This is a genomic window from Levilactobacillus andaensis (assembly GCF_016861695.1).
In the GTDB taxonomy this organism is placed as follows: Bacteria; Bacillota; Bacilli; order Lactobacillales; family Lactobacillaceae; genus Levilactobacillus; species Levilactobacillus andaensis.
The window spans coordinates 173014-343311 of the sequence record NZ_BOLP01000003.1; the positions used below are offsets into that span (position 1 = coordinate 173014).

At 50.1% G+C, this 170298-nt stretch carries 158 protein-coding genes, 1 CRISPR repeat array and 1 riboswitch (1 of these 160 only partly in view); of the genes, 63 read left to right on the forward strand and 95 right to left on the reverse strand.

The genetic code is table 11. From position 1 onward, the window contains the following. From JUF10_RS01580 to JUF10_RS01600, 6 genes are all read right to left on the reverse strand, one after another. Positions 1–1028 carry the beginning of a glycoside hydrolase family 65 protein gene (locus JUF10_RS01580; RefSeq protein ID WP_203640495.1) on the reverse strand. 1189 nt of this gene lie to the left of the window's left edge, so 1028 of the gene's 2217 nt are visible here — the first part of the coding sequence; it begins with the start codon at positions 1026–1028; the stop codon falls past the left edge of the window. A 755-nt stretch (positions 1029–1783) separates the two neighbouring features. Next, positions 1784–2836: an alpha/beta hydrolase fold domain-containing protein gene (locus JUF10_RS01585; protein WP_203640496.1), complete on the reverse strand. Its 1053-nt coding sequence runs from the start codon at positions 2834–2836 to the stop codon at positions 1784–1786. A gap of 21 nt (positions 2837–2857) precedes the next feature. Continuing rightward, positions 2858–3715, reverse strand: coding sequence for an alpha/beta hydrolase (locus tag JUF10_RS01590; protein ID WP_203640497.1), 858 nt, complete (start codon positions 3713–3715; stop codon positions 2858–2860). After that, complete coding sequence (locus JUF10_RS01595; RefSeq protein WP_203640498.1) at positions 3702–5138, reverse strand: MFS transporter; 1437 nt, start codon at positions 5136–5138, stop codon at positions 3702–3704. The genes JUF10_RS01590 and JUF10_RS01595 overlap by 14 nt, the downstream gene beginning before the upstream one ends. 963 nt (positions 5139–6101) lie before the next feature. Next, on the reverse strand, positions 6102–6227 hold the full coding sequence (locus tag JUF10_RS14170; protein WP_268911957.1) for a hypothetical protein: 126 nt from the start codon (positions 6225–6227) through the stop codon (positions 6102–6104). Between the two features lie 4 nt (positions 6228–6231). Then, positions 6232–6780: a PadR family transcriptional regulator gene (locus tag JUF10_RS01600; RefSeq protein WP_203640651.1), complete on the reverse strand. Its 549-nt coding sequence runs from the start codon at positions 6778–6780 to the stop codon at positions 6232–6234. 181 nt (positions 6781–6961) lie between these two features. Here JUF10_RS01600 and JUF10_RS01605 point away from each other — a divergent pair, with 181 nt between their 5' ends. Further along, on the forward strand, positions 6962–7498 hold the full coding sequence (locus JUF10_RS01605; RefSeq protein WP_048733202.1) for a phenolic acid decarboxylase: 537 nt from the start codon (positions 6962–6964) through the stop codon (positions 7496–7498). 502 nt (positions 7499–8000) lie between these two features. On the opposite strand, the gene JUF10_RS01610 is transcribed toward JUF10_RS01605, so the two are convergent. Further along, the gene (locus tag JUF10_RS01610; RefSeq protein WP_203640499.1) at positions 8001–8606 is read right to left on the reverse strand and encodes a Fic/DOC family protein; all 606 of its coding nucleotides are present in this window, start codon (positions 8604–8606) and stop codon (positions 8001–8003) included. Beyond that, positions 8603–9052 carry a helix-turn-helix domain-containing protein gene (locus tag JUF10_RS01615; RefSeq protein ID WP_203640500.1) on the reverse strand — a complete coding sequence of 150 codons (450 nt, stop codon included), beginning with the start codon at positions 9050–9052 and terminating at the stop codon, positions 8603–8605. Before JUF10_RS01615 ends, JUF10_RS01610 begins: the two co-directional genes overlap by 4 nt. A gap of 111 nt (positions 9053–9163) precedes the next feature. Here JUF10_RS01615 and JUF10_RS01620 point away from each other — a divergent pair, with 111 nt between their 5' ends. Then, entirely contained in the window at positions 9164–9619 is a 456-nt protein-coding gene (locus JUF10_RS01620; RefSeq protein ID WP_203640501.1) for an NUDIX hydrolase, read from the forward strand. Positions 9620–9778: 159 nt separating this feature from the next. Here the strand turns inward: JUF10_RS01620 and JUF10_RS01625 are convergent, their stop codons facing one another. From JUF10_RS01625 to JUF10_RS01640, 4 genes are all read right to left on the reverse strand, one after another. Beyond that, positions 9779–11113, reverse strand: coding sequence for a dihydrolipoyl dehydrogenase family protein (locus JUF10_RS01625; protein ID WP_203640502.1), 1335 nt, complete (start codon positions 11111–11113; stop codon positions 9779–9781). Positions 11114–11125: 12 nt separating this feature from the next. Beyond that, complete coding sequence (locus JUF10_RS01630) at positions 11126–12340, reverse strand: cupin domain-containing protein (protein ID WP_203640503.1); 1215 nt, start codon at positions 12338–12340, stop codon at positions 11126–11128. Between the two features lie 270 nt (positions 12341–12610). Next, positions 12611–14407 carry a translation elongation factor 4 gene (lepA, locus tag JUF10_RS01635; protein WP_203640504.1) on the reverse strand — a complete coding sequence of 599 codons (1797 nt, stop codon included), beginning with the start codon at positions 14405–14407 and terminating at the stop codon, positions 12611–12613. A 368-nt stretch (positions 14408–14775) separates the two neighbouring features. Further along, positions 14776–15423: a TetR/AcrR family transcriptional regulator gene (locus JUF10_RS01640; protein ID WP_203640505.1), complete on the reverse strand. Its 648-nt coding sequence runs from the start codon at positions 15421–15423 to the stop codon at positions 14776–14778. Between the two features lie 206 nt (positions 15424–15629). Between JUF10_RS01640 and JUF10_RS01645 the strand changes: the two genes are divergently transcribed. Both JUF10_RS01645 and JUF10_RS01650 read left to right on the forward strand, forming a co-directional pair. After that, the gene (locus JUF10_RS01645) at positions 15630–16154 is read left to right on the forward strand and encodes a GNAT family N-acetyltransferase (RefSeq protein ID WP_203640506.1); all 525 of its coding nucleotides are present in this window, start codon (positions 15630–15632) and stop codon (positions 16152–16154) included. A 247-nt stretch (positions 16155–16401) separates the two neighbouring features. After that, the gene (locus JUF10_RS01650) at positions 16402–17058 is read left to right on the forward strand and encodes an EAL domain-containing protein (RefSeq protein WP_203640507.1); all 657 of its coding nucleotides are present in this window, start codon (positions 16402–16404) and stop codon (positions 17056–17058) included. Positions 17059–17280: 222 nt separating this feature from the next. Next, positions 17281–19956: direct repeats of the CRISPR family, unit length 36 nt; unit sequence GCTCTTGACCTTATTGATTTGCTACTAATCTAAAGC. 35 nt (positions 19957–19991) lie between these two features. Here the strand turns inward: JUF10_RS01650 and csn2 are convergent. The 4 genes from csn2 to cas9 form a co-directional block, all read right to left on the reverse strand. After that, the gene (gene csn2, locus JUF10_RS01655; RefSeq protein ID WP_203640508.1) at positions 19992–20657 is read right to left on the reverse strand and encodes a type II-A CRISPR-associated protein Csn2; all 666 of its coding nucleotides are present in this window, start codon (positions 20655–20657) and stop codon (positions 19992–19994) included. Further along, positions 20654–20959, reverse strand: a complete 306-nt coding sequence (cas2, locus tag JUF10_RS01660; protein ID WP_203640509.1) for a CRISPR-associated endonuclease Cas2 — start codon at positions 20957–20959, stop codon at positions 20654–20656. The genes csn2 and cas2 overlap by 4 nt, the downstream gene beginning before the upstream one ends. Beyond that, entirely contained in the window at positions 20937–21842 is a 906-nt protein-coding gene (gene cas1 / locus JUF10_RS01665; protein ID WP_203640510.1) for a type II CRISPR-associated endonuclease Cas1, read from the reverse strand. The genes cas2 and cas1 overlap by 23 nt, the downstream gene beginning before the upstream one ends. Before the next feature lie 213 nt (positions 21843–22055). After that, entirely contained in the window at positions 22056–26150 is a 4095-nt protein-coding gene (gene cas9, locus JUF10_RS01670) for a type II CRISPR RNA-guided endonuclease Cas9 (RefSeq protein ID WP_203640511.1), read from the reverse strand. Between the two features lie 629 nt (positions 26151–26779). Here cas9 and JUF10_RS01675 point away from each other — a divergent pair. Continuing rightward, a complete protein-coding gene (locus JUF10_RS01675) occupies positions 26780–28423 on the forward strand; it encodes a peptide ABC transporter substrate-binding protein (protein ID WP_203640512.1) in 1644 nt (547 codons plus the stop codon). Between the two features lie 424 nt (positions 28424–28847). Here the strand turns inward: JUF10_RS01675 and JUF10_RS01680 are convergent, their stop codons facing one another. Further along, positions 28848–29837: a LacI family DNA-binding transcriptional regulator gene (locus JUF10_RS01680; RefSeq protein ID WP_203640513.1), complete on the reverse strand. Its 990-nt coding sequence runs from the start codon at positions 29835–29837 to the stop codon at positions 28848–28850. A gap of 229 nt (positions 29838–30066) precedes the next feature. Between JUF10_RS01680 and JUF10_RS01685 the strand changes: the two genes are divergently transcribed. Next, positions 30067–31740, forward strand: coding sequence for a glycoside hydrolase family 13 protein (locus JUF10_RS01685; RefSeq protein ID WP_203640514.1), 1674 nt, complete (start codon positions 30067–30069; stop codon positions 31738–31740). A gap of 732 nt (positions 31741–32472) precedes the next feature. Here JUF10_RS01685 and JUF10_RS01690 read toward each other — a convergent pair. The 3 genes from JUF10_RS01690 to JUF10_RS01700 form a co-directional block, all read right to left on the reverse strand. Continuing rightward, entirely contained in the window at positions 32473–33018 is a 546-nt protein-coding gene (locus tag JUF10_RS01690; protein WP_203640515.1) for a phosphoribosyltransferase family protein, read from the reverse strand. Positions 33019–33021: 3 nt separating this feature from the next. Further along, positions 33022–34098: an NCS2 family permease gene (locus JUF10_RS01695; protein ID WP_203640516.1), complete on the reverse strand. Its 1077-nt coding sequence runs from the start codon at positions 34096–34098 to the stop codon at positions 33022–33024. Positions 34099–34329: 231 nt separating this feature from the next. Further along, positions 34330–34998, reverse strand: a complete 669-nt coding sequence (locus JUF10_RS01700) for a hypothetical protein (RefSeq protein WP_203640517.1) — start codon at positions 34996–34998, stop codon at positions 34330–34332. 169 nt (positions 34999–35167) lie between these two features. Between JUF10_RS01700 and JUF10_RS01705 the strand changes: the two genes are divergently transcribed. Then, entirely contained in the window at positions 35168–35593 is a 426-nt protein-coding gene (locus JUF10_RS01705; RefSeq protein ID WP_203640518.1) for a MerR family transcriptional regulator, read from the forward strand. 524 nt (positions 35594–36117) lie between these two features. Continuing rightward, entirely contained in the window at positions 36118–37392 is a 1275-nt protein-coding gene (locus tag JUF10_RS01710; protein WP_203640519.1) for an MFS transporter, read from the forward strand. A gap of 332 nt (positions 37393–37724) precedes the next feature. On the opposite strand, the gene JUF10_RS01715 is transcribed toward JUF10_RS01710, so the two are convergent. The 3 genes from JUF10_RS01715 to JUF10_RS01725 all read right to left on the reverse strand — a co-directional run bounded on the left by JUF10_RS01715 (position 37725) and on the right by JUF10_RS01725 (position 39672). After that, positions 37725–38912 carry an NADH-dependent flavin oxidoreductase gene (locus JUF10_RS01715; protein WP_203640520.1) on the reverse strand — a complete coding sequence of 396 codons (1188 nt, stop codon included), beginning with the start codon at positions 38910–38912 and terminating at the stop codon, positions 37725–37727. After that, the gene (locus JUF10_RS01720; protein ID WP_203640521.1) at positions 38902–39207 is read right to left on the reverse strand and encodes a hypothetical protein; all 306 of its coding nucleotides are present in this window, start codon (positions 39205–39207) and stop codon (positions 38902–38904) included. The genes JUF10_RS01715 and JUF10_RS01720 overlap by 11 nt, the downstream gene beginning before the upstream one ends. Before the next feature lie 90 nt (positions 39208–39297). Continuing rightward, positions 39298–39672 carry a winged helix-turn-helix transcriptional regulator gene (locus tag JUF10_RS01725; RefSeq protein WP_203640522.1) on the reverse strand — a complete coding sequence of 125 codons (375 nt, stop codon included), beginning with the start codon at positions 39670–39672 and terminating at the stop codon, positions 39298–39300. A gap of 178 nt (positions 39673–39850) precedes the next feature. On the opposite strand from JUF10_RS01725, the gene JUF10_RS01730 reads away from it, so the two are divergent. After that, positions 39851–40939, forward strand: coding sequence for a S66 family peptidase (locus JUF10_RS01730; protein WP_203640523.1), 1089 nt, complete (start codon positions 39851–39853; stop codon positions 40937–40939). Beyond that, a complete protein-coding gene (locus tag JUF10_RS01735; protein WP_203640524.1) occupies positions 40936–41388 on the forward strand; it encodes an HIT family protein in 453 nt (150 codons plus the stop codon). Before JUF10_RS01730 ends, JUF10_RS01735 begins: the two co-directional genes overlap by 4 nt. 87 nt (positions 41389–41475) lie before the next feature. Here the strand turns inward: JUF10_RS01735 and JUF10_RS01740 are convergent, their stop codons facing one another. Continuing rightward, positions 41476–42462: a cation diffusion facilitator family transporter gene (locus JUF10_RS01740; protein WP_203640525.1), complete on the reverse strand. Its 987-nt coding sequence runs from the start codon at positions 42460–42462 to the stop codon at positions 41476–41478. A 338-nt stretch (positions 42463–42800) separates the two neighbouring features. Between JUF10_RS01740 and JUF10_RS01745 the strand changes: the two genes are divergently transcribed. Beyond that, positions 42801–43973, forward strand: a complete 1173-nt coding sequence (locus JUF10_RS01745; protein WP_048733242.1) for an iron-containing alcohol dehydrogenase — start codon at positions 42801–42803, stop codon at positions 43971–43973. A gap of 801 nt (positions 43974–44774) precedes the next feature. Beyond that, a complete protein-coding gene (locus JUF10_RS01750; protein WP_203640526.1) occupies positions 44775–45428 on the forward strand; it encodes an HAD family hydrolase in 654 nt (217 codons plus the stop codon). A gap of 73 nt (positions 45429–45501) precedes the next feature. Here the strand turns inward: JUF10_RS01750 and JUF10_RS01755 are convergent, their stop codons facing one another. The 4 genes from JUF10_RS01755 to JUF10_RS01770 all read right to left on the reverse strand — a co-directional run bounded on the left by JUF10_RS01755 (position 45502) and on the right by JUF10_RS01770 (position 48447). Beyond that, the gene (locus JUF10_RS01755; protein ID WP_203640527.1) at positions 45502–45879 is read right to left on the reverse strand and encodes a MerR family transcriptional regulator; all 378 of its coding nucleotides are present in this window, start codon (positions 45877–45879) and stop codon (positions 45502–45504) included. Between the two features lie 12 nt (positions 45880–45891). Next, entirely contained in the window at positions 45892–46635 is a 744-nt protein-coding gene (locus JUF10_RS01760) for an SDR family oxidoreductase (protein ID WP_203640528.1), read from the reverse strand. A gap of 126 nt (positions 46636–46761) precedes the next feature. Continuing rightward, the gene (locus JUF10_RS01765; RefSeq protein WP_203640529.1) at positions 46762–47391 is read right to left on the reverse strand and encodes a GyrI-like domain-containing protein; all 630 of its coding nucleotides are present in this window, start codon (positions 47389–47391) and stop codon (positions 46762–46764) included. A 585-nt stretch (positions 47392–47976) separates the two neighbouring features. Next, the gene (locus tag JUF10_RS01770) at positions 47977–48447 is read right to left on the reverse strand and encodes a GyrI-like domain-containing protein (RefSeq protein ID WP_203640530.1); all 471 of its coding nucleotides are present in this window, start codon (positions 48445–48447) and stop codon (positions 47977–47979) included. Between the two features lie 84 nt (positions 48448–48531). On the opposite strand from JUF10_RS01770, the gene JUF10_RS01775 reads away from it, so the two are divergent. Beyond that, positions 48532–49491: a helix-turn-helix transcriptional regulator gene (locus JUF10_RS01775; protein WP_203640531.1), complete on the forward strand. Its 960-nt coding sequence runs from the start codon at positions 48532–48534 to the stop codon at positions 49489–49491. A gap of 134 nt (positions 49492–49625) precedes the next feature. Continuing rightward, positions 49626–50426: a hypothetical protein gene (locus JUF10_RS01780; protein WP_203640532.1), complete on the forward strand. Its 801-nt coding sequence runs from the start codon at positions 49626–49628 to the stop codon at positions 50424–50426. A gap of 260 nt (positions 50427–50686) precedes the next feature. Here JUF10_RS01780 and JUF10_RS01785 read toward each other — a convergent pair whose 3' ends face one another. From JUF10_RS01785 to JUF10_RS01820, 8 genes are all read right to left on the reverse strand, one after another. Continuing rightward, positions 50687–51460, reverse strand: a complete 774-nt coding sequence (locus JUF10_RS01785; RefSeq protein WP_203640533.1) for an SDR family NAD(P)-dependent oxidoreductase — start codon at positions 51458–51460, stop codon at positions 50687–50689. Between the two features lie 79 nt (positions 51461–51539). Further along, positions 51540–51722 (reverse strand): DUF6440 family protein, encoded by a 183-nt coding sequence (locus JUF10_RS01790; protein ID WP_203640534.1) that lies wholly within the window; start codon positions 51720–51722, stop codon positions 51540–51542. Positions 51723–51832: 110 nt separating this feature from the next. Beyond that, positions 51833–53194 (reverse strand): sugar porter family MFS transporter, encoded by a 1362-nt coding sequence (locus JUF10_RS01795; protein WP_203640535.1) that lies wholly within the window; start codon positions 53192–53194, stop codon positions 51833–51835. Positions 53195–53565: 371 nt separating this feature from the next. Next, positions 53566–54111, reverse strand: a complete 546-nt coding sequence (locus JUF10_RS01800; RefSeq protein ID WP_203640536.1) for a zinc metalloprotease — start codon at positions 54109–54111, stop codon at positions 53566–53568. Between the two features lie 613 nt (positions 54112–54724). Continuing rightward, the gene (locus JUF10_RS01805) at positions 54725–55396 is read right to left on the reverse strand and encodes an ABC transporter ATP-binding protein (RefSeq protein ID WP_203640537.1); all 672 of its coding nucleotides are present in this window, start codon (positions 55394–55396) and stop codon (positions 54725–54727) included. A 3-nt stretch (positions 55397–55399) separates the two neighbouring features. Beyond that, positions 55400–56458, reverse strand: coding sequence for an ABC transporter permease (locus JUF10_RS01810; RefSeq protein ID WP_203640538.1), 1059 nt, complete (start codon positions 56456–56458; stop codon positions 55400–55402). Then, positions 56458–56973, reverse strand: a complete 516-nt coding sequence (locus JUF10_RS01815; RefSeq protein ID WP_203640539.1) for a TetR/AcrR family transcriptional regulator — start codon at positions 56971–56973, stop codon at positions 56458–56460. The genes JUF10_RS01810 and JUF10_RS01815 overlap by 1 nt, the downstream gene beginning before the upstream one ends. A 591-nt stretch (positions 56974–57564) precedes the next feature. Further along, entirely contained in the window at positions 57565–58749 is a 1185-nt protein-coding gene (locus JUF10_RS01820; protein WP_236008127.1) for an MFS transporter, read from the reverse strand. Positions 58750–59280: 531 nt separating this feature from the next. Here JUF10_RS01820 and JUF10_RS01825 point away from each other — a divergent pair. From JUF10_RS01825 to JUF10_RS01835, 3 genes are read left to right on the forward strand one after another with little or no spacing between them, the layout of a single operon-like run. Beyond that, positions 59281–59739, forward strand: coding sequence for a NanQ anomerase/TabA/YiaL family protein (locus tag JUF10_RS01825; protein WP_236008128.1), 459 nt, complete (start codon positions 59281–59283; stop codon positions 59737–59739). Between the two features lie 13 nt (positions 59740–59752). Continuing rightward, positions 59753–61003 (forward strand): MFS transporter, encoded by a 1251-nt coding sequence (locus JUF10_RS01830; protein WP_203640541.1) that lies wholly within the window; start codon positions 59753–59755, stop codon positions 61001–61003. A gap of 20 nt (positions 61004–61023) precedes the next feature. Further along, positions 61024–61491, forward strand: coding sequence for a NanQ anomerase/TabA/YiaL family protein (locus JUF10_RS01835; protein WP_203640542.1), 468 nt, complete (start codon positions 61024–61026; stop codon positions 61489–61491). Between the two features lie 1079 nt (positions 61492–62570). Here the strand turns inward: JUF10_RS01835 and JUF10_RS01840 are convergent. The 5 genes from JUF10_RS01840 to JUF10_RS01860 form a co-directional block, all read right to left on the reverse strand. Further along, complete coding sequence (locus tag JUF10_RS01840) at positions 62571–63302, reverse strand: L-ribulose-5-phosphate 4-epimerase (RefSeq protein ID WP_048733275.1); 732 nt, start codon at positions 63300–63302, stop codon at positions 62571–62573. A gap of 107 nt (positions 63303–63409) precedes the next feature. Further along, entirely contained in the window at positions 63410–64288 is an 879-nt protein-coding gene (locus JUF10_RS01845; RefSeq protein ID WP_203640543.1) for an L-ribulose-5-phosphate 3-epimerase, read from the reverse strand. Beyond that, on the reverse strand, positions 64285–65817 hold the full coding sequence (locus JUF10_RS01850) for an FGGY-family carbohydrate kinase (RefSeq protein ID WP_203640544.1): 1533 nt from the start codon (positions 65815–65817) through the stop codon (positions 64285–64287). The genes JUF10_RS01845 and JUF10_RS01850 overlap by 4 nt, the downstream gene beginning before the upstream one ends. 19 nt (positions 65818–65836) lie before the next feature. Further along, positions 65837–66838 (reverse strand): hypothetical protein, encoded by a 1002-nt coding sequence (locus JUF10_RS01855; protein WP_203640545.1) that lies wholly within the window; start codon positions 66836–66838, stop codon positions 65837–65839. Between the two features lie 734 nt (positions 66839–67572). Further along, positions 67573–68529 (reverse strand): NAD(P)-dependent oxidoreductase, encoded by a 957-nt coding sequence (locus tag JUF10_RS01860; RefSeq protein WP_203640546.1) that lies wholly within the window; start codon positions 68527–68529, stop codon positions 67573–67575. Between the two features lie 627 nt (positions 68530–69156). Between JUF10_RS01860 and JUF10_RS01865 the strand changes: the two genes are divergently transcribed. Further along, positions 69157–70167, forward strand: coding sequence for a LacI family DNA-binding transcriptional regulator (locus tag JUF10_RS01865; protein ID WP_203640547.1), 1011 nt, complete (start codon positions 69157–69159; stop codon positions 70165–70167). A gap of 290 nt (positions 70168–70457) precedes the next feature. Here the strand turns inward: JUF10_RS01865 and thiW are convergent, their stop codons facing one another. Then, positions 70458–70967 (reverse strand): energy coupling factor transporter S component ThiW, encoded by a 510-nt coding sequence (gene thiW, locus JUF10_RS01870; RefSeq protein WP_203640548.1) that lies wholly within the window; start codon positions 70965–70967, stop codon positions 70458–70460. A gap of 66 nt (positions 70968–71033) precedes the next feature. Next, positions 71034–71130, reverse strand: a riboswitch (TPP riboswitch). 408 nt (positions 71131–71538) lie between these two features. Between thiW and JUF10_RS01875 the strand changes: the two genes are divergently transcribed. Then, the gene (locus JUF10_RS01875) at positions 71539–72084 is read left to right on the forward strand and encodes a DUF1097 domain-containing protein (RefSeq protein WP_203640549.1); all 546 of its coding nucleotides are present in this window, start codon (positions 71539–71541) and stop codon (positions 72082–72084) included. A gap of 82 nt (positions 72085–72166) precedes the next feature. Here the strand turns inward: JUF10_RS01875 and JUF10_RS01880 are convergent, their stop codons facing one another. Further along, the gene (locus tag JUF10_RS01880) at positions 72167–73087 is read right to left on the reverse strand and encodes a restriction endonuclease (protein ID WP_203640550.1); all 921 of its coding nucleotides are present in this window, start codon (positions 73085–73087) and stop codon (positions 72167–72169) included. A gap of 552 nt (positions 73088–73639) precedes the next feature. Here JUF10_RS01880 and JUF10_RS01885 point away from each other — a divergent pair. Continuing rightward, on the forward strand, positions 73640–74029 hold the full coding sequence (locus tag JUF10_RS01885; protein ID WP_203640551.1) for a Panacea domain-containing protein: 390 nt from the start codon (positions 73640–73642) through the stop codon (positions 74027–74029). Positions 74030–74098: 69 nt separating this feature from the next. Here JUF10_RS01885 and JUF10_RS01890 read toward each other — a convergent pair whose 3' ends face one another. Then, positions 74099–74797, reverse strand: a complete 699-nt coding sequence (locus JUF10_RS01890; protein ID WP_203640552.1) for an AAA family ATPase — start codon at positions 74795–74797, stop codon at positions 74099–74101. Between the two features lie 11 nt (positions 74798–74808). Beyond that, positions 74809–75546 (reverse strand): hypothetical protein, encoded by a 738-nt coding sequence (locus tag JUF10_RS01895; protein WP_203640553.1) that lies wholly within the window; start codon positions 75544–75546, stop codon positions 74809–74811. 146 nt (positions 75547–75692) lie between these two features. Here JUF10_RS01895 and JUF10_RS01900 point away from each other — a divergent pair, with 146 nt between their 5' ends. From JUF10_RS01900 to JUF10_RS01925, 6 genes are all read left to right on the forward strand, one after another. Next, on the forward strand, positions 75693–76358 hold the full coding sequence (locus tag JUF10_RS01900; protein WP_203640554.1) for a Fic family protein: 666 nt from the start codon (positions 75693–75695) through the stop codon (positions 76356–76358). Positions 76359–76566: 208 nt separating this feature from the next. After that, positions 76567–77733 carry a DUF2207 family protein gene (locus JUF10_RS01905; protein ID WP_203640555.1) on the forward strand — a complete coding sequence of 389 codons (1167 nt, stop codon included), beginning with the start codon at positions 76567–76569 and terminating at the stop codon, positions 77731–77733. Positions 77734–77872: 139 nt separating this feature from the next. Beyond that, positions 77873–78061 (forward strand): helix-turn-helix transcriptional regulator, encoded by a 189-nt coding sequence (locus JUF10_RS01910; RefSeq protein ID WP_203640556.1) that lies wholly within the window; start codon positions 77873–77875, stop codon positions 78059–78061. 4 nt (positions 78062–78065) lie between these two features. Further along, complete coding sequence (locus tag JUF10_RS01915; protein WP_203640557.1) at positions 78066–78596, forward strand: DUF3278 domain-containing protein; 531 nt, start codon at positions 78066–78068, stop codon at positions 78594–78596. An 89-nt stretch (positions 78597–78685) separates the two neighbouring features. Next, positions 78686–79216 (forward strand): DUF3278 domain-containing protein, encoded by a 531-nt coding sequence (locus tag JUF10_RS01920; RefSeq protein ID WP_203640558.1) that lies wholly within the window; start codon positions 78686–78688, stop codon positions 79214–79216. Positions 79217–79398: 182 nt separating this feature from the next. Then, positions 79399–79926: a DUF3278 domain-containing protein gene (locus tag JUF10_RS01925; RefSeq protein ID WP_203640559.1), complete on the forward strand. Its 528-nt coding sequence runs from the start codon at positions 79399–79401 to the stop codon at positions 79924–79926. Between the two features lie 150 nt (positions 79927–80076). Here JUF10_RS01925 and JUF10_RS01930 read toward each other — a convergent pair whose 3' ends face one another. Beyond that, a complete protein-coding gene (locus JUF10_RS01930) occupies positions 80077–80949 on the reverse strand; it encodes a helix-turn-helix domain-containing protein (protein WP_203640560.1) in 873 nt (290 codons plus the stop codon). 368 nt (positions 80950–81317) lie between these two features. On the opposite strand from JUF10_RS01930, the gene JUF10_RS01935 reads away from it, so the two are divergent. From JUF10_RS01935 to JUF10_RS01945, 3 genes are all read left to right on the forward strand, one after another. Beyond that, the gene (locus JUF10_RS01935; RefSeq protein ID WP_203640561.1) at positions 81318–82937 is read left to right on the forward strand and encodes an ATP-binding cassette domain-containing protein; all 1620 of its coding nucleotides are present in this window, start codon (positions 81318–81320) and stop codon (positions 82935–82937) included. A gap of 90 nt (positions 82938–83027) precedes the next feature. Beyond that, positions 83028–83255, forward strand: coding sequence for a type II toxin-antitoxin system PemI/MazE family antitoxin (gene mazE / locus JUF10_RS01940; protein WP_203640562.1), 228 nt, complete (start codon positions 83028–83030; stop codon positions 83253–83255). Continuing rightward, positions 83236–83601, forward strand: a complete 366-nt coding sequence (locus JUF10_RS01945) for a type II toxin-antitoxin system PemK/MazF family toxin (protein ID WP_236008136.1) — start codon at positions 83236–83238, stop codon at positions 83599–83601. Before mazE ends, JUF10_RS01945 begins: the two co-directional genes overlap by 20 nt. Before the next feature lie 51 nt (positions 83602–83652). Here JUF10_RS01945 and JUF10_RS01950 read toward each other — a convergent pair whose 3' ends face one another. The 3 genes from JUF10_RS01950 to JUF10_RS01960 all read right to left on the reverse strand — a co-directional run bounded on the left by JUF10_RS01950 (position 83653) and on the right by JUF10_RS01960 (position 86413). Next, a complete protein-coding gene (locus tag JUF10_RS01950) occupies positions 83653–83874 on the reverse strand; it encodes a hypothetical protein (protein ID WP_203640564.1) in 222 nt (73 codons plus the stop codon). A gap of 83 nt (positions 83875–83957) precedes the next feature. Next, a complete protein-coding gene (locus tag JUF10_RS01955) occupies positions 83958–85187 on the reverse strand; it encodes an MFS transporter (protein ID WP_203640565.1) in 1230 nt (409 codons plus the stop codon). Positions 85188–85249: 62 nt separating this feature from the next. Then, positions 85250–86413, reverse strand: a complete 1164-nt coding sequence (locus tag JUF10_RS01960) for an MFS transporter (RefSeq protein ID WP_203640566.1) — start codon at positions 86411–86413, stop codon at positions 85250–85252. Positions 86414–86808: 395 nt separating this feature from the next. Here JUF10_RS01960 and JUF10_RS01965 point away from each other — a divergent pair, with 395 nt between their 5' ends. After that, on the forward strand, positions 86809–87285 hold the full coding sequence (locus JUF10_RS01965; protein ID WP_203640567.1) for a hypothetical protein: 477 nt from the start codon (positions 86809–86811) through the stop codon (positions 87283–87285). A gap of 120 nt (positions 87286–87405) precedes the next feature. Here the strand turns inward: JUF10_RS01965 and sufB are convergent, their stop codons facing one another. From sufB to sufC, 5 genes are read right to left on the reverse strand one after another with little or no spacing between them, the layout of a single operon-like run. Continuing rightward, positions 87406–88812, reverse strand: a complete 1407-nt coding sequence (sufB, locus tag JUF10_RS01970) for a Fe-S cluster assembly protein SufB (RefSeq protein ID WP_203640568.1) — start codon at positions 88810–88812, stop codon at positions 87406–87408. Beyond that, on the reverse strand, positions 88812–89279 hold the full coding sequence (gene sufU, locus JUF10_RS01975) for a Fe-S cluster assembly sulfur transfer protein SufU (protein WP_203640569.1): 468 nt from the start codon (positions 89277–89279) through the stop codon (positions 88812–88814). The genes sufB and sufU overlap by 1 nt, the downstream gene beginning before the upstream one ends. Then, positions 89257–90504 carry an aminotransferase class V-fold PLP-dependent enzyme gene (locus JUF10_RS01980; RefSeq protein WP_203640570.1) on the reverse strand — a complete coding sequence of 416 codons (1248 nt, stop codon included), beginning with the start codon at positions 90502–90504 and terminating at the stop codon, positions 89257–89259. The genes sufU and JUF10_RS01980 overlap by 23 nt, the downstream gene beginning before the upstream one ends. Beyond that, positions 90485–91789 carry a Fe-S cluster assembly protein SufD gene (gene sufD / locus JUF10_RS01985; RefSeq protein ID WP_203640571.1) on the reverse strand — a complete coding sequence of 435 codons (1305 nt, stop codon included), beginning with the start codon at positions 91787–91789 and terminating at the stop codon, positions 90485–90487. Before sufD ends, JUF10_RS01980 begins: the two co-directional genes overlap by 20 nt. Positions 91790–91803: 14 nt before the next feature. After that, complete coding sequence (sufC, locus tag JUF10_RS01990; RefSeq protein ID WP_203640572.1) at positions 91804–92598, reverse strand: Fe-S cluster assembly ATPase SufC; 795 nt, start codon at positions 92596–92598, stop codon at positions 91804–91806. A gap of 990 nt (positions 92599–93588) precedes the next feature. On the opposite strand from sufC, the gene JUF10_RS01995 reads away from it, so the two are divergent. Beyond that, the gene (locus tag JUF10_RS01995) at positions 93589–94767 is read left to right on the forward strand and encodes a GGDEF domain-containing protein (RefSeq protein WP_203640573.1); all 1179 of its coding nucleotides are present in this window, start codon (positions 93589–93591) and stop codon (positions 94765–94767) included. A gap of 75 nt (positions 94768–94842) precedes the next feature. Here JUF10_RS01995 and JUF10_RS02000 read toward each other — a convergent pair whose 3' ends face one another. Beyond that, entirely contained in the window at positions 94843–95424 is a 582-nt protein-coding gene (locus JUF10_RS02000) for a VIT1/CCC1 transporter family protein (RefSeq protein WP_203640574.1), read from the reverse strand. Positions 95425–95843: 419 nt separating this feature from the next. Here JUF10_RS02000 and JUF10_RS02005 point away from each other — a divergent pair, with 419 nt between their 5' ends. Beyond that, entirely contained in the window at positions 95844–96347 is a 504-nt protein-coding gene (locus tag JUF10_RS02005) for a DUF2798 domain-containing protein (protein ID WP_203640575.1), read from the forward strand. A gap of 188 nt (positions 96348–96535) precedes the next feature. After that, positions 96536–96796: a type II toxin-antitoxin system RelB/DinJ family antitoxin gene (locus JUF10_RS02010; RefSeq protein WP_203640576.1), complete on the forward strand. Its 261-nt coding sequence runs from the start codon at positions 96536–96538 to the stop codon at positions 96794–96796. A gap of 62 nt (positions 96797–96858) precedes the next feature. On the opposite strand, the gene JUF10_RS02015 is transcribed toward JUF10_RS02010, so the two are convergent. Further along, complete coding sequence (locus JUF10_RS02015; protein WP_203640577.1) at positions 96859–97869, reverse strand: CAP domain-containing protein; 1011 nt, start codon at positions 97867–97869, stop codon at positions 96859–96861. 480 nt (positions 97870–98349) lie between these two features. On the opposite strand from JUF10_RS02015, the gene JUF10_RS02020 reads away from it, so the two are divergent. Beyond that, entirely contained in the window at positions 98350–98541 is a 192-nt protein-coding gene (locus JUF10_RS02020; RefSeq protein WP_203640578.1) for a hypothetical protein, read from the forward strand. A 643-nt stretch (positions 98542–99184) separates the two neighbouring features. Further along, positions 99185–99805, forward strand: a complete 621-nt coding sequence (locus JUF10_RS02025) for a helix-turn-helix domain-containing protein (RefSeq protein WP_203640579.1) — start codon at positions 99185–99187, stop codon at positions 99803–99805. A gap of 38 nt (positions 99806–99843) precedes the next feature. Here the strand turns inward: JUF10_RS02025 and JUF10_RS02030 are convergent, their stop codons facing one another. The 5 genes from JUF10_RS02030 to JUF10_RS02050 form a co-directional block, all read right to left on the reverse strand. Continuing rightward, a complete protein-coding gene (locus JUF10_RS02030; RefSeq protein WP_203640580.1) occupies positions 99844–99987 on the reverse strand; it encodes a ComC/BlpC family leader-containing pheromone/bacteriocin in 144 nt (47 codons plus the stop codon). A 572-nt stretch (positions 99988–100559) separates the two neighbouring features. Further along, positions 100560–101120, reverse strand: a complete 561-nt coding sequence (locus tag JUF10_RS02035; protein WP_203640581.1) for a nucleotidyltransferase family protein — start codon at positions 101118–101120, stop codon at positions 100560–100562. A 79-nt stretch (positions 101121–101199) separates the two neighbouring features. After that, on the reverse strand, positions 101200–103365 hold the full coding sequence (locus JUF10_RS02040; protein WP_203640582.1) for a YeeR family protein: 2166 nt from the start codon (positions 103363–103365) through the stop codon (positions 101200–101202). A gap of 192 nt (positions 103366–103557) precedes the next feature. Then, positions 103558–103818: a Mor transcription activator family protein gene (locus JUF10_RS02045; RefSeq protein ID WP_048733426.1), complete on the reverse strand. Its 261-nt coding sequence runs from the start codon at positions 103816–103818 to the stop codon at positions 103558–103560. 111 nt (positions 103819–103929) lie between these two features. Continuing rightward, positions 103930–104187, reverse strand: a complete 258-nt coding sequence (locus JUF10_RS02050) for a Mor transcription activator family protein (RefSeq protein WP_203640583.1) — start codon at positions 104185–104187, stop codon at positions 103930–103932. Between the two features lie 88 nt (positions 104188–104275). Here JUF10_RS02050 and JUF10_RS02055 point away from each other — a divergent pair, with 88 nt between their 5' ends. The 5 genes from JUF10_RS02055 (at position 104276) to JUF10_RS02075 (ending at position 110069) form a co-directional block, all read left to right on the forward strand. Continuing rightward, positions 104276–105220 (forward strand): helix-turn-helix transcriptional regulator, encoded by a 945-nt coding sequence (locus JUF10_RS02055; protein WP_203640584.1) that lies wholly within the window; start codon positions 104276–104278, stop codon positions 105218–105220. A gap of 238 nt (positions 105221–105458) precedes the next feature. Then, entirely contained in the window at positions 105459–106163 is a 705-nt protein-coding gene (locus tag JUF10_RS02060) for an N-acetylmuramoyl-L-alanine amidase (RefSeq protein WP_203640585.1), read from the forward strand. A 150-nt stretch (positions 106164–106313) separates the two neighbouring features. Further along, the gene (locus tag JUF10_RS02065; protein WP_203640586.1) at positions 106314–106637 is read left to right on the forward strand and encodes a DMT family transporter; all 324 of its coding nucleotides are present in this window, start codon (positions 106314–106316) and stop codon (positions 106635–106637) included. A gap of 585 nt (positions 106638–107222) precedes the next feature. Next, positions 107223–108698, forward strand: coding sequence for an aldehyde dehydrogenase (gene aldA, locus JUF10_RS02070; protein ID WP_203640587.1), 1476 nt, complete (start codon positions 107223–107225; stop codon positions 108696–108698). A gap of 246 nt (positions 108699–108944) precedes the next feature. Then, positions 108945–110069 (forward strand): NAD(P)-dependent alcohol dehydrogenase, encoded by a 1125-nt coding sequence (locus JUF10_RS02075; RefSeq protein WP_048733438.1) that lies wholly within the window; start codon positions 108945–108947, stop codon positions 110067–110069. Between the two features lie 286 nt (positions 110070–110355). Here the strand turns inward: JUF10_RS02075 and JUF10_RS02080 are convergent, their stop codons facing one another. Beyond that, entirely contained in the window at positions 110356–110847 is a 492-nt protein-coding gene (locus tag JUF10_RS02080; protein WP_236008137.1) for an AAA family ATPase, read from the reverse strand. A 147-nt stretch (positions 110848–110994) separates the two neighbouring features. Here JUF10_RS02080 and JUF10_RS02085 point away from each other — a divergent pair, with 147 nt between their 5' ends. The 3 genes from JUF10_RS02085 (at position 110995) to JUF10_RS02095 (ending at position 114517) form a co-directional block, all read left to right on the forward strand. Continuing rightward, positions 110995–111366 carry an MmcQ/YjbR family DNA-binding protein gene (locus JUF10_RS02085; RefSeq protein ID WP_203640589.1) on the forward strand — a complete coding sequence of 124 codons (372 nt, stop codon included), beginning with the start codon at positions 110995–110997 and terminating at the stop codon, positions 111364–111366. Between the two features lie 826 nt (positions 111367–112192). After that, positions 112193–113833: a peptide ABC transporter substrate-binding protein gene (locus JUF10_RS02090; RefSeq protein ID WP_203640590.1), complete on the forward strand. Its 1641-nt coding sequence runs from the start codon at positions 112193–112195 to the stop codon at positions 113831–113833. Between the two features lie 162 nt (positions 113834–113995). After that, positions 113996–114517: a GtrA family protein gene (locus JUF10_RS02095; protein ID WP_203640591.1), complete on the forward strand. Its 522-nt coding sequence runs from the start codon at positions 113996–113998 to the stop codon at positions 114515–114517. Between the two features lie 219 nt (positions 114518–114736). Here the strand turns inward: JUF10_RS02095 and JUF10_RS02100 are convergent, their stop codons facing one another. After that, the gene (locus JUF10_RS02100; RefSeq protein ID WP_203640592.1) at positions 114737–114889 is read right to left on the reverse strand and encodes a hypothetical protein; all 153 of its coding nucleotides are present in this window, start codon (positions 114887–114889) and stop codon (positions 114737–114739) included. Positions 114890–115077: 188 nt separating this feature from the next. Between JUF10_RS02100 and JUF10_RS02105 the strand changes: the two genes are divergently transcribed. Next, positions 115078–115653 (forward strand): cadmium resistance transporter, encoded by a 576-nt coding sequence (locus JUF10_RS02105; RefSeq protein ID WP_203640593.1) that lies wholly within the window; start codon positions 115078–115080, stop codon positions 115651–115653. 39 nt (positions 115654–115692) lie between these two features. Then, the gene (locus JUF10_RS02110) at positions 115693–116022 is read left to right on the forward strand and encodes a hypothetical protein (protein ID WP_203640594.1); all 330 of its coding nucleotides are present in this window, start codon (positions 115693–115695) and stop codon (positions 116020–116022) included. Positions 116023–116211: 189 nt separating this feature from the next. On the opposite strand, the gene JUF10_RS02115 is transcribed toward JUF10_RS02110, so the two are convergent. Continuing rightward, entirely contained in the window at positions 116212–116808 is a 597-nt protein-coding gene (locus JUF10_RS02115) for a sugar O-acetyltransferase (RefSeq protein ID WP_203640595.1), read from the reverse strand. Between the two features lie 241 nt (positions 116809–117049). On the opposite strand from JUF10_RS02115, the gene JUF10_RS02120 reads away from it, so the two are divergent. The 3 genes from JUF10_RS02120 (at position 117050) to JUF10_RS02130 (ending at position 118264) form a co-directional block, all read left to right on the forward strand. After that, a complete protein-coding gene (locus JUF10_RS02120; RefSeq protein ID WP_203640596.1) occupies positions 117050–117307 on the forward strand; it encodes a hypothetical protein in 258 nt (85 codons plus the stop codon). 335 nt (positions 117308–117642) lie between these two features. Then, positions 117643–118002 carry a type II toxin-antitoxin system RelE/ParE family toxin gene (locus tag JUF10_RS02125; protein ID WP_203640597.1) on the forward strand — a complete coding sequence of 120 codons (360 nt, stop codon included), beginning with the start codon at positions 117643–117645 and terminating at the stop codon, positions 118000–118002. Continuing rightward, positions 117989–118264: a helix-turn-helix domain-containing protein gene (locus tag JUF10_RS02130; RefSeq protein ID WP_203640598.1), complete on the forward strand. Its 276-nt coding sequence runs from the start codon at positions 117989–117991 to the stop codon at positions 118262–118264. The genes JUF10_RS02125 and JUF10_RS02130 overlap by 14 nt, the downstream gene beginning before the upstream one ends. Positions 118265–118470: 206 nt before the next feature. Here JUF10_RS02130 and JUF10_RS02135 read toward each other — a convergent pair whose 3' ends face one another. Further along, positions 118471–119088: a LysE/ArgO family amino acid transporter gene (locus JUF10_RS02135; protein WP_048733460.1), complete on the reverse strand. Its 618-nt coding sequence runs from the start codon at positions 119086–119088 to the stop codon at positions 118471–118473. A gap of 385 nt (positions 119089–119473) precedes the next feature. Here JUF10_RS02135 and abc-f point away from each other — a divergent pair, with 385 nt between their 5' ends. Beyond that, positions 119474–120964: a ribosomal protection-like ABC-F family protein gene (abc-f, locus tag JUF10_RS02140; RefSeq protein WP_203640599.1), complete on the forward strand. Its 1491-nt coding sequence runs from the start codon at positions 119474–119476 to the stop codon at positions 120962–120964. Between the two features lie 275 nt (positions 120965–121239). Here abc-f and JUF10_RS02145 read toward each other — a convergent pair whose 3' ends face one another. Further along, entirely contained in the window at positions 121240–122124 is an 885-nt protein-coding gene (locus tag JUF10_RS02145; RefSeq protein WP_203640600.1) for a LysR family transcriptional regulator, read from the reverse strand. Positions 122125–122259: 135 nt separating this feature from the next. Between JUF10_RS02145 and JUF10_RS02150 the strand changes: the two genes are divergently transcribed. Together JUF10_RS02150 and JUF10_RS02155 are read left to right on the forward strand one after the other, a co-directional pair. After that, positions 122260–123915: a malolactic enzyme gene (locus JUF10_RS02150; protein WP_203640601.1), complete on the forward strand. Its 1656-nt coding sequence runs from the start codon at positions 122260–122262 to the stop codon at positions 123913–123915. Positions 123916–124014: 99 nt separating this feature from the next. After that, complete coding sequence (locus JUF10_RS02155; protein ID WP_203640602.1) at positions 124015–124266, forward strand: AbrB/MazE/SpoVT family DNA-binding domain-containing protein; 252 nt, start codon at positions 124015–124017, stop codon at positions 124264–124266. Positions 124267–124351: 85 nt separating this feature from the next. On the opposite strand, the gene JUF10_RS02160 is transcribed toward JUF10_RS02155, so the two are convergent. Continuing rightward, on the reverse strand, positions 124352–124966 hold the full coding sequence (locus tag JUF10_RS02160; RefSeq protein WP_236008129.1) for a Crp/Fnr family transcriptional regulator: 615 nt from the start codon (positions 124964–124966) through the stop codon (positions 124352–124354). Between the two features lie 53 nt (positions 124967–125019). On the opposite strand from JUF10_RS02160, the gene JUF10_RS02165 reads away from it, so the two are divergent. Continuing rightward, complete coding sequence (locus JUF10_RS02165; protein WP_203640603.1) at positions 125020–125610, forward strand: NAD(P)H-dependent oxidoreductase; 591 nt, start codon at positions 125020–125022, stop codon at positions 125608–125610. A gap of 298 nt (positions 125611–125908) precedes the next feature. Then, positions 125909–127717, forward strand: coding sequence for a UvrD-helicase domain-containing protein (locus JUF10_RS02170; RefSeq protein WP_203640604.1), 1809 nt, complete (start codon positions 125909–125911; stop codon positions 127715–127717). Between the two features lie 72 nt (positions 127718–127789). On the opposite strand, the gene JUF10_RS02175 is transcribed toward JUF10_RS02170, so the two are convergent. The 10 genes from JUF10_RS02175 to arfA form a co-directional block, all read right to left on the reverse strand. Beyond that, the gene (locus JUF10_RS02175) at positions 127790–128833 is read right to left on the reverse strand and encodes a zinc-dependent alcohol dehydrogenase family protein (protein ID WP_203640605.1); all 1044 of its coding nucleotides are present in this window, start codon (positions 128831–128833) and stop codon (positions 127790–127792) included. A 67-nt stretch (positions 128834–128900) separates the two neighbouring features. Further along, positions 128901–129377: a flavodoxin family protein gene (locus JUF10_RS02180; RefSeq protein ID WP_203640606.1), complete on the reverse strand. Its 477-nt coding sequence runs from the start codon at positions 129375–129377 to the stop codon at positions 128901–128903. Positions 129378–129802: 425 nt separating this feature from the next. Beyond that, positions 129803–130240, reverse strand: a complete 438-nt coding sequence (locus tag JUF10_RS02185) for a MerR family transcriptional regulator (RefSeq protein WP_203640607.1) — start codon at positions 130238–130240, stop codon at positions 129803–129805. 20 nt (positions 130241–130260) lie between these two features. Continuing rightward, positions 130261–130914, reverse strand: a complete 654-nt coding sequence (locus JUF10_RS02190; RefSeq protein WP_203640608.1) for an NAD(P)H-binding protein — start codon at positions 130912–130914, stop codon at positions 130261–130263. A gap of 236 nt (positions 130915–131150) precedes the next feature. Next, on the reverse strand, positions 131151–131795 hold the full coding sequence (locus tag JUF10_RS02195; protein WP_203640609.1) for a TetR/AcrR family transcriptional regulator: 645 nt from the start codon (positions 131793–131795) through the stop codon (positions 131151–131153). Positions 131796–132436: 641 nt separating this feature from the next. Continuing rightward, a complete protein-coding gene (locus JUF10_RS02200; RefSeq protein WP_203640610.1) occupies positions 132437–132745 on the reverse strand; it encodes a type II toxin-antitoxin system RelB/DinJ family antitoxin in 309 nt (102 codons plus the stop codon). Between the two features lie 110 nt (positions 132746–132855). Then, on the reverse strand, positions 132856–133818 hold the full coding sequence (locus tag JUF10_RS02205; RefSeq protein ID WP_203640611.1) for a beta-galactosidase small subunit: 963 nt from the start codon (positions 133816–133818) through the stop codon (positions 132856–132858). Beyond that, entirely contained in the window at positions 133802–135688 is a 1887-nt protein-coding gene (locus tag JUF10_RS02210) for a glycoside hydrolase family 2 TIM barrel-domain containing protein (RefSeq protein ID WP_203640612.1), read from the reverse strand. The genes JUF10_RS02205 and JUF10_RS02210 overlap by 17 nt, the downstream gene beginning before the upstream one ends. 509 nt (positions 135689–136197) lie before the next feature. Then, positions 136198–137640 carry a glycoside-pentoside-hexuronide (GPH):cation symporter gene (locus tag JUF10_RS02215; RefSeq protein WP_236008130.1) on the reverse strand — a complete coding sequence of 481 codons (1443 nt, stop codon included), beginning with the start codon at positions 137638–137640 and terminating at the stop codon, positions 136198–136200. Between the two features lie 49 nt (positions 137641–137689). Beyond that, entirely contained in the window at positions 137690–139156 is a 1467-nt protein-coding gene (gene arfA, locus JUF10_RS02220; protein WP_203640613.1) for an arabinosylfuranosidase ArfA, read from the reverse strand. A gap of 208 nt (positions 139157–139364) precedes the next feature. Here arfA and JUF10_RS02225 point away from each other — a divergent pair, with 208 nt between their 5' ends. Both JUF10_RS02225 and JUF10_RS02230 read left to right on the forward strand, forming a co-directional pair. After that, on the forward strand, positions 139365–140267 hold the full coding sequence (locus JUF10_RS02225) for an ArsR/SmtB family transcription factor (protein ID WP_203640614.1): 903 nt from the start codon (positions 139365–139367) through the stop codon (positions 140265–140267). 339 nt (positions 140268–140606) lie between these two features. Next, a complete protein-coding gene (locus JUF10_RS02230) occupies positions 140607–141506 on the forward strand; it encodes a hypothetical protein (RefSeq protein WP_236008131.1) in 900 nt (299 codons plus the stop codon). A gap of 413 nt (positions 141507–141919) precedes the next feature. Here the strand turns inward: JUF10_RS02230 and JUF10_RS02235 are convergent, their stop codons facing one another. The 4 genes from JUF10_RS02235 to JUF10_RS02250 form a co-directional block, all read right to left on the reverse strand. Next, positions 141920–142729, reverse strand: a complete 810-nt coding sequence (locus JUF10_RS02235) for a DUF2399 domain-containing protein (RefSeq protein ID WP_203640616.1) — start codon at positions 142727–142729, stop codon at positions 141920–141922. Continuing rightward, entirely contained in the window at positions 142710–145844 is a 3135-nt protein-coding gene (locus JUF10_RS14050) for an SbcC/MukB-like Walker B domain-containing protein (RefSeq protein ID WP_236008132.1), read from the reverse strand. The genes JUF10_RS02235 and JUF10_RS14050 overlap by 20 nt, the downstream gene beginning before the upstream one ends. Beyond that, positions 145845–146852, reverse strand: a complete 1008-nt coding sequence (locus JUF10_RS02245; RefSeq protein WP_203640617.1) for a hypothetical protein — start codon at positions 146850–146852, stop codon at positions 145845–145847. 193 nt (positions 146853–147045) lie between these two features. Then, positions 147046–148554 (reverse strand): hypothetical protein, encoded by a 1509-nt coding sequence (locus JUF10_RS02250; protein ID WP_203640655.1) that lies wholly within the window; start codon positions 148552–148554, stop codon positions 147046–147048. 196 nt (positions 148555–148750) lie between these two features. Between JUF10_RS02250 and JUF10_RS14175 the strand changes: the two genes are divergently transcribed. Further along, positions 148751–148882 carry a hypothetical protein gene (locus tag JUF10_RS14175; RefSeq protein WP_268911958.1) on the forward strand — a complete coding sequence of 44 codons (132 nt, stop codon included), beginning with the start codon at positions 148751–148753 and terminating at the stop codon, positions 148880–148882. A gap of 195 nt (positions 148883–149077) precedes the next feature. Here the strand turns inward: JUF10_RS14175 and JUF10_RS02255 are convergent, their stop codons facing one another. The 5 genes from JUF10_RS02255 to JUF10_RS02275 all read right to left on the reverse strand — a co-directional run bounded on the left by JUF10_RS02255 (position 149078) and on the right by JUF10_RS02275 (position 152795). After that, on the reverse strand, positions 149078–149968 hold the full coding sequence (locus JUF10_RS02255) for an EamA family transporter (RefSeq protein WP_203640618.1): 891 nt from the start codon (positions 149966–149968) through the stop codon (positions 149078–149080). A 160-nt stretch (positions 149969–150128) separates the two neighbouring features. Further along, positions 150129–150383 carry a CsbD family protein gene (locus JUF10_RS02260; RefSeq protein WP_203640619.1) on the reverse strand — a complete coding sequence of 85 codons (255 nt, stop codon included), beginning with the start codon at positions 150381–150383 and terminating at the stop codon, positions 150129–150131. A gap of 88 nt (positions 150384–150471) precedes the next feature. Continuing rightward, positions 150472–151053, reverse strand: coding sequence for a hypothetical protein (locus JUF10_RS02265; RefSeq protein ID WP_203640620.1), 582 nt, complete (start codon positions 151051–151053; stop codon positions 150472–150474). Positions 151054–151224: 171 nt separating this feature from the next. Beyond that, positions 151225–151725 carry a plasmid pRiA4b ORF-3 family protein gene (locus JUF10_RS02270; RefSeq protein WP_203640621.1) on the reverse strand — a complete coding sequence of 167 codons (501 nt, stop codon included), beginning with the start codon at positions 151723–151725 and terminating at the stop codon, positions 151225–151227. Between the two features lie 92 nt (positions 151726–151817). Next, positions 151818–152795 carry an SGNH/GDSL hydrolase family protein gene (locus tag JUF10_RS02275; RefSeq protein ID WP_203640622.1) on the reverse strand — a complete coding sequence of 326 codons (978 nt, stop codon included), beginning with the start codon at positions 152793–152795 and terminating at the stop codon, positions 151818–151820. A gap of 290 nt (positions 152796–153085) precedes the next feature. Here JUF10_RS02275 and JUF10_RS02280 point away from each other — a divergent pair, with 290 nt between their 5' ends. Beyond that, a complete protein-coding gene (locus tag JUF10_RS02280) occupies positions 153086–153562 on the forward strand; it encodes a GNAT family N-acetyltransferase (RefSeq protein ID WP_203640623.1) in 477 nt (158 codons plus the stop codon). A gap of 48 nt (positions 153563–153610) precedes the next feature. Further along, on the forward strand, positions 153611–154357 hold the full coding sequence (gene yaaA / locus JUF10_RS02285) for a peroxide stress protein YaaA (protein WP_203640624.1): 747 nt from the start codon (positions 153611–153613) through the stop codon (positions 154355–154357). A gap of 30 nt (positions 154358–154387) precedes the next feature. Here yaaA and JUF10_RS02290 read toward each other — a convergent pair whose 3' ends face one another. Beyond that, on the reverse strand, positions 154388–154963 hold the full coding sequence (locus JUF10_RS02290; RefSeq protein ID WP_203640625.1) for a TetR/AcrR family transcriptional regulator: 576 nt from the start codon (positions 154961–154963) through the stop codon (positions 154388–154390). Between the two features lie 159 nt (positions 154964–155122). On the opposite strand from JUF10_RS02290, the gene JUF10_RS02295 reads away from it, so the two are divergent. Then, a complete protein-coding gene (locus tag JUF10_RS02295; RefSeq protein WP_203640626.1) occupies positions 155123–157888 on the forward strand; it encodes a YhgE/Pip domain-containing protein in 2766 nt (921 codons plus the stop codon). Between the two features lie 71 nt (positions 157889–157959). On the opposite strand, the gene JUF10_RS02300 is transcribed toward JUF10_RS02295, so the two are convergent. Beyond that, on the reverse strand, positions 157960–158373 hold the full coding sequence (locus JUF10_RS02300; protein ID WP_203640627.1) for an OsmC family protein: 414 nt from the start codon (positions 158371–158373) through the stop codon (positions 157960–157962). 14 nt (positions 158374–158387) lie between these two features. Further along, entirely contained in the window at positions 158388–158825 is a 438-nt protein-coding gene (locus JUF10_RS02305; protein WP_203640628.1) for an OsmC family protein, read from the reverse strand. 146 nt (positions 158826–158971) lie between these two features. Between JUF10_RS02305 and JUF10_RS02310 the strand changes: the two genes are divergently transcribed. Then, positions 158972–159412 carry a MarR family winged helix-turn-helix transcriptional regulator gene (locus JUF10_RS02310; protein ID WP_203640629.1) on the forward strand — a complete coding sequence of 147 codons (441 nt, stop codon included), beginning with the start codon at positions 158972–158974 and terminating at the stop codon, positions 159410–159412. 287 nt (positions 159413–159699) lie between these two features. Further along, positions 159700–160230, forward strand: a complete 531-nt coding sequence (locus JUF10_RS02315; protein WP_203640630.1) for a hypothetical protein — start codon at positions 159700–159702, stop codon at positions 160228–160230. A 77-nt stretch (positions 160231–160307) separates the two neighbouring features. Here JUF10_RS02315 and pepI read toward each other — a convergent pair whose 3' ends face one another. Further along, positions 160308–161192: a proline iminopeptidase gene (pepI, locus tag JUF10_RS02320; RefSeq protein WP_203640631.1), complete on the reverse strand. Its 885-nt coding sequence runs from the start codon at positions 161190–161192 to the stop codon at positions 160308–160310. A gap of 160 nt (positions 161193–161352) precedes the next feature. On the opposite strand from pepI, the gene JUF10_RS02325 reads away from it, so the two are divergent. Together JUF10_RS02325 and JUF10_RS02330 are read left to right on the forward strand one after the other, a co-directional pair. Continuing rightward, positions 161353–162360 (forward strand): C40 family peptidase, encoded by a 1008-nt coding sequence (locus JUF10_RS02325; RefSeq protein ID WP_203640632.1) that lies wholly within the window; start codon positions 161353–161355, stop codon positions 162358–162360. A 432-nt stretch (positions 162361–162792) separates the two neighbouring features. Beyond that, positions 162793–163266: a flavodoxin gene (locus tag JUF10_RS02330; RefSeq protein ID WP_203640633.1), complete on the forward strand. Its 474-nt coding sequence runs from the start codon at positions 162793–162795 to the stop codon at positions 163264–163266. 101 nt (positions 163267–163367) lie between these two features. Here the strand turns inward: JUF10_RS02330 and JUF10_RS02335 are convergent, their stop codons facing one another. The 5 genes from JUF10_RS02335 to JUF10_RS02355 all read right to left on the reverse strand — a co-directional run bounded on the left by JUF10_RS02335 (position 163368) and on the right by JUF10_RS02355 (position 170163). Then, entirely contained in the window at positions 163368–165353 is a 1986-nt protein-coding gene (locus JUF10_RS02335) for an elongation factor G (protein WP_203640634.1), read from the reverse strand. A gap of 39 nt (positions 165354–165392) precedes the next feature. Further along, positions 165393–166001, reverse strand: coding sequence for a hypothetical protein (locus tag JUF10_RS02340; RefSeq protein ID WP_203640635.1), 609 nt, complete (start codon positions 165999–166001; stop codon positions 165393–165395). A 196-nt stretch (positions 166002–166197) separates the two neighbouring features. Next, on the reverse strand, positions 166198–168069 hold the full coding sequence (locus JUF10_RS02345) for a hypothetical protein (RefSeq protein WP_203640636.1): 1872 nt from the start codon (positions 168067–168069) through the stop codon (positions 166198–166200). Between the two features lie 414 nt (positions 168070–168483). Continuing rightward, positions 168484–169341 carry an AAA family ATPase gene (locus JUF10_RS02350; RefSeq protein ID WP_203640637.1) on the reverse strand — a complete coding sequence of 286 codons (858 nt, stop codon included), beginning with the start codon at positions 169339–169341 and terminating at the stop codon, positions 168484–168486. Between the two features lie 129 nt (positions 169342–169470). Continuing rightward, positions 169471–170163 carry an EAL domain-containing protein gene (locus tag JUF10_RS02355; RefSeq protein WP_203640638.1) on the reverse strand — a complete coding sequence of 231 codons (693 nt, stop codon included), beginning with the start codon at positions 170161–170163 and terminating at the stop codon, positions 169471–169473. Positions 170164–170298 lie beyond the last annotated feature (135 nt).

Genomic DNA, 170298 nt, shown 5'->3' on the forward strand with positions numbered 1-170298 from the left:
TAGGTGAAGTACGGCAACATATACATCTCGGTGTCCCAGAAGTAGTGGCCTTCGTAGCCAGACCCACTCAGCCCCTTGGCCGCAATGTTGGTCCGCCCATCGCGTCCAGCCGCCTGATTCAGCTGGAAAATGTTGTAGTGAATGGCCAAATTAAGCTCGTCGTTGCCGCCGACCGTGACCTCACTGCGGTGCCAAACGCCTTGCCAGAAGTCGCGACTGTCGGCAATTAACGCGGACAGTGAGCTGATCATAAATTGAGCAGCCGGGTCGATGGTATTCTGTTCGCCGACCTCGCCCACGTAGGCTTCATACTCCAGTGTATGGGCTTGGCGGTCACCCAAGTCGAGCGGTTGCTGCAACAATTTGGCGTTCGGCGTCAGCATCCCCAAAAATGCCGTCACCGCTTGCTTCGTGGTCCGCGTCTTCACGTGATACCGCTGGAGCCGCTGGTTGATGAATTCCGTTTCGCAGATCGGCAAGCCCGCCATCCGGGTCTTTCGTGGGTCGGCCGACGGAATGGCTTCGGCCTCGGCCGGCACGGCGATGGCCTTGCTGACGAGCAGCCCGCCCGCGTAGTTGCCGGCAACGAAACTGTAGCTGACACCCCAGAAGTTGACCTGATTTTGACCGATCACGGACTTCACCGCCATCTGGATGGTCTCGCCCTGTTGGGTCTTTAATTCATACTCCTCGTCCAAAGTCCCGGTGGTCAGGTCGAGGTCCACCGCCGTCCGGGTGCTCTCGCTGAAGCGGTGGCCGGTGTTGGTCGCCACGTTCAAATGCCGCAGGTCGGGCAGATTTAAGATTGTCTGGTGTTTCTGCGCGTACCCCACGCCACCTTCCCCATACGTAATGGGGGCGGTTTCATAAAAGCCGTTGATCAGCGTGCCCGTAATCGGGTTGCCGCTAATGGGGTCGTTGGCCCGCACGCCGAAGTGGCCGTTTGCCAGCGAGAAGACCGTCTCTAAATACTCCGGTTGTTGGTCGGAGACGTCCCGCAAAGTTAAATGATAATCTCGTAAAATCAATATAATCTCCCCCATCTTCCATTAAAATCCGCGTGAGCCCTGGCCGGTAAGACCGACCGTCAGTCCACAGTTTTTTCGACTCACAACTTTTTTAGTCCATAAGCTACAAATATAGTTAACTGCCAACTGATTTTGCGCTAACAGTGGCCCCAGTCTAAGGGACTCTGCACGAAATACCTACTGACTTCACCGTTCGGCCATGTTTGCGCGTACTAACTAAACAAACTGGTAATATCTACCGGCCATTCCACTAAATACGATTAATTTCTTCATCGACGTTACGTGTTTCTTGTATTGACAGGTCGGCCGGTAATGAGTTTATGAATTACAACCATGTTGTCCAAAACCCACCATGTCAGCCGAGAGGTCGCCAGATATGGGCTCAGGCGCGTCGTTCTACTTGGTCGGTGTTTTTTGCCGACCTAGTAGAAAACCAATCTTGAAGACTCGTGTTCTTCGAGGCTTCAAGTTGTGTTCGCACCGTTCCAGCCCATATCTGGCGGCCGGTAAGGCGAAAGCACCGCCATGTCGTCAGCCATGTTGCCACCCACCGCCATCAATCATAATCCCATTCAAGGGTTAAGGGACGCACCTAATCCACCAAAATTACCGGGAAGCCATCCCAATTAAGCATAGCAACTCGCGCTGGACGGGCACCTCACTTAATTTTCCAAATGGCTCCCCGGTAACTCGAACGTTGACCCTGATATCTCTTCTATTCTGCAAGCTACCTGCCAGCACTTAAATTCGGTCAATTACAGTAGCCGAGCCGCCGTTGCCAGTGCGTCTTCGACCGCCGGGACATTCCCGGTGAAATTCAGGAAGGCATGACTGATGCCGCCGTAGCAGAAGTAGTTGGCATCGTCGTTGACCCGACCGACCTGTTTGATGAAGGCCTCATCCTGCAGCCGGAACGGATCGTACTCACCGACCAGCAACGTGGTATTTCTGAAGCACTTCGGGTTGGCTAATAACGGCGACAGGAGTGGCGCCGTCAAATCAACCGGTTGATCCGCCACGTAGTAACCACTCATGATGGTATCGAGCTGTTCAAACAGCTGGTAACTCCGGTGCAACGCGTCTCGCTGTTCCGGCACGATTTCAATGCTGGCATCATCCCACAGCGGCCCATTTAAATCGGACCCCTGAATCAACGTTGGATAGAACAGCAGGTGACTGTCGATCGCGCAAATACCCATGGACCGGCAAAGTTGACTCACGGCTAAGGCGATGGAACCTCCGGCCGAGTCACCGCCAACTGAGATGTGACGGTAGTCCTTGACCATCGCGGCCACGACAGCTAACCCGTCGAGAATCCCCGCTGGATAGGGTTGTTCCGGGGCCAACGCGTAGTCCACATTATAGACCACGCAGTTTGCTTGTTCGGCCACGAACTTCAAGGCCAGCAAAACATCTTCTGGCGTGCCGCCGTAGTAAGCGCCGCCGTGGAAATAGATCAGTGCCTTGTCCGCGGTCAAATGGTCCATCCGGGCAATGCGGATGACCCGGACCCGCCGATTCATCGACACGATCTGTTGCATTTCAATCTTCATTTCAACGTGCGTTAAGTCCTTTTGCCCGGACGTTTCGGTCCCCTGCCGCAGGCTAAAGAGGTCAGTTGGTAATTGTGGATTTTCTTCGATCTCCGCAACCGTTTCCCAAACGAGTGGTTCGAACGTGTGCGCCGGGTCGCGGTCCTTGATCCAGCTGGTCACGCCATCCTCAACGCTGGTCACGCGCAAGCTCTGTAATCGTCTGAGCTCGTCTTCATACCCCAATGATTGTTTCGTTGTCGTGTCATTCAACATCTCGATTACCCCTCTCAAGTTTTATTGCTGGCGCCAAAAATGATCCAAGTGCCATTGCTCGTCCAACCACCGTAACTGCTGGTCGAACCATTCCGCGACGTCCGGTCGAATGAATTGCTCCCCAAAAGCCGGATCAGTCACGTCATATTTAGTTGGAAAGGCGGTCACGGCACGAGCTAAACTCAGTCCGTGACGGCCATGTGGATAAATCAATTTCGTAACGGGCACGTTAGCCGCTGACAATGCGGCCGCATACCGTTCGGTGTTGACCACCGGGACCAGCTCATCGTCGGCCGTTGCCCACACAAAGGTCGGTGGATTCTGCGGCGTGACCAATAAGTCGGCTTCGTGATCGGCCCACCCCGCCGTAATCGCCGCCAAGGCAGCGCGGTCGGCTGGCCATCCCAGGCGCAACCCAATCACCGGGTAGGCCAGGGTCAGTGCCGCCACTTTTAACCGTTTCGCGGGCAGTTGCAGGGTCGCCGCCAGTTGTGGCCACAAATCCGCGTACAATGCGGCTAAATGACCCCCAGCGGAGAAACCTACCAGTAAAATGTGGTCGGCTGCGATCCCGTAGAACGCCGCGCGCCGGTGAAAATCAGCGACCACGTGGCCCAACTGATACAACGCCGTCGGCAACACCGGTGGCTGATCCCGCAACCGGTAGGCCACAACGGCCACGGCAAATCCCTGCGCCAAGTACTGCATCGCCACGATTTCATTTTCCCGGTCAGAACGGAATTCATAACCGCCGCCCGGCAAGATAATCACCAATGGTCGCCGCATCGACGTGTGAAAATCAGCGATGGCGGCCGGCTGGTAGAACGTGACGGGCACGGGATCGGCCGGCGTCCCCAACGTTAAGTTAAGCGTCCTCATGCTTCAAATGCTCGTTTTCGTCATGATGTTCCTCAGCCACGATACCTTCTTTGGCATCCTGTAAGGCCTTCGCCGAAGCCAATTCGTCTTCGTCCAACTTGTACATCTGGAGAATCACAACGACCACGATGGCCAGAATAATTGGTAACCAAACGAAGTTAGAACTAATGGCACCCAGGGCCTTTGCCGACTGAACTTTAGCAGACGCTTCGAAACCACCGAAGGTCAAGATCCAGCCAGACAGCGCGCCCCCGACACCCATACCAAGCTTGGCACCAACCATTGGGACGGAAGACAAGAAGCCGGGTTCGTCAATGTGGAGTTCGGAGCGGGCGTATTCAATCGTGTCGGCGATCATAACGAAGGCGATTGAGAAGGCTGCCCCCATGGCGATCAACGCGATAACGTTACCCGCAAACAGCAGTGGTACGGAACTCATCCGCATCCCCAGTGGCATCAGAACTTCCCCAATGGCAAACAGCACCATGGCTAAGGCCAGCACGTTCTTGTGTTTCATGAACTTACTCAGGAACGGCACGGAGACGTTCCCTAAGACGGCCACGATGACCAATCCGTTAAAGGCCCCAACTAATCCTGGACGACGGTAAACGTAGGTCAGGTAGTAGACCGCGGTCCCCATCCGCATTACCCAGAAGGTCTGTAACAGGATGAAACTGATACTCAAGAGCACCCAAGGCTTGTTTCTAAAGGCACCCTTTAAGGATTCCTTCACGGACAAATGTTCCTTGATCTCTGACTTCTGCTCACCGTCATCTGTGGTTTCTGTCTCAGCCGCCGATTTTTCACGCAAGTTCAGGAAGGCCCCGATAAATAGCACGATAATCAGAATCCCAATGATGACACCCCAGATTGCCCAACCTTGACGGGCGTTGCCGTTCCCTAATTTGGCAACCATCGGTAAGGAGATCCACCCAATTACGGCGGTCCCAATGTTGGTCATGACCATCCGGGCACTGGCTAAGTTCGTCCGTTCGTCGGGATCACTGGTCAGACTTGGCAGAATGGCCGTGATTGGCGTGTTCGCCCCGGAATAAACCAGGCTAAACAGGGTGTAGATTACGGATACCCAAGCCATCTGAATGCCCTTGTTCCCGCCAAATGTCGGGTTGAAGAACAGTAACATGGTCAGAATCCCTAAAGGAATCCCAAACCACAAGAAGTACGGTCGTGATTTCCCATACTTGGAGTGGGTGTGGTCGATCAAGTAGCCATAGAATAAGGCATCAAACGCATCGATAAACCGAACGACTAAGAATAATGTCCCAACGAAGGCTGGCGACAGCCCTAAAACCGTCGAGTAGTAGAACAACAGGTATAACCCAACAATTTGCCAGATTAAGTTTCCGGCCATATCAGTGGACCCGTAGAACATCCGCTGTTTCCATAATTTCCAGTTACCCATGGTAAAAACCTCCCCCAAAATTTTGAATAACTCGTTCTGTAACCGCTTACATGTATAGCATACCGGACCGACAGCCTTCGGATAATCCCCCTTCTTTACCAGCAGCTTACCTTTTCTAACATCTTTCCCATCTAGCGTGATTCGTTACCAAAAATTGACAAACTAACCTGCGCTATCGACCTTATCATACCCGATAACTTTGGGGATAACTGATTTTGACCCTTAATTTGTAACTCGAACTAACTCATTGGAATCTAAATCTAACGAAGGGGTGGTTCTAACTTAGTCGCACTGCGGCGGTCAGGGATTCCGCCTGCTGTGGGGACGCTTCAGACTGGAAGAGCACCAGTCTTCTCGCTCGCTTTTAAGCCGCGGAAATCACACGTCTTAAAAGTCGCCCATTTTGGTAGCTAGCCACCGGCCAGCTACCAAGATTACCACGGCTGGCTACATCCTTGGCCGCCTCCGGCTCACATTATTCTTTGCCATAAAAAATGTTAAGAACCGATCCCCATTACACCCAATTATTTTTTCAGACAGTTTAACAGTTAACTTACCAAAATGATGTGTCCCGCCATGAAACAATCTATATTGTTATCTCCCAGAAACCATTTTTCGTTGATCATAACGCATCAAAAAAGTGTGAACTGCAATCCGTTCACACTTTTGAAGTCTAACTCAATGGCTCAAACTAAAATCTGGAAGACAAATTATCCACGTCAACCCAGAGTCAGCAAACACACTACTCTTTACAGGCCAACCTGATAACAACTTTGGTGCCAAAAATCCACTGTGTAAGCCGAAAGGCCGCCAGATATGGGCTCAGGCGCGTCGTTCTGCTTAGTTGACGGTGGGTTCCCGTCGGCTTAGCAGAAGACCAACCTTGTAGACTCGCGGTTTTCGAGGCTTCAAGTTGTGTCCGCACCGTTCCAGCCCATATCTGGCGGCCGGTAAGGCGAAGGCCTAATTCACCTGATGGCGTTTGTGCCGCCAAACCAGGGTACCCACAACACCGGCCACTAACAACGCAATGGCTAACGGATGCGGTTCTACGGTGACTTCAACGTGTGGCGTTTCGATTAACTTCATAATCTCACGAGTCCTTTCGGGGTGTCAGATACCGTTCCAGCCACTGGACGTAGTGCTGCTCGCGTTCGATGGCATGGTCCAAGATCAAGTAGTGCCCGTACGCCTGGTCGATGGCCGCTTGGTCGGCAAAGACTGTTTCTCGGCGATGCAGGAGGTGCTGAAGCTGCCGTTGATGCAACAAGATCTGTTCTTGCAGCATCGGCTGTAAGCGTGGGTCATCGGCCGTCTTGATGAAGTACAATTTCAAAATGAATTCATCCTTCAACGCTGTTAGTTCCGGTGACGGCTCGCCAATCCAGGTGACTAACTTTTCGTGCCCGGCCGGGGTCAACTGGTACTGCTTCTTGGCGAGCTTTTCGCCGGTCATGGTCACCTCATGGGTGATGTCGCCGGTCTCCTCCAAGCGTTTTAGCAACGGGTAGATCTGACTATGTTGCGCCTGCCAGAACTCCCCGATTTCGTTGTCAAACGCCTTGGTGAGGTCGTAACCGGTCTGTGGCCGCTGATCCAACAAGCCTAAAATAATGTACTGTAGTCGATTTCGCTGACCGATGGTGACCGCCTCCTTTTCAGATACTGTTGTCTTCATTGAACCAGTTCCCACCAAAAACATCAAGAAAATTCTTGACAGTCAGTTGGTGAGCGGCTAAACTAATCAAGTAAATTAAAACATGTAATTAATTACATGTTTTAACCGGCAGAATAGATCAATTTAATTTAAAGGAGATTTTCATATGACTAAAGAATTCAAGACCCTCGACGACTTTTTGGGCACTCATTTTATCTACACCTACGACAACGGCTGGGAATACGAATGGTACGCGAAGAACGACCACACCGTTGATTACCGAATTCATGGCGGCATGGTCGCTGGTCGTTGGGTAACCGACCAACCTGCCAACATCGTTATGCTGGTCCCTGGTATCTACAAGGTCGCTTGGACCGAACCAACTGGGACCGACGTGGCGCTGGACTTTGTGCCCAACGAAGGCAAGTTAAACGGCACAATTTTCTTCCCGAAGTGGGTCCAAGACCATCCCGAAATCACGGTCACTTACCAAAACGAACACATCGACGTGATGGAAGCCGCTCGGGAAAAGTACGACACTTATCCTAAGCTGGTCGTGCCAGAATTCGCCAAGATCACTTACATGGGCGACGCCGGCCAAGACAACGAAGATGTTATTAGTGAGGCACCTTACGCTAGCCTGCCAGACGACATCCGTGCCGGCAAGTACTTCGACGCTAACTACAAGCGGATCAACAAGTAGGAGCGACTGCAAGACTGACTAAAATGGTCGCACTACGGCTGCCAGGGATTCCGCCTGCTGTGGGGACGCTTCAGACTGGAAATTCACCAGTCTTCTCGCTCGCTTTGAGGCCACGAAGGACACGTGTCTCCAAAGTCGCCCATATTGATAGCTAGCCAGCGGCCAGCTATCAATATTCCCACGGCTGGCTGCATCCCTGGCCTCCTCCGGCTTCGATTGGGCTTTGCCACAATAATGTTGAGTCCTAAAAGCATTTGAATTTTACAACTAACAATCCAGTTAACTTATAGATAACAGTTAAGAAAATAGCTTCAACCAAAATAGGTCTGGGACAAAAGTCCCAGACCTATTTTGCGCTCCGAACGTATATTGCAGAAACGTGCGACAAAAGGCAGTCAACTCCGCTTAACCCCGATAGACAAACAATCCAAAACCGGGATTATTCGTCTATCGACGTTAATGCTCATTGACTAACCGCCTTCTGGCCCACTCTATATTTTTTTTACTCTTGCCAGTCCGTCAAAATCTGTCGGAACACGTCCGCCATCAATTTCGGCTCGTCTTTGATGCTGGCCGTCATGTATGCGTCCTGAAGCTCCTGTGTAAAGGTCAGTGCCAGTCCTTTTTGCCACGCCAAGACTTCGGTGAACGCCCGCAGTGACCGGCCGTTACCCTCGCGAAAGGGGTGAAACATATTCATTTCGGTCACCAGATTGCCCAACGCCTCCACCACAACATCACGGTCGGCAGGCAATTGCGCAAAATCGGTCAATTGCCGTTGAATATCCCACTCCGCGTTACCGAACAGCATGACCGGATGGAAATGCGTCACCACGCCATTCGCCGTCTTGTTGAAATCCACTTCGCGGTATTCACCCGCCCAATCATAGATTTCGCCGAGGAGAAACTTGTTGATGCGTTTCAGCTCGGTAACGTCCCTGCCGGTGAGTTGGTAGCCATCAGGTAGCAGAAAGTCATTTTGTTCAAGGAACTTCAAGCGCTGCGTGGAAAATTCATACTCGACATCGTGCAATTTTTCTTCGTCAGTAATGTCCAATTTATTCTTTAAAACGCCGTTTGGCTGCAGGTAATCCGCCCATTGCTTCACTCGCTACGTACCGAATTTCGTGCGTTGACCCGGTCCAAAATTTCCTTAGCTGTCATTGGCCGTTCCAAATCATCGGCGTCCCGTGCCATCTGAATATCATCCAGCGTTGGCTCAAACCCCTCGTACATGTTGCTGACCACCGCGTTCATCGTTGCCCGGTATTCCTTTTCATTGCGGAACTGGACGCCCATAATCGTCAGTGCTTGATCGTCATGTTCAAGATACATAATGCCCTCATCCTCTTTCATTAAAGTTAACTCCGTAAAAACAGCGTCATTTTTTGCCAAAAGTTGAATTAATTTGACGGCGGTCCCACTTGGCTCGTAATCGCCCTGTTCCCAGTGCTGGACCGTCCGGACTGACGCGTTCAAAAGCTGCGCCAACTCGCTTTGACTCACCCCATAGTGCCGGCGAATATATTTCATCGTGGTTGCTGTATCAGCCATCTTCATCACCTCATTTGCCAGTATACCCTTCAAGGGTAGTTTTCCCTAACAAACGGCTCGGATTAAACGTGTATACTAGGGGTAAATCGTCAGAAAGTAGGTTATTGACACATGGCAAATTACATTAAAGAAGTGCGTGCGCTGGTCGGTCACAAACCAATGATTCTCAATGCTTCGGCCGGCGTCATCGCCAACGACCAACACGAGGTCCTGCTCAATCTGCGGACCGACACGCACAACTGGAGTCTCCCTGGCGGCTACCTGGAATACGGTGAAACGTTCGCCACCGCCATGGTCCGTGAGTACAAGGAAGACGCCGGCCTCGACGTCACCTTGGTCAAATCGCTAGGTATCTTTGACCAGGGATTTACGGAATACCCCAACGGCGACGTCACCCAGGTCATTTCTCAACTGTACCTGGTAAAACCAGTCGGCGGCCACACGCTGGAACAAGCGACGGATGAAACGTTGGATTTGAAATACTGGTCACTCGACGACCTGCCACCCCTGTTGAATCAACAGACGACGGACATGTTGGCCGCTGTGAAGACTTACTTCGATCGGTAAGCATAGTGGCATAGTGTTCCCTTCGCCTTACCGGCCGCCAGATATGGGCTGGAGCAGACAATTCATCTTTTATCCTTTACACCCCAACTTAAAAGGACGGACCCTGCAGAAAAATCGCGGCGCACGTCCTTTTTTAGCTTTCAGTTCAATCTTGAATTCTTAGTCCGTCCAAATGCCATATAAATCAGCCGCCATTGACGGGTAGGCAAAGAACGTATCATGCAACTGTTCGGGGGTAATATGCTGCTGAATCAGGAGCGCCAGATAGTTGATCAGCACATCTGCTTGATAACCAATCGCTTCGGCGCCAACGACTTGGCCACTCTGACGGTTAACCACCATCACCAATTTAGCCCGATCGTCATAGTGCCGCTGGTACGTCAACCATTGGCTCAGGTTAACTGACCGCAATGCATAATGGTTGGAGTCTTGACGCGCAGCCGCCACACCAGTCCCCACCTGCGCCAACCGTGGAATACTAAAGACCGCACTGGCCTGCAACGGATACTTGATTGGAAATTCAGTCGTCGCCGCTAAGAGGTCGCCCACATACTTTCCCTGAAACACCGCGTAATTCGCGAGATTCGGGGTCGCCGTCACCGCGCAATCGCCCACCGCAAAAATATGGGGATTGCTCGTCTGGAGGTACTCGTCAACTTGAATGCCATGGGCGGTCACCGCAACCTGTGCTGCTTTCAAATTCAAATCTTCCACGTTCGCCAGCCGACCCAACGCCGAGTAGATCGCGTTCGTCGACCATTGGCGGCCACCCTTAGTCGTCACCTGCAAGTCGCCCGGTTGACCCGTCACTTGCGTCAATTCATCGTCAAAGATCACCTGCACGCCCTGCTTCGCTAGGCTAGCAATTAAGGCCGCCACCAACTCCGCATCAAAACCGCGTAAAGCAACGCGATTGTGCTGGATCAAGGTGACCGCCGCCCCGGCTTCACTGGCGATTCCAGCAATGGCAAAGGCAATCACGCCGGCTCCTAAAATCGTCAGCCGTTTCGGCAAGGCGTGGCTTCTAAAGAAACTCCCCGAATGGTCGATCAGTTGGCTTCCGGGAAGCGCAAGCTCGCGGGGGCGGGCACCCGTGGCAATCACAAAATTCTCAGCCGTCAACGTTTCACCGTTCACCCGAATCTGTCGCGAATTTAAGAACTCGGCGTGGCCTTCGATTGGCGTGATGCCGTTCGCTTGAAACCGTTGCTTAAAACGTTCCTGCGTCTGACTGACCACTGCATCGCGATGGGCCGTAAGCCGCGACCAATTTACCGGTGGCACGTTTACCGGCCCGTTCTGTTCGCAGTAAGCGTGATGGGCTTCGACACCACCCAGTAGTACTTTCTTCGGCGTACTGCCGCGCGTCACGGTCGTTCCGCCCCAGTCACGCTGTTCGATGACGGCAACGGACTGGCCGTGGGCAGCGGCCCGCATGGCAGCGCCGGCACCGCCAACGCCACCACCGATCACAATCGTCTTAAATGTCCGCATCATTTTTCACTTCTATTCGCCAAAAACATCGTTGGCACTACTGGATTTCGGGGCCGGCTTTTCCTGGTGTGTCACCGGCCGGGTAGAATCCTGGTACCAAACCACCGCGGCTTCATCGGTTGGGAAGCCATCCACCGTTGAGACCGGTAAGTTCAGATGATCCGCTACCATCTGTGACGGCGACGTTGCCAGCCATTTGTTCAAGGAAACGTCCGAATAGACAGGGTTCTTAAAGAGTTCGATGAAAATCAGCGGTTCGTCGCCAATGTTTTGAATGTAGTGGCCGGCTTCTTTAGGAATCACACCGACATCCCCGGCATTGAAGTTAAACGTCCGGGCTAATGTATTGGAGTTGAACACGCCGACCTTGGCTTGCCCTTGAATGTAGTAATCCCATTCTTCGGACTTCGGGTGCCAGTGCATTTCCCGCATCCCGCCAGGCTGAACTTCGACGATGGCCGCCGAAATCGTCTTTGCGGCTGGGAACACAGCTTGGTCGATGATCCACACCTTGCCGGCCTCAAATTGCTTGGGTTGTACATTTTTCATGTGCAGGGTGAGTGGCGTCTGCATTGGTGTTCCCGGCTTTTTCACCGTGTCGATGGGCCCAGGAACGTTGCCATTAAAGATGTATTTTTCATGACTTGGGAGCGGCGCTAAGGTCTCCTCATCCACCTTGAAATTAGCGGCGATGATATCCTTAGGCGTGTGTGCTAGCCAGTCGGTCAGTAAAAAGGTATTGTTCTCAGAAAAATCGGGTTCACTGAAAACCAGCAAAAATTCGCAGCCTTGGTCGAGCGCTTGGATGGAGTGCGGAATCCCTGCCTCAAAATCCCAAAGGTCGCCAGCTTCAATGTCGTCAATAAAGCTCTCGCCCTTTTCGTTCAAGGCCGTGACCCGCGCATTCCCGCGGAGCATCATGGCCCATTCGGCTTCCTTGTGCCAGTGCATTTCCCGGTAAGCACCGGGTTTCAAGCACATATCGACCCCGGCCAGGTCGTGCGAGGCGGGCAACTCTCTGTTGGTGATTTCACGCGTCCAGCCGCCGGATTCTAAGCGCATGTGAACATCGGAAAAACTAAACCGTAAGTTAGCAACCGTTCCGTGGTCCGTCATTGGGGGCACTAACAGGTCAGGGTTCTGACCGTCACGTTGGTAATTACGTGGTCCTTGATCGATCCAACCTGTGTGGTCTGCTTGGCGAATTGGTTCCTTCTTCTCAGTCATCCGAAAATCCCCTTTTCTATTTGATGGCTTCATTTTAAATCATTTGTTGGCGTTAATCAATTATATGGATAACATTATATATTACAATTTATATGAGCTGGATTTAATTCGTTGATGAGTCGCCAAAGTCAGATTGGGAGTAACCCCTCATTTGAAAATATGTGGGGTAATCTTTTCGCTAGTAACAAGTCAAAAAAGCGTCTACCCAAGACTGGATAGACGCTCGTCAATTAATTTTCAAATAAGACTTCATATCTAATCGGCTAGTCGCTACTTCTCCAAATCCAGCACCGCGTTAAATACTTCCTGCGGCAACTCAATATCACTATGAGCCGCCTGCCGCTTGTTAACGCTCTGCCGCCGTAAGAGGGCTTGCTTCTTTGAGGTGCTCTTCTTTTCCCCGCTAGCGGCTGCGTTCTTCCGTAATGGCGGCACGTCCACGCGGGCCAAGGCCTTACCTTCGACCACGGATTGGACCGGCATCGGGTAGAGTTTTCTGGGGATCACGAATTTTAATTTGTGGACCAACTCCTGGGCCACCTTGGGTGCGTCCTCACGATGAACGACGAAGGACAGCGCGTCGACCTTGGCGTAGTTGACGTGGACCTCAATTTTGACCACGTCGGCAATGTCGTAGCCACTCAGCTCGGTCGTCAGCGTCGCGTAGCCGTGAGAAACGGACTTGAGCGCGTTGAAGAAGTCGTAGGCGATTTCGGCAAATGGCAACTGGTAGACCAAGACGACCAGGTCGCCCTGGTTGTGCATGTCCTGGAGCTCCCCTTTGTGCTGGGTCGCCAACTTCATCACGTCACTCAGGCTTTCGCTGGTCGTGGTAATGGTCGCTGCGGCCAGCGGTTCCTCGACGAAATCGATCTTGGCATAGTCGGGAAAGGCAATCGGGTTGTTCACGACGACCGGCTCGTCTTCATTTTTCAAATGCACGCGGTAGGTCACGTTGGGCGCCGTCGTCAGCACGTCCAACCCGTATTCGTCGTGTAGCCGTTCGCGGATGATCTGCAGGTGGAAAATGCCCAAGAACCCACAGCGGAAGCCAGCACCCAGGGCATCAGAGCTCTCGGCGTGATAGTGAAATGAGGTGTCGTTGAGCGCCAATTTTTCCACGGCCAGCTGGAGGTCATGGTAGTGGTCCCCCTGCGGATAGAAGCCGGCAAAGACCATCGACTGGGATGGTTGGTACCCGGGTAAGGCGGTTGCTGTAGGCGTTACGGCGCTGGTCAGTGTATCCCCGACCCGCAGCGCCTGTGGGTCCTTCAGCCCGGTCACCACGTAGCCAACGTCGCCGGCGCTAAGCTGTTTGGTGGCCACGCGTTGCGGCGCGAAGATTCCAATTTCGTTGGCAGCCACAGCCTGGTCGTTGGCCATCAAGGTCAATTTGTCAGCAGTCGTCAACTTGCCGTCAACCACCCGAACGTAGGCGATGATGCCCTTGAACGCGTCGTATTGGGAGTCGAACACAAGGGCCTTGAGTGGTTGGGTCATGTCGCCAACTGGTGCTGGGATCCGCGTGTGAATGGCCTCCAGCACGTCATGAACGTTGAGGCCGGTCTTGGCAGAAATCTTGAGGATCTCGGTGGTCGCAAATTCGGGAGCCAACGCGCGGATCTGTTCGACGGTACGGTCGACATCGGCCGCGGCAGCATCGATCTTGTTGATGACGGGGATCACGACCAGGTGGTTGTCCTGAGCCAGCCGCAAGTTGGCCACCGTTTGGGCCTGAACGCCTTGCGTGGCATCAACCAACAACAGGGCGCCGTCACTAGCCGCGAGACTCTTGGAGACCTCATAGGTGAAGTCGACGTGCCCGGGGGTGTCGATGAAGTTATAGGTGTATTCCTGCCCGTCATCGGCGTGATAGTAGTTGCGGACGGTCCGTGATTTGACGGTGACGCCATGGGCCTGTTCGACCTGCAAGTCGTCGAGCAGTTGAGCCTTGCTGTCGCGGTCGTTGACGGTCTGAGTCTGCTCCATGATACGGTCGGCCAGCGTGGATTTCCCGTGGTCGATATGGGCGATGATGGCAAAATTACGCGTGTTTTTCTGAGTCATTGATTTCCTCCTGAAAGCTGTGAGATGGATTACCTACTTCGGCCCAATGTTAATACGAACCGATATTGCTAAATTAGTGTCAATTGACCGCACTCCGGCTTTGGTTGTGTTCTGCAACATCAACCATTAAAAGCCGTGTGCCGTCTAAATCTTCGGGCCCACTGATAACGACGGCTTCCTAGTTGCTAAAAGACTACTGTGTAAGCCGAGAGGTCGCCAGATATGGACTCAGGCGCATCGTTCTGCTTAGCTGGCGGTGATTTCCCAGCAGCTTAGCAGAAGACCAAGCTTGAAGACTCGCGATTTTCGAGGCTTCAAGTTGTGTCTGCACCGTTCCAGCCCATATCTGGCGGCCGGTAAGGCGAAGGTCATCTCAATATGCCGTCGAGGTAGTAGCCAAACGTCTGGCAGACCTCGGCAGTTAAGTCGATTTGAAACGCGGGAAAGTCCACGTTGAGGGTCGTGTGATTAAATTGGTCAAGGCCGGTGAGGTTCATCAGACCGCTGATAATGGCGCTTTGGATAACGAAGAGGTGGCTGGCTTGGGCCGCGCTCAATGTCGTCGGCACCTGGGTAGCAACCACTCGGCCGAGGGCGAGATTGGCGGCGTACAAGTTGCGCCGACCCTGTTCGGTTTGCGCGCGGTCGGCGTGGGATTCTAATACAGGGCCACGCAAGGCGTTAAGCCGGACTAAGGTCGCATGGTCGCTGATTAACGTGCGGGTTTGGTCCACCAGCCGTGTTTTCAATTGCGCTGCATTTGCCACCGGTTTCGCCGTCCATTCAGCGGCCAACGTCGTGAAATAATCGCGATAACCAGTTAAGAGGAGCGTCATGAAAATACTTTCTTTACTCTGATAATAGTTGAACAGCGTCCCCTTAGCCACACCGGCCTGTTGGGCAATCATGGCCATGGAAATGTCGCTAAAGGCGTGTTGCGAAAACAATTGCCAAGCGGCGGCCGCGATTTGCTGAGCCTTGGCGTTCTTTTCAGCGGATGTTTGGACGTTAGCCATGGGGTCACCTCCATTTTCAAAATTGACTAGCGGTCATTTTTAAATACGAATTAGTTTACCGCCCGGCGAATTTTCTGTCAATGGCCCCTGGTCAAAGTGGTATTCTAGAAAGTGACATCACGTTGTGGACTGGCTGCGAGTGTCTCGCTAATACTGCTTACTTTGTTCAATCAGGCAGGCCACGACTACTATTTGGGAGGAAAATTATGAGTTTAATTTATATCAGACAGGCAACTCGCGCCGACTTACCGGCCATCATGCCCATTATTGCGAATGCCAAGGCCCTGTTGAAGGCCGATGGCAGTCCCCAGTGGCAAGACGGCTACCCGGACGAAGCTGGCATTACCCAAGATATTGACGCCCTGCAGAGCTGGCTGTTGATTGTCGATGGTCACGTGGCGGGCACGGCGGCACAGGTGGTCGCGGATGACCCGAACTACCATGAAATTACTGGCGACGGTTGGGCCAACACGACGGACCCCTACGCGACGATCCATCGAATTGCGTTGAGCGCGGATTACGCCGGCCAACACCTCAGTCACTACTTCTTCTCCAACCTGATCAGCGCCGCCTACCGCGATGGCGTCCGGAACTTCCGGATCGATACCCACGCCATGAACAAGCGGATGCAGGCCATTGCGACCAGCATGGGCTACCAATTCCGCGGTATCGTTCACGTCGCCGAACCGGGCGATAACGCGCGCCGAGCTTACGAACTACATTTAGATTAATAGCTGTAAAAAATGGTAAGGTCCCCCTTCTAGCGACCTTACCATTTTGCTTTCATTTTTCGAAAAAAGTCCGGAACGGGGCGAACTTGTTTTCACTAATCAGGTGAATGGGTAACAATTCCCGAACATTGAGGGGCAAAAACACCGTATTGCCAGATAATTATGGTTGTAAATGAATTTGACATTGATGTATAATAATCACTAATGTTGGCAAGGTAGCTAACACGGGAAGGGGATTTTATTCTAAATGTATCGTTTCTTTGTTCAGCCGCAGATCAACGCGGTAACTCAAAAATTGGCTGGCTATGAATTACTTTTACGTTCGTATTGCCATGACTACTGGGTGACTCCGACCGACTTTACGGCGGTACCAATGGACCAACAGGTATCGTTGTCCTACCAAGAGATTACGAATATCTTGAAGGATCATCAGAATAATCCCGAAATTTCCTTTAACCTCAACCGAGAACAATTCACGAACCGGACGACCATTGGCCATCTGATTCATTTGAAAAAATCCATCAAAAATCTAAAGCTGATCGTCGAATTGACCGAAGCCCCGACACTAGAGGAACTACACCGCTACGTGGCGCTGTACAAGGCGTTCGACATCAAACTGAGTTTGGACGACGTTGGCACCGACAACGCTTGGAGTCCAGCGATTCAAGATGTCCTGCCCTTCATGGACAACATTAAGTTCGCCATGCAAAATTTCCGCCTGCAACACCGGCAAGCCGATCTGATTGGTAGCCTCAATAGCTGGCGAAAAATTGCGGACATGTATCAACTCGGCTTCACCATTGAAGGAATCGAAGATCAAGACGATGTGAAGCTCGCCCAGCAATACAATGCACAAACAACGCAAGGGTATTATTACAGCAAGCCTGTTCCTTATTGTGGCTAGGTTTGTGGCGATGTTAAAAGAAGACGATTTATTCCTAATGTTTTTGATTTAGGAATAATCGTCTTCTTTTTTTGATTATTAATATTTGGGAAAGATATGCTTACTGACAAGTTAAGAATCTATATCGAGACAGTGGAACGCTACTTGGTAACTTGACCCTATTCCCTATTGGTTCACTTCTAAATCTAAAGCTGGCACCCGCGAATCATAAAGGTGCACTCTGCTCTCGACCTTATTGATTTGCTACTAATCTAAAGCTTACTATGCAGTCGTCGGACGCCCCTATCCGCTCTTGACCTTATTGATTTGCTACTAATCTAAAGCATTTTTTAATGCGACGTTCCAGTTCGTCGGGCTCTTGACCTTATTGATTTGCTACTAATCTAAAGCCGTCGCCCTTAGCTTTACGTTCCAACGTTTGCTCTTGACCTTATTGATTTGCTACTAATCTAAAGCGGGTCTTGGGACCGGCAAAAACGATGTCGCGCTCTTGACCTTATTGATTTGCTACTAATCTAAAGCTGAGAAAGTAAGACGGCGCGGTCTCGGTGAGCTCTTGACCTTATTGATTTGCTACTAATCTAAAGCCAAAGCGTGCGGGGATGTGATAAATGCCGAGCTCTTGACCTTATTGATTTGCTACTAATCTAAAGCAGCCGTTACCGTAGCCGATTGACCAACCATGCTCTTGACCTTATTGATTTGCTACTAATCTAAAGCCGGCGTTTGGACACCAGGAACACTATAGTAGCTCTTGACCTTATTGATTTGCTACTAATCTAAAGCAAGGGGGATGCCTTATGGCACAACGATATGGCTCTTGACCTTATTGATTTGCTACTAATCTAAAGCGCTTAAAGATGTTCCCACCAGCCGGCGTCGGCTCTTGACCTTATTGATTTGCTACTAATCTAAAGCAAAATTGTTGGTAAGTCAGCCGGGAAGCGAGCTCTTGACCTTATTGATTTGCTACTAATCTAAAGCGTTTGACAAGGGATAATAGCTTATCCGAAAGCTCTTGACCTTATTGATTTGCTACTAATCTAAAGCTCGGGGATGGCGTGCCATCCATTGTGAAGGGCTCTTGACCTTATTGATTTGCTACTAATCTAAAGCTTTCGTTGCGAGCGAACCCGCCGCTAGTGCGCTCTTGACCTTATTGATTTGCTACTAATCTAAAGCAATAGGTTCATGCGCGCGGCACGTAGTTTTGCTCTTGACCTTATTGATTTGCTACTAATCTAAAGCTTAGAATCTATCACAACTTTCTAATTGCTAGCTCTTGACCTTATTGATTTGCTACTAATCTAAAGCACCAGGAATTGCAATTTTGAATTCGCTGTTGCTCTTGACCTTATTGATTTGCTACTAATCTAAAGCTGCCATCCCCGTAACCGGTAGACCATCCATGCTCTTGACCTTATTGATTTGCTACTAATCTAAAGCGTACGATAACCAGGGTAAAGCCGTGAGTTAGCTCTTGACCTTATTGATTTGCTACTAATCTAAAGCGTACTGGTCCACGTTATCCACCGTGACCATGCTCTTGACCTTATTGATTTGCTACTAATCTAAAGCGTTCTACGTCAGGAGCCTTTTCTACATCGGGCTCTTGACCTTATTGATTTGCTACTAATCTAAAGCGGTGCTTGAGCTTCCAATCGTTGGCGTAGCGCTCTTGACCTTATTGATTTGCTACTAATCTAAAGCTGAACGACTTGCCAATAATCGTAAGTGTCAGCTCTTGACCTTATTGATTTGCTACTAATCTAAAGCAAAAACAACGACAATCGAAATGTTACTGACGCTCTTGACCTTATTGATTTGCTACTAATCTAAAGCAAACAGCCAGTTTGATGGCATCATCGGCGGGCTCTTGACCTTATTGATTTGCTACTAATCTAAAGCAATCGGAATGGCTGCCCATCTAGAAAGAAAGCTCTTGACCTTATTGATTTGCTACTAATCTAAAGCCACCCTGTTACAGTCGATGACGCCTTTAGCGCTCTTGACCTTATTGATTTGCTACTAATCTAAAGCCCGAAACTAAGGCTAAACAGCTTTCCGCCGGCTCTTGACCTTATTGATTTGCTACTAATCTAAAGCGGATGTCATCGTCGATGTGCACTAGCTTGTGCTCTTGACCTTATTGATTTGCTACTAATCTAAAGCAAACACCACAACCAGAATTGCCAGGGCATCGCTCTTGACCTTATTGATTTGCTACTAATCTAAAGCAAACAAACGATTCGCTTCAATCAAGGCGGCGCTCTTGACCTTATTGATTTGCTACTAATCTAAAGCGTGCCAAGGGTGCCCCCAGAGACCCAATGCGCTCTTGACCTTATTGATTTGCTACTAATCTAAAGCACCAGGTTGTGCCCCCCGCCTTGGTCTTCGGCTCTTGACCTTATTGATTTGCTACTAATCTAAAGCGGGTAAAACCAAGGGTGTTCTGCGACGCATGCTCTTGACCTTATTGATTTGCTACTAATCTAAAGCGGCTATGCTCATAGGGTCTTAGTTCGACAAGCTCTTGACCTTATTGATTTGCTACTAATCTAAAGCATAGTAACTGTCACAAGCCTGTGACATGAAGCTCTTGACCTTATTGATTTGCTACTAATCTAAAGCACAAGTCTCTCACTGTCTGCACGTCATAGCGCTCTTGACCTTATTGATTTGCTACTAATCTAAAGCTAACACCTTGTTGTAGTTACCTTTTTCAATGCTCTTGACCTTATTGATTTGCTACTAATCTAAAGCCTTTAGTCATACCAGTAAAAGGATTCGTCCGCTCTTGACCTTATTGATTTGCTACTAATCTAAAGCCAAACCGGTAGTTACGTCAACAAGGACGGGGCTCTTGACCTTATTGATTTGCTACTAATCTAAAGCCGATGTTTTCACACTAATATCTCATAACGATTTTTCTACCACAGAACAAAATCGCTATCGATGAAGCGATAGTCACATCCTTTGAAATATGACGTTCGCTTAGTAGGTGAAAATTCGATTAGAAGAAGTGGTAAATCAACATTCGCCATAAATCTCACCAACAGTTGGAGTTGGTCGCTACTGAGATAATGGCTAACATTGGTCAATGCAATTAATTTATGATCATTTAACTCTAGGAGAACTTTGACTAGTGTCTCAATTATAGCATAAGAATCGTCATTCAAATCCGCTGTTAATTGGATATTGCTAAATTTAACTAGTTTAGCCAATTCCGGTATCTCTGGTAGCTCCAATGGAACATCCATCAAATAACTGTCGGTCAGCAGTTGTGATAATAATTCCCTTAAATCATCTGCCATTTGAACGACCTGTTCATCTGCCAACAATGCTATTAGCCTCGCTTGTAGCTTTCTTTGGAAAAGTGCATTCAAATCCAGCGTTAGCATAGGGTCACCATACCATTTTGCTCCCTTGCTAAGCTCTACTGCTTCAAAGTTATCATCACTCAAATAAATCGTATCTGCTCGGTCCTGTAATCCTAAAGTTAAATCACGATAAACGCGCTGCGCCGCCGTATCAATGACCGTTACTCGACTATTAGTAACAGAAAACGGCGGAAAACTATAATACGTTAGGTTCATATCATGATTGTCCTCTCTGCAGAGTTCAGGATATCCTTATTCGGTTCACCAGAGATAAAGTGCATGGCCTGATATTGCTTTTCAGTCAACATAACCGATTGAACTAACCCCTTCTTAGGTGTAATTGCGGCAATTCTCTGCTCAATTGCACGAGCATTCTGTGAACTCGGACAAACCCGAACATACACTGAGAACTGCATCATGAAAAATCCCTCTTGAATCAGCGACTTCCGAAATCGACGATAGTTTCGTCGATCCGTGCTACTTAGCATTGGTAAATCAAACATAATCATCAGTCTCATCACCCGATACCTCATTTGGAAATTCTACCTCTATTCTCACTTGATCTGTCTCACAATTCAGATAGTGCAAGCATTCCGCAACGTATCTGTCCATGGCATTTCTGACAATCTCTTGTTTACCATTGAAAACAACCTTCATATCCAGTAATCGTGCTAGCGCCAACTTTATATCTGGCGTTAGGTCTAGTAATTTGTGGCGTGCGACCCACTGATCAATGACCGGTCGAAAGGGTTCCATTAAGTCTGAACCTAAATTAAAGGCATTCCCTGCATTATCATGATGAATCCCGAAACAAGTCATATAGCCTCGACTCACAACTGACCGATCAACCAACGATAATAGTAACGAATAGCCATAATTAAGCGCCGCATTCTCCGGAACCAAATCTGAACGAGAAAAGTCATCCCCAAATAATAACGGAAAGTATTGTCGGGCAACCACTGCTTCTCGATTCGAGTCATCATTCAATTCCAACTTATCCAGCTCTGCTTTCAGACTGCTAGTTTCAGCCCCTATTAGCTGAGCGACTGCAATTTGATTGGCCAACTTACTGGCAACTACCCGTGTCCACAAATTAGCTTTGCGACCTAAATCCCAGTTAACCTGTGACGTCACTAATGCCGCTGTCCGTGACTTCGGGTAACACCCGGTCGTTTCACAGATTGGTTGACCATCTCTTCCTGTGAATAGAATTTTAGCGTGAACTTCCGCTAATGCTGCCACAGCAGCTGTGGTCACCACCGCTTGAAGTGTTTGAATTAGCAGCACGTCCACATCTTTTATTGGGACGTGTAACCGGTCAGAATCCGTCTGAATCACCAAGTTTCCCGCCGTTAGAGATACCTTGGCGTGTTGGCTGATCATGATTGTTCGCCACCCCATTAGTTTCCCCCTTGCGTTGTCTGTTTTAATATGTTATTCTACTGAAGTCGAGTTGCTACACTTGACCTTATTGATTTGCTACTAAACGTTAAAGTCAAACAAGATGCGTAAAATCATCAAGTTTTACATTTTGAGCCCGTTATCGAGCCAATACATATTCTTTACCTGAGACACCTTTCTGAATCCGTCAGTGAGGTGTCTTTTTTGACTCCTTTATTTAATATCAGCTATTTTAATCTTGCTCCTATATAATCCAGTTGGTGATTCATGAATCAACTCAGCTTCTCTTGTTAAGCTTATTCCAGATTTAACTTGTAGTTTGCCAAAATCAGTATCTATTCCTAATCCTTTTAAACTCTTTGTAGTTCCATTCGCATGTAATCCAATCAACACGCGAGATATTATCGTTCTCTTTCCAATTTGACTTGTATTGCCTTTGTCATCTAAAACATCATCTATTGGGAACTTCTTAAAACTTTCCCGACTGACAACCAACTTTTCCCTAAACTTATTCCAATTATACAATGGAAAATATTTAACAACTTGATCACATATATCGTCAAATACAGCTAGTAATTCTTCGTCAGTCACATCGTAACTATTAATCTTTCTCTGTGTCTCAAGTGGTATAGCTAATTGCTGGAAATTCCTATAATAAGCATTTGTTTTTAAACCAAACTCGTGTACTTGACCAAACACTTCATCCCTAATTCTTTGATACAAATAAACATGTGATACCACTACATCGAAATTCTTTAAATTACTAGTACTAGAGAAATACTTCTTTAACATCACCCTCTCATCTTTATTTTCTTCCCCGTTAATGCTTCGAATCTGACTTGCTAGACTAACTGGCACTCCCATAACTTTCAAAGTATCCTTTCTGGGGGTATGAATACGTACAATAGCTAAGTACGCAACGCTCTGTCCAGAATATCCACCATAAATATTAGTTGGCCGGTTCTTCTTAATCGCAATTAACTTGTTATGTTTCTTACCTTTCTTTTGATTTACACTAGCCTTATAAATTGTCTGATCAAATAATGCACCATGATTCTCAACAACCTCTTGCGTCACCAACAAGTGCTTCCAACTCAGAATTTTCAGGAAGTATTTCACCTCATTATCTCGATTCCACAAGACTTCTCCAGTCTCCTGATCATAAATGACACGGTTCTCTGAATCAGGATTATCTTTTCTCTTATCACCAATTAAATCATGAATAAAATTAAATCGTCGCAGATCAATCTTCGAAATCTGAAACTGACCATAAACGAAGAACCGTTCCAGATTAGGATAGCGTTTCAGTAAATACGTTCCAATCCGGGCAGCTAAGAAAGCATCAAACGCATGATGGTAGTCATTCAAGTCACGTAATTTCGGTAAATTAAGTTCCTCTCGCAATTGATGAGAAAGTCCGGCCTTGACCGAAACCAGCTTTGTTTGTTCCGAATCGTATTGACTATTTAAAATATCCGTCACTAGCTTAATGACCTGCCGTGTTTCAACTAACTGCCGGTTAATAAAACCCGTCGCATACTTACTGATTTCGCTCGGCCGCATGAGCAGATGTTTTAACTTACGGTCACTGATCAATCCCGCTGCATGCCAGATTTCCCAACGTCCGCGCATTCTTTCACCATACTTTTCAGAAGCAAAAACGTCACCTTTATTTCGGTTGATTCTCTGATGAACTAATACTCGGTTATCCAGCGAATCATCCTTGACTAGCGATTGTGGCAAAATATGATCAATATCGTAACCAGACAAATCGTCAATATTTAATTTCTCTCCAGTATACATATCAAGTCCGTTCTGAAGAAAATACAACATGTATCGGTCCGTCATTCGCTTTTTAGACGTAATTTGCGTTTTCAATTCACTATTAACAGTCGCGCTGACAATTTCTTTAGCACGATCCGCAAAAAGATCTTCGAGTTGGCGTTGCCGTTGTCGTGTCCGCCGTGGATTCTGTTCAGCTCCACGCGCAGCTTCCAAATAGATCCAGCTGGGGGCGACACCATGATTAGCAGTTTGAATGTCCTTAACTACGGCCAACACTTGGCGAATCGCCTTTTTGTTCTGAGGAGAAGTGTATAACTCATTGATGGTGTTGAAAACATCTTGTTTGGCCATCCCCGTAGCATTGATTTTTTCAATCTGCGCAGAAATATCTGGCTGATTAACAATTTGCATAAAGTTGTTCTGTGTCTCCCAGAGTTGGTTCATAATCGACTTTCCCTGTTCATCTCTAATTCCAGTCAGTAGTCGTCTTGATAGGCGCCCCCAACCACGATACCGCTTTTCAATCAACTTATCGCGTTGCTTATCAGTCAGCCAATCAATTACGTTCAGCTTTTCACGAAATATTTTTTTGTCCTCGAAAACGGTTGACCAATTAATAATCTTTTCAATATCTGCTTGCCGGTTTTCCTGGTCAATTGCCTCAGGGAAAATTTTTTTCAGATAGCGATAGGTCGTCAAACCACTATTAAATTTCTTTGGATCAGCTAAACCTGATATTACCGGCAATTCGGCTACGTCGCCATATGCACGCAGTTGCTCTTGAAGTAACTTACGACTAACCGAATTATGTGTCTTAAAGAGTTCTTCAAAGAGCCGCTGCTTCTGACTTGGACTTAATCGGCGGTCGTCAACTCTGATGTTATTCAGCTCATTCAGCACCATAAATTTCTGATAGATTAAACTTTCCAAGGGCAAGACATCTTCACCAATCAGATAAGTGTCCGTTGTCTTCATTCGTTGAATGAAAACATTTGCCGATTCAATCCGATCTACCTTATCTTCAAAGTTCCAAGGGGTAATTTCACTAGAATCGTCAGGTGTCTTACGTATCATCCACGCAAATTGCCCTGTCGCTGTTTGTGCTTGTTTTTCCGACGTAATCATTGGCCCGACATAATAGGGAACTCTGAAATAAACCAGCTCATCAAGCTTATAGGGGTGATCTTTACGATGAGATTCTACGGGATTCTCTGTTCCTAGGAAAGGATAGTACTGCTTTTGATTATTAATAATTAAATCCAATTCCTGTTGATGAATCTGATAAGGAATAACACCATTATCTTTAGTCCGTTGTTTAGGCATAAAGTGTTCCAACGCAATTTCACGACTGATCTTCCCAGCTAACTCACTGTGGTCATCCTTCAGCACCTTGTTAAATTCCTTGTAAAAATCGTCAGCAATTTCTGCCTTTCCATTTTCGCCACCATCGATGTAATGATCATACGCCAAGTAAATTGCCTGACGCTTTTCACTGTTAGACTGTTGCTTCGCGTATTCTTTTAACCACCGCAAATGCTCAGCATGCCTGTCATAGCTTTCAACCATCCCTTGAGAGAAATGTTGTCCACTAGGTATGATCTCTATGAGTTGAATGGCTGCTTGAAAATCAACTAATTTTTCGAGTAGCTCATGATCCCTTACATCCAATTCATCCTCAATATTTAGTAGATTATCTTCAACGTCTGCTAGACTAAATGTCCACATCTTCTGATCAGCCTTAGCAATATCCTTTCCCATCAACACATACAGCTTCGTTTTTAAGCCCAAAATGGCTTTTGCCAATTCTGTATACACCGACTTATACGCTTTTGAGCTGGTCGGCAAAGCTACCAGCTGCTTGACCATTTCCCTCTGCCGATCTGGTCGACTACGAGAAGTATCCAAAATTAACTGGCTAATCCCATCCAAATTCTCCGTTGGCAATATCGACTCCTCTTCACCAAAAATCAATTGCCAAAGCTCATTGAGTTCGCCGAACCGTTCCCTAAAGTCTAGCTTGCCCGGCTTAAACGTGCTAGGTGCCCCACGACGTAAGAAATTCCCCCGGTACTTAACGATATGGTGAATCGCTAAATAAATCTCCCGAATATCAAATTTCCTATGTTCCGTCATCAAAGCCCAACGCAAATGATAAATCGTGGGATAAGTTGTATAAAATTCCTTATCCTCTAAATTATCAAATAACCGATACGGTGTTTGAAAACGTACATCCTTCGCAGAAAGATTCGATTCCTTCTGGCGCGTAAAGAAATTTGGATCAATTGATGAAATCGGTTCATCAAAAATCTCCCGCAACAATCTTAAACGCCACCGGCGACGACTGAGCCGACGACGAGTCGTTCGAAATCCGCGCCGTTCTTCTGCCGTCTGACCTTCTTCAAATAGCCGTGTTCCCAGTCCTGTTTGCCCCTTAACTCGGATAATATGACCATTCTCATCAACTACACTCCACCCTATGGAGCTCGTTCCAATATCTAAACCAATTCCATACTTCTTCCCCATGACGATAACGTCCCCACTTTCTTCCGTCAGCCTCTACTTTTGATTTTAATTTCTGACGGATAATCTCATTCTATGCCGTTTTAGAAGACAAGTCTACGATTTTGCATATAGTTAATTATTTATAATCAGAATAAAAAGTTTTATAGCGCATTACCCGCATAAATATTCACATCATGTATGGCATTCCCATGATAAAAATATTAATATTCCCCGCATTTCCCATCCCGTTCTTTCTATAGACTATCCAAAATCGCCGTCACCCCGCCCCTGAATAACTTCAAATCTTTCTGTTGACAAACTCCAGTCCGCCGATTAGTATTAGAGCCATATTAGAAATACACGAACGCAATACCAGGAAGAGTAGCGGTTCCCGCTAAGTTCAGAGACCACCGGTAGCTGAAAAGGTGGCTTACAACGGAACCGCGAAGATGAGCCTGGTTGCTAGCAATCAGTGGAAGCTGCTTGCCCGACTTGAAGCCCGTTACCGCTTCCGACTTTTGGCAACAGAAGTTACGGAGATGGTGGATGTGAGTCCCCCATAAATCAAGGTGGCACCGCGAGCGAAATCGTCCTTATGTTTAAGCATAAGGGCGATATTTTTTTACATATTTTTCGAGGAGATGTTTGGAATGAAACGTAAGGGAACTCTATTCACGATTGCAGCATTAAGTTTGTTAACTCTAGCCGGCTGTGGCAACGCGGCTAGCACCGGCAACGCCAGCGGTAAGTACGCCGCCAGTCAAGTCTTGAATTGGACCGAGTCGTCCGAATTGGCCTCTTCCGATCTCGCACAGGCCACCGACACGCTCAGTTTCACCGTTTTACAGAACACGCAGGAAGGCCTCTACCGCCTCAACAGCAAGGGCACGCCAGCCAATGCCTTAGCCACCAGCACCAAGGTTACCAACGGCGGCAAGACGTACACCTTCAACCTTCGCAAGGGTGTCAAATGGTCCAACGGCGACACCGTTCAAGCCAAAGACTTCGTTTACTCCTGGCAACGGACCGTCGCGCCCAAGACCGCTTCGCAAGACGCCTTCTACCTCTTCCAGGTGAAGAACGCCGAAGCCGTCAACAAGGGCAAGCAGCCGCTGAGCGCACTGGGCATCAAAGCCACTGGCAAATACAAGCTGACCGTTCAACTCACCAAGCCCGTTTCCTACTTCAAGAAGCTACTGGCTTGGCCTCTCTTCTACCCGCTGAACCAAAAGGCCGTCGACAAATATGGCAAGAAGTATGGGACCAGCTCCGACACGACCGTCTACAACGGGCCCTTCCGTTTGACCAAGTGGAACGGGACTGGCAAGTCTTGGACCTTAGCGAAGAACCCCACCTACTGGGATAAGCAGGCCGTTCATTTGACCAAGATCAACGAGGTCGTCACCGAAAGTACCACGACCAGCTACAACCTCTTCAACGCCAAGAAGACCGACGAAACCCTACTGAGTGGGCAACAGATCAAGAACAACAAGAACAGCAAGGACTTCGTTAAACGCCTGCCTACTGGTTCCGAACGACTTGACCTGAACCAAAACAAGGTCAAAGCCTTCAAGAACACTGACGTACGCAAAGCCTTCTCACTGGCCATCGACCGTAGCCAATTGGTCAACGACGTGCTGCAGGACGGTTCCGTGGCCTCCAAAGGGTTCGTTCCATCCGGCATGGGCAACAACCCCAAGACTGGCGAAGCCTTCAACCAAGAAGCCTACGTCAAGAGTGCCTCCAGTTATGATTTGAAACAAGCCAAGACCTTGCTGGCAAAGGGTCTGAAGCAGACCGGCGACAAGAAGCTCAACGTCACCCTCTCCGTTTCCGACACCGACACCAACAAGCAAACCGCTGAATTTCTCCAGAGTTCACTGGAAAAGCTACCAAACGTCAAGGTCAGCATCAAGACGGTTCCTTACGTTCAACTGATCACGCAACAAAACAATGGGAACTACGAACTCACTTTGAGTGGCTGGCAATCCGTCTTCGCCGACCCCATCAACTTTCTGGACGTCTTCGAAGCCAACTCCAGCTACAACACGACTGGCTGGAAGAGCACCGAATTCGACAAATTGCTCGATGAAGCCGAAAACCAAGATGGTAACAAGCCAACCGAACGTTGGGCCAAGTTGGTCAAGGCTGAAAAGGTCTTGATGAACGACCAAGGCACGATTCCACTGTATCAATCCGCCAAATCACAGCTGTTACGCAACACGGTCAAGAACATCAACTACAACCCAGCCGGTGTCCCTTATGACTTCAAGACGACTTACATCGCTAAGTAAGCGCCTTTGAGTGGGTCTTTCGGCCATGTAAAATCAGCAAAAACTCACCGACCCAACGATTTCTACAGCGTGGTGATTGTCGATCCCCCCGTTGACAACTGCCACCCGTTATAAATAAACTTATATACAATAGAAGAAACAGGCCTCAACCGGCGTTTGAAGTGCGCTCCGGTTGGGGCCTGCTTTTTGTGGTTTTTACATCTAAATCAGGAATCAAAAATCGACTCATCGGTTTGCATGAACTCCGCAGTTATTAGCTGCACATCATCTTTTGGATAGTCTTGCCGGCTTACAGCGTGGGACGACCTCGAAGACACGTGATTTCTGTGGCTTTGAGACGAGACGGAAGCCCGTACTTTGGCTGGAGTCGTTCCCCATAGCAGGCGGAATCCCTGGCAGCCGTAGTGCGAATCATTCGGGTCACTCACAACACCCGCACCGTTTGCCGGTCGACTACCTGAATCGGCGTCACCTGTTGTAGCTGCTTTCCCGGCGCCAGTAGTTGCCGCACGCCAGCCGCCCCCATATCGTAGAAGTTCTGTGACACGCTGGTCAGCTGCGGTTGGACCAGCTCGCACATCTCCGTACCGTCAATACTGACGATGGAAAGGTCGGTGGGAACCGCTAAGCCGAGGTCCCGGGCTTGATTCAACACCCCAATTGCCGCCATGTCACTGCCAGCGACCACGCCCGTTAGTCCAGACGCGACACCATATGCAGTCATCGCCTCGCGCCCAGCCACATAGCTGTAAACACCCGGTTGGACCCAGTCCGCTTGTGGCGTTACGCCGGCATCTCGCAGTGCGCTCTCATAGCCGGCCAAACGGAAGCGACCCGTGTGCGAATCGCTATCGACCGCCGCCAGACCAATTTTTCGGTGGCCCGCTTTTAACAGCGTCTGCGTTGCTTGATAACCGACCTGCCAGTCATCCGACGCGATCGATGGCAAGTCGCCGTCGTCAAAGGCAATCGACAGGAAGCAATATGGCGTCTGGGCGCCCTGCAACAGCTGCAAGTTTTCCGATGTCAGATTTAGCGACAACAGTAAAATGCCCATGACCGGCCGTTCAATCACCGTCAATAGGGCCTTGCGCTGCGCTTCGGGGTCCGTGATTCCCGCGTAAACAATGATCACGTTTAGCCCGTGGGCCGCCGCGGTGTCCTGAATCCCCGTGATGATTTGGCTGGAAAAGTTGGTCTTGACCGAGTTGACTACCACGGCGATCACGTTGCTGTGCTGCGTCACCAGTTCGGCCGCCGCCGTATTTTTCCGGTAGCCTAATTTTAACGCGGCTGCCTGCACCTTTTCCGCCGTTGCCGGGCCATAAAAGGCCGTCTTGTTGGCCAATACCCGTGACACGGTCGCCGGTGATACGCCAGCCAATCGCGCAATATCCTTAATCGTCGCCGCCATCTGGCCGCCTCCTCTGCTTGTAACCCGTTATTCTGTTTTCAATTTTACCCGTTTCTGGTAGCAAATAAAAGTGAATTCCTTAAATTTAAGCAAACGTTTGTTTAATTGGTTTTAAAGCATTGTCAGCGCTTACTAAAAATGCTAGAATGATTTTTGTAAGCGGTTGCGCAAACAACTTTAAGCAACCCATTCAGCGATGATTCAGTAGATAATTTTAGGAGGGTTTCACATGGAAAAAAAGTGGTGGCAAAATGCCGTCGTCTATCAGGTTTATCCCCGGAGTTTTCAAGACAGTGATGGTGACGGGGTCGGTGACTTGGCCGGGCTGACCGAGCGCCTGCCGTACATTAAGAAGCTAGGGGCCGATGTCATCTGGCTCAACCCAATCTACAAGTCACCCGACTTCGACAACGGTTACGACATCAGCGATTACCGCAGCGTGCAACCCGTCTATGGTGACATGGACCAATTTGAAACGATGCTGGCCACCGCACATAAATTAGGCCTGAAACTGCTGATGGACTTGGTCGTCAACCACACCTCCGACCAGCACGAATGGTTCCAAAAGAGCCGTCAATCCAAGGATAATCCGTATTCCGACTACTACATCTGGCGCGACCCCGTTGATGGTCACGAACCCAACAACTGGGGGTCCTATTTCAACGGCTCAACCTGGACCTTTGAGCCAAAACGGAATCAATACTACCTGCACCTGTTCGCCCCTAGTCAACCCGACCTGAACTGGGAAAACCCGAAGGTCCACGATGAAGTCTGGGACCTCATGCGTTTCTGGCTCGACAAGGGCGTTGATGGTTTCCGGATGGACGTCATCAGCCTCATTTCCAAGCCAGCCGGTCTCCCCGATGCGCCTAAAGCACCGGGTGCCGTCTATGGTGACGTCGAAGCCGTGGTCGCTAACGGGCCTAAGCTGAACGATTACCTGCACGAAATGCACGACAAGGTGCTGTCCCACTACGACGTGATGACCGTCGGCGAAATGCCGGGCGCCACTGCCGAAGGGGCCATTACCTACACCGGTCTGGACTCACACGAACTGAACATGATCTTCCAGTCCGCCCACGTTGGCTTGTCCGCCAACCCCGACAAGCGTTTGGGCAAGTGGAACGATGCTCCCGTTAAATTAACAGAATTAAAGAAGGCCTTGTCCGACTGGCAATACGCCCTCGATGGCAAGGGCTGGAACAGTCTCTTCTGGGACAACCACGACCAGCCCCGTGCCGTTTCGCGCTTCGGTAATGACAGCGAGCAGTACCGGGACGTTTCAGCTAAAATGTTAGCGACGACGCTGCACATGCTCCAAGGAACGCCGTACGTCTACGAAGGCGAAGAACTCGGCATGACCAACGTTCACTACACCAGCCTCGACCAGTATGAGGACCTGGAAAGTCTGAACGCCTACGACGAAAACGTCACGAAGGAAAAGATCGTCGACAAGCCAACCATGCTGAAATACCTCAGCCACATTTCCCGGGACAACGCCCGGACACCAATGCACTGGAACGATTCCAAGAACGCTGGCTTCACCACGGGCACGCCATGGTTTGCGTTGAACCCGAACTATACGACGATCAACGCCAAGGAAGAAGTCGACCGCGACGATTCCGTCTTCAACTACTACCGGCAGTTGATTGCGCTGCGCCACAGCCACGACCTCATCGTCCTCGGGGATTACGAAGAACTCGACCCCGATGACGACCAAGTCTTCGCCTACCATCGCCACTACAACGGCCAGACCTTACTGGTCATCAACAACTTCACCGACCAAACGGTGACCCGCGACTACGACCAGGGTAACGCCAGCGAAAAGCTGATCGGCAACTACGCCGACGACCAAGGCACCACGTTCCGCCCTTACGAATCCAAGGTCTACTTGTTTAAGTAAATGGTTGAGGTAGCTGGTCGCACTGCGGCTGCCAGGTAGCGTTTCCCTTCGCCTTACCGGCCGGCAGATATGGGCTGGAACGGTGCGGACACAACTTGAAGCCTCGAAAATGCCGAGTCTTCAAGCTTGGTCTTCTGCTAAGCCAGCGGGAAGTTCACCCACTGACTAAGCAGAACGACGCGCCTGAGCCCATATCTGCCGACCTCTCGGCTTACACGGCAACCCTACGGCAGCATGAGACTGCACCTACAGAATTGTCACGTTGACCAGCGTGACGTCCAGCTAATTTTAGGACGTCACGTTTGGACAGATTTGGCCTAAGCCGGAGGAGGACAGGGATGTAGCCAGCCGTGAGAATGGTGTTAACTGGCGGTTCATCAGCCAGTTTACAGCATGGGCGACTTTGAAGACACACGGTCTTAGTGTGGCTTCAAATCGAGCGAGAAGACTGGTGCCTTTCCAGTCTGAAGCGTCCCCACAGCAGGCGGAATCCCTGGCAGCCGGAGTGCGACCAGCTCATACAACTTAAGTTAATCAAAAAATCACCTGCATCGTCACGACTGAGAGCGTGAGTTGCAGGTGATTTTTGTGTGGCGACGAGCGCTTTCAAATGGGTGATGTATAGTCAGACCATTTCAACGTGACGCGCGCCGCCTCACTAGGTGTAGTGTACCTTTTAGCTGGACGGTTCGCCCATAAGTTTGCTGAAAATGTTAGGTGACTGACCAACCGCTATAGGGGAAACAGTGGCAGTTCTGCCAAATAGTCGATGTCGGTCCGCTTGTCCGCGTCGCCTTCTGCTAAGATGGCCAGGCGACTGACCACCGTAGCGCCCGCGCGACTGACTAATTCTTCGGCCGCACTTAACGACCCACCGCTACTGATCACATCGTCGACGATGACGACGCGTTTGGCAACCAGCTTGTCCGCATCCGCACCATCCAGTGCCAGGATCTGAGGCGCACTGGTCGTAATGGCCTTGACCGGCACCGTCAACGGCGCGCGCATGTAGTCCTTGACGCTCTTGCGCAAGACGACGTACTCCTGATGACCGGTCAGTCGGCTCAGCTCCTGCGCCAACGGAATCCCCTTACTTTCCAACGTGACAAAGTAATCGAACTCGGCCGGTACCTTTTTCGCTAATTCTTCGGCCGCGTAATCGGTCAACTCGGCATCCCCCAACAACACGAATGACGCAATCGCCATGGTGTCGCTGATTGGCATCACCGGCAACCGCCGTGTGAGTGGTCCGACCTGTAATTGGTACGTCTTGATCATGGTTTAAACCCCCAGTCCCAAAAGTGGCAGTACAAATTTTAATACGGCACCGGTCATCAACCCGGCGAACGGATCGGCCACCGCCGTCACCACTAGTGTGATTGCGGCCACGGTCGCCCCGGAGCCTTGCATGGCCGTTGCGGCGTTCTCTGGAAAAATCACGGCCGTTCCCAGGATAAACAGGAACCCAGCAATCGACGCGCTCGGAACGTATTTACCCAGCTTCGGTAACCAGCCAATTGCTAAGATGGCGGCCATGATCAGCATCATCATGATGCCGGCCACGACGGGTTCGGGCGCACTGGCCGTTGCGGAAATAATCGCCTCCACCGGCGCCCCACCTAACAGACTCGTGCCCATATCGGCAATGGATTGCGTAATGGTCAGCAGGTTTAAGTTGACCGGGTTAGGCTTGATGCCCGTCATTTGCCCGGTGATCAACCCATAGGAAATGTTAGCCCCAATGTTCAAGCAGGCCAGACTCAACGCGCCCCGCACGACCCGCACGCTCAACATCGGTTTGGTAAAGACGAACCGTCGCGCCGTCACGTGTTCCGGCAGTTCTGCGCGGTAATGTTCGATGAAGACGGCCGCCAAGCTGGACCCGACCACGGAGACCACGATGGTCCACACCAGGTCTTTGGTGATCAAATAGGTTGCGGCGGCGAGGGCCACCGACATCCAGCCGGTCAGCCGTTCCTGCTTGGCCATTCCCACCGCAATTTTGGCCAGCATAATGCCGACCCCGGCCATCATTCCGGCCATAATGTTGTTCCCCAGAATGTCGACGATCTTAGTCAGCGTCCCGGTGACCCCAATCAGCAACATGATGACGGAGCCGCCCAGAATAATCGAGGTCCGTTCCCGCAAGTTACGGCCGAGATTTCCCGTCAGCGCCAGTGATTCCGCCTGAAATGAGAGCGGTGCGACCGCGCCAAAGACCCCGTTGACCGCTGAAGCAAAAATGAACGAAAACATCGTTGGAAAAATAGCAAACCCTAGTGCCATCGCCATGATCCCTTGTGGAATCCCGTTTAAGACGACCCCAATGGCGGCTAGCAAGTCGGCCAACCAATGCATAGTAAGTTCCTCCCTGTATCGTAGTTAGATGCTTAACTTTACTGTCGGTTCTATAATTGATAATTCGTATTTCTATTCCATCATACGAGAATATCGTCTTTAAGTCCATCTATTTTTAGCTTTTAACGAACATTTCATATTAATTTCTTTATTAAATTCGGTTATTATTTAACCAAACAAAAAGTGTGCCCGCGACTTACCCGAGCACACAACCATTCATTATTAAAGTGATTAGCGGAGGAGATGGTTCTCCAACGCGGCGACCCGCACCAACGACCACGCCGCCGGGAGCTGCACCGCCATTAAGTCGCCACATGTCAGCGCGTACACGTCCTGCGCCAATCGACCGGCGTGGGGACTGCAATGGTCCGGCGTGTAGGTATCCCAGGCGGTGTGCTGGTCCAACAGGTGTGTGAACAAGCGGTGTAACAACTCTTGGCCGGCCGGCAAAAAGAGCTGGTGCTCCGTCATCTGAGCTTGCAGCAACCAACACTGCGCCTGACCCGCCACGCCCTGCACCTTATCGGCCGTCACCGGCACGCCTTTGAGCCGCAACACGGCCAACGCCACCAGATTGGCAGCCGTGGTAACGACGTTGATATGGCTGGCCTGCGCGAGGTCGATCGCCAAATACCAGTCGGCCAACAACTCCTGTGAGGCTTGGGGAATCAGCGTCGCCACTTGGTCGAACAGCCGACCGTACACTGAGTTTTCCAGCTGTGGCATCAAGTCCTCCAGCGTCCGTTGTGGCACTATTTTCATCAAGTCATTTTCCTCATCTAAAAGTAAGAGGTCCACTCCCCCGGCGGCCAACGCGTGAACACTGGCGCGCGGGTCGGTCGACCACGGCAGGAGCGGGACAAAATCCGCCCCAGCTGACTGCACGTTGAACTGTTTCACGTTGACTCACCCCCTCAAGTATATTGAGTGTACCCCCTTCGCCCTACTTGAAGGCAACCCATTTGCTTCATTTTGAGTGAAAATTCTTGCGTCGACCGCGAGAATCACGTATCATTAATCCATTACATTAGAGTTAGTCGAACACTAACCCCTTGAGGAGGAAACTTAGATGTCCTATACCATTCACGAAGTTGCTCAGAAAATGGGCATTTCTACCTATACCATTCGTTACTACCACGACCACGGCATGCTGCCATTCGTGAAACGCGACGAAAACAACAACCGTATTTTTGACGACAACGACCTCGAGTGGCTGAACATCATCGTGTGCCTACGGGCGACCGGGATGCCCGTTGAACGCATCCACCACTACCTCGACCTGGTTCAGGAGGGCGAATGCACCGTGCCCGAACGCTATGAAATGATGAAGACGCAGCAGGAACGAACGCTGAGTGAAATCACGGCGCTGAACAAGCACTTGTCGACCATCAACTTTAAGGTCGAACACTACGCGGATATTATTGAAAATAACAAACCGGACATCTTCGTCCCATCCAACCTCCGCGACAACCCCACCACCGACCAAACGGCTTAACAGCTTGATTTCGCCTAGACAACCGCCTACGGACGCCAGACGCCGCACTGTGGGGACCGCCTGAAGCCAAAGTGCGGTCTTCAGGCTCGCCTTGGAACCTCACCCAACCCGTGAGTCTCCAAGGACGTCCCGTCATGTAAGCCGGGAAAACCGCCCGACAAACATGACCGTCACTGTGCTCTGTCTGGCCTCCTCCGGCTCTAGGTTTCATCAATCAGTATGACTAGTCGTTATTGTCATTTCATATAATCAATTTAATAACCTGACACAACGGTCGTGCGCGCCTTGCTCGACCGTTTTTTGTCGTCTTCTGAGTCTATATTCCAGTAACAACCAGCCTGTCTTGTATCCGTTTCCATCCCCGTCACTAAGCCCCTTAAATTCACAAGCACTTTTTCTTGTCCCCCCTTTACTAATATGCTAATATTAACAGCCTGTGAAGTATTTATACCTGCTGGCTAGTCGCTATCGACCGACTGTCAGCTATCGTTGACTTAACGCACTTTACAAAGGGGGGCTGACCCTTGGAAACTTCACTTTTGCCGCACTGGCGGCGTAATATTTATCTCTTTTTGACCAGTCAATTTTTGTCTGGGATTACCAGTATGGTCGTGCAGTACGCAATTATCTGGTATTTGACCAAGCAGACCGGTTCGGCGACCGTACTGAGTCTGGCAACGTTGCTGGGCATGTTGCCGATGGTGCTGTTGAGTCCGTTCGTGGGACCCTTCGTCGACCGCTGGAACAAGAAGGGCCTGCTGATTGTACCCGACGTGATTGCGGCCATCTTTGCCATTATTCTATCCATCGTGGGTACGCTGCAGACGACCTTCCCGCTCTGGCTGATCTTCATTTCACTCCTCGTGCGGTCCATCGCGCAGACCTTCCAGATGCCGACGATTCAGTCGATTCTGCCGACCATGGTGCCGGCCGACCAATTGACGCAGATCAACGGTCAGCTGGGCATGGTCCAGTCCGCCAACATGATCATTTCACCGGCGCTGGGGGCGTTTCTCTTCGCCATCGTGCCGATGAACTACCTGATTCTAGTCGACGTGCTGGGTGCCATCATTGGGATTAGCCTGCTGACGTTCGTGATGATTCCGGAACATCCGGTGATCGATGAGAAGGTCCACGTGCTAGCCGATGCCAAATTTGGATTGGATAAGCTCCGCAACACGCGGGGGCTCTGGGCCATCACCATGATTGGCGCGGCCTTCACGCTGATGTTCATGCCCGCCGCCAGCCTCTACCCCCTGATGACCATGGGCTACTTCCACGGCACCGTGGGGCAAGCCGGCCTGATCGAGGTCATCTACTCCGTCGGCATGCTCGGCGGTGGCGCCATTATCGGCCTCTTTGGAAAATGGCGGGACCGGATGAAACCCATCTTCTGGGCGACACTGGCCATGGGTGTAACCTTTGGTGGCAGTGGCTTTCTGCCGGGAAATCAGACCGGCTTCATCTGGTTCGTCGTCCTCAACGTGCTGGCCGGTGCCGTGACGCCGTTCTACAGCACCCTCTTGATGGCGATGATCCAGCAGAGTTTTCCACCCGACCAGTTGGGCCGCGTCTTGGGCGTGCTGAACTCACTGACCAGCGTGGCGGGTCCGGTCGGCCTGATCTTCGCCGGCCCCCTCGCAGATGCCATTGGTGTGGAAAAACTGTTCATTATTGGCGGCGTTGGCTCGCTCCTCTGTGGCCTCGCGATGTGGCTGATGCCTAGCGCCCGTGAGTACGACCAGCAGTTGCAAGCCCGGTTAGCCGATGACCCTCTGACGCCAGAAATTGAAGACTAACGCATTAAAGGTTGGGACTGGCTCCCGACCTTTTTTTGACAAAATGACCTCACTATCATGAAACCGGCCAACATCCCCTGACGATTACCAGTGGAAGTGGGCAGGTTCAGGTGACACAATAGCCATAATTTCAGCCTACACAAAAAAATTGCTAGTACCGCCGACACTCGGCCAGTACTAGCAATTTTTTGATAAGTGTCTGCAATGAACCGACACCCACTTATCAATGTTGAGAATGACCCGAACCTCACTCAAATATCCGGTGGCCTTCGCTAATTGAAAGTCAATGCTCAATCGTAGCAGGTGGACTCCCTAACAGCCGCAGTGCCGAACTACATCTTCTTCTCAAAACCTTCCATCGGTGCAGCTTCATTCTGATAATCCACGGCCGTGTTCGGGTCCGTCGTGAAGTGCATGACGGAGTAGAACGCGCCCTTCAAATAGTCCTGCATGGCACGCGGAATCTTCAGTTCGTCCATCTCGGATGGGGAAAGTTGGTAGCGAATGCTGGTCTCATCCCCGTCGACGACCTTTTCGACCCACTGTGGTTCGCGAATCATTTCACGGCCCATGGCAACCAGGTCGGCGCCCAAACCTAAGACGTCTTCGGCATCGGCTGGCTTCTCAACGGAGCCCACGCCGATCAGTGGCTTGCGGCCGGCCAATTGCTTGACCAATTTAGTCAAGATCGGTTCGTGGTCGGTCTTATCGTTCAAGGACGTCCGGTGCGCGGATCCCATCGACGTGTGCACGTAATCCACATCGGAGTCGGCCAGCATGTCGACGAAGGCCAACGTGTCGGCCAACCGAATCCCTGGCGTCTCGATCTCTTCTGGGGAAACGCGGTAGCCCAACAAGAATGGCCGGTCCGCATTGGCGACGATTGCCTGGTGAACGCTAGCAATGACGGCCTTGGCAAAACCCATCCGTGCGTCACGGTCGCCGCCCCATTTGTCGGTCCGTTGGTTCGAGTTCGGGGAAAAGAACTGTTGCAGCAGATACGTGTTGGCCCCGTGGAGTTCGACCCCATCGAAACCAGCGGCGATGGCCCGGCGTGTAGCATCACCAAACGCCACGATGATCTCATCGATCTCGTCTGCCGTCAATGCGCGTGGTTCCTGCGAGTCGGCTGGGAAAGCAGCCTTAACGGCACTAGCGCTAACGGGTTGCTGACCGCGGAGAATGCTGTCGTTGGACTTCCGACCGGCGTGGAAAATTTGAAGCACGGCCTTGGTTCCATTTTGCTTCATAGAGTTCGCCAGCTTGGCCAATCCGGGAATATCGCCATCATCGGCGATGGACAATTCGCCTTCAAACCCCTTGCCGCTGGCGATAACGTTAGCAACTTCGCCAATGATCATGCCCACGCCACCGGCACGGGCGCCGTAAAAGTCGATTTCATCGTTGGTCACGCGACCGTTGTAGAAGCTCGACATGGTAGTCGTTGGTGACATCACCATCCGGTTCTTCAGGGTCACGCCGTTATCAAATTTAAAGGAATTCAGGAATTTATAGGTCATTTTGAGTCTCACCTTTCTTTTGGGTACAGGTTTGGATTGCCGCTAGCACGGGTTGGAGCGTCTCGCCTAGGGGGGAGAGCTGCCAGACACCATGTTTCACGTGAAACATAATCAGCCGGTGGTGCCATAACCGCCACAAGCCGTCGCAGCAGCGGCAACGTTGGTGCCAGGACAAGTCGCGCCACAAACTAGCGCCGGTCCGCGGTCCATTCGCCAGTAAGAGTAAGAGTTGCCATTGCACCGGATGCGTCACCAGTGCCTGCGTCGTGGTTAAGCCACGGATTGTGGATATCATGCGCCACCTCCTTAACGAGACCTAGCATAACTGCTCCCGAACGTAAAAAAAAGAAGGCACTTGAAAGTGCCCCCACTGGTTTATAATTTTCTAATTCGTCGTTAAAATATTGCTAAAGCCACCATGATCGTTGGCAATCTCCATATCGGGAACCTGACTGGCCCGTTGCTCGCCCCAGACCGACATCTGAACGAGAATCTGGCCCAAGGAACGGCCCAGGTCAGTCAAATCGTAAGTCACTTTAAAGGGGGCCCGTTCACCGCTGATGTGCCGGTTGATAATCCCGTCACTTTCCAGCTCACGCAATTGTTGCGTCAGAACCTTTTGCGAAATCGCCGGTAGCTCTCTGCGAAGGTCACACGTTCGTTGCGGCCGATTGCCTAAATGGCAGAGCAATTGGGGTTTCCATTTGCCCCCGATGACGCCTAATGTTGCCTCGACCCCGTTGTTGTAAGACTGTTTCACGTGATGACCTCCTCAGCTTTTTTTCCATTGTAACGCGTTAGGTTCCTTTTGGGTAGTAGGTACTTTTTGGTAACCATTGATTTTTCTCACTTAAACTAGCCGAAATGACCCGCAACGAATTGAATCTCCCCAATATAAGTGTAGAATTAAAACAATTTATCTACCGGGAGGGATTTTTATGGCAAAACCAAATCAATTACATACCGGCGATCACGTCGCCCTCGTGAGCCTGTCTAGTGGGGTCATGGGCGAGGATTTCGCCGCCCACGAGTACCATCGGGGACAGCAACGGCTTCGCGAATTGGGCCTGATCCCGGTCGCCATGCCTAACGCCTTAAAGGGCATCGCCTACCTCGATGCTCATCCCGAAGCGCGTGCGGCCGACCTCAAGACCGCCTTTACCGACTCCAACATCGCTGGGATTTTCTGTGCCATCGGCGGCATTGACACCTATCGCCTGGCCCCCTACCTCTTTGACGACCCCGAATTTGTGGCCGCCGTCACAGCCCATCCCAAGCTATTTACTGGCTTTTCCGACACGACTGTCGACCACCTGATGCTGTACCGGTTGGGCCTCACCACCTACTACGGTCCCAACGTTATCAACGACTTGGCCGAGCTGGACACGGACCTCCTCCCCTATACCAAACGCACGCTGACCCACTACCTGGAAAACACCGCCACCACACCGATCACCAGCAGTCCCGTCTGGTACGAGGAACGCGAGGACTTCTCGCAGGCTGCCCTCGACACGCCCCGAATCAGCCATCCCGAGACGCGGGGTTATCAGGTTTTACGCGGCCACGGCGTCGTTACCGGTCGGCTGCTCGGTGGTTGCATTGACAGCCTGAACAGCCTGCTGACCGACACGCGCTATTCCGACGAACCCGTTATCGCGCGGAAATACGGCCTCATCCCCAGTCCCGAAGAATGGCGCGGCAAGATTCTCTTCCTGGAAACCAGTGAGGAGAAACCGACGCCGGCCGCCTACCACACCATGCTCCAAAATCTCAAGCATGCCGGCATTCTCGGCAACGTCAAGGCCATCATCACGGGCAAACCGCAAAATGAGGTCTACTATGACGACTACTGCCGCACTCTGCTGGACGTGACCCAGGACCTCAACGTGCCCCTCATGACCAATTTTAACTTCGGCCACGCCTATCCGCGGACCGCACTGCCTTATGGGTTGAGCGCGAAACTCAACTTCGACGCCAAAACATTGACCGTCACGGAACCGTTCTTTGCCGGGGAGGTGACGCGATGAGCTCTTGGCGAGATGACCGCATCCAAGCGGCGATTGACGGCTCGAATCCCATGGTCATGGCAACACTACCCGGTGGCTTTGCCGTTTACGGCGACACCCAGTTTCTCCCAGGCTACTCGATCCTGCTGCCCAAACGAAACGTCGCCGCACTCAACGACCTCACGCTAACTGAGAGCGCCGCCTTCCTTCAAAGCATGCGCGTGCTAGGCGATGCCGTTCTGCAGGCGACCGGCTGCGAACGCGTTAACTATGACATTCTCGGCAACACCGACAACTTTCTCCACGCCCACGTCTTCCCCCGCTATGCAACTGAGCCCACAGAACGGCGCGTTAAACCGGTCTGGCTGTATTCGCCGGACCACTGGTTCGACGACCGCTATGGCTATGATGCCCAACGAGATGGGGCGTTGCGCGAGCAAATCACAGAATTATTAATTAATAATCAATAAATAGTAATTATTAATAATAAAAAGGTCTGAGGGCAACCTCAGGCCTTTTTTGTGGCTCCAAACTTATATTAACGAAACATGCACCAATTAGGTAGCTGACTCCGCAGGTACCGCCATGACGTCCGTATCAACGATCCCGAAGCGGCGGCGCATAACGGCCTCAATCTCTTCGCCCAGTCGGTAGCTGTCCTGCACCTCCATGTGCGGGTCAACCGCAATCACTACGTCCAGCGTGACTACATTGCCGTTGTAATGGGCCTTGAGCTCTAAAACCTGGTCGACCGCCGTAAACTCCGCGATGGCCTTGCCAAATTCCTGCTCGACTTGCGGGTCGAAATAATCGGCCAAGTTCAGGCTGCTCTCCCGGAAGATGCGAATGCCGGATGTCAGAATAAAGAGTCCCACCAGCATACTGGCCACGCCATCCAACCAGGTCACGCGAAACGCCAATGCCCCACCGATGGCGACCATGGTGCCTAGACTGGTCACGGCGTCGCTTAGACTATCGCGGGCCGCAGCGGTCAACGCCGCATTTTGCAACTGCCGACCGGCTCGTCGGTTCAGCCACCACACGCCTAGCATAATCACTGTGGCGACGGCCGCCCCCACTAACGTAATCGGCCGGGGCACCTCTTGATCGGCCGGATTCATCAGGCTCTTGATGCCGCTATACATGACGCTGGCCGCAATCGCAATCATGACGATCCCCGTAATCATGGTGAAGACCGTCTCATAATGAAAACGTGTCAACTGAAGGCGTTGCCCACTCGCCGTCGAATCTTCCGGCAACGGTTGCCCCATCAGGTCATCGTCATGAATGTCTCTGGCGATGTGAATGCCAATCAGGAGGAGCACCGACGAAATGATCCCCGAGAGATTATTGAGGGCGTCGGCCCGTAACGTCTGTGAACGCCCCACAATGGCTAAGTAAAATTCAATCACGGAAATCGCGAGGTAAGCCCCCACATTTAGGTAGAGAAACCGTTGGGCCCCCTTTAATTTCGCCAATTCCCGTTGCTGCGTTGCTTGCCATTCTGCCTGTTCTGCTTGCCGATGTGCCCTTAAATCCTTCATGCACAGTCCCCCTGCGTTTATAGTATTTATTAAGTAATCCCCTAACACCATTATACCCACTCTCGGTTAAGATGCTCGCTAACTTTCTCACTAACTCAACGGTTGTGGGAAAGAATTTGTGCCAACTTTCATTAATAGTTTTTACCTTTTGAAAGCGACTCATAAATTTTCTTTCAGCGGTAAAAAAGCCGTCAAATCGGCGCTGCCTCCTAGTTTTCTCACCCAACTAACAAACAATTAATCGAAACCGGTTGCAAACTGTAAATCTTTCGGTTATAATTGCTTTGTGAAATTGATACCAATGATTTTCAAAACTTCCGAAAGAAGGCATTTGTATAATGGCTGAACGTAGTTATGACTTTCTGATGCCCAGTGTCAACTTTTTTGGCCCTGGCGTAATTAACAAGATTGGTGAACGTGCAAAGATGTTAGGGATGAAGAAGCCCGTCATCGTTACCGATAAGTTCCTTGAAGGAATGAAAGACGGTGCCGTTGAACAAACTTTGAAATCCTTAGACGCCGCTGGTGTAGATTACGTTATTTACAATAACGTTGAACCTAACCCTAAGATTCGGAATATTAAAGAAGTTAAGAAACTTTATGAAGAATCCGGTGCGGACTCCATTATCACTGTTGGTGGGGGCTCTGCTCATGATACTGGTAAAGGTGCCGGCATTATCTTGACGAACGGTGATGACATCACCAAATTAGCCGGGATTGAAACGCTCGACAAGGCTTTGCCACCACTGATTGCCGTTAACACGACTGCCGGGACGGGTTCAGAATTGACTCGTCACGCCGTTATCACGAACGAAGAAACCCACTTGAAGTTCGTTGTTGTTTCATGGCGGAACATTCCGTTGGTTTCATTCAACGACCCTACTTTGATGTTGGACGTTCCTAAGGGCTTAACTGCCGCTACTGGGATGGACGCCTTCGTTCAATCCATCGAACCATACGTTTCCGTTGACCACAACCCGATCACCGACTCACAATGTATCGAAGCTATCAAGTTGATTGAAACTTCCTTACGTGAAGCCGTTGCTAACGGTCACAACCTGGAAGCCCGGACCAAGATGGTTGAAGCTGAAATGTTAGCCGGGATGGCCTTCAACAACGCCAACTTAGGTTACGTTCACGCCATGGCTCACCAATTGGGTGGTCAATACGACGCGCCACATGGTGTTTGCTGTGCTTTACTCTTGCCATACGTCGAAGAATACAACATCATCGCTTGCCCAGAACGCTTTGCTGAATTAGCAAAGATCATGGGTGAAAACACCGATGGTTTGTCCACTCGTGACGCTGCTGAATTGTCCATCAAGGCCATGAAGCAGATGTCCGAAGACGTTGGTATTCCTAAGTCAATCAAGGAAATCGGCGCTAAGCCAGAAGACTTTGAATTGATGGCTGAAAATGCTTTGAAGGATGGGAACGCCTTCTCTAACCCTCGTAAGGGGACTAAAGAAGATATCGTTAAGATCTTCCAAGCAGCCTACGACGCAAAGTAGAGTGCGTAGTGAGGCGCTAAGACTTCGAGCATTAGTTTAGTTAAGGAGCGACTCGGTGTAACCGAGTTGGTGCTTAACTGGACTAAGCGGAAAAGTCTGCCTCACGGAGCACGTTTCAGCAACAGTAATTCTAGTGCGCTCCCCCCTCAACAGCGCATTTACCACCAACATGACTGAACTCATGCGAAACTCTTGATGGTCATCCGGTTACCCCCTCTTGGCCGTCAGCTAAATTAAACCTATGAACACGGGTGATCGCAGTTGCTTGCACAGCTACCCGGTCGACCGTGTTTAAACAGAAAGGACCATCTCTACATTAGTCGTAGGGGTGGCCCTTTCATTACATATTGGCGTTAGTTATATTGATTTGAGATGGCCGCGCTCCGGCTGCCAGGGATTCCGCCTGCTGTGGGGACGCTTCCACCCCTTAGGCCCGGGGTTCCAGCTCGACTTTAAGCCACGAAAACCACGTGTCTCAAAGGTCGTCCCATGCTGTAAGCAGCCTAAGAAACGCCAGCTAACACCATCGACACAGCTGGCTACATCCCTGTCCTCCTCCGGCTCAAATTGATTTCTACCATTAATTAGGGTTGAACCAAGGGCCACCCGTCTATAGCTTTCACATATTCTTTTACAATTACTGACTACTTAAGCTAAGTCACGGTCAATCTGCGGTGCTTTTCTCTAGGCTCACCATTGAATGTTCCTCCAGCGCTAGCAGCAGACACACTTAGCTTAAACATAAACGTCTCAATCTCCATCACATCATATATTTTCCATCTCGCGAAAGGAGTTCATTTCATGCCAAAATACCTAACCTTTGATTGCTACGGCACCCTGCTACAGGAGGACGGAACCTACGATACGATTGCCCAATTGGCCCGGAAGATTGGGGTCGACCCCCAGTTGGCACGTGACCGATTTATGGCTTATCAATCCGACCGGAACAACATGCATCCCTACGTTGACTACGATTTATTGACCCGCAATAATCTGATTCACCTTGACTACCAGTTTGGTCTTAAGCATCAGTTCGAACGCTACTTTGTGGAGGTCCTGACCGCTCACCGGAACTTGAAGCCGTTCCCCGAAGTCATCCGCACGCTGCAGGCCCTTCAGCAACGCGATTACCATTTGATCATGATGTCCAACTCGGCTTGGGACATCATCCCCGCCAATGCCGCGGCCTTACAGGTTCCCTTTGACATCTGGACCGCCGAGGACGTTCACGCCTACAAGCCCGACCTGGCCTTCTTCAAGACGGTGGCCGACCACTACGGCTTCACGGCCGATAACCATTGGCACATCGCCGCGGGCTACGCCAGTGATATCGTGCCCGCCGACCAGCTTGGGTGGAAATCCATCTGGATCAACCGGGACAATATGGCCCCGACCACACCGGCCGTGCCGACCTATGCCGCGGCGACGTTGGATCAGGTTCTGCAGTGGCTCTAAGTTTCTAAATAAGGTATAGAACTCCTACTATCCGAGTTCTATACCTTACTTTTTTTACATTGAAATTTACAGACTAACGCGATAATTTTCCATGATAGCCTTCAACTCGCTTCTCATAGTTATCGACCTTGTCAGCAATCAGGTCATACGTATGTTGAATCTCATGAAGTCGCTGGGCAATCGTCCCTAACTGCTCGCGCAACAGGTCTTTACGCGCCTGAAGTGTCACGTCTCCTTGCTTGAATAACGTAATATATTCAATCAAATATTCAATACTAACTCCAGCCTCACGCATACATTTGGCAAATACGATCCAATCGAGGTCCTCGTCATCATAGTCGCGATAACCCGCGTCATCACGGCTTACTGGTGGGATAGCCCCCTCCCGTTCCCAATAACGTAACGTGTCGGCTGGAATATCAAATTTAGTAGAAACTTCTTTAATTTTCATAATAGAGTCAGTTTACCACGGTTGGTCGGTCGGCCCTACCGTAAACTCACTCACGTTAGTATCATCTGGCTGATCAATGGCAAATGCAATCACATTTGCGACACGTTCGGGACTAATCTGATAGTCATCGTAAAGCGCCTGTGCACTCTTAAGTGTTGTCTGATCAGTCGTTGTCGACAATAGTTCCGTCCTAATCGCCGCCGGATAAATAGTTGCCGTCCGAATATGACTTTTTTCTTGGGCTGATTCCATCCGTAAGACCTCCATCAAGTCCCGGACCGCCCACTTGGTCGCGCCATAGACCGCACCACCGGGATAAGCCTTCAGCCCCGCCACCGAAGAAGTTGTGATGACATGACCAGACTTTTGTGCTTTAAAGGTTGGCAAAACAGCCGCGATACCATTGAGAACCCCCTTGATATTAACGTCAATCATGCTATTCCATTCCTTAGTCTTTAGCTCAGAGAGAGGTGAATTGGGCATTAAACCAGCGTTTAGAAAAATCACGTCGAGGCCACCAAAGGTCTGCTTAGCAAATTGAACGATCTGCCGATTCGCTTCAGCATCGGTCACATCGATCGTCTGGTAAGCGGCAATTCCGCCAGCCACTTCGATTTCTTTTGCCAGCTGTTGGAGCTTATCTTCACACCGGGCACCCAATACCACCTTGGCTCCCTTACTTGCTAATAACTTGGCCGTTGCAGCACCAATACCAGAGGAGGCACCCGTAATCAATACAACTTTGTCTTTAATCATCGTTAAAAACTTCCTTCCAAAATTGAATAGCTACAGCATAAACCTTGGAGTCGACTCCAAGGCAAGCAGAAAATTTGAGGACGTCAAAAAAGTTCTGGACACCACTGTCTAGAACTTTTTGTTTTCCTATTCAATTGGTGCGACCCGATACCGCAGCACCGTCTTCGCCTTCTCGGGCGCGGTCCGCCGCGTGTCGGTCAAGTAAATCTCACGGTGCCAGTAGTCACCCATGGTCGGGATCACCTTGAGCTTTTTCTCCTCTAAGACGGTCTGGAGCTGGGCAAACGTGGTCGGTTCCTCATCAAATGGACCGTGGTGAATGGTCTGTAGGACCTGGCCCTCGGCATAGGTCTCCCATTTCAAATCGCCGAAATACGGATTGGTTTTCTTGCCCATAACCCGTTCCACGGCGGCCTGAAAGTCCTGTTCCGTCAACCGGTCCGGCTGACGCAGCATGATCTTATACTGTAACGCGGCCTTATTCAGCGATGAACCCCGCGAGCCATCGCTGGTCGTCCACACGCCTTCCAGCGGATAGACCGTGTACTCATAAGGATCGCCTAGTTCGCCGCGTTTCAACGCCATTCGCAGGTCGTAGGCCACCGGGTAGAGCGCGCCAATGTGGTCCGCAAAGTCCGGCTGATTGGGGTCACCCGCCCCAGTGACCGTGATGAAGTTCAACGCTGGTAAGGTCAGTAATGTCGGTTGTTTTGGCAGGTACCAGTCCTTTTCCGCCTTGCGCCATTCATGTTTCATGGAATCCCTCCTTGGATGCTTTAAGCCTAGTTTACCAAAAAATCACGACTGGTTTTCAGGTTTAGTCTACCAAATTATGCGACGCGGGCAACCTAGTGCTTCTTTCGCCTTACCGGCCGCCAGATATGGGCTGGAACGGTGCGGACACAACTTGAAGCCTCGAAAATCACGAGTCTACGAGGTTGGTCTTCTGCTAAGCTGGCGAAGGTTCACCGCCAACTAAGCAGAACGACGCGCCTGAGCCCATATCTGGCGACCTCTCGGCTTACACAACAGCCCGCTGGCGACTTAGGAAGGTAAGCGAAAAGGTCGTCACTAGCTAGACAGTAAAGTTTGGTATTCACCAATCATTTAGCAACTACTGTGGTAAACCACAATCAGAGCCGGAGGAGGACAGGGATGTAGCCGGCCGTGAAGGTGGTGTTAGCTGATGACTTGTCAGCTTACAGTACGGGCGACTTTGGAGACACGGGGCTTCGGGGCTTCGAGGCTTCAAATCGAGTCGGAAGCCCGTCCCCCAGGCTGGAGCGTCCCCACAGCAGGCGGAATCCCTGGCAGCCGCAGTGCGGTCAGCCCACACCATTTTTACTTTTCAACTAAAGGCACTAGCATCTCACCGTGCACGCCGTTTTCGTCCTTGCCCGTCATGTAGGACGTGTTGGGGCCGCCAACGTAAGCGTAGTCGGTCAGTTGCGGCAGGATTTCACCGAACGCGGGTCCTTCGAGGGCGTTGTACAGGCCCATCTGGTCGGCCGCTTCGCCAGTGATGACCAGGTACTTGCCGGCTGGAAATTCAATCAGCCGTTGGTCAGCGGTCGCCGTCACATCGTCGCCGACTTGACGACCCGCGTAGTAGTGGAATTCACCGTTGATGGCTTCGTTGACGGCGAAGGGATAGTCGTTGATTCCGGTCAACTGGTCTAGTGCGTGGTCAGCGTTAATTTTCTGCCAAAAAGCCGTCTTCTGTTGTCCCATGGAAGGGAAGTCCCCCGTGAGCACCGTGCCCAAGCCCAATACCGTAAATGCTGGTTTCGTTTCAATCGTGTAATTTGCCATGTTGTTGTGGCCTCCTTAAGATGATAGACTCAGTATACGAACAAATAGTTTCAAAAACTGACACTTTTTGGAGGGGAATTTAAAATGACGAAAACGGCTCGGATCAATACGATGATGCGCTACATCAATAATCGCCAATATTTTACTATTCGTGAATTAATGACCCAGTTTCAGGTCTCCCGGAGTACGGTGATTCGTGATCTCAATAACATTCAGGAGCTAGGCATGCCCCTGACCGCCAGTGTGGGGCGCGACGGTGGCTACGCGGTGCTTCAAAACCAACTACTGCCGGCAGTGCAGTTCAACAGTGAAGAACTGAAGGCCCTGTTCGTGAGCTTTCTGGCGACCCTCAACACCCAACTGCCCTACCTCCAGAACCGCAATACGCTCACAGAAAAACTGGTGGCAATTGCCTCACAGACGCAGCAGGACGACCTGTTAACGCTGCAAGAACTGCTGGTATTTAGCCACACCAATCCCGCCAACACGCGACTGACCGAGCTGACCGACTTTGCGCCGCCGATGCTCAAGACGCTACTGAATACCTGTCTGACCAGTCGTCAACTCCACCTGACACTCGCCACCGGCACCCGGACGGTCTGGGTTCGCCATATTTTTAACCGCCAGGACAACTGGTACATTGACGCTTGGGACCTCAGCAACCAACAATTTTGCGAAATTAAAGTCGCCGCTATTCAGCAACTGGCGCCGGTCGACCGTGAGCAGACGCTGGACCCGGCGACAATTAACGCCGCCATCAAAGCCGCTCACCCGGCGACAAACGTCTGCGTCCAATTGCAGGCCGCGGCCATTCAACAGTTCCGGCAACATCCCCATCCGACTACGCCCCTCCAGTTTCTGGACCCCTTCCAGCAGACGGCCAAACTCGAATGCTACCTCGACGTTCACCAACCGCAACAGCTCACCGATTTCAGTCACTGGCTGCTTTACTTAGGCAGCGACGCCCGGCTGACGGTGGCACCGACTGAACTGACGGCCGCGGTCCGGCAAGAGGCGTTGAAGATCGTTGGCCAGTTGCCGTGATGTTTCATGTGAAACAACATGGCTTGGACAATATGACTATTTCTCTATAGTATCCACTTAGCAAGTCTGCTACACTCAATTCAAACACCACATTTGACTAATCAAGTGTCGGTCGTTTGAGGAGGAGTTCTCTATTGAAGAAACCAGCAGTTATCACCACCATTTTCAGTCTGTGCTTGGTCGTCAGCTTCCTAATCGCTGTCGGCTTACCCATCACGGCGCAGGCCGACACTTGGAAAACGATTCAGTGGGTCACGCTCACTGAGGACGTGACGGTCAAGAAAGTCAATAACCGCACCGGCCACGTTGTCAGTCAATCCACCGCAAAATCCGGAAAATATTACCTGTTGCGGCGTGAAAAAGGCCCCGACGTTTGGGTCCTACATTCGGGGAAGTACACGACCAACGCCACGTATACCTACACCGTCAAACGCAGTAAAAACGTCTTTCACTGGTACGCGCATGGCAAGCATTCCACGAAGCCCGCTAATTTCAAATTTGCCAAATTCAGTAAATTCTCGACGACGACCTATCGTCCAGGCTATGCGGATGTCTACATGGACGACTCACAAAAATTTTACAGTGGTCAGCCCCACACCAAGGCCGTCTTCAAAGTGACCAACAACTTGCAGCCCATGCTGGTCAAGCAGAGCACCCTATCCAGCAAGACGCTAGATGTTTTGTTTAAGGGGAAAAGTGCTCAGGTCACGCCCAAAGATAGTGATGCGCTGACCGTTAAGCCTTACAATTCAGAAAAGCTCGACCACGAGACCATTATTTCTCAGGCCTCCCCATCCTCGGGCAAGGCCGTCTTACCGAAGAACTTCAACATGAAAAATATCACGTGGTGGGAACAAGTCGGTTGGAAAGACGATGACGATACCAGCCTCGCCTACCGCTTAGTTCACGGCGGCTGGGTCTCCATCGGTTACTAAAAATTAAGCTAAATAAAACGACTAACCTTGAGACTTGAGATTAGTCGTTTTTTATTTAGCTAGCGGTTGAGGAGCTTTCACCTTACAGTCTGACTGATAACACCTTTTACGGTCATCCTTCCAGTCACCGGAGAGCTCCCATGTAAGCCGAGAGACCGTCAGATATAGGCTCAGGTGCGTCCGAACCGTTCCAGCCTATATCTGGCGGCCGGTAAGGCGATGCCTCATCTAGGTTGCCTAGTTTCTACACTAGCCCAGCGTTACCGCAACAAGTACCCGCCATCGACCGGCAACATGACCCCGGTCACATAGTCCGAGGCACTGCTGGCTAAGAACACCATCGGTCCCATCAGGTCGGTCGGCACGCCCCACTCGCCGTTGGGAATGTGACCCGCAATTTCTGGGCCGCGGACTGCGTCTTCCTGCAATGGTTTGGTCATGTCGGTGCTGATGTAGCCCGGCGCCAAGCCGTTGACCTGCACGTGATATGGAGCCAACGCGTCGGCATAGGACTTGGTCAGGCCGACCACGCCATGCTTGCTGGCGGCGTACGGAAAGATCCGTTTGCCAGCCCGGTACGACTGCATCGAGCCAATGTTGATGATCTTCCCGTGCTGTTGGTCGGCCATGACCTTGGCCGCCGCGTGGGAGAGGTAGTAGGTCGCGTTCAAATTGGTGTCGATCACCTTGCGCCAGTCCTCGTCCTTGAAGTCCAACACATCGTTACGAATCTGAATACCGGCGTTGTTGACTAGAATATCTAGCTGGCCGAATTCCTTTAGTGTTGCGGCGACCACCTTGTCAGCGGCCCCCGGCACGGTAATGTCTTGCTGCAAGAAACTGATGCGTTGGCCGTAACTCTCGACGATTTGCCGAATGTCATCCCAACCACGCTGGGAATGGCTCACGACCATAATGTCCGCGCCGTACTCAGCTAGCGCAATCGAATAGTACTTCCCCAAGCCATGGGCACCACCCGTAATCAGGGCCACTTGACCAGTTAATGAAAAACTCTGACGATCAAATTTTGTCATCCTTTTATCTCCTTCTAACGATGCGTGCACAGTTCTCACCAGCACGCGTATGTACATCCTTCTCAGCTACAGCTTCCCGCTAGTAGCCTTCCTTTAACAGCGGCTTGCCATCCTTATCGACCAGCACCGTCATCCCCGACCCTAACGTGGCATACATCCCCAATAGATATTGGACGCCGGTCTCCTTGTCGGTAATGATCTGGACCTGTGTGGCCCCCTTTGTTTTTGGCGTTTCGACTTCAAAGCGTGGTTCTTCCTTCATGCGACTTCCTCCTCTTTTTTTCTGCGAACTTTAAACGTTAGTTATAGGCACAGTGTACCACGCGGGGTAACAAAAAAGCTCAGGTCACTGCCCGAGCTTCATTCTAAACGTTATTTAGCTTGGTGCCGCAATTCCATTTCGATCTCTTCCAGTGACTTGCCCCGCGTTTCGGGAACCAAGTAGTGGACGAAGAACATCGACAGCACGGCGAAGACCGCGAACACGGCAAACGGACCGCCGACGTTGTTGTGGAAGTAAGACAGCATGACCAGGAAGAATTGAGAAACTAAGAAGTTCCCGATCCAGTTCGCGGCGGACCCAATTGACGACCCAATCCCGCGAACACTCAATGGGAAGATTTCCCCAATGGTGACCCAGGCAATTGGCCCCCAGGAAATGGCGAACCCGAAGATGTAAACGGCAATTAAAATCATGGTTGGAATGGCCGCCGCGTGAATGTTGACGGTAAAGTTCAAGATTGCCAAGATACCCAGTGACACGGCCATGACGATCGACCCGAACATCAGGAAGGTCTTCCGGTTGAATTTGTCCATGATAAACGTGGCCAGAACAGTCACGACGAAGTTCACGATCCCAATCCCAACCGAGATCCAGATGGCACTGCCTTCAGCGAAACCGAACCCCTTAATGAAGACTTGAGGCAGAAAGTAAATGACGGAGTTGATCCCGACCAATTGCTGGAGCAGCATGATCCCCACGGCCACAATGACGGCTGGACGGGCAATCGTAAACAGTTCCTTGACGCCACCCTTAGGCTGGTGCGCCACCATTTCGATGTCGGCCAATTCCTTGTTGGGGTCATCGTTCGTATTTTTACGTAACATTTTCAAAACGCTCAAGGCTTCTTCGGTGTGACCCTTTTCAGCCAAGAAACGAGGTGATTCGGGCAACATTAGGCCCCCAATCAGCAACAGGGCGGCTGGAATCAACGCGGACCCCAGCATCCACCGCCAGTCGCGAACGCCCAGCAGGTTGTGGTTCAGGAAGCCCAGGTTAGACACGTACGCCAGCAAAATACCCAGCGTGATCATGAGTTGGAAGAGCGTTCCAAGTGACCCCCGCCGTTCTGCGGGTGCCAATTCGGCCAAGTACGCCGGTGTCAACGCGGAAGCGGACCCGACGGCGAAGCCCAAGATGATCCGGGCGATGACCATGGACCAGAATCCCACGGCAACCATGGAGAGCGATGACCCCAAGAGGAATAGGATCGCCGCTAAAATTAACAGTCGCTTACGACCGAAACGATCAGCCAACGGCCCCACGCCAAGCGCCCCGACCGAAGACCCAATCAACACGGAAGACGTGATGAACCCAGTCTGAGCAATGTTCAAATTGAAGTTATTTTCAATCAGTGGTGAGGCCCCAGAAATAATACCAGTATCAAATCCAAATAGGAGGCCTCCTAACGCACCAAATGTGAAAATAAAAAACGTACTTAAATGTCGATTCATGACTAATGTCCTCACCTTTCATAAATAATCAGCAGCTATAAGATAACACTTGTAGCGACTTATGTAAACGATTACTATGGCTATTTAAAAGGATTTACCTTTAGTTAACCACCAGAACCAAGTTGAAATCAGTCTATACCAATTTGATGTAAAGAATACGTAAAACGGGAACAGTCATGGCGGCAAAAAGTGAGTCTGCTAGACCAATTGTGTGTGGTATTACACATGCTGTTGCTAGAAATAAAGTTAAAAAAATTCCGTTAACCGGTCATTACGACTAGTTAACGGAAGGATTGTTACTACTGAATTAGGTAGCTTAGTGTTCCTGGTGACCTCCGAATGCTACTTAGCAAAAAGGGATTAGTTAATGTTTACTTGATACCTTTGTAAGCTGCCTTTAAATTTGCCTTATCTTGAGCTGATGGCTTAGAAGCATAGCTCGATAAGGCACTCGTTTCATCATCATTTGTTTTTAGTCCAATGACAATCCCAACACCACACAAAGCTTCCTGCTTCACTTCTTGCTCCGTTTCATTTAATTCAGCTAAGGCTTGCCGATTCAAAGCAATTTTCGAATAAAAAATGCCACGAGAACCTTGGGGGCCATCTAAGTAATAACTATAAGTTACTCCACCTTTAATAGTCTTTTTAGTCGTTAAACGAATGTCAGCTTTTGACGCCTTTTTAATAGCACGAAGCTTGACAACATGTAAACTGTTCCATGAATCGATAGCCCCCTTCCAAATGTTTTTCCAATGCTTCGAAGTTGAGTCAATATGATAAGTAATTTTTCGAGATGAAAAGCTTCCATAATATGGCTTATTAGAAGCATTTGCAGTAACATTACCAGCGCCAAGTAAGCTTACTCCAATTCCCATTAACGCTACGAACTTCAATAATCCTTTAATTTTTAACATAATGTAAATCCCCTTCTGACTAGTTTTTACCGTTATATTTGGAATTATACACGGTCGGGGCGACACAATATGTCATTTGGCTGCTTGATGGAAAAAATAAACAAAAAAATGTCTGGCACGAAATCTAGAATGAAGTAATAGGTGTCGTTCATCTTCTGTTCGTAGTAATCAACACGGTAATCACACATGCTTACGTCGAAAAAAGTTAAAAAAATTCCGTTAACCAGTCATTTGGACTAGTTAACGGAAGGATTGTTGCTACTTAGATTAAGTTGAATTGGTCACACAGTATAAATGAAGCCTTCGCTTAGCAGTAGTGGATAAACAGCTTAAATGATTATGGACATATGCCAACGCTCTGTGCGTGACGGTCCTAAAACCTACAACCCAACCTGACAAACAATATCACAGCCGCTTCAGGACCACCATGTAAGCCGAGAGGCCGGCAGATATGGGCTCAGGCGCGTCGTTCTGCTTGGTCGGCGTTTCGTGCCGGCTTAGCAGAAAACCAATCTTGAAGACTCGGCACTTTCGAGGCTTCAAGTTGCGTTCGCACCGTTCCAGCCCATATCTGCCGGCCGGTAAGGCGGCTCAACCACCATGTCGCCAGTCCCTAAGCCACCGTCATTTTGCCATCCATGATCATGTAGGTCTTGTCGGCGAACTCCTGGAGCCGCAAGTCATGCGTCACCACCACGATGGCCTTGTTGTGCTGCTTGGCCAAGTCGTGCAGCAACTGCCCCACCACCTTGACCCGGTCGCTATCGAGCGCCGCGGTCGGCTCGTCGGCTAAAATGATATCCGGATTCTGGTACAGCGCCCGCGCAATGGCGACCCGCTGCGTTTGCCCGCCGGAAAGTTCGGCTGGAAATTGATTGACCAGTTGGCCGATACCCAATTGGTCTAACAGGTCGGTTAGTTCCGCCGCATCCAAGTTGCCCTGCGGTTTGACCCGGTCGACCAGCTTGAACTGGTCCTTCACGGTGAGGTACGGCACCAGGTTGTAGGCCTGTAAAATGAACCCAATCTGGTTGAGCCGTAACGCGTCGCGCGCCTTACCGGACAAGTCCTGCAAGGTTTGATCTTCCACGATGACCGAACCGGACGTGGGCGTCTGAATCCCCCCGGCAATCGTCAGGAAGGTGCTCTTCCCCGAGCCGGATGGTCCCAGGACCAGACTGACTTCGCCGGCATTGGCCTCGAAGCTGATATCGTGAAGCACGGTCACCTCGTTGGTCGCGTGGCCGAATTTCTTATTGACGTTGGTTAATGCTAATGCTGGCATCGCTTATCCTCCAATCACGCTGACGGGGTCAACGTTTAAAATGATCTTGACGGGAATCAGGGCCCCAATCACGCCGGTCAACAGGATGCCGGCCGTGACGCCTCCCAATAATGGTAGGTTAAAGCTCATCGGCACGCCCGCGGGCAGGGCCAGTACGGTCGCCAGCGTCAGTGCGGCGCCAATCACCAGGCCACCCACGACCAGTAGAAGCGCCTGACTGATGGTCGTCGTGACCAAGACTTTAGCGGGAATCCCCTGCGCCCGTAGAACCGCGTAGTTCGGCAACTTTTGCATGGTTAAAATGTACAGGAAGACGGCAATGACGACCATCGCGATGATCATCAGAAAGGCGATCATGAAGGTAAACGTCGTGTTCTGTGCGGAGTAGCCGGGGAGCTTGTTGATAAATTGACTCATACTCAACGTGCCCAGTCCGTGGTTTGCCGAAAAATTGGCGTCGTTGGACACGATCCCGTTAGCCTTGTAATCGCTCGTCACGTGACTCAGCGTCCGCCAAGTCCCCAGTGACCCGTAAACGACCGGGGCGACACTCATCTTGGCATTGTGGGTAAAGCCGACGATGGTGTATTTGGCGCTGGTCGAGTTCAGCGTGACCTTGTCGCCCAGTGCGTAGCCGTTGTCCTTAAAGCTATCGTCGACCATGATCTGGTTGGCTTTGAGCGGCTTGTGCCCACTCGTCACCTTGACCGTTTTATAGATAAATTGATCACGCGAGATCCCCAAGAATTGTGCGGATAGTTTCGCTTGCCCTTTGGCCTTAGCAACGACTCCGGCTTGCCCCAAGTAAGCTTCGTGGCTGGTCATGTTGACCTTTTTCGCCGTTGTGCTGGTAATTAACGATTGTGACAGACTGTCGTTGGCGTCCTTATCGAGAGCAACTCGGCTGGCATCCCACGAGGAGATAGCCTGCGTGTTCTGCTGGGCGAGGCCGTAAGCCAGTCCGCTCAAGACGAACACGAGGTATGTGACTAAGACGATCATGCCGATGATCAGCCCGTACCGGAGCTTTTCGTGGCGAATTTCCTTTAAAGCTAAAAACATTAACGTTCCTCCTCTAACAGCGATAGGACTTGCTGGAAACGGGCCAGCGCTGCGTCTCTGTCGGCTGGTTGCAGCATGATTTCTTTAATCGTGGCGTGACTCAACGTCATTGCGGCCCAATCCGCGGCGGGCAACGTCACCGGTACCGGCCGTTCGGGCAGTAGGCTCTCGTTTTCACTGTAGTGCCGGCGAATCAACTGGTCGTACTGACTATTGGTGAAGTGATCGACGAATTGTTCGACCGCCTCGTAGTAGGGTTGCGGTTGGAACTTGCCACTAGGAGTCACGTCAAAGTCGCGGTGAATCTCCTGCATGGCCGTGTGGTACAGATATTGATAGGCATCGGTCAGGTCATCGAAATATTTATAAAAGGCCCCCCGCGCGATGTCAGCGGTCGTCACGATGCGGGCCACCTGCGCATCGGCCAACCCGTGTTCGGAAAATTCAGTCAATAATGCAGCGGTCACCCGTGCTTGTTTTTCAGTAGTTAAATGGTCAAAAGTGGTTGAAGGCATAAGCTGGCTCCTTTCGGTAAAGGCAAATTAAAGATCATATTTTCTCTCAAAGTGACATGGTGTCACTTATGTACAAAAAGCAGTTTACCATGTAGGTGACACCGTGTCAACTTGAAATGAAAATAAAATCGACAACAAGGTTGGAATTTCCCCATTGCCGATCAATTATTAGTTTGTTTAAGCTTTGCCAGGTATACTGACGAAATATTATCTATTGTAGTAGCTGCTTCAGCGTGACCAAAATCAGGCGCCAGACCTTATCGTGAATTCTAATCGCCACCAGTAAAAGGACCGATTGCAACCATTCACCGCTACCTGATTGATTGACGCCACTAACTGAGCATCCCCCGCAAAACTTTCAGCAGTTGTCGTGACAGAACACAACCTGAGCCGGAGGAAGCCAGGGATGTAGCCGGCCGTGAAAATGGTGTTAGCTGGCTTTTTTCAGCCGGCTTACAGCACGGGCGACTTTGAAGACGCGCGATTTTCGCGGCTTCAAAGCGAGCGAGAAGACTGGTGCTTTTCCAGTCTGAAGCGTCCCCACAGCAGGCGGAATCCCTGGCAGCCGCAGTGCGACCATCTTTAGCTAAGCTAGTCTGTACTGAGATGTTCCGGTTCGCCAATCAGCAGGTGCCCAGCAATCGCGATGACCAGGAAGACCACCGCCACGCCGCAGACACCTGTCCACCCGGCGTGACTCCACGACCAGGTTGCGGACAACGTGCCGATCGCCCCGCCCAGGAAATAGCTAAACATGAACACGGAGTTATTTCGACTACTCTCGCGCCGGTTCAGCGACTGGACGATGGCCTGATTGGAGACCTGACTGAACTGCGTCCCCAAATCCAGCAGGACGATGCCGACGATCAAGCCGAGCAACCAATGCCCAATCAGCCAAAAGATCACGAATGCGACCCCGGAGAACACCATGCCCAGTCCGACCGTCAGTCGTGGCGAGCGTTGATCGACCATATTTCCAATCATGGGTGCTGCCAAGACACCGGCGATGCCGAGCAGGCCGAGGAGCCCCGCAACGTTACTGCCCAAGTGGTATTGCGCCGCCAGGTAGAACGCCAGCGTGGACCAGAGGACGTTGGACATGCCGAACAGACAGAAGCCATTGATGGCCGAACCCCGCAGCTCGCGTTGGGTCATGAACAATTTCGGCAACATCCCAATCACCTTTAAATAGTTCAAGTCCTGATGACCGCGCGCGTCGTGGGGCAAGCGGAAATGAACGATGGCCAGAAAGACCAGGTCGATGGCCGCCGCAATCAGGTAGATGTCCTGCCACGGCATGACGCTTCCCAGCAACCCACTGAACGACCGCGACAGCAAGATCCCGGTCAGCAGGCCACTGAGCACGATGCCCAGCACCTTCCCCCGCTGGAGGCTGGGTGCCAGGTAACCAGCATACGGGATGATGATCTGCGGCGCGACCGACGTGATGCCGACCAGCGTCGTGGCGACCGCGAAGACGCCGGCATTGGGCGACCAGAACGCGAGTAGCATGGAAAGAATCGACAGGACCATCATGAACTGAATTAAATGATAGCGATCAAAAATATCCCCCAGCGGCACGATCAGGAGCAGGCCGAACGCGTATCCCAACTGCGTTAGCATGGCGAGCATCCCGACGACGGCCTTAGATAGGCTGAAGTCGGCTGCAATTAGGTTCTCGATGGGTTGAATAAAGTTTAAATTGGCAACGATGACCCCGGTCACCACGGCCATTAATAAAATGGTACGACGCGATAGTGCTGCTTGTGTCTTCACTGAAAAAACCTCCTCAAAATAGTGTAGCCTTTTTCGCCAGGATTGAAAACCAGCACCAAAATGATAGCGGTTACGCTCTAAACTGAGCTTAAAGCGGATTCATAGCTTTCCGTCACGCCAATGGCCACTAAGCGCATCAGTCCGATTCCGAGCTGGACACCCCACAACTTTCGGGTCAGTTGGTTAAAATAGGTTAACCGCCTAACCAACCCGTAAATCAACGATAATTGGACTTGTGAATTCCAAAAATATTAATTTATTTGATGCACGAGATAAATTTTAGAATGTAGACTTGTCGCCCATTCCGGTCGATTTTACCGTTATTTTAACGTCCACGAGTTTGTGAAATTCCGACAAAAGGGTTGCAAAAGAATTTGGAATCGTTTACAATTACCCTTGTAAAGTTGGTTAAGCGATTAACACGTTTTATCAAAGTCACCTTAGCCATTCATAAAAGCTTCCACAACAGCAATCATAGAACTGCTTTTTATTTTCAAATTTTGTTAATCGCTTAACTACAGTTGAAAAGGAGTGAACGCATTGCTATTCGTAAATTTAGATTCATTTGATGCTCAGGACTACGAACGCGTTCAAGAGGCCGTTTCCTTCCTCAAGAACACTGATTTAACGGCAACTCCCCTGGGTCGCAGCCATCAAGATGGCGACAGATTCTACGTCCAAACATTGGAATACGAGACCGAGCCCATTGAGGATTTCGAATTTGAAATTCACAACAAGCGTCTGGACCTACACTACATCGTGGAAGGCGAGGAACGGATCGACGTTGCTCCCGACACGAATTACGTCGGCATTAGCGATTACAACGATGAGCGCGATATCCAATACGTCCAACGGCCAACGGCTTTCAATCAAATCCTCCTGCATAAGGGCGACTTCGTTTTGATTGGCATGCACGAACCCCACCGGACCAACGGCCTCATCGACCAACCAACACATGTTAGAAAAATCGTTTTGAAATTAGGCAGATAAGGAGCTTCTCATCATGGACACTACTGCGACACATGGAAAATGGACCGGTCGCCAGATCATGGTCCTCGCCGGTATTTGGCTGGCGTTCTTAATTAGTTTTATCACTCGGCTGTCATGGGCAACCATCATGCCATCAGCTATCGATTCCCTGCATTTCACCGTGCAACAAGGGAATTCATACTTAACCGCATTCTACATTGGGTACGCCATCACGGTGCTACCTGGTGGGATGCTCGCCGATAAATTCGGTTACAAGAAGTTATTGCTCTCCGCCGTTGCCGGTAACTTGATTGTCATGGTTGCCATGGTCTTCATGCACGGTTACTGGGATGGGTTAGCGCTCCGGTTCGTCTTGGGGCTGGTCAGTGGTCCTGACTTATCCGCTTGTTTAGGGATTATCACCGAATGGTTCGATGGTAAGAAGCGCGCTACTGCTACTGGGATCTTCAACACTTGTACCTCATTTGGGTTGACTGTGATCAACCTGTACGCCCCAACTGTGATGGTTCGTTACGGCTGGCGTGCTGCCTTAGGGGTTACGGCCTTCTTCCCACTAGCTGCTTTGATCTTCTCCTACTTCGCTTTGAAGGGTAATCCGCCATTCCCACAACAATTTGGGATCAAGGAAGCCGATGGCGAAGTTAAGAAAGAATCTTCAATGTCTCGTTTACGTCAAGCCATCAACAACCGTTCCGTTTGGATGTTAGCCATCACTGGTTTGTTCGCTACGGGTGCTAAATGGGGGGTTACCAACTGGGCTAACCTCTTCATCGTTAAGAGTTTGCATTTCAACATTGTGACTGCCGGAACTGCGATGTCGATCTTCGGGATCACATCAGTTATCTCCATGGTCGTCGCTGGTTGGATCTCCGACCATTCTAAATTGTCTCGTCACATCTGGGCCGCTATCTTCATGGCCATCTTCACGCCAACCATCATTGGTTTCGCGTTGACACCACATGGTAGCTTAGGTCTGTTGTACTTCTGGACCGGTGCCATGGGGGTTGGGGCCTTCATGTTCAGTACCATTACCAACAACTTGTCCGTTGAAGTCGCACCAGCCGACCAACGGGGGACCGTTTCTGGGTTCATCAACGTCTTTAACCAAGTTGGCTCGTTCTTGGCCCCCGTCCTACTGGGCCAGTTGTTAGCTTCAACCGGTAGTTACGTCACATCATACTTAACTATCTCTGTCTTCCCGATTATCGCTGTGGTCGCCTTACTCTTTGTACGTGAGTCCGACGCAGATAAAAATACTAACTAAATTTAAAGGAGAAATCACTCATGGAATTTGGACTAAGCAAGAGTCACCAACGCAACGAAAAGGTTGAAAAACGCATTCAGACTGCTTTGGACTGGTTAGACGCCCGTTCAACTGAAGAATTATTAGCAGAACCAATTGGCCCTAAGGTTATCGCTGACGGCGTTGAACTTCGTTTCCAAGAATACGACACTCGCGATTACGCTGAAATGACCTACGAAACCCACCGTGACCACATCGACATTCACTACATGATCACCGGTGCTGAATGGGTTCGTTGGGCCGACGAAGGCACTGCCGACGCCGTTAGTCCTTACGACCCAGAGGAAGAAATCCAACGCTTTGGTCACCCTGCTTTCCACAGCAAGGCACTCCTGACCGCCCGGCACTACGCTATCTTCGACCCATCCGACTTACATGCCGCTCATGGGATGGTTGATGGTAAGGTTGGTCACAACCACAAGCTCTGCGTTAAGATCGCTATCAACTAGGTTTTACTAGTGCTCCCCCCTTGCATCGAGCACACCATTTAAAAAGCACCTGACAATGACTTCTGGTCGTTGTTAGGTGCTTTTTTGTTGCGTTCAGGCGTTTGGTGCGTTCAGTTCTAAAGAACAGTTTGTGCGCAAATTGTCCGCCTGCGGCTGCCAGGGATTCCGCCTGCTGTGGGGACGCTCCGGACTGGGAGGCGGTCCTCCGACTCGCTTTGAAGCCCCGCTAAAAGCGCGGGTCTCCAAAGTCGCCCATGGGGTAAGCCGGGAAACGCCCCCGGCTAACGCCATTTGCACGGCCGGCTACATCCCTGGCCTCCTTCGGCTTTTGATGGTGGGGTTACCATGACAGACGTTGAGCCCGTTAAAACCTAGAACCGTTGTATTCGTTGTGTTTTTCAACTGGGCTTGCTGGCAGTCATCGTCCATCTTAGTCTGCTTCCATGCGTCTATTCCTAGATGACCAATAATTCTGTCCTGAAGGCAGCACCTAGCTATCCTATAATGGCTACTCACGGCGCTCAGTCATGGCATGAGTAAAGTATCGGGCTAGGCATACCACCTGTGCTCACGCATAATCTACGCACTTCTCGGGCCTGCCAGTCAGACTAAGTTCATGCAAGGCTTTCTTAACGCCCCATTCAATCTAGCCAACGGTCATCATCTGCCAACCATTCCAAATTATGCTGGCTAAAGTAACAGCGTCCCAGTGCTGTCATATCTCAACTATGGCACCGACTACATCTTTGTCACACCCCTAATCCAAAAGCTTCAGCTAGTGTTATTCCTAAACCTGTATTACGGCAAAAACTCAATCTGAGCCGGAGGCGGCCAGGGATGTAGCCAGCTGTGTCGATGGTGTTAGCTGATGTTTCTCAATCAGCTTACAGCATGGGACGACCTTTGAGACACGTGGTCTTCGTGGCTTAAAGTCGAGCTGGAGCCACGGGCCTAAGGGGCGGAAGCGACCCCATAGCAGGCGGAATCCCTGGCAGCCGCAGTGTGACCAACTTCTTATACAAGATAGAAAAAGGACCAACCCATCGCTAGGTTGATCCCTCAGAAAATCATTTTAAAGCTTACTCGCGAGCCGCGTGGTCCTTAGACTTGGCATTGTTTTGGCCGTAGTAGGCGTTGGCGCCGTGCTTGCGGAGGTAGTGCTTGTCCAGCAAGTATTGGGGCAATTCGCGGTTGGCCCGCGTCAATTGTGCCGTGTGGTAGTCTTCTTCGGCGACCACTTCGAGCACCTTGGCGTTGTAAACGGCCTTGTCAGGAGTTGGGCCCCAAGCAAAAGGACCGTGTTGGCTAACCAAGGCAGCGGGAACGGCTTCGTAGTCGATACCGCGTTCGTTGAACGTCTTGACGATCGTCTTCCCCGTGTTGCCTTCGTAATCTTCTTCGATTTCCTCTTTGGTCAAAGCATCTGCGGCAGGCACATCCCCATAGAAAGTGTCGGCGTGCGTGGTGTTCATGGCTGGAATGTCCATTTTAGCAGCGGCAAAGGAAACGGCCCAAGGTGAGTGGGTGTGCACGATTCCGCCGATGTTTGGGAAGTGGTTGTACAGGTACGTGTGGGTTGGCGTGTCACTTGAAGGGTTCATGTTCCCTTCGACGACCTTGCCGTCCTTCACGTTCACAACGACCATGTCTTCTGGCTTCAAGTCGTTGTAGTCGACACCAGAAGGCTTGATGACGTACAGACCCTTTTCACGGTCGATACCGGAGACATTCCCCCAAGTAAATGAGACCAGACCTAGTTGTGGTAAACGCATGTTAGCGTCGTAGACTTCTTGTTTGAGTTTTTCAAGCATAGTTTGTTCGCTCCTTATTTTTAAGTGATATTTTGGTGTATGCGGCAATTTTCAGCCATGTGTACCGGTTAACGTAGACACACTGACCCCATTATTTTTCTGCGAAACTAGTCGGCGATAGCTTCTTGTTCAATACCAACTTTGGCAAAGAGGTCGTCGAAGAACTGCTTAGCCTTCTTGATCTCACCAACGGGATCGGCCGTTGTGCCCGTCCACATTTCAACGGTGTAGCTCCCGGAGTAGTCAAGCCGCGCTAACATCCGCAGGCAGCCCTCGAAGTCCACACAGCCTTCGCCGAATGGGACTTCCTTGAACTGGCCCTTGAACGTTGGCGTAACGGCTAACGTGTCCTTCAGATGGACGGCCGCAACGTCTTCTAAGTTGTTCTCCAGGTCTTCGGCAACGTTGTTTTCTGGCCAAGCGCTGATGTTCCCCAGGTCAGGGTAACCCTGTAAGAAGGGACTCTTGATCATGGTCTTGTAATGGGCGATTTTGGTCAGAGAGTTGATGAATGGGTCGTCCATCGTTTCAATGGATAGCGTAACCAGCTTCTTAGCGGCCATTTCGACACACTTGCGCAGGTTTTCCACGAAGTATTCGCGGCTTTCGACCGTCTTCTTTTCGTAGTAAACGTCATAACCGGCCAACTGGATATTCTTGATGCCCAGGTCAACGGCGAGGTCGATGGCCTTTTGCATGACTTCCAGTGACTTGGCGCGGATAGCGGGGTCAGCGGAGCCTAATGGGTAGCGGCGATGGCCGGACAACATCAACGTATTGATGCGGCTATTCGTTTCCCACATGGCGTTTCTGAAGTCGGCGCGTTGGTCACGCGTCCAGTCCAGCCGGGCTAACCGTTCGTCACTTTCATCGATAGAGAATTCCAAAAAGTTAAAGCCTAATTCATGAACTAGGTTAAACTTTTCTTTCCAAGTTAAATCTTGGGGTAATGCTTTTTCGTAAATGCCTAATGCGTTAACTGTCACTGTTCTGCTCCTTCTTGAAATGCCTTGAGACTGCTCCAACTACCGTCCAACGCCGTCAATAATGAGACGTAAGCGGCATACTTCTGATCGTAAATTTTCACTTGGTCAGCGCGCGGTTCGTAACGAGCCTTGACGCGCGACATCTTCGCCGCGGCTTCTTCCAAGGTCGCATACTGACCACTGCCGACAGCCGAGGTGATGGCGCCACCCAGTCCACCGAGTTCGTTGGATTCGACCAACTCGATTGGCAGGTTCAGGATATCCGCAAACATTTGGACCCAGCTGGGGGAGTTCGTGCCCCCACCGGACATCCGGACGACCTGTGGCTGGTGACCCAGCACCTTCAGCAGGGACTGCACGTGGTAGCGGTGGGCAAAGGCAATGCCCTCGTAGACCGCACGCACCATTTCGGATTTCGTGGTGTTACTGCGCAGACCGATAAAGGACCCGGTCGCTTCGGGGTCGGTGTTGCTTCCATATAAGAATGGGAAATAGATCAGCTTGGCAAAGGTAGCGTCCGTGTTCTGGAGGAACACTTCGAGGTCGTCATAAATTGACTTGCCTTGTGCCTTGGCGTCGCGGGTCTCGGCGGTCATTAACATCTTGATAATGATGGCCAGGTTCCCGGCGGAAGTCGGACTCGAGGCTTCGATCAGCTTCTTGCCGGTCGGGAAGATCGAGTTCATCAAGCCGCTGTCTTCTGGCGCCATGGTATCGTTCGGGAAGATGTTCATGTTCCAGGTCCCGGCAATCAGACTGAATTTATCGTTGTCCAAGACGCCGGTCGCGATGGCACAGGCATCGATGTCGAACATGCCGCCAAATACGGGCGTGCCGGCCTTGATACCCGTCATCTTTTCAGCTGCCGGTGAGACGACTCCACACTGATCCGTGGCGTGGACCAATTTTGGCATCTTATCGAACATCTCCGGAATACCGAAGAAGTCGAAGAGTCGTTGGTCGTAAGTTTCAGTATCTAAATTGACAAAGTTATTGCCGGACGCGTCGCCAATTTCTTGGTAAACGTCGCCCGTGATCAGAAAACGAATGAAGTCCTTGTTGGACAACACGGCGCCAATCTCAGCGTAGTTTTCTGGTTCGTGATCCTTGAGCCACCGTAAAATAACCGGGGCTTGGCTAGGCATCACGTGTTGGTGGCTGATGGCAAAAATATCGCTAACGCTACTTTCAAAGGTCGTTGCGAGTTTCTCGGCACGGCTGTCGGCCGATAAGATGCCATCCATGAAGATCTGCTGGTCGTGGTCGAGGACATAGAGTCCCTTCCCATGGCCGACCGTCGAAATTCCGCTAATTTGGTCACCCGTTAAATGGGCCTTGGCCAGCGCATCGTGCGCCGCCGCTCCCAGAGCCTGCCACAGCTCGCCGAGGTTCGTTTCGTGGAATCCCGTCTTGCGTTCGCGGTTCTTCGTGGGAAAAGCGGAGACCGCTAATTGGGCCCCCTGGTCGTTAAAGATGGCCACTTTGGTGTTGGTGCCACCGTTATCGATCGTTAAAAAGTAGCTTGCCATGTTCAGCCACACTCCTTATTTATAGGTTAATTGCGTACACTGCGACCTGGTTGGCTTCACGGTTGGCAGACAGCAGGTAGGTTTGACCGTTCTTATTGTAGACCGTGACGTTGCTTGGCCCCATCTTTTCGTCGATCAATTGGGCGTCTAATTTGTCGCTCGTGATCAATTCAAGGTTTTGTTTGCCAGCACGCCAGCCGAAGATGAAGTAATCGCGGTCGCCCAACTTACCACCCCAGATAGCGTGGCCAAATGGCGTGTCCGCTTCACTGCGGGAAATCGTGTTGAAGTTGTGGTCGGAAACGCGAAGATAAGGGCCGTGGAAGCCTTCGATGGTCAGGTATTCTTCTTCGCCATCCTGATTGATGTCGGCACTGAAGATGTCGGACGTTTCAACGTCGGATAATTGCGTTAACTGCCAGTCGGTGTCAGCGGTTGGTGGCACGAGCTTGAAGATACCTTGGACACCGGTGATCAAGGAGTAGCCGTCCATGCGCTTGTAGCCGTGGTTCTTGGTCAAACGGAAATCGAGGGCGTGCAGGTCATCGACCGTTTCGGTAGCGTCGTTGTATTCGCCGACCCAAACTTTACCGGGATCAGTCCAGTCGTCCGTGTCCTTCTTGGAGTTGGCGATGGAGCAGCCCACGTACCAGTAGCCGGAACCGTCGTACTTAGGGAGGATGTCAAACCGGTGAACGTAAGGGAAATCGCCCACGATGGTTTGGTCCCAGTCGGTCCCGTTAAAGGTTTCCTTAACGATCCGGCAAGCGGCAGAGTTGAAGCCAGGGTAGAACCGTTGAGTGGCTAAGAAGTTCAACGTCCCAGGGATTTGGACCATGGTCATGGTTCCCCCAACGTCAGGCCAAACGGTCGTCCGGGCAAAGTCGTTGTTCAAATCGTACGCGTAGCAAGGCTTCTTCTCTTCGGAAGCCACAACGATATAGTCTTTATCGTCGTGTTGTAGCCGCATGATTGCGTAACAGTGATCTAAGTCATCTTTAAAAATCTTATCGAATTTCACAGTTGTTCCTCCATTTGTGTTTTTTCTTGTAGTTAACCGGTTAACAATAGTCGAGTATTATCTTACGGTTTCTAATTTTAAATGTCAATTGTGGGTGGCGCGCGTTAAGCGTTAGCTGGTCGCACTCCGGCTGCCAGGGATTCCGCCTGCTGTGGGGTCGCTTCCAACCCTCAGACCCGGGTTTCCAGCTCGACTTTAAGCCGCGAAGAACCCGCGTCTAAAAGCTCGTCCCATGCTGTAAGCTGATTGAGAAACATCAGCTAACACCATCGACACAGCTGGCTACATCCCTGGCCTCCTACGGCTTAGGTAGTGCGTTGCCACAATGGACGTTGACTGCCTGGCCAACTGAATTTAGCGGAAAGCCAACAACATCGCCGGTGATCATTTTCTACCATAGACTCGTTGTAGCCCGGGGAGTTGAACCCCGTTGGGAAGTGAAGCACAGCAGCCCTTTTCATTTCCAACGCCACCTCAGTCGAAGGCGGTCAGGGACGTAACCCCGTGCCGGTGTTCTTAGGTCGGCCGTACTTGCCGGCCTTAGAACACGGGCCGAGCTTTGAGACTTGACCTTTGAGGCTCAAAGTCGCCCTGAAGACTCATGTTCTTCGAGGCTTCAGGTCTGCTCCACCGAGTGGAGTCCCTGACCGCCGAAGACGAAAACCGAGAGGCAAGGTTAGAAATGACAAAAGGGATTGGCGAAGCTTAGCTCCCCCAATCCCTTTACACGAAGACTAAGCGTTTACGTGGTTAAGTGCTTTACCGTCGTTGATGAATGAAATTAAGTTCTTGGAAGCTTCTTGCGCGATAGCAATCCGTGCTTCTAAAGTCCCAGTCCCAGCATGTGGGGACATGATGACGTTGTCTAAGGCCCGTAAGTCGGCGGAAACGTTTGGTTCGTTTTCGAAGACGTCTAAGCCGGCACCGGCAATTTCGCCGTTCTTCAAAGCGTCAACCAGGTCAGCTTCCTTAACCAAGACACCACGAGCGGCGTTGATCAAGTAAGCGGTGTTCTTCATCTTGCCGAAGACATCGGCGTTGAAAATACCAACCGTAGATGGTAAGGCTGGGGCGTGTAACGTGATCACATCGGCCGTCTTAACTAACGTGTCGAAATCAACGTATTTAACATCCAGCTTCTTTTCCAAGTCGCTGTCGAGTTGACGAACGTCATTGTAGATAACCTTCATGCCCAAGGCTTGGCAGAAACGACCAACTTCGGAACCGATACGACCCATGCCGTAGATCCCAAGGGTCTTGCCTTGAAGGCTCATGCCCATGTACTTCTTTTCGGAAACGTCCATCCAGTTGCCTTCACGAACAACCTTGTCGTAGAAGAACAAACGACGAACCGTTGCCAAGAGTAAAGCAAAGGTCATTTCAGCGGTTGGAACCCGGACGCCCATTGGGCAGTTAGAAACGACGATGCCCTTTTCCTTAGCGTAGGCGATGTCAACGTGGTCAAACCCAACACCGTTAGTCGTGATGATCTTCAGGTTCTTACCGGCATCAATCAATTCGCGGTCGGCCTTCGTTCCCATTAACAGCAAGCCATCAAAGTCGGCTAAGTTGTTTAAGATCCATTCGCGGGTTTCCTTTTCGGGGTCGTAAGTGACGTCAAAGGCTGCACGTAAATCAGTCAAACCTTCTTCAGGGATGATTCCGGTAACTAGAACTTTTGCTTTACTCATGGTGTATTCTCCTTAGAAATATTTTTTAATTGAACTGCCTAACCATAATTTAAATTGCACGCTAGTAATACGGTTAACAAAAATCGTTGTTGTCGGCCATCTTCTTTTTAAAGGAAGAACGATTGCCGCTAAGCCAGTAGCTTTAACGTCACTAGAAGCAAGCGGTTTCAACCTTTTGTAAAAAAATATGGCTACCGTGATGAATTAGTGGTAATCTTAAACGTGGTTAAGCGCTTAACTACCTTACAAATGAATTCTATAGCTATCTCGCAAGTTTGTCAATCACTTCTCGCGAATGAATGTGAATCTTTTACCATTTCACAACATGACTGACGCCGAAAATGGTTACCAACCCCGTCGCAATAAGAAAGCGGTTCATCCGTACATAACTAAATTTCACAATTTCTCTTTAATGACGGCCATTGCGGTAGTATTTAAAGTTAACCTAGTGGTAGAATTAGTTAACAACATAACCTACAAAAAAATAGTATAAAAATTGCATGCTGACAACGGTTTCAAACCGCCAAGCATGCTAAAATGATGATATGTTAATCAACAGACGATAATTTCAATCGTGGGTGCTCCGTCCCCGCGATCAAGACTAACGGAACTCAGTGGAGGCTCATTTTGGAAAAATTTACCATTAAAGACATTGCGAAGCTTGGAGAGGTCTCCACAGCTACCGTTTCGAACTTTCTAAACGGAAACTACGCGAAAATGTCCGTCGCAACCCGCGACAAACTGGCCGGCATCATTAATAAAACGGATTACCACCCCAGTACCACAGCGCGGAACCTCGCGAAAAACGAAAACAAAACGATTGGCATCTCGGTCGCCGACATCACCAACCCGTTCACCTCACCGGTTATTTCCGGTCTGTCCGAACGCTGCGAAAAGTACGGCTATAAGATGGTCTTTACCAACTCGAATAACGACGAGCGCCGGGAGGTTGAAAATATCAATCGCCTACGCGAAGAGGAAGTTGCCGGTTTGATCATTGACCCGGTCAACCCCGACAGTAGCATTTACAACCAGTTGTCCAACACCTACACGGTCATCGTCGACCGGCAAGCGCGGCGCAACATGGTCGATACCATCGTGACCGACAACATGAATTCCGTCGACACCATGGTCAAGAAGATGGTCGCCAAGGGTTACGACGACCTCTACTTCGTGAGCTGGCCGCTCGATGGCGTGAGCACCCGGCTGAATCGCTATGCCGGCTTCAAGCTCGCCACGAACTATTTGAACGATGACCACCTGATCACGGTGCCCTACAACACATCGCTCAACAAGAGTAGCGACTTCGACCAAACGCTGGAAAACATCCTAGCAAATAAGGGCGACAAGAAAATTGGCTTCTTCACCATGAACTCCCGGACGTTGCTCCAACTGTTGAAGTCGGCTCAACGGCTCAATTATAACTACGCCGAGGACTTTGGCGTGGCGACCTACGAAGAGTTCGAGTGGATGCAGCTGATGAATCCCGGTATCAGTTGTGTGCGGCAAGATTCCTTTGCCATCGGCTGTGCCGCCATGGATCTCCTGAAGGAAAAGTTGGAGACCAAGTACGACAACGAACCCGAACCCCAGGTCAAGTTGATTCCGACCGACCTGATTGTGCGGGACAGTTTCTAAGTTGAATTCGATTTAGGTGCCGCAGGATTTCTGCTGGCACCTTTTTTGTCTTGTCTTAAACCCAATGTAGTTGAGGACTTCCGCACTACGGCTGCCAGGGATTCCGCCACGACAACTGATTAGACTAAGAACGGCATATTGCAACAAGTTTTGAAAGTCTATCATAGCCTTCAACTACTATCAAATAGCGTAGTCCGATTGTACAATCAGCCAGCATTTACAGTCCATAACACGTCAAAAAAGCAGCGGACCCGCCATTCCGGCTAGTCCGCTGCTTAGGATTTAAGTTGTTATTTTCCCTGTAATTTATCTAACTGTGGCGCAACCAACCGCGACCACACGCTCTTGAGTATCGCATAACCGATGATGACGCCGACCAAAGCACTCATGAAGAAACTTGGTAGGAATAGCCAGACTGCGCCGGTCGTACCTATTAGCCAAGCGGCCACTGGGTAGGCCACGAAGGCACCGATGATTCCTGAACCGATCAATTCACCGCAGACGGCGGCCAATAATTTTCCGGTCAATCTGAATAACCAACCACTCAGAAACGCACCGATCATGCTACCAGGAAAGGCCAAGACCGTCCCGGTTCCCATGATATTACGAATCAATGAGGTCAGAAAGGCTTGGGCCAACGCCCACCACGGCCCCACTAAGGCCCCTGAGATCAGATTGATCATGTGTTGGACGGGCGCCACCTTGGCCACCCCGATGTTAAATGAAAACAAACTCCCCCCAATAACCGCCAACGCGACCAACATGGCCGTCAACGTCATCGGATAAATCTTCTTAGACATAACTTTCGCTCCCCGCTTCAATTTCCAAAAAAGACGTCCCTACGCAGAGCAGAGACGTCGCCAATTTCAGCGGAACGGCCACTTCCCTACGCGAGTACTAACTCACAGGTTCCAAGGGATTGGACGCATCCATCTCAGCCATAGGGCACCCCTAGTGTCTTTCTTAGTTATCGCTCACTATACCGGGTTAACGTGGGGAAATCAACACATTACGATCTGTACTAATGCATGGTCAAAACGATTAGCTCGCCGGGTATCGTAACGCTGTTTAGTCGTTGTGTAGAACCGATTACCCAGTGAAATGAAAATGCTATTATTCCTTGTGGATATCCTGTATAGTATAGCTAAATTGGTGATTCTCTACCGCAAGTGAGAGCTTGCGGAGCTGCTTGTCAGCTCCTTTTTTTCTGCCCTAAGATCCGATAATCAAAGAACAAATACGCCACATTTGGCCTATATTTCAAATTTTGTTACAACGTTTTACCTAAAGCCCTTGCGCGGTTTACCGAAATCATTTAAACTATGGAATACGATAGTTATGTAAACGCTTAAATAATAAAGGGGCCGTATCATGAAAATTAGTAAAAAAGTCTGGTTCGATGCAATTGGGGTGGGGCTGTTCACCCTAGTCTACAGTTTGATTATGAGTGGCTTCTCCCTCTGGATGGGGTCCGCAGCCTTCGTGGCCGTCTCCTACTTCTTCGGCGCCGGCTTCCCCAAGGATAAACTCTGGAATATTCTGGTCAGCTTCGCCCTCGGTATCGTCTGGGGACTGATTGCCTTTCGCCTGCTACAGATTCCCGCTTTCAGCGGACTCTGGGCCAGCTCGATTATGTTTGGCTTGCTGACCTTCGTCGTCCTCTTCCTTCAAGGAACGATTATGAAATTCACCATCGTTCCGGCCTGGCTGATTGCCTGGGGAACGACCATGCTGATCATCACCAACATTTCCATTCACAGCTGGTCACTCTTCGTTTTCCAGCTCTACGCATCAATGCTACTCGGAATATTCGTGATTGGTTACGCGTCGGACCTGTTCAATCAGGTCATGTTCCATTTCTTCCCGGAAAAGAAGCCGGCAGAGAAAGTCGATGCTGAGCCTGTTAAGAATGAATAAATATTCATACTAAATGAATGCAAATTAAAAAGGGAATGGACCGTCGCCACATATCGTGGTGTTACGACTCATTCCCTTTTTGCTAGTCTTCTTCGTAGTAGTAATCATCCAACCGGTACGTTTGTACGGGCTCAATATGTAACTGATACTGCTGAACCAAATCCGTGATGCGCCGACCATCGATTAACGTCACCGACCGATTGCCTTTAACGGCCTTTTGCTTGGCTTTGGGCGTGAAATGAGTAGTCGTGATAAAGATGCCATACTCGGCACTAAAGCCATCCATGGCGCCCTTGAACTTATCAATCTCCGGTTCAGGCACCGCGCCATCTGTATATCGTTTAGCCTGAATCGCAACGCGTGAGGTTCTGAAATCATCCGACTCAAAGTAGCCAAAGCCGTCGATGCCATGGTCACCGGACATCACTTTTCCCATCTTAGAATCAATTCTGACCCCCATCTTAGAAATCAGTAACCGGGCAAAGCTTTCAAATTTCTTCGGGGAAAACTGTTTTAGCTGGGTCAACAACAGCGTCCGCCATTCATCCTCGCTATCATCGTCATCAACGATTCCACTTTCTACCGTCTCTACTGGCTGCTTAGATGCTGTTTTTACCTGTTCCGTCGCCGTTTGTTTGGCCTTATTCACCTTGGAGTGGTCATGCCAGTACTGATCAATAATAATCTGTTCTGCTTCATTCGGTACATGCGCATAATCTGCGGTCCGTCCTTTTTCAGTCAGAACAATATCCGCCCCGCGTTTCGGCTGTTCTATGTATCCCAGCACGGTCAACTCACGAATACCGAAGTTGAAATCAAAATTGAATGGCACATATTCATTCCCCGATCGCGATGTCACCGGATTATACACGTCTTCGTAACTAATCCCACTGGTTCCGTCTTCAGCAATAATCGACTTGATCTTGTCCCGTGACGCAATTCCACCAACACTACTTAACGCATCAAGAATCGCCACGTGAACCTGTTGTCTCTGATAGCTCATTTTTTCATCCCCACTCCAGATAGTTGACCGCCTTTAGTATATCATTTCAGCCAAAAATAATGCCAAAGTTAACCCCCTATTTCAGTGAAATCGGTCATCTAAAATAACGTATATCCTGTTTACTTGGTCGTTCACTTTAGGGGCAAAACGATTTATCTTGGGGGCTATGACCTGCCGTGTTATGCTGAGCTAACAGAACTGAATTTCTTTCTTAAGATGGAAGGGGGATTGCCATGTACACACACCTAATCCTACTAGCGAAATTCGATAACGTAGCCATCGCCTATCACTTTGCGAGTCAAGATAACACTGCAGTTATCCATCAACAGACCGCTATCCAGGCCCAATCGCCCCACCCAGCCACTTACAGTCCGCATATTCTCAAGACTAGTGACCCGAGCTTCGAATCTGTCGCCAAAATGGACCCTTATTTTGCCAACGTAACAGTGTATTCTGATTGGCAGAAATTTCTTCCCACATTAAACAAACTATTGTCGCTGAAGGCCGTCGATGTGGCTGCCTTTCTTCTGAATCACGCCAATCTGACCGCCTTTGGCCTCCAAAAAAACGCTCTACTACATTTACGCCGATTATTTGGTCACCCATCAGGCTCCCCTCTTTGAAGCTAACTTTGTTGCCTTCGATAAAGGTCCCGTTGAGCGAGCCGTCTATCATCTTCAAAAATACCATCATAACCGGCTACAACAAAACAGCAATTTAGAACTAAAACTCATGACCGGCACGTTGCCTAGCGATACAAAAGAGTTACTGCTAGCTGGTATTGAAAAATACGCATCTCGTTTTGACACTGCTTGGGAGGACGAGCAAAATCCAACCCATCGTGATCAAACGCCATGGACACTTGCTCGCCAGCGTGGCGGTCAAAACGAACCTATTCGCAATCAAGATATCTTACAACATCATCAAATTGAACTGATTTAACCACAAAAAGCTCAGCAAGCATTGATCAACCACGCATCAATGCCTACTGAGCTTTTCTTTACCCACAACTCAACTCACGAATTGATCCTGCTTCAGCGCATCAATAAATGTCTGCACGGGGTCATCCTCCGCGTAGCGCTGCATCAAATTCTCATAGTTGCCTTGGAAAATGCACTTCTTATTCGCAATAAAAATCACGTGGCAAGGCATATTTTTCAGCTCAAATAAATTGTGACTCGTGAAGATGACCTGACTGCAGGTCGCCAGGTCGCTCAACAGGTTCAGAATTTTCCGTGCGCTGACGGGGTCCAAGCCGCTCGTGGGTTCATCAAACAAATACAACGACCGTTTCAGGGTACACATGGCATAAATAATCAGTAGCCGCCGTTCACCGCCGGACATGTCGCGAAATTTCTCAGCTAACAGGTTCACCACATTTTCCTGGTAAATCGTCGTCAAAAAATCATCCGTCCGTTGGGCACCGGGATTCAGGTCGCGAAAAATGTCTAGCACATTTTGGCCCGTTGCCGTCATCAACATGGGGACCCCTTGCATTTGGTAGATGATTTCAGAACTAGCTAGCAACGGACTGACCGTACCACTCTGCGGTTTGACCAGCCCCGCTAACATGTCAAAAATTGTAGATTTGCCGACGCCATTTTTACCAATGATACAGTTCAATCTGCCGTCGACCGTGGTGAAATTAAGGTCGTTATAAATCGCCTTTTTCGATGCATAGGTGAAGCTCAAATGTTCCACTTTGATCATTTTTCCGCCCCCTAAACGCGTTGACTTTTAGAAATAATCGGCAGGTGAGTCATACACAGATAGCCAATCGCACAATCCATCAGACCGACACCCAGAACCCATCCCCAACCGGCTACCGATTGCGTTAACATGCTGTTGATCAGGTCGCTGGTCAGAATGGTTGGGTTAAACATCGTCAGCACCCGCAGTGGCAAAAACGTCGTGGTGTAGCTGTACGTCAGGACCGCAAGTAGGAGCACGCCCCCGGAAAGTGCCGTCATCGAAGGCGGCTTGATTGGCAACAAGACCAGTAGGCTCAGGATGCCGCAGGTTGGAAAATAGATGACGGTGATAATCAGGAGCACCTGCAACAACAGCATCGGTGACAGGTTATGAAAGGCAATCATCGCCAGTAACGTGAAGCCCAGACACTCGATCAGCGAGATAAAGTAGTACAGAATTTCCGGAGCTAGTAACAGGTAGCTGCGCCGCTCAACGATAAAGTAATACATTTTCAAGAAGCCGTCTTCCCGCCGACCGTAGACCATCAAGACGACATTGTTTAACGTATTAGACATCACCACGTACGACAAATATGGCGTTAACAGGATAATCAGCTTCTCGGCATCATAGGTCTGCTGGGCCATGACATTTTTCCAGTTAGACATCGCAAAGAAAAGTAGCGGAAAAATCACGGCGTAAACGAACGCCAGCCGATTATCCAGTAACATTTCCAGGTCAAATTTCATTAAAGCTCGAATTTTCTTCATATTCCCCACTCCTCACTGTCCTTGTGCCGTATACTAGCACTCTCAGGTATCATCACGTGGCAAACACTCCTGACCCCCCAGTTTTTTCGCTGACCTTTTTTATGGCCCGCCATCATTAGTACCCTACAGAAAGAATGTGCAACTAATTGTCTTTTCCAGATAAGTTTCAACTGACCACTATCACCGAACAAAACTTAATCCAGCAAAATTTAGCCCAGTTGATTTATACAACCGGTAAATTCGAAAACCTGTCGACCTCGCTAACGGATACGATCTGTATTCTAAATAATGAGCCAGCGCCTGCCGCTACGCCCAGAGATATCGCCACCATTATCAGTTTGAACCACGCCTTTCAGTCCATCCTAGCTCAAAAATTGCCACTAATTTACCCAGATATTTTCGTTCTCAACCAGGACATTAATAATAGCCGCCCCAGCTCTGGCCAGCTTCGGACCAACGATGTCACGGTCGCCTTAACCAATGACGTCTGGCTACCCCCGCTCCCTGACCCCCAACGCACGCCACGGGAACTCACCAACATCCTGACTGGCTCCACAACCACGACCGAAAAAGCACTCAACTTGAATCTCTACCTCTCGCGTTGGCAACTCTTTATGGACGGCAACAAGCGGACCGCCATCGTCGCGGCCAACGCTCTCATGATTCAGGCTGGTGCCGGCCTTCTAGCCATCCCCGAAAACAAGATGCACTGGTATCGCTCGCAGCTGCAAAAATACTATCGTTCCGGTCGCGATGCCAGTTTGAAACAGTGGCTCTACGACAATTGTGTATTTGGCATTGCCGAAAATTGATTGCCCCAACTATCAAAAGCGCGTCCCCACCTCATCAATGGGAACACGCTTTTCGTTTATCCGCTTACTTCATTTCCCAGCAATTGCTGTTACTTAAGAAAACAAACCCCACCGCCCCAAGTAACTTTTGATCAGCTAACCTACATCCAGTCCTAAAATGGTAGCAAATATGACGACTATCAGGTTATCAAGAAGCGAGGCAATACGGATGAGAACTAGAAAAAATTGGTGGCTATTCATTGGTGGCCTGGCCATTCTTGGCTTGGGCCTATTCCTCAATCCCCCAGTTGCGCATGCTGTCAGTACCCAGCTACCGACCCCCGTTGTCACCACAATTGCGACTCCCCATTGGTCACATCATACTCGCGAATTTATCGGCTATTGGGGGCTAGTGGCCCTGATTGCCGCCAGCTCTCTCACTGCCGGCTGGTGGCTTAGTCGCCAACCGACCAAGCGGCCTTCCCCACAGGCTCCGCTCGCACATACCTTCGATATTCCTCCCGTCTCACCAGCCCTAGCCCAAGTTCTCGTTGACCGGCATTGGCCAGATCCTGACGCCCTGACCGGTGACATCATCGCCGCCGTCACTCGCCAAGATCTCACCATGACTTTGGAGCAAGAAACGATTCGTTTTACTAAAACTAGTCCGGTTGCCAACCACTTTCTCCAGCAATGCTTCGACCACTTAGGCAGCAGTAATAGTTTCACCTTGGCCGAGCTCGTGACGTTTGCGACGACCGATAAACAAGGCCTTGTGAGTCACTGGTTCCGTGACTGGCAACTGCAAGTCAATGCGGCCGCCAGCCACTACCAAGACCCCCATAACACCGCATATCAGCAACATCTATGGACGTTTACCCTTGGCCTGACCGGTTTAATTCTTGGCTGGCTCAGCTTCTCCTGGGCTATCAGCTTCCCGCTACTCATCAAGACTGCTGTGGCAAGCGGCGTGCTCCTCCTGCTCATCTGGGGTTACCTGCTCACGCACCATCGCATGGATCTCAACACGGCAGCGGGCCAGCAAATCGTGACCACCGCCCGTGCTTGCCAACAATTATTCAAGGCTAGCGGTCACCTCACCGCCACCCAGCTTGGTGACCTACCTTTGTGGGACCCCTTACTCCCGTATGCCGTGGCGTTTGGCCAATTGAAACCTGTGACAAAACAACTAACCGACATCTTCGGTCCAGACCAGGTTCGCACGGCTTTAGCCACAACCTTCGCCCTCTACTATTCGGTCGATTCAGACCAGCCGCTGGCAGCCACCCTTGATGAGCAACTGACCCATGCCATCAACCAGTCCACCAGCGTTCACTTGGCCTGGAAATCGAACGGTCACATCTTCAGCACCGGCCCGGACAGCGAAAAATTCTAATCTAACCGCGTTCTGTAGCCAGCTAGCACAGAGCGCGGCTTTTAATTTGCCAAAAGTCATATATAGTTGACATTTCGTCAGCCCGCTCCTATACTAAAAATGTCATATATATCTAACATTTCAAAGGGAGGTGACCTGCGTGAACCGCGTCAAAGACTTTCGGAAAGCTGCCGGCTTGACCCAGTATCAGCTTGCCAAACAAGTGGCCGTTGCCCGCCAGACCATCAACTTGGTCGAGAACGACAAATATAATCCGTCGCTCGATCTATGCTTACGGTTAGCCAAGGCCCTCCACACGGACCTGAATCATCTATTCTGGGAGGATTAAGTATATGAAAAACGGGGAAAATTTACGTGATCGCATTGTAAAACACTTTTTCAATATTTCCGGGGACTTCGACGAATATAAGCGCCAAGAAGTCAACCGCATCGGGACTAATGCACTGATGATGTGTATCCCCGCTCTACTGTTGCCACCGGTCGTTGCTGCCTTTTGGGCAAAAAACTCACCGGATAATGCACTTCTAGGTATTATTTTATTCAATGCCATTTTCTTCGGAGTGGTCATCTGTCCCTACCTCATGGTGGCTAGCCGGCGCGCGCACCTCACCGACAAGGAAGTTGATATCAGCGATATGCCGGCTGCGCGACGGCACGTTTTGAAATCCGCAGTAGGCCAAGGTCTCTACTTTGCCGTTTGCATGTACCTTATCACTGTGACCCTAAATTGCGTTTTTGATGGCAGCGACGTTTTTCGTCAACTAACCTCACTAAGCAATATTAAAACGGCGATTGGCAATGGCATCATTTTCGGGATTATCATGGGCATCACGTACTCGGTACGACTCAAGAAACAACGCTAGCTTGGGGGAAAACTAGCGGCTAATAGTTAAAATTTGCTGGTCGGCAGCTAGTTCAGTGTTGCTCATCTATTCTGGGAGGAGTACGAATTATGAAAAATAAAGAAACTTTACGCGACCAATTTGTGAAACACTTTTTCAATATTTCCGGGGACTTCGACGAATATAAGCGCCAAGAAACCAATCGCATCGGGACTAATGTGATGATGCTGTGTTTACCGGCAATTCTAATTCCATCGATCATCGCTGGCTTGTGGGCGACCAAATCGCCGGAGGACGCCCTGCTAGGCTTAATTTTCTTCAATGTCATCTTTGTCGGCGTCATCATCTGTCCTTACCTTATGACGGCCAGCCGGCGCGCGCACCTCACCGACAATGAAGTCGATGTCCGCGACTTGCCGGCCGCACGGAGAACCGTTTTGAAACGTGCGCTGGGGAGTGGCCTATACGGGTTCGTCTTCTTCTACCTGATGCAAGCCATTCTCAATTCTATCTTCGACCATGCCAGTTTTGTTGGCGAACTGACCTCATGGCATAACATCAGGACCGCACTACTGCTAGGGATTTTCATTGGTGTTATGATGGGCATTACCTATTGGGTACGGCTTAAAAAGCAACGTTAGATTTAAAAAAACTACAAATGCTCGCAACTAGTAGAGAATGAATTCCGATGTGTAAACAGAGTACGAAGCCATATCGAATACATTAATTATTAATCGTGGTGATTGTCCGTAAATGGGGAGATCTATGGTCAATCAAAGCTTCCACGTAGTCTTATCATTTATTCTGAGAGGGGTAAATTACTATGAAAAACGGGGAGAGTTTACGTGATCGTCTTGTAAAACGCTTTTTCAACATCTCAGGGGATTTCGATGAATATAAACGGCAAGAAACCAACCGCATCGGCACTAATGTGATGATGCTGTGTCTACCAGCACTTTTATTACCACCTATACTTGCTTCTTTCTGGGCAACCACGTCACCAGAAGACGCCCTCTTAGGTATCGTCTTATTCAATTTCATTTTTGCCGGTACCGTTATTCTTCCCTATCTCACCATAGCTAGACGACGTGCGCATCTCACCGACAATGAGATTGATGCCAACGACATATCAGCCGCACGGCGACACGTTCTAAAATCTGCTCTGGGCCAAGGCCTTTTCATGACGGCATGGATGTATTTTCTGGGGATTTTAGTCAACTGTAGCAATGGTTCTAGTTTTACAAGACAACTAATTTCACTAAGTAACATAAAAATTGCAGTTCTAACGGGAGTACTTGTCGGTATTACAATGGGTATTACTTACTGGGTACGGCTTAAAAAGCAACGCTAGATTTAAGAAAGGCAATACTGAGGAAGGAAACACAAACTGCAATGCTTAAAAGGACCATCGAAACAGGGGCAAATTTCCTGCTTTGATGGTCCTTTAACATTCATTTTTTACTTTCAATCTAATTCACATCTATTCAGCTCGACGTGCCGCTCACTTCTCATACCGGCTCCGCAGCGCGCCCACCTTGACCTCGACTACTTCGTTATGGTTGATGCGTGCGAAGGCCAAGGCCTCGTTCATCAGGCACTGGATGGTGTCGTCATCTTGGTGCTGCTTGATGGCATTTTCGGCCGCCAAAAACTTCAGCCGCGGCAAGTAGTAGGTCACGTGCTTGTCCGAACACAGAAGGACGCCGGCGTCGATCAGGTCGTTACTGGTGACAAAATCGCTGGCGTGGGCGTAGAATTCCGCCGTGTAAAAGATCAGCGTGAGCAGGCGCAGGTAATCATTACCAGCTTCTTCATGGGCAGCGGCCAGCGCGCGTTGCACGTACCCCGTCGTCTTGGTGAAGTAAAACTTGGCCTTCTCCGGTTGCTCGTGCCGCTCGTACAACACGCCAGAACCCACATAGGCGAGCTGCGTAAAAATGGTCTCGTGCTTCTCATCGAATCCATTTAAAATGCGAGCAAAGTCGAAAAGAACATCGTCGGGTTCCTTGTTGATCAGAGCATTCAGCATCCCCCGCAGATAGTAGAACTGCATCTTCAAAGGAATCGCGTCAATCTTGGCCTCGTCGATGTCGTTAAGAGACTGGAGGACGGTCCGGTAGTCCTCCATCATCAACTGGTCTTCCACCTTATCCAATTGCGCCCGCATCTTCGTGACCGAGGTCGCCTGCACTTCATTGAGGTCATCGACCGTCAATCCGAGTCGCGCACAGAGCTGTTCTAAAATAGCCAGTGAGGGGACGCGCCCCTGCCGCTCAAATTTACTCAGCGTGGCCTGCGTACAGATGCCGGCCGATAATTTCACTTGTGACAGCCGCAACGCCTTGCGCTGGGCCACGAATTTTTTGATGTCCATGCTGCTCCATCCTATTCTGCGGTCGTGATTACCCAAACAGCCTGTGCAGACCGACTCATTTTAATAGTGTTTAGAATGCCTCTCATGACGCCATTTCTCGGTACCATTCTCTTCCTTTAGTATATCACTGCACTTAGTCTAACAATAGTTTACTTGTAGCCACAGCTTAGCCTATAATTAAATTTAAATTGCAATTCTAATCATTTTATTATATTATGGCGATAATTCTAGAAGGAAGTGATGCCCATGACTCACCTACTCCGGACTCACCGGCCATTGCCGGCAGCCCACCGCTTTCTTTGATTCCACTATGGGGCAAGATATTGTGCAACGTAACTAAGTTTTTTCTCTCAAAGGAGAGCTATCTGATGTGGAATCTCGTGATACGGCCCCAGAAGCGGCTATTTAATATCTTCTTGATCATTACTTTTCTCCATGCGCTCATTACTATTTCATACGCCAAGGTCATCGAATTTTTGACCCAGGTGATCACCGGTAAAGTTCAGATTGCATTCGGCTATCTCGTCGTTTTTTGTCTGGCCTTTGCCAGCCTCACCGCGCTCATCAACGTCATCGGCGGTTACTTTAAGGGCCGCGTCATCAATGGCGCCATGCAACATTTACGCCAACAAGTCTTCGGTCATTTTCTAACAGCCACTGACTTAAAGGATGAGACCGTTGGTGCCAAAGTCTCCTACCTGACTGCCAAGGCCGATGTCATTGAACAAACCTATATCGGCAGTTTCGTGATGGGAATGTCTCTGTGCTGTCAGCTTCTGCTCGCACTGGGCTTCGCGTTCGCCATCAATGTCCCCTTAACAGTGATGGTTCTGGTACTCGAAGTTCCAGCGGTCTTGTTACCCTTTCTATCCCAAAATCGTTTAAAGCGGGCTAAAACGCCGGTCTTACGGCAACTAGAATCCTACACCGCTGCTGTCACCAACTGGCTATCTGGTTTAACGGTCATTAGGAATTTTGGTCGGGAGCACCTTTTTCAACAGCGGCATACTGTCCAAACGACAGCGCTAAATGCGGCTCAAAATCAGGACGTCTTGATTCGTAAGATTATCAGCGGTTGGTCGCAATTTTTTAGTGATCTCGTCTACTTGGGAACTTGGTTGATTGGTGGGCTCTTCGTCCTACGCTACGGGCTTTCCTTCGCGGCATTTATTGGGTTCACCCAACTTTCGAGCGCCATCTCGTTTCCTTTAGAAATGGCCAGCGACGTGTTTACCGACTACTTTGGCGGCCGACGGGCTTATCTGGAATTTGTCCCCTTGCTATCGGCAAAGACAACGTTTAATCCTCGTTACCCCGTCCTGCTCACCACAACCATTAACTTCATTACCTACGACCACGCGACTATCGCGGACCGGCAACAACCACTACTAAAAAACGTGACGCTTAGCATTGATCGGCGGGAGAAAATCATCGTGATCGGTGAAAGCGGCGCAGGTAAGTCGACCCTGATTAACACGCTGTTTGGTGAGCACCAACTAACGGCCGGAACCATTACCGTTAATGGACAGCCACTTTCGACGCTGACTACGGGTGACGTACCCAGTCTCATTGGCTTTCAGGAACAGTCGACCTTCATTTTTGACGGCACTATCGCGGATAACCTCACGCTATTTAAAACGGGATACACAACTCAACAGCTGATAGCCGCTCTGAAAATGGCTGGCCTGACTGCGACCCCCGCGTTTCTAAAGACTAGCGTATCTACCACTGGCAGTCGACTTTCCGGCGGTGAACGCCAACGGATTGGCCTCGCCCGAAATCTATTGGCTGCGAAACCATTCATGATTTTCGATGAACTCTCTAGCGGTCTGGATAAGGCTACCGCTAGTGCATTGGAACAGAAACTCTTTAGCCTGGATGTCGGTTTCATTTACATTACACATAACTACGATGCTGACTTGCTACGTCAAGCGGACCGCGTGTTGTACGTGAAGAACCAGCATGTCATTCCTTATGTGATCTCGTAAATCGCCAAATAGAATTTCACAGGCAGAATGCTTGCTCTTATTTGACTAATGTATATACTGATATATACATAGTAAAGAGAGGTGATTCTGATGGCAGTTAAAGCCCGAAAAGTTGGTAATTCTACAGTTCTGACCGTTCCTGCTGAGATTAAAGTGGCAGATGAATACGATGTTTATCAGGGCCGCGATGGTCAAATTGTTTATACACCCAAAGAAAAGAATCCATTTCTCGACCCAGAGTTCATTGCGACTCATGACCTGACACAAAAAGAAGCGTTTGGAGGACATTTAGTTGGCAATGAAATCCCTCAAGACTAACCGATATATCCCCGAATCGCAGGATATTGTTTGGCTAGACTTTGATCCTGCACTCGGCTTTGAAATTAATAAACGCCGCCCCGCCTTGGTCTTAAGCCACAGTGGGTACAGTGAATTAACCAATCTTGTCGTTGTTTCTCCAATCACCCACGCAGCCAATAATCGTTTACAACGTGCCGGCTTCATGATTCCAATTCCACCTGACTTACCTGAAATCGATGGGTTCATTAATCCTCTGCAATTTCAGACTCTTGATTTTAATAAAAGACACGTTAAATACATTGCAACCCTCGACAGCGATACTTTTCTTCAGGTTCGTAAGCAAGTGTTATTCGTCTTAAACTAAAAAGATTCCCCTGATATGCCACTTTCTACCAAGCATACCGGGGGAATCTTTTTACTCTGTCTTGTTCTGCCGACGCCAATAACACACCGCCTTCGTCAGAACAAACAGCACTTCGTAAATCGCCAGAAAGGCAATCAAATCCAGCCAAAATTCACCGAATAGCGCTACTCTCCTTGCCAGCCATCTACTTAACACGGTACTGACTAACAACAAAGAAAAGTACGCCCAAAAACTGGTGATTTTAATCTGCCAGATTTCCCCTAAAAGTTTCACGTGGAACACTCCTCGTTGCTCCCTCTTCTCAAAGAAACTACCAGTTTAATTTTAACATACTCACTGAGCGAAGAGTGGTCCTCTCATGTCTCATGTGAATCGAACCGCTTCAGTTCCCGCAGAAATCGCGGACGGAATACCGGAATTGTCGCCAACACCATCACGCCACCCAAACCAATGATTAATATCGGTAGCGATGCCAAATGAGTTAACGGCACACTTGCCACGGCCGCGATTGGATTTGCGATTGAGAAGAGCGTCAGGACGGCCCCAATGATCAGACCAATCTTATCTTTATCCGCTGACAATTGGACGATGGAGAAGTAGATCACGGCTGAAATGCTGTTGAAGAACCCATAGCCCAACCAGGCCACGCCGACCAGTACCACATTTTCTATTGTCGGATTGGTGCGACCACTAACCCCTAATAGAATCATCATGACTGCCTGACCCACTAACAAAACTGGATACCATTTCGCAGACGACCCGGCCCGATGAACCTTAGAAAACAGTGTCGCCCCGGCAATCCCACCCACGGTCAGCGTGATATCGATCAGATTATACACGAACGGATACCGACCAAAAATATCGACACTAAACTTCGGCATCAGCAGCCAAATCGACCAATAGCCAAAGTTCGTGAGCAGGGCCACCGGAATCATGTAGCTAATCATGGGATTGCGAACGACCAAATGGAGTCCTTGGGCAAAGTCCTGCAGCGTTTCACGAATGGCTAGCCGCTCTCGCTTCACCGGTGCCGGGTCATTTGCAATGCGACTGAGGGCCGTCACAGAGAGAACTAGCGCCAAGAATGCCACGCCCAATGCCAGCGCTGGTGTCTTCATGTACACCAGCAGAACGGCCAACGCAGATGAGGCAATCGAGGAAATTTGGCTCGCCGTCGCAACCCATGAGTTCGCGGTAAATAATGTCGAATCATCCGCAACTAGGGTTGGCGCAACCGACTCCGTGAGCGGTCCATAGACCACGCCCAACAACGCATCCACCATGACAATTCCAAATAAAACGGCTGTTCCTTGGTGCCAGACTAAAATGATCAGGGCACCACACCCCATCATCACCAGTCGAATCGTCGCAATCACCCGTAGCAAGCGAATCTTACTGTGCCGATCGACCACGTAGCCCCCGACAAAGGCGAATAACAACATCACCATCGAAAAAGTTCCCAGTATGGAAATAACAGTTTGACTCCGCGTTTGCTGGTACAGGTGCCAGTAGGTGTAGGTCATAAGCGCGCTGACCGTTAGTGTGCCGAGAAAATCGCTGACAATGACTCGTTTGATTTTATCCATGTGTTGGCGTGCCTCTTTTCAGTCTTCGATATCCGTTGGTGGCTAGTCTGTCGCAGGTTGTTTTACTCCGCCGTTGCTTCCGCAAAATCCACGCGTACAATCAGCAGCGTTGCCAGCAACGTAATCGCCGCGCCGACGATGTAGACCACCGCGATACTAACGATGCCCGACAACAGGCCACCCAACATCATCCCCAGTGGCAAAGACACATTTGACCCTGCCAGCATGGCGCCGTTCACTCTGCCCAGCACGTGGCCCGGCGTGCGCGTCTGAATCAGCGTAAAGACCGATACGTTCAGGAAGCCACCAGCCATGCCAATCACTGCCATCATCACCAACGTCACCATCAGGTTTTGGAATAGCGCCATCAGCAGAACCGCCGTCGCCATCGTTGTCAGTGAGAACAACAACTTACGTTTCAGCGACCATTTCACCAAATTGACCAACACATTTCCTAAGATAATTCCCACCATCAGCGTGACCTGCGAAACGCTGTACATAAAGGAACTCGCGTGCAGCGTTCCCTTGACCCACGCCACGTCCAATCCCATAATGGGACCCAACGTTAAATTGACAATCATCGCAAGCAAAATAATACTCCGTAGCACCTGATGATGCGCAACGTAGACGATGCCGTCGTACCAATTGCCGAGAGTCGTCTCGTCATTTTCCACCACAATCTGTTCATGCAACACGTGATTGACGATTGTTAGGCAGACCAGTGAGACCAGGAAAGTGGCGCCATTGATCAGAGCAAACGACGTAATCGGCAATAGTGTCACTAAGATTCCGCCCAGTAACATCCCGATGATCTGTGTCACCATTTGGAGCCCCTGGTTCAACCCGTTGGCCTGGCTCAAATGGTCCTCGTCAATAATCTGTGGAATCAAGGCATCTTCGGCCGGGTCGAAAAAGGTCCCCAGAATCTTAGACAGAAAGGAAATCCCGACGATGGTAAAGACCGTGACGTCATTTCCAAAGTAGATGGCCGCCGCGATAAACATCAGTACGGCCTGCGCGACGTCTACAATCTGCATGATTCGTGTCTTCAGGTACTTATCTGCTAAGAATCCCGTAACCAAGTTCAGTAAGACTAACACATTAAATAGTCCCGACACCAACCCAATCACGACCGAATTACTCGTCACCTTGTACAAATAAATCATGATGGCGATATCAAAAAAATTATTCCCTAAGCGCGAGGTCGCCTCGCCTGCTAATAACACGTAAAAGATTCTTGGAATTTTGATCAGCTCCCCAGTGTCGATGACTACCGTTCATTCATCCTAGAAATAGCTAAATGGCTACTGGTAATAATTCTGATTATAGGTAATGGCTAGGAAAAACTGTCATATTCGACTCAGCTTTGACCTCTTTTCCTAGTTTACAAACAAACGACCAGGCTGAGTTCACAAAAATTACAGGCCTGAAGCCCGCTAAAAGCTGTTTCCGGTATGCTAAAATTAAGCATACGTGTCGAAATTATAAATCCTATTTGCAATATCGATGACCTGCAATTTAGCGTAAAGACAACAAACATGCGTGTCTTATTTATAGAGTTAAGGGTCATCATATCAACAAGAAATCATCTAAAAATAGCAGTCTGACAGGAGAATGACGAATGCAACTGACCACGATAAAGAGGCTCACCCTAAGCGCCCTCTTTCTGAATTTATTATCCATTCTGGTCCTACGCCAGTGGAAAATCGGCGCGTTTCACTTAACCCAAGCGGCCGCCATCTGCGCGGGGCTATGTATCGTTTGGTGCGTGATATCGCTCGGGATGGTCATGTTTCGCGATTGGAAAGCCCCCCGCGAAAGCAACGACAACGTTGACATCGACAGCGATGCGAGCTTTTCCTATAAAAATTTGTCAGAGTGGGAGAAATACGGCATCGCCATTATTTTTCTCGTGGATCTCTTTTTGAACAATGCCCTATGGTTTGACCTCTTTATCATCCTTTTCCTCTTTTGCTGGATGATCACCTTTCGGATTGGCCATCAACACGTGGCCGGCAAGAGTGGCTATAAAGTCGTCGGCACCATGCTGTGGACAATCCTAGTCGCCCTTTGGCTGGTCTTTGCCACCAATATTTAAATCAAAGCGTCCCCCCTGGCAGCCGTAGTGCGACCAGTCAACGCTAACTTAAAAAGCACCGCCAACGGCCAAGAACGACTCGTTCTCAACCGCTGACGGTGCTATTATTTTACGTTTAAACTACCCGATTGACCCCTCCATTTCAAAGCTGATCAGTCGGTTCAACTCGACCGCATATTCCATCGGCAGTTGCTTGGTGAAGGGTTCCACGAAGCCCATGATGATCATTTCGGTGGCCTTTTCTTCGGAGATACCACGGCTCATCAGGTAATAGAGCTGTTCTTCGGAAATCTTCGAGACCCGTGCTTCGTGTTCCATGGAGACGTTGGAATTAGAAATTTCGTTATACGGAATCGTGTCGGACGAGGACTGGTCATCCATGATGATCGTGTCACATTCCACGTGGGCCTTGGACCCATCGGAGTGGCGGCCAAAACGCACGGTCCCGCGGTAGTCGGTCGCACCACCGGTCTTGGCGATGGACTTGGACACGATGGAACTCGAGGTGTTCTTGGCGTTGTGGATCATCCGCGCCCCGGAATCCTGGTGAATCCCGTTGCTGGCCACGGCAATCGATAGCATGGTCCCGCGGGCACCCTCGCCGTTCAAGTAAACGCTGGGGTATTTCATGGTGACTTTAGACCCCAGGTTACCGTCGACCCATTCCATCGTGGCGTTCTCTTCGGCTGCGGCCCGCTTCGTTTCCAGGCTGTAGACGTTGTTCGACCAGTTCTGAATGGTGGTGTAGCGGCAATAAGCGTCCTTGGCGACGTTGACCTCGACCACGGCGGCGTGCAGACTGTCCGACGAATAGTTCGGCGCGGTACAGCCCTCGACGTAATCGACCCGTGCGCCCTCGTCGACGATGATCAGCGTCCGTTCAAATTGACCGGAGTTTTCGGCGTTCAGCCGGAAGTAAGATTGAATTGGCGTCTTGGTTTGGACACCCTTCGGCACGTAGATAAAGGACCCACCGGACCAAACGGCCGCGTTCAACGCCGCGAACTTGTTGTCGGTCGGCTTGACCAATTTGCCAAACCACTTCTTGAAGAGTTCGGGGTATTCGCGCAACGCCGTGTCGGTATCGGTGAAGATGATGCCGAGCTTAGCGAAGTCATCGCGCATGTTGTGGTAGACGACTTCGGATTCGTACTGTGCGGAGGATCCCGCTAAGTATTTCCGTTCGGCCTCGGGCACGCCTAAGCGGTCGAAGGTCTTCTTCAAATCATCGGGAACATCTTGCCAGTCACGGTACTTCTTGTCGGTCATCTTCTGATAGTACAACATGTCTCTCAGGTCTAAGTCGGACAGATCCGGCCCAAAGTCTGGCATCGGCATGCGCTTGTAAGCGGCGTAGGATTTCAGCCGGTAGTCCAACATCCACTGCGGTTCGTTCTTGGCCGCCGAGATCTCGCGCACCGTTTCTTCCGTTAAGCCCCGCCCAGTCGAGTAGGCCGGTTTGATATCATCGTGAAAGCCGAATTCATAGTCGCGGTCATTGGCGACCACATCAGGTACTTCTGCCATTATGACTCCTCCTCGCTAGTGTCGTCAGTTTCCTCGAGTAAGGCCCGCTGCAAGGCCCACCAGGAAAGGGTGGCACACTTGATGCGCGCTGGAAACTGCATGATATTTGATAAAATGGCCGCGTCCTGCAGCTCGTCTAAGTCGGCTTGCGGGTGTTCCTTGCCGATTGCCATATCGGAGAAGGTCTTCGCCATCTTCAAGGCTTCTTCCTTGGACTTGCCCATGACGGCGTCGGTCATCATGCTGGCGGACGACTGACTAATGGTGCAGCCATCGCCGGTAAAGCCGATGTCGGCGATCTTGTCGTCCGGCGTTAGTTTGATTTCAAGGTTGATCACGTCACCACAGGTCGGATTCTTCAGCGTAATCGTGTTGGTGCTCTCCGCCAGGTCGTGCTTGTGGTGCGGATGATCTGCGTGATCCAAAATAACTTCGCGGTACAGACTATTCAGCTTTGACAGTCCCATGATTAAAGAACTCCTTTGTTTCCTGCAGTGCCGTCAACAATTTGTCAGCATCTGCTTGTGTATTGTAAAGGTACAGACTGGCCCGCGCCGTGGCAACGAGGCCTAAGTAATCCATCAACGGTTGCGCGCAGTGGTGGCCCGCCCGCACGGCAACACCCTCCATGTCCAGCGCCGTGGCGACGTCGTGGGGGTGCAGGTTGTCGAGGTTAAAGGCGATGACGCCGGTGTGCTTGGCCGGATCTTGTGGCCCGTAGACCGTGACGCCCGGCATGGCTTCCATTTTCGGTAAAAGGTAGTCGACCAGTTGTTGCTCGTGCGCTTGGACCCGGTCCATGCCGATGTTGGTCAGGTAGTCGACCGCGGCGCCTAAGCCAATGGCCCCGGCGATATTTTGCGTGCCGGCTTCAAACTTCCAAGGCAGGTCGGCCCAGGTACTATTGTCGCGATGAACGAAACCGATCATTTCGCCACCATACTGGTAAGGTGGCATGGCCTGCAACAGGTCTTCCTTGCCGTATAGCACGCCGATTCCCGTGGGCCCCATCATCTTGTGGCCGGAGAAGGCGTAGAAATCGACGTCCAAATCGGTCACGTCGACCGGCATGTGCGGCACGGATTGCGCGCCGTCGCCAACGAAGATGGCACCGTGGTCGTGAGCCAATTTCGCCAGTTGCTTGACCGGCGTCACGGTCCCCATCACGTTGCTGGCATGCGCGACCGCGACGATCTTGGTCTTGTCGGTGATTTTCGCTGCGGCATCGGCCATGTCGAGTTCGCCGTCAGCGGTCAGTTCGATGTATTTCAGCGTGGCGTGCTTCTTGATGGCCAACTGTTGCCAAGAAATCAGGTTGCTGTGGTGTTCCATGATGGAGATGACGATCTCATCGCCGGCCGTCACGTTGGCCTCGCCATAGGTGCTGGCGACCAGGTTCAACCCGTCCGTGGCGCCCTTGGTGAAGATGATCTCGGTCGGCTTCTCGGCGTGGATAAAATGTTGGACCTTATGCCGCGCGTCCTCGTAGGCCGCCGTGGCCCGTTCGGCTAGCGTGTGGACCCCGCGGTGAACGTTGGCGTTGTCGTGCTGGTAAAAATGAGTCAGCGCGTCGACAACTTGATTAGGTTTCTGTGCCGTGGCGGCGTTGTCCAAATAGACCAGCCGCTCGTCGTTAACTTCTTGATTTAAAATGGGAAAATCGGTCAGTGACTCACTCAACTTCTGCGCCATTTTCAAGCTTCCTTTCGATCGTATCCGTCAGATTCTGCCGCACGTCCTTGGCCGGAATGGCCTGTATCACGGCGCTCAGGAAGCCCCGAATGACTAAGCGCTTGGCTTGCGGTTCGGTGATTCCGCGGCTCATCAGGTAGTACATCTGCTTGGCATCGACCTGGCCCACACTCGCGGCGTGGCCAGCCAACACATCATTTTCATCGATTAAGAGAATCGGGTTCGCGTCCCCGTGAGCCTTGCTGGACATCATCAACACGCGGTTTTCCTGTTCGGCGTTGGCGCCGGCAGCCCCGTGGATGATGTGGCCGATCCCGTTAAAGATCAGCGTGGACTTTTCCATGATGACCCCACGTTGGAGAATGTTCCCGGTCGATTTCTTCCCGCGGTTGGTGACACGGGTGTTGACGCCGACACGTTGCCGGCCCCCAGTCAGAGTGATGACCTTGGCGTCGGACTTAGAATTTTCGCCGATCAGTTCGGAGTCGAAATCGCCGAACGTGTCGCCGTCATTCATCAGGCCAATCGCCCAATCAACGGTCGCGTCCCGGCTGATATTGGCCCGCCGGTTGAGGTAGGTCGTGGTGTTGGCCCCCAACTCGTCAAAGGAGGAGAAATGGACTTCACTGTTGGCCTGCGCGCGGACTTCGACCACGCAGCTAGCTAAGTTGGCGTGGTCGCCCTGCGTCGTCAAATGTTGTGTGACGGCAAAGTGGCTGTCCGTTCCGGCAATCACTAGCACGTGAGAAACCAGTGGGCGGTCGTCCTGCGTGCTGTCCTGTACCAGGTGAATCTCGATGGGTGCGTCAATAACGACGCCCTGCGGCACGTAGAGGAAGACCCCAGCGTTGAGAAAGGCCGTGTGAAAACTGGTCAGCCGGTCTTCATTAGACTTAATAATATCAGTCATAAAGGCGGGTTGCGTGAGTTCTGGGTGCTCGCGGAAGGCCGTGAAAATGTCGGTCAAAATGACGCCTTGATCTGCGAGGTCGGCGGGTAAGTTGACCGCCACCGTGGTCTGGCCGACCTGCACGATTTGAACGTGGTCGGCGGCGACCGGAACGTCAGCGGCAAGGTCGGTCGCGGAGGGGCTAAAGGCCAATGGTTCGGCCGGCGTTAAGGGCCAGCGGTGAATGTCGAAGCGGTTGACCTCGGGCAAGGCGGCGTCAGCCAGGTCATCGATGGCGGCTAGGCGCCGGTCAACGACCCATTTGGGCTCGCCGTGGTCGTTCGCAGCGGCCGCGAGTTCTGGTTTAAGTGCGGTGTAATCGTGAACTGCTTCCATGTGTTCGACCTCCCTTAGTTTTCGTCGACTAAATCAACGTCCAGCCCTAAGTCGTCACGCAGGCCGGCGTAACCCTCTTTTTCCAGCGTCTTGGCGAGGTCGGCCCCACCGGTCTTGACGATGCGGCCGCCCATCATGACGTGGACCACGTCGGGAACGATGTAGTTCAGCAGGCGTTGGTAGTGGGTGATGATGAGTGACCCGAAGTTATCGCCACGCATGGAGTTGACCCCTTTGGAAACGACTTTCAAGGCATCGATGTCGAGACCGGAGTCGATTTCGTCGAGCAGAGCAAACGTCGGCTTGATCATCAATAATTGAAGAATTTCGTTGCGCTTCTTTTCCCCGCCGGAGAAGCCTTCGTTCAGGTAACGTTCCGTCATGGATTCGCTCATGTCGAGGAGCGCCAGGTTCTTGTCGAGTTCCTTTAGGAAGGCCATGACGGAGATCTGGTCGTCATCGGCACGGCGGGCATTCATAGCGGCTCGCAGAAATTCGGCATTGGTGACGCCTTGAATCTCGGCCGGGTATTGCATGCCGAGGAAGAGGCCTTTGCGGGCGCGTTCGTCGACGGGCATCTTGAGAATACTTTCGCCGTTGAGCAGGATATCCCCCTGCGTCACGTGGTAGTTGGGCTGGCCCATGATGGTCTGCGACAATGTGGACTTCCCGGTCCCATTAGGCCCCATGATGGCGTGGATCTCGCCGGTCTTCATAGTCAGGTTGACCCCTTTGAGGATTTCCTGCGTCTTGTTCTGCTCGTCGTCCTTAACCTCAACGTGTAAGTCTTTCACTTCAAGTGTTGCCATCGAAATCATCCTCCAAAAATTGAGTTATGTAAGTTCAGTGTTGATGTTAGTGTTCGCCTGCGGCTGTCAGGTGCCATGCTGTGGGGACCAGTTTCAGCCTGAGAAGCGGTCTTCACCCTCGTCTTGAAGCCGCGAAAGTTCACGAGTCTTCAAGGCGTCCCGTGCTGTAAGCCGACTAAGAAACGTCGACTAACACCACTGACACAGCATTCTACCTGACCTCCTCCGGCTTCGGGTTGTTTTGGATAACGCATAGTTTATATTGGTCCCTCATATTACGGGGAATATTCCAAATATATGTAGCGCTTACGCCTTTGCTATAACGGGATTCCCTTTAGTTTCCATTATACCCGTCATTATTCGTTTATAATTTCATTATAAGCACTGAATATTCCAATTTAAATTAGGCAAATCCCCCATATCTTCCCCGTCAACTATGTTTATCGGAAATAATTGATGATTGAGTACCCCTTCTCGGCTTACGTTAGTGTTCTAGGACCGTAAAATTTACTAAACACTAAACCAAACGTACCAACTTCAACGCTAGTTATGTAAGAGAACAGTTGTAGCCGAAGGAGGCCAGGGATGTAGCCAACCGTGACGACGATGTTAGTCGGGGGCTTTCCGGCTTACATCGTGGGCGAATTTGAAGACACGTGCTCTTCGTGGCTTCAAATCGAGCGAGAAGACTGGTGTTCTTCCAGTCTGAAGCGTCCCCACAGCAGGCGGAATCCCTGGCAGCCGCAGTGCGTCCAGTTTACACTAGCATCGGTTAACTCGTCGCCGGCAACTAGCACATCTCTTCCAGTTGCTTAGGTGGTCGAACTAGGCCCTGCATACCAAGCCGGATTACCGTTTCGTTTGTGCCTAAATTCACCCAATTTAGATGAAATGGGGGGAAAACGCACCGATTATTTGTTAATCAGCGAAACCGTCACCCCCATTTAATGGTATGCTTAGAAATGTAATTTACGATAAGTAGGTGAGTCAATGTACTTATTTGAAAACTTCTTTAATGATATCTTCAATATAAAATCTGTAATTATGGCCCTGATCACGGTCGGGCTGATTGCCATCATGATGATCATGACCTATCTGGTGGCGCAACGAACGGCGCGGTTGTCCCATATACGAACGTTTATCCTAGAACTGATTGAAGCTCTGGTCGTCGCTGGCGGGGTCCTCTTGTTGCGACAAACTTTCTTAGTTTTAAATGGTGGTAGCGTGATGAGCTGGGGCTATGCGATTGCGCAGCTCATGATTCTACTGTATAGCATGTACGCGATGCAAACGCTGGCGGTAACCTTGGTCAACTTAGCAATGCCACTAGTCTTCTACGGCCAGGCGGTGCGGTTAGGTGCTAGCACCCAGTATTGGTGGGTGTTCATGCTGACGATGGCCGTCTTGTTCGGGGTCATTGCCTATATCAGCCAGCACCAAGCCCTGGTCTTGAAATCCGAATGGCGTTTCTTACTGCTACAATTCTTGTATGGTGGTTCGTGGTGCCTCATCATCTGGTCGACGAAACCTTATCATCTGTTCTATGCCGTCAATGTCCTGGTCGTCTTCATCGCTTACATGTGGATCATTCGGTTCTTCGTGACCCGCGTCAACCACGTTATCAGCCACTTTGCGAGCTTGGATCAGGCGGCAAATTACGATGAGCTGACCGGCGTTCGTAACCGAGCTAACTTTGATACGACAACGGTCGGGGTATTCGGCGTTTACCGTCAGCACCCGACGATGCCGATTACCATGGCGATGTTTGATATCGACCATTTCAAACACTTCAATGACGACTATGGCCACTTGGCGGGCGATGCGGTGTTGAAACACGTGGCCCAACTCTTCAACCAGGAACTGACGAAGCAGACCAGCCACGGCGAGTTGTTCCGTTACGGCGGCGAGGAATTTGTGATTATCTTCGAAAACATTCCCCCGCTGGACGCTCAAAATGAGGTCACGGCGATTCGCGATACCCTGCAAAAGAGTCCCATCACCATCAACGGCGACAAGCTGACGGTCACCGTTTCCATTGGTATCTCGGCGTTACAACCAGCTGATACCGACTTCGACAGTTGGTTCAAGCGCGTCGACCACTACCTGTATTTATCCAAGGAAGCTGGTCGTGACCGCATTACCGTTGAGGGTCAGACGCAGAAATTGTAATTCAGAAATGACAAAACGTTCAAAGTGGCTCAATGTCCGCTTTGAACGTTTTTTATCGCCATTAAATTGATGGCTCTACCCAATCATCATGTGAAGCAATGCGCCAATCCCGTACGTGATAAAGATAGTAAGGATCCCGATAACCACGTTACGGATGATGGTCCGTTTGGTCGAATTAGTCGTCTCGTAGGTGCTGATGATGGCGTTCAGGCTCAGCGCGATCACCATGGCAATGGCCGTGTTGATAAAGCGCCAGCTCGGGGCGGACAACATGATGGCCAGTAAAGGAATCAGGGAGCCAATGATAAAGGCTGTGAAGGACATGGCCGCCGCATGAAAGGGCACCAACAGATCTTTCTGCGACAAATCAACGTCGACCTGTGGGTTCTCATGAGCCATCGTGTACTCTTGAACGTCGTGTTGGGCACTAACGGAAATCCATTCGCCACCAGCCATGGAGCAGGCACCAGCCAACATGCCAGAGATGCCGCTGACCAGTAAGGTCGTGCTACTGAGATTGGCCCCGGTCGCTCCCAGAACGATGCCGGAAACGGAAATAATGCCATCGTTGGCGCCGAGAATGCCTGCCCGTAAGACGTTTAGTTTATCCCAAAAATAAATGCTCTTTGTTTTAGATGATGCTATCGGTGTATTCACAAAGATTCCTCCTCGAGGAAAATATGTATTCGCTTTCACTTGAATCACCTGTATTATAGGCTGGTTTTATATACATTAGCAATATTATTTGTGAATATTAGCGCAAAATAGGAATATTTGGGCAGGCGACCAGGGAATATCGCTGCTGGTTGGTCATCGGCACGAACTGGTATGGCTTTGTAGCGAAAATTTCGTTTTTTCCCTACGTGTGCCCAAAGGCGGCCGGTTCCGCTTAAGCCTGATCGCCAAATCATCCAGGACCAGGATTATCCGGCTTTCAACCTTAATGCTCACCAGCTAAACGCCTTTGGGCACACTCTTTGAAGATAAAAACGGTTACTTTCAAAATAATTCTTACGCCATGAAAAAATATATGGTACGCTAGCATCTCGTGGGAAATTCAAACGAGGAGCAACACAATGCCTAAAAATTTTAAAGAAGAACTACTTTTCACTGCCGTTATGGCGGGCCTGATGGTCCTGGTCATGGCTGGCTACAATATCGCCCTAGCTGATGGGTTCAGTCACCACTTCATTCGCGAAGTCCTGACGGGATACCCACTGGCCTTGCTGGTCGCCGCAATCTGCGACTTGGGGATCATTGGTCCCGGCGTCAAATACATCTTTTTCCACTTCATTATCAACGATTACATGAAAAAGAAGCAGATCCGCATTGCCCTGACCATCTCAGTGATGATGGTTGCCGGCATGGTCACCCTGATGTCCCTATTCGGTATGGTGGTCACGCAAAACTTCGGCGACAACGCCCTGCTGACTTATTTACACACTTGGATTTTTAACCTCTTCATGGCCCTGCCGCTGCAATTATTGATTGTCGGCCCCGTCGCTAGAAAGATTCTAGGAATGGTCCAAAAACACAACGCTCCGGCCGAAAATGCCGAAGCCGAAACAATCGAAGATTAATCAACTAAACGTCGCCGCTACCAACAAGTAGTGGGGACGTTTTTCTTTTTTCGCTGGTCCCACGCCAACGCAAAGACGGCCACTCCCTTTTTTGATGGGGTGTGGCCGTTTTTTTGAGTCGTCTTCAACTGTGAGAATACGGTCACCTGTTACAATGAAGACCGGCACAAAAGAAAGCGAGGGACTACATGTCAAAATCAAAAACTGTCTCCGTTTCTATTCGCATTTCACCAAGAATCAAATCGCTGGCTTCGCAAAAATTAGCACAATCTGGTCTGACGATGTCCGAATTTTTACGTGTTTGTTTAATCAACGTTGCTGACTACGACCTAGCAGATTTCCTGTCCTCACCTGAGGCTCTTCAGGCTAAAGAAGAGGTAATGAATGGTCATGTAACGGCCTTCAAGTCACTTGATGATCTCTGGGCAGATATTAACGATGAGAAATAACTCAAAACGACAAGCCACCCCACAAATTCCGTGAGATGACTTGTCGTCTATTAACCATCTAGCTACTTACTCAACTTAAACAATTTCGTCTGATAATTAACATCCGCATGATTACCTAACCCGCTAATTTTAACCGTATAAGCGTGGTTGGCTTTCACCTTGCTCAGCGTCGGCTGGTAAGAAATACTGGTCTTGAACCAACCATAGCCGGTCGCACTGTTGTAGTTGGTCACGTGGGTCACCTTAACCTTCTTATGCGTCGTATTATCAGTGACTTTGACGACTGGCTTGCTGGCCTTTTCACCCGTACCAATGCTGTACGAAAGCGACCAAACGCTGCCTTTAACGGCATTGATTGGGAAAACACCAGCCTTAGGATAAGCAACTTCTTTGGCTAACCCATCTTTAGGATCAAAGGCCCGGCATTTAGCGCCGCCCTCAAATACCTTGAGATCATTGTAGATGCCAGCTTGCCCGACACCAATTTCAATCGTGTTGCCCAGCAACCATTCGCGGTGACCGGGAACGTAGTCGGACTGTCCTGAATCTACCAGATAATTCAAAACGTTGTCATAGGGCTTAACCACGCCCTCACCAATATTGCTATAACCCGTGGCATCGACGCCTCGATTCCAAGCCGTCTTTGAAACGTATCCGGGCCGCTTGATGCCCGTCAATTCATGTGCCAATCCTTCATCCGCAGCCGCCAGCGTGGCAGCACCATACTGCGCATCTTCATTCCACTGGGGATTGGCTTCGATTGTATTCAGGCCATACATTTGCCGGTAAAAGTTAACAGATTTGACCGTAGCGTTGATGTACTTTTGGCTCAGCTTGCCCGGTTTAAATGACTTCTTCAATGATGGCTTTTGCACGTACATCCCCTTGGTGCTGTTAGAGATGCCTTTCAGCTGTTGCCGATAACCTTTGATGGTTGCCCGTTCCTGGGCGGTAAAAGCCTTCTTTTCGGTCGGTTCCTTAGCCTTGGTTTTCGCCGCAGCTGGTTGAACACTTAATGCGCCACCAAACGTGACGGCTAAGAGGCCAAGAATAAGGGTGGTTGTTTTTTTCATGAGTTGACTCCCTTTCTGTATGTATAACCTTAATCATACACGAGCAGCATGACACAATATGTCATTGAGCGACTTGTTCGTAAAATTTTTCAAAAAAATCCGCAATTTGCGTTTTTCTTTTTCCCGCCTAATACGTTTACTAATTCTGTATCAGTTAAAGTTGAAAATTCACTCATAATGATATCTCCTTTGGCAAACCTATATGTGACAGCAGCTGTTAGTTAATTAACTACAGCCACACAATATCACCTTTATTCACAAAGTCAATAGCTTTTATAATCGCTAATTTTATTTGATGTGTAGCTTTTTGCGAATGTCTTATAGTAGATAAACGATAAAAAAATCACAAATTATTTTTTGGGCGATTTATTTAGTAGCATTAAAAGAATACTAGTAGTACTATAACCGTGAACAAAATAATTTTTAATTTTTTAATATCAGTAATCGCGCAGATATTATAATTCTAGGAGGAAAATTATTATGGATGAAGGATCGGTTCCAAGAATAGTTGTTCTAGGCTTTTTAATTAGCATGGCAGTTTTTGCCGTGTTTGACTCACCGATGTTTAGTATCAATCAACTGTTTGGTGTAATTGGTGCTGTACTGCTCACAGGAGTGCTTATTTACAACCTAAAGATTGCAAGAAATTCTTCAAAGTCAGACAAGCTATAAGTCATTTATGTATGATTTAAATCCTATGAAGCCTAGTTACTTTAGGATTGAGATCATCGTCGGTGTATTCTCGTTAAATGTACGAGAATACGCTTTTTTAACGGCTATGAGCAGATCATTTCAAGCGAGCGTCATTCAAAAAAAATTTTAAAACGTAGGATTGTAGGGTAAACTAAAACTAAAAACAGAAACGGAGGTGAATAATTTCATTAAAAACTTTTTTAAAATTATTGTTGACATTTATTTTTCTTAACGTAATACTTAACGTGTAAATTTCGTTTATTGAATCAATATGCGCAAGGCGGGGAACTTTTTGGAAAAAGTCGTCAGGGAGCCTTGTTGTACTAGCAGTTGCTATTGTAATTACGTTACCAAGAATACTTCGACTACCTTTGTTCAGTGTTCAACAATGCATCGGTCTTCTAGGAATAGTAACGTTAGGTATTGTGTTCTTATTCGATTTGGGCCAGAGTTTAAGATCCAGAAAAGACAATAAGTAATTGGTTCTCGTTTGGAATATAACGTACAGCTGGCTAGTGTATTTCCGAAAAATATGGAAGTATATTAGCCAGTTTTAAGTACCCATTTAAAATAAATGAAAACTAATGAACACTTTTAATATTGACAAAAGGAGATGATCACAATGAATCTGCCCGAGAGGCTTAAGCGCTGTCGTGCCAATGCCAATCTAACGCAATTACAAGTATCTGAAAAGCTTCACGTTTCACGCAAAACCATATCAGGATGGGAAAATGGACATAGCTACCCTGATACTACTAGCCTTGTCAAAATCAGTGACATTTATAATGTTTCAGTAGATGATTTACTACGTGACGAGCGTTTACTAGAACATTATGCAGATCAGGAACAGGCCCAAACGACTAATCATAAGGTTATGAAAGGTAGTTATTATTTAAGCATAGTTCTATGGCTACTCGGCTACATAGAACTTTTCCAGCCTGCAGGAATTCATTCACTTTTGATTCCTTTTGCGTTGATAACTAACGCTATTGTCTATTTAACACATTTCACCGACTGGAGGCGCTTTCGAAATACTAAGTACACAGTGAGGGCCATTATTAGCTTTTTCCTAATTCTTTTAGCTCACGTCATGATTAATATCACAGATTCTAATTTTTTAAAATATATGAACCAATCTGAGCTGCATTTTGTAGTCGGATTTATTATGGGGCGGATACTACTCACACTTATAATTTCATTTAATTTTGAAATTATACTGTTCTTCCATCCAATTAAAAAATAATCCTAAAATAATAAGCAGTGCAGTAAATGCGCTGCTTATTATTTTAGGCCATGAAACACGCCCCACAAAAAATTTGATTTTTTATTTTTGTTGGATTTCGTAATTTTTCCACCATAAATCTTAACTAAGTCAGTTTGGGATATTTCCTGAAACTGACTCTTTTTATTCTCTTTTGTTTTCATAGTATTTCCCTCCTTCTGCATATACTTATACAACATATTGTCTAGATATTAAAGCTTCCTTTTGAAGACCTCCTGATATCGCTGATCTACCAGCCTTTTGAAGCATAATTTCCAGAAACATTATTTACTTAAGAATGAACGACAAGATGATATTAATCTGTTTTGAGAGATAATTACTTCGAGTATTTTGATTTTCTCAAGCTATTAAAAGATTATAGCGATTCATTTCATGACTAACCTAACATATGTCTCTACTAGAAGTGGAATACAAGCTGTAGATAGGATATACCTTTATAAATTATGGGGACATATTCTTGGTCTTCAATTTGTAGACCCTAGACTTCTCTATTTAGAGTAAAGAAGGTAACCTATTTATGGAAGAAACACGATTACTTTTTCTCGGCGAATTTTTCTACGCACTTTTTTATTTCCGAGTTTCATCGCACAAATTTTTTCCGCAAATTTTTTCAAAAAAACCCGCAAATTATTGGCCATTGTGTTCGCCAATAACTTGCGGATTCTTAAATTACACGTTAATTCGTTGCCTGATAGCCGCCATCAAACCAAACTGACTACACCTCAGCTACCTGAAGTTGCGGCCACTTTTTCTGCCACTGCTTAGTCGCCATTCGTTGCCGGTAGATGGCGCGATGCCGCTCATCTTGCTGGTAAAACGGAATCGGCCGACAGCGGAAATTGACCAGATCATCCACCCCATGCGGCGCAATTAATTTCAGCGCATCCCCATCCAGATAGGCCCCTACGCAGGTTGGGACTTCGACAAAGTGACCAATGGCATCGGCCACCGAGGTAAATTCCGGCGTATCAGGAAAATTATAGTGAGCCATGTAGACTTCATTTTTGACCTGCCACTGATATTCCGGTGCGAGTTGCGTCAACTGGGCGTAGATTTTAAGGTCGTCGCTGGCGGGACGGTCAGGGTCAAAGAAAACAACGTCGATATCACTGCCCAACGAAACCGGTTGCCCACTCAGAACTTGCCAAACAGTATTGCGAATACTCCCGGCAGCCAACGCACCCTGCTTGAGGTGACAATCGCGAATCAGGGTGAGAATGCGCATGAGTTCTGGGGTGTTGCGGATGATGGATAGGACTTGGGACTCTGGTGTCATTGGGAAGGACCTCCTGAATTACGATCTATTTATCTTATTGTAGGCCAAGGAACTGACAAAGAGAAACCCATCTATTACATTAGGCCATTGCAAACTCATTTTGCGCAGTTTCATAAGCTTCAATGACTTCCTCATCAGATATTTTTTTGCGCTCTGACATTACATCTGATACGGCACCACCGACTAACACTGTCCGCGCATATCCACGTCTGTCATCGGCAGCAAACATATCTTTCAGCCATGAACTGAATTTTTTATTCTGGAATGTCTTACCCAAAACCTCTTGATACTCTTCATCTGAAAGACCCGATGCCATCACGATATCCAAGAACTCCTCCTTGAATACCTGGTACATCTCTTTAGCATCGTCTTCAATGAATTCATCCATAATCTTCTTAGTAAAGTAACCTGTAATTGCTGCTCCAATCCCGCCAACAACCAAGCCGGCTGGTCCTAACGCCACACTAACTGCGATAGAAACACCACCAATAACCGAATCCTTAGTTAGCTGTGCTGTTGAAATACGACCCCTTAAGGCATTTACAATTGATGGGCCAAAAGTAATAGCAAATACTGCCACGTTACCTGCATACCTACCAATATCTTCGGCAGATTCCTTCATCCCAATACTTTTTCCAATCTTTGAAACAGCCAGCTTCTTCACCATATTTGATTTAGACATTTGGCTAGCGAATAATATAATTCCGCTGCTGACCATGCCAGAGCTAAACGCTGATTTACCAGCCATTTTGGCGGCTTCTTTTCGATCAACACCCCGCCATATAGCCATAGAATATGTCATAAGAAAGGTAAATCCGGCAGCTGGGAGTGACTGTTCTACCGCATTAAGCGTATCGACTTTAAGTGATTCAATCGTTCCTGCCTTAGCAACATTAGCATAGTACTCACCGTTAAATTTTCCTTTTTTAACCATGCTACTTGCTTGATTAGGATCCGTAACACCCTCCACGTTGCCTTTCTTAATTTGCTCTTTCATGTACTGAACCGATTTATTATATTGATCCTTTGGAACTTCCGTAGGCATGCTACCATACTGATATTTACCATCTGTGAAAGATAGCTTAATACTATCCGCTGTATTTCTACCAATATACTGTCCCTTATTATCCAGCTGAATAGATGTCTTCACCTGAACCTTCTTGCCAAAGCTCAACCGGTCTGCACCATGCTTGGCATTATCCTGACCGACCAATCCACTGTTAGTTAAATAACCGCCGTCCATAACTGAGTTTGCGTATTCGGCCGCCACCCCATGCCCTTGACGCCCATTTACCATTTGATTTGTCTGAATGTTATGCAGGTTATGGGCTGATACATTTCCTGCTTGTGCACCCAATCCCGTACGCAGTGCACTTGCATCGCCATCTACGTCTAGTTTTTTACCGGTCTCTTCGCTGTATTCATCAAATAACTTTTCTCTTTGCTCACTTGGCTCTTCCGTTTGGTGCCCAACCTCTTCAAACTTTACCAAATCATTTTTAAATTCATCCTCAGCTTGGCTATCAATCTTCCCGGTATACAAATCACGGGTGAATCCCGAGTCGATTAAGTTCTGAACATCACTTACCAAGGCCTCGGCATTTAATAAATTATAGCCACCTAATGAAATTTCAATCTGCTTACTCTGCGAACGGACTGTCACCTTATTATTTTCTTCATCGAATGATATAAACCACAATCCTGAGAACAAAATTTCAGTGCTCTTGACATTAGACTTTTGATCTTTAGAGTTCTTATCTTCAACGCTTTGAGTAGCCATCCCAATCCCACGGTTTGTAATAACTAAGCCGTACTCGCGTAGTTCAGAATCAATCTCGCTTCTAACTGGATAATAACCATACACCGTATCACCGTCAGAAAATAGATGTTTAAAAGACGAGGCAAAAAATTCAGCACGTCCCAGGGGAACCTCATCACCAGAAAACGGCATTGTTTTTCCCATATCATCCATGCACTGACTAATCTGCATGTAGTCATAATTACTTTCTACATCTTGATTGACCCACTTATTGAATTGCTGTTCTCTCTTCTTTTCCTGGTTGCTATCGCTATTTTGATATAGCCAGATTCCCACCATGGCAGCAACAACTAACATGATGATTGGGTGAGCACCAAACATTTGAAGCAAAATGATGATTAATGGGATACCCACAATCCATTCCCAATATTTTTTCCCAATCGTAACCGCAATCCCAATTACGGCAATTATTATAATAAATTCCACAACCAGCACTTCCTTACCAGATTTGAATTTCTATTAAAACAGCAAAACTATCCTCGCTAAATAGTTTTGCTGTTTTAATGTTAAATGGGTATATTCACTTTATAATTATATCCCTACAGCAGCAATGTTGTCACCGCTTTCATAGGCGAAATATATTCTAATAGCACCGACTATCTCTATTCCTTAAAGACTCTACTTTTCCTTCCGCCCCTCCTGAATCATCTGCCGCACCCAACGCTGAGAATAATCATACTTGCGCGTGAGCTCGGCGATATTGTGGCCGTCGTACTCAGTCAGGATCTGCTTAGCCACCTTATCGCGGTTATAGAGGCGCATGGGAAACGAGACCTGCTGCCCGCGGTAAACCTGATATAATTTTTCCGTTAATTCCTCACCTAATAAATCGTATAGTTGTGCGTATGAATCTTGTAATAAATCGACCCGCATTGTCATGTGCATTTCCTCCTTGATTAGTTCGTGCTTTCTACCCTCCATAGATTAGCAAACGTCACCGGCCGACTAAAATGGCTTTGGCCGGGGACGTGACCGGCAGTCTGCAGCGCATTACGCCGATGGTTTTGCTAGAATCCTGCGAATCGTGCGGCTCGAGTAATTGTGCCGGCGGGCCAACGCCACCACGCTCGCCCCCTGCTCGTACTCCTGACAAATGAGGGCTGCTTCCCGTTGCTGGTCCAACAACCGCCGTGGAAAGCTGATCTGCGCGCCCCCGTAATAGGCACACAATTTCCGCGTGGCGCCCGGGCCAATCAACCGCGCCAGCTCCTGATACAACGCCTGCCAATTCTGAATGTCATCCATCATGAATCCCTCCCATTGCGAACTGATTGACCACAGTTTACAATGACAGATAGACAGCATACGTCCACCTACTAAAAAGGAGTCCTCCCCCATGAATGCCGCTTATCGCCAACTAACTATTTTTCAACTGCTCATCAGCCAGCACATCGTCAACAAGGCCGCCCTCGCCGACCAATTTCAGGTCAGCTTGCGCGTGATCCAGCGTGACCTCAGCCAAATTCGCCAGTTCATTGCCGAACAAAATTTATTTTATAAATTGGTCTACCGCCGTCAATTTGACGGCTACCAGCTCATCACCACGCAGGCCAGCGTGTCCAAACAAGCCGTGCTAGTGCTCATCAAGATTGCGCTGGCCAGCCGGTCCTTGACCACAGCCGAAATGACCCAGACCATCGACGGCTTGCTCCAGCTGCTGCCGCTCGCCGACCAACAGGAAATTCGCCCCATCATTAAAAACGAACGTTTCTACTATCAGCCGGTCCACCACGGACAAGACCTGCTCACCAACATCTGGGAGCTCAGCCAATTTATCACGCAACAACAGGCCGTGACCATCACGTATCAAAAACAGCACCGAGAAATTGTGACGCGGACGATTTTGCCGGAAGCCATCATCTTTTCCGAATATTACTTTTACGTAATCGCCTACAACGCCAAGTACGACAACAATCTCTTCTACCGCGTCGACCGGATTCGCCACCTGCAAACGACCAGTCAGGCCATCACCCGGACCCGGGCTCAACGCGTGGAAGATGGCGAGCTGCGGCGACTTTTGCACTACATGCAACCGGGCAAAAAAATAACCCTACAGTTTAAATTCTGGGGGATCGTCGAAGCCGCCCTCGACCGCTTTCCCACGGCCACCGTCATCAAGGAATACCCCGCCGAAAAGGCCGTGTTGATTGAGGCCACCGCCTTTGCCTGGGGTGCCAAGATGTGGCTGCTGAGTCAGGGCGCCAACGTCCAGGTCGTGGCGCCCCAATCATTCGTCGCCGATTTTCAAGCGGAGCTCAAGCGGATGGCGGACCGCTATTAACCATCACCCAAGCACCGGAAGCTGGTCATTGTTTCACTGACTACTTCCGGTGTTTTTATATCGTCATTCGCGGCAACTCGCCATTTCCCTTCGATTACCGTTCACATTTCTTAGTGCATTTTTCACTGCATTCTTCCATATTTCACTACCCGTTTTCCCGTTTTAAGCGTATGATTAAGGAAGTCAATTAAGGTAGTTTGAAACTATCAACACGATGACTAAGGAGTGCATTTTACATATGAAGAAATGGAAATTCGGCCTCGTTGCCGGGCTAATGCTGCTGTTGCCACTGGCTTTGAGTACCACGACGGTCGCTAAGGCGGAGACGACGGCCACCACAGAATCGACCACTAAGCCGGCCAAGAAGACCACCACCAAGCCTAAGGTCAAGGCGAAGGCCAAGAAACACTACCTGATCGTAATGGGTCATGGTGCCGGCGACCCCGGCGCTCGCGGGAACGGGACGACGGAAGCCACCTTCCTGCGCAAGAACATGTTGCCCCAACTGCGGAAATACGCGAAGGAAGTCCAGAACAGCACCATCACGTTCTACAACCCTAAGCAAAACCTGGTCAGCGACACCCTGTTTCATCACAAGGGCTCGTACAAGCTCAACAAGAAGACTACGGTTATCATGTTCCACTTGGATGCTCCGGCCGGCCACGGTGGTCACGTCATTATCCACAAGAAACACCCAACGGCCCGCGACAAGCGGCTCGCCAAGGTCATCAAGAAGTACGTTGGCCTGAACCGCGCCTACAACGGCTTTAGCTACCGGACCAACTTGCGAAACTGCAATGTCTTGCGGAAACGCGGTATCGACTACAGTTTGGTCGAATCCGGCTTCATCACCAACAAGACCGATGTTCACCACCTCAAGAAGAACATGGCAAAGATTGCCAAGGCGGATATCGAAGCCATTACCAACGAAAAAATTAAGTAACCACCACGAAAAACCGGTCCATTCGGGGCCGGTTTTTTCTGTCAATTTACCAAGAAAACTAATGTCGCTCATTCATATTGCGCTACCACTTGGTCACTGCTACACTGGGGGTTAAGCGCGTTTCACATGGAACATTAGGGGGCGGCAGAAATGCCATACATCTACTTGGGCATCGCCATTATTGGGGAATTAATTGGCACCAATTTGCTTAAGGTCGCGGCCGGCTTCACGCGGTTGTGGCCGTCACTGGGCGCGTTAATCGCGTACGGCCTGTGTTTCTACTTTTTATCAGTCGCTATGAAAAATATCGACCTGAACGTGGCCTATGCCATCTGGGCGGGCATCGGTATCGTCATTACCACCGCCATCTCCATCACCCTCTGGCACGAACCCATCAACCTCGCCAGCGTCTTCGGTATCGCCTTAGTCGTAGTTGGCGTGGTCGTTCTGAATCTGTATGGACCCGGTCATTAAATAAACACAACCCTGCTCGTCACTAATTTACCTTGGTGGCGAGCTTTTTTGCTAGCTAGCTCAGCAACCCGCAGCAATCGAAAATACGTGATTTTCACCAATTACAATCATACAAGGGCCTCATTAGTTTAGTTATTAATAACAGCGGCCATTTACTAATAAACGGCAAATAACTGATTTTACTTCACAATATTCCTGACTGGCCGGCAATAGAACCACTGTTTTCTAAAATGCCAGCCATTATTAAAAGTTCGATAGGTTACTAAAAAATCCCCTAAAATTTTCTGCCGATTAGAGGCAGTAAGGCTAGCGGGGTCGTTTATACTGTTTTACTTGTGAATAATTTTGCATTTCATCACAAAAAGGACTAGAACGAAAGGTGAGAAGTCGGACAAGAGCGTGTTACGTGAATGCTATTGATTGCTCAGGATTTAACATAATGTTGTTTTTTAGACATTGATTCCCTGCAAACGTGGGTTGCGCACGTCAGGATAATCAGTGTTGTAGCTGTTTTCATTTGTCGCCTAATTCGTTTTATAGCTACCCTCCCAAGAAGAGCAGCTGGGAAAGGAAGTATTTTACATCATGGCACAAAGTTCTGTTGCATTAAAACACTATCAAATGTACATCAACGGTGAATTTAGAGATTCTTCTTCAGGCAATCTGATCACTGTTATCAACCCGGCTACCGGTGAACCAATTTCTACGGTCCCAAGTGCGACGGTCGATGAAGCTCGCGAAGCTATCGATGCTGCTTACGAAGCACAGAAGTCATGGAAGTTGGTTCCCGCCGCAACTCGAGGCCAATACTTACACGATGTGGCTACCGAGATCCGTAAAGATTCCGACCACTTGATTGCAATGCTTCAAGAAGAACAAGGCAAAATCAAGTCCTTAGCAACCACCGAAATTTTATTCTCAGCCGACTACTTCGACTATATGGCTAGCGCTTCTCGGACCTATGAAGGAGAAATTCTTCAATCCGACAACGCTAACGAAAGCATCATGATCGACAAACAACCAATCGGTGTTGCCGCTGGGATTTTACCTTGGAACTTCCCATTCTTCCTGATTGCCCGGAAGATGGGTCCAGCTTTGGTTACTGGGAACACGATCGTTATGAAACCAAGTACCGACACGCCTAACTTAGGCCTGGAATTTGCCAAGATCGTTGAAAAGGTTGGGATTCCTAAGGGTGTTGTCAACATCATTACCGGTCCTGGTGCCGTCATTGGTGACGAACTTTCCAAGAACAAGAAGATCGGCATTATCAGTTTGACCGGTTCCGTTAACTCCGGGAAGCGGGTCATGGCTGCGGCTGCGACTCACATGGCCAAGGTTTCTTTGGAACTTGGTGGGAAAGCCCCTGCTATCGTCTGCAAGGATGCTGACATTGACTTGGCCGTTCAATCCATCATCGACTCTCGTGTCGACAACAACGGTCAACTTTGCAACAACTGTGAACGGGTCTACGTTCAAGAAGACGTTGCGGATGAATTCACGAAGAAATTGGCAACCAAGATGGGCGAAGTTACCGTCGGCGACCCAATGGCTAATGAAGACATCGGCATGGGTCCACTGATCAACCAAGCTGCTTTGGACAAGGTATCTGGCATGGTCGACCGCGCTGTTAAGGCTGGTGGCAAGCTGGAAACCGGTGGCCACGTGGTTAAGATTGCTAAGGGCTTCTACTTCGAACCAACCGTTATTTCTAACGTCAAACAAGACTCCGAAATCGTTCAAGACGAAATCTTTGGCCCAGTACTTCCAGTATTGACCTTCAAGACTTTGGACGACGCCATCAACATGGCTAACGACAGCGACTTCGGGTTGACTTCATCAATCTTCACCGAAAACATCGACAACGCAATGCGTGCTTCTCGTGAATTGGAAGATGGTGAAACTTACATCAACCGGTTCAACTTTGAAGCTATGAATGGGTCTCACTCCGGCTGGAAGGAATCCGGTATCGGTGGTGATGATGGTAAGCACGGGATTGAAGAATTCTTGAACACCCATGTTGTCTACCTGCAAGGCCATCCTGAAAAGGCTAATGGCTAACCATAGATTTGAAAGAAGATAATTCCGTCGCGAATTATCTTTTTTCAGCGAAATTCCCCTATGAATGTGAATTGAAAACGAGATCCCCGTCATTTTGGCGAGATTGGCTAACTGCTGGCAAACCCCGTCATATTGAGGATATCCCCCCGGATAGTGTGAAAATGCCGTTGTGGAAGCGCTTGCATTTTTAGCTATCTGTGTGATAATTAACAAGTGTAAACAATAAATAAAAACGAGGTGCCAATTATGAAGATTCAAGCTGCAGTTGTTGATAAGCAAAATGCTGATTTTGAAATTCGTGATGACGTTGAACTGGCTGACATGGGTCCGGACGACATTCAAGTCCACATGGTTGCTAGTGGGATCTGCCACTCTGACGAAGCTCTGCGTACTGGGGTTGCGGTCATCGACTATCCTATCGTTTTAGGCCACGAAGGTTCCGGGATCGTTGAAAAAGTTGGGCCAGAAGTTACCCAATTTAAGCCCGGCGACCACGTTGTTCTCAGTTTCTACGGCTGTGGGAACTGCAAGAGCTGTTTGAAGGGGATTCCTACCCAATGTGAAAACTACGCTGCCAACAACCTGTCTGGTGTTCGTCCAGACGGTACGGCGCACTTCACTGAAAATGGTCACAACGTTGCCGACATGTTCGACCAAAGTTCCTTCACGACAACCACGGTCGTTCGTGAACGGAACGCCGTTAAGGTCGACAAGGACCTTGACTTACGGAAACTCGGACCTCTGGGCTGTGGCTACGTCACTGGTTCTGGGACTGTCCTGAATACCTTGAAGCCAAAGCCTGGTGACACGATTGCTGTCTTTGGTACTGGTGCCGTTGGTTTAGCTGCTATGATGGCTGGCCGTATCTCAGGTTGCACCAAGGTTATCGCCATTGACATCGTTGACTCTCGTTTGGACTTAGCTAAGGAACTCGGTGCTACCGACGTCATCAACAGTAAGAAGGTTGACGACGTGGTTAAAGCCGTTCAAGACTTGACCGGTGGCTACGGTGTTAACTACGCGGTTGACACGACCGGTGTTGCCAGCGTTATCTCCAACTCCATTCAAGCCTTAGCACAAGGTGGGACTTCAGCTGCCATCGCCGTTACGAACCATCATATCGACCTCGACACCTGGAACGACCTCTGTGTCAACGACAAGAGTGTCATCGGCGTTAACATGGGTGACTCCATTCCTCAAGTTGACATCCCTCGTTTAATCGAATTCTACAAGATGGGCCAATTCGACTTCGACAAGACTGAAAAGTTCTACAAGTTCAGTCAAATCAATGAAGCCAATGCCGACTCCGTTTCCGGGAAGACCATCAAGCCAGTTCTGGTCATTGATGACAGCTACGTTCCTGGCAAATAAAACAACTAACATGATTCTTTAACATTCTTGACCGGTGAGCCCTGTTTGGGGCTTGCCGGTTTTTGTTATGTAATTGGATAGATTTAATTTCCCGCACTCCGGCTATCAGGGCATCCGCCTGCTGTGGAGACGGTTCGGACTGAGAAACGGTCCTCCCGCTCGGCTGGCTGCATCTCTGACCTCCTCCGGCTTCGATTGTGTTTCTCCCATGATATTGGCGACTACCCAAACAAATACAACTTGCGGTGGATTTGTCAGCACTCGTTTATAGTTCTTTCAATGAGGACTAGTCCTCATTCACCAATCTCGTCAATAGTTCAACTTGATCTGTCACTTGTTCTTGCTCACCAAAAAGGACTGCTTCATTCCCCAAAACATCGTGGCCCAGCCACCATTGCTGTAATTGTTCATCGGTGAATGGCAATTGCTTCTGTTGATTACGGGCTACCGTTGTCGCAAATGAAACATCAAAGTACGCCGAAATTAGTCGTTGTCCCCACTGTCCTTGCAGTCGGCGGAGCCAATCACCGTAGACACTGCATTTCAAAATACCTTCCAGTACAATCGTCGAAAATCCCTGTTGTACGCCCCACGTAATCAGGTCGGCCATGACTTTGATTGACGCGTTGTTCTTATGATCCGGTGCATGACAGATTTGACGCCGGACGACATCCTGATTTATCAAAAGGCAATCTGGTGCTAATTTCTGCCGCAATCGTTGGGCCGTCGTGGTTTTGCCACACCCCGAATTTCCCCGCAACACAATTAATTTTGTCATCGTCTTCACTTGCCTTTCACCCAGTATGCCCGAAGTCCACGCCAATTGCTAGCACAACCAGTTCACCGGATTATCGGTGTTGGCCCACATTGAAACACCGCCATATCTATCGTAAACTAAAGTTATACCTAAAGGAGGTCGTTCTCCATGGTCACCCGACAAACAATTTTTGATTATATCGAAGACAATTACGGCGTTAAACCCGAATATACCTTCAAGAGTTACCCCAAATACGCAGTCCTCAAGAACTTGCAGGGCAAGTGGTTCGGACTGGTCATGAACGTTTCGCGTGAAAAACTCGGACTGGCCGGCACGGACGAGGTCGATATACTCGACGTTAAAATCGACCCCGAGCTTGGCAGTATTTTACGTGAGCAACCTGCCTATCTCGCGGGATACCACATGAACAAGGACCACTGGCTGACAATTCTGCTCGACCAGGTCGATGATAAAGCCGCTTTGCAATTATTAGATGGTAGTTACCAATTAGTTACTAAAAGCAGTAGTCGGCTAAACTAATTATTAATAACTAATTTCAGGTTTATGTTATTGCGCATTGCTACGTAGCTTATCCTGATGACAACGCTACGTGGAAATTACTTAGTGGCTCAGTACTTCATCGCCCTCTTTAGCTATAAAGAAGACAACGCCCGTGAAAGTTGGTGTCACCTGACCGTCTTCAATACATTTCAAAAAAACACAATCCGAGCCGGAGGCCGCCAGGGATGCAGCCAGCCGTGGTAATCTAGGTAGCTGGCCGTTGGCTAGCTACCTAGATGGGCGACTGCTTCGTGGCTTCAAAGCGAGTGAGAGGACCGCTTCTCAGTCCGAAGCGTCCCCACAGCAGGCGGAATCCCTGGCAGCCGCAGTGCGGCAGTCCCCCGCTCCCCCACCATCATATTTTTTTCAATCCCCGGGTTGACACCAACTTTTTTCCGGGTTACACTAGCCTCAATTCAAGAATCGTCCGAAACAAACCATTGAGGTGGAGATCAAGACCATCGTGCACGCCAAGAGAGCCGTCGTTGCTGAGAGTACGGCCGAACGCAGATGATTAAATGGACCACCGAGGGCTTCCCCGAACCTTTAGCAGTACGGGAAGACGTGCGACATACGTCAGTTGTCAGGGAAATGATAGTTTCCTGTGGAGAAGGGATGTGGGCTCTATTTGAGTACCCGTCCAATTAAGGTGGCACCGCGGTTAAAACCGTCCTTAACGCATTGGCTGTTGAGGACGGTTTTTTGTATCCAATTTTAACCGAGGGGGATTTACTGATGATCAAACGATGGCAAAACTCAATGTTATTTCTAACCAATCAAACTAAAATTTCTGGAGGAATACATCATGAGTTTAAGAGAACACAAGAAAGCACTCTTCATCAGTGCCGGCATCATTCTAATCGGCGGTATCTTTGCGATCAACGCCCAATCCAAGTCGACTAAAAAGACAGCCACCCAGGACCTGAGCCTGTATGAAGCATCTAATATTTCCAGCCTAGACGTGGCCAAGATCACCGACGGCGTTTCCAGCAACGCTCTGAGTCAAGTCGGCGAAGGCCTCTACCGCCTAAACGCCGACAGTCAGGCCGAAAACGCCTTGGCCACCAAGACGACCATTAGCGACAACGGCCACCTCTACACCATCAATCTCAAGCACGATGCCAAATGGAGCAATGGTGACACCGTGACCGCCCAGGACTTCATTTACTCCTGGGGGCGGACGCTGAACCCGCAATCCAAGTCGGAGTTCACCTACCAATTTGCAAACATCAAGAATGCCAGTGCCATTGCTGCCGGGAAAAAGGCGCCATCCACGCTGGGCGTCAAGGCCGTTGGCAAATACCAATTGAAGATCACGCTGAGCCAACCCGCTTCCTACTTCAAGCAGATGCTGGCCAGCACTACCTACTATCCACTAAACAAAAGCGCTGTGACTAAGTACGGGAAGAAATACGGCACGTCTTCTGCCACCACCGTTTACAACGGGCCGTTCGTCATGAAGAACTGGAACGGGATCAGTGATAGCTGGAAGTTGGAGAAAAACCCAACCTACGTGGACAAGCAGTCCGTCAAGCTTTCCAGCATCAAGTATCAGGTCATCAAGTCGCCAACCACGTCTTACAACCTCTACCAGTCCAAGAAGCTCGATGCCATCACGCTAAACGGCGAACAAACGACGCAAAACAAGAACAATCCCGACTTGAAGTCCCTCTCTTCCGGTCGCATCGGCTTCATTCAATACAACGAAAAGAATGCCGTGGCCGCCAACCAGAACTTACGGCTTGCCATCTCACTGGCCATCAACCGGCAGCAATTAGCGGACAAGGTCCTGAAGAACGGCTCAACGCCAGCCCAAACATTTGCCATCAACAATATGTTGAAAAATCCTAAGACCGGCGCCGACTTCACCAAGGATGCGCACGTGACCGGCACCGCCGATTACCAACCCGCCCAAGCCAAGACCTTGTACCAAAAGACGTTGAAACAACTTCACCAGGATAAATTAACCGTTACCCTGACCTGTGCCAACGATGACACCAGCCAGCAGCTCGCCGAATATATCCAGGGCGCACTGAGCAACAAACTCGGGCTGACCGTGAAAGTTCGCGCCTTACCTTTCCCATCAATGCTGAGCAACGTGTCGCAAGGCAACTTCCAGCTTAACCTGACCAGCTGGAGCATGGACTACGCCGACCCCATTCAATCGCTACAGATTCTGGAATCGACCAACAACTCCAACATGGGCCACTATGATAGTAAGATTTACGATCGTGCTTTGACGGCTGCTGAAGGTAAAAACGCCCTCAACAAGACGGCCCGTTACCAAGACTTACTGACCGCCGCCAAGACTGCGGCCAAGGACCAAGCCGTCACCCCACTCTACCAAGGCCGGACCAGTACGCTGGTCAACCCCAAGGTCAAAGGGGTCGTTTATAACAAATTCAATGGGAGCGCCGATTACCGGTTAGCTCACGTTGCCAATTAGTAAGTGAAATTTGGAAGGGCGGAGCATTGCAGTGACGAGCAAAAACGGTATAATTGAGTCAGCACATTAATTATACGTTTTCATAACTCAGGTGAGCCGTGGTCGTTTTCAGTGGCGGTTGCACCCAGCTAGGTGAAACGTCACAGAAAGGTTCCGAAATTTATGGAAAGTCAACCCTTACGTCACGATCACTACCCAACATCGCAGGAAGAATACGAAGCTGAGTTAACCGAAACGGAACACGAATACGCCGCCAAGATTGAAGCGGCCAAGGAACAAGTCGAAGATAAGGTCCAAGGCCAAATCTCGCGTTACCTGTTGTTTGGGGCCATCTCGGTGGTCATCAACATCACGTTGTTCTACCTGTTCTACCACACCTTAGGCATCGGCTATCAATTAGCCAACTTCATCGACTGGCTCATCAGTGTCCAATGCTCCTTCTGGCTCGACCGGACCTTCGTGTTCAAGCACAAGTCCGACAAGCCCGTTAAGGAAATGGGCACGTTCTACATGACCCGGGTCGCCACCTTCTTGTTGGAAACCGTCATCTTATTCCTAGGAATTTCCTGGATGAACCTGAACGGAACCATCACCAAGGTCGTCGGTCACGCAATTGCTTTGGTTCTGAACTTCTTCCTATCTAAGAAGTTAGTGTTCAAGAACCAACCGGCACCTGCGGATTAAAGAAAAAGAGTGCGACCAAGGGCGGTTAGCTGGCGAGCATTAACGTCATTAAGGTATGACCCCCGGTTTTGGGGTCGTGGCTTAATGGGGTTAAGCGGAACCAGTTGCCCTTGGTCACACGTTTCCACCATCTAATAATTAAAAACAAAAAATCACCAACGCCATCCCTCTGAAAACGAGGAACCCAGCGTTGATGATTTTTTTATCTCATAATACAATTTATGACCGCGACTTCCCAGCGTCACTGCGCTTCTTCCGCCATTGGCCGTCGTCATTGTGCGTCCGAACGCTCCCATTAGTCGGCCCGGATTTCACCACGGGACCACCAGCCTTATGCGGGTCACGTTCAATTCTGTTATTATCGTTTGCCATTGAAATGTCCTCCTTAAGAATTAGCTTATCCGTTGAACTAGTTCTAAGGTACACCACTTGGCTGGCCAAATCAGGTGCAGGTGGCCGTGAGAACTGCCATTTTATCCTAAAAAAGACTTAGGCAGTGGACCCGTTAACGTGTAGAATAGAAGCTAACATAGACGCACCACCATCGGAGGGGAAGGCCCATGTCATTACCATTCATTCTAACTGCCATTGGCGTCTTCTTCGTCACGGATACCGACGATCTAGTCGTGCTCCTACTGCTTTGGCTGGGCGCGAACAATGCGCGACAACGGCGGGGAATCATCTTTGGCCAATACTTGGGAATCCTCACGTTAATTATCGTGGCGTGGCTGGTCAGCCGGGGCGTCCTGCACTACAACGTGGCCCATTTGACGCGCTGGCTGGGACTGGTTCCCCTGACGCTAGGGGCAGTCGGCCTGCGAAATTGGTTGAAGAACCGCCAAGCAAACGCGCTACCACCACTACTCACGAAGGCTGTCAGCCTGCCGCTGGTGTGGTCGCTGACCATTGGTAATGGTGGGGACAATCTCAGCATTTATATTCCCTACTTCACCCACCTCACCACCGCGGAATTTGGCGGCGCCCTCGTGGTCTTCATGGTCATGGTTGGTATCTGGCTGCTGATCAGCAATCGCTTAGCCCGGTCGCACGCGGCCAGTCATTTCTTCGCCCGTTTCGGGGCGTGGCTCTCCCCCGTCCTCTTTATCACGATTGGCACGCTGATTCTATGGCATTAATTTTAAAATGTTCCATGTGAAACATTCAAGGAGGCCCTTATGACAGATACAAAAACCGTGACACTGGCTGGCAAACAGATTCGTTCCTACGTCCAACAGGTCATCACGCTTAAACTGGCGGACATCCAACGCGTCTCCGGCGACGCGAGCGTCATGCACCTAGCGCTCGCCAATGGCACGTCCATGGGCATCATCACCGGCCCGGCATACGGCTCGGCGGCCCAAGTCATGGGCATTCAGGATCTGCGCTACTTCATCAACGAGTTAAATCTCGACTTCGTCTTGAACACCACGGCGGCTAACGATGCGGCTCGGCAACGGATCTTCCAAAATGCTCAGGAACGACAAATTCTGATTATCAAAAAGTGAGAGTGTTCCAAAAGGCGGTTAGTCAATGAGCATTAACGTCGATAGGCGAATAACCCCGGTTTTTGGATTGTTTGGCTATCGGGGTTAAGCGGAGTTGACTGCCTTTTGGCACACGTTTCGGCAATATAAACTTACACACACAACAGGCCTGGGATTTTGTCCCAGACCTGTTTTTAGTTGCCACATCATTTAGATAAAGTCCTTGCCGACAAATCCGGTCTTGTCCGCCGCCGTAATCGGTCGCAGAACCTGACACGGGTTCCCCGCCGCAATCACATTAGCTGGGATGTCGTGGGTGACAACACTGCCGGCACCGATAATGGTGTCATCGCCAATCGTCACGCCAGGAAGCACCGTGACGTTAGCCGCCAACCAACAACGATTGCCAACGGTGATGGGCTTGGCGATACACCCGCCAAGTTTGCGCTCCGTGGCGTCGAACAGATGATTGCTGGTGTACAGCCCCACCTTGGGCCCAAACAAAACGTTGTCGCCAATTGTAATCGACGCACCGTCTAGCATGACACAATCGTAATTCGCGTAGAAGTGGTCACCAACATGGATGTTATCGCCGAACTCACAACGGAAATTGGGATTCACATCGGGGTCACTGCCAGCGCGACCGATTAACTCTTGGAAGAGCTGGGCGCGCTGCTCCGCTTTGGGCGCTGCGTTCAACGCGTTCGTCAGCTCCGTCGCACGATTTCGCCGATCGATCAGTATGGGGTCGAGGTCGTCGTAGGGCTTACCAGTTGCCATATAGGCGTATTTTTCTGCTAAATTCATGACGTCAGCTCCTTTAGGTTATGTTTCCATCATAACATTTAAGCAACCGGTTTCAACGCTGGGAGCTGTATCTTTGGTGGCGGAAAGTAACTGCGTCCTCTCACTGCTTATAACTATATTCATCAAACCCATTGGCCTCCAATTATAGTTGCCTACCAATTTAATCTATACCTGCAAAAGCGTTGTTTCTAACACCAATTTCCCTGATAATAGGAGAAAAGATTCCTGAGGAGAATAGACTATGACGGCCTGGCAGAACGGACTTTGGCTACTTTGTTTCCTCGTGCTTATTGCATTAGCACCAAGGATTACGCGTTACTTCGACCTTCATCAGCATTTTTTCAATAGTGTCGCCCTAAACAGCATTGCCTTTTTGGTCTACTCGCTTGTTATTTTGGCGCTGTACCTTCCCGTTCGGATTGGCACGATTGTCCTACTGATCATTAGTAACGTTGCTTTTGACGGCTGGCTAATTTATCGGCATAACTCTCAGGACTAGCTAGTGTGCCCGACCGACCTACTAACAGTATAAGCACGATTTACTCATCTTAACAATTGACGACCGTTTAAGCACAAGCAATTTTAAACCTATCGCTAATCACCTATGACCGCCACCTACGCCGGTTCAACAACACTTGACTGAATCACTGGCATTTTTGGCCTGTTCCAGTATTATGCTAGTCACACATTTTTCCATTCACCCCCTCAGCTTAGCTATCCTAATCATCGTTAACGTTGGCTTTGATGGCTGGCTAACTTACCATTTTCAAAAGGCAAACCATAATTGAGTAAAAAGAGGTGACAGATGGTAGCCTGTGCGTTACCATACTTTAAATGGAACCAATACGATTTGATTTTTTTGATAAAGCTGAATTCACAGCATTCTTAGATAGCCTCCCGATTAAAGATGCCGCGAAGCTCTTAGCAGTTCTTGACGAAGTTAAAGCTCGAGGCCTACTGTCTGCCGAAAGACGCCAATTAGTAAAAAAATTGGAAACTAATTTATATGAGATTCGTTCTAAATTTTCCAACAATATTCAACGAGCAATTTATTTCCGGGTCGAAGGATCTCATTATGTTATCACCCATGGTTTCACTAAAAAACAGCAAAAAACACCTCAAAAGGAAATTAAGCGCGCAAAACAAATTCGCGCAGTATATCAGAGAAGGAGAGATAGCAATGGACGATGTTGAAAAATACTTACGTACACGCAGTCAAAAAGATCCCGAATTTGACAGTGAATACACGCAAGCCAAACTCAACCAACAATTGGGATATGCAGTTTGGCAATTACGCACCGATATGCAGCTATCGGTTAAAGATTTTGCTACCGTAATTGGTCAATCAGAACAGGATGTTACCGCCATGGAAGATGGCAGCAAAGAACTGACAGTCAAAGAGCTATCTGATATTGCTGAGAAGACTGATAAAAAAATCAATTTTCAATTTTCATAAAATTAGTAGAATAGTGTCTTAGGTTGGGGCTGAAACATTCAGGCCTAAAATATCCGCTGTTGATAATCAATCTATTTTGCAAACAAATCATGAGTTGAACTAACAGCGTTTCACATCACAGTAAACGACGTCATCGCTTGCTGCCCACCTAGAAAAGTTCAAAAAAGCCAGTCCTTTATCAGGTCTGGCTTTTACTGATTCATCATTTAAATCACCATCATCAACGCTTGGTACAGCAGGTAGCATCCGTAAACCATCACGATGCCCCCGGACACAATGTTGACCCACATCAGGAACTTCTGTGGCAGTCGTTCCTTCAGTAAGCCTAAAATCAGCGTGATGCCAAAGAACCAGATGGCCGTGGCGGACACGACCCCGGTGATAAATGGCGTCACTTCACTATCGGCCAATGATCCGCGCATCGCTCCAAACATCAGACTTGTGTCGATAATAGCTTGCGGGTTCGCCCAGGTCACGACCCAGGCATTGACCAGCGACTTTTTCATTGGCAGTGGCGTGTTGGAACTCTCCAACTTGAAGCTCGCGGCGGACCGCAAGATACCAAACCCAATCCAAATCACCAATAGGCCACCCAAGAACATGATGACCAACTTAAACATTTCGTGGGAGCTAATGATGGCTCCCATCCCAAAGAACGCCGCCAATGTTAACGCCGTATCGGCGAACCAGACCATAATGGTGACCGGCCAAGCACGCTTCAAGGGTTGGTTGATGGCGTTGTTAAAAACAAACAGGTTTTGCATCCCGATTGAGGATACCAGGGCCAAGCTCAATAGCAGCCCCCGTAAATACATTGCTGACATGACAACTCACTTTCCCTCAAGCCTACTCCGAATGTTGCCTGAGTTTTCAAAAAATATATCCTGCTAGCATAACAAACATTTCATGAAAACAAAACCCTTCCGCGGCACCTCGTGCAAATTTTGCTGATAATTAACTGTCAACTTGCTTCATCTGATTAGTATCTTAATATCGCAAAACAGTGGATTCTATTGATTTTAATCAAATTTTAATCTAGAATACCCTTTAAGGAGCTAATCCAACACCATTGAAAGTCCGTTTATTAAATAACGCCAAGAAAATCGGCTCCCACTAAAACTAGAAAGAATGCGATCAATGTGAAGATCCAATCAACGAACACCCCATTACTGCAGAACCTGAGTCAACCAAGAATGGGAGTCCCACAATATGCCAAAAATTGGATTACACCAACTGACCTTCGGCTTCGACACGAACGTCAGCTTACTCTTTGACCACGTCGATTTAGATCTCGAATCACACTGGAAACTGGGGTTGGTCGGCCGCAATGGTCGCGGCAAGACTACCCTTTTCAACCTCTTGCTGGGAAACCTGCCCTATCAGGGAACGATTACCGGCAATCAGAAATACGTCTACTTTCCGGCGACCGTCACCGATCCTAGTCAGACCGCCGCGGCCGTTCTCCAGGCCATTTCACCCGTTGCCGACTGGCAGTTGGAACGGGAATTACGCCAACTGGATTTAGACCCCGCACGCCTGACGCAGCCCTTCGACACCCTGTCCGGCGGCGAACAGACCAAGGCGCTCCTCGCTATTTTATTTGCCGATGACCAAGCCTACCCGCTCATCGACGAACCCACAAATCATCTGGATCTGCCGAGCCGGCGCCGCGTTGCCACCTACCTCAAGAGTAAGCGACAAGGCTTCATCGTCGTCAGCCATGACCGGCACTTTCTCAATCAAGTGACCGACCACACGCTGGCCATTGAGCGGAAACAAGTGATTTTATATCACGGTAACTTCGCCGTTTACGAGGACCAGAAGAAGCGGCGTGACGCCTTTGAAGAGGAGAAGGACGCCAAATTGAAGAAGGAAGCGGACCGCCTCAAGGGCATCGCCGTCGATATCACGCACTGGGCGCAGGCCACCGAGAACTATCAGCACGGCAATCCGCACGAGAAGGATAGCGGTTGGCGGGCCGCCGGCAGTAGCACGCTTCCCGCCAAGATGATGAAACGTGCGAAAAATGTCGAACGGCGGCGAGACCGCAAGCTCAAGGAGACCGAGAGCTTGCGGCAAAATATCGAACACGTGGCGCCGCTTGCCATGACACCGGTGCCGACCCACTATCAGCCGCTGCTCCACGTGGCCGACTTTTCCCTGTGGTACGGCGATCGCCAGCTCTTCCAGCCGGTGTCATTTGACCTCGAACAGGGGGACCGGGTCGCCATCATCGGCCCCAACGGCTGTGGCAAGTCTTCTTTGATTCACTACCTGCGCGACACCTTTACCGGCGAACACACCGGTACGGCCGACCTGAAACCCCAGTTATCGTTGAGTATCTCACGGCAATTGTCGCCGGATAACCGCGGGTCGCTGACGGCATTTGCCAACGCCCACCATCTCGACCGCAACGCGCTCCTGAACAACCTCAAGAAGCTCGGCCTGCCACGCGACGTTTTCACCACTCCCATCGAGCAAATGAGCATGGGCCAGCAGAAAAAGGTCGAACTCGCTCAGTCACTCGCGACCCCGGCGAACCTATTCATCTGGGACGAGCCGCTCAACTACCTGGACGTTTTCAATCAAGAACAGCTGACCACGCTGATTCAACAGGCCCAGCCAACGCTTCTTGTCGTCGAACATGACCAGCAGTTCATTGACGATGTAGCGACTAAGGTGATTGAATTGCGGCCGTAATCTTTTTAAACACAACGCCTTTTTAAACACAACTGTCACACATTAAAAAATACTCACACTAAAGAGTCCACCAAATTAGAGACAACTTCCTAACTTGGCAGGCTCTTTTTAAAAATCAATAAGCATGACGCAAATCCCAATTTTTCTTCAAGTATACTTGAAGAAATCCATAAATTGACGGACTTTATCAAGTATGCTTAATAAAAATGGAAAATTCATAGGTTTTATTAACTGTACTTTATAAAAAACAGGAATTTCAATCTAAACAATCCACCTCACTCTTCCAACGTCGCCCGCAGCACCTTAATCACTCGCTGCTGCATAGGCGTCAGGACGTGCGATGTCCGGGTCACGATGCTCGAAATGAATGCCGGTTGTTCATCGTCCAGCAGTTCCAGTCGGACCACGTCGTTGCGGTGCTGGTCCACGATGCCCGTCAGGAAGGTCACGCCGACATTTTCCGCGACCAGGTTCATGATGACATGCGTGTCGGTCGCGCGAAAGACCACATCTGGGCGGAAATGGTTGCGGCGCGTCAGCTTATTAAACGCTGTGTTATGGACAAAACTACTATTAAATAGAACAAACTTCTCCCGCTTGAGCTCGCTGAAGTAGATCCGCTTGCGGGCCGCCAACGGATGCCGGGCCGAGACGAAGATGTTAAATGGCTGGCGATCAAACTCCTCGGCGACCAGCGTTCGGTACGCCAGTGGTTCCGTCGAGCCTAGCAACGCCACGTCCGCCTGGCCATCGCGCAAAGCATTGCGTAGCCAGACCGAGCCACCCGCCAGCGTCTGGATGTTCTCAAGGATTCCCTGCTGTTGGAGTTGGGCGGCAACCTTGGGAAAGTAGTAATTCTCGATGATTGGCGGCAAGCCCAAGACCATATGTTGGTCGGCCAAATGCTCCAGTTCCTGATGCGCCACCTGTAATTCGGATAAAATGGTCTGCGCGTGCACGGCCAGTTGTTCCCCGCTCGGCGTGACGATCAGCTCGTTATGGACGCGGTCACGCAGAAAGAGGGTCGTGTTGAATTCTCGTTCCAGCCGTTTGATGGCCATAGTGATCGTCGGCTGGGTCACATTGAAGTCCGCCGCCACTTTCGAAAAGTTTTTTTGCTTAATTAATTGATTGAAATAGTCTAGGTCATTGATGTTCACGTTTAATCCCTCTCAATCCAGTGATTGTCACGATGATATAAATTATATTTATAGTTGCTGTCATATTTGACTATAACATATTTCGCCAGCTATAGTATTCTCTGTAAAGTAATTAAACGAGCGGAGGAATTCAATTTGACATCAGCTAATTCCATCTTAAATAATCCATTTTTAAACAAGGGCACGGCCTTCACCACAGCCGAACGCGAAGCCCTAGGCCTAGTGGGCACCCTACCCAGCCACGTCCAAACGTTGGACGAACAGGCCACACAGGCTTACGCCCAATTTCAAAGCAAATCTACGCAACTCGAAAAGCGCCTCTTCTTAATGACGCTCTTCAACGAAAACCGGACGCTCTTCTTCCGGTTAATGGACGCGCACGTGGTCGAATTCATGCCGATCGTGTACGATCCCACGGTGGCCGATTCCATCGAACAGTACAGCCACCTCTTCACTGACCCGCAAAACGCCGCCTTCATTTCCGTCGACGACCCCGACAACATCGAAGCGTCTCTCAAAAACGCCGCTGACGGCCGCGACATTCGGTTGGTCGTGGTGACCGACGCCGAGGGAATTCTGGGCATGGGCGACTGGGGCGTCAACGGTGTCGATATTGCCGTTGGGAAACTGATGGTCTACACCGCCGCAGCCGGGATTGACCCCGCCCAGGTGCTCCCCGTCAGCATTGACGCCGGCACCAACAACCAAGCCCTCCTGGATGATCCCCTCTACTTGGGCAATCACCACCAACGCCTCACCGGTGACCGCTACGACGATGTCATCGACCAATTTGTAACCGCAGAACAGAAGCTGTTTCCAGAATCACTCCTGCACTGGGAAGACTTCGGGCGCTCCAACGCCCAGGTCATTCTCGACAAGTACAAGGATCAAATCGCCACGTTTAACGATGACATTCAAGGCACCGGGATGGTCGTTTTGGCCGGTATCCTGGGCGCCCTCAACATCTCCAAGGAAAGCATCAAGGACCAAAAGTTTGTGACGTTCGGTGCCGGGACCGCCGGTATGGGAATCGCCAACCAAATTTTAGACGAGCTCAAACGCGCCGGTCTGTCCGAAGACGAAGCCCGCAAGCATTTCTACGCCGTCGACAAGCAGGGACTGTTATTCAACGACACCCCCGACCTGACCGCCGCGCAGCAGGACTTCACCCGCGACCGCAGCGAATTTTCCAACGCCGATGACCTGACGACCTTGGCCGCCGTGGTCAAGACCGTGCACCCGACCGTGTTGATTGGGACTTCCACGCAGCCCGGCACCTTCACGGAAGACATCGTCAAGGACATGGCTGCCCACACCGACCGGCCCATCATTTTCCCACTGTCGAACCCAACTAAGCTGGCCGAAGCGACCGCCGCTGATCTGATCAAATGGACCGACGGCAAGGCGCTGATTGCCACCGGGATTCCGGCTGCCGACGTTGACTACAAGGGCACGACCTATCACATCGGCCAAGGCAACAACGCCTTGATGTACCCAGGCCTCGGCTTCGGCCTGATTGCCGCCAAGGCCAAGGTCTTGAATGGTGAAACGCTGTCCGCTGCCTGCCACGCGCTGGGCGGTATCGTCGACACGACCCAACCGGGCGCCGCCGTCCTACCACCCGTTTCACAGCTGACCGCCTTCTCCCAGAAATTGGCCGAAATCGTTGCGCAAAGCGTGGTCGATCAACGGTTAAACAAGGAACCGATTGCCGACGCTAAGCAAGCCGTTGCCGACATGAAATGGACGCCGGTCTACCGGGACTTACCAGAAAGTCTGGTATTGGACTAAATTTAAATTCGATTTGAGCGTTGCTGCTGATGCGGTAACGCTTTTTTGAGCGAAAAATTGGCTAATGTGTTATAAATGACCGTAAGGGAGGCGAGCCACATGCAACCAGAAAGACCGTCCTTTTCTCGTAAAATCATTACTATCGGCAGTTCACTCGGCATCACCATCCCAACTGAGATAGCTAACCAACTAAATCTGGCAAACGGCGCTGAGGTTGATGTTCAATCGCTGCCAAACGGATTTTCTATAACTAAACGCTCAAAATTTGACCCAGTATTTATTGCCAGTATGGAAAAAGGACTGAAAGAATATCACGGCGCATTGGAAATCTTGCGTAAGAGTGACCAGTAAAGTCGTCATACACAAAAGCAGGTGACCCTCTCTCACATCGACTGACGACTAACGTTTGGCTGCCAACAACGACTCACAAAAATTGTTATTTTTTCAATCGCGTCCGAATCCGGCTCAGCGACACCGGCGTCATCCCCAAGTAAGACGCCACCAAATGTAGCGGCACCCGTGACAAAATTTCCGGGTCATCGGCCGCCAATTGTTGGTAGCGCTCAACCGGAGAATACTGGAGCTGGTCGAAGAAAATGTTGCGATAGGCAATGAATCGTTCGCAGACAAACCGTGTGATGGCGGGCTGAATCGCGGGATATTTTCGCTGAATCTGGTCAAAAGCGGTCTTACTCAGAATCAATACCTGCGTGTCCTCAAAACTCTCAATCGAAAACCCACTTGGCTGTCCCAGATAGAAACTTTCAAAGGAAGAAACAAGTTGGTTTTCAAAGAAAAATTGTAGGGTAATATCCTTGCCATCGCTGTTATGCCAGAGTCGCAAGGCCCCCCGCGTGACGATGAAAATTTCGGTCGCCACGTCGCCTTCGGCTAGTAGCGTCGTGCCAGCGGGAACCCTTTTCGCAACGAATAAGTCCTGTAAGTCTGCCCAATGCTCACCGATTTCCGGAAACTTTTGTGCTAAGTATGCTGGTATTGCCATGTGACCGCTACCCCTTTCGCTGACCCCGTTAACATATGTTAATGCCATCTATCTACTCCTCATTTATACTCTCTTTATTAACTAAAAACGAGGTCTTAACTATGAAAACTGTCATTATCTTTGATCATCCCTATACCGCAACTGCCGGCAACAACGTCCCCCACCACCGTTCCTTCTTAGCGGCCCTACTCCAAAGTGTCATGACCCAACTGCGCCACGAAAACAACGATATCGACCTGATCGACCTACACGCGGACGGCTTTAATCCCGTGATGTCGGCGAGTGACCTGAGTAATTGGCGCCGCGGCCAAGCCATCGACCCGCAAGTCGCCGACTACCAGCAACGCCTGCTCGCCGCCGACCGCATCATCTTCATGTTCCCCGTCTGGTGGGAAGTCATGCCGGCCATGACCAAGGGGTTTCTCGACAAGGTCTATGCCAAGGGTCAACTGTACCAGGCCGATAACATGCAGACTAAGCTGACCAAACAGCCCAAAGTCGATATCATCACGACCATGAGCACGCCTAACCTGGCCTATCGCCTATTGTTTGGCGCGCCACTTGCCAAGCTTCTGTTCCGCGGAACCTTTTTGAAGACCCGGCTGTGGCATTTCAAATGGCACAACGTTGCACAGGTTGAGAAGAAGTCGCTGGCAAAGCGGCAACAGATTTTGCGCGATTTTAGGATTTAGGAATTAAAAAGCACGCGTTAACTGATTAAAGTTAATGGGTGCTTTTTTGTTATTAATAATTGTTTTGTAGTGTTAAGTTTATCTGGCCGAAACGTGTGCTAAGAGGCAGCTGGTTCCGCTTAAACCTGATAACCAAACAATCCAAAACCGGGATTATTCGGTTATCAGCCTTAATACTCGCCAGCTAACCGCCTCTTATCACACTCTTTCCCATATCTATTATACCATGCCCACCCCATCAAAAACAGACTAGTCATTCCCGCCAATGCGCGTAAACTAGGGGCTCGGAGGTGATTGGATGTCAGAAACAGAGGCACACCATTTGCAGGTGATCTACCAGCGCCTGACCGGTGATATTGACCGGCTCACGGCTCAGTTGGCCGCGCTCAGTCAAACGGCCCGAGATATGAAGCAACAGCTCAACAGCGAAGGCCATCTCGACTTAGGCACCTTCAGTGATCAGCTGGATAGCTTTGCCAGTATTGAAGCTAACAACCGGCAGATCGATACGTTGAATGCCCGTCACGATACCGCTGTGACGCGGCTGGCACACGCCCAATTGCTGCTACCCCAAGCTTACTTTGCCAAACTCCAACTCGACTTTGGTGACGGCGATGCCGAGGCTCTCTACCTCGGCAAGGTCGGCTACACCGATGAAAACACCAACGACCTCATTTATGATTGGCGGGCTCCCGTAGCTGACGCCTACTACGCCAACCGCACCGGCGCCACCAGCTACCAAGCCAATGGTCACACCATCCCCGTCACCGTCGTCGCCCGGCAACAATTTATCATCGACCACGCCGACCTCCAACAGGTCATCGACACCGACGTGGCTATCGGCGACCCGCTTTTGCTCGACGTTCTCGCTAGTAATCGTAGCGGCGGTCTGCAGGAGATCACGGCTACCATTCAACAGGAACAAAACGCGATTATTCGTGAAAATAGCCAGCCCACGGTCATCGTCGACGGTGTGGCGGGTAGCGGCAAGACGTCCGTGCTTCTTCAGCGGGTCGCTTACCAACTCTACCGCCACCGCGACAGCTGGACGCCAGCCGATATCTTAATTTTGACGCCCAACGTCGCCTTTAGCCGCTACATTCGCGGTGTATTGCCAGCACTGGGTGAGGCCGAACCACTGAGCACGACCTATCTTAATTTGGTTCACTCTTGGGGCCGGCGCTTTGGCCTGACCATCCCAACCACTCGCGGCAACCATCTCACCGAATTAGCAAAAATTCTGCAAGCACCGCTAACCATCACCCCGGCCGGACTCACAAAAGCGGCCTACGACCAATCCAACGCGCACGATGCCCTACTGACGCGCATGCAGCGGGCCTGGCGCTGGCTTCAAGCCGTCGACCGTTTGCCGGAAGATGTCAGTCAGTGGCTCGACTGGCCGGAATTGGCCAAACAGCTGGGATTGACTGACTTAACCCCCTACGACCAACTGTACCTGTTGATTCAGTTCACAGCCTACCAGCAAACGGCCACCGCGGCGCTCTTCGTGGATGAGGCCCAGGACTACGCCGCAGACACCTGGCTATTTCTGACCGCCATCTACCACAACGCCGAACTCACCATTGTTGGCGACCACCGCCAGCGACTGACGGGCCAGGCCGTGACCATCCCCGATTACTTTGACCCCGCCAAGACAACCGTCCTCCACCTCACTACCAGCTACCGGGCGACCGGCGAGATCACACGCTTCTTCGCCCAATTCGCCGGTGATTGGCAAACGACCATTCAAGCGGTGCAGGCGGCGGGGACCGCCCCACGCGTGCTGGAAAATGCTGACTTGAAACAGGTGCTTGCGACACTCCCCACAACGCCGGGACAGAGTATTGGTGTCCTCACCACTTCTCAAGAGACTGCGGCCGAACTCGCCGACCAGTTAACAGGTGCCCAGCTCATTACAAGCGAGGGCACGCAAACTGTTCAGCCCGGAATCAACGTGCTTCCCCTGACCGTGGCGAAGGGCTTGGAATTCGACTTTGCCGTGGTTACCGATTGGCATGCTGACTTTTATCAGGATGCACAGTTTGGCAACAACCGCCGTTATGTGGCGGCTTCGCGGGGAACTAAGGGACTAGTTCTGATTCACTAATATTAGTTATTAAAGGTCCCACGCCATTATCAACGTGGGACCTTTAGTATTTAATAATTGTAAACCGATTATTTACTCACTAATAACCAACAACGACTTAATCGCCTCACGCTTATCCATCGCCGCATAGGCTTCTGCCACGTGGTCGAGGTCGAAACGCTTGGTGAACACCTTACCTGGGTGGATCTCACCCTTCAAGACGGCGTCCAATAGTACGGCGCTGTCGTAGGTCGTTACGGAAGCAATCCCACCCCGCAAGCCAATGTTCTTCCAGAACAAGTTGTTGGTGTTCATTTCGGCCTTTTGCGGCACTCCTACCCGGCCAACGACGGCGCCCGCGCGGCCAACTTTAACGGCCGTATCCACGGACTGTTCCGTCCCGACACATTCGAGCACGGCGTCGGCCCCGGCACCAGCGGTCAGCTCCAGAACGCGTTTAACCGCGTCATCGCCCCGTTCGGCCACAATATCGGTCGCGCCAAATTCGGTGGCCAAGGCTTGCCGGTCGGCGTGCCGACTCATCGCGATGATCCGCTTAGCGCCCCGGAGTTTGGCGGCAATCACGCCACACAGCCCCACGGCACCGTCGCCCATGACCACGACCGTGTCGCCAGCCTTGACTTCGGCGGTCGCAGCGGCGTGGTAGCCGGTCGCCATGACATCGGCCAACGTCAAGAGGTCGTTCAGTTGCGCATCGGAGTAATCGCTAGGCTGGCCCGGAACCTTCACCAAGGCCCAATCCGCGTTCTTGAAACGTAGGTATTCACCCTGATAGCCCACGATTTCATCATCGGTCCGCGCGTTTTCACAGTTGCCATCGAAGCCGGCCAAACAAGCCGCACAGTGGCCACACCCATGAGTAAAGGGCGCGATGACAAAGTCGCCGGGCTGCACGTTGGTCACATCACGACCAACACTTTCGACGATGCCGATAGCTTCGTGGCCGACCGGCGTATTCTTTTGCCGGTCGTTGATGCCGCGATACCACCAGAGGTCGGACCCGCAGACGCAGGCGCGCACGATTTTTAGAACGGCGTCGGTTGGATTCTTGACGCTGGGTTTCGGTAATTCTTGGGCTTCCACTTTGCCCGGTTCAACGAAGACTGCTGTTTTCATAACTTCATCCTCCAATTAGTTATTGATACGGTCAGTGTATGCCTTGAAGTGAGCTTCAAGGCAAGGGTTATTTGAAATTAGCCCACCAAGCCGGCAGCTGTTGGTCGGCCGTGGCTAAATCACCGGCGGTCATGCCAATTCCGGCCACAACATTTGCTTGTGGAATCAGCCCGGCAAAGTCAGCTTCATAGCCACCGGGCGTTCCGGCATCCGTGTAAAATGGCGCGACCGTGCCGGTAAAGTTGGTCAATTGCCGTAAGAAACTTCGAACGGGCGTGGCGACCTTGGCCGACCACACGGGGCCACCAACCAGAATCGTGTCAAACAGTGTGAGGTCGGGCAGCGCGTTGGTCAATTTCGGCAAATCACCGCTGGCAAGTTGCTGATTCGCCACGTCTGAAGTCGCGTACATGTCGTTCGGGAAAGTTCCCGCCGGCACGGTCAACGTGACCCGCGTCGCACCAGTCACCCGTTGTAGCGCCGTCGCCATCTTCGCCGTGCTTCCGGACCACGAATAATCAACGATCAAAACTTTTGTTGGCATTTGAAAATCCCCTTTGTTGTAGTTGTTACCTCTAGCATACAGGGTTACAGTTGGTTGAAGGCAAGGGGAAGTCACAATTTTTTTGAAGCGTCTCTTTACTAACGAAATTTAGAGAGCATTTGTAACGGTGCTTTTGAAATTTTGGCAAAAAAAGAGCAAACTTGACCTAATCAGAGAGGAAAATCATGACTCGGGGAATCAAGCCGTTATCTATATTGCTACTGATGGTTATCGCATTCTTCACTGACTTATATCGGTCAATGTTGCCAAACTGGCTCGTATTCGGCGTATTTGCCATCTTGTTCGTTACGGTTGCCAGCTATGCCTATCATGTCGTCACAAGAAAATAATCATTATCACGGCAAACGGGACGCGCAACCATTATCGTTGTGCGCCCCATTTACTATTTCCGTTAAACCACATGACTAAACCCCATCGTCAGGCGTTTCCTCCTGATGATCAACCTTATCTGCATGTTCCTTTTCCAATGCCCGTAGTTCTGCCTCGGTGGTCTCCATGTGGTCGTAGAAGTGGTTGAGCTTGTAATTCAGGTGGTCGATTGCCGCCTGCAAGTCGTCACGTTTTTCTTCCATCACGGCCAGCTGTTCCTTCAGCAAGGACTTTTGTTCCTTGGTGTTGTCCTCTTGGGCATCGAACAGTTCGATGTACCGCCGCAGATTTTCAATGCTCATCCCCGCAGCCCGCATCTGGGTCACGAAGCGAATCCGCCGAATGATGCGGTCATCGATGTCGCGGTTGCCCACCGGGGTCCGGTCAATGGCAGGAATGAGGGATTCTTTTTCGTAGTAGCGAATCGCCGCGGAAGAGACACCCGTTTTTTCGCTGGCTTCTTTGATGTTCATTTTATTTCAGCTCCTTAAGTTTAGTAAACCGGTCGATTCTGCCCCTCGGTTGCGGGGTCTGCCATCCCGATACTATCACGACTGTAGCGTGTGGGGTCCGCAATCATCTTCAAGACGACATCGGCCACGCTGGCCCGCGACCCAGAAACACCGTTGTACGGTTGGTCTTTGGTCGTGACGGTGTAGCTAATGTCGCGGTCGTTCAACCAAGGCAAACGTAATGTCGTGTAGTCCAGGCCAGATTGTGCAAGTAGCTTATCTGATTCCCGAGCTGGGGTCATCCCAGCGCCAATCATTTCCAAGTTCCAGCGGCCAAATTCACCACCGACTTCATCGTAGAGCCCGAGAACGTTGGTAAATAACACGCGGTCCACGTGATTGGCGTGCATGGCGCTGATGACGTTCTTGGTCAACCGATTCCGCCGGTCGTGATCGACCATCGCTACGAAGATCAAGTCTTGGCCCGCCATGGCAGCGGTCACGGCGGCTTCATCAGCGATATCACCATCGACGAGCGTCACGCGCGGATTATCCTGCAGGTCGCTGAGCCGACTGGCGTTACGGAGAAATAGCGTCAACTCAACGTCCGCAAATGTTGCTTCGGTTAAGATACGCTGTTCAACGAGCCGCGCAATTTGACCGTTAGCGGCTAAAATCATGACTTTTTTACTCATTATTAAGACTCCTTTGTCTGCGGCAACCAGTATTTAAAGTCACTGGTCGTCCTTCTAAGTTCACATTTACCAGTGTTGGGGAGACCTCTCCAACTACTTGAATGACCTTAGATTAAACCTTCATGTACGCTTCAAGGCAAGGGAAAAGTTGACTTTCCCCCCCAACCGCATAAAAGCCGCAGACACACCTAAACTCAGTGTTCTGCGGCCTATTTTCGATTGGTTAATACTTCGCTCTAAGCAATCAACGCATACGTCGCCCGGAACTCGCGCAAGATAGTCGCTTTAAAACCTTCAATCTGCTTCATGTCCAACTGTTCCTGCACGGCGGGGACCAGTAACCCCGTCAGTTGGAGTCGCAATGTGGCCGCCAAATAGGTCTCGGCGCGGTCCAGTGTGAGTTGGTGCGTCTTCACCTGCTGCAAGACCGTTTGGACCAGCGCCTCTGCTTGGAACAAGACATAGGCGGCGGGGAACTCTTTGACGATGAAATTGGCCTGCTGTCCCTGATCGACGTAGACCTCCAGTTGGCCAAAATAAACTCGGTAGGCCCCAGTGAATTGCTGGTACAACGCCGGATAGGCCTTCTTCAGCTCTGTGGTAAACGTTTCGGTCGTTGACCCCATTAGCAGTAGCGAATCCAACCAAATTGGCAGGAACGTTGCTGGCGCAAAGTGCCGCGGAACGGGATGTTCGGCGATGAATTGCAGGTGGCGAGCCACCACCGCTTGGACGATTTCGTCCTTATTCTTAAAGTATAAGTAGAGACTGGCGCGACTAACATTTACGGCCGCCGCCAGTTTACTCATGGATACCGTTTGAAATCCTTTGATTAAAATCACGTGATTGAGCTTGATAGTCAGCTCTTTTTGGTCGATCATGGCGTTCAACTCCTATGAATCTAGAATAACATTTCTTGACGTTTTAGACAATATATTATACTATTTGTCTAAATTAAATTTAAAGAAGTCTTCATTTATGAAAAAGGTTGTTGTTTCTGGCGGTTCCGGTTTCGTTGCTAGCTGGGGCCTCACGGAATTTCTCACCCACGGTTACGCGGTGGTGACTAGCTTACGGTCCCTCGCCAAGGCCGACAGTATCAAGCAAGAACTCCATTGGAATTGGTTATTCCGTAATAAAAAAATCATAGGAATCCTGCTATTAGTTAGTAGACTATCCTATGACCTTTTAAGTTTGACCATATGCACTAAATTCTATTTTTATAATCTTGTCTGGCATAAAAAGCATGTAGGATATGTACGTAATTTTCCTGTACTGAATAAATAAGCACATAATTTTTTACGTACAATCTCCTTATGACAGTACCATCGCGCATAACGGCCCATCGTGGACATCTGAGAGCATTTCTATGCAATGACGCTATCGCCTGCATAAAATACTTTGATTGTTCAGTTGCTGCTGTATTATTCAATAATGCGTTTCGAATATACCCAACCAAATTTGTCATCTCTGTTGCCGCTTCATGATGCATGATAACTAGATAATGCTTAACCTGCCTCATCTAGTCTTCTAACCGTTTAGCAAACATCTCAGCAAGTTCACTCTCCGTTACTCCCGAATTATCCTTCATATCCGCTATTCTTCTTTTAAGCATCGCAACCATGGCAGGATCTAAATCATCCTCAGTGTAGACTCTTTCCTTTGTCGTTGGCTGGAAAGGCATCTCCCCATCCCGCGCAAACTGTTCGACAAACATATTAATTGCAGCAGTCAAATTAATTCCTAGTTTGCTTGCAACCTGATCCGCCTTATTTTTAGTTTCTGTATTCACACGAACCGTAAAGGCTGTTTTTTCTGATGCGTTCTCCATGTTACTAGCCTCCAGACTTGATGATACCTATATTATACCAAATAGGTTAAAATGCAAAAAGAAAGCACCAATCGCGTGTGCTTCCTTTTGCTATCTCTATTCAAATTAAGCTAGTCCTTAACCCCAGCAATTTCAAAGCTAAAGTCGTGGTCGATGTCGCCCGCAATGTGGTATTGCGGTTCGACGTCAGCGCCCCAGCTATCGATGCCCCCGACACCGCGGACGGCGCCAAAGATGGTCAAGACCGTGCGGCGAACCAGTGGCAACTCCTCAATATGAGTGGCACTTTCCAATTCCTCCGGCGTGTAAGGCAGGCAGCTAAAGGCAAATGGATGCCCGGTCTGCCGAATCGTCAGGCTGAATGGCTGGTGGTCGGGATCGGCATTGTTGAGCGTTGTGGCCCGCGTCACTTTGACCCAGTCGTTCCTCATGTGCATCCCGCACTCCTGCGGCACCATGTACGGCGTCACGGGCAGGCCATCAACGTGGTACGTGCCCGGACGACCACCCGCTTGCCGATCGGGATACGTTTCACCCGAGAGACCTTGGTAGTCAAATCCGGTGGCGGCGGTCGGCATGACTAACCGCAGACCAAACGCTGGCAACTCTGGCAAACCAGTTGCCCCGTTGTAGTGGACGTTGACCGCGATTTTACCGGTACCATCGACGATGTATTCGACCGATGCCGTGGTGGCAGGGGTCGTGGTGGTCGTGTAAGTGAATTTCACCGCGACCGTCGTGGCCGTTTCGTGGTCGGAATACTGGTTGTTGACGGGCGCAATCGGCAACTGAATCGGCTGACCATCAACAGCCACGTCGATTTGCGTGCAGGCACTGAACAGGTCGGCGCCCAACCATGCTGCGGACTTCGTGGAGAACCCATTACCGCGGTCATTGTCGGTCGTGGCCCGCCAGAAAGCCGGATTCGGCGTGCGGTACAGCCATTCCTTGCCGTATTGGACCAGCGACTCCAACCCATGCCGGTCGTAAGCGAAGATGTAGTGGAACCCGGGACCGCTCAGTCCCAAGGTCTCGTCGCCATAAATCACGTTTAATTTAGTCGTGTTGGCCATAGTAGTAGTCCACCTCCTGTAGTGCTGGTTTCGGCGTGCGGTCGGCAAAGAGCAGGCCATCGCCGGAAAATTCATAGTTGGCGTGCCGGTCATCGAAGTCCCCGCCGTAACGGAGAACGGGTTGACCAGTCACCGTATCCTTGACCCAGAGCGCTTGGTCGATGTAATCCCAAATGAAGCCCCCCTGATACATTGGATACTTATCAATTAAGTCGGTATAACTGTTCATGCCACCCAGGGAGTTCCCCATGTCGTGCATGTACTCACAGTTCACAAACGGCTTGGCCGGATCATTCTTCAAGTAGTCCTCGATGGCATCCGGATGGTCGTACATCATACTTTCCATGTCGGAGATACGATCCGCATAATCCCGGTTACGGCAAACGCCCTCGTAGTGGGTCAGCCGCGTTGGGTCAACGTCGTGGTAGTACTTGTCCATGGCCGCGATGTCGTCGCCGGCGTAGGATTCGTTCCCTAATGACCAGATCAAAACGGCCGGATGGTTCTTGAACATTTCGTAGTTGCTCTTGGCCCGGTCGAGCACGGCCAATTGCCATTGTGGCAAGCTGCCCGGCACGTTGTAGGACGGCTCAACGGCACCCATCTTTTGCCAAGTCCCATGCGATTCAAGGTTATTCTCAGCCATCATGTAGATCCCGTTGCGGTCACATAGGTGGTACCACTCGTCCTGGTCGGGATAGTGACAGGTCCGTACGGCGTTGATGTGATTTTCTTTAAAAATTTGTTGGTCGTAATCCATGTCGGCTTGCGTCACGGCACGGCCACGATGGGCATCCCATTCGTGACGGTTGACGCCGTTTAAAATCAAGCGTTGACCGTTGAGTTCCATGACTTTGTTCTTCATTTCAAAGCGGCGGAACCCGACTTGGTAAGGCACGACTTCGACCAGATTCCCCGTGGCGTCGCGCAACTCGACTTGGAGCTGGTAGAGGTACGGGTCGTGGTGGTTCCAGAGGTGAACATGATTGATGGTCGCGGATATGTCTAGCGTGTCAGCGGCCTCATTTTCGGTCGTCCAAATGGCCTCACCGGTGTCGTTCAAGAGGCTCACGTTGACGGCCCCCGCTAGCTCATCGGCAGCGGATAATTTCAAATTGACCCGCAAGTCGCCGGTCACAAATTCATCGTCGACACCCGCCCGAATCGTCATGTCTTCGACGTGTAAGGCTGGCTTGGCGACCAACCGCACGCTACGGAAGATACCGGAAAAGCGGAACATATCCTGATCTTCGAGGTAGGCAGCGGTGCTGTGCTTAAAGACCTCAACGGCCAGAATATTGTCGCCAGCCTGAAGATAAGGCGTCAGGTCGAATTCGGAACGGCTGAAGCTATCTTCGGCATAACCTACGAATTGGCCATTTAACCAGAGATACATCGCCTGTTCGACCCCGTCAAATTCGATGCTGACCCGCTTGTTTTGCAGTGCGGTGGCCAGTGTGAAGTGTTTGACGTAAGCCCCCACGGTGTTCTCGGGGTCGGTGCTAAACATGCCCTTTTCGGGACGGTCGGCACCCATGCTGTAAGCGGGACGGCGGTAGTGCTTGCCTTCCCACGGATAAGTCGTATTAATGTACTGGATCTGGCCGTAACCGGCGAGTTCGATGTGGCCAGGAACGGTCAATTGATCGAAGTCGGAACGGTCGTAATCGGTCTCATAGAAGCCGACTGGACGATGTTGGGGATCCTTCGCAAAAGAAAATTCCCAGGAACCGTCGAGGCTTTGAACCAAACTACTCTGCTTGGCCAGGGCTTCGGCAACCGTCGCATACCCGCGGTGGTCGCTGTGAGCTGGTAACTGGTTGATCCGAAAAGTCTGGGGATCATCCAGCCATGAAATTTCTGCTTTCAAAAGTTTTCCTCCTTTTTAAAACGCTTACACTGATAATTATACAGCAGAATTACTGGGATACCAGCGAAGTCGAATTAAATTGTAATATGAAAAGTGACTAAACCAGTTTGGTCTAAATTCATCATCAAGACGACCGGTTTAGCCACTTATGCATTAGACTAATTTTTTGATTTTAATTGACATGGTGGTACTTTCGCCTTACCGGCCGACAGATATGGGCTGGAACGGTGCGGACACAACTTGAAGCCTCGAAAGTACCGAGTCTACAAGCTTGGTCTTCTACTAAGCCAACGGAAGACCACCGTCAGCTAAGTAGAACGACGCGCCTGAGCCCATATCTGCCGACCTCTCGGCTTAGGTGGAAGCTCTCTGGCAACCTAGTAGCTAGCTGAATATCCAGAACAATCTCACAATTCGATGTTGCTACTGGAAAGGATCAATCCGAGCCAACAGAATTTCTAGCAACCGCAGTCCACCCATTTCATACCAATTCATCAATCAATACAGGACTACTTGACGTTTTCAGCGCCCAACTTCTTCTGCAATTCTTCAACGATTTCGGCATGTTTCTTTTCGGAGATATTAACCTTGAAGACGTAGATGAGCAACGCGAGGATGTGGACAATCAAGCCAGCCCAGAAGGCAAAGGCCTTGAAGAGGGTAATCCCACCGGCTGTAATGGAAGCGGCCGTGGCGGTACCGGTCATGCCGGCAGCAACGGCAACCCAACCAACGACCCCGTTAGAAATCGCACTGGACATCTTGTCGAGCATTGGCCGAATAGCCAACGTCACGGCTTCACTCCGCGTCCCATTCTTCAATTGACCATATTCGATGGTGTCGGTCAACGTCAGAATAACGGCCATGAAGATAAAACCTTGTGGCACGTAGTACAGAACTAAGGCGACCATGACCATGAATAAATTATCGGTTGAGACGATCAGGATGATGTAGGCCAAAATCATGGCACACATGCTGACGGCATAAATCGTCTTCCGCGTGACCCATTTATTAATGATTGGGTACAGTGGTGACGTGAAGAATCCTGAAATGGTTGGAATCAAGCCGGCGATCCAGAACAGACCTGGCTTGTCCAAAACGTACTTGAACATGTAGAACATCAGCCCAGCAGTCGCAGCGTTCCCGAACCCGTAAACCAAGTATGGTAGCGCAGTCCAGAGCATCTGGTCGTTATGTGCCAAGGCCCAGAACATGTCTTTCAAACTCGTCTTTTCCTTAGCGGCATTCCGCAAAACGTTTTGCTTTTCGTGGGTCCCCAAGGCAACGATAAATGAACAAATAATGGCAACAGCGGCAATAATAATCCCGAAGGTCGTCCAGCCCGCTTGGCCTTCGTTATGCTTCCCAGTAGCGAGATAAGTGACGTAGGTGACGACTGGAACGATGGTCATCGTGACGATATTTTGACCAAATCCAGTAAAGTTCCCAGCGGCCGTAAAGATGGACCGTTCGTGGCTGTCTTCACTCAAGGCAGGAATCATGCCCCAGTAGGAGACGTCCCGGAAGGAGTAGAAGATATCAAAGATGGTGAAGATCGGAATAAAGAGAACCATGAACCAAGTGGTGTTTGACCGTGACAGCCCGAAAATCCCGGACATCAGGACAATCAGCAGCAAGGCGGAAACCGTCCCGGCACCGATCAACCAAGGCTTGAACCGGCCCCAACGCGTGTTCGTGTTATCAACGATATTCCCAATGATTGGATCAATAAAAATTTCAAGAATTCTGAGGACGAAAATGAGTCCCGTAATCATAGCAATTGATTTGGTAGCCTGAGACTTTGACACGCCGGTGAACATGGCCGTCGTGACGTAAATCATAAAGTAAGTCCCAAACATCATTGATAACGCAGAATGGCCAAAGTTCCCAAAGGCAAAGTTGACAACTGGCCAAATCTTACTCTTATGGGCAACTGTTTTTGTAGCATCCATTGTAAATCACACTTTCTGTTTTAAAATTGTGTGGCCCGCCTAATCCCAATTAGACGGTAAACGTGATGACGTTCCAAGAAAACGGTTTCAAAATAATCTGACCGTCATCCTGAATATTCTCCTCAGATACGGACTGCTCCGGTGAGTTCTTGAACTCGGGATCGGTGCAGCTATAGCTGAGATGACTGGTTTCTTGGAGCCGATCATCGTTGAGTTTCACGGCCAGGTCCAGCGACTCCGTTTGATGCCGGTTGACTGCGAAAATCGTGTAATGGTGATCGTCATTCTTAACGGTGACGGCATCCAGGTACGGCACATCGCCGAACTCTGGAACCTGGTACGTTGGCGACTGCGCACTGGTTCGTAGCGCCGTGCCATGAGCGTATTTGGAAACGTCTCGCAACGGCGTAAAGATGGTCTGTTTCAGGAGGCCATCCTTGGTCGTCAGGATTGGCGCAATCACGTTGACTAACTGGGCAAAGCAGGCAATTTTGACCCGATCGGCATGTTTCAACAGCGTAATCAGCGATGACCCAACGAGTAAGGCGTCCTCAAAATTATAGACATCCTCCAACCGATGCGGCGCCTGTTGCCAAGGCTCAAGGTGCGCATCGTGTTCGTTGGAATGGTACCAGACGTTCCACTCATCAAAGGAAATGTTGAGTGTTTTATCTGACTTCTTCGTCGCCTTCGCCGCGTCACAGAGTGCCACGACGGAATTGATGAACTGATCCATCCGAATCGACTTGGCCACGTGATGCATGGTCCCCTTTGATGGCAACTCATAGTACTGATGCATCGAAATGTAATCGACGTTGTCGTAGCATTCATCTAGCACGGTCGATTCCCAGGTCCCAAACGTCGGCGTGTGCTCGTTGGAACTCCCGCAGACGACGACTTTGATGCTAGGATCAAGGCTACGCATGGCCTTAGCGGTTTCGTTGACCAACTGACCGTACTCGTGAGCGGTCTTATGGCCAATCTGCCACGGCGCATCCATTTCGTTACCGAGACACCAGAACTTCACATGGTAGGGTTCTGGATGCCCGTTTTCGCGGCGTTTGTTGGCCCAATATGTATTCGTATCAAGGTTACAATACTCCAGCAAGTTGCAGGCATCCTCGATTCCCCGCGTTCCCAAGTTGACAGCAATCATGGCTTCCGCATCGACCTTCGTCGTCCAGTCCATGAAATCATCGAGACCAAACTGATTGGATTCCACGCTCTGCCAAGCCAAGTCGACTTTTTGCTGACGCTGGTCACGCGGCCCAATGCCGTCCTCCCAGTGATAGCTGGAAACAAAGTTACCACCCGGATACCGGACTAACGGTACGTTGAGCTCTTTTACGGCTGCCATAACATCCTTACGTAGCCCAGCATCGTCGGCTAGCGGACTATCCGGATCGTAAATGCCACCGTAAATGCTGCGCCCCATATGTTCTGCTAAAGACGAATTAATCCGGTGGTCAATCTGACCGATGGGAAATAAGTCCGTCGCATAAAGCTTTCCTTGCATAAATTCTATCCCTCCTTCGTTTTCCGACATTTATGGTAGCAGGTCTATGTAAGCGCTGTCAATGGATGATTAGGTAAAATATGAACTAAATAGGTAAATTTTGGGGTTACGTTCACTAGTAACACTATTTTCGACCGAATTACGGGTTTTATAGCGGCTTTATGTTAATATATATATGAACCTAATATACAAATGAGGTGAATATTTAATGGAAATCGACTTAAATCAAGACTCAGTCGGGCTGCTCAAAGCCTTGGCTAGTCCCATTCGACTCCGTATCATTGACCTGCTCTCTAAACGAGAAATGAATATCCAAGAACTCAGCGCGCACCTCCACCTCAGCAAGTCCATCGTGAGTGCTCACGTGAACCAGCTGGAACGGGCAAAAATCATTGAGACGACACGGAAACCGGGTAAGAATGGCGTCCAAAAAATCTCGCAGTTGCGGGTCAGTTATTTAGGTATTAATTTCCCCAACCGTAAGGAATCGGCCTACTCCCACTACGAGACGCACTTACCGATCGGTCACTATGTGGATTACGATGTCGACCCAGTTTGTGGTTTGGCAACAACAAAGAGCTACATTGGCCACTTGGATGATCCGAAATATTTCATGGATCCTGACCGGGTCAACGCTGGAATCCTTTGGTTTGCCAAGGGTTATGTTGACTACAAAGTGCCTAACCTATTGGACCGCTCGCAAACGATTCAGCAGGTCGAAATCAGTTTTGAAGTTGCCTCGGAATTTCCATTCACCAACGACAATTGGCCCTCCGATATCAGCTTTGAACTCAACGGCATCGACCTCGGCTTCTGGGAAAGTCCTGGTGATTATGCGGATGTTCGTGGCGAACTGAACCCGGAATGGTGGCCGAACAACATGAACCAGTATGGCTTGTTGAAGACCTTACAAGTCACGCATGAGGGTACGTTTGTCAGCGGTGAAAAGATTTCTAACGTGACCATCGACGACTTCTCTCGGCAAACGCAGTATTGGAATCTGCGGCTGGCGGTGAAGAAAACGGCGAAACATGTTGGTGGGCTGACTTTGTATGGTAAAGGCTTTGGTAATCATGATCAGGACATTGACTTTCGCTTCTACTATCTCTAATGTCTCTAACAAAAACGACGCGAGCCTCTGCTCCCGCCGTTTTTATTTATTACCGAGAATTTCCCCCAATTATAACCCGGGTTAATACCGTGAAATTTCGATGATTTCTCCAATTTTTGTCCTTTTGTGGAGTTACACTCCCCCATCATTCCCCAGACACCTGTGTTCCATGTGCCTTCTGAACATGAAATTTATTCCCCGGGAAATATTTACGCACTTCTGGGAAAATATTTTCGCTAGTACCGCATCAATCCAAATTTAATAGCTCATCTTCCCTATTATCTATACTTGAATCAGGTATAATTGAGTATGTCGTCAAAATTAGGAGGCTGGAAAAGCGTGAGTAAAGTTGGTAAATGGAGCCTTGGTCTATGCGCATTGATTGCTGCATTTTTAATGAGCAACCTGATTGGCAATGCGCAAACCGAAAAGCCTAGTGCTATCGTAAAAGTCGGTGATTTTGCCGCTAGTACTGATTTTTTAAATTTAAGCCAATACTTTCAACTAACGCGTGACGTTACGGTTAAAGTGGCTTACATCCCGACGAAAAAAGTCGGTGCGCCCGTCAAACGAGCGCTTACTCTTCCTGCAGGTACCGATGTTGCCGGCTCCCTGACCACGACTAAACGGCATGGTTACTTGGTCCCCAGTCTGCAACTTTACTTGGCTCGCCTCAGTTATCCGCTAATCCAGCAAAGTGCGCCCAAAGGTTATACGATCGACCCGGGCGCTGGTGCTTATGATCCTCAGGTCACTTTAAAGGCCACGGCCGAGCTCACGGCATTCAAACGCGTCAAAGTCCCTGATTTCATGCCCGGTTATAGTCATGGTGACCTCTACATTGGTGGTGCCAAGGCCGCATTAAGTCCCATGGAACCATCTAGTAAGAGTCTACGAATTACGCCCGATGGTTACGCTGAAGTCCTAACTTATGATCCTACAGTAAGCACTGGCCTAGGATTCTATCAAAAACCAACCGGGATGGCTAAAATCACGAAGACGGATTACCATGACCCTTACCGGCGGCTCTACTTTAGCCATGATATTAAAGGGGTCAAAACCAAGCGAGTCAGCCATACCGGTGCTTATCAATACCGACTGACCTTGAAGAACCTGCATAATCCGCAACACACATTAGGTGACGAAGACAACGGTATTGCCGGAACCTTTAATAGCCTCTACTCAGTGGGCGGGACTCCCTACTTTACATTTATTGGATACGATGGCATTAGTGGTTAATGCCCTGAGACGAGCAGATTATGGCTCGTCTTTTTTATTTACAGGTGCTTCCCAAAATAATCGGTCATCACTCTCCACATCGGTAAATTGGCAATTTCACCATAAGCCTCACAAAATAATTACCCGCTGATTAGTTTCCTCAGGGCCTAAATTGCTGGGTAAAACGACTTTTTCCCACTACCTCACTTTCCGTGCTAAACTTTCGGTAAGTATCAAATCTAGTCAGGAGGAACGGCCCATGTGGATTAAATTCATCGCATCTTTTGCTGCTTTGTTTATTACCGTGACCTTAGTAACTCTGGGAACGAGTCAGGTTCCTAACGATTTGACTGCCCATGACAAACATCTTTAGTGATAACGAAAAATGGCGTCGAGAAACCCTCATTTGAGTTTCTCGACGCCATTTCTGACACTCATTTCATTTTTAACCAGGGAACAATCAACGCTTCATACTCCGCAATCAATTGTTCCTGTTCGACAAATTTTTTGACTAAGGTCAGTGAATCTAATTCTTGCTGAAACACCGGTGCTTTTACCGTCAGTGGTCGTGTCCGTTGTGGATCAGTCTTCCCTTTTAACGTCAGCCATTTTAGAACATTCGCTGGCGTCTGAATGGCGGTGAATTCTACTGGATCAATTGCTAGTTCATCTAATAGATGATCCGCTATCTGAATGCCACGACTATCGAGATCACCTAGATAGGTAAACTGTACCTCACGTTGGACTAAATTTTCCATCAACGTCACGTACGCTGAATTGAAGTCGTTGCCGGATTGATCAATCAACGGCCACTCTGGATGGAGACGAAGTAGCCAAGCAAAGACACCATTATTCTCAACAATTACGACCCGGCGATGACGCAAGGGGAAGTCTTTCATGGACGCAATCTGCCACGGATTTAAAGTCAGCGGCTGGGGCAGATCCGTCTCAAAAACATTGGCACAGATGAAGGCCATCCCAATCAGCTTCGCTGTCACCTCGTGAACCTGATTCCCCGTAAAACAATTGGCTAATACCCATTGATAATAGTCGTAAACAGCCGGGTTCTCTTGCGCATCGTTCAAGCTGTGGGCTGTTAATCCAGCTTCAACCGCTTGCTGACCACGCGGCGGTAAGTTTTCTCCGGCCGCAATTCGGTCAAATAGGCGATCCAGTCGATCAGCGTTTTTCGGTACCAGTTTTCCCGTTTCCGCGACGTACCGTTTATGATACTGACTTGGCATGAGCATCCCCCCAACTCAAGGCTTCCCGGATAATATTACGATGGAACCGCCCGTCATTTTGATTCTGCGGTGCAATCACATCGTACGCGATATTATCCACTCGGTCAGCCAAAATCTTGTTCTGCGCCCCACTCGGCATCGTCGCAATAAAGTTGAAGCCAAACCGAGCGATTGTCTTGGCAAAGGACTTCGCCGTTTCCGGATCCAATTTATCCGCAAACTCATCAAACATCACTAAATATGGCGCATCGACATTTTTTGCACGCTGTAAGACCATCTTCGGCACCAACAGCAATGGTAAGACCATTGCCTGCGCCTTTTCAGCACCCGATCCCCCGGACTGAACAAATTTATCGTCGACTTCTTCATAGTTGTCTTCTGCGCTTTGACGCCGTTTGATCAGCACCTTAAAGGCTGACCATTGACGTGTATCGAGCAAGCGCTGGGCCGCGTCCATGAACAGGTCGTCATCGTCAGCAACCGTTAAATCATTAGCCAATTTTTCCAGCCGGTTACGGATTTCCGCAACTAGTGCCGGTCGTTTGTCGGCCAACGGATCACAAGCTTCTTTGATCACTTGGTCGCTGACCTCGGTCGGTGTTAGTTCAACCTTCAACTTAATACTTTGTTCACGGCTAACCCCTTCCGTTAACATCCGGTTATAGTCCGCAATCAATCGATATTGCGCAGTAATCCGCTGGATTGCAGCTGTTAAATACGTATCCTGAGCCACGTCGTTTCCAGTCGTCAATTCCTTCAATGATTTCGTCACATGATTCTGGTCTGTGGTCATCAACAGCAATGCTCGATTGATGTCAAAGGCAATAACTGTCAACCCATTCTGGTTTACAGAACGTTGCTGACGCATGGCACTGGCAAAGTCGGTATAGCCACGCTCTTCAAATAGGGTATCCAGCGCATTCCGGTCAATCCCGTTGCTGTCATTATGATGGATCAAACGACTGATCCGATCACTAATATCACCATAACTATTATTACGAACTTCACTCCGATTCTCCTGCACAAACGCAATGGCACTGGTAATCGTCGTCAACTGTGCTTCTTGTGGTTGGTATGGCGCCAACGTTTCCAATGCTATTCGCCCTTGTTCCGCTAACTGATCCAAGCGAGCCTTCATCCGTGCCATATCTTCCTTAGCCGTGGCGATTTTTCCTTCCGCTATGGCACGTTGATTATTTAGCCGTTGTTGTTCACCATTCAGCTGTGTCTGCTCGGCCTCAGCCTGCTCAATCTTCGTGTCAATTTCAGTGTCGACAATCAACGCATCACGACGTTGCTGAGTATCCGTTATTTCTGCGGTAATGCGTTGCTCATCAAAGTCAGGTTCAACGGCTGCCAAAACATCTGTAATCTGTTGGTCAAAAAATTGCTGCTGTTGTGCCAACTGATCAAGTTGCTGTTGACCTGCGGCTATCTTTTGTAGCAGATCCGTCAGCAATCGGCGCTGCTGACGGAGATCAATCAAGAAGTTTGGCATTTTGAGGATGTGTTTCAGGTCTGGATGATCCGTTAATAGTTGTTGTTGCTTTGCTAATAGTCGCTGAAATTCACCGTTCATCTGAGCGGCACCGGCATCATGGACTTCCCGGTTATCCTGATGAATATCTTTTCTTACACGGCCGTATAACGGCCCTTGGGCGTGTTCATCGATTCGCCCGCGCAGTTCATCACGCATCTCCACGACGATTTGAACATCTTTGCTCACACGTTCCTTGGCCCGTTCGCAATCATCATACTGATTACGAAGGTCCTTAAATTGCTGAAGGTATTCGCCTAAGCGCTGCGCCAACTTGGCTGCATCGACTTCCGTGACCACATCCATCAATTCTGGCAGTTCCGTTGCTTGAGTAGCTAACTTGGTCAGCAACGGCCGCAACTGTTGGTCGTTTAGTTCCTGCTGCTGAGCTGTCACCGCACTTTGTTTTGTTGTGACCACTGCCAACTTTTTTCGTAATTCCGTCAGCTGCTCCTGCTGCTTGCGATACGTCACCAAACGTTGTTGAAGGCTAGTGATCTGCTGTTCGTACTCTTTTCGCCGTTGAACGATACCATCTTGGTTAGCCTTTTCTTGGCGTAACCCTTTCAGCGTATCTTCAACCTGTTTCAGATTCGTTGCCATCAACATAAGCTGCTGCGTGACCTGGCCAATCGTCTGCTGATTTTGACTCACGGTCTCTTGCTTGCCCTCAAAATCCTGATGGACTTGACTATAAGGGTCTAAGATTGCTTCCCGCAAATGATTCAAGTTACGCCAGAAGATTTCTTTTTTCATCCGTTGGAGGCGCTCTTCCGCCTTCTTCAGCCGTTGAAGCACCCCCTTGGTCCGATTAACTTCTCGTTGGCTATCCGCAACCTGATTGATCACCTGTGAGTCGATTCCCTCTTGTGCGTTTTTCAGGGCTTCTCTAATCGGGGTGAAACGGGCATTTCCCCCAGTCAAGATTGGCGAGGCCAGCAACCGGTAGACCGCGGCCAATTTTCCTAACGCTTCCCCGTTCGAAAAACCGTAAACTTGCGTGGCAACATACTCTCGGTAAGCCGGTGCCTGATTAAAAATATGTAATTTTTTCCCTAATCCAGCATTAGCCGTACGAAAATCATCTTCATCCAAACTATTACCGTCAGCGTTAGTCGTCACGATGTCTAAGTTAGTCGTTGCGTCATCACTAATGGCGACAAACCACCACGTTGGCTTACGTAACTCGCCCACAGCACGATGAGCACCTAGGCCTAGAATGGCCTGCCGAGTCTTTGACCGCAGCAACAAGTAACTATAGCCGGTGCGAACCTTCATGGCCCCTGGTCCCCATCCCACCAACATGCTCTCAAAATTCCGCGTATCACGCTGACTATTTCGTGGCGTTCCCGTACTTTCTAAACGATCAGTCCCTTTGGCCGAATTAAATGAAGGTGTGGCAATCGATCCATCGATCAACATTGGAAAAAAACAGTTAGCCAGTGTCGTCTTTCCAGCCGCATTTTCCCCAATCAACGTCAGATTTCCATTTTCCGCGGCAGTTAAGTCCAAGTTTGAGTACTTATTAAAGTTTCGCAGGTGAAAGCTCACCGGCGTTAATTGAGTTCTTAATGTCATTTACTTCTCCTCCGTTGTGGCCTGCTGTGTGCGCATAGTAAATCGGTGGGCGATGGGTGTCGGACTGACATAACCATCGCGCTCACGAACCAATGCCATGTCAGTCAGCGCCTGCTTGACCATTGTGACGTTGATCGTACTCTCTGGAAATAGCTGGTGAACAATCTGATGAATCCGCGTTGTTACCATATCCTTCGGCAATCCCACGCCCAATGAACGTGCCACTGCGACAGCCGCGACTGCGGGCTTCGCCTCACTTTTTTTCCGCGACTTATCTAACAGTAACGCGTAGTCATCCCCACATTCCAGGTCAAACCGATCTAATTGAGCCCACTGTTCGGCAATCTCTGTCTTGTGCGTCACCAGGTCTAGCCAAACCCTTGATGACCGGTCAACGTATCGTTGCGTCAAGAGTACCCGATTCACTCGCTGTAACGGCGTAGGTTCCGGAGCCACTGTGGCCGCCTGTAGATGTTCGACCAAACAAGCTGCCACATAGTTAAAGTCCGGACTAATGTCCCAATAATCATCGATCTCTTCCGTTCGTTCAACGGCACTGACCTCCGGCATATCCGGCGTGAACAGTCCAAATCGGTCAACAAATAACGCCGTGATGCGCCGCCGAATTTCCTTTTCATCGAGGTTCACGACCTCACTGTGAACCTGACTAACGATGGTCTGGGTCAAAACGACCCGGTCACTCTGCTGATTCTGTAATTCCGGTAAATTAATAATGGCCTTGAGTGTCGCCAACAAGACATGGACCGAGTCGGCATCTAGACGCTGGTCGCCCAGAAGAAACAAAAGATTTTCCTGATAGTTATCCGGAACAACGCCTAATAGACCTTTGAAAAAGCTATTTAGCCGTTGCTGGGTCAATGGCCGCTTTAAAGCGTTAATCGCATCGGCCATTTGTTTGCTAGTCTGTGGCGTGATGGTACTGGTAAAAATCCCATGATCTAGTAGTTCATTGACGATGAGTTGCTCTGGTCCGTGTAAGTCGCTCATAGGCACCCGCTATGCAAATGACGAAAGATTCCGGTCAGTCCCCAGCCTTTCAAATTTGCATATTTCCTTTCTCTGTTTTGTCAGTATAGCATGTTAAGTCGAACAAACGTTCTTGTTTACATAAACAATATAATCTTTACCAACTCGGTACAGACCGTTCGCCTGCCAAATTTCGAAATCTGACTGTCACTTCCTATAAAGAGTCGGCCGTCGGTGCAAACCAGACCGCAAACCCACTCGGCAAGGTCACCGTGTAGGATTCATCGCCACAATGGACGTGAACTGGCTGACTATCTGGCAGTGCCTCAACCTTCACGACCGGTCGGCCAAACGGCGCAAAGCTATCGTAATGGTCGATTCCGGTCGCACTATACAACCGGATCAGCTCGTCACGCGCATGAATCGAAGTCATCTCCAAATCGTGATTGACCTCTCCATAATCGGTCCGTTGCATGACCACCCGCTGAAATTCTGCCAGTCCTTCCTGGTCATCGGCTACGTCTGGGTCATCGTCCGCCAACTGTGGGTTATCCGCCTCGGTAACAGTCACAGTCCGCTGTGGCACAGCCTCGTAAACGACCGCCCCCATCGTCGTGGCATCCAGTAAATCAGCGACATCGTCCACTTCTCGGTCCTGTGGCAAATGACGTGGCAATGGCTGCCGAACCACAATCGATTGATAGTGAGTCAGCAACTCATCGATTTTCCCCGTCAGCGCCTGAATATCGACCGTCTGCCCCTGAATGTGGTCGTACTCCTGGCTGAGCAGGCGAATCGCATCCAGAATCGTTTGAAATAGGAGGTAGACCGTGTCCATGCTGCTATCGATTGCGGTTGGACTGGGGTCAAAGCTGGCGGCTAACCGGTCTAATTGCCGTTGTGTATAGTCCCGTGCCTTCTGAAACCGAATCAACATCTTCCCTTGATCACCCACGGCATGGGCGGCATCCAGGTCGTCGCTCCCCTGCTGACTGCGGGCGACTCGCTGACTAAAGTCGGTGGAATTGGCCAACGACTGTAGCCGCGGTCCCTGTGCGAGTAATTTTCGAAACGCTGGAATCGCGCGGTCTCGTAGCATTTCTTGTAGGTGACTAGCCGCCTCACCACCGTGATTGAAGGCCAGGTCATTCGCCAGTTCGCTGAGGTCCTCGTCCAGCTTATGCATCCCCTTCATCACGTCCGCATAAGCTGCCAGCATATTTTGAAAGTCGTTGTACAACTGCGTGCTATCCGCGGCCAGACTGGGATCCGTCAATTTAACAACTAAATCGCAATATTCCTGAATCCGGGTAATGTTAGCGGTCACCGTATTATCAGCGTCGATGACTCGCTGCATCATGGTCAAATACTCGATGCCACTGCTGGTAATCTTGTACACGAACGACTGCTGAATGTGGTAAGCCCCATTTTTCATGGGCAACCGCACTTTTCGGGGCGCAACCTCGACCAATTTAGCTTGATCACTCAATACGTCTAAAACACGCTTTAAGACAATATCAGTTAGTGGTCGCTCATCTAGCTCGAGATAATTAGCGTTGTACACCTGTAATAAGGTCCCCAATGTTGTCACAACACCACTCGTGGCGCCGTCATGGTATAAAATGGTCAGCACATTCCAGCCGGCCAATCGGTGATCGCGACTCAAGCCTAAATTGCTGGCCAACAATAGATCTCTTAATTTATTGGATAAAGTAACGGCGATGATGACAGCCCCCTCTTGGTTTTCCTTTTTGTATACGTAAAAGATGCCACCCGGTCTAGACAATCCTTGCCCTCAACCTAGCAGTTTCATCATGTCCGGTCAACCAAACTGCGGAGCGAGGAACGGTGACTGGCCGCAACGACTTTTCCCCCACACCAGCCGATTCATGGTAAACTACCGGTGAGGAGGCCGTGCCATGAGCAAAACGTTGAAAATGATTCTCGCCATCATCATTCTCGGTGCCACCGCCAGTATCGTACTGGGCCACCGGATTGTTCGTAGCCAAGCAATCGCAACACCAACCGTCTTCGTGCAGAAGACAAGTTAAAAGGGCCTGAGACAAAAGTCTCAGACCCTTTGTGCGCTCCGAACGTATATTGCGGAAACGTGCGACAAAAGGCAGTCAACTCCGCTTAACCCCGATAGACAAACAATCCAAAACCGGGATTATTCGTCTATCGATGTTAATGCTCATTGACTAACCGCCTTCTATCCCACTCTCGTTTGTTTCACATGAAACATTTTAATCGAGTTGACTGCGGCGCTGCATGCCCCAAACGTTGGGCAAAACGACCGCCGAAATGATGATCACTACGCCCAAGATTTGCAGCCAGCTCACGGTTTCGCCTAATAAGATAAAGGCTACCGTGATGGATGACGGCAATTCCAGCGACGATAAAATCGGACCGATTCCCAGGTCCAAGTACTGCATGAAAATCGAGTAGGCTACCAACGGAAAGACCATTGAGAACAAGGCAATCAGCATCCCCCAGCCAATCGTTGGTGCTGTGATGCGGGCCGTCGCGATTTGCGGTCCCCAGACAATGGAAATCAGGATAAAGGCACCGACGCAGAGCAACCACGTTTTACTTAGCGGGTCGAGGTTATTGCCCAAACTCGCCGTAAACTGCATGGTGCAGGCATAAGCACAGGCCGCCAAGAAGCTGAGGAACAGTCCCCATGGCGAGAGTGCCTGCTCAATCGGAAAGAGCCCCGCTGCCAATACCGTTCCAATCAGGACCAGAACGATACTCAATACCTGTAGCCGCGTTGGCCATTGGCGATGGATAATGGCACCCAACAGGACCGACAACCAGACGGCCTGCATCAACATGACCGCAGCCGCAGCCACCGGAATTAATTTCAGCGACTGGATGTAGAACGTATTGGTAAACCCGGAGGCCGTCCCCGCAGCAATCACCAACAGAACCTGCTTCCAGTTGGTGTGCTGGTAACGTAGCCACCGCCGCCGAGCAATATGAATCACACCGAGAATGATCACGGCACTTAAAAACGACCAGAATAATAACGGCCCGTTGACGACGCCTTCGCGAGCAGCAATTTTAAATAACGACGCGGGCACACCAAAACTGAGCGCGCCCAACCCCACAAACAGGGGTGCTAACTTCTTCAAAAACTCACCTCATCTAGATTAAGACTCCGACGTCTATTATACACGTCTAGATTGGGAGATAGCGGGTAAGGTGCGGGGAACTTACCTTCAACTTGTTCCCATTTGTTCCACGTGAAACAAAAAAAGCGGCCACCCATCAACTCCGGCGCCGCTACCTAACTTATTCTGCTAAATCTTCCCGTACACCTTCGATGGCATCCTTAACTTCACCGCGGCCCTCGTGAAATTTTCCTTTGAGCTGGTCGACCGGATCATCGGTGACCGCCCCTTTCCACTGCTCCGCCTTGCCAACCACCTTATCGGCAACACTATCGGCATGGGCGCGCAACGCACGTAATTGTTCCTTGTCCTGCAACAATAGGTAGCCTAACGCCACATTGGCCGCTAAACTAACGCCTAACAGTAAATTTTTCATGCGGGTCGCCTCCTAGATTAGTTATTTTGGCTAATAGATTATAACAATTAGTATATCGGAGTATGTATTCTTAACGCAATCAATCTGCTCACAGCTCCAGCGGATTCAGTGCCGCCAACGCTAAAATGTAGACCGCTAACGTCACAACGACCCCGACCCAATTTTGGCGCCAACTGGTCAAGAAGGCCTGCAACCACCGAACGCTATAATGGTCGCTCGCCACAAATCTGGTTCCCAATTGCGTGTCACGTGCTAGTCGGGTCGCAAAATATAAGACGCCCAACTGGCCAATGACCAACAATACCCGCATGACGAAAATACCCACGCCATCATTAAATGACATTCCCAATTGGGCTAGACTGCTCACACTAATGCTGATGCCCCACATCACTGGCAATGCTAACGGCCACTTCAATGGTAGCATTGAAAACAAAACCAATACGGCAACGAACCGCAATCCCACCCAGCTCGCGTCTAAGAGTGAGCCACCGGTGAAATGAATTGGCGCTGGAATTGCCGGGGTGTAGCCTTGTTTCGTGAATAAGCTTAAATTTAATAGCAAAATAATAATGCCCCACCCAATAAAAAAGGTAATTACCTGAGATGACGTTTGAAACGTTTCGCTGGGCCGAAAGGGTGCGACCCACCACCGTTTACTCTCCACTTTCACGCACAAGACTCCTTCCATTCATCGTCCAAATGAGAATTCTAATCATTTTATCATTTAATAGTCAGATTACACGTCAAATCGTTAACCGTCAAGGGAATTTTTGGTCAACTAACCATCTTATTTCATAGATACCATTAGGGACTCACAACTGCCGCGCTTAACTAATTTTCATCAATAATCGTTAAGGTCAAACAATAGTCTATTCCCGGCTGTCGCCCACTTTTCAAGCCGAGCATTGATTACTTTTCGATCATAGGGGACCGACACATCCTCGTCCTCGCCGAGACCGCGGGCATCCTCTCCGGGAGCTGCACCAGATCCCCGAACACAACTAGGCAAGGCCCGACCATCCAGTTCGTCAAAGGTCAGCAGGTGTTTCAGCCGAATTTCGTGCTCCCAACAATCGCCGAAATCATACTTGTAAATGACCGGCCCATCGATCAAATCCTGATAGGGGTAAGCCTCACTCGTCCCAATATCCTCAATCCCGAACATACTATTGGCGGAATCAGTATCCGGTTCCGGCACGTACTCACGATCTGGATTACCCTTGGGATGAAAGAGGTGCAGGTGCTCATTATCCCAGCTAAATGTCAATTGTAAGAGAACATGTAGCTGGTCATAACGCAGTGAAATGGGCACAACGAGCGTCCGCCAAACTGCGGGTATCACGTCTTATCACGTCTTCAAATTTAATCGTAATTTCCATTGCTACTGGTAGTTGTTCTGTCATGTTAAAGTTTTCTTTTTGTTATTAATAATCATTAATTATCAGCTATTAATAATAGTGGATATAGTTCTCGTAATTTTTCCGCCAGTCTCTGCCCCGCTAACTGTGACCCGGCCGTATCTACGTGGACACCATCCGTTGTGGTCGGTTGCCAATCAGCCGTGGCGATGAGGTCAGCCCCCACCCGTTGCGTCACTGCCGAGATAACCGCGGCAAAGTGCTGATTGAACGGGACCATCACTGCCACCTGACTCATCGGGTATAGGCGCTGAATCTGTCGCAGAAATTTTTCAAATAGCGGTTCAAATTCCGCCGCCGCGATTCGCCGATCATTCGTGCCCACATTAACCACGACGAGGTCCGTTTGCTCCGGTTCCCACGGTGTTCGGTCATCGATTGCCGTCAATACTTGGGGCAGCGGTGGTACCCCACCGGTTCCCGGCCAGGACACACCGGCCGCACTGTAGGCCAACCGCACATCGCGCAATCCCAACAAGTCACTGGCAATGGCGGCGTAGTTGCTTTCCGCCCGGTAGTCCACCGCGGCGTGTCGCCCAGGAATCACCCAGCACCCAGCCGTAATCGAATCACCAATAAAAGTGATGCTGCGCTGCCCCGGTCGGACCGCCTGCAAGTCACCATCACTTGTCACCGACTGTACGGCAAATCCCGCATCGGTCGCCCACAGTTGGTCCGCATCCGTATTGCCACTCATGACCACCCGAATCACGTGGCGGTGACCATCCAAAGTCAGACGCCACGGCAACGTTTCAACCGCCATCCGTTGATAAGGAAGACCGTCGATTTGAACGGCGATCCAGGAGCTGACATCGCTGGCCAGATTTAGCATGTTAAGCGTGACAAAGCTGGCCCGGTCGACGCGAAACCAGAACTCCGCGCCCAAATTCGTACTGTACATGACGCGTTGCCCCCGAATTGTCTTCTCGACCCAACGGCCTTGAAAATACACCGGTATCAATGGGTTATTTGCCGTTACGACTTGCACCTGCATCTGTCTTTCACCCTCCCTGCTGACACCCTTTGCTCCAATTATTCCACAGCTAACCGCCCAGTACCAGCTATTCCCCGGTGAATGTTCCACGTGAAACAACCAATTTTGCTTGACTTGCCCTAGTCGGACGTGCGATACTACTCGTGGTGCCAAACCAAGGTGGGGGTACGCGATCGGTGCGCAAGCATTCCGAAGGTCGCCGCACCTCACCACTTCAGTCTCGCGTTCTGCGCGGGGCTGTTTTTTTATGGTCTAAAATGCTATTCTGATTGGAAAAGGAGGCGCTGTCCATGCTGCACATCCGCCGTTTCATCCCCACCGACGCGGTCGCCGTTGCTCAGGTCGTTGCCACGACTCTGCGGACGACGAACCGCCAAGATTATACCGAGGCCTACATTGAACATGATATTCAAGTTCTTACGCCCACCTTCTTCCTAGAAAAGGCTCAGCAAACACACTTCTATGTCGTCTGTGATGCCACGCAAATCGTTGGTACCGGCGCGATTGGCTCCTACTGGGGGAGCGTCACAGAATTTAGCCTCTTTGATATTTTCGTACTCCCCACCTATCAGGGTCGGGGAATCGGCCGGCTGATCATCACCACGTTGGAACAGGATACCTACTTTCACCGCGCCAAACGAGTCGAAATTCCCGCATCCATCACGGCGCTGGGCTTTTACCAAAAAATGGGCTATCAGTTCAAAGCCGGCCACAATCACGTGGACGATGAACAACTCTACCGTCTGGAAAAGTTTCCCCAGTCTTAACGTTGTTTCACGTGAAACATCAATCACCCTTGAAAGGAGACCGCGCCCTTGAAAATTATCATCGCACCCGCAAAAAAAATGATCGTCGACACCGACACCTTCGGCTGCGACGACATCCCACAATACTTAGCGCAAACCCAACAGATACTGACCGAACTTCGTCAATTGACCTATGCCCAGGCCAAAACCCTCTGGCACTGCAGCGACAAGCTCGCCCAGCCCAACTACGATTGGCTACAAAAACTCGACCTTACCCGCCAACTGACGCCCGCCCTGCTTGCCTTTTCCGGTATCCAATACCAGTACATGGCACCGGACCTGTTCACCGCCCCGGCCTTGGATTATGTCCGGGCCAATTTGCGCATTCTCTCCGGGTTTTACGGGATTCTGCGACCATTTGACAGCGTCGTTCCCTACCGCCTAGAGATGCAATCCAAACTACAAGTTGCCGGTACCCCCAACCTTTACGCCTTCTGGCAAGATCGACTGTACCAGGCACTCACGCCGACCAGCGAACCCATCGTCAACCTGGCCTCCCAGGAGTACGCCAAGACGATCACGCCCTACCTCCAGCCACAACAGCCCTTCGTCACGGTCGTCTTTGCCAGTCTGGTCGCCGGCAAACTCAAGACCAAGGCCACGCTAGCTAAAATGGCTCGCGGCGAAATGGTCCGCTTCTTGGCCGAGCATCAAGCCGCCACGCTTGCTGCTATCAAAGGATTCGATCACCCCGACTGGGCATTTTCGCCGGAACACTCGACTGCCAGTGACCTCGTCTTCATCTACCAAAAATAAGATCGCCGACAATTCGTCAGCGGTCTTTTTTTAGCGCACTGTTTCCAAGAATCCCTGTAACCCGTTCAAATTCAGCGCCATGATTCGCTGGCGAAAGTCCGCCTTGGACATCGCCAATTCACCCGTGATGTACAGCCGAAACAGCGTGAGCGTGCTGCTGATCAGGAAGTTCACGCCGAGTTGCGCGTCGATTTCACTGAGCCGATAGTCCGTTTGGAAGTTGGCCGCGAGACCCGCCACGACCCTTTTTTTCACCCGTCGTGATAAGAAACTATAATCATCCGAAGTCAACACGAACGTATAGAACTTGGGCGCTTGCTCAAAGAATGCGGTCAAGCGGTCGAACCAGACGCCGGAGTGGTTGAGCGGGTCGTGATTTGCCGGTTCCCGTAAGAGTAAGCTGAGTAATTGATCGGCAATCTCTGCCGTAAAACTGTCGGCCAAGTCGTCGATCGAATCGAAGTGCAGGTAGAACGTTTTGCGGTTGATATTAGCCTCATCGGTCAGCTGTTGCACGGTAATTTCGTGGAAGCGGTACTGCTGGGCCAGCTTTCTGAAGGCCGCTCGCAAGGCTTCGTTAGTTCGGATAACGCGTCGATCAGTCATCGAATCCCCCCGTTAGACCCCAGATGTGGCGAACCTGCGGCTTAATCCTCAGGTTGCCCTAATTTGTTGTGGACGTTCAGTACCGGACTCGGTATTATTTGGCCACATGTGAGGTGCATCTTTGCTCACAGGATACCACAGAACGGGGAGGCGTCGCCGATGATTCACGCAGAGTGGCGATATTTAATCAAGCACAAGTTTTTACTGGTGGTGTTGGTGGTGGTCATGTTGATTCCATCCATCTACGCCGTAACGTTTTTGAAATCGTTGTGGGACCCTTACGGTAAGTTAGCTGACCTGCCAGTTGCCGTGGTCAATCAGGATCGACCGGTCACGTATCAGGGCACCTATTTGGCGGCGGGAAAGGACCTCACTCGGAATCTTCAGGCCTCGACCGCGATGAAATTTAAGCCGGTCACCACGCAACGGGCGGCCGACCGCGGATTGACTAATGGCAAATACTACATGGTGATCACGATTCCCCACAATTTTTCGCACAACGCAACGACGCTGATGGCAACCACGCCGCGGCAAATGGTGCTGCACTATCAGACCAGCGCCGGCCACAACTACACGGCGTCCAAGCTGACCGCGACGGCCGCCAAGTCCGCTGCCCAATCCGTGAGCGAACAGGTGACCAAGAGCTACGCCCACACCCTATTTAAGAGCATTAAAAAATTGGGGACTGGTTTATCGACCGCGGGAAAAGGAAACCAACAGCTCGCGACTGGCAGCCAAAAGTTGACCACCGCCGACCGTAAAATCGCGCAGGGGTTGACCACCCTGACCGCTAGCAGCGTATCGCTGACCAACGGCGAACGGACCATCAGCAGTAAGCTCAACGATTACATTGGTGGCGTGCGTCAGGCCCAAACTGGAAGTCGGCAACTCACCACTGGCCTTGACCAACTGCTCAGCCAGTCCAACCAACTGATTGGCGGGATCCAGCAACTCGCTGCTGGGAGCCGCCAGGTCAGCAGTGGCGTGGCGGCCTACACACAAGGCGTAAGCACGATCAATACGGCAGCTGGCAAGGTCGCTAGTGGCAGTCAAACGGTGAACGCCGGCACGCAAAAGGTCGTCAGCGGAATTGCTGCCACCAATTCTGGCACGCAGCAACTCAGCACCAATTTAACTACCCTTAACGCGAACACCGGCCAATTGACCGGGAGTATCGTCACTTTAGCCAATGGTGGCCAACAACTCACCGGTAAATTTAGCCAGCTGGTAAGCGGCAGTACGACGCTCTCGACCGGCTTACAGCAGATTCAAGCCGGGTTGACCGCCTCACAGAGTGAACAAGTCGCGCTCAAATCTGCGGTCAGTCAACTGACCGGGAGCGCGCAAACCACCACGGCGGTTAAAAGCGACGCCGACCAGCTACAAACGGCGCTGACCGCGCTGGCCACAACCAACCAGGAAAGCGACCTCCAAAGCAAGGTGGCCGCAGCGGCCGATGCTCAGAACTTGACTGCCACCCAAAAGGCCGCAATGCTTAAGGCCGTCAGCGGCAATACCAGTAGTGACGCCCTGAACACAGCCCAAACCGCGGCAAAACAACTCAGTAGTGACCTCGCCAGCCTCAACACCTCGACCAGCACGTTGACCACCCTGAAAGACGGCCTGAACACCGCCGCCACTGAACAGGATGAGCTTGCCAACAGTCTCGACGCCTTGACGACCGGTGCCCAAAGTTTAACGACTGGCCTGCAACAAGCCAACCAATCGCTGGGCGACCTGAGTTCCGGATTGACCGCCCTCAACAGCAAGACGCCGGCTTTGACGGGTGGCCTCGCACAACTCGCCACGGGCGCGACTCAACTCGCAACCGGCACCCAGCAACTGGCGACTAAGAGTGGCGGCCTCGCACAGGGAACCGCACAACTGGCGAGTGGTAGCGGTCAACTAGCCGCTGGAACGCACCAACTAACTACCAAGAACACCGCGTTAAACAGCGGTGCAACAGCCTTGACAATTGGTCTGGGGACATTAACTGGCAAGACACCCCAGCTCAAACATGGCATCACCCAGCTAGCAACCGGCGCAACCACGCTGACCAGTGGCCTGACCACTTTGGCAACCAGCGGGCCCCAATTAACCAACGCCATGCAGACGGCGGCAACCGGAAGTGGTCGACTCACAGTTGGCGCGACAACTCTCGCAGCCGGTGCCGGTCAAGCGGCTACGGGTGCGGCCACCGTCACCAATGGCAATACCAAGCTGGCATCTTCGCTGAAGACCGCTAGCAAGCAGGCCGCCGTTCACCCCTCCCAGCTGACGTACCGCCAATTTGCGAACCCAACGGCCACCACGCATAGCGACCACGACGACGCTCCGGACAACGGGACTGGGATGGCGCCGTACATGATGTCGGTCTCCCTGTTCGTCGGTGCGCTGGCATTCAACCTGATGTTTGATATGTACACGCCGCGAAAATACCCACGAACTGGCTGGGGCTGGTGGCTCGGCAAGGCGTCGATCATGAACGCCTTCGTTCTGGGCGAGGCCCTCTTCATGACGGCGTTGATGGCGGGCATCGACGGTCTGGCCCCGATTCATCCGTGGGCTACATTTGGCATGATTCTGGTCACTGGCACGGCCTTTATGAGCATCGTTTACTGGCTCAATCTGGTCTTCGGCAAGGTCGGTGCGTTCTTCAGCATGATTCTGCTGGTGCTCCAACTGGGGAGCTCGGCCGGAACCTATCCGCTGCAACTGACTAACGGTTTCTTTCAGGCGATTCATCCGTGGCTGCCGATGAGCTACTCGGTCGGTGGGCTGCGGGAAACGCTGATGATCGGCCACTCGGCGCTACCGGAAATGGCGATTCTGTTCGCCGTCACGCTGATTTTCTCGCTGATGGGCGTGCTATTCTACGCGCGGCGGCATGGTCGCGTTAAGGAAATGGACATTCCGGAGATTTGAGGTAACGGATACAAAAGGAGTTGACTGCAACGACCGCGTTTGAGGCCGGAAACAATCAACTCCTTTTGTAGTTACCCAACCACCGCGACCCCGGTCCGCTTAACCGGTACGGTATTGGTCAAATTGTCCATCACGGGACAGGTATTCTCCGCAAATGCCATAAACTCGTTGCATTTCTGTTTACTCTCGTCCGTGTTGAAATGGACAGCAACGCCGATTCTATCTAGCCCTAATCGTTGCGAATCGTCGTCTTTTCGACCTTCTAAGGTGTAGTAAAAATTGCGATAAGTAAAGTTTTCCTGCTTGTTAAATGAGGCCATCACGATGGCTTCACACGCCCCCAACGCCTCTAGAATCGCTTCATGAGAACCGACCGTGGCTGGCGAATTCGTGGCAAAATTGACCTTGAAGTCCCTGACAGCCGCTTGATATTCGTTTGGCCGCTCCGTACCCGTTACTTTAACTTTGAACGTTTCCATTGCCATGTTCCCTTCCCCCTTTACACGATTTCTACTTGGTCGAGCGCAATGGTGACCCCATTACTCAGCATGTCCTTCACGGGGCAGTTGGCTTCGACCTCGTCCGCAAATTGGTCACAGGCCGCCTGGGTCTCATTAGTTTTAAATGTTAAATTGTAACGAATCTCTTGGAACCCATTGCGAATGTCCGGATCACCCATAAAGCCCGCAGCGTCCAAATCACCCTCGAGATCGACCGTCATTTGTTCATAGTTGAATTTGTCGTTGGCCGCTAAATCCGCAGCTGTTTCCTGCAGCGAGGTTCCCAATGCGGAGAGCACCAGTTCGACCGGATTCATCCCCGTATTACCACCGCCCAGACTGGCTGGCTCATCAATCGTCGTATGGATACCTCTAGAATGAACATCGACCTGCAGACTAGCATCAGTTTTCCTGGCTGAAGCTTGATAACGTTCCATCAGTGTAGCCCCCTATTTCGAAATTTGATAAGCGCTTATATCCCCAGTATAATGAAATGATGAGCAAAGTCAATAGTTAGCTAACTATCTATTTTCGTCTAGAAAATGGTATAATGTAAAAAAAGTTATGAGGTAGGTGTACGGCCATGGCCACGTCCCAATTTGATCTAGATAGCTGCATCATGTGTATCACGTCCCGCAGCAGCAAGCTGTTCTCCAATAAGTTTAACGATGTCATGGCGCCGATGGGCTTGAACCGCAGCGCCTGGATGGCCCTCTACTACATCGACCAACAAGGCGAGCTCAATCAACGGGACCTCGCCAACCTGATTGGCATTACCGGACCCAGCATGGTCAAAATCGTTAATCAGCTACACCTAGCCAACCTCATCACCGTTGCCGTCAGCGCCCATGACCGCCGCGAGCGCCGGTTGACCTTAACGGCGGCTGGTAGCGACCGGCTGGCCCAGACCATCCCCCTTGCTGAAGCCTTTCGTGAACAGGTCACCGCAGACATTCCGCAGGCCGACCTCAACACGCTGGCCCGAGTCATGGAACACATGATGCAGAATGCGAGCGACCTTTAAAGTAAAGATTAGGGGCTGGGACAAAATCCCAGCCCCTTTTGCGTCTCCAAACTTATATTGTGGAAACGTGCGCCAAAAGGCAGCTGGCTCCGCTTAAACCTGATAGCCAAACAATCCAAGCCCAGGATTATTCGGTTATCAGCCTTAATGCTCACCAGTTAACCGCCGTTTGTCTCACTCTCTTTTTTCCGTGCAGACTGCCTTGTAATCCACCATAGACGCCGTCCCGGGAGATGTTTAAGCTGAACTTAGTTGAGCACCTAATTTATCCCCGGGAGAAATCGCTAATGCATCGTTTAAAATTTCTATTGTTGGCACTGGTCGCTATGGTCAGTCTCTTTGTTTTTGCACCGCCAGTCACGGGACAGGCCAAGGTTGTGTGGAAGTTTCTGACGTTCAAGAGTGTTCATCAAGTGCCAGCATCATTGCGTGGAACCTGGTACGCCTACGATTCCGGCTACAAGCGTAATGTTTCTTTGACCCTTAACAAGAAATCATTCACTGTTCGGAAAAATCATAAAAATTATAACGTTAAGCTCGCTAAAGATTGGCGAACTTCCAGTAGCACACCCCGAGTCGATTTTCGCCAGGATAAGTACGGCTGCTACTTCTATCACATTCAAAATCTGATCAGTGATGCTGATGGTTTCGGGATGATCAAACGGACGACCTATCAGCATCAGCCGGCGCTCATCTGGTATCGCACGGTCCCATTCAAGCATAATCGCGTTGTCATTTACACCCATCACAAACAAAAACACACTATTTTTCGATCAACCAAGCACGACACCATTGTCGCTGTCATGGGTGGCAAATAGCCAAAAATGTTCCACATGAAACATCGCTCACACCTCAAATTAGCCACGACAGGTCATCCCCGTCGTGGCTAATTTTTTTACTCATTTTCCTGTAGCCATCGCGTCAACCGTTGCCGGTAGACCGGTGCTTCGTCAATAAACGCCATGTGACGACTGTGCGCAAACAGCGTCCACTCGGCATTGGGCAGGTGGTCGACCATCGTCTTCGCCACCAGTGGCGTGCAGAGATCGTTGGTGCCACTCGTGACCAGCGTGGGCACCGTCACCTGCGCCAACTTGGCTGTGTAATCGTAGTCCCCTAACGTGCCGGTCGGACAATACTCGTTGGGACCCCAGGCCGTGTTGTAGGCGACCGTGCCGGCGTGCTTTGGTCGGCGCAAAAATTCTGGTGATGCCGCCGTCACGGGCCCCGCCGCATGAGCTTCCATGAAACGTTGATTGGCCGCCAGATAGGTTGGCGTGGTGAAATCACCCGTGGCCTCCGCTTGGGCGATGGCTTCCTGATCTGCCGGCGCCATGAACCGAATCAGTCGGTGTTGTTCCTGCGCCCACAATTTAGCCGACGACAGTGTGCTCGCCAGAATCAGGCTCTGAATCCCGGTTGGACGGTGGTCACACAGATAAATGATGGCCAGCATGCCACCCCAGGACTGCCCGAGCAAGTGAACCCGTTTCAAGCCAAGGTACGCCCGCAACGCCTTTAACTCTGCCACCCAGGTCGCCGCCTGCCACAGACTAGGATCATCTGGCTGCGAGGACTGGCCACAGCCCAATTGATCGTACATGACAACTGGCCGGCCCGTTTCTTCTGCGAGCTGGTCGAACGCCTCAAAGTAATTATGAGTGGACCCTGGGCCCCCGTGTAGTAGCAGTAAGGGCACCTGTCCCGCCGTTAAGTCGCCCACCACCCGATAGTACGTTTGATACTGGCCAAATGGCATAAATCCCTCTTCAATTTTCATCGCTAAACCTCCGTCTCAGTTGACTAACCCCCACCCAATTTGGCCATTTACCCGGCATTCTGCAAGGTAACCCGCATTATACCGGGATAAAAATGTTTTGTACCATAACCATATAGTTATTGATTAATTATTAGTCATAAATTATTTGGGAGGGGTCACCATGTTACCTGCAAAACAACTCATCACCAGTGTCATCGTCTGCGGACTGGCCTTAGTCGGCATCGCCACACAACCCGCCACCGCGCACGCTAAATCGGCGGCGGATACCACCGATTATAATCGCGCTTATCACGCCACCAAGACGCTCTATCACCCGAAGTACGGCTTTTACCGCAACTTGTATACGTCTGGGATGAAACGGACCAGTGGTGCGCGCCACGACTACGAGCACAAATTTACGATCACCCGCGTCGCCAAGAACGGCCACGGTATCTTTTACAAGACCAACCGCGGCTGGATTCGGCAGGATGCATTTTATAAATGGATTCGCTATCAAGACAATTTAAATTATGAAATGCAGGTCAATCATACCCACATTTTACTCTATAATAAGCCCGCTGGCCTCAAGGGATCCAAGGTAACTGGCAGCACCAGCACGAAAAAGCTGGTCAACCACTGGTACCACGTCGATAAGCACATGGAGCTCAATACCGCCAACTCCGGCTATTATCGCCTGACCGTGGGCAATCAGCACTACTGGATTCGCGGCAAGTACATGAGCTTCAACACCAAGAAGCTGAAGGGCAACATTAAAACGGTCGAAAAGGCCATCAAAACCGGGTCGGCACTGGTCGGCAAGTCGAAATACGATTGGGGCGGCGGCCGAACGAGTGCTAGCATTGCGGCACGGCGCTTTGACTGTTCATCCTTTATTCACTGGATCTATGCGCGGTCCGGCGTGCGCTTAGGTGCGACCGGGACCTGCACCACCCAATCCTTGATCCACATGGGACGCAGAATCTCCGCGAAAAATATGAAACGGGGCGACATTTTCTTCTTCAATGACAAAGATGAAGGCGTCAACTGTCACGTGGCGATTTACTTGGGCAACCGGCTGTTCCTGCACGACTCCCCAAGCGCCGATACCGGTGGCGTGGGCATTTCCAGCCTGAACGACTCGCATTGGAAAACGCGATTCAACGGCAATGTTCGCCGCATCGTTGGGTAAAATATTGTTAAAAAGCGATCAGCACAACCCCTATCAGTTGTGTTGGTCGCTTTAATTGTCGTTTTGCAAATATTTTTTGTGGACCAGTAGTCGTATCCTTGGACAATTTAATCCGCTAACTACCGGCTTTCCCCCACCTGCTTAGTTAGTCGTTAGGTCCCAAAAGTCGAAAATCGTCCGAGTTTTTTTGGCTTATCTGTTGATAATGTTGTACTATGAGGATGAAGCAACGTGGTCCTTGGTTGGCGCTAAACCGGCTAAGGACGCCACGCCCTCCTGAATCGGAGTGACCTAGCTTCAGCGTAAGCTACTGGGCGGCGTATACCTAAATGCGTCATGGTCTCACCTAGTTACGCCGTTATTAGTTACCACTCCTTGTATTTATTGGTACACCGAACACAACTTACATGATTTAAGTAAAGGAGACTTTATATGTCAGCACTTATTGTTTACTTTTCAACCACTGGCAATACTGAAACGGTGGCGAAACGATTAGCTGAAACGACTAATTTCCCCATTGAACGGCTCATCCCAGCGGAACCTTACCCAGACGCATTTGACGAAAAAATGGCGCGGTGGCACCAGGAACGCGACAACGACCTGCGCCCCGACCTTTCAACGACGGTGGATACCAGCGCTTACGACACCATCTACCTCGGTTACCCCATCTGGAGCAACAACTTGCCCGCCGTGCTCCGGACCTTCTTGGACACACATGACCTGAATGGCAAGAACATCGTCCCGTTCTGTACGAATGGTGGAAGCGGCTTCGGTCAAAGCCTTGACCGCGTCCGTCAATTAGCTCCGGATGCGACGATCTTGCCCGGATTTGAAATTTACAACACCCTGATCGACCACAGCGCTAGCCTGGAAAGTTGGCTAGAAGCGCAGAAAAAAGTAAATTAACCTGTAATGTAAAAAGATGCCTTCCCAGTTATCCGGAATGGCATCTTTTTGTTATTAATTATCATATTTATCAATGGTTAGTTATTAATTAATACTAATTATTAATTATCAGTTTCTAACGTCGCCAACACTTCCGCTGTGTACGCATAGTCAACGTGGGCCATCCCTGGCACATCGTCCCACTGTACTGGATACCCGGCACCGTGCGCACAGAAGACGGACCCCGGCGTATTGTCCAAGTCACCCACCGGATCGTAATCCGCGGCCGCCACGACTTCTTCGGCATTGTGGCACAACCGGTAACCGTCAACTAGACATTCCAATTGGCCTTGACCGTGCGTGTAGGCCTGAACCTCCTGCGAGTAGTCCTGCATCTCACTCACGGGGGCCGTCCCCGTCAACGTGGTCATGCCTGACGCGGTGGTGGGTTCCGCCGACGCGTCAAAGCTACCATTCATCCGCTGAATGTCGTTCATGGCCCGACCAACTTGGTCCTGGCCGACCTCCAACCGGAAACGATACCAGGGTTCCAGTAGCTGACAGGCATTCTGCCGTTGCAACATCATCAGTCCTTGGCGTACTGCTCGCCACGTAGCCTCGCGGAAGTCACCGCCGACCGAATGGACGATACTGGCCCGACCGGTCACCAACGTCATTTTAACGTCGGTCAGTGGCGCGCCGGTCAAGACGCCGAGGTGTTCCTTAGCGCCGAGATTGGAGAGCACCTGATGTTGCCAATTTTTCCCCAGAATCTCCAACGAACAATCGGCATCAAAGGTTAACCCACTACCCCGCGGCGCCGGTTGCATGAGTAAATGGACCTCTGCGTAGTGCCGTAACGGCTCAAAGTGGCCAACACCTTCGACCGGCTGGGAAATGGTCTCCTTGTAGAGAATACTGCCCTCGCCAAAGCCAACGTCGAGCTGGAATCTGTCGTGCAAGATCTGTTGTAAGATTTCCAGCTGCACGGCTCCCATGATCTGCACACGGATCTCCTGCAAATGACTGGACCAGGCCACGTGCAATTGCGGGTCCTCATCTTCAAGTTCCCGCAGAATCCGCAGGCAGTCATGAATATCGTGTCCCTGAGGATCGAGCGTATAGGTCAGCACCGGTTGACTTTCTGGCTTAGGGGCGTCAGCGGCATTGCCCAGTCCTTGACCAGCATGAGTGTCCGTTAAATTAGGAATCGCGCAGACCTCACCGGCCGTGACCGACTGGCGGATGGTAAACTTCGTACCGTTGTAGACCCGCAGTTGGTTAACCTTTTGTTCGCCAAGAATGACGTCCTTGTTGGCCAATTGGCCCCCGGTCAGCCGTAACCACGTCAAACGTTCACCCTTGTCATCGTGGGAAATTTTAAAGACCTTAGCGCCAAAGTCATCCGCATATTCAGTCGCTTGCGTCCAATGGTCCAAGCCAGCAAGGAATGAATCGACCCCGTCCAATTTCAAAGCCGCCCCAAAGTAACAGGGAAACACCTTCCGCTGCTGAATCATCTGCCGGACCGTATCATCGTTCAGCTCTCCACTATCCAGATACTGCTCCAGGACCGCATCATCTTGCATGGCGATGTCTTCGGCCGCGTCAGCTGGAACGGTCGGGCTACCATCGGCGTTTCCAAACGCAATACACCCCGTCGAGAAGACGTCTTGTAACTGTGCCAGTACCCCATCGCGGTCGGCAGTCGGGGCATCCATCTTATTCACAAAGATAAAGGTCGGCACGTGGTAGTGCGCCAACAAACGCCAGAGCGTGCGCGTGTAGCCTTGAATGCCATCGGTAGCTGAGACCACTAGGATAGCGTAGTCCAGGACGCTGAAGACTTGCTCCGTTTGGGAAGCAAAGTCCACGTGTCCCGGGGTGTCCAGCAAGGTCAAGTCGAGGTCGCCGTGTTGGAGGCTGGCCTGGTGGGAAAAAATCGTGATTCCCCGCTGTTTTTCTAAGTCGTCTGAATCCAGAAAGGCGTCACCATTATCCACCCGCCCTAACTGCCGGACGGCGCCCGCGCGGTAAAGCAACGCTTCGGATAGCGTTGTCTTACCGGCATCGACGTGGGCAATAATGCCCGCTACGATTCGTTTCATTGCCAGGAGTCCTTTCCTATTTCTTGTGCTTCTTCTTTTTCAATAGCTTGCGTGCCGCCTGCATTGAGACAATATTTCCCGCTTGGGGCGTACTCGTTTTACCGAAAAAAGCATCGCTACACTGCTTGGCCGTTTTTTCCAGTCCGCACTGGCGACATAGGCACTGACCCATTGATCCGTGTACGCACTGATATTATCAGCCGTGTGCTGTTGCCACTGTGGCAAGCCTTCATAGTAATGATCACTGTCCAACACGACTTCCTGCCCCTGATTTCCACCAGGAATCGTGTTAATAATCCCATTTAAAATCATGGCCAATTGATCGTACTCCGCACGGGTAATCTTAGTTTTCCCAGTCACCACCGCAAATTCAATAAACATTTGAATACTGTCGTAAGTGTCCACTAAGGCATCAGCGGCCGTTGGATCCGGATCCTTCGCCGCCATATTACCTAACATCACCAACAGGGTCTGCACATCTTCAACGGTCCACTGTGATAGGGTCCTTGAAAACATAGTCGACATCATACTGCCAAACTGGCTCACACACGTTTTAACATAACTGGATGGAATATCGTCAATTGCCCGGTACTGCTCTGATGCCCAAAATTGGGGCCATAGTGCGTCAATTTCGTCTTCTTTTGCCATGCCTTATTTCTCCCTTGACTGGTTACGGGTTTCCATTAATCATACCATGAAACGACTCCAGAACTAAAATGACCGCCTACTCTTACTAACGACATTCGACGACAATTTGTAACGGGCTGGGTTGAAAATGTTCCACATGAAACATTTACGCGTAAAAAAAGGCCACCAACTCAATGGTGACCATTTTTCGACTTCATTATGATGGTGCATCCGTAAGTGTCCAGACCAGTGTTGACGAGTAGTTCCCCGGCTCGATGGCCGCATTCGCTAGTCTTAATTTCAATGACGCCCCCGTAGTCGTTCCCAGTGAAGGCACTGGCGAGTCGTCGGCGCTCGAAGCAACGACTTGGGCTGCGGACGACAATGGTAGTAGTCCATTGCCATTATCGTAGCTCAGGGTGGCTGCCAAGTTATGACTGCCATCGCTGAACGGTGTCTCCTGTTGCAAGGTGATGTTCATCGCCGTCTTGTCCCGCCGATTATCCGTCACGGACAGTAGGTCGTCTCCATCAACGACGTTTCCCGTGATTTCCTGATTGACGTTGTCGTAGGTCAGCGTTCCGAAGTCCACGGCATGGGCTGCGGCCTGTAGCTGACCGTCTATGAATCCAAGGGTGATGTCACCGCTTTTGAAGATACCAATATCCGCCTCGCTGCTGTCATAGCCCTGAACCTCAACGTCGGCAGCAAAGTTAAGATTCGTCGTCTCCATCGACTGGAAGTCAAATGAAAAAGTGTGCGTCTTCTGCGTCCCAAAATCAAGCCCACTGGCGACAATATAGGCATCACCATTAAGGCTTGCTACCGAGTAAGCCTGATTCTTACCATCGATGGTCAGATAGGTATTCATAATATTATCCGGCACCTTCATCATGAAGTCGCCTTTATCTAGCTTAGAGTTAACATTATTTTCCGTTATCGTCCCTGAAACCTTAACGGTGTCACCATCCATAATATTCGTGACGGCATTGTCCGTATTGCCAGAATTATCCGTCAGATTTTCCACACTCGTCTTAAACGTCACGTTAGGCGTTCGGTTGATGTTGACGTTTAAAGTGGCCTTGTTCGTCGTAATTGTATCCGTCCCACTCCCCGTGCCTAAGGTCAGGACCGCATAATATTTTGCTTTATCATCGGACGCAGTCGTTACGGGCGTCGTGTAGCTCCGATTAGTGCCACTAGCTACAACGGTATCCTTCCCGGCAGTATCGACCTTGTGCCAAACAATAGAAGTCGGGCTTGAATCAAAACTTCCTTGAATATTAAAGGTCGCAGCCTTGCCCTCATCAACCGTCTGGTCATCGAGGCCACCACCAATATCGATCTTGGTCTGTCCACTAACGGTCGAGCCGTCATCGTTGGTCATGGTTCCTGTGACGGTCACTGTCCCGGACTTACCATCTTTATTTGCCGTAACGACCCCGGTGGTACTGTCGACAGTGGCCAGATCCGTGTTGTCAATGCTCCACGTCACGTGTCCCGTTGCATCAACTGGAGTTGGCGCGGCATCGACGGTCGTCGTCATGGCCGCAGACTGGTTATTGTACAGATAGTTACTATCCGCCGTCACGTCAAGTTTCGTTGCCGGAATTGGCGATGGAACGGCGGTTACAGCGGCGACACGCGAGTAATAAGTTGTCGCTAACCCCGGGAATAGCCCTGCATAGTATTGAAAACTCTGTTGATAGTAGGTCGTTCCAACCGCTTTGGGGGTTACCTTCAAGTTGGCTGTAATTCCTGAGGTGACTTGTGACCAGGTCACACCTTTGTCCGTTGAGGTATACCACTGAAAATGATCGTTCGCTAATATGTTAACCGCATCTAAAACCGAATGCGCCGTTGCCGTCGTCAGCGTCGTCGATTTGTTCACAACGACGTATTGGTCGTCCGGTTGTAAACTGAACCCCGTATTCATATAAATTCCTAGAATGTTCGTGGCATCGGCACTGGGGGTTCCCTTCCCGGGAATGGTAGTCGTGGTTGCTGCGTGCGCGACCTGAGTCCCACCCAGACCAAGTGTCACTACTGTTAAAATCATCATGAAAAGATCACGCCATTTTTTACTCATCGTCCAACCTTCCCTTCCCGTAGGCCGTCGTGACCTACTGACTGCGTTAAGGTGGTCATCCGTTGAGCGTCCGAGGACGCGGCGGGTGCTCCTAATCATTTATCTAATCATTCCATTAGCATTAGTCTTAATTTATATTATGACTCTTGTAATGAATGCCTAGTCACTTATTTACTTTTACCATGTATTACAAATACTATTAAACTAGTCTCTAAGGAGTATAGCAGATTTAATCTTCCACGACATATTAAACGTTACATATTTCAATATTTGTCTGGTTATATTATACTGACATTTCCACCTGAATACCATTAAAAATATAAATTATATTTGCTGGCCACAAATTGTGCCATCATTAATCCGACCATGAAAAAGGTGGTCAACGCAATGACTCACGTTGACCACCTCATTTGGTTAGTTAAATTTATCTCGATTAGCCGCGAAAAATTCCGCATATACCTGTACTTCCGGCAACTCAACCCAACGTTTCGTCACAACCGGCACCGTATCCAAATCATAGATTTTAGCGCCCTTCAGCGCCAATAAAAATGGCGAATGGGTCGCGATGATAAACTGGCAGCCGAAGAACCGTGCGCTGTCCGTTAGTAGTCGAACCAACTCTTGTTGGCGCGCAGGTGACAGCGAGTTTTCGGGTTCATCGAGCAGGTAAAGCTGGTTGTCCTGAATCCGCTGAGCGAAGAACTGCATGGCGCTTTCTCCGTTGGACCGCTCCGTGACGTTCTTCTGGAGGTGCTCTCGCGTGTAGCGCGACTGAGTCTTTCGCCGCGCCTCCAGTGTCTTGCGTAGCTCATCGTAGTCGTCCATGTTGCGGTACTGGAAGTCACCGAATTTGTGATCCAGATAGTCCTTGAAAATGTCCTCCCTTTTGTCGTCGATGCCTTGATTCAACGCCCGCAGGTTCAACATGTGATTGAACACCTCATCGCTGGTCATGATGGCCGACTTTTCCGGTAGCGGCACGTGCATGGTGTAGTCGCAGAGCGCCAGGTAGTCTTCAAAAAAGCTCGACCGGTTGTACAGCGTCCCCCGCGTTAAGCCGAGTTTCTCCGCAATGATGTTGAGCAAGCTCGACTTGCCAGACCCATTATCCCCGTACAAAATGGTCACCGGTTCGAACTGCAGCGTTGGCACCTGCTTATCCGGAAAGAGTTGAAACGGATAGTAATCCGAAAATGCGCGACTCTTCTGTTTCAGGAAAAATTGCCACTCATCATTTTCACTTGCTAGGGTAAAATCCTCTAAATAAAGCACCTACCGTCCCCTCCTTCGTATTCGACCTCTTCATGGTAGCATGGAACGTAAAATTGACGCAAAAAAATCCGGCAACTTTGGTAGTGTCGGAATATTTCGTTTCTATTTAACTGTTTTACAACACATCATCTAAGCGGAGTAAGTGTCTTCGGGGAGCCGTAACAATTGCGGCCGACTGAAATAATAACCTTGCTTGAGGCGGATACCCAGGCGTTTACTCAGACGATTATCTTCCTGATCTTCAATTCCTTCTAAGACCATTCGAATCCCGTATTCGGCACTGATAGCGCGCCAAAAGCGAATTTTCTGTTGGATGTTGGGGTCCTTAAATTGCTGATTAAAGTTCTGCAGGGCAAATTTAATTTCGGAAGCCAATGGCAGAAGTTCTTCAATCTCCCAGAAGTAGTTGTCCCCCGTCCCGACATCGTCGAGCGACAATTCCATACCACGGTCTAAAAAGGACTGTAGTTGTGGAATTAGGTCGTGGGTCTGGTACTCCTGCGGGCCATCGTCTTCGGTTAGTTCAACCACTAATTTCGTCGGGTACAGTTGCTCCTGACTCTTAATGATCGCGTTGGCAATTGAGGTCGTCATCAGCTGTTCACGACTGACGTTGACCGAACAGTACCGTACCTTAAGCGACAAAACACGCGTCGTTTCAACAAGTAAGTCGGCCGTAATCTGGGGATCAATGTCCACAAAAGATTTGGGCAGACGCCACCCTTCAGGCGTTAACTGCTTCATTAAAAGTTCGTAGCCGAAGACCGTCTTTGTGGCGGTATCAATTTGTGGCTGAACAAAAAAACGATAAACTGGTGTCAATAAGCTTTCCCCCTTAACTATTTAGTAATAAATTAACTTTAAGCGTAGTACACTATACTACCTGAATTATTCATACCTTCCAAAAAAGTCGTCAGTTTTCATGTTTTTCAAAAACTGACGGCTTTTGATCTTGCT

Bases quoted from the DNA above. Each gene is read 5' to 3' on its own strand.
- JUF10_RS01585 (WP_203640496.1), bottom strand. From the start codon at position 2,836: ATGTTGAATGACACGACAACGAAACAATCATTGGGGTATGAAGACGAG.
- JUF10_RS01590 (WP_203640497.1), bottom strand. From the start codon at position 3,715: ATGAGGACGCTTAACTTAACGTTGGGGACGCCGGCCGATCCCGTGCCC.
- JUF10_RS01595 (WP_203640498.1), bottom strand. From the start codon at position 5,138: ATGGGTAACTGGAAATTATGGAAACAGCGGATGTTCTACGGGTCCACT.
- JUF10_RS14170 (WP_268911957.1), bottom strand. From the start codon at position 6,227: ATGAAGTTAATCGAAACGCCACACGTTGAAGTCACCGTAGAACCGCAT.
- JUF10_RS01605 (WP_048733202.1), top strand. From the start codon at position 6,962: ATGACTAAAGAATTCAAGACCCTCGACGACTTTTTGGGCACTCATTTT.
- JUF10_RS01615 (WP_203640500.1), bottom strand. From the start codon at position 9,052: ATGGCTGATACAGCAACCACGATGAAATATATTCGCCGGCACTATGGG.
- JUF10_RS01620 (WP_203640501.1), top strand. From the start codon at position 9,164: ATGGCAAATTACATTAAAGAAGTGCGTGCGCTGGTCGGTCACAAACCA.
- JUF10_RS01625 (WP_203640502.1), bottom strand. From the start codon at position 11,113: ATGCGGACATTTAAGACGATTGTGATCGGTGGTGGCGTTGGCGGTGCC.
- JUF10_RS01630 (WP_203640503.1), bottom strand. From the start codon at position 12,340: ATGACTGAGAAGAAGGAACCAATTCGCCAAGCAGACCACACAGGTTGG.
- lepA (WP_203640504.1), bottom strand. From the start codon at position 14,407: ATGACTCAGAAAAACACGCGTAATTTTGCCATCATCGCCCATATCGAC.
- JUF10_RS01640 (WP_203640505.1), bottom strand. From the start codon at position 15,423: ATGGCTAACGTCCAAACATCCGCTGAAAAGAACGCCAAGGCTCAGCAA.
- JUF10_RS01645 (WP_203640506.1), top strand. From the start codon at position 15,630: ATGAGTTTAATTTATATCAGACAGGCAACTCGCGCCGACTTACCGGCC.
- JUF10_RS01650 (WP_203640507.1), top strand. From the start codon at position 16,402: ATGTATCGTTTCTTTGTTCAGCCGCAGATCAACGCGGTAACTCAAAAA.
- csn2 (WP_203640508.1), bottom strand. From the start codon at position 20,657: ATGAACCTAACGTATTATAGTTTTCCGCCGTTTTCTGTTACTAATAGT.
- cas2 (WP_203640509.1), bottom strand. From the start codon at position 20,959: ATGAGACTGATGATTATGTTTGATTTACCAATGCTAAGTAGCACGGAT.
- cas1 (WP_203640510.1), bottom strand. From the start codon at position 21,842: ATGGGGTGGCGAACAATCATGATCAGCCAACACGCCAAGGTATCTCTA.
- cas9 (WP_203640511.1), bottom strand. From the start codon at position 26,150: ATGGGGAAGAAGTATGGAATTGGTTTAGATATTGGAACGAGCTCCATA.
- JUF10_RS01675 (WP_203640512.1), top strand. From the start codon at position 26,780: ATGAAACGTAAGGGAACTCTATTCACGATTGCAGCATTAAGTTTGTTA.
- JUF10_RS01680 (WP_203640513.1), bottom strand. From the start codon at position 29,837: ATGGCGGCGACGATTAAGGATATTGCGCGATTGGCTGGCGTATCACCG.
- JUF10_RS01685 (WP_203640514.1), top strand. From the start codon at position 30,067: ATGGAAAAAAAGTGGTGGCAAAATGCCGTCGTCTATCAGGTTTATCCC.
- JUF10_RS01690 (WP_203640515.1), bottom strand. From the start codon at position 33,018: ATGATCAAGACGTACCAATTACAGGTCGGACCACTCACACGGCGGTTG.
- JUF10_RS01695 (WP_203640516.1), bottom strand. From the start codon at position 34,098: ATGCATTGGTTGGCCGACTTGCTAGCCGCCATTGGGGTCGTCTTAAAC.
- JUF10_RS01705 (WP_203640518.1), top strand. From the start codon at position 35,168: ATGTCCTATACCATTCACGAAGTTGCTCAGAAAATGGGCATTTCTACC.
- JUF10_RS01715 (WP_203640520.1), bottom strand. From the start codon at position 38,912: ATGACCTATAAATTCCTGAATTCCTTTAAATTTGATAACGGCGTGACC.
- JUF10_RS01720 (WP_203640521.1), bottom strand. From the start codon at position 39,207: ATGATATCCACAATCCGTGGCTTAACCACGACGCAGGCACTGGTGACG.
- JUF10_RS01730 (WP_203640523.1), top strand. From the start codon at position 39,851: ATGGCAAAACCAAATCAATTACATACCGGCGATCACGTCGCCCTCGTG.
- JUF10_RS01735 (WP_203640524.1), top strand. From the start codon at position 40,936: ATGAGCTCTTGGCGAGATGACCGCATCCAAGCGGCGATTGACGGCTCG.
- JUF10_RS01740 (WP_203640525.1), bottom strand. From the start codon at position 42,462: ATGAAGGATTTAAGGGCACATCGGCAAGCAGAACAGGCAGAATGGCAA.
- JUF10_RS01745 (WP_048733242.1), top strand. From the start codon at position 42,801: ATGGCTGAACGTAGTTATGACTTTCTGATGCCCAGTGTCAACTTTTTT.
- JUF10_RS01750 (WP_203640526.1), top strand. From the start codon at position 44,775: ATGCCAAAATACCTAACCTTTGATTGCTACGGCACCCTGCTACAGGAG.
- JUF10_RS01755 (WP_203640527.1), bottom strand. From the start codon at position 45,879: ATGAAAATTAAAGAAGTTTCTACTAAATTTGATATTCCAGCCGACACG.
- JUF10_RS01760 (WP_203640528.1), bottom strand. From the start codon at position 46,635: ATGATTAAAGACAAAGTTGTATTGATTACGGGTGCCTCCTCTGGTATT.
- JUF10_RS01765 (WP_203640529.1), bottom strand. From the start codon at position 47,391: ATGAAACATGAATGGCGCAAGGCGGAAAAGGACTGGTACCTGCCAAAA.
- JUF10_RS01770 (WP_203640530.1), bottom strand. From the start codon at position 48,447: ATGGCAAATTACACGATTGAAACGAAACCAGCATTTACGGTATTGGGC.
- JUF10_RS01775 (WP_203640531.1), top strand. From the start codon at position 48,532: ATGACGAAAACGGCTCGGATCAATACGATGATGCGCTACATCAATAAT.
- JUF10_RS01785 (WP_203640533.1), bottom strand. From the start codon at position 51,460: ATGACAAAATTTGATCGTCAGAGTTTTTCATTAACTGGTCAAGTGGCC.
- JUF10_RS01790 (WP_203640534.1), bottom strand. From the start codon at position 51,722: ATGAAGGAAGAACCACGCTTTGAAGTCGAAACGCCAAAAACAAAGGGG.
- JUF10_RS01795 (WP_203640535.1), bottom strand. From the start codon at position 53,194: ATGAATCGACATTTAAGTACGTTTTTTATTTTCACATTTGGTGCGTTA.
- JUF10_RS01800 (WP_203640536.1), bottom strand. From the start codon at position 54,111: ATGTTAAAAATTAAAGGATTATTGAAGTTCGTAGCGTTAATGGGAATT.
- JUF10_RS01805 (WP_203640537.1), bottom strand. From the start codon at position 55,396: ATGCCAGCATTAGCATTAACCAACGTCAATAAGAAATTCGGCCACGCG.
- JUF10_RS01810 (WP_203640538.1), bottom strand. From the start codon at position 56,458: ATGTTTTTAGCTTTAAAGGAAATTCGCCACGAAAAGCTCCGGTACGGG.
- JUF10_RS01815 (WP_203640539.1), bottom strand. From the start codon at position 56,973: ATGCCTTCAACCACTTTTGACCATTTAACTACTGAAAAACAAGCACGG.
- JUF10_RS01830 (WP_203640541.1), top strand. From the start codon at position 59,753: ATGGACACTACTGCGACACATGGAAAATGGACCGGTCGCCAGATCATG.
- JUF10_RS01835 (WP_203640542.1), top strand. From the start codon at position 61,024: ATGGAATTTGGACTAAGCAAGAGTCACCAACGCAACGAAAAGGTTGAA.
- JUF10_RS01840 (WP_048733275.1), bottom strand. From the start codon at position 63,302: ATGCTTGAAAAACTCAAACAAGAAGTCTACGACGCTAACATGCGTTTA.
- JUF10_RS01850 (WP_203640544.1), bottom strand. From the start codon at position 65,817: ATGGCAAGCTACTTTTTAACGATCGATAACGGTGGCACCAACACCAAA.
- JUF10_RS01860 (WP_203640546.1), bottom strand. From the start codon at position 68,529: ATGAGTAAAGCAAAAGTTCTAGTTACCGGAATCATCCCTGAAGAAGGT.
- thiW (WP_203640548.1), bottom strand. From the start codon at position 70,967: ATGTCTAAGAAGATTTATCCGATGACGTTGACGGCCATGTTGGTCGCG.
- JUF10_RS01875 (WP_203640549.1), top strand. From the start codon at position 71,539: ATGAAAATTAGTAAAAAAGTCTGGTTCGATGCAATTGGGGTGGGGCTG.
- JUF10_RS01880 (WP_203640550.1), bottom strand. From the start codon at position 73,087: ATGAGCTATCAGAGACAACAGGTTCACGTGGCGATTCTTGATGCGTTA.
- JUF10_RS01890 (WP_203640552.1), bottom strand. From the start codon at position 74,797: ATGATCAAAGTGGAACATTTGAGCTTCACCTATGCATCGAAAAAGGCG.
- JUF10_RS01895 (WP_203640553.1), bottom strand. From the start codon at position 75,546: ATGAAGAAAATTCGAGCTTTAATGAAATTTGACCTGGAAATGTTACTG.
- JUF10_RS01905 (WP_203640555.1), top strand. From the start codon at position 76,567: ATGAGAACTAGAAAAAATTGGTGGCTATTCATTGGTGGCCTGGCCATT.
- JUF10_RS01915 (WP_203640557.1), top strand. From the start codon at position 78,066: ATGAAAAACGGGGAAAATTTACGTGATCGCATTGTAAAACACTTTTTC.
- JUF10_RS01920 (WP_203640558.1), top strand. From the start codon at position 78,686: ATGAAAAATAAAGAAACTTTACGCGACCAATTTGTGAAACACTTTTTC.
- JUF10_RS01925 (WP_203640559.1), top strand. From the start codon at position 79,399: ATGAAAAACGGGGAGAGTTTACGTGATCGTCTTGTAAAACGCTTTTTC.
- JUF10_RS01930 (WP_203640560.1), bottom strand. From the start codon at position 80,949: ATGGACATCAAAAAATTCGTGGCCCAGCGCAAGGCGTTGCGGCTGTCA.
- JUF10_RS01935 (WP_203640561.1), top strand. From the start codon at position 81,318: ATGTGGAATCTCGTGATACGGCCCCAGAAGCGGCTATTTAATATCTTC.
- mazE (WP_203640562.1), top strand. From the start codon at position 83,028: ATGGCAGTTAAAGCCCGAAAAGTTGGTAATTCTACAGTTCTGACCGTT.
- JUF10_RS01945 (WP_236008136.1), top strand. From the start codon at position 83,236: ATGAAATCCCTCAAGACTAACCGATATATCCCCGAATCGCAGGATATT.
- JUF10_RS01955 (WP_203640565.1), bottom strand. From the start codon at position 85,187: ATGGATAAAATCAAACGAGTCATTGTCAGCGATTTTCTCGGCACACTA.
- JUF10_RS01965 (WP_203640567.1), top strand. From the start codon at position 86,809: ATGCAACTGACCACGATAAAGAGGCTCACCCTAAGCGCCCTCTTTCTG.
- sufB (WP_203640568.1), bottom strand. From the start codon at position 88,812: ATGGCAGAAGTACCTGATGTGGTCGCCAATGACCGCGACTATGAATTC.
- sufU (WP_203640569.1), bottom strand. From the start codon at position 89,279: ATGGGACTGTCAAAGCTGAATAGTCTGTACCGCGAAGTTATTTTGGAT.
- JUF10_RS01980 (WP_203640570.1), bottom strand. From the start codon at position 90,504: ATGGCGCAGAAGTTGAGTGAGTCACTGACCGATTTTCCCATTTTAAAT.
- sufD (WP_203640571.1), bottom strand. From the start codon at position 91,789: ATGGAAGCAGTTCACGATTACACCGCACTTAAACCAGAACTCGCGGCC.
- sufC (WP_203640572.1), bottom strand. From the start codon at position 92,598: ATGGCAACACTTGAAGTGAAAGACTTACACGTTGAGGTTAAGGACGAC.
- JUF10_RS01995 (WP_203640573.1), top strand. From the start codon at position 93,589: ATGTACTTATTTGAAAACTTCTTTAATGATATCTTCAATATAAAATCT.
- JUF10_RS02005 (WP_203640575.1), top strand. From the start codon at position 95,844: ATGCCTAAAAATTTTAAAGAAGAACTACTTTTCACTGCCGTTATGGCG.
- JUF10_RS02010 (WP_203640576.1), top strand. From the start codon at position 96,536: ATGTCAAAATCAAAAACTGTCTCCGTTTCTATTCGCATTTCACCAAGA.
- JUF10_RS02015 (WP_203640577.1), bottom strand. From the start codon at position 97,869: ATGAAAAAAACAACCACCCTTATTCTTGGCCTCTTAGCCGTCACGTTT.
- JUF10_RS02020 (WP_203640578.1), top strand. From the start codon at position 98,350: ATGGATGAAGGATCGGTTCCAAGAATAGTTGTTCTAGGCTTTTTAATT.
- JUF10_RS02025 (WP_203640579.1), top strand. From the start codon at position 99,185: ATGAATCTGCCCGAGAGGCTTAAGCGCTGTCGTGCCAATGCCAATCTA.
- JUF10_RS02030 (WP_203640580.1), bottom strand. From the start codon at position 99,987: ATGAAAACAAAAGAGAATAAAAAGAGTCAGTTTCAGGAAATATCCCAA.
- JUF10_RS02035 (WP_203640581.1), bottom strand. From the start codon at position 101,120: ATGACACCAGAGTCCCAAGTCCTATCCATCATCCGCAACACCCCAGAA.
- JUF10_RS02045 (WP_048733426.1), bottom strand. From the start codon at position 103,818: ATGACAATGCGGGTCGATTTATTACAAGATTCATACGCACAACTATAC.
- JUF10_RS02050 (WP_203640583.1), bottom strand. From the start codon at position 104,187: ATGATGGATGACATTCAGAATTGGCAGGCGTTGTATCAGGAGCTGGCG.
- JUF10_RS02055 (WP_203640584.1), top strand. From the start codon at position 104,276: ATGAATGCCGCTTATCGCCAACTAACTATTTTTCAACTGCTCATCAGC.
- JUF10_RS02060 (WP_203640585.1), top strand. From the start codon at position 105,459: ATGAAGAAATGGAAATTCGGCCTCGTTGCCGGGCTAATGCTGCTGTTG.
- JUF10_RS02065 (WP_203640586.1), top strand. From the start codon at position 106,314: ATGCCATACATCTACTTGGGCATCGCCATTATTGGGGAATTAATTGGC.
- aldA (WP_203640587.1), top strand. From the start codon at position 107,223: ATGGCACAAAGTTCTGTTGCATTAAAACACTATCAAATGTACATCAAC.
- JUF10_RS02075 (WP_048733438.1), top strand. From the start codon at position 108,945: ATGAAGATTCAAGCTGCAGTTGTTGATAAGCAAAATGCTGATTTTGAA.
- JUF10_RS02080 (WP_236008137.1), bottom strand. From the start codon at position 110,847: ATGACAAAATTAATTGTGTTGCGGGGAAATTCGGGGTGTGGCAAAACC.
- JUF10_RS02085 (WP_203640589.1), top strand. From the start codon at position 110,995: ATGGTCACCCGACAAACAATTTTTGATTATATCGAAGACAATTACGGC.
- JUF10_RS02090 (WP_203640590.1), top strand. From the start codon at position 112,193: ATGAGTTTAAGAGAACACAAGAAAGCACTCTTCATCAGTGCCGGCATC.
- JUF10_RS02095 (WP_203640591.1), top strand. From the start codon at position 113,996: ATGGAAAGTCAACCCTTACGTCACGATCACTACCCAACATCGCAGGAA.
- JUF10_RS02100 (WP_203640592.1), bottom strand. From the start codon at position 114,889: ATGGCAAACGATAATAACAGAATTGAACGTGACCCGCATAAGGCTGGT.
- JUF10_RS02105 (WP_203640593.1), top strand. From the start codon at position 115,078: ATGTCATTACCATTCATTCTAACTGCCATTGGCGTCTTCTTCGTCACG.
- JUF10_RS02110 (WP_203640594.1), top strand. From the start codon at position 115,693: ATGACAGATACAAAAACCGTGACACTGGCTGGCAAACAGATTCGTTCC.
- JUF10_RS02115 (WP_203640595.1), bottom strand. From the start codon at position 116,808: ATGAATTTAGCAGAAAAATACGCCTATATGGCAACTGGTAAGCCCTAC.
- JUF10_RS02120 (WP_203640596.1), top strand. From the start codon at position 117,050: ATGACGGCCTGGCAGAACGGACTTTGGCTACTTTGTTTCCTCGTGCTT.
- JUF10_RS02125 (WP_203640597.1), top strand. From the start codon at position 117,643: ATGGAACCAATACGATTTGATTTTTTTGATAAAGCTGAATTCACAGCA.
- JUF10_RS02130 (WP_203640598.1), top strand. From the start codon at position 117,989: ATGGACGATGTTGAAAAATACTTACGTACACGCAGTCAAAAAGATCCC.
- JUF10_RS02135 (WP_048733460.1), bottom strand. From the start codon at position 119,088: ATGTCAGCAATGTATTTACGGGGGCTGCTATTGAGCTTGGCCCTGGTA.
- abc-f (WP_203640599.1), top strand. From the start codon at position 119,474: ATGCCAAAAATTGGATTACACCAACTGACCTTCGGCTTCGACACGAAC.
- JUF10_RS02155 (WP_203640602.1), top strand. From the start codon at position 124,015: ATGCAACCAGAAAGACCGTCCTTTTCTCGTAAAATCATTACTATCGGC.
- JUF10_RS02160 (WP_236008129.1), bottom strand. From the start codon at position 124,966: ATGGCATTAACATATGTTAACGGGGTCAGCGAAAGGGGTAGCGGTCAC.
- JUF10_RS02165 (WP_203640603.1), top strand. From the start codon at position 125,020: ATGAAAACTGTCATTATCTTTGATCATCCCTATACCGCAACTGCCGGC.
- JUF10_RS02170 (WP_203640604.1), top strand. From the start codon at position 125,909: ATGTCAGAAACAGAGGCACACCATTTGCAGGTGATCTACCAGCGCCTG.
- JUF10_RS02175 (WP_203640605.1), bottom strand. From the start codon at position 128,833: ATGAAAACAGCAGTCTTCGTTGAACCGGGCAAAGTGGAAGCCCAAGAA.
- JUF10_RS02180 (WP_203640606.1), bottom strand. From the start codon at position 129,377: ATGCCAACAAAAGTTTTGATCGTTGATTATTCGTGGTCCGGAAGCACG.
- JUF10_RS02185 (WP_203640607.1), bottom strand. From the start codon at position 130,240: ATGAACATCAAAGAAGCCAGCGAAAAAACGGGTGTCTCTTCCGCGGCG.
- JUF10_RS02190 (WP_203640608.1), bottom strand. From the start codon at position 130,914: ATGAGTAAAAAAGTCATGATTTTAGCCGCTAACGGTCAAATTGCGCGG.
- JUF10_RS02195 (WP_203640609.1), bottom strand. From the start codon at position 131,795: ATGATCGACCAAAAAGAGCTGACTATCAAGCTCAATCACGTGATTTTA.
- JUF10_RS02200 (WP_203640610.1), bottom strand. From the start codon at position 132,745: ATGGAGAACGCATCAGAAAAAACAGCCTTTACGGTTCGTGTGAATACA.
- JUF10_RS02205 (WP_203640611.1), bottom strand. From the start codon at position 133,818: ATGGCCAACACGACTAAATTAAACGTGATTTATGGCGACGAGACCTTG.
- JUF10_RS02215 (WP_236008130.1), bottom strand. From the start codon at position 137,640: ATGGATGCTACAAAAACAGTTGCCCATAAGAGTAAGATTTGGCCAGTT.
- arfA (WP_203640613.1), bottom strand. From the start codon at position 139,156: ATGCAAGGAAAGCTTTATGCGACGGACTTATTTCCCATCGGTCAGATT.
- JUF10_RS02225 (WP_203640614.1), top strand. From the start codon at position 139,365: ATGGAAATCGACTTAAATCAAGACTCAGTCGGGCTGCTCAAAGCCTTG.
- JUF10_RS02235 (WP_203640616.1), bottom strand. From the start codon at position 142,729: ATGCCAAGTCAGTATCATAAACGGTACGTCGCGGAAACGGGAAAACTG.
- JUF10_RS14050 (WP_236008132.1), bottom strand. From the start codon at position 145,844: ATGACATTAAGAACTCAATTAACGCCGGTGAGCTTTCACCTGCGAAAC.
- JUF10_RS02245 (WP_203640617.1), bottom strand. From the start codon at position 146,852: ATGAGCGACTTACACGGACCAGAGCAACTCATCGTCAATGAACTACTA.
- JUF10_RS14175 (WP_268911958.1), top strand. From the start codon at position 148,751: ATGAGCAAAACGTTGAAAATGATTCTCGCCATCATCATTCTCGGTGCC.
- JUF10_RS02260 (WP_203640619.1), bottom strand. From the start codon at position 150,383: ATGAAAAATTTACTGTTAGGCGTTAGTTTAGCGGCCAATGTGGCGTTA.
- JUF10_RS02275 (WP_203640622.1), bottom strand. From the start codon at position 152,795: ATGCAGGTGCAAGTCGTAACGGCAAATAACCCATTGATACCGGTGTAT.
- JUF10_RS02280 (WP_203640623.1), top strand. From the start codon at position 153,086: ATGCTGCACATCCGCCGTTTCATCCCCACCGACGCGGTCGCCGTTGCT.
- JUF10_RS02290 (WP_203640625.1), bottom strand. From the start codon at position 154,963: ATGACTGATCGACGCGTTATCCGAACTAACGAAGCCTTGCGAGCGGCC.
- JUF10_RS02295 (WP_203640626.1), top strand. From the start codon at position 155,123: ATGATTCACGCAGAGTGGCGATATTTAATCAAGCACAAGTTTTTACTG.
- JUF10_RS02300 (WP_203640627.1), bottom strand. From the start codon at position 158,373: ATGGCAATGGAAACGTTCAAAGTTAAAGTAACGGGTACGGAGCGGCCA.
- JUF10_RS02305 (WP_203640628.1), bottom strand. From the start codon at position 158,825: ATGGAACGTTATCAAGCTTCAGCCAGGAAAACTGATGCTAGTCTGCAG.
- JUF10_RS02310 (WP_203640629.1), top strand. From the start codon at position 158,972: ATGGCCACGTCCCAATTTGATCTAGATAGCTGCATCATGTGTATCACG.
- JUF10_RS02315 (WP_203640630.1), top strand. From the start codon at position 159,700: ATGCATCGTTTAAAATTTCTATTGTTGGCACTGGTCGCTATGGTCAGT.
- pepI (WP_203640631.1), bottom strand. From the start codon at position 161,192: ATGAAAATTGAAGAGGGATTTATGCCATTTGGCCAGTATCAAACGTAC.
- JUF10_RS02325 (WP_203640632.1), top strand. From the start codon at position 161,353: ATGTTACCTGCAAAACAACTCATCACCAGTGTCATCGTCTGCGGACTG.
- JUF10_RS02330 (WP_203640633.1), top strand. From the start codon at position 162,793: ATGTCAGCACTTATTGTTTACTTTTCAACCACTGGCAATACTGAAACG.
- JUF10_RS02335 (WP_203640634.1), bottom strand. From the start codon at position 165,353: ATGAAACGAATCGTAGCGGGCATTATTGCCCACGTCGATGCCGGTAAG.
- JUF10_RS02340 (WP_203640635.1), bottom strand. From the start codon at position 166,001: ATGGCAAAAGAAGACGAAATTGACGCACTATGGCCCCAATTTTGGGCA.
- JUF10_RS02345 (WP_203640636.1), bottom strand. From the start codon at position 168,069: ATGAGTAAAAAATGGCGTGATCTTTTCATGATGATTTTAACAGTAGTG.